Below are 230,686 nucleotides of genomic sequence, written 5' to 3'. Positions count from 1 at the left end.
CTCAGGAGCATGGTGCGTTCTTTGATCTCTTCCACGCCGAACACGTCGCTGTAGAACGCGATCGCCTCGATCGAATCCTTCACATACAGCATGGGGGTGAACAGTTGCAGGGTTTCCTTGACAGCCATTACTCCTCCTCTGATCGTCTGATTGCCGGTACGTAACCACGGTAAGAAGCCAATAGGTCAGCCAAAGTCCTATCGAAAGGCAACCGTGCCAATTGGAGTACGAGATCACAGTGCTACCCCTGGCCGAACCCCCTTCGGCACTGCAAACGGCGAGCAATACACGCCAAAGCAGCCAGTCTGCTGAGCCGCCGCCCTAAAGGACCCCCTGGCGATTAGCGACCGCCACGCGCCGGGCAGGCTTCGAATACCGAGCAGTGATCACTGCTCTACATGAAGTAGCCAGAGTATTGCCGCAACCAAGGTTTCACGGGAGATTCCCCAAAGATCGCGTTTTAGACGGCTGACTGATCCGAGATTGCCCCGGTCGACGTGAAGGCACGGACGTCCCGCGGGGCGGGCGTTGGTCGGATGTCCAGAGCGTTGGCTAACGGCACTTCTCAAAGCGCGCTCATCAGCCACCCGCGTGGTGCGGTGCCGCTGATGATGCGGTGGATGGTGACGACGACGCTGACCACGCTCAGGCTTTCCCGGCCTCCTCTCGAGACGTGGCGGTCTGATGGCGACTTGACCGTGCCCCGGCGGCACGGTCTGGACTGTCGAGTATCCGGCGCGCGAGTGCCGTGACCGGTTTACTGCCCTTGCAAGGAGGCTGTGCGATGCAGCACGACCCGATCGTCCTGGACCCGTTCGGGGCCGATATCCAAGGCGAATCCGCACGGATCCGCGAGCGCGGACCGGTCACGCTGGTGCATCTACCCGGTGGTGTGCCCGCCTGGTCGGTCACCGATTACGCCGTGCTCAAACAGCTGCTGGCCGACCCGCGGGTCTCCAGGGACGCCCGGCAGCACTGGCCGGCGTTCATCGACGGTGAGATCACCGAGGCATGGCCGCTACTGCCATTGGTGGCGGTCAACAACATGCTGTCCGCCTACGGTCCCGAACACCGGCGGCTGCGTAAGCTGGTGTCCCCGGCCTTCACCCATCGCCGCACCATCGCGCTGCAGCCCCGCATCGCTGAGATCGCTCGCGAACTGCTCGACGGACTGGCGGGCACCCGGCCCGGCGAATCGGTCGACCTACGTGAGCGCTACGCCTACCCGGTACCGATCCGGGTGATCACCGAATTGCTGGGCGTGCCTGGGCATTTGGTCTCGGGCATGCTGGAATGCACCGACATTCTCTTGGACCCGTCGAGCACCGGGGAGGAGGTACAGGCCAGTTCCCTCGAAATGTCCGGCCTGGTCGGCGAATTGGTAGATTTTCGGCGGAAGAATCCGGGCGAGGACATCACCAGCATGCTGATCACAACCCGCGACGAGGACGACGGTTCCCAGCTCACCGAGGAGGAACTGATCGACACGCTGACCCTGGTTTTCAACGCGGGCCACCTGACGACGGTGAACCTGCTCGATCACGCCATCACCGCACTGCTGACCCATCCCGACCAGCGCGCCGAGGTGCTCGACGGCCGGGTGCCGTGGGCGGACGTGGTGGAGGAGGCGCTGCGCTACCAGGCGCCGGTCGCCCACCACCCGCTGCATTACGCCGTGGACGACATCGACGGCGAGGGGTTCCACATCGCAAAGGGCGACGCGATTCTGGCCTCCTTCGCGGGCGCCGGCCGCGATCGGAAGGTGCACGGGCCGACAGCCGACGAGTTCGACGTGCACCGCGCCAGCCGGGATCAGCACCTCGCCTTCGGGCATGGGGTCCACCACTGTCTGGGTGCTCCGCTGGCTCGATTGGAAGCCACGATCGCGCTTCCGGCGCTGTTCGAGCGCTTCCCCAACCTGCGATTCGCCATCGACCCAACGGAATTGGCACACACCACCAGCTTCATGTCCAACGGCCACGCAACACTGCCGGTCCATCTGGACTGAGGTGCCGAGTTTGTCGATCGACGCCGTGTTCGGCTCCTATTTGATCCGCTGCAAGGACAGCCGTCCGGTGCCCTCGATCAAACAGCTGGGCGACCGGTCGTGGCTTGCCCGGATCGGCCCGATCGACCGCACCACCTACAGAACCGAGATCACCGTCCGAACCGTGCCTGGTTGACAACCAGGCACGACACTAGATTCAGCGGCGTTGCGGCTAGTGGGTCGGGCAAGTCGCGGAACAGCCGTGGCTACACCACGTACACAGCGACGCCTATGTCCACGAAGCGGCGGAGCAGATCTGCAGGTGCGTCACGGTCGGTGATGAGATCGTGGACTGCACTCGCCGGGCAGATCAACGCCGCAGCTTCGGCGACAAGTTTGGGGCTGTCGGCGACGATGACGACTCGGCGGGCCCGAGTCGTCATCAGCCTGCCGATGCTGGATTCGGCTGCACAGCGCGTTCGCGCACCGATATCGATGCCGAAAGCATCGACTCCGAGTATCGCAAGGTCGAGGTCGACTTGGCGCAGGGTGTCGCCGGTGACCGATCCGGTCAACTCCGTCGAGTCCGGTAGTGCCATCCCACCGGTCACCACAAGTTTCACTTCCCCGCAGACCGTCGACTCTCCGGCCACCGCGATGGCGTTGGTAACGATCGTGACGCGACGGCAGTCCTCGGGCATCCGCGACGCCCTACTCGCGATCGCGCGGGCAACTTCGAGGGTCGTGGTACCGCCGTTGAGACCCACTGTGGCACCGGCCGCGACCATGTCGGCGGCCACCCGAGCAATGCGCCGCTTCCTCGAACTCTGGCCACTGCCTGCGTCCTGGAGTGCGCCCGAACGGTCGGCGGTCCGGTCGACCGCCCCACCGTGCGTGCGCCACACGAGTCCGCGTTCGTGCAGGCAATTGAGGTCCCGGCGGATCGTGACACTGGAGACACCCAGCCTTTTGGCGGTGTCGTCGACATCGGCATGCCCTTGCGAGGTGATGAGCTCGAGCAGTGTGATAAGGCGCGCGTGCCGGTTCATTTGTGGGACCGCCTTTCCGAAGCCTGCGGAATCGTCAGAGTTCAGGGCACCAATGTGCCGCGCAACGAGGGTTGCAGCAGACCGGAGTGAGCCTGGACCATCTCATCGCACAGAGCCCAGATCTCATCCACCGTCAACGTCGCCGCAGTGGCTGGATCCACCATCGCCGCGTGCCGGATGTGGCGGGGTTCGTTGTCAACCGCGGCGGACACGACCAGTCCCGTCACGCTCAGGTAGGCCCGGTTCAAGGCCGCCAATTGCGGCGGAAGTGCGCCTATCGGTTGGGGGTGAACGCCTGACCCGTCGACGACGCAGGGAACTTCGACGATGCCGTCGGGCAGGTTGGTGATCAGGCCGCGGTTCGGGACATTGCCGTACACAGTTCGAGGTGTGTCGCTGACGATGCTGTGGATGATCTGGGGTGCGTATTCCATCGTGCCCTGCACCTCCAGCGGTCTTCCTTCGGCCAGCAAACGCCGGGTGAGTTCGTATACCGCCACGTTTTCGGCCACGATGCCGAGGTATTCACCGACAGGTATCCGCAGCCGCTTCACTTCACTGCCATGGTGCAGGTACCAGGGCACATATTCAGACGAGTGCTCGCTGGTCTCGGTCGGGTAGTAACCCAGCCGCCGGTACATGTCGACGCGCACGCGGCGACGCAGTTCTGGATCATTCTCGATCAATGCATCGAGGCGGTCGTACAGGTCCTCGCCGGCATGGGTGAATTCCAGCACCCAAGCCTGATGGTTCACCCCGGCCGCACGGTAAGACACCTCCTCGAACGGCACATCGACCAGCTCCGCGAGTCCCCGCATGGTCCAGTACACCGAATGGCACACCCCGAGCACCCGGGTCAGGCCGGTGACCTCGCGCAGGTACTGCACGTTCATCACCATCGGGTTGGTGTAGTTCAGCAACCACGCTTCCGGGCAAACCTGCGCGATGTCCGCGCCGAGCGCCTCGAGGAAAGGAAACGTACGCAGGCCACGGAAGATGCCGCCGATCCCGAGGGTGTCGCCGATCGTCTGCCGCAAGCCGTAGCGGGCCGGGATGTCGAAGTCGATTTCGGTGGCCGCGCCCATGCCGATCTGGACGGTATTGATGACGAAATCGGCGCCTTCCAGCGCGGTACGCCGGTTGGTATGCGCGGTGATGTTCGGAGCCGCGCCGCGGGCCTCAGCGATGAATTTCGCGGCCATCTCGGCAGTTTCCAGCCGTTCCTCGTCGATGTCGTGCAACGCGATATGCGCTTGCTGTAGCTCGGGAAATGCCAGCAGATCCGCAAGCAATCCCTGAGTGAACTCAACGCTGCCCGCGCCGACGAATGCAATCTTAGTCATGGATTCTTTCCATTCCGTGGAACGTCGCCATCGCTTCGCCCCAGGTCGGTTGGGCGGTCGTGCCGCCGATGCCGCGCGTGGACAGTGCCCCACAGATCGCAGCGATCTCGAGCGCTTGCTGCGCCGTGCTGCCCGCGAGGGTTGCGGCGACGAAGCCCGCGTCGAAGCTGTCGCCGGCGCCGACACTGTCCGCTGCAATAACAGGTATTCCTTTGATTCTCAACAGATTCCGGCCGTCGTAGGACAGCGCTCCGGCGGCACCGTTCTTCACCACCACTGTCGGGCCGTGCCCAGCAAGCGCGATGGCCGCGGCCTCGACGGTGTCCGCGCCGGCCAAATGCATGGCTTCCGCGGCATTGGGCAAAAGGAAATCGACCTCGGAGTACATTCCCGGCACCTTCCACCGCCCGGCCGGATCGTCGTTGGTGTCGAGGGACGTGGTGCGCCCAAGCGACCGGACTTCGGCGAACAGAGCCGGAAGCTGGGCAGCCAGTGCGGGCATCAGGAAGTACGACGCGGCATGGACGTGCCGGCAGCTCCTCAGCAGCGCGCGCGGCACATCGGCCGTGGTGGTCGCCGCCAGCGTCCCAGGCGCGGTGACGATCGCCCGGTCGTCGTCACGTGTGACCACCACCGTGAGCGGAGTGGCCAGCTCGGGGTCGGTGATCAGGCCCGAGGTGTCTATCCCGTGCGCCTCGAGGGCATCTCGCACAAATCGCCCGCTCTCGTCGGCCCCCACGCGGCCGGCGAAAGCGACGGTCAGTCCGAGGCGAGCGGCGCCGCAGGCCATGATCGCCCCGGAGCCGCCCAATGTGAGCACCCCCGAGGACGCAAGCTGTTCTCGCTGACCGAATTCCAGCGGTCCGGCCAGCGGTCCGATGATCACGTCGGGGTTGGCATCCCCGATGACCAGCAGGTCGATCATGGTCATCCTTTCAACCCACTACCGGCTATGGACTCGATGAATGCCTTCTGTGCACCGAGGAACGCCAGCAGCACGGGCGCCACGGTGATCACGTTGCCCGCCATCACCGCAGACCAGTGAGTCTGATGCTGTCCGTGGAAGGTCGTCATGCCCAGCTGCAGGGTGTAGGTGCTGTCGTGGTTGATGGCGATCAATGGCCAGGTCAGGTCGTTCCACGTGGTCAGGAAGGTCAGCACTGCGACGGTGCTCAGCGCCGGGCGCGAGAGTGGCAGCACGATTTGCCACAACACGCGCAACGTCGAACAGCCATCGATCCACGCTGCCTCTTCCAGCTCGCGCGGCAGCGACAGGAAGAACTGCCGCATCAAGAACACCGCGAACGGCGTGACCAGGGCCGGCACGATCAGCGCGCCGAGGGTGTCGATGAGGCCCAGCCACTTCATCACGATGAATGTCGGAATCATCGTGAGCTGGAACGGTACGACCAGCGTCGCCAGCATCATCACCAGCATCGTTCGCGACCCGATGAACCGCATCCGAGCGAACGCATATCCGCCTAGCGTTCCGAAGGCGAGATTCGAAACGACCGCGGTACCTGAGACGATCAACGAGTTGACGAACCAGGTCGGGAACTTGGCGTTCGACAACACGAACCGGTAGCCATCGAGATGAACGCCCGAGGGCCACAGCGTGGGCGGGAACTTGTTGATCTCCGCGTCGGTCATCACCGAGCTGAGCGTCAACCAGATCAGCGGCGCCGCGAAGAGCAGCGCTAACGGAGCCAGCAGCAAGTGCCACGCACTGAACGGCAGCCGGCGCCGACGAGCAGCAGCGGCACCGTTGGACGGCAGTCGAATACGACTTTGCGCGTGGGCGATCACCGCAAATTCCCTTCCGGAGAGCGGCGACGCGCCAGGAGCCGTCGCGCCAGGCCAAGCCCCAACAGGGCAACCGCGAGGACATAGGCCGCCGCGGCACCGTAGCCCGCGGTGAAGTTACGGAAAGCCTGCTGCCAGATGAAGAAGACGATCAAGGTCGTCGAGCCGAGCGGGCCTCCTTTGGTCGATACGTACACCAGGTCGAACACCTGCAGCGCGGTGATCGTCTGCCACACCAGAAGGAACATCGTCACCGGCATTACCGTGGGAAAAACAATGTGCCGCAGCAGGTTCCAGCGACCGGCGCCATCGAGACGCGCGGCCTCGAGCAATGTCTGCGGCACATCCTGCAGCGCAGCCAGATACACCACGACACAAAACCCCGACCCGCTCCACAAGGTAATCGCGATCAGGACGAACAGTGCCTGTGCAGGGTCGGTGAGGAATCCCTGCGGAGACAACCCCAAGCGGTGCAGCAACGAATTCGCCACACCGACCTGCGGGTCGAGCATGAAGGAGAACAACACGCCCTGAGCGGTCGCCGACACGACGAACGGCACGAAGAACAGCGTCCGATACAGGCTTACGAGCCGCACGCGTCGATTGAGCGCCAGCGCCAGCGCCAGCCCGAAGGCGATGCTCAGCGGCACGAACAACACCGTATAGATCAGCGTATTCCGCACAGCCTGACCGAAATTCGGATCCTGGAACAAAGCGCTGTAGTTGTCCATCCCGACCCAGCGACTGGGTGTGACCAAGTCGTTGGCTTGGAACGACAAAAGCAGCGACCAGATCACCGGAATCATGCTCAAGCCAAGAATGACCAGAACAGACGGCGAGATGAACAGCCACGCGGTGGTCGACTCGCGCCGACGTCGGCGCGCATCCTGCGACAGCGGTGTCAGGGCAATAGGAACGGGAGACACGGGACTCCTCAACGGGGAATATGCAAAGCGGCATCGGCCTCGCGGCGACAACGCCGCAACGCTTCCGCTGGACTACGTCTGCCGTACAGAACAGACACAATCGCCTGGCCCAACGCCTGAGAGACCTGTGGATAGGCCGGATGCACCGGACGGGCTCGCGAATACTCCAAGGCGCGGGTGAACACATCGAGGCCTTTGATGTCTTCGACCTGGTGCTGCCATTCGGGCAGCGCCTGCGCCGCCCGACTGAGCGGCAGGCTGCCTGCCCCGATATCCCAGCGCACGTCCTGCTGAGGATCGTTGAGCCAATTGACGAATGTCCGTGCCGCGTGGACCCGGGCCTCGCCGTTGTCGAACAGTGTCCAGGTGTCCGGACCCGAAATCGTTATCGGTTCACCGCTGAAGCTGGGCATCGGCTCAACGGTGTAGTCCACCTTCGCGTCGATGATCTCGGCCAGCTGCCACTGTCCGGTGATCACCATGCCCATCAGCCCGGACTTGAACACCTGATACATCTGTTCGGTACCCGGTTTGGCGTCGATATAGACGCTCTTATCCCGGGCGAGATCGGCAACCACCTGTAGAGCGCGCTCGCCGACGTCGGCGAACCCGACGGACTTGCCGTCGGCAGCGATCACATCTCCGCCCAAATCCCACACCATCGGCCAGAGCCGCCACGTAGTGTCCTCGTCGCCCACGCCGGGCCAGCCGGTCCCGAAGGTCCCGCGGTCGGCATCGGTCAGCTTGCGGGCGGTATCGGTGAAGTCTTTCCACGACCACCCCGTGACCGGCAGCGCGACACCGGCCTTGGCGAATACCGCATTGTTGCAGACCACCGCAAGGGAGTCGGTCAAAGCGGGAGCGGCACGCACCCGGCCATTGAGGGTCACCGCGGTCTGCACCGGCTTCCAGAGGTCGTTCCATCGGGGCAATGCGTCGGTGAGGTCTACGACGTTCGGACTGCGGGCGATACTGGCCAGGTCCGAACCGAAGATGTAAGCGATGTCCGGGAAGGATCCGGAAGCCAAGGCCGCCAGCACCTTTTGCAGCATTTCGTCGGCGACCACGCCGCCGCCGCCCAGGTCGACCCGGATGTTCGGATATGCCCGTTCGAAATCAGCGACCAGTTCTTCGACCACCACCCGGTTTCGTTCGTTCTGCCCGTGCCAGAGCTGGATCGTCACCCGACCGTCCGGCCCGACACCGCCTTTGGATCCGCCACTACACGCCGCCGAAACCATGCCCAGCGCAATCGCGGCACCGCCGCGAAGTGCAGTGCGGCGAGTCAGCGTGGTCACCGAATTCACTTGCGGCAGGTTTCGCGGATATATTCGCCGCTATTGGGCGCGGTCACCATCTTGTCGCGCCGCACAATACTCAGCCGGTCCTTGAAATCCGCACACGCATCCGCCAGACCTTTGGCGGAATATTCGATGACGACCACATGATCATTGAAAGCCGCCGCGTATTTGTCGCATTCACCGAACTGACCACATTCTTCGGCGACGGCGAAGTCGAGGCCGTTCTTTCGGGCGGCGCCGAGTAGATCGGAGGTGTTCTTCTGTGCGATCGCCAGACCCTTATCGTGTGCGTGCGCCGACAGCAGCTGAATGAACAGCTGCGCCTCGTTCGTGGAGAACAGACCTTGCGACCGTTCATAGCTGTCGTAATTGTCGGGTTCGACACCCTGGAAGCCCTTCGCGGCGCAGATGTCGATCCAGCCGTTGACCTTCGCGGCGATGCGCTTACGCTTGCCGTCCTCGCGCAGATCCAAGATCGCCTCGCCGCCCCATTCCTCATCCTCGATAACGTCACCGTTCTCGTTGCGCAGCAGGAGATCTGGATCCCACTGTCCCTGGGCGCCCTTTTGGGTTTGGAATGCGTTCACATAGCAGATGTTGTAAACGCCTGGCACCGGCTCCTTGGTGTAGTCACGCGAAATCACGCTGACGCCGGGAGGCGGGGTGTACGGCGCGCCGATTTGGTAATCGAATTCGGCATGCGGCGTCGGTAGCGCCACGGGCGGCGCAGCGGATGTCGACCCGGCCGAAGCGAGGAGGATGACCGATACGCAAGCGACAACCAAGCCAGTTGCGGCCGATACCCGAACATGATTGATGCTCATCTTGATACCCACTGACTACTGCGGGTGGCGACCCCGCCTCGGACGGAATCAGAATCCGTCCTGGCGACTGGGGCCGGGCTCAGGTTGTTCACCGATTACCGGCTGGGCGCACCTCGGGCGTCGAATACAGCTCGACGCCCTTGGAGTCAAACAAAGATTTCTGCGTGCGTCAAGAAGCTGCAGAATCGGATTCGAAGATCGATCGAAACCGATCATCCAACCACCGTGCACTATCAGAACTTCACGCCGTCCTCGTTGTCGATCAGGCCTGCTGCGCGGCGGTGACCAGCGCACTCAGCAGTCGCAGGTGGTCGGCATCGGCGCGAGCGGGGAACAGGAAGCAGCGGCGCAGGAAGGCCTAGGACAGCTCGTGGCGTGGGTCGACCAACGCCAGTTGTCCCCCGGCTCCGCTGTGACCGAACGCGCCGACGCCGACACCGGGTCGGTCTCGGGGTGACGTGTAAAGCGAGATCCACTGCCGCGCAACATCCGCCACCGTTGCGGGTGCGTTCACCCCCCGCGTGTCCAGCTCTGCTTGTCGTGGCTGCGTGCCGTGTTATTCGGGTCAGCGTTCCACAAAGCGCGCCAACGCGGCCAGGGTCTGACTCATCGTCCTCGCACAAGGCTGCTGATTATCGTGCGGAGCGCCTCCAGCCCGACGCCGGCACTGATCGGCCATGAACCTCGAACACATTCCGCGGCAAGCCCTTCCACGGACCGAGTGCCCGCGGTGTTGGCCGGGCATCACTAATCCTGGTTCTGGCCTGATCCGGGGCTACAGCATCGGACGGCGGTCCCGCCACGGCGCCGCAGTCTCACCTCCCCCGACGCGACGAGTGCGGCCTGATCGGTCGCATCCAGCCAACGGGTCTGCTCGGAAAGCTCCTGGTACTGCATATTCACTTCCTCCGAGATCGATACCTGGCAATTCTGCGAACGGTGACGCCGGACCGCGGCTGTCACCGAACACCTCGCCGCGACGGCATAGTCAAGATCAGCCCTGCAAGATCCACATCACATCCACTGATGACACGCAAACGCGCGCAACTGATTCCGAGATCACACAAGCTCGGTAGGCGCGGTGGAGTGCCGGCGTTCAGCACGGTCGCGATTGTCGCCTCGCTCGATTCCTCCTGCGCGGCAACGCTGCCCGACGGCCGCAGACGAGCAGGATTTTCGGTTGTGAGCCCTGCTGTCCTGACATCGAGACGCAGCGGTCTGATGGCGAGTTGACCGTGCCCCGGCGGCACGGTCTTGACTGTCGCGTATCCGGCGTGTGTGTGGCCGGTATACCGCTCATGTAAGGAGAAACTGCCGTGGTTCGCATCGATATGCTTCCGAGCACAGCGGCTTCCGAGGACCAGCTGGTTGCCGAGCCGACCGCGCTGATCAATCAGGTGTACGAGGTCGCCGAGGCGGGAATATGGGTGGACGGCGCCGCCCGCACCACGCACGCGGAGGTGGCAAATCTCGTCGCGGCGGGTGAGATCGCGGTGGCCCGCGATCCGGATGGGGAGCTCGTGGGCTCGGTGCGGATTCAGCGGCTGGGCGACGGGCTCGGCGAGTTCGGCATGCTGGTCGCCGCACCCGGTCGGCGTGGTACCGGTATCGGGCGCGAGCTGGTCCGGTTCGCGGAACGGCGCAGCGCCGAAAACGGTGCTCACACCATGCAATTGGAACTTCTCGTCCCGAGAGATTGGACCCATCCGGCGAAGAAGTTCCTTGACGAGTGGTACACCCGCATCGGCTATCGCGTCGTCCGCCGCGGTGCTCTCGAAGACAGCTATCCGCACCTGGCCCCGCTGTTGGCCACACCTTGCGACTTCATGATCTACCACAAACCGCTGCCTGAAACATGGGGCTCGCACACCCAATGAGCCGCACCGATAGTTCGACGCGCCGACTACATTGTGCCCGCGGCAGGCGCGCTGTCGGAGTTGGTCGGACGACGCGATGGATCGCGGCGTGAGTTACAGACTGGCGCTATCGGCCGAATTGCAGCCCTCGAGACCGGAACGTTGACCATGCCGCCGCGGCACGGTCGAGACTGCCGTCCGAGTACTGGTCACATGCATAGGAGATGGGACGTGTCAACGGTAGGCGATCACAAAGGCGATATGAGCAGGGTGCCGACTTCGACGCCATCGTCGTCGGAGCCGGTTTCGCCGGGCTCTATGCCCTACATCGCCTGAGGGACACACTCGGTCTCACTGTCAAAGTCTTCGATAATGCCGGCGACGTCGGTGGTACCTGGTATTGGAATCGGTACCCCGGTGCCCGCTGTGATATCGAAAGTTGGCACTACTCCTACTCGTTCTCGGCGGAACTGGAGCAGGAGTGGACCTGGAGCGAGCGGTTCGCGGGGCAACCGGAGATCCTGCGGTATCTGCGGCACGTGGCCGACCGGTTCGATCTACGCCGAAACATCCAGTTCGACACCGTAGTCACCGCGGCGACCTACGACGAGGCAACCGATCAGTGGGTTGTCGAAACCGCTGACGGCGAGCGGATGCGGGCGCGCTACCTCATCTCGGCCGTGGGCAACCTGTCAGTGTCCAAGGAACCGGATTTCGAAGGCGTGGAACGGTTTTCCGGACAGATATACTCCACCGCCCGGTGGCCCCACGAGAAGATCGACTTCACCGGACTTCGAGTCGGTGTGATCGGGACCGGATCCAGTGGCATTCAAGTCATTCCGGAGATCGCCGAACAAGCCGCACACCTCACGGTCTTCCAGCGGACACCGAATTACGCCACACCGCTGCGCAATACTCCGCTGACCCCGGACCGAGTCGACCGCATCAAAGCTTCCTATCGGGAACTCAGGGCGCCTACGTGGGACACATTCGGCGGCCTCCCGCGCGATCGCACACACGGCCGCGCGATCGCACACACGGCCGCGCGCTCGCGGCCACCGCCGACCGCGCGCTCGCGGCCACCGCCGAACAGCGGCAGCGCGTCTACGAAGCGTGTTGGAACGAAGGAGGATTCGCCCTCGCCATCGGCTGCTTCTCCGATCTCGTGCTCGACCGCGAAGCGAACGAGACCGCCGCCGAGTTCATCCGGGCCAAGATTCGCGAGCGGGTCGTCGACCCAAGGACCGCCGAACTCCTCAGCCCTCGCAAATATCCCTATGGCACCAAACGCCCGCCCTTGGAGACGAATTACTACGAGACGTTCAACCTCGATCATGTCGACCTCGTCGACGTCGCCGCGGCGCCCATCACCGAAATCACCGCGCGGGGCATCCGGCTCGATAACACCGAATATCCGCTGGACGCACTCATTTTCGCCCTCGGCTTCGATGCCATGACCGGTCCCCTGCTCCGGATGGGGATCACCGGCCGAGCCGGACTCACCCTCAACGATGCGTGGTCGGCGGGCCCACGGACCCACCTCGGTCTCATGACCCACAGCTTCCCCAATCTGTTCATGATCACCGGGCCGCAGTGCCCGGCCGCGCTCTCGATCACGCCGATCTCGATCGAGAACCATGTCAACTGGATCAGCGACTGCATCGCCTATATGCGGGCCCACGATGTCGTGTCGATCGAGCCGACACGTGATGCGCAGGACCGATGGGTCACCCACACCAACGAACTGGCCGACCGCACCCTCCTACCGAGCGCCGACTCCTGGTATACCGGCGCCAATATCCCTGGTAAACCCCGCGTTTACATGGTCTATATCGGCACCGGTTCGGTCTACCAGACAATCTTGCGAGATGCCGCCGACAAGGGATACGCCGATTTCCATCTCCACCGCATGGCCCGGCTGTCTGAGTAATCCGTCCACGCCTACCTGCTCCTGGCGCCGCCGCCGACAACACCAAGCCCGACTGAGCCACTACCGGCGCAGAGGACGACCACTCACCTAAATGCCGTTGCAGTATTGGTGGCGGTTCTGCGGCCAAGTCGCCACGCGTGCCGTGTGCGAGATCTTCTGCCGCGCAGGGCATCCGGTAGTGCCGAATTCCGGACATGCGTCGATCGACCCCGGTTGGCTGAGCGGGTATTCCGAATTGGTGTGGTGCTGCATGCCAGTGGGGTGCAAGAGCGCTGCAAGGACCCGGTGTAAGGGTCGATGGCATTCCGCCTGCCTGTGCAATGAATTTCCACACGGCCCAATCGGCCGTGCATCGAATGGAGACTCGGCATGCCCGAATCAGTTCTACCTGCCGCCCCCGCGCATCGACGGATCGCCGAGGTCGACATTCTGCGCAGCTTCGCGTTGTTCGGCATCCTCATCGCCAATGTCATCTTCGCGACGACATTGTGGTCATACACGGGCTCGAGCGACTTACCGCGGGTGCGATGGGACGGTCCAGTCGACCAAGCTGTGAGGGGGCTGATCGGGGCGCTCTTCGCGGGCCGGTTCTATCTATTGTTCGCGTTCCTGTTCGGGTACTCATTCACCTTGCAGATCGCGGCGGCGAAGCGGGCTGGAGTATCGGCGAATGCTCGTCTGATCCGTCGCTGTGCGGCGCTGATGGTAATCGGTCTTGCGCACGCGTTTCTCTTGTGGACCGGTGACATCCTCACGCTCTACGCAGCCCTGTGTTTGATTCTGATCGCATTGAAGAATCTGCAGCCCCGCACGGCGCTCGTCACCGGTGCGGTTTTGTATGTGCTGTGGTCCGTGTTGGTGACAATCCCGAGCGACCAGGGCGCCGGAATCGCCGCGATAGCGAGTCTCTTCGATGTCGAGCGGATGCACGAGGGTTACACGGGCTCGTTCGGGGACACCTTCGCCAACCAGGTGTGGCTGGCGCCGAAGTTCATAGCACTGATCTGGTTCAAGAGCGTGCCAACTCTCGGGATGTTCCTGGTCGGGTTGGCTGCCGGCAAGCGGGAACTGTTCGACGATCGGGACCTCCTGCGGCGTTGGGCGCCTAGGGTATTGGTCGGCGGCATGGCGATCGGTTTGCCTGTCTCGGCAGTAACCTTCGCAGGCGCGATGGCGTGGCTCACGCTGCCGTCCTTCTGGGCCGGTGTGCAGGACCTCGTCAATCCGCTGATGACCTTTGCCTATATCGCGGGCGCTCTCTGCCTCACCCAGTCCTCCCGCGCTGCCGCACTGATGGGCCGTTTGGCGCCTGCCGGCCGGATGGCGGCTACGAACTACATCTTCCAATCGTTGGTGCTCATGGTGATCTACACCGGTTACGGTTTCGCGTTGGTCGACAAGGTGCCGCCTGCGGCGGTGATCGGGATCGGGCTGCTCACCTATGCCGTCCAGTTGGTGTTGAGCGCGTGGTGGTTGCACTACCACAGGTACGGTCCCGTGGAATGGTTGCTGCGCGCCGCCACCTATCTGTCCATCCCAGGGTGGCGACGCACTCCGAAAACACTTCCGGCGCATAATGAACGGACTGCCCAAAATCCTGACGACACGAGCGGTCGGTGATCAGGTTGCGATAGGGCCGGTGACTTGCGAGATCAGGAGTCGTCCGTCTTCGGATGGTTGGTCGTGATACCACCCCGCCGCGGCGGGCGGTGGTGTCGGGTCAGGGCGAACGCGATTAGCAAGCGGCGGATCTCCGGTAGTGTCAGCGCGATCATGCCGTCATCGAGTGCGCTGGTTCCCCTTTTGTAGCAATGGTTTTCGAGGTTGCGAGCCAGGCCGGGGCGAGCATGGACAAGGTGACGTGCGCGTACCAGGCCCGCCAGGAGCGGACCTGGTAGTGGTCGAGTCCGGCTTCGTTTTTGGCCTGCTGGAAGCATTCTTCGATGTGCCAGCGGGTTTCGAGCATGGCGATCGCGTTGCGGTATTGGTTGGCGATCAGTTCGCCTGTGGAAATGCAGGATTCGACCGTTGGATGGGGTTCACAGGCCGCTCTCCGGTGTGCCTGCGAAGGCTTCGGTGCCGACCACGTCGTGCCGGGGCAGGCGGTCGGCTCGTCGCGACCGGGATGCTTGACCATGCCGCTACGTCACAGCCGACACTGTCGGTCGATTCGACGGAGACCGTGCTGAGTGCGGCAGCACAAGGCAACCGGTCCCGCCGCAGCTCGACCAGGCACTGGCTGCCGTCGCAAAATTCCTCTCCCGGTAACGGTCCCCAGGAGCACATCATGACCACCTCCCCAGCGTCACCCACTGCCGCCGGATCCGGCACGAACGCCACTGCCGCCTTCCGCGCCAGCGTCACCCGGAGCGGTCCTGCCCCCGCCGACCGACAGCGTGTCAGCACCGTCGTGCAAGCCCTCGTCGACGCCGTCCGGGGTGTGATCCGCGACCACGAGATCACTTACCCGGAGTTCCGGACCGCCGAGCAATGGCTGATGGACCTCGGCGAGGCCGGAGAATGGCCGCTGTTCCTCGATGTGTTCGTCGAGCACGAGGTCGAGAAGATTGCCGAACGCACACAGCACGGCACCAAGGGCACCATCCAGGGTCCCTACTACCTGCCCGGCCAGAAACGCCTGCCCGCGACGGCTACCCTCCCGCAGCGTGACGACGAGAAGGGCGACACCCTCGTCCTCACCGGCCAGGTCCGCGCCCTCGACGGAACCCCGCTCGGCGGCGCCGAAGTGGACATCTGGCAGGCCGACGCCGACGGTTACTATTCCGGCTTCGCCCCGCACATTCCCGACGGAAACCTCCGTGGCGTGATCACCACCGACGAGCAGGGCCGGTTCGAGATCACCACCGTCCGGCCCGCGCCGTACCGGATCCCCACGGACGGCCCCACCGGCGCACTCCTCACCGCCGCGGGCTGGCATCCCTGGCGCCCGGCCCATCTGCACCTGATGGTCTGCGCTACCGGATACCGGCAGATCACCACCCAGCTGTACTTCCAGGGTGGCGACTGGCTCGACTCCGATGTCGCGAGCGCCACCAAGGACGAGCTCATCCTCGCCCCTGTTCGTCTCGGCGACGGCCTGTTGCGCGCCAGATACGACTTCGACCTCGAACCCGTCTGACCCGTCACTGCGGGCCGAAGGCATTGCATATCAGTCCCCTTCGACTTCGCGAGCTGGGTCAGGTTCTGCCATTGGCCAGAGGTAGAGGTCACGGGTAAGCAGCTCGACGAGTGCGCTGCCGTCGGATCCGGTGCTCAGCGCGTGCTGCCTTGAATCAGCTGACCTCACATCACGTATCGCCCACCGGGCATCGGCCACGCTCACCGCCTCGGGTGACAGTCAAAACCATGCCGCCTCGACACGGTCAAATCGCGTCAGCAGCTGACAGCCACCCGGGATCCAAGATCAGAGCGGCCCCAAATGCGTGATGGCTCAGTCTGATTCGGATTTGACAGTGCCGTGACGGCACGGTCTGGACTTGTCGAGTGTCAGGGGCGCAGATGTCGTGACCGTTTCCCTATACGAACTCTGTTGTACAGCAACTGATGTAAGCGGTGCCGATGCCAATTATATTGGTAGAAGGGTTATCTCGTGATACGCAGCGAAGTTGACAAGTTGAACATCGCCCGCGAGCATCAACGCAGGTTCACATTTCGGTCGATTGCCTATCGCAGGCCGTTGCGCCACCGCGACTTTCGGCTGTTACTCGGCGGAGCTGCGGTGAGTCAGGTCGGCGCGCACGTGACCCTGGTGGCGCTACCGCTGGTCGCCGTGGTCTACCTGGAGGCGTCCGCTTTCGAGGTGGGCCTGCTGACCGCCGCAGAGACCGCCGCGTTCCTGCTGATCGGGCTTCCCGCCGGAGCGTGGGTGGATCGGATGCGGCGGCTGCCGATCCTCATCCGGGCGGATCTGGTGCGCGCGGCGGTGATGGTCAGCGTTCCGCTGGCGACCGTGGCCGGGAGGCTCACCATGGTGCAGCTATACGTGGTAGCACTGACTACCGGTGTCGCGACGGTGTTCTTCGATGTCGCGCATCAGAGCTATCTGCCGCGTCTGCTGCCGCGGGACCAATTGGTCGCGGGCAATGGGGCTTTGGAGACGGCACGGTCGGCGGCCCAGGTGGCCGGGCCCGGACTGGGTGGCTGGCTGGTGCAGGTGTTGGGAGCGCCGCTGACGATCCTGGCGAACGCGCTCGGCTACCTGGCGTCGGCACTGTTCCTGCGAGGTATCCGCACGCGCGAGCCGCAACCGGAACCTACGCCGGGCCTCTCATTGCGCAGCCAGGTGGCCGAGGGTATCGCCTTCGTTGCGCGGCACCGGATCCTGCGCATGATCGCCATGGCGACAGCGGTGGCGAACTTCTTCACGGCTATGTTGGTCTCGGTCCAGACGGTTTTCCTCGTCCGCGTCCTCGAATTGCCTCCTGCCGCTTTGGGATTGCTGCTTTCGGCGGCGGCGGTGGGTGGACTCGGCGGTGCGCTGTTCGCCGGGGCGGCAGCCCGGATGGTCGGGCAGGCCAGGGTCATCTGGCTGTCGACGGTTGTCACGGGCCCGTTCGCGCTGCTGTGGCCGCTGGCCGGGCACGGCGCGGTGGCCGGTTGGTTCGCGCTCGGTTCGGGTGTCGTCTTCTTCGGTGCGGTGGTCTACAACGTGGCTCAGGTCAGCTTCCGCCAATTGTTGTGTCCCGATGAGCTGCTGGGGCGCGTCAACGCCACACTGCGCTTCATGGTCTGGGGCACGATGCCGCTCGGCGCGCTGGCCGGAGGTGCCATCGCGGGAGCGGCCGGGCCGCGCACGGCCGTCTGGGTGTGCGCGGTCGGAATGCTCGCCGTGCCCGTGCCTTTGCTGCTTTCCCCGTTACGTCGACTGCGGGATCTTCCCGATCCGGCTGCCGATGCGGACCGGTCGATGCAGTCTTCGAGACGGACGTCCTCATCGCTATGACTTCACATATCAGCATCACCGCTGGATACCTCGCCCGATACCGGCAGGTGGCCGAGAGCGGCGACCCGGCCCGAATACTCCCGGTCACCGGTGCCCAACGCCGATTCCTGCTTGCCCGTCACCTCAGGCCGGGCGGGCGGCCCGATCTCGTCCCGCTGTTCTTCTCTTTCCCCCACGGCACCGTCGACGCAGACCGGTTGGCTTGCGCCGCAGGTTATTTGGCGGCCACCCACCCGGCGTTGCGGGCCCGTCCCGCAGTGCTGCGGGGTACGCCGGTCCTGCGTCTGGTCGACGACCCCGCCGTCCCCGTGATCCGCGTGGTGCCCGCCCCCGAGGAGACCGTCGACGACGCCCTGCCCCGGGCGCTGGCCGGATGGGAGGCCGCGGGACCACCGTTGCGGTTGTTCCTCGCGGAGGACATCGCGAACGCCACGGAGATTCTGGCGATCGTCCTGGACCATGCCGCGTGTGACGAACAGTCGTTGGGCCGGATACTGGGTGATCTCTCCACCGCCTATCGGGCGGGTCTCGGGCCAGGGGCGATCGCCGTCTCGTCGGTGGCGGAGTACCGCGAAAGCGTGAATACCCAACTGGCAGTGGAGGAACGCGCGTCGGGCACGCGCTCGGTCGACTATTGGATGCGACGCCTCGCCGACATCAGGCCCGGTGGCCCGGGCCCGCGCGGGGACGATAGGACGGTCGGGTCCGCCCTGCATCGGTTGCCGATTACGGACGGCGGGCGGGCGACTGCCTTCCCCGTCCTGCTCGCCGCCTGCGCCGCGGCTGCCCGGGTGGTGCACGGGTCCGCTATTCCGCTACTCGGCTATCCCTGGGGCGGCAGACCGGCGGCCGCACCGGCGGTGCTTGGGTCCTTCCTCAACACCGTGGTCCACGCCGCCCGGACAGTGGATCCGGAGGCCACGGCCGACGTCTGGTGGGACGATCTCGATCACGCGGACACCCCGTTCGACGAGGTGGCCCGCGCGGCCCGCAGCGCAGGCGCGCCGTGGACCGGCACGCTCGACGGGCTGCTCACCTTCGAGGACCTCACCCACCGTCCGCCGCTCGAGTTGGGCGGGGTGACAGGCCACGAGATCCACATCGACGGACGTCCGATCCAGGCTCCGTTCGTCGTCTCCGTCTCCTACGACACCGAGCTGCTCGTCCGGATGGCCTGGGATCGCGGTGCCGTCGCGGACGGACCGGCACGGGAAGCGTTCGCCGAAATGCTCGCCGGGCTACGCCCGCACGCCCGCTCGACCACCTAGGCCGACCTAGCTCGCATACGCCTTTATCTCTTCGCCGCGCCCGATCGGCAGGAGCCGCGGATTGCCGTGCTGTCCCATCCCACCTCACCCAAAAGGATCGATAATGTTCGGACTCTCTCCCTCACAGGAGATCGTGTGGCTACACGAGCAGATGCTGCCCAGTAGCCGCGCATACAACTTCACTGCCACCCTCGATCTGTGGGGGCAACTCGACGAGCAGGCACTGTGTGCCGCGTTGACCGGTGTTCTCGACCGCCACCCGGGGCTGCGGCTGGAGCTCGTACCGCAGGATTCGGCCGGGACGGCTCCCCGGCAGCGCGTGAGCGAGCAGTGCGTCCCTCGTATCCGCAGCGTCGACCTGTCCGGGACGGACGATCCGGAAACCGCTTTCGAGGAACTCCTGCGCGCCGAGGCCGAGGAGCCGCTGGACACCTTCGAGGCTCCGCTCCTGCGCTGGTGCCTGGCGCGGCTCGGCGAGAACCACCACAGGCTGATCCACGTCGAGCACCATCTCGTCCACGACGGGCGCTCGTTCGCGATCGTGTTGCGCGACCTGTTCATCCTCTACCGGGCGCGGGTGCTCGGCGTGGACGCCGAGCTGCCCATCCCGGGCTCGTACGAGCGGTACGTGGCGGCGATGTCCGATCCGCGGCTCCGAGCGCGCGACGTGGAATCGCTGGCTTACTGGAAGAACGTCCTGCGCGATGCCGCGTTCGATCTGCCGCTGCCCGGGCTGGCCCGGCTGGGAGTGCAGCGACGCCATGCCGGCGGGCAGTTTCGCCAGGCGATCGGGGCCGATCTCGCGGAGCGGCTGCGTGCCAACAGCCGCGACCGCGGGCACACGCCTTTCGCCACGCTGCTCACCCTGTTCGGCGAATTGCTGCGCCGCCACAGCGGCCGCAGCGATCTCGTGGTCGGCACGGCCGTGGGCAATCGACCGGACGGCTTCGAGGAGACGGTCGGGATGTTCGTCAACACCATCCCGCTGCGGCTGCATCTCGATCCGGTGGCGGCGGCCGGCGAGACGGTCGACGAGGTGACCGACACGCTGCTGCGCGCCCTCCCCCATCAGCAGCTGCCGGTCCAGGAGCTCACCCGGTCCCTGGGCCTGCACACCCACGGCGCGGACAATCCGCTGTTCTCGGTGATGTTCAGCGCCCACGACGCGGTGCTGCCGGAAATCGAGGTGCCCGGCCTGGAGGTGACGCTGTTCGAGGGATTCAACACCGGCACAACCCGTTTCGACCTCGACCTGGTGCTGCTACCCGACGACCGCCGCACGGTCGGGCTCCGCCACGGCGCGCCCGGGATGACCCTGGTATGGGACTACGACCGCGACCTGTTCACCGAGAACAATGTGCGGCTGCTCTCGGGCCGCTTCCTCGACCTCCTGCGCGCGTATCTCCTCGCTCCCGACGCACCACTGGCCGCTCTCGCTGCTCCGGTCCTGCCGCCCACCGACACTGCACCGGTCGAGGTGCGGCCGGACGAGGTGCTCGACCCGCTCCGCCGTCACGACCCTGCCCGGACCGCGGTAGTCGACGGCGGGCGGACACTCACCTACGGGGAGCTGGATCGCGGAGTCGAGGCGCTGGCGGACCGGTTGCGCGCGGCCGGTGTGACGTCGGGTGCGCCGGTGGCAGCCGTGCTGGGGCGCGGCACGGACACACTCGTGACGCTGCTCGCCTGTCTACGGATGGGCGCGGTGTACTGTCCGTGCTCGCCCGATGACCCGCCCGCGCGATTGGCGGCGCTGCTGCAACGTCTCGACCCGGCGCTGGTGCTCACCACTCGGGAGGGTGCGCTCGCCCTGCCCGCCGAGGGACTGCCGGTCGCGCTGGTGGGCGAATCCGGTTGGCCCACAGCACGATCGGCGCGGTTGATCGAGGGGGCGGCGTATGTCATCCACACCTCAGGTTCGACGGGGGTGCCCAAACCTGTGGTCGTTGGCCGCCGCGCATTGGCCCACCACGTCACCGCTGTGGCCGGACGGTTCGGACTGACGGCCGAGGATCGGGTGCTGCTGTTCGCGAAGCCGTCGTTCGATGTGGCCCTGGAGGAGATGCTGCCGCCGCTGCTGGTCGGGGCGAGCCTGATCGCTCCCCGGCGGGAGGTACCGACGGCTCCCGAACTGGTCGCCGTGCTCGCCGCCCGCCGCGTCACCGTCGCCAATCTGCCGACAAGTTATCTGCTGGCGGCGCGTGCCGAGGTGTGCGAGGCGCTGCGCGATGGGCGCTGGTCACCGCGACTGATCGTGCTCGGCGGGGAGCGGCTGCCGGTCGAGGCGCTGCGGGAGGTGCTCGACACGACCGACGCCATCGTTCTCAATGCGTACGGCCTGACCGAGGCGACGATCACGTCGACCGTGCACGAAGTGGACCGCACGGAGACCGCACTCGCGGAGGTGCCGCTGGGGACCGAGCTGCCGGGCGTGCGCGTCCACGTTCTGGATGCCGGGACGTATCCGCTGCCGACGGGTGCCGTGGGCGAATTAGCCGTCCAGGGTGTGGGATTGGCCGAGGGGTATCTGGCGGACGAGGCGGCCACGGCCGCCCGTTTCGTGACCGTGGAGGCGCTGAACGGCGAACGCGTCTATCTCACAGGCGATCTCGGTTATCGTGACGAGTCGGGCCTGCTTCGTTTCCTGGGTCGCCGGGACAATCAGATCAAGCTGCGCGGCTACCGCATCGAACCGGAGGAGATCGAGGCCGCCGCCTCGGCAGAGCTCGGTGGTCTCTCCTGTGCAGTCGTCCTCGACACGGAGAGTTCGACCGGACCTCGGTTGGTCGGGTTCGTCGAGAGAACCGAGGTGGACGACCGGGCCCTGCATGCGGCGCTGACGCGGCGGTTGCCGACGGCACTGGTGCCGGGGCACTGGGTGTGCCTGGAACCCATACCGATGTTGCCCGGCGGCAAGCCGGACCGCCGGGCGCTGGCCGCACTGGCCGCGGCGCAGGAAGAACCGGCGCAAGTATCCGATACCGACGCGGTCTCGGATCCGCAGGTGAAGCTGATTGCCGAGGGCTGGCGCGAGGTGCTCGGGCACGACCGGTTCACGGCGTCGTCGCATTTCTTCCAGGTGGGCGGGCATTCGCTGCTCGCCGCCCAGCTCGCGGCCTGGCTGGAACCCCGTCTCGGGGGGCGGCCGCCGATGCGGGTGCTGTTTCAGAATCCGATCCTCGCCGACCAGGCTCGTGCGGTGCGAGGAACCTCGGTGATCGTGCCCGAGACGAGCGCCAGCGAGGTGACGGCGTGACCACGGCCCGTCTGTCCACGCCCTCGTCGGTGCTCGAGGACGAGCACCGAGAATTGGTCGACGCCTTCGAATCGTTCGTCTCGCGGGAGCTGGTACCGCTCGCGGCGGAGCTGCCGGAGACCACGGACTCACCGCCCGCCGATCTGCGCGCCTATGTGCGCCTCCGCTCGGCAGGGCTGGGCTTCTACGCAGGTGATCACCCCGCGGAGCTCGGCGGCTCCGGTATGCCGTTCACGGCCGTGGTGCTGCTGCATCAGGCGGCCGGGCGCAGCGGTTGCCCGCTGGCCCCGTACGCGCTGGCCGGCTCCGACGGGCCAAGCCCCCTGCTGCGCCACGGCACCGAGGAACAGATCGAGCGGTACCTCGAGCCGCTGGTCCGTGGGGAGGCGGTGCGCTGTCTGGCGCTGACCGAGCCGCACGCCGGTTCCGACGCGTTCCGGCTCACCACCCGCGCCGTCCGCGACGGTGACGGCTGGGTGTTGAACGGTCGCAAGACATTTGTGAGCAACGCCGACCGCGCCGACTTCGCGATTCTCGTCGCCGCCGTCGCCGACCAGGGTCCCACCGCGTTCGTCGCCGGTATGGACACCCCGGGACTGCGGATCGGGCAGCGGTACGACGGGATGTCGGGCGAACCCCTTTTCGAACTGGTGCTCGACGAGGTGAAGCTGCCCGCGGACGCGGTCATCGGCGGCGAGAAAGGTATCGGCGCGGCTCTCGGCACCGGTATGGACAGCCTGTCCCGAGGCCGCCTGGTGGTTGCCGCCCAGTGCGACGGCATTGCCGAGTACGCGCTGCGGCTCGGTGTCGAATTCGCCCGTGAGCGAAGGGCATTCGGCGAACGTATCGCTGCGTATCAGCACATCCAGGAACATCTGGTCAGCAGCCGCGCGGAGGTGGAGGCCGCGAAGCTGCTCACCCTCGCCTGTGCCCGGCTCGTGGATGCGGGTACCGAAGCCCCGGAGAACGCCGCGCTGGCCAAGCTCACCTCGTCGGAGACCGCAATGCGCGTCGTGGACCGGGTCCTGCGGGTGCACGGCGCAACCGGCTGGGTGCGCGGGCATCCGCTCGAATTCCTGTACCGATACATCCGCATGATGACGATCATCGAGGGCACCTCCGAGATCCAGAAAGTCATCGTCGCCCGGGCCATGGGCCTCGGCTGAGCCCCTTATCTTTTGCCGACAACGGAGGAAATATGAACCAGCACGAGGTGCTCAGCGTCGAGTACGGCGCGACGTACACCGACGAGGCCTGGGATGTGCTCGACCGTTTCGAGCACTGGGTCGCCACCACGCCCAAGGCGATCGCCGTCGAGGACGGCACGAACACTTGCCGCTACGCCGAATTGAGCGGTCTGGCCGACCGCATCATGCAGGCGCTGGCCGATCGGATACGCCCCGGACAGTTGGTAGGGGTGTGCCTGGATCGGTCGGTGGCACTGGTTGCCGCCGCGGTGGCGGTCGCCCGGCTGGGTGCGGTCTACCTGCCGCTGGGGCCGCGTCCCGGCGAGCGGCGGCTGGCGGCGGTGACCGACCGTCTGCCGGTGACCTGCCTGATCGGCACACCCGAACTGCTGCCCGCGGGGTACGCGGATACAGCACCGCAAACACTGCCGATACCGGGCGAACAGGTGGTGGCCGGCTTCGCCGCCGCGCCTGCGCGCCCGGCTGTGCCCGAAGGCACGTTCTACACCGTGCTCACCTCGGGGTCGACCGGGATGCCGAAGGCGGTCGCGGTCGGCCGCTCATCGTTCGGGACGCTGCAGCGCTGGTACGCCGAGCGAACCGGCTCGGGTCCAGGTGATCGGCACAGCCTGCTGATCGGGGTCTCCTTCGACCCGCACGTCAAGGAGCTGTGGGCCGCCCTGACCACCGGCGCCGCGCTCAGTGTCGCGCCGCAAGCGGTCCGGTGGGACCCGGTCGCACTCACCGACTGGTGGCGCAATGCCGGTGTGACACTGGCGATTCTGCCCACCCCGCTGGCCGAGTTGGTCCTCGATCGGCCTTGGCCCGACCTGCCGGCGCTGCGCCGCCTCGAGATCGGCGGCGACCGGTTGCGCCGTTGGCCCGCAACAGATGTCACGGCCGTTGTGGACAACGCCTATGGGCCTGCCGAGGCGACCGTACTGACCACCGTGCACACCCTCACACCGGCCGACCCCGACCCCGGCGCCGGCGCGCCGCCGATCGGCCGTCCGCTGGCCGGGGCGGTCGTCTGTGTGACCGATGACCAGGGACGGCTGGTCACCCGCGGTGAATCCGGTGAACTGTGCATCGGCGGATCCTGCCTGGCCCTCGGCTATCTGGATGCGGGCCTGACGGCCGAACGGTTCGTCCCCGCACCGCCCGGGGTGCGCACCGACCGCGTCTACCGCACCGGTGACCGGGTGCTGATGCGGGCCGACGGCGTGCTGGAATTCCTCGCACGGATCGACGACCAGGTCAAGGTGAGCGGGGTGCGAATCGAACCGGCAGAGGTGGAGGCCGCGTTCGAGCACCATCCTCAGGTACGGCGCGTCGCGGTCGCCGCCCAGCGCCAGCCGGACGACACGGTACGGCTCGTCGCGTTCGTCCAGCCGGTCCCCGACGAGCCATGGCCCGACACCCGAGAATTGCTGCGAAAAGCACGGGACTGGCTGCCGGAGCAGGCGGTACCTGCCACGGTCCGCCTTGTCGATGCCTTCCCGCTCGATGCCAACGGCAAGGTGGACAAGGCAGCGCTGCTGGCGGCGCTGCCGTCCGCCGACCTTGCGTCGACGGACGCAGGACCGGCGACGGTCACCGAGGACGTGGTGCTCGGGCTCTGCCGGAAGCTTTTGGACAGCAACGAGATAGGACCGCTCGACAACTTCGTCGCGGCCGGCGGCACCTCACTGCTCGCCGCCCAGTTGCTCGCCGCCTTGGAAGACACCTTCGAGGTGCGGCTGCGAGCGCCCGAACTGCTGCGTCAGCCCGACCTGCGACACCTCGCCGCGCTGGTGGATACCCGATGCGCCACGAGACCGCTACCGGCAGGTGCCTGACATGACCGAATCGGAGACAACAGCAACCATGTCCAGCACGACGGCATCCATGGTGGACCTCATCACCAGCCACGCCACCACCGCCCCGAACGCCCTCGCGGTGTCCGACGGTGAAACGTACCTGACCTACCGGGAATTGGTGACCAGCGCCGCGCGGCTCGCCGCCGCGCTGCGCGAGCGCGGCCTGGAGCACGGGCAGGCGGTCGGGCTGTTGGTGCCGCACTCGGTCCGGGCCGTGGTGGCCCAGCTCGCCGTGTGGTGGGCCGGCGGCTACTACGTGCCGCTCGATCCCGCCTATCCGGCGGCACGCCTGCACACGATGACCGCGGCCGCCGCTCTCCTCGTGGGCGACGCAAACCTGTTGGCGGACAGGGCAATACCGGCCGAACGCGTCCTGGCACTCGCGGAGACCGACGACACGTACCCCGAGCCGATTCCCGCGGCGCTCCTCGCACCGGACACCATCGCGTACCTGCTCTACACGTCGGGATCGACCGGCGAGCCCAAACCGGTCGCCGTACCGCACCGGGCCGTCGCCACCCTGTCCGCCCAACCGGAATACGTCACCGTCACCGCCCGTGACCGGGTGCTGTACCACTCGCCGATGACCTTCGACGCCAGCATGTTCGAAGTGTGGACCCCACTGGCCAACGGGGCCGCCGTGGTGGCCTCCACCGCCGACCGGCACTCGCTCGACGGCCTCGCTGCCGACGTGCAGCGACTCGGCGCCACGGTGGCGATGTTCACCACCTCGCTGTTCCACCACCTCGCTGCCCGGCGCTCGCCGATCTTCGACGTGCTGCGCACCGTCGTGGTCGGTGGCGAGCAGCTGTCGGCCCAGCACGCCCGCACGGTGCTGCGCCACCGGCCCTGGCTGGAGTTGGTCAACGGCTACGGTCCGACCGAGGCCACCACGTTCGCCACCGCTCACCGGGTACGGGAAACCGACTGCGCGGGCCCGCCGCCCATCGGCCGGCCCATCCAGGCGGCGACCGCGGTCGTCCTCGACGAACACGGTGCGGCGGTCGCCCCGGGCGAGCAAGGTGAACTCTGGCTCGGCGGTGCCCGGTTGGCCCTCGGCTACCTCGGACGACCCGAGTTGACCGCCGAGCGGTTCATCGACCACCCGTCGGCGGGGCGGCTGTACCGCACCGGCGACGTGGTCTCGGCCCGCCCGGACGGCACCCTGGACTTCCACGGCCGCGTCGACGATCAGGTCAAGGTTCGCGGCTACCGGATAGAGCCGGCCGAGATCGAGCACGCTCTGCGGGGACATCCTCGAGTGGCGGATGCCGCCGTGGTAGTACAACATCCGACGCCGGACAACGCACTGCTGACCGCCTTCCTGGTCCCGGCCGAAGGACACTGCCCCGACGTGACCGAGCTGCGTGAGCATCTGGCAGGCCGACTCCCCGCCCACCTGGTGCCGAACGCCTGGCAACTGCTGCCCGAAATGCCGCTCACCGCGCACGGCAAACTCGACCGGCGGGCACTGGCCGTACGCCCACTGGATACTCACGGCAAACTCGACCAGCAAGCACTGGACGAGCGCCCGCCGAGCACAGACGCGCCAGCGCCCGAAGCTCGCGACCTCACCCCAATCCAGCAGGCAGTGGCCGAGGTCTGGGCGCGGGCACTGAATCACGACATCACCGACCCCGCGGCCGATTTCCTGGGCCTTGGTGGGCACTCCCTCATGGCCCTCGGCATCGTCGAGGACCTGCACGAGGACTTGGGCGTAAAGCTGTCGCTCGCCGATTTCCTTGCCGCCCAGACCCTTTCGGGCGTCGCCGCGCTCGTCGAACAGGCCCTCCGCAGCGAACCGGAGCTGGTTCGATGACCACCGCCGCGCACCGCGAACAAGAGGAATTGCTTCGGCTGGCCCGCGAGCACGCCAGGAACCGGGCGCCCGTGCCGCCCCGGCCCGCCGGACCCGCGCCGCTGTCGCACGCTCAGCGGCGAATGTGGTTGATGGACAGACTGAGTCGGGCCGGGGCCGCGTATCACGTACCGTTCGCGACCCGGTTGCGCGGACCGCTCGATGTGGCGGCGCTCGAACGGGCCTTGACCGCCCTCGTGACCCGGCACGAGGTGCTGCGCACGCGATACGGGCAGCGAGACGGCGAACCGTACCAGGAGGTGGTGGCTCCCCAGCCGGTGCCGGTGACCGTGGTGGATGCCGACGGCGACGGCAGCCGACAGCTCGCGGAGGAGGCGGCTGGCCGCTTCGACCTGACGACCGGACCCGTGCTGCGCACGCTGGTCGTCCGGCATGGACCCGAGGACCACACCGTGTTGCTGACGCTGCATCACATCGCGGTGGACGGTGGTTCGCTCGCCCTGCTCGCCGATCAGCTCGGCGCACTGTACGAGCAGGTTCGCGACGGCCGTCCCCTCACCACGGAACCCGCCCCCAGCTACCTGGAGTTCGCTCGACGCGAGCGGGATCGAGATAGTTCCGCCGTCACGCACTGGGCCGAGCGCCTCGCCGGTGCCCGGCCCGTACCGCTCCCCCGCCCGAGCACATCCGCCGGTCCGCGGCGCGGCGAAGGACGCACGCTGGCGGCGCCATTGCCGCCGGACGTGATGGCCGGACTCCGGCGAACGGGAAAGGCATACGGGGCCACGGTGTTCACGGTGGTCCTCGCCGCGGCCTTCGCGGCCCTGCACGAGATCACCGGCACCGACGACATGGTCATCGGCTGCGCCAGCGGCCAACGCGAACGGGGCCTGGTGGGTTTGTGCGTCAACACCCTGCCGATTCGGGTGCGATGGGCGGGCGCCCGGGACGCCGGTGCGCTGTTGCCGCGTGTCCGCGCGGCGCTGCTGGACGCTCAACACCACCGCGATACCCCGTTCGACCTCATCGTCGAGCGCCTGGGCGACGCGGGCCGGGACCGGGAGGGCAACTCACTTGTCGATGTGAGCCTCGACGTCCTGGGCGACCCACCTGCGCTGCGACTGCCCGAATGCACCGCCGAACCGGTCGAAATCGACCTCGAGGCGGCCAAGTTCGGTCTCGCCCTGTGTCTCGAGGAGACGACCGGCAACGGGCCGCGCTGTGTGCTGCGGTACGACCGGACCCGCCTGGACGAACAGACCGCGCATCGACTGCTGCGCTCGTTCGCGAACCTGCTGCAGGGCATGGCCGCCGATCCCGTTCTGCCACTGCCCTATCCGCGTGTCGAGGCGATACTGCGAAACCGGCCGGAGGTCGCCGATGCCGTGGTGCTCCCTCGCGACGGGACGCGGCCGCTCGCCTACGTCGTACCCAGCGGCACCGGATCACCGACCCCCGACCGGCTACTCACCGCACTGCGGGCACGACTCGAACCGGCCGCGGTCCCGCTCGCGGTAACCGTGCTCGACGCGCTGCCACGCTCGTCCGACGGCACGGTGGACCGCTCACGGCTCCCCGGTGCAGCGGAAACAACCGCCGCGCCGGTCCGTCCACTGAGCGAGCGGGTACAGCTGGTCATGGCGGCGTTCGGTGAGGTTCTCGGCGAAATCCCCGGGCCCGACGGTGATTTCATCGCACTCGGCGGACAGTCCCTGATGGCCGTGCGACTCGCCGAGGACCTGCGAGCGCGGTTGCGGCTGCCACTGACGGGACTCGACATCCTGGAACACCGCACTCCATCCGCACTCGCGGCCCTGCTCGACGAGCGGGCCCGGCAGCGCGAGCAGAGCGCACCCGCCCGCCGACGGTCCGGGACACGGCCAGGAACCGTACTGGTCACCGGTGCCACCGGGGGTGTCGGGGCGTTCATAGTCCGGGAACTGGTCGCACGCGGCCACCCGGTACGCGCCCTCGCGCGCCCGGACTCGGCGCACCTGGTCCACGGCTCAGATATCGAGGTGGTCGAAGGGGAACTCGCCGACCCGGACAGCCTCCGGGCCGCCGTATCCGGCGCCGACGCGGTGATCCACGCCGCCTGCACATTCACCGCGCCGGACGTGGACCGCGCCGCCATGCGCGCTCTGCTCGACGGCTGGCAGCACGGCCCGTTCGTCTTCGTCAGCAGTATCGACGCCTACGGTCAGCCCACGGGTACGTCCGTGGCCGAGGGCGCCGCCACGGAAGAGCCGCTCAGCCCATACGGCAGAGCCAAACTCGACTGCGAGCAGATGCTATGGACCGCCTCGGCCGAGGACCGCGGTGCAGGCTGCGCGGTGCGCGCACCAATCGTATGGGGACCGCACCCCCGACTACGCGACCAATTACGTTGGGGAGCAACGGGATCGCTGTTCCAGGCGGTCCAGCACGGCGGAACGGTCCCGCTACCGGACGACGGCTGGTACGGCACCCCATGGGTGCACGCCGCCGCCTTGGCACGCGCAATCGTCGCCTGCGCCGAACGCCAAGTCCACGGCGTCGTGAACGCCATCGGCGGACACATCCGCTGGGCAGAACTCGCCACCGAACTCGCCCAACTCCTCGACACCAGCGCCGAACCCGTCCGCACCCCCGGCCCCGCCCTGCCCGAGCTACGCCGCGCACCGCACTTCGATGCACAAACACTCGCCGCACACCTGGCAGAGCAACCAGGCGAGGACTGGAGATCAACGATCAGGGCCATGCTAGGCGGGGTGGTGTGCTGATAGCTCTGGCGAGTCAAGGAGCTGTTGTCGCCGTCGTGGTGGGTCGGTCACAGCTGGGCCTAGGAGCAGCCGAGCGGCTCGTTCGCCCATCCGCAGGTGCGCGGCCGGGTCGGGTGCAGGCCGTCTGGCAGCGACCTGGCCTCGTCCGGCCCGAGGAGCTCGCGCCCGTCGAGGTAGTGCAGTGCCGGGTCTTCGCGGATGTCGACGACCGTGGCGAGCAGCGTGCGGACGCTGGTCAGTGTCAGCGCTCCGGCACCCGCGGAACCCAGGGCGCGTTTGCGGCCGGTCTCCGGGTCGAACGCGACGGGGCCGGCCGTGGTCTCCAGTTCGGCGAAGGAGGTCGGCGAGACGAGCACGATCGGCGTGTCCGGATGGCCTTCGCGGATCGTGTCCAGGAACCCGTGCACGGTCGGGACGAAGGTGCGCTCGCGCATCGATGCGTCCCCGACGATGTTGATCCCGACTTTGAGCGTGATCAGGTCGGCCGGGGTGTCCCGGATGGCACGAGCGACCTCCGGGTCGAGCATGGCGTTGCCGCCGAACCCGAGGTTGGTCAGCGCGGCGCCGGTCGTCAGAGCGGCGATGGCAGGCCAGGTCAGGGTCGGGGCGGGGGCCTCGAGTCCGTGACTGATCGAGGAGCCGTAGTGCGTCCATGGCACACCGGGCGGTGGGGTCGGCGCGAGCAGCGGCGCATCGGAGTCGAGCGTGCGTAACTCGACCGTCGCGCCGTGCGGCAACCAGATCTCGACCTCCTTCTCTCCACCAGGCAGGTCGTCGAAACGCACGGTCTCGGGGTGGCCGGGGCTCAGCCGGGTGTCGGTGAGGTCGGCGGCGAAGCTCAGCACATCTCCCGCCGTGGCCGGTACGCGACCGAGCACCGTGCCGTCGACGGCGAGGTCGAACGAGGCAGGCAGTGGGCTACCGTCCATTTCCAGCACGGTGACGTGCACGCCGAGCGCCAGCGACCGCGCTGCCGTGCGTAGGCGCAGGCGGACTCCGGCCGCCTGCGAGACGACCAGATCCAGCATGCCGTCGTTCATGCGCGGCCGGGTCCACGCCGGGAGCCGTCGTGGGCGCACCCCGGCCGGGGTGCGTTCCAGATCCAGCGCGCCGAGGATCGCGACCCTGTCGTCGGGCAGGGAGATGTGGTGAGTCATGGCGTGTGCTCCTCGTCGTGGTCGGCGGCGGAGGCGTGGCCCGCGGCGACCGGAAGGGCGCCGCTGCGGAAAAGAAGGGCGGCCAGTACGGCGCTGCTCAGGAAGACCGCTGCCGCGACCCAGAACACCAGGTGGTAGCCGGCGAAGGTCGCTTCGGCGATGGTTGCCGGTTGGGTAGCGGTCGCGAGGTGCGCCGAAAGGTAGCTCGCGATCGCTGTGGTGGTTAGCGAACTGAACACCGCCGTTCCGATGGATCCACCGATCTGCTGGGCCGTGGTCACCAGCGCGGAGGCCACTCCGGCGTCGTGCGACCGGACGCCGCTGGTCGCTGCGTTCTGCACCGGGCCGAAGATGAACCCGAATCCTGCCCCCGTGACGAGCAGGGCGGGCAAGACGTTCGCGCCGTAGCTCGACCCGGCACCGATTCCGGTGAGGATCACCATGCCGATCGCGGCGAGGAGGCAGCCGATCGGGACGAGCGGCCGGGGTCCGGTGCGCGGCAGTAGCACCGCCCCGGAGAACACGGCCCCCGTCATGACCAGGCCGATCATCGGGAGGAACGCCAGGCCGGTCTGGATGGGGGTGAAGCCCAGCGTGTTTTCGAGGTAGTAGGTGAGGAAGAGCATGACCGCGAACATCCCGATCCCGGCGATGCCCATGGTCAGGTACGCCGCTCCCCGGACCCTGTCCAGGATCACCCGCAAGGGCAGCAACGGGTGGGCGGTGCGGCGTTCGATGAGCACGAACACGGCGATGAGCACGACGCCCGCGATCACCGGTCCGAGCGTCCGGACGTCGTGCCAGCCGTTCGTTTCGGCGGTACCGAGGCCGAAGACGATTCCGATCAGGCCGAGCACCACGGTGACCGTGCCCTTGAGGTCGAGCCGGACCCGCCGCGGCCGGTCGCCGTCGTGGAGGAGATACAGCCCGCCGACGAACGCGACCGCCGCGATGATCAGGTTGACGTAGAGGCACCACCGCCACGACAGGCTTTGGGTGAGGACGCCACCCAGCAGCAGCCCCACCGCGCCGCCCGCGCCCGAGATCGCGCCGAAGATCCCGAACGCGCGGCCGCGTTCCTTGGCGTTGTCGGCGAAGGTGATCGACAGCAGTGACAGGGCCGCCGGTGCGAGCATCGCGGCGAATGCTCCCTGGCCGATTCGCGCGGCCAGCAGAGTCGTGAAGTCTCCGGCGGCGCCGCCGACCGCCGAGGCGAGCGCGAATCCGCCGACGCCGATGAGGAACAATCGCTTGCGCCCGAAGAAGTCCGAGAGTCGGCCGCCGAGGAGCAGGAGACTGCCGAACGCGAGCGCGTAGCCGGTCAGCACCCACTGCCGGTAGTCGGCGGGGAATCCGAGGTCGTGCTGGGCGGAGGGCAGTGCGATGGCCATGATGGTGGAGTCCAGGATGTCCATCAGCTGGGCGAGGCTCAGTACGACGAGCGCCAGCCAGCGGTTCGCCCCGCTGTGCTTGGGACGTACGGCGTCGCCGGGAGCCTGCTGTGGAGCCGACCGGGCTGTTCTGGTCGATGAGCTGGCAGAATTCATGGGAGATCTCTCGGTTGAGCGCGCGACCACGCGGGTCGCGGAATGGTCCGTTGGTGACTCGGAAGTTCGAACACCCGACATCGGATGCCGCGTCAGCCGACCAGCAGCACGAGCTTTCCGCGCACCTGACCCGCTTCGCCGACGCGATGTGCCTCCGCGATTTCGGTCAGCGGGAACGTCTGCCCGACGGGCAGTGAGAACCGGCCGGACTCGACCAGGTCGCCGATCTGGCCGAGCATGTAGAGGGCACGACCCGCGTCGCCTTTGCTGAACCGCACGTCGTACTGCTGCGCGCCGGCGAAGTCGGCGATGGTGATGACGTGCTGCGGGCCACCCGCGAGGTCGATGAGTTCGGGCAGGATGCCGCTTCCGGCGACATCGAGCGCCCGGTCGACGCCGTCGGGGGCGAGTGCACGGACCCGCTGCGCCATGCCGTCTCCGTAGGTGACGGGTTCGGCGCCGAGCGAGCGGATCAGATCGTGGTTGCCAGGGCCGCAGGTACCGATCACGTGCGCGCCCCGTGCCACGGCGAGCTGGACGGCGGCACGACCGATGCTTCCGGAAGCACCGCTGATGAGCAGTGTGCTGCCGCTCTGCACATCGAGTTGGTCGAGCGCACGCGCGGCCGTCTCGACCGCGACCGGCAGCGCGGCGGCGGCCGCGAAGCCGAGGGACGGCGGGATGGGTGCGTAGCAGGACAGCACGGTCAGTTCCGCTTGTGCGCCATTGGCGGCGGAGAAGCCGAACACGCGGTCGCCGATGGCGATATCGGTGACGCCTTCGCCGAGCTCGTCGACGATGCCCGCCGCTTCGTGCCCCATGGTCTGCGGGAGTTCCTGGTCCATCAGACCTTGGCGCTTCTTCCAGTCGCTCATGTTGACACCGGCGGCGCGCACGGTGATCCGGACCTGGCCGGGACCCGGATGCGGATCCGGGAGGTCCGCGATCTCGAGGACCTCCGGGCCGCCGAACCGGCTGAACTGAGCTGCCTTCATGAGCTGTCCTCTTCTCGCCGCCGCGGGTCGACCGCGCTCGGAGCGTTGATCGTCATGGTTACGAACACCGTTCCTATCGTAGGAACACTGTTCGTGTCAAGCCGATACGAACAACGTTCGTGTCGAGCTATGGTGGTGGGGTGAACCCGAAAGAGCGGCGCGCGGCGCGCCACCTGCGACCGAATCCCGACGGCCCCAAGCCCTCGCGTCGCACCGTGGAGCAGGTCATCGACACCGCGCTGCGCGTCATCGCCGCCGAGGGCTACGAGGCGCTGACGATGCGCCGCCTGGCCACTGCGCTCGATACCGGGCCCGCCTCGCTCTACAACCATGTGGTCAACAAAGCCGACCTCGACGAATTACTCATCGGGCGGCTGTGCACCGAACTCGTGCTGCCCGAGCCCGACCCTGCGGCCTGGCGAAAGCAGATCCGCGGGGTGTGCACCCAGCTGCGCGATCAGTACTTGAAATACCCCGGTATCTCCCGCGCCGTCCTCGCGATGGCACCCACCGACCTGGAAATCGTGCGCGTCAGCGAAGGAATGCTTGCGATCCTGCTGGCGGGCGGCGTCGTCCCGCAGGCCGCGGCCTGGGCCTGTGACGCCCTTCTGCTGTACGTGGCCGCCTACTGCCTCGAGGTCTCGATCGCGGAGCAGCGGTCGGCGCAGGATGACGGCATCTGGGTCCGCGAACGCGACGAACTGCTGCGTCGCTTCGCCGCCCTGCCCGCCGAGACCTTCCCCCATACCACCCGCCACGCCGCCGAGATCACCGCCGGCGAGGGCCACGACCGGTTCGACTTCACCCTCGCCCTGATGATCGACGGCCTCGCACACCGCTAACGGCGGGCGTGATCCCTGGCTGGGGATTATCCAAAACAAGCTGTACGACGCAGCACTATGGCCGAGCCGTGAATCACTTTGCGGTTCAACGGGAGCGACGAATCATCACTATGCCGATGCCCAAACCGATGAGTGCGATACCCCCGAGAATGGCCACCACCATTGTCGTCATACTCCGGGGTTTGTGATCCGAGGCGGTGGGCGAAATGCCGGCAGCGACAGTGGGTTTCGGCAGATTGCAACCGGAACCTCCCAGTTGAAGTTCGGATCCCTGGCTGATGCAGGCGTTGAGGCCCATCAGCCGTTGGCCGTAGTGCGCGCCTTCGTGGGAGGCGGCTTTCCCGTCGGGACCGACCTCGCAGGGATTGTTCTCCGCGCAGGCCGCGGGTGGGGTGGTTCTGTCTTCTGGCGGCAGCTGATCCTCGGCGGAGTTCTTCAGGTAGGCGCTGGTGTTGTGGATCCCGATGATCTTTCCCTCGGAGTCGACGATCGGCGAACCCGATGTGCCCGGGCCGGGCCCGCAGGCGCCGTTCTTCACATAGCGGAGGGCGTCACGCTGCGCGTATCCGCCTTCTCGCAGCGTCTCGACAATCGAGTCCACCGCGCAGTCGAAACCCTTCTGCCATGCGCCGGACAGCACCTGCACCCGTTGCCCGGGTGCTGGATTCCGGTCGGAGAGAGTGAATATCTCGACCCCGCGGCGATCGAGGTCGGAATAGGTGGCATCGAGTCGGTAAACGGCGAGATCGGTGTCGGTCATGGTGGCGTAGAGCAGGTCGGTCGTCTTTGTGCGCAGGACCGAGTTCCCGTCCCTCCCGATGACCTGGACCGTCTGTGTGACCGGTCGCCGCCCGGACGCTTCCGCGGGGCGTGGACGGGGATCGACGCAGTGCCCGGCGGTGAGGATCAGCACGTGGTCGTTCGGCTGGGCCTGCGAACCGCGGATCACCGAGCCGGAGCATCCTACGACAGTGACCGTCCCATTGACCGGTGGTATGGGCGGCGGCGAGTCCGGCGGCACCGGGGTACGGCCTTCGGTGTATCCCCTGATCCAATCTTCGTGGCGCGCAACGCTGACGTACATCGAAGGTGCCTGCAGGGTGCCGGTATCCGCGCCTCCTTCCGTCAAGCCCACCAACTTCCACTGGTGTCCGTCGCGGACGACGGCGGGACCACCGGAATCCATGTCCTCCGGGCCGACAGTGCCGTCCAGCGATCCGATACACAAGATGTCCGGATCGCGCTCGAGGGAGCAGGTTTGCTGGGGTTGAACTTTCGTGTCGGCCTGCCGGAGAGTTTTCGCATAACACAAGGGATCGTCATAGTTCCGGCCGCACTCGACATTCAGCGCTCCCCACCCCATGATCCGCACATCGGTATCCGTTGCGGGTCTTTCGGCGGCCACAGCGACAGGAACCTGCCGCACCGGCCGATCGAAACGCAACAGGGCGACATCGTCTGCCGCGCGCCCGATCCCGGTCGACTTCTTGATGAACTGCTCTACCTGGACCAGGTCACCGCCCGTGTCGACTGTCGTCGAACCGAACCGCACTTGCCAGCCGACCGGGCGGCCGCTGGGCGGACGTGCACCGGGCGAGTCTGCGGCACTGCGCGCACAGTGCCCCGCGGTGATGCCCCATCGCGGAGCCACCAACGCGACGCCGCAGACGTGGAGGTCCTCGCGTGGAGAGTCCAACCGTTGCAGCGAACCCAGGAATCCATACGCCTCACCCGCTTCACTTCCACCCTTGATCGCATGTGCCGGTGAACCGGCCGCGAATCCACCGCACACCATCAAGAGCCCGGCGGTCGCCAGCAGAGACACCCGCGCGGATACACGTCTGCGAAGAGTCATGAAATCGATTCTCTTCACCGACATCACCGAACCGTCGCCACGGGACATCACCTACATCGCAACACCCTCACAGATCCCCGGTGGGCAGTTCCGCGCTGAACACGGTGGTGTCACCGGTTCGACGGTAGGTCAGGTCACCGCCCAACAGTCGGGCGTTCTCCCGGGCGATGGCTAGCCCGAGGCCCGCTCCCCCGGTGCGCGTGCGGGATTCGGACACTTTGTGCAGTCGCTCGAAAACGCGCTCCACGTGCCCGGCCGGGATTCCTGGTCCGGAATCACGGACTTCGATCCGTACTCGATCGGGTCCCCGCCTTGTCACGACGGCGATCGGAGGCCGACCGTGCCGGAACGCATTACCGACGAGGTTCGCGATAATGGCCTCGATCCGGCGGGGGTCACTGCGGATGGTTCGTTCCTCGCCGAATTCGTGTGTGACCGCAACGGTATCGGCCCAGCCGCGCAATCTGAGCGTTCGGGCGGTCAGTTCGACCAGGTCGACGGTCTCGGACAGGACCACCGCATGGCCTTGATCGCGCTGGGACATCTCCAGCAGATCCTCCACCAGCCGCGCAAGGCCATTGATCTCGGACCCGATCAGGCGCGCCGCGGTCCCGATATCACCGTCGCGGTCGGTGAGCTCTTCATCGAGCACCTCGGCGGCCGGCACGAGCGCCGCCAGGGGGCTGCGCAGTTCGTGTGCGACGTCGCTGACGAAGCGTTGCGCGCGCTCGTCCTGTTCGACCAGGCCCCTGACGATCTCTCGCTGGCGGTCGACCATATCGTTGAATGTCGTAGTGACGTCCCGCAATTCGGTGAGGGTCGTGTCCGGCAGTGCACTGATCGCCTCGCCGTCGGCCACTCGGCGAGCGGCGTTCTCGATGCGCCGCAACGGCCGAACGATCGATGTCGTGAGCCCGAATCCGAGCAGAGCGCCGAGCACGGCACAGCCGAGCACCGACACTGAGATGATCCAAGCCAGTTGATTCAGCTTCTCCGGCACGCCGTCCAACTTCCGGATGGTGTACACGGAAAGATGGCCTGCTTCCGGGCGATCTCGTTCGGCCACAGCGTAACCCACGCCCACTCGCTGTCCTGGCAGTCGCTCGAAGAGGTAGATATCACTGGACCGGTCGAGCCCTTCCCGCAGGCCGGAGGAGAATTCTCCGATTCTGGTTTCCCCCTGCCGCACCACGACGCCGTCCACCGTCACGGTGTATTCCGACGACAACTCGTCGACAGTAACGAATTGTCCTTTGCCGAAATAGTTCTGCATATCGTGCCTGAATTCCGAGAACACCGCTTCCTGCGCGCCCTCGTACACCCAGTTTCGCGTCTTCACCGCCAGCGCGCCGCCCGTCAGGACCGCCGTGGCGCAGGCGACGGAGACCATCGCAACCAGGATTCGCCCGCGCAGGCTGGACAGTACGACTCCGGGTGACCACCGGGTCACGGGGCGGCCCTAAAACGATACCCGAATCCTCGCACCGTCTCGATGTGGTTTGCCTCGTGTCCGCCACCGATTTTCGCGCGGAGCCGGTAGATGGCGTTGTCGACGAGGCTGGAATCTCCGAGAAAGCCCTGATTCCAGGCCAATTCCAGCAACTGTTCGCGGCTCAGTACCTGACCGGGGTGATCGGCAAGCGCGAACAGCAACCGCTTCTCCGTCGGGCTGAGATTCAGCGGAACGCCGTCGCGGGTCACTTCCGCGGCCAAGCGATCGATGCGAAGACCCAGTTCGGTGGCTGCGACGATGGGTTCGGCACGCTCGGATTCCGGTGCGGCGGCCACATTTCTGCGCAGGACTGCCTTGATCCGGGCGTCGAGAACCCGCGGACTCACGGGTTTGACCACATAATCGTCCGCACCGGCCTCGAGTCCGGCGACCGTATCGATATCATCGGAACGGGCGGTGAGCATGAGAATCGGGATCGAGCTCCATCGGCGTATGGCCCGGCACACGGCGAACCCGTCTTCCCCCGGAAGACCGATATCGAGGACGACCGCGTCGGCCCGCGCCACCCGCCGACGCAAATCCGCCGATGCCCCGGCGAGGTGGTCCACGTCGTATCCCAGACGTGCGAGCGACATGGCGAGCGCCTCGACGATCCTCGGATCATCCTCCACCAGTAGCAGATTCACGACAACGTCATCTCCTACGCACTCCCCCGTCGCCGAGCAGGAGCGCCGAACTGATCATCGATATCGCGCCCGCAAGCACCAATGCGGCGACAACATCCGTCGGCCGATGCCATTGGAGCGCGATCACCACGACGCCGAGACCACCGGTGACGATCGCCGCCACGACCCGAGCCCACCAGCGCACCGCAGTCGGCACCGCCACAACGATCGCCCACTCTACCGCAACGAATACCGCGATCGTGTTGGACGAAAACGAGTTGATACCCGCACCCAGATCCCGCGCTCGATCCCGGACACAGCCATCGACGCCCTACGACTCCTTCACCGCGGCAGTGTGATTCCCGGCGGAACGGCATGGCAGGTGCCGGGAAGCTATGCCGCTCAGCCGATTCGAGACTGGACGCCTCGGTGCTACCGATGCGGTGACTGCGCCCAGCCTGCGAACTCGGGCACGTGCCGAGCCGACGACATCGCGGCGAGCAGTGCCTCGGTCCGCGCCGTGAGAGCTGTCGCGACGGAATCGTCGGTGGGGATGTAGAAGCGCTCCTCGCGGATCGCGTCGAGAGTCAGCTGCCCGACCTCGTCGATGGACACACCGATGTGGTTCAGGATCCCGTGGGCATTCTCGAGCTTGTCGGCGACCTTCTGCGACTGTGCCGGAGCGTGCTCCGGTCGCAATCGCTGGGCGTTGCGGACGATATCGGTGGCGACCGGGCCGGGAAGCAGGAGGCTGATACCGATACCGTAACCGGCCAGTTCCGCATGCAACGTCTCGGTCAGGCCGACAACAGCGAACTTCGACGCTTGATACGGAAACCCGGTATTGGCAAACACCAATCCCGCCGCCGACGCGGAATTGACGATGTAGGAATCACCGCCCCGGCTGATCATGCGGGGAACGAATGTCTGCATGCCGTTGTAGATACCGCCGATGTTGACGCCCATCACCCAGTCCCACACGGCGTAGTCCATTTGCGCGGGCGAGATGATATCGGTCACGCCGGCATTGTTGAACAGCAGCGACACGACGCCGAGGTCGGATTCGACCTGATCGGCGACGCGTGCGTACGCCTCGCGGTCTCGGACATCGAGAACGTAGGTCTCTGTCCTGGTCAGCTCCGACAGCTCGGTCTTCGCCTGAGCGAGCGCATCCTCGTCGATGTCGACGAGCGCCAGGGTCGTACCGGCCCGGGCGCAGGCCCGCGCGATCCCGAGGCCGATGCCCCGCGCCCCACCGGTAATGAAGGCGGTCCGGCCTATGAAGGTATCCACTTGCCCTGCTTTCCGGTGCCAGTGCACCTGGTGAATGAATTCGATCCGCGCGGATTCCCCGTGGATATCGGCCCCAACGGGTCCAGGGCTATCGGCCCGTGCTGCATCGCACAGCCTCCTTACATGGGCAGTAAACGGTCACCGCACTCGCGCGCCGAATATTCGACAGTCCAGACCGTGCCGCCGGGGCACGGTCAAGTCACAATCAGACAGCTGCGTCTCGATAGGAGGCCGTGAGCGTGGTCAGCATCGTCGCCACCGTCCACCGCGTCATCAGCGGCACCACCTCGCGCAGGACTCGACATGTACGCGAAACGCGGAGCGCCGCAACGAGTTCGGACATCCAGCGCGACTTCCGCCGCGATGGTTGCTGGAGAGCCGGGTGCCGGGCAAGCTGGCCTGTCCGGTTCGTGAACGTCGGGCGCCGCGCCTCATGCCGATGTTCATCGTTCAAGGCCGCGCGATACGCGCGGCACTACCGTGCTTGCATCCCGGGATGCGTCGGTCACCTTTCTTTCGTCAAGGCGTCGAGCTTGTCCCCCAGGCTGCCGATCGCCATGGAGAGGTGGCCATTGTTCGGCTTCGAGATGCGCGATCACGGCGGGAAGGCGCTCAGCCAGCCACTGCCCGTGTGACAGCGGGACCATCCGAACCTCGGAACCGTGCCACAGCTCGACGACTGTTGCGCCGCAGCCGGGCGGGGCGATCTCGGCAGGTGCCCCCCGAGGTCGCGGTCGCGGCACTGAGTCCGCGTGACTCGAAGTCGCGCGCCTGGTCGCCGCGGGCGCGACCGATACGGAGATCGCGGCGCAGCTGTATCTGTCGCTGAGCACCGTGAAGACACAGCTGGCCAGCATCACCCGCCGGGTCTCGGCCCGCAATCGAGTCCAGATCGCGGCCCGTGTCTGGCAGGCCGGGCTGATGGACCAGCCCTCCGGCTGATTCCGGATGGGCCCGACCGTGCGAGGGAGTGTCGTGCGTGGGCGAATGGCACAAAACGCCTTACGCCACTTATGTGACATGGGCGACGAACAGGACGGACCTGGAATCGAGATCGAAACAAAGCCCGAGCACGTCATCTTGAACTCCGAATCGAGCGGGAATTCCCTTCACCTTCAGCTCTTGACAAGAAAGGCGTGAACGGACAGCCTGCGGTATCGGGCTGTCACGCATTATCGGAGAAGCCCAGCCGACGGATGACCTGATCCGTGCCCGACAACCCTGTGGCGCATCTTCCAACTTGACTGTGCCGTGGCGGCATGGACTGGACTGTCGAGGGTCCGGCGCGCAGATGTCGTGACCGTTTTCTGCCCGAGTACGAAAGGTTTCCCGCGATGCCGTGTATGACCGACACGGCCGGAATCGGCGGCGGTGCACGCCTCCACCCACCTGGCCAGCAGGCGCGCCATTCTTTCGTGAGATGTCCCGCGTCGAGAAACTCCAGGCATCACTCAGCCGACGACCGCTCAGAGTCGACAACCCCCGCCGCATTGTCCATCCGCACCACTGATCAGGAACCGCTCATGGCCGCGCAGTCGCCGTACCAGATAGATCTACCCCGCGACGCCCTGTCGAACATGCTCCCTCCGAACCAGCTGGCGCGCAGCAGGATTCACCATCCTCGACACAAGCACTTACACCGACCGGTCACCACGAACGAATCCAGCAGACAACTGAGACCGTGTCTCACGTCGCCGTTTGCGCTTTCATCCGTTTCTTGATGCAGGTGAGCGCGGCGGCCAGAGTTAATAAGGCGCAGAAGTGGATTCCTTTGCGGTCGTATCAGATGTTGAGCCGGTGGTAGCCGGTCAGCCACGAGATCGTGCGTTCGATCACCCACCGGTGGCAGCCGAGACGTTCACTGGATTCGACGCCCTTGCGGGCGATCCGGGAAGGTGCAGGCCGCTTATCGCTGCGGTCAAGACGATTCCGAGCATGGTGGTCTGTACGCGGCTCCGAGCGGCACCGGAGGATTGCTCATTCGGTGAGTCCGAAGGGCGATTGTCGATCACAGTTCTGCTTTCTTGGCAACGAGCCGACCATAGGCACTCGGGCAGGCTCTCATCGACGGAAGGAGGGTATCCGGCGTGACGGGTCATCCACGCGTCAGTTGCCGTACGGCGAACGCAGCGGGTGGAACGGGACGAGTTCCGGAGGTTGCGTCCCGGTCATGATCTGTTGGGCGAGCAGCTTTCCCGTGGTCAGGGTGAGCACCGTGCGTCCCGCAGCGCGTAGCCGCCGTGCTGCCGGTTGCCAGGACCACGCCCCTTGCCAGGCTCCGGGAACGAGGACGAACGTCGAAGGGGCCGATTCATGTCGCGGTACACGGTCCCAAATTAGGACGCGTTGTTTGTCCCGGAGCAAGGGAGATGTCGAGCATCCAGCCATGTGGCCGAGGTGATCCAGCCGATCGGTGGGGTCAAAAAGTACTGTCACGCAAACGCTGGGGGTCGTGGTTGATTCGAGCTTCTTGTACCCGTTACGCAGATGTGCGCACAGCCAGCGGCTGGTTGGCGACCGGCGCGAACGCGCGGAACCCGCAGGCATAAGCGGATGCCTACTGAGTCCGGTGGATGATTCCGACGTCCACCGAAGACGACATCGGAGGCGTCCATATCAAGTACCTCGGATCGGGCAGCCGATGCGGCCCGGACGGTCGCGGCGCAATTTTCGAAACAAGCGACCGTGCTCGACGCGGACAGCGTGCTCGGCAGCGACTACCAACCAGTCCGAGACGGCAAGCCCGACAGCGACGGAATCCACGTGGGCAGCATTATCAGCAATTTGAACACCAGCACCCGCGTGCAGGCCGCCCTCGTCGCGGAGCGTGCCAGGCATTCTGTCAGGGGACCTGTCATGAGCCCGCGCAACCCGCCGATCGGCCGGAAAGATCAGCTTGTCGGAGGATAGGCACAATTACGCACCGCCGCTTAATGTTAGAGGCCGGTGATCAGCCGCACGGACTGCCCTCCGTTGTCGCTGTCGGGCGGCACGGCCGACCACCGCACGGGTCCGCCGATTTCGGGTATCGCTCGCCAGGCACCAATCCCTCGAACCTGGCCCCGAGGTCGGCGGACCGATTCCTGCCTGGCACCACACCGAGCGCATGGCCGCCCCACCTTCTGGAGATGTAATGCTCACCGCAGACCGGGAACTCGTGGCGTTCCGTCCTCGGCGATGGTGCCGATCGTGTTCTTCATCCCTCCGCTCGTCAGCTTCGCGGGTCGCGCCGGGAGCGGTCTGGGCCGAATCAGCGCGATCTGGGCCAGCCGGGCCGCACTGCCGAGCCTGCTGGAGCGACGCGGCGCGATCGTCACCATCTCCTCGATCAACGCCCGCTGGCCGTCGAGCGGGCCGGTCGGCTACAGCGAGGCGAAGGCGGCACTGACCGCATTCGGCAAGCGGCTCAGCGAGGAGTTCGGGCGGCGTGGCGTGCGCGTCGACACCGTCTCCCCGGGTCCGAGGAGGTGGCCGCCCTTGTCACCTTCCTGGTCTCCGCCAAGGCCACCAACATCATCGGCGCGGACTACATCATCGACGGCGGGACGTTGAAGACCATCTGAGCCGATCCGGCGGACCTGCTTACCGGCCGCGACCGGCGCACCGGGCGCCACGAGGCGCGGCCGTAGCGCGGCGCGTGCGCACCGGCATGATCGGCGTCAATCGCTACATCGCCGACCCGTTCGGCGGGGTCAAGGCCACGGTAGACGCTTTGGATCTGCAGGTATCCGATCAGGCCTTCGGGGCCGAGTTCGCGGCCCCACCGGGACGCGCCCCACCGCCGGTCGAGTTCCACTGCCGGTTCCCGTGCCCCGATGCCGAACGACGCCCCGCCACCACAGCTTCGACCAATTCAGGCGGCCAGTTCCGCGAGCAAGGCGCGTGTGCGTGCGGCGGACTCGCCTCCGGTGAACAAGGTGCCGACGAATTCCGTTGCGCCCGCGGCGAATATCTCGCGGATCCGAGCCGCCACTTGCTCCTCGGTGCCGATGACGGCTACATCGGCGGGCCCCTCCGCTCCCTCGCGGTCCAACACGGCGCGGTAGTTCGGCAAGGTGCCGTACATCTCGAACGTCTCGGCGGCCACCGCACGTACCTCGTCGGCACGGTCGGTGACGCACACCGGTAACAAGCACACCACGCGTGGCGCGAGCCGCCCGGCTGCAGTGGCCGCGGCGGACAGGGGCGGCACGACATGCGAACGGATGGTCGCCGGTCCGGTCAGCCAGAGCATTGCGCCGTCGGTGTGGCCACCGGCCAGCCGCAGCATCTGTGAACCCAGCGCACCCACCAGCACCGGTATCCGGTCCTCCCCCATCGCATCCAGCGCAAGGTTGGCACGGATCGTTTCCCCGGCGTAGGACACCGACTGTCCGTCCAACAGCGGCGACAGTACCGACAGGTACTCCCTCAGGTACCCGACGGGTCTGGCGTAGTCGTAGCCGTACATCTGCTCGATGACGAATTTGCCCGACACGCCGATACCCAGGCTTAATCGCCCCGGCCCGACCGCGAGTGCGGTGGTGCGGGCCTGCTGCGCGAGTACGCCGGGATGGCGCGGATAGGTGGGCACGACCCCAACGCCCAACTGGATTCCCGGAACCCGATTGCCGGCCACCGCGAGTGCGGTCAGCGCGTCCATCCCGAACATCTGTGGCAGCCAAGCGGATTCGAAACCCTCCTCCACGGCTTGTCGCAGATCATCGACGAGCCGGGAGATTGCGTCCGGCCCGGCCTGTTGGTAGTCGAACATGATGCCGATGCGCACGGCGGATTCCTCCTAGCAGGATTCGGTGGGAAACAGGCGATCGGCGGCGGGCGTGCCTGCCGCCTCGTACAGGGCTTGCAGGTTGTCCCTGGCGAAGAATTCGGAGCTTTTCATGCCGCCGCCGACCATGGTGAAGTATCGGTTCCGCCCCAACTCGCTGCCGCCGGCGGCCTCGACCACGGCCTGCTCCAGGGGGGAGGGCGGCTTCATCTCGGCGCGCGTGCAGGTGAAATCGAAGGTGTCGGTGGTGCGTTCGTCGCGTAGTCGCTCGTACTCACGCACCGCCTTGTCGATGGGCTGCGCGCCGGACAGGCCCGCATGCAGCTTGTCCGCGAGCAGCTCACCGTAGACCAGCGCGTCGGAGATGCCCCACCCCGTCACTGGATCCTTGTGGTAGCCGGCGTCGCCGACCAGTGCCCAGCCAGGGCCCGCGGAGCGACGGTAGTAGTTGTCCGGATAGCGAAGCGTGCGGAACGGTTCCGCACGCTCGGCGTCGCGCAGCTGAGCACCGTACTCCGGCAGGACCTGATCGACCACCTGCTGGAAGTTGCCTGCCACATCCGCGCGAAATTCCGAGTACCGGTCGAGCAGGCGCATGACAGCGACCAGGACCCGGCCGTCGTTGGTGGGCCAACTGCCGAACACCTGCGGATCGGATCCGAACCTGAGTTGCGGCTCCCAGTCCAGTCCGTCGTAATACGTATAGGACGCGAAGCTGAGGGCCGGGATCACCCGGTTGTATTCGGCGTCCACCAGTTTGGAGACGGTGGAATTGCGGCCGTCCGCGCCGACGACGAAGGACGCACGAAATTCCTGTTCGCCGGTGTCCGCAGAAGAGCCTCGGACACCGACGACCCGCCCGTCATCCCAGATCAGATCGGTGACGGTGAACCTCTCGATCACCTCGGCGCCGGCGGCACGCGCGGCATCGACCAGCAGCGCGTCTAGAACGGTGCGGCGTGGCGCGTAGGTCTCGGTGACGCCTTCGATCTCGGCGAGTCCGCGCAGTGTCGGCGAAGCATTCATTCGGCGCACGGGCGGTACGCCGCTGGCAATTAGTTTATCCAGCAGACCCCAGTCTCGCAGCCGGGCTATGCCCGGCTGATGGATGTAGTGCGTGGAGAGGGTGTCGCTGGGAAAGGCATTCCGGTCGACCACCAGCACCCGGTGCCCGCGGCGAGCGAGCAGCATGGCCAATGGTGAACCGGCACAGCGCGCGCCGACCACGATGACGTCGTACATGAAAATTCGACTCCTGTATGTCCTGCCCCCGGACGAGACTGTCGGGCATGCCGTGGGGGCACGGTCAAGACGCGCACCGGATCACATCAATTCGATGGGTTCCCCGGCGTCGATGCGGTTGCCACTGCACGAATAGACGCTTGGCCCCGAAACGGCTCGGGTTTAGTCGATTTCACCTCCAACGGGAAGCACGACGCGCACGCGCCACATATCGGTCCTAGTGAAAGGCCCGGCGTGACCGCCGATCCCGGGTGGGCAGCGGCGCGGGACCACACGACCTCGGTGATCGGATTCACCGAGCCAGTAGCGGTGAAGCCCCTGCGGCATTTCCGTCTGACTTGACTGTGCCGTGGCGACAAAGTGTCTGCTGGTGCGGTGTGTTCGCAGCGGGCGGATCCGGTTCCGAAAGAGGGACTGTTATGGCTTGGAGTACGCGTGAGATCGCCGATCTCGCCGGCACCAGTGTGCGGGCGGTGCGGCCTTATCACGAGATCGGCTTGCTGGCCGAGCCCGAGCGGCGCTCCAATGGCTACAAGCTCTACGGTGTGCCGCACCTGGTGCGCCTGCTGCGGATCAAACGCCTTGTCGATCTGGGTTTCTCGCTGGCCCGGATCGCGGAGATGGGCGATATGACCGACCATCCCGAACAAGCGCTGCGCACCTTGGATGCCGAGCTCGCCGCGACCGTCGAACGACTGCAACGGATTCGCACCGAACTGACCTCGAGCCAAGCCACACCGGTCGACGGGGCAGGCTTTCCGGCCAACCTCACGCCTCGGGGTCGCGGTGCTCGGGGCCGCATCCACCCGCACTGTGAGCAGGCCCGTGGACCACGCGTCCCCGGCGTCGGCGAGGTGAAGCGGATGCACGTCGCTCCCGACTTCCGTGGCCTGCACGTCGGTTCGCGTCTGCTCGACTGCTTGCTCGGGCAGGCCGCGCAGCGAGGAATGTCCACCGTGCGGCTCGATACCGCCCGGTTCATGGTCGATGCCCAACGGTTGTATCGCTCACGCGGATTCGCCGAACGATCGCCCTACCCGCAGACGGAAATACCACAGCGGCTCCACGACTACTGGATTTTCTTCGAGTTACGGACGGGTGGCCTCGTCGACAAGGGCGTCGATGACATCGTCGATGCCCGGATCCGACTCGGTGGGAACCTCACCGGACACGGTAGTCCCGCCGAACAGCCCCAATTCCGACCCGATCCGACGGGCAGGCCATCATGTTCGACGTCGGCGGCGTATGGGGCAGCAGCGATGGAATCCATACCTGCCCGCCGGGCGCTGCCCGCTTCACGAGCTGGCTGCTCCACGAACTCGGCACAAAGCTGTTCAGCTCGTTGGCGTACAGGAGAGCGGGGTCGAACTCCATTCCGGCGAAGTGGCCGGTGAGTTCGAGGGACAGGGCGCCGTGGCGGTGTATCAGCTGACCGATACACGATCGCCGATGGGCGCTGACCTGGCCCTGTCCAGTCCGGCGCCACTGCGCCCCTCTCCCGATTTCGGGCCCACGGATCGGATGCGCGGCTGGTTGGTCACCCTGGTCCTGACCGCGATCGCCGCGCTCACCCGATTCCTGAATCTGAATGAGCCCACCGAGGTCGGCATGCCCATGTTCGACGAGAAGTACTATGCGGGGCAGGCGTGGCAGATGCTCACCGGCGGCGGTGTCGAGGACAATCCGGCCTACGGGCTCATCGTGCATCCCCCGGTCGGCAAGCAGATGATCGCGCTGGGCGAGGCGATCTTCGGCTACACCCCGTGGGGCTGGCGGTTCGCCGCGGCGGTTTTCGGAACCGTGTTGGTGCTGTTGGTGATTCGCATCGTCCGCCGGTTGGCCCGCTCCACGATGATCGGCGCGATCGCGGGCCTGCTGCTGATCTGCGACGGCACCACTTTCGTCTCGTCGCGGATCGGGATGCTCGATATCTTCCAGGCGCTGTTCGTCACCGCGGCGTTCGGCTGCCTGATCGTCGATCGTGATCAGGTCCGCGCGACGATGGCCCGCGCCGATGCCAAGGGCCGCATCGCGCTCAGCTGGTACGGTCCTCGGCTGGGTGTGCGCTGGTGGCGGTTCGGCGCCGGGCTGCTCCTCGGATTGGCCTGTGGCACCAAATGGTCCGGGCTCTACTTCGTCGCCGCATTCGGTCTGCTGTCGGTCTGTTTCGATCACGCCGCCCGCCGTGCCTACGGAGTGCCGCGCCCATGGGCAGGCACCGCCATCCGTGACATCGGCCCCGCCCTTTACGCCCTCGTTCTCGTCCCTCTACTGGTCTACCTGGCCAGTTTTGGCGCCTGGTTCGCCAGTGAGGACGGTTACGACCGCTATGCGGTGGGCAACCCCAGTGCCGGTAAGGACTCGATCGGAACCGGCGGCTTCTGGTCCTGGATGCCCGACGCGCTGCGTTCGCTGTGGCACTACCAGGGCGAATCATGGAGTTTCCATACGGGCCTGACGAATTCGGCGGGCTACCATCACGCCTGGGAATCCAAGCCGTGGTCGTGGCCGATGGGCCTGCGGCCGATGCTGTACCACTATTCCGACACCGGGATCACCTGCGACCAATCGGTGTGCGTGAAGGCGGTGATGCTGATTGGCACCCCGGCCCTGTGGTGGGTGGCGCTGCCGATGCTGGCCTGGGCACTGTGGCGCAGCGCGACCCGCCGCGACTGGCGCTGTGCCGCAGTGCTTGTCGGCTATTGCGCCGGTTTCCTGCCCTGGTTCCTGCAACTGGACCGGCAGATGTACTACTTCTACGCGGTCCCGGTGGCTCCTTTCCTGGTCATGGGCATCGCACTGATGCTGGGCGACATCCTCGGCCCGTCCCCGTGCGCCCGCCCGACCAGTGGCGGCCGGTCCTGGGTGTCCAGCGAACGGCGCAGCCTGAACCTGCTCCTGGTATGCCTGTACCTCGGCTTGGTGACAGCCAATTTCATTTGGCTGTGGCCGATCCTCACCGGAGCACCGATCACGGTCGGCACCTGGCACAACCACCTGCTGCTGCCCAGCTGGCGCTGATCCGGTAGACGATCGGCCCCATCGGATTACTCGGCCGCAGCCCGGCAGGGCTGGAGCCGACCGTCCGCACTCCGGGTGGGGCGATGGGATTGTGGTGAGCCATCACAGCCGGTCGTAGATCGCGATCAGCCGGGTGAGAACCGCTGCGGCGGAGCGTAATTCGGCGATATCCTGATCGGCGAGCTCCTCGCGCAGGGCCGCGGACATCGCCGCCGCGCGTTCGCGGCCGCGGATGCGTCCGGCATCGGTGAGCGAGACCAGCACCGAACGCTTGTCACCCGGAACGCGTTCGCGCGTGACGTAACCCGCGGCGACCAGGCCGTTGATCAGTTGAGTCGTTGCGGCGCCGGTGGTTTCGGTACCGGCGGCCAGCTGACCGATGGTGAGCGGACCCTGCTCGGCGAGTACCCGCAGCGCGCGAGCGTGCGTGAGTGACAACGCCTCCGGCGACCGGGTCGCCCGCCCGCGCAGGCGGGAGTCCGCCGCACTGAGCCGGTAGGCGGTGCGAGCGAGTTGGTCCAAGGCGGCCGCGCGGGCCGGATCGGACGATTCGGGCACTGATTATCTCCTATCGCCGAGGTGGTTGACATCGAGCTTAGCCTAAGTACTTAATATATAAGTACTTAGCAAATGGGAGGACCTCGACATGACCACACGCTCGACAGCCCAGAGCTGGATCCTGGACATCGCCCTCGCCCAGGGCGGATTCGACGCGCTGCACCCGCAGGCCAAGGGCACCCTGGAACAGCTCGGCCACGACCCCACCGATTTCGACAAGGTCTTCGACCTCGTGCACAGCGGCGCGATGCTGCCGAAGGCCTGGGCCACCGTTGCGGCCCAGGCCGAGGAGCGCGCCGGACATCACAGGCGCAACGGCTTCGCACGCACCGCCGCGGACCTCTACCTCCGCGCGGCGGTGATGTGGGGGCGGGCGCAGTATTCGATATTCGATGCCACCGATCCGCGCAAGCTCGCCTTCCGGGCGCGCACAAACCACTGCGTCGAGCGGTTGGGTGAGTTGCGTGGCGGAGCGGTCCGCCGGGTGGCGCTCGATTTCGAGGGCGGGCAGATCTTCGCGCTGCTGCACCTCCCGGCAGGCCCGGTGCGCCAGGCGCCCGCGGTGATCCTCGGGCCCGGCATGGACATGATCAAGGAGGATTACCTCTATGCCGCCGAGCGGTACTACACCTCGCGCGGCATGATCGCACTTTCGATCGAAGGTCCCGGCCAGGGCGAGAGCCGCGCGGGCGGCGTGACCGTGGATCTCACGAACTACGAACGCGCCGTGGGCCGCTACCTCGATTACCTGACCGAACTACCCGGCGTGGATCCGCAGCGGATCGGCATGTTCGGAATCAGCATGAGCGGCTACTGGGGTTCGCGCGCGGCCGCCACGGATACGCGGCTGGCGGCGCTGGCCACCTTCGAGGCACCCACCGGCGACTTCCACACCCTGTTCGAGCGTGCCCAGCCGACCTTCAAACACAATTACATGTATATGGCCGGCTACGACGACGAGGCCGCCTTCGATCGGGAGCTGACCGCCCGCATGCCGCTGGGCGATCTGGTCGGTGACATCACCTGCCCGGTGCTGTACGGTATCGGCGAATTCGACGAACTGACGCCGCTCGAACAGGCCCTCGCCAACTACGAGTTGGTCAACGCGCCCAAGGAGATTCGTGTCTACGAGGGTGAGTTCCATCCACTCGGCGGGGTCGCGGCCGAGGTGTTCCGCTTCGGTGCGGAATGGCTGGAGCGGGCCCTGGCGGGCGAATTCGCGGAGCCAGGACGCGATGTTCGGCACTACGTGCATCGCGACGGCCGGACCACCGACGGCACCGCCGATCCGGAATGGTGGTCCGGCGCAGTCCCGTTCGCGCTCGAGCGACTGCGCGCCGCGCTGACCGGCACGTCCGAATAGCTGCGCGCCCAGGGCAAACCGGCGAAGTCCCCGCTGCCCCGGGCAACCGCCGACCACGCACTGGTCCGGTCGATCCTACGGGACAACGGTTCCGCCGCCCCGCGTCCCTGTTTTTCGATATCGTCAGTCAGATTTCTATGTCGGTCACACCGCAATCGTTGTTGTGCCACGTCAATAGCGGCGACTGTCGTGTGTCTGTTCAGCGGTAGTCGGCGGTGTGGTCGCGGGCCCATTCGGCGAATGACAGAGCGGGGCGGCCCAGCAGGGTCGGGACCGAGTCGGTGGCTATGTCGGTGGGTGGGTTGGGGACGTTGCCCTCGAACTGGATGAACATGTCGACCAGGAACGCGGGGAGCTGGGTGAGCAGTTCGGTGCGGTAGGTGTCGACCTCGACCTCCTCGAGGCGCACGGGTTCGCCCAGTGCGTCGGAGATGGCGGCAACCTGGTCGCGCAGAGTGAGGGGGCCGGGGCCGAGGACGGCGTGGGATGCCGAGGTGCCTGCCTCGCGGAGCAGGGAGTGGGCGGCCACGTCCGCGATGTCGCGCTCGTGCACAGGGGAGGTCGTCGCGTCCGGGAATGAGGTGCGGAATGCCCGGTCGGTGCGAATCGAGGTCCACCGCAGCGAGTTGGTAGCGAAGTAGCCCGGACGCACGAACGTATGTGGCAGCCCGGAGTCCACCAGGGCCTTTTCGACGGTCATGTGGCGGACCGCGATTGGGTTCTGCTCCGCGTTCGGCGCCAGCACTGTGCTCGACGACAGTAGCGTCACGTGCTCGACGCCCGCATCGACCGCCGCGGCGGTGAGCTGCGTGACGGTTTCGGGGTGGGCGTAGAGGAATATCTTCTGCACGCCGGAGAGTGCGGCGGGCAGGGTCGAGGGGTCGGTGAGGTCGGCGCGTACGACCTCGACGCCGTCGGGGAACTGGCCGGGTTTGGGTTCGCGGCTGGAGGCGCGGACGGGTTCGCCCGCCTTGATCAGCTGCTGCAGGACACCGCTGCCGACGAAGCCGCTGGCGCCGGTCACAAGGGTGGTCACGGGAGATTCTCCTTCAGAGGTAGACCGTCGAGCAGGAGTGCGCAGACGGCGTCGAGCTCGGATTCGGTGGTCGGGGAGATCAGAGCGACGTCCAGAAGGAGCGCAATGCCGTCGTAACCACCGCCGGGTCCTGCATCATCCACCAGTGGCCCAGGCCCTCCAGCTCGGCGGTGCGAGCCCCGAGCCGGGCGGCGACCTGCGCGGAGGCGACGGGGTCGTCGGAGTTGTCGGCGGTTGCCCGCAACACGAGGCCGGGCACGGGTGCGGGCCGGGACAGCTCCACAGCCCAGTCGGCATGGATGTTGGGCGTTGCCGAGCGGTAGAGATCCAGGACGCAACCACTCATCACGTCGTCCATGCTCGCCTCCAGCTCCGCTGCGTCAGCCCGGCTCGGGCACGCCGCCACCAGGACACTCTTCAACCAGCCAGGTTCACCGGGCGCAGCGGCCTCAGCAGGGTCACTGGCCACGAAGGCCGCCATCCACTCCTCGCCGCGGTCGGGCGTGCGCCACGCCTGCGCCATCTCGTGCCACACATAGTCGGGGTGGAGTACGGAGCCGCAGTCCACCGCCCAGCTGCGCACCGGCACATCGAACGCCGTGACCGTCCGCACGACAATCCCGGCACCCCAGTCGTGCCCGACCACATCGACCGGGCCCTCGATACCGCGCAGCGTCTCGGCCAGCCACGCCGCGTATTCGTCCTTCGTCGCAGCGAAACCCGAGGGCCGTACCGTCCCGAAGCCCGGCAGGTCCAGTGCTACCGTCGCCACCCCGTCGTCGGTGAGCTGCTCGCGCACACCATTCCAGATCACGCTTGTCTCCGGGACACCATGCAGAAAGACCGCCGTCACGCCAACTCCTCACCAAGAAGATCGTTCGAGTCATTTGTAGGAGGGCACACCATGCCGCCACGGCGTGGTCAAGATATGGACCATTCCGCTGTCGATGCGCCGAGCACCCGGACAGCACGGTCGATATCGCGGGAATGTACCGCCCCACCTGACGACCGAAGGTAGAGCGGCCAGGCCGCAGCAGCGAACGCAAAGTAACGCCGAGCGACTCGGCTGATCGAATACTGGTCGGATGCACGACTCGAGCAGCTGAGCCCGCTCGCGCCAACACGAGAGTTGAGTGTGCCGTCGCGGCAAGGTGTCTGCTGGCAGGTGCCGGTGCGGTTCACCGAGAGTCGTGGGCTGTGGCATGTCGCGCAGTCGCAGGCGGGAATGGTAGCGGCCTGCAGGCCGAGCGGGAATGGAGCGATGGTGACAGTTGACGACGGGCGTGGGCGAGAGGTGCTCGAAAGCGGTTTCCGCATACTTCGCGCGCTGCCGGATGCGGACGAGCGCCGCCAAATGTCGAGCCTCGCCGAACTCACCTCGCTCGAGCAGTTACTTGTCCTCGAGCTACACCGCGATCTCGACCAGCGACCGCGAGGCGATGTCCAGGTCGTCGACGAAGGCCTTCTCGATCGTCACCTCGGCGGCCTCGATGCCAGTGACCTCCTCGATGATCTCGGCGACACCGCAACGGTTTTTTTCTGAGTTGCGGCCATAGTCGATTGACCCTCGACGATGCCCGCACAGGTGGATGCGCTTCCTCAATAACCAGAGACACGGGGTTGTGAAGGCTGATCAGCAACGTCGCGCAGGGGTCAGTAGTAGAAGCAGACGAGGTCAAAATCCTCCTCGTCCGCTGCAGCACAGAACCGTGCCCACTCCCCCAAGTTACGGATAGCGCCCGCCACGCCTTTATCGACAGCCGAAAGATTAACGCCCGCTAGCTCATTCGTGAGTCGAATGAGAGCTGGCCGCAGCACGTGACCGATCACCGGGAAGTCATCGATGCGTGGCAGCGCCACCGGCGCGCCTGTATCGAGGAGAACGTTCGGATCGAATAACGCACCCAGGCTGCGGAGCCCAGCGCCGACAGTCTCAAGCCAGGAATCGCCGAACGGGTACCAGAACTCGTTGTTCAAACGCCCGCCGAACCGCTGACACAGGATCTCGAGGGCATACCCATACCCCGAACCGTGGCCGGTGTGTGATTGGCAGAAGAACAGCTCGCGCAGCGCATCACGTTGGGCGTCCACCTCCGAACCCCCGTCCTGGAGATGCACTTCACTCATCCACTCGAAGAAGCCAGTCGGATCAACAGTGAAAGCGTGCGGCTGCCGAAGTACCTTCGTATCCACCGCGTACGGCACGATCCCGTAACCCATCGGTACCCTTCCCCCACGTAGGGCGCGAACCTGGCTGACGCCTCCCCGAGATGCGAAGTTGATCTTCGCGCCGAATCAGTACTAAGGATTGTCTGCCGCCACCGGATAGTCAACAAGCTGTCTTCCTAAAATGCCTGCGGCAGGTAAACATTCGATGAGCATCGCGATTTGGCGGTACGCTCCCGCCTTCCGCAGGGCGTTTAGCAGCCGAGCCACCGCCTCGAAATCATCGAGGAGCACGTGTTCTGCGGGGTCGCGGGACAACAGCACAGCGACTTGTTCCTCTGCTCCGTCCGCCAGAAGGCCTTCCAGCACCTCGGCTAGAGCATTTGATCGCCACCTGTTCTGCGGGGTTCCGGGACAGCAGTGCAGTGACGTGACTATCGGCTCACCAGTGACAAAGGCGTCGGGTCGTGCGGGCGGGCTCGAACCACGAGCACATCCTTGGTGGCGGCCGGATCCGGAAGACACACCGTGCCAACCGAACCCGGCCGCCGGGCTCGCGTCCGTCCACAGCGCCCGCCGCCTCTAGCGAGGACTCTGCGGTCCGCGGGAAGCCATAGGAGTCACCGAGACGGACCGAACAAGATAAGAAGGGGAGCCATTTTCGTGGTCTGACGGAATGCGCGTGCTTGCCCTTCTCTATACGTTCCGCACGAAATCTCCACAGGCGCAACCCCGCCGCCCGCTACCGTGGCTTGGTGTCCAACCTGAAGTCCTGGCAGCGTGACGGTGGGTTCCGCGCGGCCTGGATCGTCTATGCCGTTGCGGCCGTTGCCGGTTTGCTCGCGCCGTTGTCGGTGATGTTCGCGGACGCTTGCTACTACCTCGAGTGCAGGGAAACGGTGGTGCCCCAATCCTTCTCGCTGGGGGTGATCGTCGTTGGCGTCGGTATCACGCTGGTCGTGGCCGCGGTGATGCTCCACCGCGAGGGACGTCGGGGGCGGCCTGGGTTCGAGTGGGCAGTGATCGCGCTGGTCGGTGTCTTCGTTTCCTCTTGTAGCGGCGGGGCACTCCTGACTGTCAATCCCTGGGACGGCCGACCGGCTCTCACCCGGGAGGCGAGGGACATCGAGGCCGCGCTCGCCCGGATGCCAGGAGTCCACGAGATCTCCACCGAGATCGGCGGTATGTTCTCGGCGGTAGTCGTGCTGTCCGAGGAAGCGTCGGCGGCGCAGACCAAAGCAGTGATCGTGGCTTTCCGCGACCGGATAAAAGCCGCACCGGACTTCGATCAGTGGGAGACAGAGATCGAAGTTCACCGTGCAGAGTCGACAAGCACCTTCAGAGCAGGGAAAGCCGGGTTCGTCGAGGCACCGGACCGTGCCGGTCTGTGGTTTGCACTGACTGATGCCTTTCCCGAGGACGAGGTGAAATGGACCTTCCACACGTGGGCCTACTACGACTACGGGTCGACCGATCAATTCAAAAGGATGGACGTCGGAGTCGGCGATATTTCATTGAAGCTGGTGCACGCGAACGACTTCAACGCCGTCACCGAAACTTACCGACGCCTGATGCGGGAGTTCCCTGACCTGTCGGAGGCTCGATGGAAGATCGGACCCGCAACCCCTGAGAGTGGGTCACTGAGCGCGGCCAACCGGTACCCGACTGAGCTCGAGTTCTCCGTCTGGCATCGACTCAACGAAGACCAAAGCCTGCCCCACAACGTGTTGATGGCTTCAGGAGCCGCCCCCATCGGCGTATCCAAGGCAACCTCAAGTTACCGAGCAGCTCCAGTCCCAGGATCTCAACGACGCGAAACTGCTGGCCGAGAAGCATCTTCCGATCGTCGCGGAGCTGGGTTCGCCCGATGTCGACTACCTGGTGACAACAGACCCTCGCGACTATCTCAGGCCCGAAGGAATAAGGTTCGCTTGCATCGACCGAAGCCTGGAGATGACCGTCAGCAATCGCGCATATCCCGCAAACCACCCACCTGGCCCTGCTGAGCGGGCATTCACAGTTCGGTATTGGCGCTGCTGATCCGCCGGTGCACCGGCACCGGACAGTTCCGGATGGCCGTGCCGATGATGACAGCCACGCACCGGTCTTCAGCACGGCAAACGGAAATCGGCACTACCGGATGTTTTTGAGCTGCAACGGCTTTGGCCCGCCGGTCACCCGGCATCGCTGCGTCGATCAGCGTGGGATTCGATTGGTAACCCATGGGCGGGGTCTCCTACGCTGGGTGTGTGGATGTCATTGAAATGCCGGTGCAGCTGTTCCTGTTCCGGCTTCCGTTCAGAGATGGTCACCTATGGATGGATCTGGACCAGCTGTCCCCGCAGCAGCGGCTGAGTGGGAGTCTGCCGTGACCACCGCGCTGATCATCGGAGATATCCAGCGGGGCATCACCGGCGGCTATCCGTTCACCCGAGAAGTCGTTGCGCCGCTGACCGAACTGCTCCCGCGTGCTCGCGCCGCTGGTGCCCTGGTGGTGTTCGTGCACTTCGCTTTCCGGCCCAACGGGGCCGACTTGCCGCCGGGCAACGCGCTGTTCAGATCGTTCTACGAAGCTGGTGACTCGTTCCACGAGAACTCGGCCGGAGCCGAGATCGATTTGCCGGTCGCCGAGCACGACGTCGTCGTCCTGAAGCGCCGCGCCAGCGCGTTCGCGGGCACAGACCTGGAGCTGGTGCTGCGTGCGCACGGCGTGGATACGCTTGCGGTCGCCGGAGTCGCGACAAGCGCGATGGTCGCCGCTACGTGCTACGACGCGGCGGACCGTGACTATCGGGTGACCGTCCTGCGCGATGGCTGTGCCGACGCCGACCCGGCAATGCACGACTTCTTCATGGATGCCGTCTTTCCCAGCCGCGGGTTCGAGGTCATGTCCTGCGCCAGTTGGGGTTTCAAGGCGGTGTGAAGCCAGGGTCGCGAGGGCAAGCGAGAAGACATGTGCCGGCCAAGTAACGCTGGCAACCAGCGACGCACTGGCTGCTCGAACACGAGCCTCGACTTGTGCAAGGCCGGGGATCGTCCTTATCGCGACACCTCGAGTCCCGGATTCAGGGCGATCTCCGCGAGCAGCGCTAACGGCAGAAGCTCAGCGGGGGCGTTGGCGAAGGAGATTTCGATCTGTGTCCCGGATGGGCGGGTGACGGTGACCGTACGGTCAGTTCGCGGCGTGGACGCCAGCGCCGCACTTCGCTCTTCGTGGGTCTCGACCACAGTCCCGTCCGGCAGCCGCCGCCTCGCGCTGCCGTAAGAGGAAGTATCGGGTTCCTGCGGCAGGGGTTGCTCGGTGCTGATCACGATGGCCAACCGCGATTGGTGGCCGGGCGTGGTTACTCGAACCGCCTGGCACACGCCGCCGCCCCTTTCTCCTTGCAGCAGCGTCCCCAATGGCCGGTCCAGGGTCACACCGTCGAGCGGGATCTGCGCCAGCACCGCATCCCATCGACGAGCCTGGGCCTGATCGATCACCGCGCCGGATTTCGAGAAGGGCAGGCAGACCTCGGGCGGGCTCGACGTTCCGGGCGGAACCGGCGCGCTGATGCGTAGTTCGGGATCGGTCACGAGCGCGACGAGTTCATCGATGGCCAAGGGGACGGCTCGGGGACGGCCGCTGCCGTCAGCGGCTTGATCGGTGGCGTTCGCGTGGGTGACGGATCCGTCGGGCAGATAAGCGGTGGCGTCGCGCGTAAGGGTGCGAACCCCCTCGATCTCATACCAGGTGTCATCGGTATCGACGATCGTGCCATCGGGAAGGTGGCGCCGTTCGTCGAGTTCGCCGGCGACGCACGGTGGAGTCGGCTTGGTGGCTTGGCGCACGGTCACCGCCAGCGCGCCCTCTCGGTCACCGCGAAGCAGCGTGGCGTTCGCCCTGGTCCAACCGCCGAATCCCTTGTTCTGCACGGGATCGCCGAGGATCGGCTGGAACACCAGCGAGCGCGTTACCGGGGCGAAGGCGATCTGCACATCACCGGGCAGCCCATCCTGCAGCGCCTGCGTCATCGCGCCCGCCTTGGGGCCGGAGAACCACGGATAGGACGGATTGTCGTATTCGTATGTGACGGAGTGAACCATCCCGAACGTTTGCCCTCCCCGCGGAGGTTCTACGACATCACAACCCGGGATCTGCACCGGAAACGCGACTGGCGGAGTGACATAGGAGTTTTTGGCCCGACCTGTGGGCTCCGAGGGCTCCGGCTCGTGCACCAGCCAGGCGATCAGGTACCCGGTTGCGACAATCGCGGCGCAAGTCAGACCCACCTTCCATCTGTTCACAGCCGGGGAGGGCTGGGGCGCGTCCTTGTCATCACCGTTTTCCATGTTCTGCATTGTGTCCGCCGGTACCGACATGCTGCACACTCGGCCGGATCCGGGACGGGCACCCGCAGAACGGGCATTTGCCAAAGTAGTTCAGTATCTCCTGTACCTCTGAGGCAGCGACAGTCAGCATCCGTCCAACCATCACGCACACCTCGCACCATCTGTCACCGCGCGTTTGCTGGCAGGATCGCTGCCGACCGACCTAACCCGCTCGGCGGCATGAGAGCGCATTCGGATCCTCGCGTCTCATGCGGGCGCCAGCCACGAACTGGCGCTCGAAACCGTTCTCGCGCTTGGCCGTTGCCGCGGGCACAATCATACGATGGCATGGGAACGGGTGGGTCCGACGGCGACCGGTGTGGCAGCGGTGACCGGTGTCTTCTTCACGTGGCTCAGCGGCCATCAGGGGCGCAGGCAGGTGGAATTCACGCGGACGCCTTCGGCGGTGACTACACCCTGACCGCCTGGCGGGAGCGCCTCGAACGACACAGCAGATCCTGGAGCGGGGCATTCATCATGACCGGCTCGTCGGCTTCGTCCACGCAGTCTGGGACGGCGGAAGACACGACCAAAGACAACCTTCGCTGGCACGGGACACCTGGTGTAGCCGTCGGCTGCGACGCGGTCACTCGCAACCAGCTCATTTGAAGAATCAAGACGGAGCCGACCGACGCTGGCGGTAGGCACGTTGCTGACAGGCCCTCGAGCAGTAGTCCCGTGGCCGCCCCCGGCCTCCCCCGTCCAACGGCTTCCCGCACATCACGCACTTCGCTCCCCCGTTTTCGTCACGAATTACCTCACACCCCTGACTTTCGACGAGCACCTGGACACCATCGAGCGTGCGCTGCAGCCCGAACTCGAACGGGTCGAGTGGCTCGTCCATCCCGCCGCTCTCCCACAGCCTTCCCAAGGCCGGATAGGCGTCCAATCGCTCGAACAGGGACTCGCGTTCACTCCACCAGCGCTCATGGGAGATCCCGGTGCGCCGCTGAAGTTCTGCGGTCTCCCCCGCCTGACGCGCGACCGACTCGACGAACCCACCCACGAGGTTCACGACCGCGATCACCTGAGCCGGCGCCAGACCGCCGCGTGAAGCGATATCGAGCGCGTGGTCGTACCCGGCCATGATGTTCGGGCCCGGCAGGCGGCGGCTTCCCGCGCTGTAGACCAGCCAAGTATGCCGTTGGTGGATCCCCCACGCCCGTCGTGCCCAGCGTTCGAGGCCGGCGCGCCAGTCCAGCCCGTCCGCAGGCTCCAGCGGCGCCTCCCCGTAGACGGCGTCCCGCATGAGTTCCACCAGTTCCGCCTTGCCGGGAACGTAGCGGTAGAGCGACATCGTCGTGGTGCCAAACCGTTCCGCGACTTTGCGCATGGACAGCGCGCCGAGCCCCTCGGCGTCCGCGACCTCGATCGCCGCCGCGACGATCCGGCCGAGGCTCAACCCTGGCCGGTCCGGTTCGCGCGCGCCCCACAGCAGCTCGATCGCACGTTCCGGATCCGGCTGCGCGTCGTCTTCAGTCACCCGCTACTCCCTTGACGCTTGTCACTCGACCGTGTTTAACTGATAAACCTCAGTATATCCCATAAACCATCTCGCAGGAGCGCCTCATCATGCCCGAAAACAGGTTGTACGTGTCCCCCGACGGCCAGGACGACTGGCCAGGCACCCTCGACCGGCCGTTCGCCACCCCGCACGCGGCCCAGAGAGCCGTTCGCGCGCTCACCGCCGAGATGACCGGCGACATCGTCGTCGCCTTCCGAGCTGGTGTCTACCACCTCGAAGAACCGCTCACTTTCGATGACACGCAGGCCGACTCCGGAACGAACGGCTTCCGGGTGGCCTACCAGGCCCACGGCTACGGAACGGCCGACCAGGAGAAGGTCGTGCTCAGCGGCGGCCGCGAGGTCACCGGCTGGTCTGAGGGTGCCGACGGCGTATGGACCGCCCCGATCGGCGAACTGGAACCACGACGGCTCTCCGTCGACGGCCACCCCGCTGCCCGGGCGGCCCGCACCACCGGGCTTCCGGGGTGCGTGACGAAAACAGCTACTGGTTACGTCACGGACAGCGTAGAGCCTCAGTCGTGGCCGAATCCCTCAGGACTGGAGTTCGTCTACCCAGGCGTCTATCCGTGGTCCGAAGCTCGCCTGGCGGTCGCCGCGATCTCCGGAGACGGCTCCTCGACCACCATCACCATGGCCCAACCCGCCTTCGACAACGCTAAGTCCCTCTACGACTCGAAGTGGTACGGCGCAGAGGGCGACGGGACCTGGGACGGCCTCGCCGCACCGTCTGTGCTCGAGAACAATGTGGCCTTCCTCGGCGAGCCGGGCACCTTCGCCGTCGACCGCTCCGAACCGGGCGGACACGTCCTGCACTACCGCCCGCGCCCCGGCGAGGAGATCGGCAAGACCACCGTGATCGTGCCCGTTCTCGAGACGCTCGTCAGCGCGAAGAACGTGCACGACATCGTGCTGCGCGGTCTCACCTTCGCCGAGACGAACTGGTCGGGCCCCAACCGCACCGGCGGTTACTTGCACTATCACGGCAACGGCCGCCACGAGCATGGCGAATTCCAGAAGATCGACATGGGTGCCGACGTGGGCTATGTCCACGTTCCGGCGACACCGACCCAGTTACCGGCCAACGTCATCTTCGACTCGGTCAGCCGGATAGTGCTGGAGGGCAACCACTTCACTCGCCTCGGCGCCGGCGGGCTGGCGATCGACGGCAGTACCGCCGTCGAGGTCCGGGGCAACGTTTTCGATGAGATCTCGGGCAGCGGGATCGCCGTCCAGGGCTCCACTCGCGTCACTATCGAGGACAACCTCGTCCACCACATCGGCACCGAGTACCGCGGTTCGCCCGCCATCCTGGTCTTCGTCTCCGAAGAGACCATCGTGGCGCACAACGAGATCCACGATGTACCGCACAACGGCATCGTGATCACCGGCGGCGAGCGGGCCAAGGGCACCCAGGTGATCGGGAACCTCGTCGAACGGAGCATGAGCGTGTTGATGGACGGCGGCGGGATCTACCTCTCCGCACCGCAGGGCTCGTCGTTCGCCGGCGGGACGGTGGTCCGGGGCAACGTGATCCGCGATGTCCTGACGTCGTACAACTTCGGGCTCTACGCCGACTACGGCGCCGCGTGGATCACCGTCATCGGGAACATCGTGTGCCGGGCCGACACGCCGATCGTGCTGCAGGTGGGCCCGCCGCTGGAGAATGTCGCCTTCATCGGCAACTTCTGGGACGTCCTGCCCGACGGCTACGACGACCCGCCCAAGACGGTGACCGTGGCCGGGAACACCGTGCTACCCAAGGAAACCTTCGACGAAGCGATCAAGGCCGACCCGGCGGCGGCCGACATCCTCGCGCGGGCGGGACGGCGCGTCTGAAACGATGATCGGGACTCCTGCCGGACGTACAGCTCGTACGCCCGGCAGGATCAGCCCCGACACGCCATGCCGACCCAATGGCCACCGACGGCAACGGCCGCACATCGGGTGGCAGCCGCGGCACTCGGCGCGTGGAATTGCTGCGGTCAGCGTGGCATGACGCGCGCGCCGGCCTTCGGCCAGAACGGTGCGGCTAGGACAATTGCTCAGGCGGGTGGCGCCGTGGCCCGGATCCCGGCGAGCACCACGGCGACGATGCGTTCCGCGTCCGCGCGGGTGAATGGGCGCATGCCGCGGTTGACGATGAGGCGCACCGGGCCGGAGATCATCTCGCCGAGGAAGGAGCTGTCGACCGGAGGGAGTTCGCCTCGGTCGACCGCGGTGTCCACTCGCCGTTGCAGGGCGGCCACGCGTAGGTCCAGGATCCGGGTCAGCGCCTGCCGAATCGTCGGACTCTGGTAGGCGGGCTGGATGGCCTGTTCGAGCGTCCGGCCGAATGGCGTTTCCAGGCCACCGGCGAGGGCAAGCAGGAAGTCCACCAGGTCCCGGTGGAGGTCGCCGGTGTCGGCGACCGAGGCGAGATCCTCGGCGTAGCGCAAGAGGGCTTCGACCACCAACTCCTCGCGGTCGGGCCAGTTGCGGTAGACGCTGGTCTTGTGCACGCCGGCGAGCTCGGCGACCTCCTCGTAGCGGAAGCCCGCGATGCCGTCGCGCGCCACGAGTTCGGCGGTCGCGGCGAGGATCCGCGCTCGCACCCGCGCGTTTCGGCCACCGGGGCGCCGTGCGGGCGGCTGGTCAGCGGTCCCGTCGGCCATCTTTGCGCTCATCTCCTGATCTCTGCTCGGGTGCCGATTGTCGCCAAGTGCGGCGTTGCGGGGCAAGGCGATGGTAAGTATGCTCGCTAAAAGCGACAAATTGTAGTTTTTAGCCATCGTCTTGCCGCCGCACAGCGAAAACGGGAGCGCACACGTGAACATCCTTGTCTCCGGAGCCGGTATCGCCGGGCTCGCCTGCGCGCTCGAGCTAGGCACCCGCGGCCACGACGTCACCGTTGTCGAGTCCGCCCGCCAGCTCCGGCTCACCGGCACACCCATCGACATCCGCGGTGATGCGATCGAGGCCTTGGACCGGATGGGACTGCTCGCGAAGATCCAGCGGCAACGGGTCCGGATGTCCGAGTTCACTCAGTTCGTCGACAGCGCGGGCGAGCCGGTGGGCCGGATCCCGATGGCGGAGATCAGCGACTCCGACGACGACATCGAGCTCCTCCGTGAGGATCTCGTACGCATCCTCGCCGATGCGCTCCCGGACCCAACGGCGATCCGCTTCGGCGACTCGATCGAGACACTGACCGACGGTGTCGACGGCGTCGACGTGCGTTTCGCCTCGGACCGCACCGGACGGTACGACCTGGTGCTCGGTGCCGACGGCCAGCATTCCGCGGTACGCGGACTGGTGTTCGGGCCCGAAGAGGACTACACCAAGCACCTGGGCGTCTACTTCGCCCTCGCCGATCTCCCCGGCGAGGCGCACTCCGCGGCCGCCAACTCGATATACAACGTCCCCGGCCGGATGGCGGGCATCTTCCGGTACAACGGCAAGGCCGTCGCCAATTTCCAATTCCGCTCGGAACCGATCGACTACGACCACCACGACCTGGACGCCCAGAAGCAGATCCTCATCGACGCCTTCGCGGGCTACCGGTCGTGGCGGATCCCGGAGCTGCTCGATGCGGCCCGCGCCGATCCCGGTTTCTTCTTCACCTCCGCGAGCCAGATCCACTTGCCCCGCTGGCATCGGGGCCGCGTCGTCCTGGTCGGGGACGCCGGGTACTGCCCGGCCTACCTGTCCGGCCGGGGCACCTCACTCGCGCTCATCGGCGCGCGCTTTCTCGCCGAAGAGCTCGAACGGTGCGGCAATGACCACACCGCCGCGTTCGCGCGGTACGAGACCCGGCAGCGCCCCTATGTCACCTTCGCCCAGAACCGTGTCGACGGCGGTCGCGACCGCGTCGTGCCGGCCACCTGGGCTGCCATTGCCGCCCGCAACGAGTCGCTGCCGACGCCCGGCCCCGGCGTGTGCTGAAACCCCAACGCGCTGAAGAGAATTCATAGTGAAACATCGGCTAGAAACCCCTGCCCTCGGCGTCCGAGAGCACCGCTGGAGTAAGCGGCTCGTCCGCTGGGCGGCGGTTCTCACCCTCGCCAACGTCCTGGCCGACGTGGTCATCGGCTCGCCCATGATGGTTCTGCCCCAGTTGCTGGCGCATTTCGACACCGACCAGGCCGCGTGGCTGAATGCCAGCGCGATGCTGGCCGGAGCCATCTGGTCGCCGCTGCTCGCGAAGAGTTCCGACCTCTTCGGCAAGCGCCGGATACTCATCGGCACGCTGCTCCTCGCTTGCGTGGGAGCGCTGATCTGCCTCGCTGCCCCCAATCTCTGGGTTTTCCTGCTGGGGCGGTTCCTACAAGGTGCCGCCTTCGCCGCGGTCTTCCTCACGGTTGCCCTCGTCCGCCAGATCTGCACCCCGGTGGTGGCGATGGCCGTGGTCGGGCTGGTGACGTCCGGCTCGTCGGTCGTCGGGATTATCGAGCCGTTCCTGATGCAGCCGGTCATCGACGTGTTCGGCTACCGGAGCGTATTCATCGCGGCGGCGCTGCTCGCCGCGGTGTCCGCGCTCTGCGTGCGTTCCTTCATCCCGGAGTCGCCGATCCGCGGCACCGGTCGGGTCGACGTGGGCGGGGCGCTGCTGCTCGGCGGCGGCCTCGGCGCGGTGCTCGCCTACATCAGCCTCGGCAAAGACCTCGGATGGCTGTCCGGAAGCATGATCGTGCTGCTGGCGGTCGGTGTCGCCGGGTTGGCCGGTTGGGCGTTTCTCGCGCTGCGGGTCGACGAACCCATCATCGACATCCGGGTACTGAGCCGCCCGATCCTGCTGACGCTACTGACCCTGGTGCTGGCGGCAGGCTCCTTCCGGAGCATGCTGCAACTGACGGGCATCATCGCTCAGGTGCCTCCCGACCTAGGGCTCGGTTACGGGCTCGGGCACGGAGAGTCGGTCGCCGCGCTGCTCGCCGCGCCCAATGTCGGCATCGTCATCGGCGGTACGTGCGCCGGATGGATCGCGGGGCGCCTCGGTCCCGCACTGCCCATGCTCGGCGGCATCGCCGTCGGGATGGTGGCGACCTTCGCGATGCTGGCGGGCGTATCGGCGCTCCCGCTGGCGATCGCCTGTGGCGCTTTGGTCGGTGTGGCCGCCGGCGCGATCAGCGCTTCCGGCTACAACTTGGCGACCAGTATCGAAGCGCCCGAGCGGCAGGGCACGGTCGCCGGTCTGGTGTCGGTGGTGCTCGCCCTCGGCTCGGTCGTCTTCAACTTCGCCGGGGGCGAGGTGCTCAAGGCGACCCGAATTGCTGGGACCTTCGCCGATGATGCCCCAGTGAGTACGGCGACCGGGGTGTCCCTCTACGTCGCGATGGCAGGAGTGCTCTTCGCTCTCGCCCTGGTGCCAGCGATCATGTTGGTGCGCAATCGGACTGCCGCGCAGCCACACCCTGTCAAATCCTCCGCAGGCCAGGATCGTGCCATCGCGACTGAAGGCCACCGCCTCCACGGCGAGACCCTGGCCTGATATCCAGATCGGCTGCCGGGTGCGCATGTTCCACAAAGCCAGCGAAGATGGACCACCGATCGCGAGAGCGCCACCGTCGGGGCTGAAGGCCACGGCCTCGGAGCTGTGGGAAGACCCGACGTGACTGTCTTCGTTCGTGACAGACAGCCAGCTGAACAGCGAGCGACACCGACTCAGTTGGCCGGAAATGCCCGGCGCGCTCGATCGATCAGGCGTCCCCCGAAAGTGGCCGACAACGGTGCGAGAAACCAGGCATACCACACGTACGGAGTGAGCCAGGCAACTGCGGCCGTGGCGGAGAAGACCGCGGCGACCGCGTACGAGGCATCGGCGCTGGTACGAAGTTGGGCGGCAGTGATGTGTTCGGCCAGTGTGGATCGTCGTGCGGCCAGCTCCCGCACCACACCCTCGCTCGCGAAGAGCAGCGCCGACGTCACGGCGAAGAGGCAGACGGCGAGCCTGTTGCCCGCAGCGTGCCCGAACACCGCCGTCGAGTAAGGCAGGATCGCGACGAAAAGCAGTAGCGGCGCATGCCATGCGAGGGTGCGCCGATCCAGCAGCGTCACCTCGAAGATCAACGTGTGATGGCGGCGCCACACCGCCCACAGCAGGAAGAACGCCAGGACGAACGCCACGAAAGAGGCCCGCTCGTGCCAGAGAAATGCGGCCAGAGTGCCGGCATCGACCAGATCCTCGTCCTGCGGCCGTTTGATCTCGACGACCAGCAGGGTTATCGCGATGGCGAGTACGGCGTCCGCGAACGCGCCGATTCGCTGCGGTGACCAGCGTGCATTCTGTCCGGTCGCGTCAAGGTGCATGGGAGCCTCCCGGGGTTACGGCGCCAGTGGGCTTCTCAGGCGGGTGCGAACGTGAGCCGTCCGGCACTGGACAGCCGTTGTGACCGGAGCGCGAGGGCGATCATGACGGCGGGGAAGAGCAGGTCGCAGACCAGAACTCCGCCGGTGTTGCCGGGAGCATGGTCGCCGTTGGCGAACCACTGGTAGACGTGGCCGATCGCCGCGCCCCACAGGAACATGCCGGCGCCGAGGCCGATGGTGATGCGCTCACGGGCGGTGGCCGAGGCTGCGCGGAAACCCATGACGGCGAGACCGAGGTTGGCGAAGGCGATCTCGAACTGGAACGGGGTCCGGTCGAAGCCGATCGCGGTGGCCATCACGTCCGGGACGGTCAGGAAGGCGATCGTCATCCACAGGCTGCCGCAGCCGAGTGCGGCGACGGCCCACCACCGCTGCCAGGTTTCGAGGGCGGCTGCACTGGAGGGGCTGTGTCGAGTTCGGATCAGTGCGCCGACAACTGCGATCAGTATCCAAACCAAAGGGAAAGCCGACTGGGCGAGGTAGGACATCTCGTTCATGGCTAGAGTGTTGCATGGTTAATATTAACCAGTCAAGATTTATATTTGTCGAGGTAAGAGCACTTCGGGGTATTGGATCGAGCTATCGTCGGGGCTCGAGGAGCTTGGCCAGCGCGGCGGTGTCGCGCAGGTAGCGTTCATACGGGAAGCCCGCTTCGAGCAACGCATCGCGCAGCTGGTTCTGAAGCGGCCTGTCGCTGCCGTGGAAGGCGTTGCGGCCGGCTTCGGTGGTGCTGACCAGTCGTCGCCGTCCGTGCTCGGGGTCGGGCTCGACCGCGACGAATCCGGCTGTTTCCAGCGGGCGCAAGGCCCGGCTGACCGCCGGGTCCGACACTGCCAGCGCCTGCGCCAGCTGATGCTGGGTTACCGGCTCGATTTCTTCCAACGTCCCCAGCAGGCGCATCTGGCTGTACGTCAGCGCCTCGGAGTCGTCCGCGCGCCGCCGCGCGGCCTCCCCGAGCAGGTACACCACGCGATGCAGTAAATCCCCGAGTCCATCGTCCACAAGCCGAACGTATCAGAGTCTTGCATGGTTAACATTCATCCTTACGCTGGCCAGAAGTTTCGCCGTGCCTCGGGAGCCTCGACCTGCATGCCACGCTGCCTCCCACTCCTCGGAGGAGACGATCGGCTGCAGCGTCATGGGTTTCCGTGCTACCCCACAGCGCGGCCGATGAGTTTGTGGCTCCCGGCCGGTCAAAGCTCGTGACACCCTAGGAAAGGACATCGCCATGTCGGAGCTTCTCGTCGACTTCATCACCTCCCTCGACGGCTACGCATCGGGAGAGGGATGGCCCGGGTTCTGGGGCCTCGAGGGCCCGGAGTACCTCGCATGGCTCGGCGAGCAGCCCGAGGCCACCTACCTGATGGGAGCGAACACCTACCGCCTGATGTCGGGCTTCGCCGCTGGCGAGGTCCCGAATGGCCAAGACGAGTTCAGGCCCGAAGAAGAGGCGTCCGTCGACGAGCTCACGCAAGCGTCCAAGGTGGTGTTCTCCTCCTCACTCGAGGAGCCACTGACGTGGGCCAACTCCACGCTCGTCCGCGACGACGCCGTCGAGACGGTCCGCGCCATGAAGTCCAGTGGCCCGGGACTCCTCAGCACGATCGGCAGCCTGAGCCTGTGTCGGTCCCTGCTACGAGCCGGACTCGTCGACCGATTCCGGGTCGTGATGTTCCCGGTGATCACCGGTGCCACGGGCGCAGAACGCATCTACGACGGTTATCCGGACGTTGCCCTCGAAATGATCGAGCACCGCACCTTCGACGACCGCATCCAGCTGGTCGAGTACAAGCCGCGCGTGCTCGAGCAGCCGCCGCTCGGCGCCCCTGCGTGACCTCGCGCCTCCGCCGGTCTGGACCGGCGGAGGGCCTTGCATCCGGCTCGGCTTTGCACAGTGGTATCGGCGGTGGCTGGACCGAGGCGAAGCTGAACTCATGAACCAAGCACCGACGCCCCGTAAGGCCGCTGCGCGGGCGTTCAACGGACGAGATCGATTACGGCTCAGAACATCCCATATTGCCGAGTTCCGCGCAGTACCGGCCGAAGTCGTGCAGCGTCGTACGGCACCACGAACATCGCGCTGGTGGCGAGAACCGCCTCACGTCACCGGCTGTTTGGCCTTTTTCGCGCCGCCCCACAGGGATCCAAGGTTGGCGCGGTCGGGGTAGAGCTTCAGCATGGCGGAGTTGAGCTCCTCGACGGTGTCGGTGGCGGCGTCGAGGCGATTGAAGTCGGCCAGGTATTGCTTGGTTTCGGGCATGAGCGCTCACTCTCGTGGGCCGGAGTCAGGTGCCCGGTGCCTGCGACCGACGATCCCACATCGATAGCCGCCACAGCGTTGGTTGCGGCACTACCGGGCCAGTCGTACCTGCCACATCACTAGCCGTAGAGGCGAATGAAGTCCTGGGTCGGGTCGACGGCGGGCACCGTGTAGCTCGACGAGCTCCCGTCGACGTGGGTCTCCTCGACGTACTGGGCGGGTTCGACGGGCAGGCGGCGCCACCGGGCGCGTGGATCATCATCCTGCTCTCGGTGACTGTTCGACGACATGATGTCCCCTCCACAATTCGTTTCACCACATGCTACCCAGAGTTACACGCCCAGAGAGGCACACGTTGCGGTGAGGCCAAGCCGGGCTAGATGTTCGAGGACGTTGCTGTCGGCCCGAGTCACGGCGGTAGCCACCCGCCAACTGTGCGCGCCTACGCCAAAGTTCGCGCGCTGGGTCGAAATCGCTCGGCCGAGGTCAACGACGACGGGCAGCGGAGGTTCGACGACCCTGTGCCGCAGCATTCGGCGGCACAACCGCGATTTTTCCTGGCTGATTCCAAGGGTTGAGTGGGCCTCACCGTCATGTCCGAATCCAGCCGGACATCGGATGGTCATCTCCGTTGAATAGCTTCCATGAGCGAAACCAAAACCCCGACAACCAAAACGGCCCTGGTAACCGGGGCGAGCCGGGGCATCGGCCGTGCCATCGCTGAACGATTGGCCCGAGACGGTGTACTGGTAGCAGTACATTTCGGTCAGAACGATGCTGCAGCCAAAGACGTAGTCGCCGGAATCGAGGCCGACGGTGGGCGAGCTTTCGCGGTTCGTGGCGACCTCGGCTCCACCGAGTTTGCCACCCTCCTGGATGACGTGGACGCCGGCTTCGCCGGCCTCGGCGCTCCCGCCGGCCTGGACATCCTGGTCAACAACGCGGGCATGACCATCATGAAAGGCGTCGACACCATGACGCCCGCGGAATTCGACACCCTATTCGCCACCAATGTCCGCGCCCCGTTCTTCCTGGTGCAAGGCGTCATCGACCGGCTCCGTGACGGCGGCCGCGTCGTGAATCTGTCCTCGGCCGTCACCCGATTAGCGATCCCCGACATCCTGGCCTACACCATGACCAAAGGCGCCATCGACAGTTTCACCCGCGTCCTCGCCCAGGCCCTCGGCCCGCGCGGCATTACCGTCAACGCTGTCGCCCCCGGCTATGTACTCACGGATATGAACGCCTGGCTCATCGACAACCCCGACGGTCAGCGCGAAGCCTCGTCCAACGTCGCCCTCGGTCGCGTCGGCCGCCCCGCCGACATTGCCGACATCGTCTCTTATCTCATCAGCGACGACGCCCGGTGGATCACCGGCCAAACCCTCGACGCCAGCGGTGGTACCGCCCTCTGAGCGAGTAAGACCTGCTGTGCCGCAGCCGATTACGATGCACGATGGTGCGTCGCAGATCGGGACCGGGTCGAGCTCGCTGATCTCGTGACCCGGCAAAGCCCTGGCGGGCCCGTCATTCGCGTGCCGCCGGTGGCACGGAGCTGCTTGGCCGAACCGCACCGTACTGCCGCTATCCGGCGGAGCAAGAGCACCCCACCGGGCACCTGAACCAGATCAGGGCCGGGATCTGATCCTGACACCAGTCTCTGATGGGTTCAGATCAGCGATGGCGTCACCAGCTGAGGGTGCGGGTGTCAATGACGCGCGCACCTTCGAGGGGGTCGGTGTAACCATGAGGCGACTTTAAAGCCTGGCGGGGGACGCCTCCGCCCGAACGCGGGTGTGAGGTGGCCCTAATCGGTAGAGGTCGGGTCCGGAGTTATCCGGCGTACGGCCTGGGCGACGGCGTGGAAGTCTTTGCTCAGGACGGAGCCGTGATTGCTGGCGACCTTCGCATGGATGCGGATGTTCGGGTTGCCGGCGGTCACCGCATCGAGGCTGGTGCGCAGCCGTTCTTGCTCATCGCCCTTGCTGCCGAAGGACTTCCCCGAAGCCACTACGTACCACGTCGGGACGGCGATGTTGTCCAGCACCGGGCCAAGCTCGCGCACGCGGGAGATCCGGCCGAGTTCGATATTGCTCTCGGCCATCTGTTCTGCGGTCAGCCGTGGGGTCAGGCCTGTCGGGCGCAGCAGCGGCATGAACCAGTTCAACCGTTTGAACAGCTTACGGATCCGCTGCTCCGCGGCCTCGTCGAGAAAGTCGTACGGATATGCGCCGTCGACCAGGACCGCACCCACCGCACGGTCCGGATTCCGGCTGGCCCAGTGCGCGGCGATCAACGCCCCGTAGGACCAGCCCACCACCAGCGGCCGATCCACGCCCCGGGCCGCGAGAACGGCATCGACGTCTCGCACGCAGGCCTCGAAGGAATAGTCGGCCGAGGTCTTCGACTTCTTGCCGCGGGCCCGTTCGTCGTAGGTAATGTGCCGGAAGCCGGAACCGAGGTCGGCGATGACCTTCCGCCAGTACCCCTGAGTGGCGAACTGGCCGTTGCAATAGATCACGGGAATCCCGGGACCGCCGGTGTCGGTGACTGCCAGGGCCGTGTCGTCGATCGGCACCATGCCGGTCCATGTCGACTCGGTGGAGGAAACGTGGGTCTTGCGTCGAGCGTGCACGTGATCGCCTTTCAGTTCAGTGTTTCGATGAGGTAATTCGCTCAGCTGAGATTCAGCGCGAGGGTGACGGTGCTGACCGTTGCCAGGGTCGAGGTCACGCCGACGTGCATTCCGATCGAGAGCCGAATGTCCTTGTACCGCCAGGCGCACCAGAACCCCGGGAATGTGAAGATCACCCGCGACACCAGCACCCACGGTGACCAGAAGTGGTACAGCGCGAACAGGACCGTGCTGATCACCGGTGTCCACCCGCGAAGGTGGGCGATGCGGGGTAGCAGGAAACCGCGGAAGTACAGCTCCTCGATGAGCGGCAGGGAGATTCCGGTCAGCGGCAGGCAGATCAGCATCGTGGTGAACACGACCGAGTCCGGGTAGCCGTCGAGGTAGGTGTTGTTACCGCTGCCGCCGGTGTTCGCGTACGGCAGCCAGGTGAAGAAGTCCTTGAAGAAGTCGTTGATCGGTGCTGTCACGGTCCCCAGTGCGAACATCCACACGATCAGCGGGATCACCATCGCCACCAGCTTCCCCCGCGGGACAGGCTTGTCGATGTAGTGCAGCACGCCACACAGCGAGTAGCGGCCATTGCGCCGACGGCCCAGCCACAGCATGCCTCCCAGGAGGGGTATCAGAATCAGGCACAGCGCGATCGCCCAGCCCAGGAAGGCCGGATAGTCGATGGCTTCGGCGAACGGTTCGCCGATGAACAGGTAGGCGGCGACGATCAGGAGGCCGGGGACGAGATGCAACCCGATGGACAGCGGTAGGGAATGGCGGTCGGCGAGCAGCCGGTGGACTATTCCGTTCGGACGGGTGTCGGCAACAGCGCGCATGACAAGTGCCCCTCAGGCGGCGATCGCGTGGCGGATGATGATGTCGCCGTAGGAGTTTCGCGCGTAGACGTGCACGGTTCCGGCGTTGTCGCGTGGCAGGTCGACCGGTTGCATCTGGTTCTGCACGGTCCCGTACGCGGTGTTGGTTTCCACCAGTGCCGCGGCGCCCGGACGGATACCTACTTCCAGCTCCCCCACGGAGGTCTCGAGCCGGAGTTCGCCGCGCGCTGCGTCGCCGATGCGTATGTTGCCGTTGGTGTTTTTCGCGGTCACCGAACCGAGCGGGCGTTCGACGGTGATGTCGCCGGAAATGAGCCGCAAGTCGCACTCGCCGAGTTCACCGGCGCCCAGGATGGTGCCCAAGCCCGCGGTGGCGTTCAGCCGCGAGCCGGTCGGCACCTCGATGGTCAGCTCGATCGATGCCGGTTGACCGCCGAACGGGGTGTGACTCCGCCAGCCTTTCGGTGTTTTCACGGTCAAGGTACCGGCGGCGTAATCGACCCGAACCTGCTCGGCGCCGCGTACGTCGTTCTTCTTGGAAGCGTCGGTTGGTCGGACCTCGACGACGGTGTCGGTACGGTCCGAGGCGATCACCATGACACCACCACACGCCACGTCGACGGTCACGGTGATCGATTGCGGGGTTGCGAATGTGGGCATGGCTGTGCTCCTTCGGTGAGAACTGGGTTCGGTGGATCGGGGCGACGGACCCGGCCGGTGCGCCGCCGAAAGTCGTTGGCGGCCCAGTTGCCCTACCTCGGCGGCGACCTACGCGGTCAGTCCGAGTTCGGCCCAGGGATATCGATGCCTGCTGCGCGGAGCTTGGTCGCGAAGAGTTCGGACAGCCGGGCCGAGGCCGGGGTCTGCGCTGCCCCGTACTGGCGGATCAGCGTGTATCGGGTCGCGGCCTCGGTACGGGCGCGCATGCCGGTCACGATTTTCAGCAGGCCGGGGTTGGCGAGGTAGTGCTCGGCCGCGGCGGTGGCGAGTTCGTCGATGCGGGGGTCGTCGGGTGCCCAGGCCGTGGCTTCGGCGGCGCGCTTGGTCAAGGCGACGAATCGGGTGTCGTCGAGGGCGTTCTCGACGTCGGTGAGGTAGTCGTCGAAGCCTTCGGGTACCAGCGCCCTGGCCAATACCCAGCCCTCCCGCGCGTCTGCCACCTCCTCGGCGGTGAAGCCCAGGCCGGGCATCCGCTCCAGCAGCGCCACCGCGCGGTCGGGCAGCAGTGCTCGATCGCCGTCGGCGAGCCGGTGCAGCGTGTCACGCCGGGTGATCAACTCCTCGATCCGTGCGGTGAGCTGCCGCTCGACGTCGGTGAGTGCGGTGGCGAACAACGCGGCGTCAGCGTCGAGCAGGGGCCCGATCTCGGCCAGCGGCACCCCCGCGGCGGCCAGCGTCCTGACCTGCACCAATCGCAACAACTCCGCCGTCCCGTACCTGCGGTAACCGGAGATGTCGCGATCGGGCTCGGCGACCAGGCCGAGCTTGTGGTAGTGCCGCACCGTCTTCACCGTGACGCCGACGAACGCCGCCGCCTGCCCGATCGTGACACCACTGTTCATCTGCTCAGCCAACCTCGCGACCGACGGCGGCGGCAAGCTCGCGCACCGCGCCGGCGACGGCCGGGGAGTCCTTGGCCAGGATCTTCTCGTGGTTGCTGGCGACCCGCGCGCTCACCTGCAGGTTCGGGTTGCGGACCAGCAACGGATCGAGGCTGGCACGCGCCTGGTCCATCTCACCGCCCGCGTCACCGGTGTGGTCGCCCTGAGCGATCACATACCGGACCGGAACGGTCAGGCCCCCGAGAGTCGGGCCGAGAGCGGCGTGCAGGGCGTGGCTCTCGACCTGGATTTCGGCGTGCTGGGCGGCGGACATCCGCGCGGCCAGGCCGAAGGGCACCGCCAGAGGCAGCACGAACCGCAACCGGCGGAACAACTTGCGGACCCGCTCCAGATCCGCCTCCTCGGTCCAGCCCATCGGGAACGGGCCGTCGACCCCGACAACGCCCGCCACCCGGTCCGGGTGGCGGGCCGCCCACAGCACCCCAAGCAGCGCGCCGTAGGACCAGCCCACCAGCAGCGGCCGATCCACCCCTCGTGTGCGCAAGACAACATCGAGATCCCGGATTACAGCGTCGAACGAGTAGTCCGCCGACCGCTTCGACTTGCCGCGGGCCCGCTCGTCGTAGGTGATGTGTCGAAAGTCGGGGCCGAGATCGGCGATAACCTGCCGCCAGGCCTTCTGGGTGGAGTAGGAACCATTCAGATAGACCACGGGGGTTCCTGACCCACCGGTGTCGGTGACGGCCAGCGCGGTGTCGTCCACCGGCACCATCCCGGTCCACACCGAACTGTCCGAGTGCGAAGAAGTAGTCATGCGAGCGAGCGTGCACCTTGACCTCGGGTCAAGGTCAAGTACGCTCCACCCCGCCTTTGTCAGCCGATCGGTGGCTTCGTGGGGTGTCATGTCCGCGCCACACCTCATCGACCTCCGCAGCGGAAAGTCCCCGACGACAAGGAGCATGGCTGTCCGATGTCGCGATGTTCGGACCACGTCAGAGGTCCCGACGAAGCTCGCCTACCAACTCAGTTCCGCCGGTGAACGAACTGAGGAGGTTGGTTGCCTGAGCGGCTGTCGATGTGTCAACGATCCCGAGAGGCACAGGAGTTTCCAGCAAGCAGTAGGTTGATGAATGGAAACCTATTGGCGTATCGTAACCCCTGTGAACGACGAACCGGCACCGCAAGACCTGCTCGACATCGCCTCCACTGCCACCATGCGAGCCCGGAGTGCGACGACCGTGCCGAGGTGGGTTCCACCGACGGCAGCATTGCTGGGAGGCGCCAGCCTCATCGTGGTAGGCCTTGCCCGTCCCGAGTTCGATGACGCGGTCTTCTGGTCCATCATGTCCGTCGGGGGCGCCATATTCTGTGTATATATCGCCTTGATGCTCTGGGTGTGGCGCAGGGAACGCAACAGCGGAGTCGTTCCGCGATATTTGGCCGACCTGCCCACGCGGCGCTGGCAGCGGGTTGCCCTGTTCCTGCTGATCGTGTTGGTGCCCGCCATGGTGCAAGGGTTCCTCGACGGCTGGGCTCACGTCATGTTCGCCGTAATGCTCAGCGGCTCGACGTGGTGGGTGCTGGAACGGCAACGCAGGGCGACATGCCCGAGCTGAGCGAGTTGCTGGCCTCGCTGCCGCGGCTGAAGGTCGTCGCGTTCCTGGAAGGCTGCAAGCAAGCTGAATTCGGCACCCTCGCCCAACTATGCGATTTGAACAAATCCACCCTCTCCAAAGCGATGACCGTGCTCGAGGACGCCGACTATGTCTCGGTGCGCAAGGGCTATCTGGGACGCAGGCCCAAAACCTGGATCGCACTCACCGATCACGGTCGGCGGGCCTACCGCGAGCATCAAGCAGCGCTGGCCGACCTCACGCGCATGGCGCAGCAGACCTCGGACTCGACGCAGCCACCGGCAAGCACCTGAGGCCGCCGTCAGGGCTGACCACAGCGGTTGCGTCACTCCAAATCTGAGTACGGTCGGCGCGCCGATTGCGAGGGGAACGCACGCTCATCAGCGTAAGACGTTCTGCACCGAACCGTCCATGCTGACTTCAGTCGGCACGAGTGAGCGACAATGCCGCGTAGCGCGCGTCCGTTCGGGCGGTGACGACCTCGTGCTCCGGCTGCACGCGCTGGCTTACCTCGCTCGCTTCTCCGCGGTCTCACGAATCCACACCAAATCCGAACTGCGCCTGTACTTCTACTGGTGCAGACACCACCAACTCACCCACTCGCGGTGCCGGGCGACAGGCGGGTCGTATCCGAACCTGGCCAACTTCACCATTGATGACGCCGGGCGGCCGACGTCCCTCTCGCGTGACCTGCTGCGCGTCAGTCCGGCAGCCAGTGCAGCTCGTGTGCAAGGGTTTTGGCGACGGTGCGGAGGCGGCGGTGTAGTGGTGACTGCACGCGCGGGAGGACCAGGTGGATCGTCAAGGTGGGTGCGCCCTGCAGCGGTCGCCAGGTGAGACCGGCCGGTTGTGTCGCGACCGCGGCTTCACCGGCCGGAGCGAGGGTGAGCCCGTCGCGCAGGTCGCGCTGAGACATGTCGAAAGAGACTGCGGGCGTGTGGAATCGGGGGCTCGGCTGGGTGTCGCGGAACAGGGCGGACAGCTGATCGTGGATCACGGGGTTGGCCGCACGGTCCGGGAGTCGCAGCGGATACGCGGCCGCATCGGCGATCTCGATCTCCGGGTGTTCGGCCAGCGGATGATGCTGTGCCAACTGGACCCCGACGCGCAAACGCCGCAGCAGGAACCGGCGCACGCCACGACCCGGCTGTTCACCGCGGGTGATCCCCGCATCGATGCGGCCGTCGGCGACCGCGGGGGAGATCTCCGGTGTCGCCATCGGGACCGCGCCGACCTCGAGTCCCGGGCTGCTGCGAATGAGCCTGTCCACCAGGGCCGGTGCCGTCTCGGCCCCCGCGCTGAGGCTGTATCCGATGCGCAGCGTGCCCAGTTCACCGGCCCCCGCATTCCGGGCGGTGTCCCATGCCCGGTCCAGCGCCGCCAGCGCGGGCGGCGCCGACTCCGCCAAAGCCGCACCGGCCGTGGTCAATACGACGCTACGCGTGTTACGAACCAGCAGGCTGGTACCGAGTTCCGCCTCCAATCGGCGCATCCGGGCACTGAGTGCGGGCTGCGCGATACCGATCCGTGCGGCGGCGCGGGTGAAGTTCAACTCCTGCGCCAGCACCAGAAAGTACCGCAGACTCACCGTATCCGGCGCCACATGCTCTCCCCTCGATTGATAACGATCCGTTCTGAGTTTATCCCGTCCCGGTCTTTCCCCCGACCACACATCAAGCCCTAACCTGCGCATATGACGATTCAACCGACCGCGGTACCGGACACCGCACTCACACCTAGCGGCGCAGGAGGCAGGCATGCATAAGTTGGTAGTCCTATATCCCAAGCCCGCCGACCCTGACCACTTCCGCGACTACTACGTGACCAACCACCTTCCACTGGTCAGGAAGATCCCCGGCCTGCTTGCATGGCGCTACAGCTTCGACGTAGCGGCGACCAACGGAGAAGCGCCGTATTTCGCGGTCTTCGAAGCCGACTACGCTGACGCCGCCGCCATGGCCGCGGCGTCGGCGTCGCAGCAAGGCCAGCGGGCGGCCGCCGATGTCGCCAACTACGCCACCGGCGGCGCGGTCATCATCGACTATCCGGTGCAGGACGGCACCAGCTGAGGCAGGACGGAACGCTCCGGGACACGTTCGTTCCGTTGCCCCACAGGGCATCCCCTACCGCTTGGTCCAGCCAGTTACAGCGGCGGCGGTCGCCGACTACGTCGAGGGCATGCTGGCCGATACGCCAGCCCTGTTCGATGCGCGAGCAATGCACGCTACAAGGTTCCGCACGACCGCGACCATGTCCTGAACCTCCTCAACGCCTACGCGCGGCTGTACCGGCAGGTCGCGGAGATGGACGAATGGGTTCTTGTCACGCGGGCTGACTGCGGCCTAAAAAACACCGCTTATCGAGCGGTCTTCCGCTGGTTGCAGCCAGCGAAGGCCGCACCAGGCATTCGGTCGTCGAGCGCCTGGTGCGGCCTGATCGTGTTATAGATGATCCGGAATCGGTGAATCTCCGATTCGCGATCTCGCGGCGACGCCGATCGGCGGTGGTTTCAGCCGGTACGTCGATTCTTTTGGCGGACGACGGCCTCCAAGGTCCGGTAGCCCCTGGCCATAGCGTCAGTCAGTGCCTGTTGGCCACAGTGTCGATATGGGTTCGGATGGTGGTTTCGCCGGTCTTGCGGAGACGGCCGAATCGACGTTCGGTCATGTCGGTCTCTCCGGAGTGGCGGATTCGGAGCACGGTGCTGGCCCGGGTGCCGTAAAACCCCGCGCGAATCATCCGGGGCGAGGACAGCTTCCGCAGCGGAAACACGACGTCGATGTCGGGCAGGGGCGGCGCCGGGGTCAGGCGTCGGGCAGCCCTTCCAGACATCACCTCAAGGTAGTCGTCGATCCAGCGGTCGGCACCGTCGTCGGCGTGCAAGACACGGCCGAAATCAGCTGCTCCGCCAACCACTTTCGGCCATGAGGGGTTGATCTGAGGAAGGATGCTGAGCCCGTGCACGCCTCCGGTCAGGGCCTCGGCGCGGCCATCGGATCGGTTGGATGTCCACCACAGCTCGCCCGTGCGCAGGTCCCCGATCAGCAGATTGAACCCGTCGTACCTGGCGCCGTCGTCGGCCAGTCGTCGCGCGTACTGCGCCGGTGTCACGCTCGAGGCGAGGAATTCGGGAATCAGCTGCCCCCGCGAGCTGGTGCCCGGCTGGGCCGTGGGCCACCCGTTGCGGGTGGCGACAACGTCGGTCAGAACACCGAATCGGCCTGCGCCCGTTACACCCATCCAGGTGCCGCCGCTGCCCACGTCGAGCCCGCACAGCATCCGGACGCCGGCAATCTCGCGCCAGGCCAACGGTTCGGTGGGCCTGCCGTACAACTCGTCACGGTTAGCCGCGATGACCACTGCACAAACCGGATGCATCTGCCACCCAACGAAGACCAAACACATCGCAACCCCCTTGCTCGGCCCCATATTCAGAGTATGGCCCAGCGTAGTAGGACAGGCGTTCTCTCGGTCCGCTGCTCCGGCCGGGCCAGTTGCGGCTGGATCGCCGATGGCGACTCTCTTCCGAATCGCGGGCGCTCGTGACCGTCGACATCGCGATGGACTCCGACACCGACCGCGTGGAAACTCCCCGACCTGTGCCAACTCGAATCCGTTGCCGTGGACCGTAACTGGCGAAATCATCCACCGATCGGCAAGCGGAGGGAGCCGAATCTCAGAATCACGGCGGGTCCGCCATCCAATCTGAGGTTCCGCCACGAGATTTGAGACCCTACAACTGAAACCTCGGACTCAGTTCTCATCGGGACATCTGCGGACACCGGGTACCGCCGGTCGGAACCGGCGGCCTGCGGGAGTCGTTTTCTCGGGGATCCGGAGCTGTCGTATGACGCTGTACCAGCGACACTCCGGTGGGGTTCTGCGACGGTTCTCTTGGGTGTGTGGCTCGATAATTCTCCCGTGGTCGGCCGTTTCCGGGTCCGCCTACTCAGCGGACCCGGAAACGGCAGCGAAGCTGGCCTCAGCAACCGCCGCGGGCTTGGTACTCGTGGACGTCGTAAAGCAAACGCAGCGACTGGATCTTGCTGTCGGCGATCTGGAAGAACTCGGCGACGCGGACGGTGCCGCCGGGCATTTCGGCGTCGAACAGCGTGGCCGCCGCCTGGTCGGTGCAGAGCTGCTCGAGCATGGTCATGCCGCGCATCGTCTCGGCAAATGCGGCTGCGCCCTTGATGAATCCCTCTGCGCCGACGCTGCGTCCAGCCATCGGCGCCTCGAAGCGGAGGTCCGGGGCCAGGATCTGGCGCAAGCGCTGTTCGTCGAAGGACGCCGTGCCGTTCTCGAGGTTGTCGTAGTAGGCATGTATGAGCTGGTCGGTGTGCAGGAGTTGGTCTTCGGTCATGCTGCTCAGCATTCCAACGAATCACGACATCCTGTGTCGTGTATTCCAGCTATGACCGAACTGCTATAGATTTCGGATGACCCGGCACGGATTCCCGGCGGCGAAGACCTGCGCTGGCAGGTCTTTCGTGACGACACTCCCAGCACCGACAACTGTGTTCGCGCCGATCGTGACTCCGGGGCAGACGATGACACCTCCGCCCAGCCACACGTTGTCTCCGATGGTGATCCGAGCCGCTGTCTCCCAGCGCTGGCGGCGCAGCTCATGGTCGTCCATCGGATGCAGGGCCGTCAGCAGCTGGGCACGCGGGCCGATGGGGATTACAGGATGGTCTGAGCCGCAGTGGGTTTCACTGGCCGTGGGGCGAACAACCCACGGACTCGGGGGCGGACACCCGCCATACAATTCATATGACCGGGGCGTGGCGGTAGCGTCTACCGGCGCATCCGAGGAGTAGATCACCGGTGTCCGACATTGTGCAAACAATCTTCGACAGTAGAGGTTTCGGGGATGTTGTTGTCACGAGGACCGATGACCGTTGTTCGGCGCAGTTCAGGAAAGCGGATTCGCCGGTGGTGACCATCGAACGAGTCGGTGCGCGGACGCGCTCGAGTGTTCTGATCGGGACCAGGGATGCGCGCTGTCTCGCGGCGCGGGTGAACGACCGTCCGATGAAGGTGCTTCCAGGGAGCGGGCGCGTGCTCAAGCGCAGCTATCGTGTGGTCGCCGAAATCGATGACCGGGTGCTGACTTTGGAACCGAAATCCGTTGAGGAAAGCAGATTCCTCAACGGCCGGCCGGGAGAGATCGAGCAGTCGTTCTGCACATTCACTTTGCTGGGCGACGGGTCGGTCTATGTGGAGTGGAAGGCGCCGACCGCGACCGAAGTGCGGGGACACATCGTCGAACCACGTCAGCCCACAGAAGAGGACGTGCTAATCGGGTTCGCACTAGTGGCGGCATTCGGTATCGGTTCACTGTCGGTGACATCGCTTGTCATCGAGTTTGTCGGGGCATTCGGCTGAGCGCATTGCCGTGTCGGATCGACAAGGCCAACCGATCTCATCGTCATCGCTGTTGATGGCCATCTATTCCGCCGGAATCGGGCGCGGCTTCCCCTAAGCGGCAACACACGATACTCGGCACTATGGGGACATTCAGCGCCGCAGCCGATCTCGCTGCGCAGACCGCGCGACCAGCGGATGACAGTACGTTGAATCCGAGTGGACACGACCAAACCTTGCACGGTTGTATGGTCCCTGTGATCCGGTTTCGGTTCGGCTTGACGCCACTCGACGAAGTCACACCGTGGGGTGAGCGCAATGCGCTGCACTGGTTCGGATTGACCGAAGGCTGGTACTGCGTCGACATCGACGATCACGAGCTGCTGCGCTACTCCGCCCACACGATGGACCTGCGGCGTGCCAGCGTGGCCGGCGCAAGAGCCCATCCCTGGGTGGACTACTACGTCGTAAGGCTGTGGGAAGACCTGCTGGAGGTACTGCCGCACGCACTCGAACCGGTTCCAGAAGATCTGGTCGAGTTCATGGCCAGCGAATCCACGAACTGGCGCGAAACCGACGACCCCGCTGCCGACGCTGCGGTGTCCGCGCACGGGGACCGCATCATCGATGCTGGCTATCTGCGTGTCGGGCCACACCTGCAATTGTGGCGCGACACCGGCGCCAGAGACACCATCGCGATCGCCTGGCGGTACACCACCGATCCGCACAGCGAAATTTCCTTCACTGCACCGGAATACGGCCGAGCGTCCATTCCCGCCGAGGAATTTGTCTCGGCAGTCACCGACTTCGATCGTTCGCTGCTCGATGCCATGGAGGCCCGAGTAGCACAATTGGCCTCGACCGCCCGGCGGACCGACGTCGAACTCGATGTCGACGACTTGCTGCGGGAGCACAAGGACCGGCGTACCTGGTTGCCCCGAGCCCTGAACCAACGCCCCTCCACAGATTGGGATGCCGTACGTGCTGGCGCCCGCATCGTGTCCTGCCACTGAAATCGGCAAGAGCGGACGTTCTGCGCCGCAGTCGATCTCGTCGGGTAGAACGCCCGCGCAGCGGCATTATCGTGCGTCGATTAGGTTGCGTATCTTTGCGGTGACGACGCCGGGCTGCTCCTCCGGAAGGAAATGGCCACATTTCACCGTGTCTGCGCGGAGATTCGGCGCCCATTCGGACCAGATCGAGAGGGGGTCGAATGGAAGTACGACCTCGCCCGGGTCTTGCCAGAGCGCGGCTACGGGCATGCTCAGCCGGTGGCCTCCGCGGCGGTCGGTTTCGTCGTGGTTGTTGTCAATGTATGCACTGGCTCGGTAGTCGGCGCAGATGGCGCGGATAGCGTCGGGGGCACGGGCGGCGGTGAGGTACTGGATGCGGATGTCCGTGGGAATCGCGTCGGGTATCTGGGTCCAGCTGTCGAGAAAGTGCCCGAAGAAGAGATCGGGGTCGGCTCGGATCATGCGCTCGGCAAGATCGGTCGGTTGTGCCAGCAGGTACAGATGGAACGCGAAGATGCCGGAGGTCCCATGCAGGGTGGACCACATGTTTGCGGCCGGTAGTACGTCGAGGATCGCGAGATGGCTGATTGCGTCCGGGTGGTCCAAACCGGCGCGGAAGGCGACCAATCCACCTCTGTCGTGTCCCGCAAGGGCGAATCGTTTATGGCCGAGCGAGTGCATGAGTTCGATGATGTCGGCCGCCATCGTGCGTTTGGCGTAGGTGTCGCCATCCGGGCTTTCGACGGGCTTGTCGCTGTCGCCGTAGCCACGCAGATCCGGGCAGATCACCTGGTGGTCTCGAGCGAGGTCGGTGGCGACGTGTCGCCAGGCGAGGTGGGTTTGCGGGAACCCATGCAAGAGAACGATCGGGCTGCCGGTTCCAGCGACGCCGACGTTGAGACTGACATCGCCGACCGGCACACGATCGTAGGTGAACCCGGCAATTCTGTTACTCATCGCCTGGACGGTAATCCACGGCACCGACAGGTTCTGAGCACCAGCGGCGTACCGACCATGGCGAAAACCGCAGTGCCCGACCGGATCCCCACCATGCCGAACGTGCGCACATCGGCAAAACCGGACGCTCAGCGCCGCAGCCGACCTCGCGGCGTAGACCGCCGGCCCAGCGGCATGCGAGAGTGTTCGCGAGCGAATGCGTCACGATCTCTGGTCGAGTTAGGAACGTAACTGTCCTATCTCCACGACACACTCGAATCATGAGTGAAACCGAATCGACTGCGGGACAGCTGGATCAGGCCGATATCACCGACTACAACGATCCGAACGCACCGTGGAATCAGGCGTGGGACCAGGAGGGCAGCATCGCCAACTGGAACGATGATGTGATCAGGGAGTTCCGGGAGAACTCGGGCAGGGTGGGCGGTGCTTATGCGGGCGGGGACCTCATCCTGCTCACCACGACGGGAGCCAAGAGCGGAAAGCCGCACACGATTCCGCTGGGACCCGGGTACCGGGGCGACATCATGTACGTGAGCTCGTTCATGGAGGGCAAGTACCCGGCGTGGTGGTACAACATCAAGGCGAATCCTCAGGTCACCATCGAGCTCCGGGACAAGACCTACCCGGGGACCGGCAGAGTGCTCGAAGGCGCGGACTACGACGAGTTCGCCGCCTGGGTGCTAGCCAACAACCCGCTGCTGGCGGACTTCCAGTCCAAGGTCGACCGGCCGATGCCACTGGTCGTGCTGACCCTCGGCGGCGAGGGCTGAGCGCCCCCTGGAATCTCTCAGCCGCGGCGCCTCGACAACATCACATAATCGGCAGATCCGGGCGTTCTCCGAGCGTCGGCCGAACGCCTGCAGCAGACACGCCCAGCCGGTGACCGAGACTATTTCGGCACACAGTCGCGAGTCGAATGAATATCACCCACCCGGAACACCCGCTCGTCGGCACGAGGTGCGTTGAGAGGTCCTGTCAGCCAACCAGTTTGGACGGCCGACCATCGCGCGCCCAGCGGCCACACCTGAGCCAATGAGCGGGTGCGGGGGGTCGAGGACCACTCGACCCTGGCCTCCCGCAACAGCCTCGCCTACGCCGATGAACGCGCCGACCGGACGACCGAAGCCCTCTCCCTGCTCGAGAAGAACCGCACCGACTGCGAACTATTCCTCGGTGCCGAGGACCCACTGACCAGCGCGACGAGCTCACGGCTCGAGTCGCTATCACGGCGCGCAGAACGGCGTGCCGAACGACAGCCGTCCGCGAAGAAGGCACCCAGACGCCGGTGACAGACGCCGGACCCGGGTACGAGGTCCCCGCTCGGTATTGGGGACCAGCCCGCTGACCAGCGCAGATCAGCCCACCACAGTCCACTGGGGAAACGCCGACGCATCGATCTTGGACACTGTAGAGCTAGAGTCACGAAACCTTGCTATTCACAGCACGTTACGTGCCGGAATACGCGAGACGTGTGATTAAGCCATTCGATTGGGGGACGTTCGTGGCATTATCGAATCAGCAGCAGAGGAATAGTTACCGCCGGCGATCCAAGGTATTGCGGGTCGCGGTCCTCGCAGTATCGGCCAGCGCCCTTATCGGCGTGCACGTCCTCGCACAGGCGCAGCCAAGCCAGGTGCCACCCACTTCGTCGACTACACCGATTCCGACCAGCCCCGCACCGGCGGCGACATCGACTACCAGCAACCCCAAGCCCTCCGACTCCTCGCAAGCGCCCACATCAATTACTACACCGGCGCGCCCACCGAGCTCTACAACCGCACAGCCGTCGACATCCAAACCACCGGCAGCGGACAAGGCCCCCTGCACTCCGGGCAAGATGACAAAACCGGAACGCTGGAAACCAACAGTAAACCCGCGCGCGACAATCGAGGCGGGCAAGATGCGGTCCGACTGTGAAGAGATCCCGAGCGGATTCAGCAAAACGGACGCGGACAAGGCCGAAACCATGGAGGCCACTGTCGCCGCGCCGAGCGCGCGGTCGGCGAAGGCAACCGACGGCTGCCAAGTATATTGGCCCGCACCATACGAGGTGTGCGGAGCGATCCGTGACAAGTACAACGAACTCGGCGGCCCGAACAGCTTCCTGCTCTTCCCTACCAGTAACGAACTGAGCAATCCCGACGGCGTCGGTAAGCGTTCCACATTCCATAACGGCCCCATCTACTGGTCGCCGTGGGGTGGCGCGCATCCGGTGGCGAACCACTTTTTTGCCGCGTGGCAGCGCAACGGCTGGGAAGGCGGACCGCTCGGCTACCCGACCTCCGACGAGAACGTCAACCCCGACAACATCGGTCGCCGCCAATACTTCCAAGGCGGCACCATCTATTGGAAACTCAACGAGGCCTACTACGTGGCAGGAGCCATCCGCGACAAGTGGGGTGAAACTGGTTGGGAGGGTGGATGGCTCGGCTACCCGATCACCGACGAGACGAAAACCGCGGACGGAGCAGGGCGATTCAACCGGTTCGAACACGGTGTCATCTACTGGTCGCCCGACGGCGGCGCACACCCTGTGAGCGGGTCGATCCTCGACAAGTGGGCCCAAGCCGGCTACGAGCGCAGTACATACGGGTACCCGACTGCGGATCAGTTCACCAAGGACGACTGGGTTCACGTCGAGCAACAGTTCCAGCGAGGCACCATTGCCGGACCTGGTCCGAAGCCGGTCGAGCTCGCCGAACTGAGCGTGTTTCCGACCCCGGACGAGATAATTGCCGCCGCGCAGCGGATCGCGAAGGACGTTCCCGCCACGGTCGCCGACATCATCGAAGATGCGCTGGACGAAGCACGCCTATCGATGGTTCGCACCTCCGATCCCAGCCCGGGTGACGAGATGCTGCTACCGCAGCCGCGCGGCGCAGGTGACATCTTCTTCTCCGAAGCCGCGACGGCCAGGGTGAGTCACGGGCACAATGGAATCTTCGTCTCTACAACACATTCCGTGGAGGCGCTCAACCCGGAGAAGGGGGTCCGCGAGGTCGACAACACGGCCGACGGTGGGCGGAAGATGCGCAGCCCGCAGATGCTGTGGGTCAACACATCGGCCACCATCCGTGCTGATGCGGTCAAGTTCGCGAAATCCCGGGTCGGCTTCGCGTACAACAAGAACTTCGCGTTCAACAAGGACGTCAACGGCAACGACCCGGGCGGCTACAACTGTTCGCAACTGCTATGGGCGGCATATAAATGGGCGTCGGAAAACTCGACGAATTCGGACAAGACGATAGATCTGGACGGGGACGGTGGTTACGGCGTATATCCGCGGGACATCTTGAAATCCTCATGGGTAACGAAGTACCCCTGAACCTCGCAGCATCCCGACCATTCGCAACGCCTGCTCCGCGTGACCGATGAGGATTGCCAACGAATGAAACGCAGTACACCGGTCAGCGTCGCCGCGGCAGCGGCGACGCTGACCCTTGCGGTCGCATGCACGGCACACCAGCCACCCAATAATCAACACTTGCTCGATGCACTGCCTGATCGAACCATCGCGGTCGTGTCGGTCGGTCCACTACAGCCGCCGATCATGCCGAGGCAGGATCGAACGACGGTATTCGCCTTCGATGAGAACGGCACTGCCCTAGGCAGCCTGCAAGGTGGAGCGATCTATGACAGCCAGATCCTTGCGTCGCCGAACGCGATCGTGACCACCTCGGCCGATTCGGTCACCACGCTGACCGAGTCGTCGAGGTCGGTGACGGCGGTCGATGAAGACATGGTGCAAGCCGCAGTGAATGACCCGGCGACGGGACGCGCCTCGGTGTGGTTCAACAGCGGCGACGTGGACGGACAATCCGCAAACAGATTCGTCGCCATCGATGCCGACAACAAGGCAGCGAGTGGCGTGGTTCCCGGAATGGTGCTCGCCGCAGGGTACTGCGACGGTCGCCTCTTCGCTATTTCGGAGGATCGGAAAGCTGCCGAGACCGGAACCTACGGCAGCGTGTTGTACGAGATTTCGCCCGCCGGAGAGCTGGCTGTTCGCGGGCGCTGGGACTATCCAGAGGATTTCCGGCCGGCGACGCGCAGCATCCCATGCTCGGCCGACGGCACGACCTTGTCCGCGTTATACGCGTCCAACGAAGCACGGCTGTCCGAATCCGGCGAACCCGGGCTGACGCTGGTTCGAATCGACGCCACCGCCGGCTCGCGGACAGAGACCCAGCTCGTGATGCACGGATATAGCTGGCGGATCTCACGCGGGTCGCTGACCCGGGTCGGTGAGAAGTTGTTCTGGTCAACGATTTACGGCGATATCTTGTCTGTCCCGATACAGGGCGATGTGACGGTCTCACATGCGTGGAAGCTGCCGTCCAACCATCTCGCGACAAAAATCGACGTCAACGCCACCACCGTCGCGCAGCTCGATTTCCGCGACGTTCCTTCCTATTCCACCTATGAACTCACCACCGGAAAACGGCGCTCCGGACCGATCAGCCTGCCTTGGCTTCGGCCGTTCGTCGATTCGGTCACCGAGAGTGGGGAATCTACCTACACCGTTACCGATATCGCGGCCATGTAGTAGCGACTCGCTGCCACGTGCATACGAACAGCCTCAAGCGGTCGACGCTGTGTCACCCTGCTTCGCCGGGACTCTCTCGCTGCGCCGGTCGAACCAGATCTGATACCCCGCAACCACAACCGCGATCGCGCCGACCGGCAGGTAGTACACCAACGCGGCGAACACGGTATCGGTCGCGGGCAACGCAAGAAGGGAACCGATCACCAGCACGCCGGCGACTAGCCACGACAGACCATGGGTAACGCGCAGTGCGGGCAGCACACATAGAACAACCGGGACCGCAAGCAGGAGCACGAGCCCCACTCCGTAGCGGGCGATTATCGAGTCGCCGCACGTGGCGTCTAGCTGCACGACCTCACACGATGAGATCTGGTTCAGCGGTTCGGACGCAACGAATACCCCCCACACGGCGGTCGCTCCAGCCAACAGTAACCAGACCACGCGTGAGAGTCCCATGCCGGCAATCATCGCATCAATCAACAGAATCCGAACGCCGACATAGGTATCGAAGCTGCCAGCCCCGACCGCCCCAGAATCGGTTCACTGCGGCATCGGCAGTACTTCGCACGACGCTTGATGAACGGAAAAGCTCGGGTCGCAGCGCCGTCCTTGGTCCGTTCATACACCCGAGTCGACACCGCCTTGCGCAGAGTCCGCAGCGTCACCCACTCGAACTCGGTCTCGCGCGCCTCTCCGAACGTGCGGTTGAAATTGTTGGGACTGCGCGGGGTGCCGGCCCGCGACGGCAGCGGCAGGCCATCCGGATTCGGCGATTCGAGTCCTCTAGCTCTTTCACCAGGGCGCGCGCCGCCGCGCCATACCTGGAGAGCCACACGCCGCGCCCGGGGTCATCGGTATAGAGGTCATGAATGTCGTCGAGCAGCGCCTCCCGTCCGCCCAGTCGCGCAGTTGCTGCCGCAGCCGTGGCAACGCTCCGAGCTCGCGAATCTTGCTGCGTGCTACCGCCTTTCGCTTGCCCAGGTTCACAGTCCGGTCGATCGGGTTGTCCCGACCATCCGAGCGCGCGAGCGGCGATATCCATCATATGTCGCAGAATTATCCTGTGCTGCTTCACTTTTCGCCGATTGCCTCTAGCGAGGATCTTGCGCAAGTGGGCATCGAGCTGCCCCGAGTCGGCTTGCCATAACCAGAATTGCAATAATTCTCCGTGGACACCAGCCCAGACATTCCATATCGCCTTGATCCACAACCGTTCTCGTCTGCCGACCGCGTGCCCAGCGGCAGAAGAGAATGTTCAAGGGCTGCGGTAGCCGGACCGAAATGCGTTGAGCCGAGCTGGCCGATGTGGTAGCGATGTCGGCATGTACCCCGAGCCGGGTGAAGTTCTGCACTTTTCCGAAGATCCCACGATTGCACGATTCGTTCCCCATGTCGCACCGACCGCCCGGCAGGCCGAGGCATACGTGTGGGCGGTGGACCGTGCACGAACGCCCGACTACTGGTTTCCTCGTAACTGTCCCCGTGCGATGGCATGGGTTGTTCCGGCCTCAACCCCCGCTGATCGCGACAGAATCATCGGCGCGGGAAGCGGAGATCGCGTGCATGCCATCGAGTACCGGTGGTTGGACGCGTTGCGTACCGTCAAACTGTTTGCCTACCGCCTGCCCGCGGCTTCGTTCCGACCGTTCGGCACCCCGGTGCCCCACGCCCATGTCGCGACCGTGCCCGTCGAGCCGCTGGGGCCGCCTCAGGAGGTCGGTGACCTCCTCGACCTTCATGAGCAAGCCGGAATTCAGCTGCGGGTATTGCCGAGGCTGTGGGATTTCTGGGATGCCGTGACGTCGAGTTCTCTTGGTTTCAGCGGCATTCGGTTGCGCGGCGGACGACCACGCAGTTAATCGGATGAGATACCGGTATCGGTCTGCAGATGCGCGGTGTCGTTGAACGAGATCAGCCGCCAGTTGCGTTGTGTCTCATCGAACTCCCATTCGGTCAGCGATGCGAAGGCGGGATCGAGCCGTGCGCGGTCGGCCGACGGCGGTACAGCGAATAGTCCGAGGAAGAACCAGACGATGAAACCCGCGTGGGTCACTGCCAGCACGGTCTGATCCGGAAACCGCGTCGGGAGGCTGGTGGTGGTGTCGCGGACGCGAGCCAGGAAGGCGTTCCAGCTCTCCCCGCCACGACAGCGAGGCCGGTCCGGCGCTACCTGCGGGTCGAGAGTGCCGTAACGGGCGACGAACTGGTCGGTGGTCAATCCGTCGCCCTCGCCGGGATCCGGTTCACCCAGGTTCCTATCCACCGCGACAGCCGCACCCGCGGGATGCAGGGCGGGTCGCAGGATTCGAGCGGTTTCCCGAGCTCTCGGAACCGGGCTCGACAACAGCGTATCGACGCGCAGCTGCTGGTCGATAAGTCGCTGTCGAAGCGCACGTGCCTGGGTTCGGCCGCGAGGTGTCAATCCCGGACAACCCCGCTCACCAGCGACCAAACCGAGTCTGGCGTGCTCGGATTCCCCGTGACGGACGAGTAGCAGACGCACCTGCCAAGCCTGCGGCGGCACCGAACTCACTCAGAACTCCGAGCCTGAACCGCCGCGGGTTTAGTGCGCAACAGATCGACAATGTGAACGGAAGGCAGGACTCTATGGCGTTGACGCGGGACGAGGCATTGGCGCTACTGACAGATTCCCTGTCAGCGCGGAGGCGACGCGGCGCTAAACGGCTGCGTGCGCTCGCCGACCCAACCACGGCAACCGAGATCCGCATCGCGCTCGAACGTGAGGTGCTGGATAAGCGAACCTGGGAGACTCAGTACCAATTAATCATGGCGCTGGGGACAACCGGGCTTTACGACGACATCGAGCGCTTGAAAACCCTTGCGCTGCAACCCTGCTCGGCGACAATGGTAAACGTCGCACACGGAGACGCTATCGTCCGCCTTGGCCGTAAGGGCGACAACGACCCGTCCCCCGCCCTGTGGTGCCTGAGGCAAGGGCCAACTTCCACGATCTCAACCACAAGTCCCTGCCGTACTGGCCGGCAGTCGCAGCAACTGGCTGGCCTGGGCCTCGCATACACGCGTTTCTAAACCGATGCTCACAAGACAGCCGACAGATCATCGCCAATGCCGGGAAGGACGCTCTCCGCGGTCATTACGGAGACTATATGAGCGTCCTGTAGCGACACGTTCACCTTTGATCGCGCCGCACGGCCTGGAGGTCTTCGACCAAGCCGAGACCATCATTGCCCCGGGCTGTTCCGAAATCGCAGGACCGCTCCACGAGCAGGTGCGCGCAGCACCTTCGCCCCAGGAACCCTGCGCACCTACAACACCCACCCGCGGTTGCTCGAAAGCGCAGCGATTGGCCGATGCCGTTCGCCTCCGACCTGCCGCCGATCGGAGCCACCGGTTAAGGTGCCCAGGGTGCCGATACCAACCGATCTCAGCCCTGGTCGACCGCCTTCGTGGTTCGCCGATGACCGACACCGAAATTCGCCGGCATAGCCGGACTCGCCGAGGCCGCAACGTTATTGGTGCCAGACGTGCTGGTGGCCGCCGAGTAGTGTCGCCATGGCTCGAGTTGATCGCCGGGGAAGGGGGCGTAGTCGGCGAGGCGGGTGCGGAGGTCGTCGATCGTGGTTGCGAGCTCGACGTTGTTGGTGGAAATCCACGCGTCGCTGTAGATCGTCTCCAGGTACCGGTCGCCGCCGTCGGGGGCGATGGCGACCACATTGTGCCCGGGGCCCAGCAGCTGTCCGACGCGCAAGGCGATAAAGACGGCCGCTCCGGAGGATCCGCCCAGTAGCAAGCCTTCGGTACTCGCCAGCAGTCGGCAGGTGCTGAATGCTTCGGCGTCCCCGCACCAGTACGCATGATCGATCACACTGCGGTCGAAGTTGCCAGGGGTGAATCCAGAGCCCAAGCCGATCAGCAGATGCTGTCCCATCGGCCCTCCGATGGCGGTAGATCCTCGACCATCCACCGCCACGGTGAGGCAATGGCTTCCTGCTTGTCTGAGCGCTCGTCCGATTCCGGTGATCTGGCCGCAACTGCTCGTGGTACAGACCACGGCATGCACGTCGCCATGCAGGTCGGCGAGGATCTCCTGTGCCGTCGTGGTGCTGTGCGCGGCCGGGTTGTTCGGGTTGTTCCACTGGTTAGGCATATACGCGCCAGTCGTATTGCGAACGATCTTTTCGGCGGCGCGAATCCTGGGGATTTGGTATTTGCCATGTTCGTCGCTTGTTTCGACGAGCCTAGGTTGCGCCCCGTAAGCGGCGATGCTGCGAACGCTGAACGGTGGGGTGCGCGGGTCGACCATGATCTCGGTACGGATTCCGAGTGCGGCACCGATCATGGCCAGCGCGATGCCCAGGTTTCCGGACGTAGCCTCGACAATCGCGCCGTCCGTGGCGAGTTCGCCGGAGTGCAGGGCTTCGCGCACCATGGCGGCGGCCGGGCGTGCCTTGACGCTACCGCTGGGGTTGAGACATTCGAGTTTGACCCATACGGTTGCCTCAGATGCTCGAGTGAGGCGGTTGAGCCGAACGAGCGGAGTGCCTCCGATGACATCAATGATGTTGTCGTACTTCATCGTTGCGTCCTCTGTTGTCGGGTATTTCCTGGTTCGATGGGTGGGAAGAGGGAGCGAGCACGCATCACGGCGATCAGGGCGGCGGCCCCGATCCCGTAACCGACCAGCAGCAGCCACGGCAGCCAGGGCACGTTCATTCGGGCGCCGAGGTCGACGGTGTAACCGACAACGGTGTTGCTGACCACCGCCGCCACCCCGGAGGCAGTCGCGAACACACCCAGGTAGGTACCGATCAGAGCGGGGCGGGCGAACTCGGATGTCAGATCGAGCGCCACGGGCTGTGCCACCGCCACGCCGAGCGTCAGCACGACCGTGGCCAGAATCGTCGGCAGCATCGGGGGGAAGGCTTCCCACATCCCCGTCGCGCCGGCCGCCGATTGTGCAGTACTACCGAAGGCGGTCGGTACGAATGCCAGTCCGCACAGCGTCAGCCCTATCCCGACGGAGGTCGGCGAGGCCCATCGTTGTCGGCACCATTCGGTGATCCGTACCTGCAGGCCGAGGGTTACGAGGGTGGACGCGATGAACAGGAGCGCGGCAGACCCCGCGAAACCCGAAGTGCGGGCGGCCTCCAGGGGCAATGTCAGGTAAAGCTGGTTGTAGAGCACGAAGATCGCAGAAGTGGCGCACACATAGAGCAGAAATCGACGATTGGCGATGACTTCCCGCCAGTCGGCTATCACCGACTGCTCGGGTGGAGCTACCGGGCGCGGCGGTAGCGTCAGGATTTGCGCGATGGTCAATACGGCGAACACCAGCGCCGCCGCCGTCGCCACCAAGCGAAAGTCGACCACGAGCAGCAGGCTGCCGATGAGCGGGCCGATCAGCGTGCCGGATTCTCCCGCGACATTCAACAGGGAAAAAGCTTGCAGCCGTTGGGCTCCGGACTCGTGTGCGAGATAAGCACGGGCCGCTGGACTGAACATCGCGCCCGCTACCCCGGTCACCATCGCGGCAAGGACCAACCCGACGGCGCTGTCCACCACCGCGAAGGCTCCGAAACCCACTGCGCGGAGCAGACATCCGGCAATGATCAACGGTCGGCAGCCGATACGGTCGGCACCCGAGCCGCCCAGTAGGGTCAAGCCTTGCTGGCTGAGACTGCGGACGCCGATGATCGCACCCACAACCCCCGTGGCCAGGTGCAGGTTATCGCGCAGGTGCGTGGCGAGAAACGGAATCAGCATATAAAAGCCGAGATATACGCCGAACTGATTGACCAGCAGCAACTGCACGGTGGGCGGGAGCGAGCGCGCGGCACGGAACGCGGTCAGCACGGCGCCCGGTCCTTGCTGTCACGATCGGCTCGGCGGCACGGGTCGATTATGCGGGTGCAGCGCGTCCAGCGGCGCACAACCCGTTCGGTCGGGTGCGCGGTCGTGTCCGGTTCGACCGGCGGATCGGCGTCGAGCAAGCCGTTCTCGGCACAGAAGGCGTCGTTGTAGATCGTGTCGAAGTAGCGGCCGGGCCCGTCGGGAAACACCGCCGCGATGCGAGTTCCGAGATCGCTCGTGCGCGCCAGCCATCCCGCCACGATAGCGACGGCACCCACGCTCCAACCGCCAGTGGCGTGGTGTGCCGCGGCCAGTCTGCGGCACGCCCACACCGCCTCCGATGGTGCGACCCAATGGATTTCGTTGAACGCCGGGTAGTCGACATTGCGCGGATAGATACTCGAGCCGAGCCCCCGCATCAGCCGCGGCCCCGCCGGCTGGCCGAAGATCGTCGACGCCACGGTGTCGACCCCGACCAGCCGCAGTTCGGGGTTGAACCGGCGCAGTACCCGCGCCGCCCCGGCCGAGTGGCCGCCGGTGCCGACGGAGCACACCAGCACATCGATTCGACCCAACTGCTGTATCAATTCGAGTGCCAGTGTTTCGTAGCCGTCGACGTTGTCCGGGTTGTGGTACTGATCCGGGCACCAGGCGTCCGGCTCCTCCTCGAGCAGTTCGGCCACCCTGTCACGCCGTGACTGCTGCCAGCCGCCGCACGGATGCGGTTCGCTCACCAGATCGACTCGAGCGCCGTAGGCCCTCAGCATGCGCGCGACGAACGGCTCCATCCCCGGATCGGTCACCACCGTGACCGGGTGCCGATATACCATTCCTGCCAGTGCCAATCCCAAACCCAAAGTGCCACTGCTGGATTCGATGATCCGGGCGCCATGGGCGAGTTCGCCGCGCTGCCGCGCGCAGCGCACCATATGAAGCGCGGGGCGGTCCTTCATGCCACCTGGGTTGAATCCCTCGAGCTTGGCCCAGAAACCGCGGCCTGACGGCGCCAGTGACGCCCCGACCCACAGCACCGGCGTGTTGCCCACCAGATCTCGGGGACCTCGCGCCGCCGTCGGCGCGCAGACCAAAGCGGTTGTCAACTCGTCTTGCCTTGCCAGCACGATCTTGTCCATGGCTGTCGTCTTCTCTATCGAGGCCGCCAAGGGGCGGCAGAAGATGCAAGCGGGCAGCGGACACCGGCCGATCCAACGAAACGACGACGGCCTGGCGCTGACCGATCAGCGCCTAGCGACACACAGACGCGTTGCGATACCCCGGCCACCAACGGCCGGTTGCGCGCTCATCAGAAGCGCGCACACCGCGGGGCGGCCAGATCTCGAAATAGTAAGAACCCCAACGGCTATCAGCCCGAGGGCGACGAGCAATTGCGGGACGATCGGCGTCCTGTCCGCACTCGGTGCCACCAGTTTCGGCAAGCAGTGCGCCAGATGGCCCCAGCACTCGCGGCCCCCCTGGTCATCGAGCTGATGGGACGAGTCACCGGTTACCGGAGCGGCGGTCCGGTCGGCAACCGAGACGACTTCCGCATGCGAAGGAACGATATTTTCGGTCAGTACACAGTCGAGCATCGGCACTGCGAGCGCTACTGCCACCAGAAGCGCCAGCGCGGAGTAACCGAGCCGCAACCGACCGATGAATCTCACGATGTCTCCACTGAAGCAACCGGGTCGGAAAACACCCACTACTCGACATAGCGACAGTGATGTGTCGAGCACTCCCCTGGTCGGCTCGACTGACATTCAAGCCAACGATAAGGCCAACGTCACGGCATCAAACCACGGCCCGCACCAACGCTGCCGTCCCAGCGTACATGCGTCGATTGAGCGAATCTTGTTGATAGCGAACCGTTTCGGAAAGATCCCGTAGACGCCCTACTATACGTGATCGAACTGCTTCCACCCCACTGGCGGGCTGCCTGTTCGTCGGCGACGAGCGCCGCTACCCGTCGTTGCGGCACCGCATGTTCAGCAGTGCATCCCAGACCGTCCAACCCCTGCCAGCGCCGAAAAGCTCGGCGGCGGCGAAGCTGCTGCCAGCTCAAATGGGGATCTCCCCCAGTCAAATCGGGATTTCCCCAGCCGATCTGGTCAGCGCGGTCAATGTCACGAGAATCAGGCAGACGTCGTCACGACCAGGAGGTGGGCCAGTTGTCTTGTCCGCCAATACCTTCCCCGCACCGCCGACATGCGTGACTACACCCCAACCGATCTCGATGCCATCGCCGACGAACTCAACCAACGCCCTCGACAAACCCTCGGCTCCAAGGCACCATCAGAAGCACTCAACGAACTGTTGCGGATGAGCGCCTGAACCCGCACCGAAGTGCGCGCGTTCGACCGACCCCGTTGTGGTCGGGTCCGAACTGATGGAAATCGCGATCTCGAAGTCGATAGTTAGCGAACCGCGCCTTCACCTCCACTTCAGTCTTCAATCTCGAAACGGCGGCATTTCTTCGGGATGACGCCGCTGCTGGCAGCCGAGCGACCATTCGTTCAGAGCGCGTAGTTGCGGACCAGTTGCAGGGCGGTCGCGGCGTTCGGGCCCTGCGTGATGAGGCTGGTGTCCTCGGGTTTGAGACGTTGCGCGCCGACGCGACAGAACTCCCCCGCAGAGCCCCGAATCACCGAATCGGCGTTTCCGTCGCCGAAGATCCATAGGTCACCATTAGGGCCGACTAGTTCGCAGCGCACCGGACCGCCCTGCGTACCGGCAGAGGCGAAGGCGTACTGCAGGGTGCGGTGGGCAAGGCGGGCGATGAGCCAGAGTCGGTCGGTATCCGGATACTCCAATCCGAGCGGTTCTGTGATGTCAAGCAGGTGGGCCCAGTGTTCGGCGACGCGGGTTGCGGCCAGGGTGCGCGGCGACAACGGGACGGTGACCCAGTGCAGCCGGGTACCTTCCGGGCAGGCGCGCAGATTGGCCAGCACGGCGGCCGATGCCTGCCGCCAGCGCTGTAGCAGTTCGGTTCCCGAGCCGCCACGCTCGGCCGCGACCAGGCGATCCATCGCCTCATCGACCGAGAGCTCGCCGCGCCGCGGAATGTTCGCGTCGGTCCCGGTGATCGAAGCCAAGGCGAACTCATCGGTCTGCGCCAGATGCAGCACCGTGTCCGCGACCGTCCATCCAGCCGCCGCCGATGGTGCGCTCCACTCGTGTGGCTGCAGTGCGGCCAACACCTGGTCCACCTGTTGGTATTCGGCGGCCAACCCGTCGAACGGATCTATGTCGATCATCCGATCCCTCCCCGAAACAGCTGCTGTTGCAGCCCCGTCCGGATTCTCCCGGTGGTGGCCGCCCGGCGCAACAGTCAGCCCACGCGGGCTGCCACTGCGCTGGCCTACGCGTCTGACACTCGCGGAATCCTTCGTTTCCGCGAAATGTTTTCTCAAACCGTCGAGTTGGCGGTCGTGTTGGCTGATGGTCGTGTCCGCAATGGCGCATCACCCGCGGTATGACGCGCAACGTCGGCGCGGAGATCATGGGGATCCATGGCGTCTCGCAAGAGTGATCGCGAGGGCGTTGGTTGAGCCGGTTGAGCTGGAAGGGAATTCGGCTTCCTCCCTTCGTCGGATGCTTCGGAGATCCGATCGGGCGAAGGGATGACGCCATCGTCGGCCGGTTCCGAAGTACCTTGCCCCGCATGGGGAGACCGGCCGCTTGTGTTGTTGCGGTGGCACTGCTGGCGTCGTTGATCGCGGTGCCCGTGACATCGGCACAGTCTGTGCCTGGTGCCGATCTCGTCGCGCAGGCGGATGCGGCGCCGACGCCGAGGTTGGACTGGGTACCGTGCGCGGAGCCCTGGCTGCGGCCCTTCGAGTGCGCCTCCGCCGCGGTTCCGCTCGATTATGCTCGGCCACAATGCATTTCACTTCACCTCGCGGTCGTCAGGCAACCGGCGCGGGACCCGGCGCGGCGGGTCGGAACACTGTTCCTCGGCCTCGCTGGTCCGGGACAATCCGTACTGGATACGGAACGCGGCCCCGCCGGCGACCCCCGGGTGATAGGTCCGCTGCTCGAATTCCCGCAGCCGCTGGACCTTGTGGATTCCTCTGCCGCGATCAGCTGTGCCGACACCCACATTCCGCGCGTGCCGCAGCTGTGGCCCCGCACTGGCGGCGGATCTATGGCTATCTGGTGTGTGCCTTGTGGCCGGTGGCGGCGGAAAACCTGCCCCAGCGCTTCACGGCAACCGCGCCCCACCGCGACCACTTTGCGACTCGGGCCGCGAACCTCGGCTCGGGGCCTCCTCGGGCGCGGAACGGCCAGGATGCCGGACACTGGACCAGCGCTCGTTCGCCAGATCTACGGGAGGCCATGGGATGGGCAGGACCGGCCTGCGGCCAGCAACATCGGCTGACCGCGAACTCTGCTACCGGTTGCACCGCGCTGCCATGCACGACTATGTCGAGGCGATCTGGGGTTGGAACGAAGCCGAGCAACGCGACTACCACCAGCGCAGCTTCGACCCCGCCGGTACCCGGATCATCACCGTCGACGGCCGCGACGTCGGGGTCCTGATCGTCGACTATCGGCCACACGAAATCTATTTGGGCCGCATCGAATTACATCCGGACCACCACAATCGAGGTATCGGCAGCCTCATTATCCGACAACTCCTTCACGAAGCCGCCACCCGATGCCAACCCGTGGTCCTGGACGTATTGTCGGTCAACTCCCGCGCCTACCGGCTCTACCACCGCCTCGGTTTCCAAGAGGTCGGTCGACATGGGAAGAACGGCCTCAAGATCCGGTTGCGGGCCGAACCACGCATTCCCTGACCTGAGCGGCCCAGCGCGACAACCACCGACTTGCTGCGCGGTCACCACGCCCGGCTCACCGGCCAGTCCGCCGGTAGCTGCAGCCGCGCCCCGATCATCCGCAGCGCGGTCAGCAACGCCTGCACCTCGTCGAGACCCGACGCGACAGCGTGCGGGTGGCCGTCGATCCGGAATGGGCACATATAGAACTCGCCGTCCGCGGCGTGCACGGGTCGGCCGATCGCGATCGTGGCCCGCTCGTCGGCGATGGTCATCGACCGAATCGCGATCAGCTCACCGAGCTCGTAGCTCGCTGCGGGCGTGCCCACTCTCCGGTCGATCGGCGGGGACGGAAATCCCAAATCCGCTGGCCCGACAACGGTGAAATGGTGGCCATCGGTGTTCGCGCGCTCGAGCACCACACCGATCTCGGCCAGCGCGCAATACAACGCCGCGATCGCATCGACACCGACAGCACAAGACTCACCCCAGCCCTGAATTCTGAACGCGCACACCATGCCCGAATCCATGCTCAACCCCGGCTTACCCACCTCGATCAGCACCGTGCGGTGCCCATCGGCGACCACTCGAGTCGCGATCACCTCCCCTACATGAACACTCAACCTCGCCTCCCGGCTCGCGCATCCCCCACATCAGGGCTATGCCCGCATGCACAATTGTCTCCCTGCAATAGCTGTGCGCAACAGCCACTAATGGGCCGACAGCCGAATCCTCACCCATGGCCACGACACTCACACTCGGCCATAGGTGGCGGGCGTGTACCCGGCGCTCGAGTCCCCGAGTCTTCGACAGTCGCTGCGGGTGGCGTTCGAAGCTCTCCCCGCGATCGTGGGGTGCTCTGACGTTCAGTTGCTGTTCTCCGTGTAGAGCTTGATCAGGCCCGCGACCGCGTCGTCGTCGTCGAGGTCGTGGAGTTCCGCGCCGATGGAGCCGAACTCGGCGCTGCGGGGGAACATGGCTTCCTCGTACTGGGTGAGGGCGGTCTCGATGTCGCAGGGGTGTGCGGCGATGGCCTTGGCGAGTTCGGCGCCGTCGTACATGGCGCTGTTGGCGCCTTCGCCGTTCGGAGTCAGGAGGTGGGCGGCGTCGCCGAGCAGGGTCACCCCGGGTACCCGCTCCCACTTGTGCCCGAGCGGCAGAGCGAAGATTGGGCGCAGCAGCGGTGGGACGTCGCCGTCGGTGATCAGCGCGGTGAGTTCGGGTGCCCACCCGTCGAACTCCTTCGCGATCCGTGCAGCCGCGGCCGCGCCGTCGGCGAAGTCGATGGCGTCAAACCACTCCCGTGGCTCGCGGAGTACGACGTAGGTGTGGATGGTCCCGCCCATTTCCCGCTGGGCCTGGATCCCCTTGCCGCCCGCCGCGGGTGCGGCCATGGAGCCGCTGCCGACGGCTTGCGCGGCGGCCGGGTGCCGAGTGTCGACGTCGAACAGGTAGGTCTCGACGTAGGACATACCGGTGTAGGCGGGTGTTGCGTCGGAGAGCAACGGCCGCACCCGTGACCATGCGCCGTCTGCTCCGACGAGCAGGCTCGTGGTGATGGTGTCGCCATCGGCGAAGGTCACCTCGTGGTGACCCTCGCCCAAGGAACGGGTGCTGACGACCTTGCGGCCCCACTGCACGGCGCCGACGGGGAGTGAGTCGAGCAGGATCTGGCGCAAGTCACCGCGCTGCACTTCGGGTCGGCCGCCGTTGCCGCCGTCGGCCTTGTCGAGCAGGATGGTCCCGTCGGGGGCGAGGATCCGCATGGCCTGGCGGCCCTGGAGGATGATGTCGCGGAACTCGTCCGTCAGGCCGGCCGCCTCGATAGCGAGTTGCCCGTTGTAGTCGTGGATGTCGAGCATTCCACCCTGCGCGCGGGCCATCGGTGCGGGCTCGGCTTCATAGACCGTGGCTGGGATTCGGTGGATGTGCAGGACGCGGGCGAGCGTGAGGCCGCCGAGTCCGGCACCGATGATGGTGATGTGAGGGGTGTTCATGATGGTCCTGTTCCGGGCGGGATCGAGCCCACGCCTGGCGCGGCGCGGACGTGGTTGCTGCGCGCCGGGGCCACGCGTCGGGTCAGGACGGGGGCGGCTGCGGCAGATCCGCGGCGATTTTCGTGAGGAGGGCCTGCAGGGTGGCCCGCTCTGCCTGGTCCAGCGGGGCCAGGATCGTCTCCTCGACCCCGGTCATCGCGGTGTCGAACCCGGCGATCAGTTCGCTTCCCGCCGGTGTCGCGTAGACGCGTTTGCTGCGCTCGTTGCCGGGCTCCGTGCGCCGCTCGACGAAACCGCGGCGCTCGAGCCCCTGCAGGAGGCTGGATACGCTCGCCGCGCTGGTGCGGCTCATCTGGGCTATGTCACGCTGGATCACACCGGGGTTCCGGACCAGGTAGACCAGCGCGGCACTCTGCTCATGAGTGAGCCCGCGCTCCCGGATCCAGTCCTCACCGGCTTTCCGCTGCGCCCAGACGATCCAGCGCATCAGATCAAGGCTGCTGGTCGGTGTCGTTCCCTGCGTCTCCATGTTTCGAACCCATCAACTGGACGAGACGATGTGCACCGGCGTCCGGATGCCCCATTCCTCAGAGCCGTCGGCGACGAGGTCGGCGATCCGCTGGTGCCCTTGATCGAGCCGCCCTTCCTGGAGCGCCGAACTCGAGTAGTGGCGGTCGAACGACGCGTCGTCGCGATAGAACTCGAAGGCCCACATGAGGTCGGGATCTTCGTCCGAGCGAGCAAGGACCCAGTCGACCGGGCCGTCCGGGTCACCGTTGAAGTGGAGTTCGTGGCATGCCTTGAACAATTCGTCCCCCATTCCGGGCTTCGCCTTGACCTTCAGCACCATTCCCGGCTGCTTCGCATGCATCTCGTAGTCCTTTCGGTGAGTTTTGGCGGGTCACTCCCGGGTGTCCGCTCTGCCAGACGAACACTTAGAACTCTAACTGTTAGAAGTCTAATGGTCAAGTGTGCACCCCGCGCAGGTGCCCGGCGCATGGCCAGGCGGCTCGCTCCCGGGTTTCGTGTAGTTCGGTATGAGACAAGCTCTTAGTCATCGCCGCCGCCGTCGAGGTGATCGGCGGGCCTGACCAGGCAGAGCGAGCCGGATGCTAATTTTGCGATCCGGGTTAGGGTTTGCGGCCGATTCCGCCGACGATGCAGTGACGCACATCGGCCAGCGGCGCGAGCCGTGGGCCGTCGGGCCACCAGTCATCACAGAGCACCAGACCCGGCTCGACCATCTCCAGCCCGCCGAACAGGGCCTGGATCTGATCTCGGGTTCGGAAACGACCGCTGCCCATCGGGCTGCGCACGAACTTGTCTTCCATCTTGCGCGCCAACTCGCTGTGCTCGCGGGTTTGCGGGTCGCAGAAATGGGCGATGGTCACATACGACCCGGACGGCAGCGCGTCGATGTAGGTCCGCATGATCGCGGCAACGTCGTCACCGAGATAGTGGTGCAGTGTCCCGATGTGCAACAGCGCCACCGGGCGGGTGAAGTCCAGTCCGTCACGCACCGTGGGGTGCCCCAGGACCTCGAGGGCTCGGAAGATGTCGGCGTCGGCGATCGCGGTGGACTCGTTGCTGGCCAACAGCGCTCGTGCATGGACGAGCACTGCTGGATCATTGTCCACGTACACCACCCGCGCCGCCGGGTTGATCCGCTGCACCACCTGGTGGGTGTTCTCCGCGGTCGGCAGACCCGAGCCCAAATCCAGATACTGATCGATCCCGGCTTCGCGGGCCAGGAAGCGACACGACCGGATCAGGAAATCGCGGTTGGCCCATGCCAATTCGTTGACCTGTGGCGCTACGGTGCGGACCTGCGCCAACACTTCGCGATCGACCTGGTAGTTGTCCTTGCCGTTGAGCGCGGCGTCATAGACCCGCGCGATGCTCGCGCGGGTGATATCCACCCCCACCGGCACCACGCTCGGGTAGGCGGCGGACGGTTGGGACATGGCATGCCTTACGGCATCTGTCGGTCCGGTATCCACCGATCCAGTCTCGCGCATCGGTGCCAGTTTCGGGTCGATACAACCTCGCACACAACAGCTTCGACACCGGCACGCTCCCCCGTGTGACGGTTCCGCGCGGACAGCGATTGTCAAAGCACGGTGGCGCCGCGAAAGTACATCCACCCGCTATTGGCACCGCGGCGTGGCACACACGGCCATGTCAGTGGGTCAAGGCTGGCTGACGAGGGCGTGGTGGTTGTAGCCGTTGACCGGTTCGCGTAGCGCGGCGGCCGCACCATGGTGCAGGGAGGATTTGATGTGGGCGAGCACCGGTCCGCTGGTGTGAGCCAAAGATTGGGCGTACTGGACAGCGGCGGGCAGAAGGTCGTGCTCGGTGGCCAGTGCATCGACCAGGCCAGCGGCCAGTGCATCGACACCGCTATAGCGTTGCCCGGACACCAGCGCATGATGGGCGAGGTGAGCCGGTAGCCGCGACCGCACCAAGTCCACCGAGGCGAGCGCGTAGTTCGCGCCCAACGCGACACCGGGAAAGCAGACGTACCCGCGGTCGGATCGCATGATGCGGTGATCGTGGGCTACCGCGAGAAACGCTCCAGCCCCGAACGTGTGCCCGTTGAGCGCGGCGACGGTCGGCATGGGCAGGGTGAGGATGCGAGCGAGCAGGCGCTGCATCTGGGTGAGATACCAATCAATACGGTCGGGATTGGCCCCGGCCCAGGCGAGGTCGGCGCCGGTGGAATAGAACTTGCCATCGCCGGTGGTGACCAGAGCCGCTGGGCCCTCGGCCGCGGTAGCTTCGTCGAGAATCGCATCTATCGCCGCGATCCAATCAGGGTGGAAACGGTTCTCGGTGTCACGCTCACCCCTGCTACCCAGGTGCGCGATAAACACCGGACCTTCTCGATGCAGAAACGGCACACCGGCAACCTATCGGTCTACCTCGCCCGACCAGCGCAGACACACCGACGCTCCCCGGTGCTAACGCGGACAGCTGGGCTCAGCGCAGCGAGATCGCCAGTTCCTCGAGCAGGTCCATCTGCTCCTGCATGCCCGCCTCCATCCCGGACTCGAGGATCATGTCGCGCAGCTGTTTGTTGTCGCAGTGCGTCAACAGGGTGAGGGTGGTGCGCCCGTCACGCTCGCTGAAGGTGACGGTATTCAGCGGCGCGCCCTCGTCGGCGTCCGTGACGCCCGCCATCTCGAAGACCTCGGTGGTGACGATCTTCTCCTCCGGGACGATCTCACGGAACTCACCGTGGAACGCGATCTCACCACCACCGCTGCCGACCGCCATGACGTAGCGCCATCGGCCGCCGACACGCAGGTCGATCTCGACACTGGTCATCGTGCCGCGTCGCCCGCTCCACCACCGCTTCACCAGATCCGGAGTCGTCCACGCCCGATACACCAGACGTTTGGGTGCGTTGAACTCTCGGGTGATCAAGATCTGTTCGTCGGTCGGCAGGGTCACCACTGCCGTCCCGGTACTGCTCGTCATCTCAGTTCTCCTCGTTTTCTTTGAGCTCTTCCAATACCGCGTCCAATTGGTCGAACCGCTCCGCCCACATGCGCTCGTACCGCTTGACCCAGTCATGGATCGGTTTCAGCGCGTGTCCGTTTAGTCGGTAAAGCCGTTGTCGCCCGTCATCACGCACGTCCACCACCCCCACCTCCCGCAGCACTCGCAGGTGCTTGGACACCTGCGGCTGGGCCGACCCGAGCAGACGAGCCAAATCGTTCACCGCCCGCTCCCCGTCGACGAGAACGTCGAGGATCTGCCGCCGCCGAGGCTCGGCCACCGCATTGAACACATCTGTTGTCGTCGCCGCTCGCGCCATATCGAAATCATATTCCTATATGGGTATACGTCAAGGCTGACGGTGATAGCCAGCTAAAAGTCTTGCCGCTGAGGAAGATCCGGCCCCGCTCGAGTCCATCAACGTCGAGTCGCGTTCGGTTGCCAGCTGGCGCAGTTCTTTGTCGGCGCGCCCGAAACAGGACATGTGCGGCATCGGGGCAGGTCGCGAGAGATCAGCCCCATACTTGCCCGCATGACGTTTTCGATCGGTCGCCGCAGTTTCCTCGGTCACGCCGGGACGGCCCTCGGTCTCGGAGTATTCGCCGCAACCGGGCGCGCGGGTGCCCAGCCGGGAGATCCCGGCACCTTGCCGGCCATCGGCCGAACAATCAACCTGGACCTCAACGGATTCGGCGGCACGTTGATCGTGGACCAGCCGCCGCCGCTGCCGACGCTCGACTTCATCGGCTCCCGAGTCGTGGAGGTTCGCAAGGGCGGCACGGACTTCGTCCACCTGCAGACCCTCAATTTCACGGTGGAGGCCGCCCACCCCATGTTCGGGAAGATCACCGCCCGGCTTCCGGATATCGACACCAGTCAGGACAGTGTTCTGAAGCTGGGTCCCGACGGATTGGTCGAAACCTGGCTTCAGAGCATGGATGTCACCTTCCAACGGTGTGGTGACTGCGAGGGACCATTCACGTTCAGCACGCTCGAACCCGCGCGATGGACCGCCCGCCTCAGCCAGTTTCCGCCACCACCTCAGAGCACGAATCCGGACGGCTCGCCCACCGGTGGGACGCTGTATCGGTTGGCCGAGCCGATACGCCTCGGACTCCCCGGTGCATCCGACAACACCCCGGATTCGCCACCCGTGCCGGACAGCCCAAACGAACACCAAACTTCGGGGGCTTGCGAGTCGTGCGCCCTCGCATCACCGCTGCCTGGCCAAAGCACGACTACCGGTACCGAGTATGCGCGCATACAGAACCTCGACTTCAACCAAGGACACGTGCCCAACTAGCCGCGACGGCACCCAACCTGATCGCAACCGCGCAGCGCTGTTACGGGCGATGCAGCTGCGTAGCTACGTCCGGTGATGCCGGAATGGCGCGTGTTCGATCAGGCGCAAACATCAGCCAGCAGTTGATCCCGCGAATGCCCGGATCTGCCGATTATGTGATGTCCGGCTGCGTCTACCGGTCTCCGCGCAGGTACCGGGCGAGCAGTTCGCGCACTTGACCGACGCGAAGCTTGCCTTGCCGGTGGATGGTGTCGAGCAGTTCCTGTGACAGTGGCGCTTCCGGAGTCGACACCTTCGATGCGCTGATCCTCGATGAGCTGGCTGAGCGCGACGTCGGTACGTTCAGCGCTGCGGCTGCGCGTGATCTGTGCCCTGGTTGCCGTGCGGGTCAGCAGATTCGGTCAACAGGTGAAGTGTTCTTTCATGCGGGCGGGAACGCCGTCGGCGGCGGCCTTGGTCCAGCAGACGTCGTGAGGGAAGCGAACGTAGGTGGTCCAGCCGGTGGCGGCGCGGCGGATGAGGCGCGCGCTGTCTCCGGGCGAGTCCCAGGCAACGAACGCCCACTGGCCGTCGCACTCGCTGACCGTGGCGTTCGCGCTGAGGAGGTGGGCGTCGAGGTCGTCGAGTTCGAGCACGACCGTTTGGGCGGAGCACGGTGGTTGCGGTCCGGATTCCTGGAAGCGCAGCTCGCCATCGACCGTCAGGCCGGGGTATTGCAGGAACAGGCTTTGCATTCCTTTCGGGAAGGGTGTCATACCGGGCGGCGGGGTGTTCGTGTCGAGGGAGTAACAGCCGAGCGGGAGGGAGAGGGTCGCCGATCCGTTCTGGTCGGTGACCGTGTCGCGACGCAGACCCTCGGTGGTGTTGGGCGGAATGTCGTGCGTCGCAGGGTTACACAGCTGCAGCAGGCGCAGAGTGACCGGCACGTTCGGCACCGGGGCGCCGGAGAGGGTGATGGTGCGGACCACCGCGGTGCCGGTGCCCGGCGGCGGATCTGCGGGCGGCGGTTGATCGGTCGGCGGCTGGTTGCCAGCGGGTGGAGTGCCCGGCGGCGGGCTTGTGGGCCGCGAGGTGGTCGTCGAGGTCGCAGCCGCCACTGGTACCGACGTCGTCTCACTCGGCAGCGGCGTCCGCGTCGGCCGTTCATCGCTCCCGGTGCCGCACGCCGACCCCACCAGCACGACCGCGGCAAGCACCAGCATCTTCTGCACGACCCGAGGTCTGGCCATCCCCCAAACCTCCCAATCGAATGACCGACATCCGGTCTACCGCCAATGATCGGACGACCAGTACCGATGGCGCAATCCCCCAAGACAGGGGTCGTATCCCACCCGCTGCGCAGGGATGCTCGGCATGGGAGAGCTTTCGAGGAAATGCAATCGCACAAGCCGGATAGCCTCCGACCAGTACGACATCGGCGTGGGTAGGTAGGACATCAGTCACGTCAGCTCCGATGCGACTGCTGCCGGTTCGGCCGGGCGGACCGCCGAACCGGGCAGGACGAGCAGGAGAACGAACGGCAGCGCGAGGGCCGCCAGGCCGAGCAGTACCGGACGCGGGCCGACCAGGTCTATCAACGCACCCGCGCCAGCGAGGGCGAGCATGCGGACGGTGGCCGTCGCCGCCGTGCTCGCGGCGATCACTCGGCCGCGCACAGCATCCGGTGTGATGCGCTGCCGGATCGTAGCCACGACAATGAAACCGAGCGCTGACGCGCCGTCGAGCACCAGCACCGTCGCCGCCAGCCACAGCGGAGCGTCGAACAGGGCGAGCACGCCGACCGCACCACCGTTGACCGACAGCACCGCTGCCAATAGGAGCGGCCAGCGGGCGACGTCGCAGAACCGGGCAAGCACGAAGCTGCTCACGAAGCCGCCGACACCCGCCGCCGACACGATGAGCCCCGTCGTGAGCGGCGTCAGGCGCAGCTCTTCGTTGGCACGTACCAGCAACGGCAGGAACGCCGCCGCCGCGAGCAGGTGCAGGTAGCACGCGCTCGCCAGCAGCACAGCCTGCGCCCGGTCCCGCCGCACCAGCCGCAGCCCGGCCAGCACGGACTCGTCGCCGCCGGATTCCCCGGCTGCTGGAACGTTCTTCGGCAACCGGGCCAGCAGCATGGCCGACGCCACGAAGCTCACCGCGTTGACCATGAACGCCACCAATGGCCCCAGCGACTGCAGCAGCCAGCCACCCGCGGCCGGTCCCGTCAGCGTGGCCGCAGCGTCGGAGCCTTCTACCAAACCGTTGGCGCGCATGAGGTCTCGGTCTTCGACGAGGCTCGGCAGGTAACTGCTCGCCGCCGCATGGAACACCGCGTCGCCGACGCCGGTTACCAGCGCGAGCAGCACCAGCGGCACCAACCGAGCCCCGCCGAGCACCACCTCCGCGCCGATCGCGACGAACGCGACTGCCCGGACGACGTCCACGGTCACCATCAGGCTCTTGCGTTCCCGGCGATCCACCAAGGCTCCGACGTGCAGCGCTGCCAGGACCTGCGGCAGCTGGGCCGCCGCGCCGACGACGCCCGCCGTGACCGCGGACCCGGAGGTCGCGAGCACTGCCAGCGGCAGCACCACGTCGGTGACGCGGTCGCCGAGGATGCTCAGCGCCCGTGCAGCGAGGAAATATGGCACCGGTTTTCGCATAGACAGCGGCGTCCCCGCATCGGGCCCACGTTGTCACCTGCGGCGGTCGCGGTGGCCTTGGGCGAATGGCGGATGGTTCGCGCCACCAAGTGACGCCCGAATTCACCGGCAACCGATGCCGAGTTCAGGTCCACTTTGCGGGGTGCGCCGCATTATCGAGTCGGCGACCCCTATCGGCTGAGCGCTCGTTGAGTCCGAGGTAAGCCGAGCAGCGAGTTCGGGCTATCACCGCGACAGTATGGGGATCGGGCTCGGCTCGGCTACGGTCACGAGAACAACGACATCGGCGTAGGGCGCATCGCCGTGACCGAGGCGATGAGCGAACCGCGCCATGGGAATTCGCCACCGGTACTTGGCGGCGATTTCCGACTCCACATAGGGCAGAAGCGTGCCCGCAGTCACCAATTGGGCTTGGCCTTGCCGCTGATGGGAGCCGAGGGCGGGGGTGCCTCGCCGGTCGCCGGGTTGAACGAGCACCCGGCCGTCGCGCGCCAGCTGTTCGGCTTCGGCGGACTGGGACGACACGCGGAAGGCGAGCTGAGTGTCGCCGATCGGGATGACCAGGCGCGGCACGGTCGTCAGCTGGCGCGGACCGGTAACCCGGGTCACGAGAACTGTTTTGGCGTCACGCCAGACCTTCGCGGCGTCCGAGCGTCCACCATTCCACGCGGGCTGCGGGCGGGCAGCCGGGCGCGCGACCTGCTGGCTGTCGACCGTTAGGTCGACGAGGGTATCTGTCATCGCGTTCGATCCTTTCCCTGCGAAATCCACTGCTCGATCGGATTCGGGCTCCGGCGAATCGGACGGCCCGCCTTCGACGGCCGTACCCCGGCAGCCGTCGCCCAACCATGTTCGATCGCCTCCGATTGTCCGGCTGATGTCTCAGCGCGCAACAATCGATAGGAGCAGCCGACCGCCGCCCGCACGACGAGATGTACTGCGGCTCAAGGAATTTGCTCATGCCGATCACCAAAGCGGCTCGGCGCCGACGTGATCTACGGAACTCGGCTGAGTTCCAGATCCGCCGTACTGCGACTCCACCGTGCCTGGTTCTGGCGCGGCATAGGTTCAGCCTCCGCCACAGTCATAACCCCGGAGTGTGGACCCGGTTGACCGTGACTATTGAAATCTGAGTTGAACTCAACTTATCATTCGGTCATGGGTAAGACCGAGACCAAACGCGGCAGCGCCGCCCGCCAGAACCTGCTTCAGGCGGCTGCGGACGAGCTGAGTGCGACCGGGGAGTTGGAGGTTGCGGCGGTGGCGCGCCGTGCGGGTGTCAGCGCCGGGCTCCCGTACCGGTATTTCGGGACCCGCACCGGACTGCTGATCGCGGTGCTCGAGTCGTTCTACGAGCGGCTCTGCGATGCCGCGGCGCTGCGGGAATACGCCGAATCCAGTTGGGCGGCAAGGGAACAACATCGTATTCGGGACTGGGTGACCTTCCTCTACGGTGAGCCGCTGGCCCCGATCGTGCTCGGTGGTCTGGTCGGTGACGGTGAGGTGGCGGCCGCGCACACCGCGCGGCTGAGCATGCTCATCGAACTCGGCGCCCGCAATATGGCGCGCGCCCAGCATCAAGGCGAGATCCCCGTGGATCGCGATCCGGAGTATCTGGCCGCCGCCACCCTCGGCGGCACCAACGCCGTGGTGTCGGTCGCGCTCACCCGCACCCCCCGCCCGAGTCCGGAGTCCGTCATCGACCAGCTCTGGGCCTTCGTCTCCGGAGCAGTCGGACTCACCGAAAACAGAGGACACACACCATGAACCACGAACCCGCCGCTGTCGGCACTGTCACTGCACTCGAGGACCTGGGCACCGACCTGGCACGACGGCACAAGGCCACCGAAAGTGGCGGTGCCACAGTGGATCCGGCGGTGGTCGACGCCGATATGGCCGGGCTCGAACGTGACGGCTACGTCATCCTCGAAGACCTCATCAGCGCCGAGGACTGCGCGCGTATCCGCGAGTCCGCCGCGAAACTGCTCGAACACACCGGCCGCAACGTCTTCGAAGGCCAACGCACCCAACGCCTCTACAGCGTGCTGGAAAAGACCCGCGACTGCGACCGCCTCGTCGACCATCCACGGGTGCTGGCCCTGCTCGACAGGCTGTTCCTTCCGAATTACCTGTTGTCCCAACTGCAAGTCATCAACATCCTGCCCGGCGAGAACGCGCAGCTACTACACCACGACGATGCGTTCTACCCGCTGCCCCGGCCCCGCCCGCCGGTCGGAGCGGCCACCGTGTGGGCCATCGACCCGTTCACTCGAACCAACGGCGCCACCGTCGTCATTCCCGGCAGCCACCGGTGGGCCGACCGGCGGCCCACAGCCGCCGACTCGATAATCAGCGTCGAGATGGCACCGGGATCGTGCGTGTTCTTCCTCGGTACTCTCTGGCACGGCGGCGGCGCCAACCGCTCCAGACATCCACGACTGGCCGTGACCGGCCAGTACTGCGAACCCTGGCTGCGACCCCAGGAAGCCTTCACCCTGTCCACCAGCCGCGACTGCGCCCGCACCGTCTCCGAAGACATTCGCCGCATGCTCGGCTACAGCATCCACCCACCCTTCATCGGTCAAGTCGATGGCATGCATCCCAAACGCCTACTCGAAACATCCTGAAAGGCCGCGGGTAACCGGCTGGTGCGGGTTCATGGAGTGACCTGCCGCGGCTGTTATGGCGTGCGAAATCGTTGGCGGACAACGACCTCAGTCGGTGGGGCCGCCATACCAGGTCGGAAGCGGACGGGCCCCGATGGCGACCTGGTGGGCGGCAGCAGCAAGCAGCCGAGTGGAATCCAGTGTGGGCAAAGGGGATACGTCCGGCGTCACCAGCAGTGGGATCTCGGTACAAACCAGGGCGACGGCGTCACAGCCAAGACCGTGCAGCCGGTTGATGATATCGAGGTAGCGCTGCCGGGATTCGGCCGTGAACACTCCTTCACACAGTTCGGTGAAGATGATGTCGTCGATCAGGCGACGCTCGTCGGAGTCCGGGATCTCGACGTCGATTCCGTTGGCCGCCAAGACGCGCGGGTAGATCGGGCCGGTCATCGTGTACTTGGTACCCAGCACACCGACCCGCCGATAGCCTTCCGCTGCAGCCTTTTCCGCGACGATTTCGGCGATGTGCAGACCCGGCAGAGCCAGGTCTTCGCCGTCGGACTCCAGCGCCATATGCGCGGTGTTGTCGGGGCAGACGAAGAATTCGGCTCCGGCGTTGGCGAGGCGATCGACGCTGGTGGCCAAGGTCTTTCGAATCGCGCCGTGATCACCGGCCTCCCACGCGGGCATGCTGCGGCCCATCGCGATGCAATCCAGGGTTACATCGGCGTGCTCGTGCGTTCCGAGATCGCGCGCACCCTCCTGCGACAGTGTCCGCAAGCAGAGCGACGCGCCTTCGATACTGTGCGCCAAAATACCGACATGCCTCATCGCGCTGCTCCTTGGTCGCGCCGATCCATCCCGTCCATCTTCGGCGAAGATCATCCATTCTGAGCCGGTTCTACAAGATCGGTCAATCGACCCCCTCCACCGAACCGGGCGAGCCGAACTGGTTGAGATACTGCCGTGGTGCGGAATGAGCTTCTGTCGATGATCGAGATGCGTAGCGGCCATTTCCGCCTGGAGTCCGGGCATCACGGTGACTTGTGGCTCGACCTCGATTCGCTGTTTCGTCGGCCGTCGCGGCTGCGGCCTGCGGTCACCATGCTGGCGCAACGTCTCGCCGCACACGACATCGAAATGGTCTGTGGTCCCCTGAGCGGAGGAGCTTTTGTGGCGCAGCTGGTCGCTGTCGAACTCGATGTGGAGTTCTGCTACACCGAACGCACGGTGGCGCCGCGGGCCGATGCCATGTACTCGGCCGAATACCGCGTGCCGTCCGGGTTTTCGGTGACTGGTTGTCGCGTGGCGGTGGTCGATGACGTGGTCAATGCCGGATCGGCCGTGCGGGCAACGTTGGCGAGTCTGGATGAGGCGCAGGCCGAACCGGTAGCGATCGGAGCGCTCCTGATGCTCGGCCGGTCTGCGGTCGCCATCGCGGCGGAGCAAGAACTGTCTTTGGAATCGGTTGCCCGCCTTGATAACGCGCTCTGGGCACCGGAGGACTGCCCGATGTGCGCGGAGGACATGCCGCTCGACGACAACGCGGGCAGAGCGCCGACGACTTAGCGCCGGCGCCCGTTGTGCTCGTAATGGTCGCCTCGCCCACGCGCACCAGAGTGCTTTCTCCGGCGGCTACTCCGCGTAGGGCTGATCCGCACCCTTGGCGCTGTAGCCGAGGCTCCAGATGTAGCCGTCCGGATCGGCGAAGGTGCCGCCGTACCCGCCCCACGGTAAAGCGCCGGGCGGCTTGAGGATTGTGGCCCCGGCCTTCTCGGCCTCGGCGATGATCTCCTCGACCCGCGCCTCGCTGCGGACGACATAGGTGAGTACCAGGCCGCTGAAGCCGGTGCCCTCCGGGCTCGTGCCCACCTGTTCGGCCAGGCCGTCACGGCCGTAGAAGCCGACCGGCGAGGCGCCGTCGGACTCGAAGAACACCGATACGCCGTAATCATTCTTGATCTTCCAGCCCAGACCGTCGGTATAGAACCGCTTGGCCCGCTCCATATCCCGGACGCTGAGCAGTATCGAGCTCACATGCGCTTTCATGGGGTTTCCTTCTGTTCGAGGTGTATGTGCTGCCTGAACCGGCAGGCCGGACCGAGCCCGGATGTCACATCAGCGGTCGTTCGCCGGTCAATAGGTATGACAGGCCGAGACAAAGGAATGTGACAGATGGTCGAGCAGGACTGGCTGAGCGAGCGGTTCACCGAGCACCGGGGCCACTTGCATGCGGTGGCCTATCGGATGCTCGGCTCACCCGGAGAAGCCGAAGACGCGGTGCAGGAAACGTGGCTGCGGGTCAGCCGCGCCGACACCGGACAGGTGGAGAATCTGGCCGGCTGGCTGACCACGATCGTGGCCCGGGTCTGCCTGAACATGCTCGAGGCACGCCGCGCCCGGCGGGAGGACTCGGCCGGGGCGCTACCGCCCGAGCCGGACACACCGCACCCGCGCATCCACCCGGCCGACCGAGCCGACCCCGAGGACGAGGCGCTGCTGGCCGATTCGGTGGGTATCGCGTTGATGGTGGTGCTGGACTCGCTGACTCCGGCCGAACGGCTCGCGTTCGTCCTGCACGACGTCTTCGCTGTGTCATTCGGTGAGATCGGTGCGATCCTCGACCGCTCCCCCGCCGCAACCCGGCAACTCGCCAGCCGGGCGCGGCGCCGAGTACAAAACGCGGCGGACGCCTCCGCTGCCGCGCGATCGGCGAAGCGCGAAATCATCGAGGCCTTTCTTACTGCCTCTCGAAGCGGGGACTTTGCCGCCCTGCTCGAGCTGCTCGATCCCGACGCCGTGGCCCTCGAGATCCGCGGCGCCCACGCGGTGGCGGCATTCTTCGCCGGTCGCGCTCAGGCCGCCCGGCTTGCTCTGGTCGACGGCGTTCCCGCAGCCGTCTGGTGGCATCGCGGCCGGCCGAAGGCTGTCATCACGTTCGCTATCAGCGACGGGAAAATCAGCACCATCACCATCGACACCGACCCGCATCGGCTGCACGACCTGGACATCGTCCTTCTGCATCCCGGCAACGAGGAACGGCTGTGAGTCGGCCTCCCCAGCAGACCCGCAACGCAGGCGACATGCATCTCGGGCTCTCGGCTTGCACTCTGACCGTCCACGACCTGGACGAGGCGCTCGGCTTCTACCGTGACGTCCTCGGCTTTGCGGTGCGCGAAGATTATGAGGCCCGAGGGGCGCGGTGGGCGAGCGTCGGCCCGCCGTCCCAGCCGAACGTGCGGATCGTTCTCCAGTCGACCGGCACGGACCCGAGTGCCTCGCCGACCGACCGGCAGACGATCGAGGACCTGATGGCCAAAGGCCTGCTGAGCCAGCGTCTCGTCTTCGTGACCGACAACTGTGACGATACCTTCGAGCGCATCGAAGCCGCGGGCGTCGAAGTGCTGCAAGAACCGATGAATAAGCCCGACGGCGTCCGCGACTGTGCCTTCTTCGACCCCTCCGGTAACGTGCTGCGATTCACCCAGCCGCGCCAGACAACCCGGGCACTCGCGTCGCCGCGAGCACACAACGCCACGACCTGAAGCGGTTCTGGGTAAATGGCTTGCCTCCCACCGGGTCTGCGGCAGCTCGTCACCGACCGCGGCATGTTGATGGATCTGCACGGCATCGGATGATTTGGCGTGGCAAGGCTTTGGCCCGGCACCCGAGATATCCGGATTGGTAGCCGAGCCGGATATTCGATTGCCTGGCCGGACGTCAGGCACAAAGATCGCCGAAATGCCCGTTGATCCGCACCTGCTCGCCGCCTTCACGGTGATCACCATCATCGCCTTGGTCACGCCAGGACCGGACATGCTGTTCGTGCTCGGATGCGGCATGCGGGGCGGGGTCCGCGCCGGGATATCGGCCACCCTCGGGGTGGTCACGGGGGACGCGCTGTACATCGTCGCGGCCGCCGCCGGGCTCGCCGTCCTGTTGACCGCGTTCCCGGTCGTGTTCACGATATTGCGCTTCGCCGGGGCCGCTTACCTGGTCTACCTCGGCGTCCAGATGATCCGCCAGCGCAAGAATGCTCAGGTCGATGATCCAGCCGCCGACGGGATGTCGGGACGGCGCGCGTTCTTCAACGGTGTGGTGTCCTCGGCGGCCAACCCGCAGACGTTCACGTTCATGGTGGCACTCCTGCCCCAGTTCATCGACCCGGCGGCGGGACCGGTATGGGCGCAGTTCGCCGTCCTCGGCGCCGTCCTGATCATCCTGGAGTTCCTCGCCGACGGAACGGTCGGCGTCCTGGCCGGACGAATCGGCAGCTGGCTGCGCGAACGGCAGGCAGTGCGGCGCCGGATCGACGCAGCGACCGGCAGCCTGTTCATCGGTCTGGGCGTCCGGCTGGCGGCCGAACGCTGACACAGCGGTCAAGATTCGCGGAGGTCTGCGAGGACGCACTGGCTGCATCGGCTGCGGCTGCCTCTCACTGCGCCGCTGCTACGGGTACGACGACGAGGTCGCCCTCACCGCTGCGTATGGGTACAGGTGCCGTCAGCTCTGGTGGCTACTGCGGCAACGACCGGCTGGATAGCCTTACGGGGTGACCGACCAGCTAGGTGGGGAGGGTCCGGCGCGTCCGATCGGCCCGAATCCCCGCGGGCCCTATGACGAAAAGGACGCGCCCGACGATAATGTGCGTCGGCTCGATCTCCGTTCGATACGGATCCCGGTGCCTGCCTGGGGTGAGTTCCTAGTCGATATGGCTCCCGACGACTCGATAGTGCGTCTGGTGCATTGGCAAACCCCGCTGGGGCGGTTCACCGTGACCGCCTACGCCGCACCGTCTTCCAACGGGTTGTGGGAGCAGGTCATCCCCGAACTCATGGATGGCCTGCGTCAGGATTGCCGCACGGTGCGCCGCGAACCCGGCAGCTGGGGTGACGAAGTGGCAGCCACGATGGGTGATCGCGCCCTGCGGTTCGTTGGCATCGATGGACCGGGCTGGATGCTGCGCGGCGCCATGCTCGCCCCGCCCGCTACGGTCCAGCACAGTGCGTCAGCTCTGCGGGATCTATTGCGCGGCACCGTGGTGGCGCGAGGCGCAGACGAACTGCCGGACCGCACCTTGTTGCCGATGCAGCTGCCTCCCGAGATGGCGGCACGAATCCCCGGCGTCCCGAAAGACGAAGCGGGGCTGCGGTCGTTCGGTGTGCTCTGAGTTCGGCAATCCGGAGCGGCCCGGTGATCAATAGTCGACCAGAGCGATTTGGACACAACATCATTCGTACGAGGCCGATATGCTGACACCCGTGTTTGATCACTGGCGTAGTCGAGCTGCCATCCTCCTCACAGCGATGGTGCTGATCATCGCGGCCGGAGATCATCTGGCGGTAGCGTCCCCGGATACTCCGCCCGGCGGGATGCCGGGGGTGGCGGTGCCGAAGCTTTCCTGGGTCGACTGCGGAGATCCCGGGTATCAATGCGCGACGGCGGACGTGCCGCTCGACTATCACAACCCGGGGGCCGGGACGATTTCCCTGGCACTGCGGCGGCATGTGGCCGGTGATCCGGCGCGGCGGATCGGATCGTTGTTCGTGAATCCCGGGGGGCCAGGGGGTTCCGGTGTCGGGTTCGTCTCCAGTGTGGTCAAGACGATGCCGGAGGAGATTGCGGCGCGGTTCGATGTGGTGGGGTTCGATCCACGTGGGGTGGGTAAGAGCCGCGCGGTCCAGTGCTGGTCGGCCGAGGAGATGCAGCGTGAGTGGGCGGAGGTGCCCGCGCAGTGGCGGCCGGGGGCTTTCGAGCGCGGACAGGACTCGGCCGCGCGGTTCGACGCGGCATGCCAGGCGCGCAGTGGCGACCTATTGCCTTACATCGGAACCGAATTCGTGGCCAGGGATATGGATCTACTGCGGGCTGCGGTCGGGGACGACGAAATCAGTTATCTCGGAGTGTCTTTCGGGACCATGATCGGGTCGGTCTACGCCAACCTGTTCCCACGACGAATTCGGGCATTGGTGCTGGACGGGGCCTATAACCCCGAGACCTATGCCAACGACCCCTACACCTATGACTACGCCCAATACGTGGAACTGGAGGGCGCGCTCAACCGATTCCTCGGCTGGTGTGCCGACGATCGAACGGCATGCCGGTTCGGCGATCCGGCGCGGGGCGGACCCGCGGCCGCGTTCGACACCCTCGTCTCCGACCTCACCGACAGACCGGTGCGTGACGAGAGCGGTCAAGTCGTCGCCAACGGGGCGTCCCTCGTCTACGGACTCATGATGCAGCTCAACGGCGGTCGCGCGGCATGGCCCGCCATCGCCGACGCGCTACGGCAAGCCGCCGACCACCGGGACGGACCTGCCCTGCGCCCGGTCAGCCGTTTCGCTGAATTCTTCGCCCCCAATGTGGCGGTCGAATGCGCCGACCGCGTATACCCGCCGTCAACTCTGGAACTCCAAGCGCGCCTTGCCCTCGACGTAGCCGCCGCCCCACGCATGGGCCCGATCGCGGCGTGGGGACCACCCGGCTACGACCACTCCCACGCCAATGCCTGTCAACGCTGGTCCGCACCCCGGGCCAGCCGCTATGCGGGTCCGTGGTCTGCCCCCGACTCCGCGCCCATCCTCGTAGTCGGCACCACTGGCGACCCCGACACGCCCTACCGGGACGCGGTCGCCCTAACAAGCATGCTGGAGAACGGCCGCCTCCTCACCGTCGACGGCGAGGGCCATTCGGGCTTCGGCCACAGCCAGTGCGCCCGGGACACCGAGACGACCTACCTGATCGAATTAGCCGCCCCACCAACCGGTACCACCTGCGCGGGCAATACCGACTAGTTATCGCGGACCGCGGTGGTGCGACGCCGCGGTTCGGTTGCGACGAGACAGTTCACGTTCGGGCTGGTTTGAACGGACCTCAGTCGACGAGATAGCGCAGCATCACCGCGGTATTGAAGTGCCTCGTCTCGGTCAATCGGAGTTGGATGCGCTTGTCCAGCGATGGGAAGAACGGTGTGCCGCCGCCGAGAGCCACGGGCAAGAGGAACATTTGGTACTCGTCGATGAGCCCGTGTGGCATCAGCGAGGCCGCGAGGCTCGCGCCGCCGACCTCCATGACGCCATCGCCTCCTGCCTTGAGCCTGCGAACCTCCTCGACCGCGTTCTCGCTGATCAGCGTGCTGTTCCAGTGGACCTCGGTGAGTGTCCGGGAGAAGACGACCTTCGGTTTCGCCGTCCAGAGCCCGCCGAACTCCCGCTGAATACGCGGTGCGTCCTCGGGCACGTGCGGCCAGTACTCGGCCATCAGTTGGTACAGGCGACGGCCGTGCAGCGAGACCTCGATCTCGCGGTAGCGGTCGTTGTGGAACTGGTGCAGTTCCTCGTCCGGGTCGGTCCAGTCGATGCTGCCGTCGCGGTCGTTGATGTAGCCGTCCAGGGACACACTGAACCCATAGATCAGTTTCCTCATAACCGTGTAGACCTCCTACGCGCTCGAAACTCATCGGTGCTCATCGGACCTCACCACCGGCACGGTCAGCTCTTGCAGCCGATCACCAGCGCGCCGCGCTTGGTAACCACGAGCGGCGCGGGCAGCGTGCGCGCACCCGCGGCGGCCTGGTCCACCGGTACGAACCTGACGGTCAGATAGTCGGTGATCGCCGCCGCGTCCGGCAAGGTGAGCAGCGGGGCATCCCAACAGTTCACCGACACCTCACCGAAGACCGACGCCACGATGTCGGGCGCCTCCTCGGCATCGAACGGTGTCGGCTCCGGCCGCCACACCGGCGCCAGTTCCGGTGAGTCGCGTCGGCTGATCGCGCCGGCCACCAGCACTCCGCCGGGTCGCAGCACCCGGTAGGCGGCACCCAGCGCGGGCAGCGGATCCGGCAGGTGGTCGAACACGTTGACCGCGACGACCGCATCGAACACGTTGTCCGCGAACGGAATCGCCGCGGCGTCAGCACGGACCACGGGCGGCGGGACCGCCGAGAGCATGGTCGCCGAGGCGTCCAGGCCGACCACCCATGGCGGTGTCGACAGTCCATTCGCGGCGGCGCGCAGTGCGCCCTCGCCGCAACCCAGGTCGAGCACGCGCCGGGCCCGGCGCTCAGCGAGCACATTGACGATCTTCTCGTACAGGCTGATTCCCGGCCGCAGATGCATGGCCGTCCCCCTGCTGCCACGGCGGAACCGCTCCGGATCGGTGTCGTAGTCGCGTTCGGTCGCCACCCCGCCAGTATCGGGGAGAACGGACCGCCGCGGCGGCACACACCATCCCCGCGCGCTTTCCTCGCATCGAGTGACAGGCGGCGCACGGGTAGGCATGATCAGTTCATGGAGGCGCGTTCCGCTACCGATCGCGGTGCCGAGCAATCCTTTCGGGTGATGCCCTGGTGGCTCGTGCTCAGTGGTTTCGTGCTGGCGATCGCGTTCGGACTGGTGGTGACGTGGTGGCTGTGGAACATCGCGGATGCGGGCGGCCCGTCGAGGGCGGCGCTGCGTATCGACGCCATCCGCACGGGCTTGACTGTTGTCGCCGGAACGGGTGGCGCGGTGGGACTACTGCTTTTGGGGCGGCGGCAGTGGTTGAACGAGCGGACACAGCAGCACCGAGAACACGTGGACGCCATCACCCGGGCGCATCAAGAGCGCGTTCAAGCGCACGTCGAAGCCGCCGCTGCGGCCGATCAAGCTGCCCGCGATCGGGCCACGGAGATCGCGGAGTACGACGCGACCGAGCGCCGGGTCACTGACCTGTTCGCCAAGGCGGTCGAGCATCTCGGCTCGGATAACGCGCCGGTTCGGTTGGGCGGGATATACGCGCTGGAACGACTGGCACACAACAACGAGCGCTACCGGCACGCGACGGCCGATGTCCTGTGCGCCTACCTACGCATGCCGGTGCGTCGGGAGGTTTCCGACGAAGAGCACGTGCGGTTGGCCATCCAACGTATCTTGACTCGGAGGCTACGGTCCGGACCCGACAGCTGGGCCGGTTTGCGGCTCGACCTCGCCGGTGCACAGCTCGACGGATTCGATGCGTCGGGATGCGACTTCGACGACGTCGATTTCACCGGATCGACCTTCTCCGGAGTGACGACATTCGACGACGGCGGGTTTCACGGGGAGACACGATTCGGCGGCGCAATGTTCCTCGGCGAGGTGTCCCTGCGCCGAACGCAATGGCACGTTCCGGCGGACTTCAGCGGCGCGGAATGGCAGTCCACCGTGAGCTTCGACGAGTCGGTGTTCGAACAGCACGCGCGCTTCGACCGTAGCAACTTCGGTGATCAACGAATCTCGTTCCGCGAGAGCACCTTCAGACGTACGGTCACATTCGACCACACTCGGCTCGCCGGGGAAGCCACCTTCGGCCGGGCCTGTTTCGAGTCCAATGCGTCGTTCGAGCATGTCGAGTTCGGCAGCGCCACCTCCTTCCGCGGTGCCGCGTTCGGCGGCATCGCGATGTTCCGGCGATCGGTGTTCACCGGCCCTGCCGACTTCAGTGATGCGCAATTCAGCGAGGACGCATCGTTCGACCGCGTCGATTTCGTCGGCGGCGTCAGCTTCAGTCCGGTAGCGATCGAGCGGACGAGCGCCGTGCGCGCCCGCGCGGGCGCGCACGCGATCCGCCAGCTGCCGACCACGTGGGCGGAGTATCCCCTCGACGATCAATGGGTCGGCCTAAGACCGAATCCTTGATACCGGCGAACATGAACAAGTCCCCGCGATCGAGCCGCACCCTCTGTTCGGACGCGATATTGGAGACACCGTTCTGAGCCATGTTCTCGCGCACGTTGTCGGGTTGAGCTGGAACGCGTGACTTCAGCAGCCGACCACTTTTCCGGCGATGATGAGCGGCAGGAAACAGGCTGAGCCGGTCGCGGAGCCGGTCGCGGGGGTATCGCCGACGGGCTGTACTTCGACGCGTGGAGCGGTCGGCTCCAGCCTGATCTCGGCGACAGCCGGGCCGGTTCCGACAGCGGCGACCATAACGCTCGCGCCGAGGACTGCCAATGTAAAACCTTTGGTGGACAACGCATTGCCTTTCCGTCTCGAGGTCGAGTCCTCATGCTAGAAGTGACCGACCTGCTCTGAAACGCCCTGATTTCCGTCGCCCCCGCCTCAGGGGGCCGGGTTCTGCGCGACAGTCGCACCAGCGGCCGAGTGCGATTGCCCCGCGGTCGGTCCGGTCATGCAGGTTCCGGTGAGGTGATCCCTGGGCGGTGCCTGGCTATGCCAGCACTAGCATTTCACTACCTCCAGCACGTCGACCCGCGACGGTGCGTGATCGGAATTCGGCTATGCCGCAGTGCGTTTGGTCGTAGGGTGGAAGGCAAGCATCGACTGCGTTCCAGGGCGGGTGGGGCGTGGCCGGTGCGATGGGTGCACCGCGTACCCGTTTGCCGGTCGCGGTGCTGGACGGCTGATGGCAGGGGTGTGTCGTGTTGATCGATCTGGACTCCGTACCGGGATGCGCGGTGGTTGTTGCCGTGCTCAACGATTCGAGCAATGTCGCCGGGTTCGGGTGGGCGAAGGCAGTGCAATATCTGCCCAGTGTTGACGCGCGCGATATGCGGTCATGGTTGGACGCCAACGCCGCTGGCGGGTGCGTAGTGGTGACTCCAGTGGAGCGATGGTCGATGACGCTCGGTCATCTCCCGCACCGCACTGTGTGCGTCCCGCCGCGTGAGTATGCCCTGTTCGCTTCGGCTCTCGACACCGACACCCGCAACCCGGAGGCCACCGACGAGCACAGCGTCCCCCGACCGACCCCTTCGACAGCCAGTGGCAGGTGGTGCGATCACAAGCCACCCAGATCCGCTGAACCCCGACAGTCCCCTGGCCGCGCACCGGCGCAGGACACGCCTTCCCCGCGATAGCGCGCCGCTGGATGAGGAAATGGCGTGCTCGCATCCGGTGCCAGTGGCCGCGCCGAAGCGGATGCCTTCGGGTGCGGACGGTGATGTCGGGCAAGGACGATCGCGGTGGTGACGGCGAGTAGTTCGATGAGGGTGGCGGTCCAGCCGACCCCGGCAGCGCCGGCGTGCTCGAGAGCGAGGGAGCCGAGGAGACTGCCCAGGGAGATGCCGGCGTAGATGGCACTGGCGTTGAGCGAGAGTACGATTCCGGCGGCGTTGGGGGCGAGTTCGACGAGACGATGTTGCTGTGCGGGGGAAAAGGACCAGCCGAAGATGCCCCAGACCGCGAGCGCGACGGCAGCGATCGCGGCGCCTGCGCTGCCGTGCGCACCGGATGAGGCGAGTGCGCCGAAGGCCGCGAGTGCGAGGGTCAATCCCGCGGTGCTGACCACGACCAGCCGGGTCGTGGGATAGCGGTCGGCGGCTCGGCCGCCGAGCGCGTTGCCCGCCACGGCCGCGAGGCCGAAAATCAGCAGCCAAATGCTAAGTGCCGCACCGCGTATGCCGCCCACCGTGTCGAGGATCGGGCTGAGGAAGGTCAGCACGGTGAACGCTCCGGCGATCCACAGCATGGTGAGCCCGAGTGCGCCCGGTACGCCGCTGGCGCGGGCCACCGCGAGGCGTGTGCCTATTCCGGCGGCGGGCGGCGCCGGCACGGGAGGCAGTAGCAGGAGGAGTCCGGCTGCGGCCACCGCGCCGAGTACGGCGACGATTCCGAACGTGGTCCGCCACCCGAAGGCGCCGCCGATCAGGGTTCCCAGCGGGACCCCGACCGCGGTAGCGACTGTGATGCCACTGGCGACGGTCGCCAGCGCCCGGCCGCGCCGCCCTTCGGGAACCAGTGCCGTGGCCGTCGCCGCGGCGACCGGGGTGAACGCCGCGGCGGCCAGGGCGGCCGCCACCCGGGCCGCGAGTAGCACCGGGAACGAATCGGCAAGGCTGGTACCGACGTTCGCCGCGGCGAACAGCGCAAGGCTGAGGATCAGGACGAGCCGGGGTGGCTGCCGGGCGGTCAGGATGCCGAGCAGCGGGGCGCAAAGGGCGTAGACGAGGGCGAACACGGTAATCAGCTGGCCGGCGGCGCTGTCGGTTACCGCCAGGTCGCGACCGATCTGTGGGAGTAGCCCGGCGATGACGTAGCCGTCGATACCCAGGGCGAACATGCCGAGCGCCAGCAACAACAGCCGGGCGTGGGTGGACACGATGCAAAAGTCTCCGAAGGGGAAGGTGGGGAGCTGATGTCAGGTGGTCTTCAGAAACAAGTCGATCAACGCAAGGAGCGTGTCGGGGGCATCCTCTTGCGGGAAGTGACCGGCGCCGGGGAGTTCGATGACCGGCGCGTCCGGGAAGGCCGCTCGGAACGCGGGGATGACGTAACGGGGCAGCAGCGCGGTGTCGCACATCCCTTCGACCAGCATCGCGGGTTTGGCCCGAAGCGCGGCGACTGCGCTCGGGTCCGCCGCCACGGATGCCGGTGCGTCCGGGTCGGGGGCGACGAGTTGCTGTGGGAACCGGATCACCCCGAGACATTCACCGCGGCTGGTGAAGTGGTCGGCATACGCTCTTATCCAGGTCGGGGTAATGATCTCCGGGCGAGTGATGCCTTGCAACGCGAGCATCAGGTGCGCGACGGTGTGACCGGCGTTGCCGAGCACCTCTTCCAGACTGCCCTCGGCGTGCGCGGCGCAGGCCCACTGGAACCACGCGCTGTCGGCCAGGTTGGCCGCCATCAGCTCGTCGTAGCCCGAAAGACCGAGCGGGAGCACGGTATTGGTGGCCACGATCCGCGCGATCCGCTCGGGGTGACGCAGCGCGAACCCGACACCGATCGGGCCACCCCAGTCATGCAACACCAGGGTGATCCGGTCCAAGTCCAGCACGTCCACCAAGAGCGTTTCCAGATTGTGGATGTGCTCGTCGGCGAGATAGCTACGATCGGCGGGCGTGGCGCTCTTGCCGAAGCCCATGTGGTCGGGCACCACCACCCGGTACGTGCGCGATAGCGGGCCGATCAGGTGCCGCCACAGGTAGCCCCAGGTCGGCTCGCCATGCACCAGCACGACCGCGTGTCCACGGTCGCGCGGCCCCTCGTCGACGTAGTGCTGCCGGAAACCGGCGGCCTCGGTGTATCGGGCCGGGTACGGCCACGTGCCACCGAAGGTCTCGTCACCAGGAATCATCGTTGTCCTTCTTCCCTTCGAGTTGATCAAACGAAGGGAACCTAGACGGGCTCTCCTGACATCTCCTGTCAGTGGAGTGCGGCAGACTCGCGGCATGCGCGCAAGCCGTCTGGTCTCCACCCTGTTGCTGCTGCAAAGCCGCGGGCGGATGACCGCACAGGAACTCGCGGACACCCTCGAAGTGTCGATCCGCACGGTGTACCGCGACATGGAATCACTCAGCGCCGCCGGTATCCCGCTCTACGGTGAGCCAGGGCACGACGGCGGATACCAACTCCTCGACGGCTACCGCACCCGGCTGACCGGGTTGACCACCGGCGAAGCGGAGACACTGTTCCTGGCCGGGCTGCCCACCGCAGCCGCCGACCTCGGCCTCGGGGCCGTGGTGACCGCCGCCCAGCTCAAACTCATGGCCGCGTTGCCCCGCGAACTGCGCGACCGTGCCGGACGGATCGCTGAACGGTTTCACCTCGACGCCCCGGCGTGGTACCACAACGGCGATCAAACCGCCCACCTGACGGCCGTCGCGGACGCGGTGTGGGACCAGCACACCGTGCGGATGCGTTACGAGCGCTGGGCCGAACCCCGAGAAGTGACCAGGACCGTGCAGCCGTATGGCCTGGTCCTCAAGGCGGGGCACTGGTACCTCGTCGCCCGCAGTGCCGACCAGATGCGCACTTACCGGGTCTCCCGCATCCTCGACCTCGAGGTCGACGCGGAAAAATTCGACCGTGCACCGGATTTCGACCTCGTCGGTCATTGGCAGGCTTACCTGGAACACTTCGACGCCCGCCGACACCGGGGCCAGGCGACCCTCCGCCTCTCCCCCAATGTCTTCGCTCGCCTGCCACAGCTGCTCGAACCAGCCCTGGTCAGCGCTGCCCGGCTGACCGCGAGCGAACCTGGCTCCGACGGATGGATCCAGGTCACCATCCCCATCGAATCCCCCGAGCACACGCTGCCCGAACTCCTCAAACTCGGTGCCGAGGCCGAAATTCTCACCCCCGCGGAACTTCGCGACCACATCACCAACACCGTGGCGGCCATGGCGCGCCGCTATTACGGATAGGTTTGCTGGATCCGCTCGAGATCGTCGTCATGGGGGTGTGGTGATGCCGAAATGTTGGCTCAGGATTCGGTGTTGGGAGCACGTGGCAGCCCGCTTTTAATCAGCGGACAACCGGGCAGCAGTAGTGCAAGACTCGATGTTTTCCGCAGAGTGAGAGGCTTGGTGTGGAACTCGAGATTTCGACGCTTGCGCAGCGTCCCGATGCTGTCGGCAAGCTCTGGGAGATGCCGAGCCCGTGGCCCGAGATCATGCGGCACGACCCGATCGGCAACCTCTTCTATGGCCAGGTCACCGACTTCTTTCCGGAGTACGTCCTCCTCGTCTCGAACGGGTCGGGCGAGCTCATCGCGCAGGCATTCGCCGCCCCGTTCCAGATGACCGAGGACGAGCTGTTCGATGACGGCTGGGACGGTGTCCTGCGCCGCGCCCTGAACACCCGGCTCGACGGCCGCACGCCGAACGCGGTCTCGGCGATCGAGATCGCGATCCGCCCGGATCACCAAGGCAAGGGTTTGTCCGGTCGCGTCCTGGCCGCAATGCGAGAGAACGTGTCCCGGTTGGGATTTCGCGAGTTGTTCGCACCGGTGCGGCCGAACGGTAAGCAGGATCCCGGCCAGCCGATGTCCGAGTACGCCCTCCAAGTGCGTGCGGACGGGCTGCCGGTCGATCCCTGGCTACGCGTGCACGTGCGCGCGGGTGGGCGGATCGACCGGATCGCACCGCGCTCGATGGTCATCCCCGGCACCCTTGCCGAATGGCGCGACTGGACGGGTCTGCCGTTCGACACCTCCGGCCCCGTCGTGGTCCCGCACGCACTAGCTCCCGTGCATTGCGACGTGGCGCAGAACCAAGCCGTCTACGTCGAACCGAACGTATGGGTTCGCCATACGCTCACCACCTGACCCCACCAACGACAGTCGGATGGCCACTGCCACAACACATCCCAAGATCGCCCACAGCCCCGACGGCTGCGGAACCGTTCGCCTGATGGAGGCCCTTATAGCAGGAAGACGGGGTCCGGCGAACCGGATCGCATGACGGAGTCGATGTGAATTTGGCTTGCGATGAAGCGTCCGCACTCGACAGTTGCCGGGATACCCGATAGGTGAAGTGAGTTCCCGTACGGGAGTCCGGCGTAGTAGAGCCCGGGCAGCGCGCCGAGCATGGCTTTCTGCTGTACGGGCACCCCGTGATCGTCGAGCGCCTGCTTCGGCAGGAAGCGGTAGTCCGGTCCGAATCCTGTACACCAGATAATTGCCGTGATGCCACGGTGCGCCAGGTCGAGCTTGTTTCCGAAATTGGCGATGTGCGCCATGTTCACGTCGAGGGGCGGGTTTTGCTCCGGCGCCACAAACCCTCGCTGGCGAATTCCGGAATCGATCTTGTGCAGTATCGCGCGGAGCGAGCGAGCAGAATCTTCCGCGACGGCGACGACATTGTCGTCAACCGAGAGGATGCTGCTGTGCGCCGCGCGCACGGAACCGACAAGGATTACGCCCTTTTCGGCGAGGGTGCCAAGGTTGAGGTCCGCACCTCGGTTCGTCACGGCAGTCACCGGCAGACCCGGCAGCTTGGTGGGGTCGCCGCTCTCGAAATGTCCGGCCGCCGCCGTCACGAAATCGTCGTACAGGGAAAAGATGTACATCCATTCCTGGATGCCTCGACCACGATAGCGGCGCGGAAAGACCCGGTGGCGACCGACCGACAGGAATACGCTACGTCCGGCATCCGCGAGTTCGTCCGCGATTTGTTGTCCACTGATGCCCGCGCCGACCACGAGGACGGCACCATCCGGCAGCGCTGCGGGATTGCGGTAATCGCGCGAATGCACCTGCATGATGGCCGGGTCGATATCGGACGCAGAGGCAGGGAGCCGCGGCTTCGCGTAACCGCCCACTGCTGCTACCAGGTTGCGAGACTCGAAGACGGCGCCGGTCGACAGATACGTTCGAAACCTGACGTCATCGAGATCCGACGCCTCCGGTGGACACTCGACCGCTCGCACCTCGGTGTGCTGCAACACCCGAAGCTGTCGTTCCTCCGCGTAGCGACGCAGGTGCCTGGCCAACTCGCGGCCCGACATGGTGCCGTCGGGGTCGGTGCCGTCATACTCCCAACCCGGCAGCTGAACCGTTCGGTTCCCACTGCCGACCAGCAAGCTGTCCCAACGTTCATGCGCCCAAGCATGTCCGACCTCGGCCCGCTCCACGATCACCGCGGCATGGCCGATTTCCCGCAGGGAGGCGGCCACCCCGCACCCCTGTTGGCCTCCCCCGACGATGACGGTTTCGGAATATTCGATGTTCACCAGATCAACCTCTCTGTTGTGAACGACGGTCGCCGTCCGCGTTCCTCATTAGGCTTGCCTTACCAAAACATTTGAAGTCGGCTCGAGATCAAGACCTACGACGACAGGAACGGCGGATGAGATGAGCGACACCCCAGCGTCAGACGGACGGCCGGGCGATGGCCTGGTCGGGATCGGCACGGCCGCAAGGCGATTCGGCCTCGCTGAGTCGGCACTGCGTTACTGGGAGCAACGCGGGCTGCTCCGTCCGGCGCAGCGCCGGTCGCGCTGGCGCCTCTACGGTCGCGACGAATTGCACCGGATCGGCCTGATCCAGATGTGGCGCGAAACCGGGCTGATGAAGCTCGATGAGATCGCTGTGGTCGTCTCCGCACGCAATCACGAATGGCGGCAAGCGGTGCTCGGACGGCTCGATGAGATCGACCAACAGCAACAACGGTTGGCGACGGCGAAAGCGCATCTGGAGCACTTGCTGACCTGCCCGGATGCCAACCCCGCCGAAGAATGCCCGTACCTGCGCGCGATGACCGACACCCGGGCGACTTCCGTCCCGTACTAGCTGAAAGATCTAATCTCACTCAGGCGAACTCGGCCGCAGGCACAGCTGACTGCTCAGCGTCGCCGGGTGACCGTCACACCGCTACCGGGACGCCAGTGCTGGATAACAAGCAACTCTGCGGCCGTGTCGACGGAGGTGAGAACCGCATCGGTGAGGTCGAGCCGGAAGTCGTGGACACCCGGTGGCGATCCGAAGGCTGCCTTCGCTGGTCCGGTGATCTCGACTGCGACACCCATGACCTTGGCGTCACCGTCACCGGGGTGGGCGTGGATAGCGCACCGCCCGTCACGCCGCAGGTCGGCTGCCTTCATGGCGGCAGGCATGGAACCGAACATCAGGTCTGGCCCGATGAACTCGACCTCCGATCCACTCACGCGCGGGGCGCCGTCCCGGCGCAGCGTGGCCAGCACATGGGTCTTGTGGGCTTCGAACCGAGACCTCACCTGTGCGGCCAATTCGGGTGCCTCGCTCGCGAACTGCTGCCATGTCGCCATGGAAACAGGATGCCAGCGCCCTCCGACAGCTCTTGTCAGGTATTCCAGATCGGTTTCGCCCAGCTGCCGACCCAGCCACTTCGATTACAGCGGGAATGCGCCCCGGTGTCCCCACTGTCTTCCGCACTCGGTCAGGGCCAGGACGCCATGACCCGCGACCGAGGTGCCGGGTCCGAGTTCGTCGAGTCCGACGGTAGTACGTTTCGCGATGAGGGCGGCGCTACGGGTCGGCAGCACATCTACACCGACGTCCGCGAGCGCAGCTTGTACCCGGCCGGACCAGATCTGCTGCGCCGCAGCATAGGCCGTGTCATCGAGGTCTCGATCGTCGTAGTCGGGCTGTGTGCCGAGCAGCGACAGCATTTTCTCGCGTGGGAGATGACTGTTCATCATCCCTAGCAGTCCGGCACCATCGGGGTCTCGCAGACCTGCCTCGGCCGTCAGGGGGTCGCCGATGTCGACAGCACCTTCGGAGAAATCGTGATGGTAGTAGCGAGTCAACGTGCCATTTTCGGCCGCACACCAGCCCATCCAGTCACCGCAGCCTCCGTTGACGATCTGCACGTACCAGTAGACCGTGCCGAATTGACGGCTCAAATCCACACACAGGCGTTGCTGGGCGTCGTGCTCGTAGTCCTCCTCGGCAGTGTCGTCGTGGTACATGTCTTTCGGTTTACCGAAGACCAGTGTCCAACCGTCGAGGACCGGTGAGACGAACATCTGGCCGCACTGACGGTGATCGGCGGACCTCTCGAGGAGCCAAGGTCCGGGCGGGGTCGTCCGCCGCGCGGACCAGCGTTCGAATCCGGCGCGCATCGTGACCGGAACCGGATCCGAGAGATCGAACGCGCGCAAGACCGCGTCGCGATCGGTGGTGCGCAGTGCGTACCACTCGGCGTCGGGGTAGAACGGTTGCGGGATCTCGGTCCGGGACTTGGCGGTGGTCAGACGAGTCAGTACCCGCATGTCCCACGGATCGATTGTGTCCCAACCGATTTCAGCGAGCGCTGCCAATGCCGCACGCCGCGAGCTCAGCCTCGAACGCCGGACTTCCCGCAGGACCGGCACCGTTACCCGACCGATCCCCGCGAAGGCGCCCACGGCCTCGGCCACCACACTCGGTTCCGGATCGTCCAACCTCGTAGCCAGCACACGCGCGAACGGTGCCATCGCGCTGCCGCGCCAGCCGAGCACGGACACGCTTTCCCGGCGCTCGCGTGGGTCCTCGTCCAGCAGGTATGACACTCGAATACGGATTTCATCGGTGACATGTGCGAATCCGAGCAACACGCCAGCGCGTTGAGCGCTCTCGTCGTCACCGTACACAACCGCTTCGGCCAAACCGGGCCACGCCGCCGGACCGGCCTGCCGCAATACTGTCTCGGCCCAAGCCCATTCGGCACCTGGCGTACCGTCGCCAAGCACTTCGAGCGCAGCCTCGACATCCGCCCCGATCGACTCCACAGCCACCGTCTACTCCTGACGCCACACTCCGCCCTGCCGGAAGATCCGGCAGTCGATTCGCTCGATCGTATTGGGTACCACTGACATTCCCGGGCCGAGAGATGGACACTGCGCGCGCCATCGGCCGGTAGTTCTCGCGCAGCGCATCGATATCGCCGTAGTACCGGTAAAGATCTTGCGCCGCTTTGAGGTAACCGCCGACGCCGAGTGGATCGTTGGCCAAATCCGCGACAAGGAACAACCGTCGAGGACCTCGTCATTCCCAGTGGGAACCACGATGGACCCCTCGCCGGCAGCTTGTGCGAGCACCTGCGATATCTGGCCGATGATGGCGGCAAGCCCGTTTCCTCGCCCTGCCCGACCAACGGGTAGCCGGGGCCGCACAACGTCACCGCGCTTTCATCGCGAGCCGCCGATGCCGCAACGACATCGAGTACAGGCCGTTGCGGCATCGGTCGGCCGAGCGGCGGTCAGTCGTCGTCGGGCTCGACGGACAGCACCTTGCCGCTGTTCGCGTCGACGTGGACCTCGGACTCGACACCCTGGGCGTCGCGCACGTCGACCTCCCACACGGTGGTGCCGCGGTCATCGTCGAGGTCGGTGTCCTCCACGGTGGCTCCGGGGACGGCCTGCCGCGCCGCGTCGATGGCCTGCTCCCTGCTGATCGTCTGGCCCGCAACGAGCTTCCAGTCGTGGCCGAGCACCTGGGACGCGGCGGTGTGGCCCGCGTCTCCGGGGGATGCGGTGGCGAGCGCGATGCCGCCGACCGCGAGAACGGCAGCGGCGGCGGTCCCGACGGCGAGCAGAGCGGCGCGGTGGCGACGGATGGTGAATGTCATGGTGAATCCTCCTGCGTCAGTGATGCTTCGAGTACGGCTCCACCGTGCCAAGGCGGAGCTGAAGCCTTCCTGAAGACACCTGAAATCGGCTTCAGGAAGCGTCTGACAAGCTGAGAGAATGCGTCTGCTGATCGTGGAGGACGAGAAGCGGCTGGCCGACACCCTGGCCAAGGGGTTGGCAGCCGAGGGTTTCGCGGTGGATGTGGTCCATGACGGCATCGACGGTCTGCACTGCGCCAGCACCGGCGACTACGACCTGATCGTCCTCGACATCATGCTGCCGGGCCTCAACGGCTACCGGGTGTGCGGGTCGTTGCGGGCCGCGGGTGACGACACACCTGTGCTGATGCTGACCGCCAAGGACGGTGAATACGACGAAGCCGAGGGGCTCGACACCGGCGCCGACGATTACCTCAGCAAGCCGTTCTCCTACGTGGTGCTGCTCGCCCGCATTCGCGCCCTCCTGCGCCGCCGCACCCGCAGCGGCTCCCCGCTGTTACAGGTTGGCGACCTGACTGTGGACCCGAATACGCATACCTGTCGGCGGGGTGGTCAGGAAGTGACGCTCACCGCGAAGGAATTCGCGGTTCTGGAACATCTGGCCGTACGCGCCGGGGAAGTCGTGTCGAAAGCCGATATCTTGGAACATGTCTGGGATTTCGCCTACGCTGGCGACCCGAATATCGTCGAGGTCTACATCAGCGCGCTGCGCCGCAAGATCGATGCCCCATTCCGGCGGCGGTCGATCCTCACCGTGCGCGGCGCCGGGTACCGCCTGGTGGCCGACAGTGGCTGACCGGCAGTGGCATTGGTGGTGGAGTTCGGTGCGGGCACGCACCACCGTGGCGGCCACGGCCGTGGTCGCGGCGGCTCTCGTAGCAGCCGGGATGGTCGTGCTGGCGGTGCTGCGGCACAACCTGCTCGACAGTGCGAACCTGCAAGCGGAGATGACCGCGCATGACGTGGCCGCGCAGCTGGCGGTCGGCACCGACTTCGCGAATCTTAAGCTCCCTGACGCCGATCACCAACCGGTACAAGTGGTTTCAGCCGCCGGGTCGGTGTTGGCGGCGGAAGAAGAGCTGCGCGGTCGCCCGCCTATGGCCGATTTCGCCCCGGTGCCAACGCGTTCCGCGCCGCACGGGGATGACGATGACGACGACTCCGACGACAATCCGATGCCCGGCCTGCCGCCGACCACCGTCACATTCCGCGACATCAGGCTCCCAGCGGCCGATGATGACGACCGCGTCTTCCGGGTGGCCGGAATGGTCACCACCACCCCGAGCGGGCAGCCCGTCACGATCTACTCCGGTACCTCTTTGGCTACCGCCGACAAAGCCGTCGCCGGGGTCCGCAACGCGATGCTGATCGGCCTGGTGCCGCTGCTCGCCGTGGCGGCGGCGGTGACCTGGCTGGTGACCCGCCGCGCCCTACGGCCGGTGGAGGCCATCCGGACCGAACTTGCCGAGATCATGGGCGGCGACCTGTCTCGCCGGGTCCCCGAACCCGCCTCGCGCGACGAAATCGCCCGCCTCGCCCAGACCACCAACAGCACCCTCGCCGCCTTGGAAGCCGCCGCGGAACGCCAGCGCCGCTTCATCGCCGACGCCGCGCACGAACTGCGCAGCCCCATCGCCAGCCTGCGCACCCAGCTAGAGGTCGCCCAGGCACACCCCCGGCTACTAGAACTGGACGGGCTGATCGACGACACCGTACGGCTCGAACATCTCGCCGCCGATCTGCTGTTGCTGGCCCGCATCGACGCCGGTGAACAACCCCGCAGGAACCCGGTCGACCTCGCCACCGTCGTCCGAGACGCACTGACTCACCGCCCTGCGGACCCGCACCCGATCGCGACCGACATTCCCGACGAACCTGTCCTCGTCCTGGGTAGCCGGACCCAACTGGGCCGAGTGGTGACCAACCTCGTCGACAACGCACAACGTCACGCAACCACCACCGTGCTGGTCGCAGTGGCACGCAACTCCGCTGACAAGGTCGTCCTCGAGGTCACCGACGACGGCCCCGGCGTGCCTCCCAAGGACAGGGACCGAATCTTCCAGCGGTTCGTCCGCCTCGACGACGCCCGCAGCCGCGACAAAGGCGGCGCCGGATTAGGCCTTGCCATTGTCCGCGACGTCGTCGACCGCCACAGTGGCGACATCCACCTCGGTGACGGCCCGCACGGCGGCGCCCGATTCACCGTCACCCTACCGACAACCGACCCGACCACCATTGCCCCCGAACGCCTTTCGTGACGCTGTCCAAGTTCTCGGCACGGTCTTGGGCGCAAACGCGACTCGCGGGCTCAGCGGATCGGCGCAGCTGCGGTGGATGGTGCGGTGCGATCGGCGTGCGGTGTGGCCCTGGTGACCACGATGACGCTGGCGGTTGCGACGGTCATACAGATGAGGATGGTGAGCGTCATGGCGAGCCCGGGATGGCTGTGCGCACCGATTCCGGTGACGGGGGCGAGGATTCCGCCGATGACGAATTGGCCTGCCCCCATGAGCGCCGCGGCGCTGCCGGCGACCTCGGGGTAGCGCGTCATGGCCAGGGCCATGCTGTTCGGCAGGATCGCGCCGACGCTGGAGATGAGCAGGAACAGTCCGATGAGCAGCAGCGGGAGTCCGAAGTCGGCCAGCACGGTAAGGGTGCTCACCATCGCCCCGGCGAGACCGATCAGCGTGGCGGTCGTGAGCAGCGGCCGAAGTTGCACATGGTGCGTCAGGCGCACGCTGATTTGTCCGGCCAGCAGCATTCCCAGTGCATTGACGCCCAACACCACGCCGAACAGCCGTGGGCTGAGCTGGTACCCCTGCTCGAGCGCGAAAGCGCTACCGGAGATGTATGCGAACATCGCCGCGAAGGTGAAACCAGCGGTGACGGCATAGCCGATGAAGTCGAGATCGGTCAGCAGGCGACGGTACTGCCTGAGACTGCCGGCGATGCTGCCGGACCGGCGACGCTCTCGAGGCAAGGTTTCGGGAAGCCACCGCAGGCATGCGCACAGCAGAACGAAACCGAGGCAGGCGATCACTCCAAATAGGCCGCGCCAGTGCGTAAATGGCAGCAGTTCGGCGCCGACAATCGGGGCAAGGGCCGGCGAAATGCCGATCACCAGCAAGAGCATCGACAAGATGCGCGCCATGGCCGGTCCGGCGGCAATGTCGCGAACAGCCGCGCGACCGATGACGATCCCGCCGGCGGCCGCGATAGCCTGCAACGCTCGAAGCGCAATGAGGACCGGCAGATTGGGGGCGACCATGCACACGACCGAGGTGATCGTATAGACGGTGAGACAGATCAGTAATGGAGTGCGTCGGCCATAGGAGTCCGAGAGCGGACCCAGAATCAGCTGTCCGAGTGCCATTCCCGCGATGGACGCGGTGAGCGTGGCTTGGACACCGCTGGCGCTCGTGTGCAGATCGGCCGTCATGGCCGGCAACGCGGGCAGATAGATGTCGATCGCGAACGGGCCGATCGCGGCCAGCCCGCCGAGCATGATCAGAAAAGCGATCGACGGCCGCGAGGTAGTGGCCGCATCAATCGTCACCGGCGAAGACGCCATCGGTCAACTCCCTTGTACGACAACGAATCCGGACTATCCGCCGACCCCACACCACGCTCGGCGGTGATCGACTCACCGGGTACGTGACTGCCTCGGACAGGGTGCCGTGCCCGTCCCGCGGATGTTCTGACACCCGTGGGACGGGCACGGGCAACTCCTACGCCTGGACCGTCAGCATCTCCGTCAGGTGATCGGCGATCGCGACAACGGTCGGCTGCTGCCAGAAAACGGTGGCCTGCAGCTTGTGGCCGAACCGTTTTTCCAGCTTCTTGCGGATCGTCACGGTCATGACCGAGTCGAGGCCCTGTTCCAGCAGCGGTCGGCGAGGATGCAGGTCGCTCGCTGCGGGCAACCGCATTTCGGCCGCGATCGTGCCGGTCACTTCCGCTGAGACCAACTCGCGCAACCGCTCCGGGGTCAGACCGGTGAGCGACAGCCCGGGCCCGGCGGCAACGCCGGACGCCGGATCGTCCTCGACCGGACGGTCGATGACCGGGTACGCCATGCCGGTCACCCGAGCCACCACCGTTCCGTCGGCGTCGGCGACAAGCCCGTCGACGACGTCGACGCGATCCTTGTTCAACGCGACTTCGATGAGCGCCTGGGCAGGCGGTGTGCCCGCGATTGTCACATTGTCGATCCGCACGACCATGCGCAAGACCGGATCACCGGCGAAAACCGCAGGTGCGATGGACATTACGGCGTCGAGCAGCGGCGCCCAGGTGGCTGCACCCGTAGGCGCCAAGGTCACCCGCGCCCGCACCACGTCGATCCCATACTGCAGTTCCTCGACCGTCCAGTCGAACCCGGTTTCCGGCACTCCGACAGCGGCCAGCCGCTGGCGGACCAGCCGCGGATCGACCCCCAGGAGTCGTTGCGCCGCAGGGTCACCCAGACTCGTGGGCAGTGGCGTCCGCGCGGCGTCCGGCACCATCGCTGCCTGTGCATGGATCAGCCACGAGGGGTCGTCCTCGAAATCCTCTCCTGGCGTTCGCGAGGCGATCCGCAGTTCCCGCCGATTCGGGTCACCGACGACCTGGATCTCCCGCCTGCCGTCGGTGAGCAGCGGGTGCCGCATCTCGACGGCGATGAGTTCGACCGGTTCGCCGCTCGGGCTACCTGCCTGCCGGAAGGTCTCGACAAGCACTGCGGCGGGGACGATTTCGGCACCGTTGAGCGCGTGGCTGCCGGGGTATGGACGGTTGTCGTCCTCCAGCACCGAGCGCCAGACCCGTAGCTCGCTGCCCGCGATGCTGGTCGGCGTGCCGAGCAAATTGTGCGAGTCGACATCGTGGCCTGGGCCCGGCACCCGCCCGCTCAGCGAGGGCGCATGCCACAGCCTGCGCCCCTGCCAGGCATATCCGGGCAGGCCGACCAGGTCGCCGGATGGCTGCAATCTGGTCCAGTCCACCGGAATTCCACGACAGTGCACGGCGCCGAGAGCGGCAAGGAAGGTCCGCTGCTCAGGCAAGTCACGGCGCAGCGTCGTGCCGACGAACACGTCCTCGACATCACTTTCGCCAACTGTCTCGCGGATCGAATGCGCCACGACCGGGTGCGGCGAGATCTCCAGGAAGTCGCGGAAACCATCCGCCAGCGCGGCCTCGACCGCTCCGGCCAGCCGAACCGGATTGCGCAGGTTCGCAACCCAGTAGTGTCCGTCCGTCGCCGCTTCGGATCGGGCGTCGGGCAGGGCCGTCGAGTACATCCGAACGGAATGCGGCCGATAGGTCAGCGCGGCGCCGGCCGCGGCCAGCTCGGTGAGCAGCGGGTCCATATGCGGGCTGTGGAACGCGACATCGGACGCGACCCGGCGGACCCCGATGCCCTCGGCGGGCCAGCGTTCGAGCACCTCCTCGATCGCCTCGGGGTCTCCGGAAATCACACACTGCAGCGGCGAGGACGCGATCGCCGCGACCAGATCTGTTCGGCCGGAAAGCCGTTCGGCCGCTTCGTCCAACGGCATCGTCGCCATCACCATGGCACCCTGGCCCGCCACCCGCCGCAGCAGACTCGACCGACGGCAGATCAGCCGGGCTCCGTCGGTGAGAGACAGCGCTCCGCTGGCGACCGCGGCGGCGATCTCGCCGACCGAGTGGCCGATGATGGCAGCGGGCGTCACGCCGTGGGACCGCCACAGTTCGGCCAGGCCGACCTGCATCACGAAGATCATCGTCTGGATCCGGTCCACGCCCTCGACTTCGTCGTCGATCAGCACCTGCCGCGGCGAGAACCCGATCTCCTCGGCAAAGATCGGCTCGATCGCGTCGACTACGGCCGCGAACTCCGGCACGGCCAACAGGTCTCGGCCCATGCCACGCCACTGCGAGCCGTGCCCGGAAAAGACCCACACCAGGCCATTGCCTGGTGTCGCGGCGACACCGGTTGCCACGCCAGGATCCGGTCGGTCGGCCGCCAGCTCGCGCAACCGCGCGACCAGCTCGTGCTCGTCACCGGCCACGATGGCCGCGTTCCGAGCGAGGCGCGACCGGCGCATGGCCAGCGTGTGCCCGACCGACGCGAGTGGCACGTGGCCCGCGCTGTCGGTCAGCCAGTCCGCGAGCCGATCGGCGTATGCCCGCAGGGCGGCATCGGAAGCCGCGGAAATCGGGAACAGCCGGTCGATCTCGCCATCGGGCTCGGCGGCGGGCACGTCGGCCGATTCGGGTGCTTGCTCCAGCACCACATGCGCAACGGTGCCGCCGTAACCGAAGCCGGATACCCCGGCCCGGCGCGGACCACTGCGCGCCGGCCACGGCGTGTGCTCGGTGACCAGCCGGATTTCCCCTCTGTCCCAAGGGATTTCCGGGTTGAGCTCGGTCACCAGCGGGGAACGCGGAATCTCGGCCCGGTGCAAGGCCAGCACCGTCTTGATGACGCTCGCCACTCCGGCGGCCCCTTCGAGATGACCGATGTTCGACTTGACCGAACCGATCAGACAGGGCTCCCCGGCCGGGCGGCCCGATCCGTACACCGCGGCGAGCGCCTGCGCCTCCATCGGGTCACCGAGCCGGGTGCCGGTGCCGTGTGCCTCGACGAAATCGACGCTGGCCGGATCGATACCCGCATGCGCGCAAGCCCGCTCCATGACATGCGCCTGAGCCTCGCCGGATGGCGCCATGATTCCGTTGGTACGGCCGTCCTGGTTGACCGAACTGCCCCGGACGACCGCGAGCACCTGCTCGCCATCGCGTTGCGCGTCGGCGAGTCGGCGCAGCACCACGACGCCGCACCCCTCACCGCGTCCGTAACCATCGGCGGCGGCGTCGAACGCCTTGCTCCGTCCGTCCGGCGCGAGGGCGCCCGCAGCGTCGAGCGTGAGCGTCTGTCCCGGGGTCACGACCAGGTTGACCCCGCCGACGATGGCCACCTCGCACTCCCCGTTGCGCAGACTCTGCGTGGCCAGATGCAGCGCGACCAGCGACGCCGAGCACGCGGTGTCCACCGTCATGCTCGGACCACGCAGATCGAACGAGTGCGAGATGCGGTTGGCCACGGCACAAGTCGCCGCTCCGATGCCGGTCCAGGCCTCGATGCTCGCCAGATCCTCCAGCATCAGTGCGCCGTAGTCGCCGGTGCAGACACCGACGAACACCCCGGCGTCGCTGCCGGCCAGGTCACGCGGCGGGAGCCCGGCCTGTTCCAGAGCCTCCCAGGTGACCTCGAGCAGCAGCCGCTGCTGCGGGTCCATCAGCGCGGCCTCGCGGGGCGAGATGCCGAAGAACTCCGCGTCGAATCGGCCGATGTCGGACAAGAAGCTGCCGCGGGTAACGGTGTGCCGCAGGGCGGTCGCGAATTCCGGGGTGCTCCGCCGGTACCGAGCCCAGCGCTCGTCCGGTATCTCACCGTAGGTGTCCCCGCCCGCGGCGAGCAGACGCCAGAAGTCCTCCGGTGACCCGACATCGCCGGGGAAGCGGCAGCCGATGCCGATCACCGCCACGGGCTCGGCAGGCTGGAAATTGTCGGTGTTCGGTCGATGCGACATGTCGTTCTCACTCCTGATCATTCGGTCCACTCCGGGTCGCGCAGCACCTTGATGACGGCGGCCGACAACAGAACCCCGGGCGCCGAGCCGAACAACAGCAGGTACTGCCCCGCGCGGAGCTGTCCGGTGGTGACCAGGTGCTCGAAGGAAAGAATTTGGTCACTGGCCGAGCAATGGCCGACCATCCGCCCGAAGTCCCAGGTCGACTTCTCCATGGGCAGCCCGAGCGGCACCATGCAGCGCTGCTCGGTGGCTTCACGCGAGCAGTTCAAGAACGCCACCCGAGCGATGTCGTCGAGGCCGATACCGGCCTCGTCGAGTGCCTGGCCGACTACCACCGGGATTTCCTCGCGCACTCTGGCCATGGCCGCTCCGAGTGGCGAGTCGGGAGCGGCCGCCACCTTGGCGGTAATTTCTTGCAGGCGGGCGAAGAAATCGGGGGACTTCCCGAGCGAAACACCCGGCGGAAACAGTGGTTCGCTGGCCCGGTGTATTTCCTCCGCCTCGGGAATCGAGGTGTGGCACACCGACAACAGCTGGGCGAACCCGTCCGTCTTGGTGAGCACCACCGCCGAGGCGGCATCGCCCGCGATGAACAACGCCGACATCTTCCAGCGGTCCATCAGGGGCGTGCCGAAATTATCCGCGGCGACCAGCAGTGCGCTGTGGCGGTCCGGATCCGCACGGAGATACTCGACGGCCATCGACAATGCGGAGAACATCCCGTTACAGCCCTGCCGGATCTCCAAGGCCGGTATCGGGCCGACGAGATGCCGCTGGAGATACGGGTGCGGTAGCCAGCCTTCCGGCCCTTGCAGCCAGGTGCTCGCGTAGAGCAGCAAATCGAATTCTTCCGCGACCAGCCCCGACCGCTTGACCGCGATCTCCGCGGCCCGCAGCGCCATTTCCGGTGCGGGTATCGGGCCGGCCACCGCCGCACCGCCGAGCTCGTGTATCTCGGCGGTTTCGGCCGGGTACAGGCCTTGCGCCACCGCCTGTTCGGCGGTGACCGTCGCGGGCAGGAACGAGCCGAGCGCGGCGATATAGGTGTTGGGTGTACGCATCAATGTCTCCTCGGGTTTACTCTCACGGAGGGCCGATCTGGCGCAGTTTTTCGATGAAATCGAGGTCTACACCGGGCTTTTCGGCCAGCAGTACGTCGATGAGCGGCGGCTTGCCGGGAGCGTCGGGATCGGTGCGGATATCGAGGATGTAAGGTTTGCCGCTCGCGATCACCTTGAATCCGTTTTCGATGGCTCCGCGCAGGTTGCGCGCGTCGGTGACCACTTCGCTGCCGATACCGAACGTCTCGGCGATCGCCGAGAAGTCCTGTGCGGGACTGCCGAGGCTCAGGTACGTGGGCGGATTCGTCGGCTTCCACCCGTAGATCTTTTCGATCAGCCCCAGACCGATCATCAGCGACGTGTATTGGGAATCGTTCACGACGAGGTACAGCACCGGCAGGTTGAACTTGCTGGTGGTCCACCAGGAGTTGGTGTGGAACAGGGCCGAGCCGTCGCCGACGATGTTCACGACGAAACGCTTCTGCTTCTTCAGACCCAGCGAGATGCCGATCGAGGCCGGAATCGAGAATCCCAGTGAGCCGCCCGAGGTGCAGAAGTAGGCATCCGGCGAATCGTAGGTCAGTGCTTTCTGGATGACACTGCCGATCGAGAATGCCTCGTTCAGCACCGTGAGTTGATAGTCCAGGGTCTTCTGTACTTCGGCGAGGGCAATGGCGACCTGATGACCGGCGATCGGAACCACACTATCGATGCGCCGTTTGTCACTATCGATGCGCCGCAATTTTTCGGTTTCCGAGTCGAATGATCTGTCGCGTTGCGCGCCGAGTCGCAGGATGTTGTTGTTCCGGGATTCGGCCGAGCTCCTGTCGAAGTGCTCGTGATCGGCGATGCCGGAGATGATCAGCGGCAGCGTCTTCTTGATGTCGCCGAGGACACCGACCTCGGAGAAGTAGTTCTTGCCGATCTGCCACGAGTCGTTGTGCAACGCAACCTGGATCAGCTCCCCCGGAATGATCGGGCCATTCTTCCAGTGGAAGATCGATATCTGCGCGTGGGAATTCACCCCGATGAGAAATATGGTGTCGAATCCCTCGAGCTGCATGTGGATGCCCTCTTGGATCGGCAGCAACTCGCCCTGCCAGTGCGGAAGGTCGTTCGGATAGTTCATCCGGCTCGCTTGGAACTCGGAGTACACGGCGGCACCGAGCAGGTTCGCGAGCTGTTCGATTTCCGACCAGGCACCGGCCTCGCCGACGCCGTCGCCGACCAGCAGGACCGGCTTCTTCGCGTCCGCGAGCGTGTGGACCGCCGCGGCGATGCCGGTGGGATCGCCGGTGACGGCGTGCGCGATGCGAGTCGTGCGACCGTGCTCCTGCCAGTTGGGTTGTTCGAGCAGGTAGTCCCACGGAATGGAAATGAAGACGGGGCGGAACGGCGGGGTGAGCAGTTCCTTGAAGGCTCGCTGCATCGCGATGGGTATCTCGTCGGCACACCGGATTTCGTGCGCCCACTTCGCATATTGCCCCGCGGTGCGTACCAGATCGGAGCCGAGCAGCGGCTCCTGGAGCAATAGATCACTGTGTTGCTGACCGCACAGGACGAGCACCGGAATATTCGACGTGTACGCGTTGAAAAGGTTGCCGATGATATTGGCCGCACCCGGCGTGACGTGTACCAGCGCGACACCGGGCCGCCCGGACGCACGGGCATACCCCATCGCAGCACCCATGGCGATATTCTCGTGCAGGCACGGAATATAGTCGACTTCGTTTTCCGGAATCGTCGTCGCATCGATCAACGGGATTTCTTGCGTGCCGGGCACGCCGAAGACATATTCGACTCCGGCTTCATGAATGTAGTCGAATACCACATCGCGGCCGAGCTTGGGTGAATTCATTCTGCTCCTATCGTCCGGTCCAGTTCGGTGCTCGTTTTTCGGCAAAGGCTCGTGGGCCCTCCTCGGCGTCGGCGGAGTCGGCCCTGGTGCGCTCCCACTGATAATCGGCGGTGAAGGCCTCGGGCAGCGGCATGGCGATCGACGCCGCGGCCGCTTCCTTGATCGCCCGAATCGACAACGGCGCGCAGGCGAGAACGTCCGCGGCCCAGCGTTCCACACATGAATCGAGCTCGGTCTCGGAAACCACCTCGTTGACCAGACCGAGTTCGAAGGCACGCGCGGCAGACATGGTGCGCCCGGTCAGCAGGTGCCCCATCGCGATCCGATACGGCGCCTGGCGGGGCAACCGGAAGACGCCGCCCGCGCCCGGTATGAGGCCCAATGTCGCCTCGGGGAGACCGAATTGGGCGTCCGTGGCGGCGATGATGATGTCGCAGGCCAGCGCGAGCTCGAAGCCGCCACCGAGCGCGTACCCGGACACCTTCGCGATGATCGGTTTGGCGAACGAGAACCGCTCGGTGATGCGCGGGAACCCCGGCTTTCCGGCGCTCCCGAATGACGAACGGGCCGAGCCGTTCTCGATCCGTCCGGCCAGTTCCTTGAGATCCTGGCCGGCCGAGAAGGCCTTCTTCCCCGCTCCGCTCAGAACGACCAGCCAGATGTCGTCGTCGGCTTCGATGTCGTCCCAGACGCATGCCAGCTCGGCGTGCATGGCGAGATTCATCGCGTTGAGCACGTGCGGTCGATTCAGCTGCACGGTGGCGATACGTCCGTGCTTGCGGTAGTCGACCGTGTGCAGTTCCATTGCGGTGGACCCAGCTGTCGCCCGACCACCGTCCCGCACCGAATCACTACGCGATGCCGTAGTCATCGGCCCGCCGACTGGAATCGCTCGGTCTTGGCCAGCACATCGGCGGAGTACAGGCGCATGGCCTGGTGCAGCGAGAACTCCGACAGGTAGCGGCGAAAAACATCCTGCGGCTCTTCGGCACCGACCAGCATGTGCTTGTTCGCGACGACCGCGGGCGACGCGAGTCTCGTTGCGGCCTCGGCGATCTCGTGGTCCATGGCGGCCGGCTCGACCACCGTGTCGAGGACGAAACGGGCGTCCGGGTCGGTCGCCCAGAGCTTGCGGCCCCACAGGATGACGTCCCGGGACAACCGGAAGTTCGACGCGCGCCCCAGACGCAGGTTCGCCGCGCCCGGAATGATGCCCTCCTGTGCGGCGGGCAGACTGATATAGCTGTCGGTGCTGGCGATGACCCGGTCGAAGACCATGAGCAGCTGCGCCCCGCCACCGATTGCGAAGGAGTCGACGGCCGCTATCCAGGGCTTGCAGGCCGGGACGACGGGCCACCCGGCGTCATCTTGGGCGAGTCCGCGCAGGATCTTCGCGATGTAACCGGTCTCCCGGCGCAGCAGGAAATCGATGAAGGAGATCTTGCCCTGGTGCAGGTGCGCGAGGTTGATTCCGGCGCTGAAGACTCGTTTGCCGCGGTAACGCGGATGCTCCATCTCACCGCCGCGGACGACGCCGACGTGCGACATGGGATCCAGCAGTACCAGGTCGACCGCGGTTTCCATGTCGGCGACATGCTGGTTGTCCTCGGCGTTGAGGCAAGCCGTGTTGGTGATGGTGATCGTCGACGTGGCACCACTGCGCGCCAGGTGTACAGCCGGCAGCGTGATCGCACCGGTGGACTGGAACTCGGCGAGCAGGTCAGTGGCACGGGTGGTCGGCGCGCGCATCTGGTCGAGGAGATGGTTGCCTGCCACCGGGTCCGCGAACACGGCGTGGAAGAAGATTCCCTGATCGATCTCCCAGCCTTCCTTGTCCGGCTGCGCCACCTCGGCGTCGGCGCCCAACTGCGCCGGATCCGGCAGCAGACCGGGAAACAGTTCGGCCGCGGCGGCACCGAGCTCGGACAGTCGCAGACCACGCCGGAGGTCGTCGGTTGCCGCGCGGTACACAGTGCGCAGATGCTGACGCAGGAATTTCCGGCGCAGTCGGCGAAGATCCCGATGCGCCGCGGCGGCGCGGGCCGCGGCGCTGTCGTCGCGGGCTCGAACCGGGCCCAGCGCGCGCAGCAGTGCGGCGTGTTCACTTGCGGCCGTGCGTAACTCGGCCCGGTCCAGGTCGAGGTCACCGGTGCTGAAGCCGAGGTCGGCAATGGTGGTCATGAGGCGGTTCGCTCGCGTCGCAGCGTTCGATCGGAGGCGGCCAGATGCGCGCCGAGCGCATCTTCGAACCGGGTGGTCGCCGCGTCCAGCACGAGGCGTCGGCGAATCGCGATCTCGGATCCGACGGAGGATTCGAAAATCGCGAGGCCGGTGGCGACCGCGTCGGCTTCGGTCCCGGGTTCGGCCACCGCGTCGATCACGCCGCAGGCCCTGGCCGCCTCGGCCGACAGCGCTCCGCCCTGTACCGCCAGCTCGCGTGCCCGGCCGACACCGACCTGCACCGCAAGCCGATATACCGCCATTGCCGGCCAGACTCCGGCGTCCGACGACGCGAACGAGAAGGTCGTGCGCGCCCGCATGATCCGGTAGTCGGCGACGAGCAGCAGCTCCGCGGCGGGCCCGTACGCGTCGCCGTCGACGATGGCGACGATGGGCGCGGGCACTTGCTCGAGCCGACGCAACGCGCCTTCCCACTTGTTCACATCACCGACGGTGACGCGCCCGGGCCAGTCGAACCGGTGACCGGCCGGTGGCCCGACGATATGCAGGACGACGCAGGTCCCGGGCGCGGCCGAGGCATCCTCGGCCGCCATCGCCGCTGCCGCCACCGACATGGTGAGATCCGGCGACAATCCGGTATTCGCCGCCACTGCGGTGGTAATTGTTTCCAATTCCTGTTCGCGCGGATTGACAGTCACGAATTGCCTTTCATTTGTGGACGATTTCGCGATAGCTGCTCAGTACTGAAAGAGTGCGGTTTCGATCTGCGAGCCGGGACCCATCGTCATGAAGACGCCGTAATCTCCGCGCGCCACCCGCCCCTCGGCAAGAAGTCGTTGATACGAGAACAGGAACGACCCACTCGACAGATTTCCGTAATCACGCATCACGCTCACGGTGTGCCGCAGATCGTGATTCGTCAGGCCGAGATTGATTTTCACGGCATCGATCACCTTCTTGCCGCCGGAGTGCACGATCCAGTGGGTGATCTCCTTGCGCCGCAGCCCGGCTTCGCCGAGCAGTTGGTCGACAACCGTCTCCACGTGCGCGCCTACCTCGTAGGGAACCTCTTTGTCGAGGTAGAAGCTGAATTTCCCGGCCTCGTCGTCCCAGTCATAGCGCATGGCATCCATCGCATGGATGATCATGTAGCTGCGCATGCCCAACAGTCGCGGCGGCGGATCCGCCGCGGGACGAATGTGCGCCCCGTCGGTGCTCACCGCCATCGCGGCCGCGCCGTCGCCGAACAGGCTGTTGACCACTGCGGTGCGCATCGTCCCGTCGTATACGTATGCGGCAGAGCATGATTCCGTACATACCAGGACCGCGAGCTTGCCCGGGTTCGCGGTCGACCATGCGGCTGCGGCGGTCAACCCGTTCAGCCCGGCGTTGCATCCCATTCCGACGACATCCAGCCGTGCGGTACCCGGCGACAATCCGAGCTCGTTGATCAACAGCGCACTGAATCCGGGCGTGAGGAACCCCGTCGTCGTTACCGCCACGAGGTAGTCGACCTCGTCCAAATCTTTGCCGATTCTACTGAGGCACTTACGAATTGCCGCTGCTCCGGTTGCCACGCCGTAACGACGATGCTTCGCCAGCAACTCACCCTGCGTCTCGGACCTGAAGTTTCCCTCTTTGTCAACGGAAGGCAATGTGAGATAACGGCTTTCGATACCGCCGTTGAGGAAGATACCGCGGATCTTCGGGTCGTCGATGGCCAGCAGCTCGACCAGTTCGCGCTGGCTGTACCTGGTCGGCGGGTTGGCGGTCGCCACCCCGAGAAGCATCGGAGTCGCTTGTCCCGCAACGGGTTCGGTGTCCATGCCGAGCGTGCTCGGGAAGTCGGCTTGCTCGATGATGGTCATCGGCGAAATCCGAGGTATTGCGGTAGGCGCCGCGCGCGGCACCGGTCACGGTTTGCCGCGGTCCAATCGGCCGAAGAACGAAGTCTTCGTATCATGCCTGCTCCCTCCCTAGAGCAAAGTCGGGCAGTGCGCACAACTGAACGTGCGCCCAATATGGCTGTTGTCGCTTGATACCCCCGTCGGTCTCCGCACCGAGATATTCGGTACACGCGAAGACCTGAAACCAATTTCAAGCTACGTCGCGGCAGATGTTTGCGCGAGCCCCCAGTGCCGGGGGCAAACTGCAGCACACAGGCCTCGTTCGAGGCCACAAGATCGACAATCACATCCGGTCCGAAATGTCACTAGAGTGGATGTCGACAGCTTTCGATTATAAATATCATTGGTAAACGTCCGCATTTGTCACTCGTGGAGTATCCGCGACAGGGGAACACTGAGGGGGGTGGTGACGATCACAGTGGAGCGTGCGCCGACACCGAGCGCGGTCCGACCCGAGCGGATCGGAGCCACACCGGGGGCATTGCGGCGCCTGTCTGCATGCATGCCGCGCGACATCGTGGATGTGGCCGCGGCGGGTACTGTCGTGGCCGCCCTGTCGCTCGCGTTACTAGCCCTGCTCGCGACGGTGACCAGCAGTGGCGCCGACCCTAGGGCCGATGTCGGCGCGACCGCCGTTCTACTGGCCGTGTGCCTGCCGATCTATCTGCGGCACATAGCCTTTGCCATGCGTGACACCATTCCGCCCGGCGCGTCGTACACGGCGGCGGTACTGGCCGCGCTGGTGCTCGGCGCGACGCCGGTGCTCGGCGTTTCCTGGCTGAACACCGTGCACATCGTCGCCGTGGTTGTCGCCCTGACGCTGCGGCCGATCCTCGCGGTGCCGATCTCGCTGATCCTCGTCGCTGCCACGGCGCCGTTGGCACTGCTGCTCGGCGCAACCGAGCAGCACGCGCTGTGGTTGGCGGTGACGACCGGGATGCGAGTCATCGCGGTATACACACTGGTGTGGATGGTCGTCGCCTTGCGCAGGCTGCTCGATGCCGGGGCGGCTCTCTCCGAGCGGGCAGTCGCCAGGGAACGACTACGCATCGATGGTGAACTGGCGCGGACGGTGCAGCGAGCGCTGGTGGAGATCACCGCCTGCGCGAGTCATGCGGAAGAGTTCACCGCACGCGGCGATCGCGCGTCGGCTCGCACCGAACTCGAAGCGCTGGTCGATGTCTCGCGTCACGGGCTGGCCGAGGCCCGCCAACTGATCCGCGGTTTCCAACATCCCGCGTTCCCGCACGAAATCACCTCCGCGTCGGCACTTCTCGCTGCGGCGGGGATCGAAGCCCGGGTCGAGCTTCCCGCCACTGGGCTGCCGGAGAAGGCGGACGAATCGCTGCGTGCCGCCCTACGCGCCGTGCTGGCACGGCTGCTCCGCGACGGGGCAGCCGGACCAGTGGTGCTCGCCGTTCGCAGGGTCGACGGCGACTGGGTGCTCGAGTGCCACATCGATACGCTCGTACCGAGTTCAGGGAGCAGCGCATGAATGAGGCATCGCGACCCCTCAGCGGACCGTGGCTGGTGACGGTCCGGCACGCGCGTGTGCTCCTGGTCGGAACCACCTGTGCGACGGGCGCTTTGGCGCCGTCGCAGGCACCGGCACAGGGACCCGACCAATTCGGCGTCGCGGTTCTGTTGTGGGTTGTCGCTGCCGCCACGGTCTTGGTCCACCTGCACCATGTGTTCGGCACGATCCCGAACGGACGCCCACGCTTCTGGCCCGCGACATTCCTGCTGCTGACCGCGCTCGTATACGTTCCGACGTTCTGGTTTCCGGTGGCGTGGGGCATCACCCAGGTGTTCTTCATCGCATCGGCCGCACTGCTGTTCCGTGGGTGGGTCCGGCTCATCCTGGTGACACTGCCGATCATCGGAACCGCAGCGGGCAGACTGGTCGACTCCGACCGTGTCGACCCCTGGCTGATGACCGCGGATGCCATCGAGGTGGTGGTCGTGTTCACCGTGCTCTCCGCGTGCCTCGTCGGCGTGGCCGTGCTGGTGCGCGCCGTTGACCAGCTCGACCGCACAAGGACCGATCTGGCCGAACAGGCGGCCGAACGCGAGCGGCTGCGGGTATCCCGAGATCTGCACGACCTACTCGGTCAAAGCCTCTCGGCGGTGTCGTTGAAAGGTGACCTGGCTGCCGCATTGCTGGCGAGCGATCCCGACGCAGCGAGATCGGAGATTCGAGGCGTCGCCATGCTCGCTCGCGACACCCTGCAGGCGATGCGCAGGGTCACCCTCGGCGAACACACCGTTTCGCTGGAAGCCGAGGCGGCGGGGGCCACCGCGCTCCTTTCCGCCGCCGGCATCGCCACCCACCACCACATCGACCTGCCACAGCTGGCGGCCGAAGTCGATGACGTGCTCGCCTGGGGAACCCGCGAAGGCGTCACCAACGTGCTGCGGCACAGTGCCGCGCGCACCTGCTCGATAGTCGCCGGATGTAACGGCGGCAAGGTATTTCTGGAAATTGTCAACGACGGCGCGCACAAGAAAACGGGTGCGGGCAATGGCCTGTCCGGCCTCGCGGAGCGGGCCGCCGCGCTGTCCGGTACCTTGTCCGCGCGGCAGAGCAGGGACGGCAAATTCCGGCTGCGCATCGAAATACCGGAGGTGACACGATGATTCGTGTGCTGGTCGCCGAAGACATGCACATGATCCGCGGCGCGCTTGTGGCATTGCTGTCCCGCGAGGACGATATCGACGTGATCGCCGAACTCGATCGCGGTGACCTCGTCGTCGACGAAATCGTGCGCACGCGACCCGATGTCGCACTGTTGGACATCGACATGCCGGGCCTCGATGGCATCAGCGCCGCCGAACGTGTCCACGAACAGGTTCCCCAGTGCCAGGTGCTCATCTTGACCGGGCTCAGTCAACCGGGATATCTACTGCGCGCCTTGCAGGCGCATGTGCGCGGCTTCGTCGTCAAAGACGCACCCGCACAGACGCTTGCCGACAGCATCCGCCGGGTCGTCGCCGGTGAGCGCGTGATCGATGCGGACCTGGTCGCCGCGGCGCTCGAAACCGGCACCAGTCCCCTCACCCACCGCGAGGCCGATGTGCTCCGGGCCGCCGAGACCGGTATCAGCACCGACGAAATCGCGCGAACGCTGTTCCTCTCAGCTGCGACCGTGCGCAACTACCTGTCGAACGCGATCATCAAAATCGGCGGCCGCAATCGTATCGACGCGATCCGCATCGCCCGCCACGCCGGTTGGCTGTAATAGCGAGATCGGTCAGCACGGCGAAAGCCGGGACCGAGTAGCGACATTCGGCTCATTTGTCGCCACTCGTTCCCGGTCGCTGCCGAGGTTCCGAACTGCATTCCGGTCAGGAGCTGCTTGCCGCGGCAGTGATGGTCGCGACCACCTCATCCGGGTGGGACACCGGCGAGGCGTGCGAGGATTTCACTTCGCTGATCTGTGCCCGCATGCGGTCGGCCTGGAAGCGTTGCGATGCGGGGGGAAAGGTCAGGTCGTCGGTCGAAATCAGGTACCAGGACGGCACCTTGGCCCACGACGGGTCGCCGCTCGGCTCGGCATTCGCGGCCGCGGAGGTGGGGCGCTGGCTGGCCGCGAGTCGTGCTGCGACATCGGCGCTGACGTCCTGCGCGAAGACCTCGCCGAACCGTTCCGGTGCCATTGTCACCTCCGCCCCCTTCTCGGTGGGCTGGATCCGCAGCGCCGTTTCGATCTTGCTGCCCGGATAACGACCGGGATCACTGAGGGCCAGCACCGATTCCCCCTTTTCTGGTGCGAAGGCCGCGACGAATACCTCGGCCTTGACGTTCGGGCGGTGGATATTGCTGATCACCGCCCCACCGTAGGAGTGCCCGACCAGGACGACCGGTCCGGCGATCCCTTCGATAGCTTTGGTGACGGCGGCCGCGTCGGCCGCGGGGCCCCGCAGCGGATTGTCGGGCTGAACCACCTGATAGCCCTGACCGCGCAGGTTTTTCGCGACGGTGTCCCAGCTGGAGCTGTCCGAGAACGAGCCATGAACCAGCACGATCGCGGGCTTTGCGGCGGCTTTGTTCTCGGCTGGTTCCGAGGTGGACTCGGTGTCACTACCGCACCCGGCGGTTGCCAGCACGGCTGTCGCGACGAGAGCCGTGGCGACGTTTCGGAGTCGGACGAGCATCTGCATGGCGTTCCAATCTCGTGTAGATGAGGGCTGCCCGGTTTCAGTGGCCGGTGAGGTTGGAGCCTTTCCTGTGCTGTCGAAACCCCGCGAGCGCCCGATGGTCGATGACACTGCTGACTGTCGCAGCCGGGCCGCTGGCCTGGTAGATACCGATGTGTGCGGTGGACGATGACGAATGTCACTGCTGTCTCCACGACGATGCCTCCACTGCAGCGCAAGGGCTTTCGGCACTGCATACCGCGGCCGATGCAGAGCTCGGGGGAACGGCAGCGCCGATGCCGATCGCGGTCTTACCTGCCGGTGATGCTCACGTCAGGAGGACGGCCCTTCCGCAGGGTCGGGGGCGAGTTTCGTGAAATCGCCGTGCCGTCCCGCGCCTGCGGCGAATCGCGCGGCACCGGCCAGACTCTCCAGGAATGCGGATTTACCGTGCTCGAATTCGGTTGCCAGAGCAGCAGTTTCGGTGAGACCGTCCTGTTCGAGCAGGGAAAGCCGGTCCTGGCGCAGACAGGTCTGAGGGAATCGGGTGAGCTCGTGCGCGAGATCGCGGGCCGCGGCCAGGGCCTGCCCGTGTGGCACGATCCGGTTGACCAGGCCGATCCGGTGCGCTTCCGTGGCGTCGACGGGGCGGCCGGTCAGAATCAGGTCCATGGCGTGACTCGCTCCGATGAGCCGGGGCAGCCGGACGGTGCCGCCGTCGATCAACGGGACACCCCAGCGGCGGCAGAACACGCCGAGCACGGCGTCCTCCTCGGCCACCCGTAAGTCGGCCCATACGGCCAGTTCGATACCGCCCGCGACGGCGTATCCGGAGATCGCCGCGATGACCGGTTTCCCAAGTCGCATGCGCGTCGGACCCATCGGACCGTCGCCGTCGTGGTCGGTCCGATTGCCACGCTCGGTGCCGAGTGCCTTGAGATCTGCTCCGGCACAGAATGTTCCGCCTACGCCGTGCAGCACGGCGACGGCCGAATCGGGGTCGGCGTCGAAGTCACGGAAGGCGGTGGCGAGTGCCGCGGCCGTCGGACCGTCGACTGCGTTGCGGGCCTGCGGCCGATTGATGCCGATCAGCGTGACCGGCCCGGCACGCTCGATGAGAACGGTGTCGGTGGACATGAAACCTACTTCCATCCGGGCGGTCCGAGTGGGTCGAGTCCGCGATTGCCGACGACACCTTCGACGTGCCTGTCGATCACGGCGCAGCCCCGCCCGGCGGCTGCGGCGACCCGCAAAGTGAAACAGTCCGATCGTACTGTTGTCAATACCTGCGATGATGCAGCCATGGCACGCACGGAAGGACGTCGACACAGCGACGCGGCACGCAGCCACCAGACCCGCGAGCGCATCCTGCGCGCCGCGGTCGACTCCCTCATCGAGGACGGCTACGCCGCGACCAGCATCGGGGCCATCCAGGCGCGCGCCGAGATTTCCCGCGGCGCCCTGTTGCACCAGTACCCGAACAAGGCCCACCTGCTCGTCGACGCCGTACGCCATCTCTCCGACCAACAGATGCGCGAGGCCATCGACAACGCGGAAGCGAAAGCCGCCGAGGACGACTGGATCGACGCCCTCTGGCACATCTTCGCGACCCCGCTGTTCGGCGCGGTACTCGAGCTGTGGGTAGCCGCACGAACCGATACCGACCTCCGCGAAGCGCTGCTGCGCTACCAGCGAGAACTACACGGCAACATTCGCGCGACCATCGTGGCCAATACCGAGGCCACACCCGAAAACTTCGACACGATCTTCGAAATGACCCTCACCTACTTTCGCGGCCTGGCCCTGACGACAATCCTCAGTACCAATCATCGTGACAAGTTGCTCGCCGACTGGCGGATCGCTGTTCACACGATGTCATCGGACAAAACGCCGTAACCACGACCGTCCGCCTGTGTGATCTGTGGCCTACCGTTTGACAGCCCTCGGTCAGCGGGTCTCAATTGGTCATATGACCAGTTAGCTCGCGCTCCCGCACGGAGCAGCGTGTTTCCGCACAGGAGTGACGATGAACCTACGGAGCCTCGTGCTCACTGCCATGTTTGCCGCCGCCTGCGCCGCGGCGACCACCGCGACACCGATCGCACACGCCGAACCCGAGCGGGTGCCGGACACCGTCGACATCGCCTGTGCGGGTGCCATCCGGCACCGGAACGCCGACTGGTACCTGCCCGATGGGGCCGCCCATGGCCTGGTCTGGCTGCAACACGGTTTCGCCCGAAGCAACGCGAATGTGGCCAGCCTCGCCGAGCATTTCGCCGCTGCCGGATACGTCGTGTTCGCGCCCGCCTTGCCGTTCCTCGATCCGGCCGGTTGCACCCTGCAGAATCTCGGCGACAACACCGGCTTCCTCGACAACATCGCCGGACTGTTCGCCACCGCCGCCGGACCCACCAGTCCCCTGGCGCGCAGCTTCGCCGCGGCTACGGCCGCGGCGAACCGGCCGGATCTGCGGCTGCCGCAGGAGACCGTGTTCGTCGGGCACTCCGCGGGAGCCGAGGCCGTCGAATATGTCGCACACCGGCTACACGCCGACCACCCCGCCGCCTTCGCCGACTTACGCGGACTCGTCCTGCTCGATCCTGTGAAATCGTTCCTCGGCGACAACACCGACCAAGCCCTTGCCGACCTCGACCACACCGACCTACCGATTCTCGATATCGCCGCGAAACCCTCCCAATGCAATCTCTTCGGTGTCGGCACCGCGGCCGTCCAGCGACTGCTGCACCGTCGATACCTCGGCGTCCGCATCGGCACCGGCGTGCACACCGACGCGGAAGGCGCCAGCGGCGACACGCTGGGAAACCTGTTGTGCGGCAACCCGAAATCGGTGAACATCTCGACCCTGCAAACCCTCGCGGTCGGTTGGACCACCGACTATTTCACCGGCACCAGAACCGCCGACTACTACCCCGCCCACGCACCCGCCACCGACGCCGCCACCGCGCAAACCGCCGTCACAGAAGCGGTTTCGGCCGCCCCCGAAGCCCAGATCTTGACAGGTTCCTAGAAAGACGGACGCACGAGCGGATCGACGCCTGTGAGTTCCGAACTAGCGGCCCATAGTTCAGCGGCGGTGTCGAGGTCGGTCATATGCGCATGCGGTGTTTCCTGGTGCGGTTGTCCACGGAGACCGAAAACCCTTGGCCCCCAAAGTTGTCCACCGGTGATCTCAGTGTCCAGAATGGCTCGGACAATGGTTGCGGCCGCTGCGTGTTTGCCGTGCAGCACAACACTTGCGGGCAGCCCGCGCAGGCGCTGGGCGGTGGTGCGAACGAATAGCGGTGGTCGCGACGGGGTCAGTGAGTCCATGGCGCCGCCGGGGTGGACGACAATGCTGGCGGTGTCGGCACCGTGTGCGTGCAGGCGGCGGTCCAGTTCTAAACCGAACAGCATCTGGGCCAGCTTCGAGCGCCCGTAGCTGCGCTTGGGCCGATAGTCGTGTTCGGATTGCAGATCGGTGAGATCCAGTCGCTCCGACCGCGCGGCAAAGCTGCCCACCGTGATCACCCGGCTGTTCGTGGTGGCGGTCAGTATCGGCGCCAGATGAGCGACCAGCGCGAAATGCCCGAGATGGTTTGTCGCGAACATCAATTCGTGTCCCTGAGCACTCACGCGGCGATCGGGACCCGACAGCAGGACCCCGGCATTGAGCACGACCGCGTCCAGCCTGTCGGCATCGAGGGCGTCCACTGTCGCGGTCAGGGAGGACAGGTCAGCCAGATCCAAACGCACGCACCGCAGCTGAGCGCCGGGAACCTGGGCCCGGATCGCGCGCACCGCGACGTCGCCCTTGGCGGTGTCACGGCAGCCAAGCACCACGGTGGCACCGTTGGCCGCGAGTTGCTCGGCGACGAAATACCCGATGCCCGCGTTGGCGCCGGTAACCAGAATGGTTTTCCCCTCGGCCCGCTGGCCGCTATGCCGCGTCATGCCATCGACCCTGCCAGCGGGGACTTGCACCGCACTCACACGCCACTGGCGTGCGGCGGAGTTGACCTTAACGTTCATTGAGGTTTCATGATGGTCGCATGGAAGCGAATGAGAGGGTTTCGAAGCGACGCGTGCTTGTTCTCGGTCGGACGCGGCAGGCACTGGACAATATCCTGGAGCGGCTGCGCGAACACGGAATTGCCGCGCAGGGATCTCTTCGGCCGGAGCAGGCGGACAGCGAGTTCGACGCTCGCGAGTTCGACCTGATCGTGTTCGGGTCCGGGGCGATCGGGCCGGTGACCGAACGGCTCCGCCGCGCGTTCGCCCGGCGTAATCCGGCCGTGAATTTCCTGGACGCGCTCGCACCGATCGCCGTCCGCCAGATCATCGCGGCCGTGTCGGCCAGGCGTGAAGTGCTGGCGGACTTCACCGCTGTGGCCATCGATTCCGGCGTGCGGATCGGCGCAACCGTGCGAGAGCCGTGCACGGTGACGGTCACCCTCTATCGCATCGTCGACGGCAGCTTCGTGGTCGACGAACTGAACAAGTCACCCGTCGAAGCGGGCCGGTACGAACTCACCGTGGCAGCCGAAACGCTGAGCGGCGGATACGCGTTACTCGTGACCGTCGGCGAGGACGAATTCCACGTGCATCGACTTCCCGAGTCCGTAACCAACGGGTGATGAGCATGCAGATCGCAGTCCTCGCTCTTGCGGTGCTGCCATGACGAGCTAGCTACCGCCGCTGCCCGCCGACGGCAGACGGTCCAACTCGATGCCGAACAGTTCGCGGTAGGCGGCCAGGGCCTCATCGTCGGTCAGGGTCTGCTCGGTGCGCTCGTCGTTCTCGGTGCGGGTGAGTTCGTGGTCACTGAGCGTGATGCGGCCGGTGGGAGTGGGTCGCGAGCACACCAGCTTGCCGGTGAAGGGCGAATCCGGCGAGGTCTGGTGATACCAGCAGAACGGTTCGAAATCGATCAGTCGGCGGGGCCGGGTCTCGATCCGGTAAAGCGGCTCGTCGTCGCAGAGCAGGTCGAGGTCGCCGCTGCCGTCTTCGACCGGGACGACTCGGAACACGCCGTCCGGATCGGGCTGGTCGTCGGTGCTGTCCAAACGCAGCGGGTACCGGGCGTTTTGGCCGAATCCCACGTCCACCAGCCACGGCCGGTCCAGGTCGACGCGCAGCACGAGATGGTCGAACGGCGGCCGGACGTGCCCGTCGTCGAACACCCCGGAGGCAAGCAGCGTCACCGGGAATCCGAGGGCCGACAGCAGGGTGCCGAACGCCCCGTTCAACTCGTAACAGAACCCGCCGCGCCGTCGTCGCACGATCTTGTCCACCAACAGTTTCTCGTCCAGCACGATGGGTTCGCCGAGGTGAATGCTGAGATTTTCGAACGGCACCGCCTTGAGATGCCGCCGGTGCAGGTCGCGCAGGGTGTCGATGTCGGGACGAACCGGTGCCTCGACTCCGAGCCGCCGCAGATAATCGACTACGAGGTCATGATCCATACACCGAACAGTAAACCCTCGAGTGCACTTGAGGTCACGCCCGAAAATGTCGCCGCGCCCGACGGTTCGGCGCGTCAGGTCCGGCGACCCGGATGTGTCGGCCGATAAACCGGTCAGCCGCCTCGGTCCGCGGCGGACGTATCACACTGTGGTCCGATTCCATCTCATACCAAGGGATTACCGGTAACGAGAATCCGGCGGATAGCGTCGGGTATTGAAATCGCCGCCCCCGCTCCGACATCCACCGACCTGGCCATCGTCGACGGACGGAGGTGGCGTCTCCGCCTCAGCTCTCAGGAAGATCTATGACGACACCTGCCTTGGTCCCCGAGTCATCGCCGCGGTCACCGCGGGGCGGCGCCGACGGTGATTATGCCCGTCTGTTACGCCGGATCTCCGAAGCGGGGCTGATGAACCGGCGTCCCGTCTACTACGCCGTCCGGCTCAGCCTCGTCGGGGCCGCGTTCGTGGCTGGCTGGGCGGCGTTCTTCATCGTCGGCGATTCGTGGTGGACACTGCTGGTCGCGGGGTTCATGGCCGTGACGTTCGCCCAAATCGCGCTCGTCATGCACGATGTCGCACACCGCCAAGTCTTCCGGCTACGGCAGCCGACGGAGCTCGTGGGACGACTCGTCGGCAACGCAGGCATCGGCCTGGGCTACGGCTGGTGGCAGGACAAGCACACCCGGCATCACGCCAACCCGAACCATGAGGAACTCGACCCCGATGTCGCGCCCGACATTCTGGTTTGGTCCCAACAGCAGGCACGGTCCAGCCACGGTCTGCCTCGTCTCATCGGGCGGGCGCAGGCGTTCCTGTTCTTCCCCCTCCTGCTGCTGGAGGGCCTGAACCTCCATGTGGCCGGTGTGCGGGCGCTGAGAAATCGCTCGGTGAAACACCGCAAATTGGAGGGCGCACTGCTGTTCGGCCACTTCGCCCTCTACCTGGCCGCACTGTTCGCGGTGCTGCCCGCCGACAAAGCCTTCGCGTTTCTTGCTGTCCACCAAGGCCTCTTCGGTCTGTACATGGGCTGCATCTTCGCCCCGAACCACAAAGGCATGCCGACCTTGACCGGCGACGACCGCCCCGACTACCTGCGTCGCCAGGTACTGACCTCCCGCAACGTGCGGGGTGGCGCATTGACCGACCTCGCCCTCGGCGGGCTCAACTATCAGATCGAGCACCATTTGTTCCCGAGCATGCCGACGCCGAACCTGCGGCACGCCCAGGTGATCGTCCGCGACTACTGCACCGAAATCGGCGTGTCCTACCACGAAACCGGGCTGATCTCCTCTTACCGAGAGGCGCTGAGACACCTGCACCACGTCGGCGCCCCGCTGCGCAACCCCGATCGAAATTCGGCAGTGCCGCAACGCAATTGAACACAAGCTGGGTCCGGACGAGCCGAAATCGTTCTGGACCCAGATACTCAGGTCGGTACTGCGGGGCTCACCTCCTGGCGGTGGACGACCACGTCGAACCACTGGCCCAGGCTGCCGCCGTCCATGTATGAGTCAGGACCGCCATGAGCCAGGCCACGCGTCTTGACGGGGGCCGCAAGCCAGCGCCGCACCGCGGTGGGAGCGGGCCGACGTAGATCCAGGGCGAACTGGTCGAGGTGCACCTTGCCGAAGGGCTGTTCGAACCAGTCCGAGGCGGGTGGCGGCATGGCAGCGGTTTTCCCGGGTCCGAGGCTGACGGCGCCGTGGTCGAAGGTGAAGCCGATCGACAAGTACCCCTGGCCGTACCACTGGCGCAGATACGAACCCGCGCTCGGGAATCGCAAGTCCGGCGCGGGTGGGACAGCGATACGTAGTTGGGGGGCGTTGGCGGTGTGCGCGCTCGCCGCCCAGTATGCGACTTTGTCACCGGTGAATTCGCGCCACCACCTGAGGTTTTGGGCCGCATGGGCGTCCCGGTACCCGAGGCTGTCGGCAAAGGACAGGCGGTAATGCTCATAGAACGAGACGATTTGCCGCGCGTGCTGTAGCGCCAGTTCGTGGGCGCTGGACCCGGGCTGGTGCGGCACGCCGGCGATCAGGTCATGGACGCGATGGGCATGATCGACATAGGGCTTTTTGTCCGGCACACCCTGGTACCAGCTGACGTGGTCGTTCATGTTCGGCGTGGCGGGCCGGATCGCATGCAGGTGACTACGGAGTTCGGCAAGCTTCTCTGGAGCGGCACCGGCGACATAGGCGTCGATTCCGTCATAGGCCGATGGGCCCGTCAAGTAGTACTCGACCCCGATGAACTGCACCTTGTCAACGCGCTCGGTGTTGAAGTCGCGCAGCCACCGCAGCAGGTCGGCCACCTCCTGTGTCTGCCACTGCCCGCCCAGCTGGCTCATGACCGTGTTCAGATCGCCTTTGCCCGTGCGGATGTACTCGTTGACCTGCAGTCCTGTTGTCCACTGCTCTTCGAAGGCGATGGAACGGAACCCCAGCTGTTCGACGAGCAGACGCAGGGTGCGGTGTTTGAGCGTGAGCTCCTCGGCCGCGCCATGAGTCGACTCGCCCAGCCCTACGATGTGCGCTTCACCGATCGACCCGCGAAGGGGCATCAGATCGTCGTCCGGGCCAGCGGGATCCACGTGGTCTAGTGCGACCGCATGGTGTCTGATCCAGTCGGGCACAGACTGCGGCGGATCCCCAGCGGCCGCCGTCGGCGTGCCGGCGAGCACCATGGTTCCGACACCAACGGCGAACAGTCCCAACCGTCGCCCCCAACTGCGTTCCTGTCGATGCATCGAATTCTCCTTCCTCTGCATCTCCACGATCGCGGCTACCGGTCCGGTACACGTCCGCCCGGAAGCGACTACTCGGCTACGCCGCTCGACGTACCCGAACGGCCACTGGCGAATTCGACGGCGCGGGCGGCGGCGGCGTGGCTGTGGATGCGCGACAATGGTGGCGGGCACCTCGCGCTTGTCTCTGTCAGCAGGACAATCACTCATCCGGGAGGCGGTATGACGCAGACGAGGAAGGTCGACTTCAGCGGCGTGCGGTGGGGCTCGGTGGAGTGGACGAACCTGGGCACGCTGTACCTGCGCGCCTGCGAAAGTCGTTCGCCGAACCCGATTCTCGGCGACGACGCGGCGGCGGAGGCAGTGGACCGGATCGACTACGACTGGGCCAGAATGCGCCGCTATATGCTCCCGCCCGCGAACCAGTGGTTGGTCGCCCTGCGGGCCGCCCGCCTGGACGACTGGAGCGCGGCCTTTCTCGGCCGCCACCCTGACGCCGTCGTGCTGCATCTGGGATGCGGAATGGACACCCGCGCCTTCCGGCTGCGTCTGCCTCGCCACGTCCAGTGGTTCGACGTGGACCAGCCGAACGTCATCGAGTTGCGCCGCAAGCTGTACGCCGACCGCGACGGCTACCGAATGCTCGGCTCATCGGTCACGGAAGCAAGCTGGCTGGACGAAACCCCAACGGACCGGCCCACATTGATCGTCGCCGAGGGTCTACTCATGTATCTCCCCCAGTCGGAGGTGCGCACGCTGCTCCAGCGCCTGACGGACCGATTCACTACCGGAGAACTGCTCTTCGACACGCTGTCACCGATGGGACCACGCCTGTCGAAGGTCTTCAGCAAAGGCATCGTCAAATGGGGCACCAGCGACGCCCGCGAGTTGGAGCGCTGGAATCCACGCTTGCGCTTCCTCGAACAGAACTCCGCACTGGCGGGCTACGAACGGATCAACTCCACGCCGATACGACTGCTGTACCGACTGATCCACGCGACCCCGGCCCGGAACTACGACGTACTGAACCGCTTCGAGTTCTGACAGTTCCCGCACAGCCGATCTCCCAGCCGCTCGGGCGTCTCTGTTGATTTCGTCGCGTCGGCGTTGGTGCAGTGTCGCGATCAAGCCGTACTGCCTATGTCGTTGTTCCCGAACGGGTTACGGAAGCGCGAAGGCCAGCAGAACATTGCCCGGCATGCCGGTGGTGATCTGTCGGCCGTAACCGGAATTGGTGAACAGCATCCCGTTCGCGATGACGGCACCGTGACCGTTGATACCGCCGCCGACGCCCGGCACCCCATTCACCGTCTTGAAAGTGCGCGCCGTGTTGTATTCCCAGAGGATGGCGCCGGTGTCAGCCGAGAAGACACGCATCTTGCCGTCGAGGCTGCCCTCGTAAACCAGGCCGGGCGTGGACGATACGGCATTGGGCATAGCGAGCTGGCACAGCGGAAGGTTCGGTATCGGAGGCGGGTCGATCAGGCAGCCGGTCGCGGGATTCGGGGTGCTCCAGACGACCGCGCCATCGGCCGGGTGCAACGCGTACAGCGTGCCCGGCTGGGCCTGATACGTGGCAACGTACAGGTGGCGGCCGTCATAGCTGGCACCCCACTGGATACCCTGCAGCGACTCCGAGCCGGGAATGGGCAGAACCGGTTCCGGCGTGGACAACCTGGTCTGCCAGACGATCTCACCGGTCGTGGCGTCGAGCAGATGGTAAACCCCGCTCTTCTGGCCGGCGCCGACAACCATCCGACCATCGATGCTGAAAATGTTCGCCTGCGATCCGAAGTCGAAATCGTGTCCGGGATCGGGACAGTTCCCGCCGGGCGGCGGCACCGCACAGCGACCGTTCCAGGGCGGATCACCTGGAGTCATCCGTCGAACCCACCGGGCCGTCCCCGTGTCGATGTCCAGCGCTCCGATTGCTTCCGCTCCCTCGGGATAACCCGAGTAGGGGTTGCCCGAGGTGTAGTACAGCGTCCGTGAATTCGCGTCGATCGTGGGTGAGGACCAGATCGGCGCACCGCTGGGAGCGAAGTCGGGCTTGCCACCGGTCGGCTGCGGTTGCGGGATCGTGTAGTACTTCCACTGCACGTCGCCGGTTGCGGCGTCGAGCGCCACCATACTTCCTCGGAAGGTGCAGCACGGGTACGCATCGTTGGTAGCGGCGCCCAACTCCTGACTGGACACTCCGACATAGACGCGACCCTCGAACACCAGTGGCGAGCTGGTGATGATCGCGTAATCGTGGTCGTCCAGCTGGCGGACCCAGCGCAACGCTCCCGTCTTCGCGTCGAGAGCCCACATCCTGGCCGAGTTGTCACCGAAGTAGACCAGGCCGTCCGCGACCGCGGGACCGTTGCGCAGCCCGTACGTCGGGAGATTTCCGCCGAGGGGTGTCTCGGCTTCGAATTCCCATCGGGTCGAACCGGTTTCGGCGTCCAGCGCATAGAATGTCCCGTTGCGCCCACCGACATAGACAGTGCCGTCGACGACCGCCGGTTGGCTGGACGCGGCGATGGTCTCGGGGAACGCGAACGCCCACTTCAGTTGCAAATCACCGACAGTATCCGGCGTGAGAGCAGTTTCGTTCGAGTTGAACCGCGAACCGGTGGGATCGAATTGCCACATGGGCCAGTCACCATTGACCGGGGCAGGTTGTCCGAAGCCGGTACCTGCCATCAGCACAACAACGGCGATCACCACAACGGGTAGATGCAGGTACCGCCAGCGCCCGCCTCGACGGCACCCGTGGGCTATTGCGCTAGTACTCCTGATCATGGCTTCGTGGCTCCTCACCAGATCTGACAATTCACCGTCACTATAGGAATCACAGAAGCGTGGAGAATGTTACCAACTTCGCTGGCATGAATACCTGCCGTCCGGCTTCAGCCCGCAAACCATCACGTATCAATCCATCGAGCCGTCTTGTAGGCATCTATGGCATCGGTTTCATAATTGTCGGCGCCTGTGTTTGCTTCCGCTTTACCGTCGAGCACGCCACAGGCAGCCGTTCAATTCCTTTGTAAGAACGACGCGATCCGCACCTGGCCCGTTGTAGTCCTCGACCACATGGACATCGAAGCCGAGCCTTTGGTGAAAAGCGATCGAGCCCTTGTTATCTGGCGAGGTGATGGCCTTGAGCCGCGTAGCGTCCTGGGCACGTGCCGCCACAGCGAACGCCTCGTATAGGCGATGGCCGAGCCCAGTACCTCGTGTGTCGTCACGTGTGGCGATCAGATGGACGTAGGCCACACGTGCGGGTGTGACGAATCCGAAGATATATCCGCGGATGCCGTCATCGGCCACTGCCACCAAGTTGGTCTCCGGGAACTCGTGCACCAGTGCAGCGAGGTGAAGTGACCGCAGGTCACGTCCACCCCAATAGCGAGAATGGTTTTCGATCACCTCCCGGAAATCTCGCATGGTCGCGGATACGATCATCTCGGCGGGTTCCCGACGTTTCATCACGCAATGATGTCACCGGGATACGGCAAGCTCGGCGTGCCAGCATGGCTGCATGACTCAGGTTCCAGAAAATTGTGCACTTCCCGCTGATCCCGCCCGGGCCAACGACTATGACAGCTTCGCCGAGGCGTATACGGCTGAGAACGAGGCCAGCCTCTACAACGCCTATTACGAACGGCCCGCGATGCTGGAACTCGCGGGGGACGTCGCAGGCAGACGGATCCTCGACGCCGGCTGCGGCTCGGGCCCGCTGTTCGCGGCGCTGCGCGATCGCGGGGCCAGGGTGAGCGGCATCGACGCGAGCGCCGGGATGTTGGAGCTGGCTCGACGGCGCCTCGGTACTGACGCGGACCTGCGGATCGCCGATCTGGCCAGCCCGCTGCCCTTCTCCGATGGCGCGTTCGACGACGTCGTCGCCTCCCTGGTGCTGCACTACCTGGAGGATTGGGGGCCGACGCTTGCCGAGCTGCGGCGTGTACTGACCCCCGGCGGTCGACTGCTCGTCTCGGTCGATCATCCCTTTGTGGCCTACGGCATTCAGCGTTCGGCCGGGCACAGTCCCAACTACTTCGAGACCTACAAATGGACCTTCGAGTGGACCATGGGCGGCCGAACCGTCCCGATGAGCTTGTGGGCCCGGCCGCTGCATGCGATGACCGACGCCTTCAACGCGGCCGGCTTTCGCATCTCCATCATCAGCGAGCCGCAGCCCGTCCCGGCCGCCCGCGAGCTGTTCCCCGAGGAATACCGAGCCCTCACCACCGGCCCGAGCTTCCTGTTCTTCGTCCTGCAGTCCAGCTGACCGCCGCCTACGCAAAAAAGCCTGAGCCGGACCGGCATCGGCCAGCTGGTCCGGCTCGACGGTACCGATCGAAAGCCGACAACGCTGCCGTCATCGACGTGCAGCCCGGATCGAAACTCTGCGATATGCTGACCGCAGGCAGCAGCGCCTCTTGACAGGCCTGGGCTGCGGTGTCGACGTCGCCCGCCTCGCCACCCTCCCTGCGCAATCCGCGCGACGAGTAGCTCGAATCCCCTCCTTCCCGGTCGTTCCCTGACGCCGGTTCTTCTCCCGAAATCGATCGTGCCGCAACGCCTTGCGTCATTCAGCCCGATCAAGAGACCCCTCACCTCAACCACACAACAGAATGGAGTGAAAGCCCGTGAGTACCAACATAATTACCAACGGCACCGAGCGAGCGATCATCGAGAACCTGCTCGACCACAACCGCGAAGCACTCATCGAGACCGTTCGCGGCCTGTCCGACGCCGACGCCCGCCGACGGCTCGTCGCGTCGCTGACGACACCGATCTCATTGCTCAAGCATGCCGCTGCCGCGGAACGGATTTGGTTCCAACGGTTCTGGGCGGGACTCGATGAATCCGAATGCGATGGATACTCGCGCCGCGACGAGGGCACCTTCGCCGTCGCCGACGACGAGTCGCTGGCAGACGTCATCGCCGAGTTCGAGCGCGCAAGCCAACGATCACGGGAGATCGCGTCCCGCTTCGACCTCGACGACACCAAGGACAATCCCCGCGAGGGAAACGTCAGCATGCGATGGACATTGCTCGCCATGATCCAAGAGTTCGCCAGGCATGCAGGTCACGGCGACATCCTCCGCGAGCAGATCGACAAGCCTGTACTGCGACAGCCGAACTCGTGAAACTTCGGCGCCACCGAGCACATGTTCATCCGAACAAGTGCTCTTAGCCGAAAGGTTTGTCACGCTCAGGCTCCGCAGCACCTTCGCCCGCAGCCGGTTCTGGTGACGCGGCCAGGCACGCGCGAGTACTGGCCGCGCCACCGATCGGGTGATCGCAGATTAGGCGCCGTTCGGCCCAGGCACCTGCTGTGCCAGGCGGTTGCGCTGAACTTCGCTCCAAGCCTTGCTCGTGCAGATCCCACAGTTGGCGCCGAAGAATTCGCCCCTGGCTCGCTCGTCGCCCTTCAGCTGGAAGGCGAGCCAGGCTGTGCTGGGTCCCCGGAACCCGCCGCCGTCGTTCAGCGGGGTGAAGTGCCCGGCGCCCGCCAGTGACCCGTAGATCGCGACTACGTGGTCGGCGCTCTCGTAGTACTGCTTCACCCCAGCCGGGGTGACGATGGTGTCGTTCTCACCGGCCAGGAGAAAGGTGGGTCCGCGTAGGCCAGCGGAACTGGGGCGCGGGCCCGGTTCGATCGGCACTGTGGTGTCGACACGAGGATCCGCGCCGGCATTGAGGCTGCCCCCGCCGCCCCTGGAATGGCCGGAGGCGCCGATGTTCGCCAGATCCACCTTCTGGTGGAAGGGACTGTCCGCCTGCTGGTTGAGCCGGGTGAGGAGATCGATGCCCTGGAGCATCTCGCTACCACTGGTGGCCCAAACGGTGTTCGCCGCGGCGACGATGAAACCGTGGCTGGCCCAGTGCCGAAGTAGCCCGTCGTAGATCGCCGGCCGCGCCAGAGAGCCATTGCCCCAAATGATCACGGGGTGTCGATCCATCTTGGCCGGGAAGTACAGCGTGTGGTCCGTCATGGCCTGCACCTGCACCTGGTGCGGTCCCGGCTTGTCCCAGTCGACCGCCTGCGGCGCGGCGACGGCAGGCAGGACGGGGGCGACGAGAAGGGCTGCGGCGGTGACAACCAGAGTTAGCAGTGTGCGTCGCTTCGGTGCAAAATTGTTGCGGGACAAAGCAATCTCCCCTCGTGTGGGTGAAAGGAAGCATCTTGCCCACGATGGTGGCCGGGTCGCCGTCCGCCCACAACCGATCCCCAGCCGTCATTTCCCCGGTTGTGCGCGTTGTCCGTCACGAAGTTCCCCTCACCTGGACCGTCGGGGTTTCCGGCGTGACTGTCACGCAATTCCCCACCCGCGGCTGCACACCGAGCCATGCTGCCGGTACGCATCCGAACGTCCAATATTGGCTCCAATTGCGTGCTCTACTTTTCCGGTTCGAATGTGGGCAAGCAGCCCAGGCGATTCGGTGACGTCCCAGCTCGCTCAGCGGGCCCACGGTTATGGCTACGCCACCGAGGCGGCCCTGGCTGTTGTCGAGGCGGCGGCTGGCACGGGGCGACGGCGGTTGTGGGCGACGGTGCGGGAGTGGAACGCCGCCTCGTTCCGCGTACTGGAAAAGCTGGACTTCTACCACAGTGGCCGTGTCACAGCGGATCCCGATCGTGGCGACTCGATCTGGATGACGCGCGTACTCGGTAAGCCATCGCCGTAGCGGCAGCAGGGGGTGGCCGGGCTGGGGTATGGGATCGAGTGCTACATCCGTCGCAGTTCATCGCGGAGCCGCCTGGCGACCCTGGCCATCACCGCTTCCGCGGCGGGTTGGGCGGCGGCGGGGACTCGTGATTCGGTGAGGGCGGCGACGGCGAAGACTTGGCCGTCAGCGTGCTCGACCACGCCGATTTCGTGGCGGAGGTTGATCAAGGTTCCGGTCTTCGATGACCATCGGGACGCGTCGCAGCTGAAGTCGGGGGCCAGCCGGTTGCGCAGCATATTCTCCCCCATCAGCCGGCGGACCTGCGCCGCAGCTGCGGGCCGAATACTGCTGGGCCGCCAGATCTTGTGCAGCAGTTCGACGAACGCGCGGGCTGAACCGGTGTTCGCGCGGCTGATATCGAGTTGCGGGACCGGGTGTCCGTGTCCGGCCGTCGTCGCGGTGATCGCGAGGGTGTGCGCGAGATGGGCATGCTCGGGTGCGAGCATCTCGGTCGGCGTCCGGGTGAGCTCGTCCAGGAGGTGCCGTACGGAGATCCCCTCGACACCGAGGCGAGTCAGTTCGGCGGCCACCGCCTCGGGTGGGGTGAGCCCGAATAGTGCGTCCGCAGCGGCGTTATCGCTGATCGACAGGGTGAGATAGAGCAGATCTTCGAGCGCGATCGTGGCGGGATGGCGGAATTTGGTCACCCCGACCGGGCCAGGCGCGGTCACGCGGCCCGGCTGCACCACGATCGGTGTCACCGGATCGAGCTCGCCACGGGCGATGCGCTCCAGGGTGACGACCGCCAACGGCACTTTGACCAGCGAAGCCGACGGGTACTCCGCCTCGGCGTCGATCCCGAGCTCGTCACCGGAATCGAGATCGCGAACCAGGAAGGACCCGCGTAACCCCGCGCTGTCCAGGTCCTCTCGTGCCGCCCGCAGAATCTGGGCCACTCCCACTAGCACCTCCGGTCTGTCGAATCATTACCCCGATCTGTCGGCCTCGGGCGCACCGAGACAGCGCCCGATCTCGGCGGCGGACAGCGTATGGGTTCGCTGCGTGTCCTCGCTCAGCCCGGTCACGAGCCGGTAGCCGCGAGCCAACTCGGTCAGCTCGCCGATCTGCCGCCAGTGCAGGTCCAGCTCCTCGGCTTGGCTCGCCGAACAGAGCAGTAGATCGGTCGAACCGAGCGCTTCGGCCGCGGCGGCCGCGACCGAGTTCGCTACCTGCACCTGCGCGGGCTGCAATCCCACCGCGGCACCGAGCCGGGTGAGCGGGTCCCGAATGTGCGGTACATCGTCTTCAGGCTGCAGCCAGACGCGGCGGCGGCGGGCGTCCTCGTCGGCACGGCTGGGCCGCAGCGACTCCATATACAGTGCCCGGCTTTGCACAGCGATGCCACCGGCGAGCCCCAGCGGCACCCGCCAGGTGCCCTCACCGGGCGGGACCGCCACGAGAGCAGCTCGCACCTCCATCGTGCGAAGCGACTCGGCGCGCTCTCCGGGCTCGGCGGCGTGCAGGTCCAGATTCAGCCCCTTGCACCGCCCCGCGGCGATCAACCGCGCCAGCTGCAGCGGGTTGCACACAATCGGGACCGCCATCCGAAAAGGCCGGAGTCTGGCGCGTTCGGCGTTGTGCTCCAGGGTTTCGGCGAGCTCGACCAGGCGTTTGGCCGACGGCAGCAACTCGCGCCCGAACGAGGTCAAGGTGACCGTGCGGGTCGACCGGTTGAACAGTTGAGCTCCGAAACGCCGCTCCAGCGCCGCGATCCGTCGGCTGGCCACCGACTGTGGGATGCGCGCCACAGCGGCACCGTCGGTGAAACTGCCGTAATCGCCGACTGCCACGAATGCTCGACAGGCTTCGACGATATCCATGACGAGCCAGTATGCCAGTTCGGCATCAATCCATGCATCGCAACCTTGGACTGCATGAATGAGGGAGTGCCATGCTCGGTCGCGCCCATCGACCCCTTATCGGCCTTCACAGGAGAGCAGTCATGACAGCCAAGTCCAGCATCGGTTCTCTGCTAGCCGCGGTCACGGCGGCCGCGCTGGTCGGTGCGTGCTCGATGCCCAACTCGGAATCGCAGACGGAACGCACCCAGATGCCCGATTCCGCCGCGGCCGCGATGGCGACCGCTCGGGTGAAAGATCTCGAGAACGGTCACCACGCGCGAGTCGGTGTCTTCGCCATCGATACGGCGACGGGCACCGCGCTGGGTTACCGCGAGAACGAACGATTCCCGATCGGCTCCACCTTCAAGACGCTGGCCGCCGCGGCACTGCTTCGTGATCATCCACTGACGGACGGCTACTTCGACACAGTCATCCAGTTCAGCACCGACGATGTGGTGAAGTACTCGCCGATCACCGAAACTCACGTCGACAGCGGCATGACCGTGCGCGACCTGGCCGCCGCGGCCATCGAAAAGAGTGATAACACTGCGGCCAACGAGCTGCTGAAACTTCTCGGCGGACCCACAGCCATCACGAAATTCGTTCGGACGCTGGGCGATACCGTCACCAGCCTCGACGACTGGGAGCCACTGAGCAACAGCGGAGACACCAACCCCGAGCACAACTCCACCACCCCCGCCGCACTCGCCGCGGATTACCGCGCGGTCGTGTCCGGTGACGCATTGGCCGAGCCCGAGCGCGAGCAGCTGACCCAATGGCTGCTGCGCAGCACCACCGGCATGGGCCGGATCCGCGCCGGGTTGCCGCAGGACTGGAAAATTGGGGACAAGACCGGCGGCGGCGACTACGGGCTCACCAACGACGCCGCGGTGACCTGGCCGCCCAACAGCGACGCGCCGATCGTAATCGCAGTGCTGTCGATCAACACCGACGAACACGCACCCGCCGACGATCCGTTGGTCGCGCAATCCGCCCAGGTAATCACCGGGGCACTACGCCCGGCCATCGACGGATAACCCGACTCGAAAGGACGCACTCCGATGCGACGATACGGAATTCTTACCACCGGCACCGTAGCCTTGCTGGCGGCATTTACTACGGGCGTCGGATCGGCCGGTGCCACAGCGCCACTCCCGCCAGGGTCCGAGCAGCAGTTCTCGAAACCCCTTAGCGCCGCGCACCTTTCGACATTGCCCAGCGGATCAGCCCTCGATCCGTTCATCGATCGCCCACTCATCGATCGCGTTGTCTGGACCGATGGGGCCGATGGCACCCGCCTGATGATCTACCCCACTGACGCCGGACGCCAGGATCCCTTCCCGCCCGCCGGGGAACGCGCCTGGCAGGAAGTGCTGCGCCAGGCCGGCACCGCCGACACCCCCGGCATGCGCGACCAGTTCCTCTGCCACTGGGACTGGGCACGAATCGCCATGCCGGACAAGCCGAGCTGGAACATCGAACCGTGGCGCCCCGCCGTCGGCTACCCGGCAACCGTCGCCGCACTGTGCAATCCCGGCGCCCCCGAACACGAACTCTGACGCCAGGCGATGGCACCGTGACTCAGATCGGCAGTGGGTCTGCTCCCAGTGTTTGCGTCCCGTTCGCCGCCGACAGGCGCACCATGCGGAAGCCTTCGTCGATCATCGCCTGTTCGTAGTCGCGCAGTGAGTCCCGGAGCGGGCGGCCGCTGGTCGCCTCGGTCAGCGCCGTGGCGAGCGCAGCGGCGTCGCGGAGCGCGATATTCGCGCCCGCGCCCGCGGCGGGGCTCATGGCGTGGATCGCGTCGCCGAGCAGGGTCACATTCGATGTCGGCCACGGTGGGACGGGAACGCTGGAGCGCACGGCTATCGGGTAAACGCTGGAGGGAGTCCACTTCTCGATGATCCGGGTCACCAGCGGATGCCAACCGGAAATCTGTTCGAGCACCACCTCGCGCAGTCGCCGACCGGAAGCAGCGCGCAATTCCGAGTCGGAGAGCCCGAGTCGATCGCGGCGACGACCGAACATCACCGCAAGCGTGTCCTCGGCCGGCTCGAAAGTCACCTCGGGCGCCAGCCGAGACGCGGCCGCTACCAGTGGTTGACGGTACTGCACTGGCGCAATGCCGACGAACCGATTGCCTGGCCCGACAACCGAATTGAAGATGCTGATCAGCTCCGGCGGCAGCGCGCGTCGCAGGCCGGGTGTCAGTGGCACCCGGCCGTAGATCAGGCGGACCTGGGAGTCAACGACACGTGCGTGCGGCAGACGCTGGGCGCGGATCACCGAACCGACACCGTCTGCGGCGACCAGCACCGAACCCCGTGCGGAACTGCCATCGGCGAACCGTGCTGTGACGGTGTCCGCGTCACTGTCGTATCCGAGGCAACGGCGGCCGAAATGAACGATGTCGTCGAGCCCGGTGAGAAGGATCCGGCGCAGCACCTGCCGATCGATGACGGTGTGCGCGGGCATTGTGTCGGCGTGGGTGGCAGGGCCCGGCTCCGAATCGTCCAGGAAGAAGACCCCGGTCGGACGTAACTGATGGTCGAAACCGTTTGCGTTCGGCGCCGGCCGCCCGGCGACAGCCGCGACCAGCTCGAACAGGTGCGGTGGCAGCGTCGCCGACAGCGCCTGTCGACCGCGTCCATCGATGTGCAGCCGGTGGCCCTGGGCACGGGTGACCGCGGCGGCATCTCGCTCGTAGACGGCGACGCTGATTCCGGCGCGCCGCAAGCCCTGCGCGAGGCAGAGGCCACCAAGACCCGCGCCGACGACGATTACGTGCGTACGCGGCGACCGTGGGCTGGAAGAAATAGAGAAAGGTCGTGATTCGGGATTGCTCAAGACACACCTCACCGGAGTCGGAAACGACTCCCACCTTCTCGATGCCACCTGGCACCGAGAAACCTGCCGGTGAGGCCGAAGCCTTAGAAAGCCCACGGGCTTTCCGGTGAGAAGACTTGACCAACGTACCTGAAAACAACCTTCGACGTTCGCGGGTTTCAGCGCGCTATTTAGTACGAGCTCAAGTGGAAGGCGTGACCGAGGACCACAGGCCGAGCCACTGCTCGGCGCCGTACTCTTCGAACCGTTCCACCTCGGTGAATCCCAGCTTCGCCGCGAGGCGCATCGCGCGGTCGTTGGCAGTCTGGGTGCAGAGCAGCAGCGGCTCGCTGGGCAGGGCGGCAGCGAACCAGTCGAGTGCCGCTGTGCACGCCTCGGCGGCGTATCCGCACCCCCATGCCTCCGGCAACAGCAGGTAGCCGAGTTCGACATCTCCGGCATGCGGGCGGACGTGACCCGGACGCTCTGTGTCGCGCGCATCGAACGTGATCATGCCGATCATCGTTCCGTTGAGATCGATGACGAAGAGGCCAGGGCGCCGCCCGGGCACCTCAGGCATCTCGCTTTCGAGCTCATCACGCGGTCGAGAGCCACCGATGTAGGTACCCACCTCGGGCGAGGCGAACAGTTCGATGAACGCCGCGCGGTCCCGGGTCTCGGACTCGCGGAGCACCAGCCGCTCGGTTCTGATCGGGGAGGGTGGCCAGGCGACGGGTCCGAGCTCGGTCATGGGTTACCGATCAGAGGCAGTGCCGGGGCTGTGTGCCGAACAGCGACTGAATGTAGAACTGGATCGGATCAATTTTTCCGACGCAGGACGGCGGGATCTCCGCCGAACCGGTCGAAGCCACGGCAGTGCTTGTCTGGGCCGCAGCTGCACCGGCGGATGCAAGCTGGATCGGAACGAACAGCGCGGCCGCCACGGTGACCACGGCCAGAGTTCTCCGCATAAGTCTCCTACCCTCGGTTGTGCGCCCCCGCGATATCTCCTCCCCCGGAAACGCTATCCATCCCGGCCATAGACGCGAAGCCACCACTTCTCGGGTCCCACCCGCCGAACTGCCCTACCCCAGAGCCCGAAACCGCACGGGTTTTCAACGGCCATGCGGTCTCATCGGAGGTCACCACATCGACGCGGTGACGCGGCGGCCGCCACGAGCCGACGACATTCCTACACTATTGCGCCACAATAGGATTCGCGGTCAACCAGCGCTTCGGGCGGTGAGCTGGACGGGCAGTCGGGAATGCCCGTTGGAGATGAAGCTAACCACCGAACTCAACTCGGTCGGCTCGGCTGCCAGGCGCAACTCCGGGAAGCATGCGAACAGAGCAGGCAGCGCAATCTGCGCCTCGAGCCGGGCAAGCGGCGCACCGAGGCAGTGGTGGGCCCCATGGCCGAAGGCCAGGTGCTGGGCTTTGGTGTCGCGATGCACGTCGAAGTCGTCGGCGGTGGGCCCGTGCACCTTTGGGTCGCGTCCTACCGCGGCATAGGAGGCCAGGATCGCGTCGCCTTTGGGGATGCGGAAGCCGTCGATGTCGAGATCCTCGACGGCGAACCGCAGCGGCAGGTGCGCGAGGGGCGCTTGGTAGCGCAGCGTCTCCTCCACCACGTCGGTCCAGCTCGACCGCCCTTCGAGCACGTCGGCACGCTGCCGCGGCTGGGTCAGCAGGGCGAAAATCGCTTGGTCGAGCAGGTTCACGGTGGTCTCGTGCCCGGCGGTGATGATCAGCATGAGGGTGTCGACGAGTTCTTTTTCGGTCAGCCGGGTGCCATCTTCGTCGTAGGTGGCGGTCAGCACGCTGGTGATGTCGTCGCCGGGCTCGGCTCTGCGGTAGGCGACGAGTTCGCTGACCAGCCGGTGCATTTCGAGGTAGTTGGCCGGCTGATCTTTGTGCATGTCCGCGGTGTTGAAGAACCTGTCTACGCACGCGTGCATCGCGGCGGTCAGATGATCTGGGACGCCTATCAATTCGCTGATCACCCGGATCGGCACCGGATACGCGAACCGCTGCCGCAGATCGACCACCGTACCGGGCGCGATCGCCGACAACTGGTCCAGCAGATCGGCGGTGATGGCTTCGATCCGTGGGCGCATCGCCATCGTCCGGCGGTGGGTGAACGCCGGGGACACCAGCTTTCGAAGTCGCCGATGCTCGGGCCCGTAGGCGGTGAACATATTGTCGACGGCGACCCACGAGCGCAGCGGCCAATCCGCAGGGATCTGCCCCGTCTTGAATGCCGTCCAGTGCTGCCGCGCGTCCTTGGATACTCGGGAGTCGGTCAGCAGGCCGTGCAGCATGGCGGTGTCGGTGACCGACCACGCGGGAACGTCACCGGGCAGCACGACCCTGGTGATCGGCCCGCGTCGGCGGATCCGTGCCGACTCGCCTTGGATGTCGACACCGGTGGCGTCCAGCACGATCGGCTCATGTTTCATAGATGGCTCCTTATGAGATGTTCAACGTCGGGATAGCGGGGAGCGCACTGGTTGGGCACTTCGCGGCCGGTGACGTTCGACGCTCAGCGAGCCTAATGAGATAGAGACAGAAAATGCTTGTACCACAGCGTCATTCGAATAGAACATCCGCGCCAATGGCGAGCTTCGAAGCAACGCGGCATGGGAAACCACTGGATGGCGTGATCGACTGCGTGTGACCATCGCGTATGGCTATCTACCTCGAAACCGACCGACTGATACTGCGTCACTTCACCGAAAACGACGCCGAGCTGCTCATCGAACTCGACAGCGACCCCGAGGTAATGCGCTACCTCTCCGGCGGCGTCCCGACCCCGCCGGAAAAGATTCACCAAGAGACCATGCCCCGACTGCTGAGCCAATACGAGAAGTGGGACGGCGCCTACGGCACTTTCGCGGCGCACGAGAAGACCAGCGGCGAGTTCATCGGCTGGTTCATCCTGCGCCCCAAGGCCGACGGCCCGCTCGACGAGGTCGAACTCGGCTACCGGTTCCGCAAGACAGCCTGGGGCAACGGCTACGCGACCGAAGGCTCAACCGCATTGCTACACAAAGCATTCACCGAACTCGGGGTGCACATGGTCTGGGCCGAAACAATGTTCGTCAACCGCGCTTCGCGCAACGTCATGGAGAAAGTCGGGATGACCCACGTGCAGACGCACTTCCCCGAGCCACCCCTGATCGAGGGCGCCGAGCATGGCGAGGTCCGCTACGAGATCACTTGCCACGACTGGGAACTCAGCGGTCCGAGCCGTCCCGCGGGATGATCTGCCGCCGATCTGCCGAGCGATTCCACGTAGTGCAATGCGATCTCAGCGGCGTGTTGCATTGCGGCGCGGGTCTGTTCGGGTGACTCGCCGCGCTGGAGGCTGGCGACGGCGGCGGCGCTGATGGCACCCGTCAGCGCGCCGACGACGCCGACCGCGCGGGTCGCCGTCCCTCGCGCTTCAGCCGCTGCCGCTCGGGCCACCTCGGTCGGTTCACGGATGCATTCGTGAACCTTTCAGTATCTTGTCCACCACGTTGCGCGGTCCGTACACGGCGATGCCGACGAGGTCCAGGCCGTCGGTGCCGACCGCCCGCACCGCGGCGCGGTTGTCTCGGTCGTTTCCAGTGGTGAACAGATCGGAAGTGAATACCGCCGTCCGAATCTCCCGCGCCAGTGCCTTGCCGTGCGCGCCGCGCAGCACCTCCTTGCTGCCCTCGAAGACGAGCACCGGCTGCCGGAACATCGGCAGGTAGATCGTTGCGTCCGCGTCCTCGTACGGTTCCCCGATCACCTCCGGTTGTGCCGTACCCAGACCACTGACCAGAAATGCCGTCACATTCAGCCGCTGCCAGGTCTGTAGGTCGTCGCGCAGCAGTACCGCGATCTTGGTGTCGAATCGCACGTTCTCCATGCCGATGACTCTCCCGTCATCCGGCCCGCCAAGGCTTGTACGATCCTGGCATGGTTGTCGGCGGCGCATTCGAGCAGGTCAGGGCCTGGCAGCCGCGAGTTCCGGGTATCGTCGAAGTCTTTCATGCCCGTTTCATCGGGCACGTCTACCCGATGCACGCACACAATTCCTGGACGCTGCTGATCGTCGACGATGGGGCCGTCCGCTACAACCTGGACCGTCACGAACACGGGGTCCTCGGCTCCGTGGTCTCGCTGCTTCCGCCGCATGTTCCGCACAACGGCCAGGCCGCGACCGAGCACGGGTTTCGCAAGCGTGTCCTGTACCTCGACCCTGCCCATCTCGCCGAGGCAATGATCGGTCGCGCCGTAGACACTCCCACCTTCACCGACCCACTGCTGCACCGCCGCATCCGCCAGCTGCACGCGGCACTCCCCCACCTCGGCGAGGAACTAGAGGCGGCCAGTCGCCTCGCTCTCATCCACGATCGGCTTCGGGACCTGCTGCGCGGCACCGATCCACCGGCTCGGCGCGCCGATCCCGGGCTGGCCCACCGCCTGCGCGAACTGCTCGATTCCCGAACCATCGAAGGGATTTCCCTCACCGAGGCCGCGACCATATTGCACGCCGATCCCACCCACCTCATCCGCGCGTTCAGCCGTGAGTTCGGGATGCCACCGCACCAGTATCTGATCTCCCGCCGGATAGATCTTGCTCGTCCGCTGCTGCTGGGCGGCATGCCTGCGCGAGACGTGGCCGCCACCACTGGTTTTCATGATCAGCCGCACCTGATCCGCCACTTCAAACGCATTCTTGGCACGACACCCGGGCAATACGCGCGCAGTGCTGACGGCCACCACACCCGGATGAACCTGCCGCACCGGTAACGCGCCGGACTTCCGCCGGACCAGCGGATTTCAAACCAGCTGCGATCCAACATCTCTCGCGAGCAACCTGCACCGAACCCGACTCATACGCGCGTGCTGTGCGCGACAATCAGGTATCGGCGTATTCGGTCACCGAGCAGGGGGCGATCCGATACGTGCACGCCGGTTCGAACACTGAAAGTGGCTGGGGTCAGCGGCTATTCAGAACCCAGCCACAGCTCCCTGCAGCATCGGTCGAGGTTTCGGACCGACTCCCGGGTGCTGCCACGTCGACAGTGTTGCCGAGGTTGGTGGGACAGACCTAGCGATCGGCTGTCGGAGCCTCCGTTCAGCCGACACGGCAAGAGATCAAGGAGCTAACGTGAGTATTCACAGGTGGCGGGTATTCGCCCGAGCAAGCTGGTTGTTCTTCGCCATCGCCGCGCTACTGGGCGGCGGCGTCGTATCCGTTGCCGCGCAACCAGATGTCACCGGCACGCCGGGGGCACTCGTCACGCTCCGGGTGGAAGGTGCGACGGCCACGATCTTCGAAGGCCAGATCTTCACCCGCGGGCATGACGTCACAACGCCATCGGGCGGAACCCATCATTGCGACGGCACCAACAACAACGCGAACCCGAAACCCGGGCCCACGGCGACCAGCGCACTCGATGACGGGGCCAGGCAGAACGGATTCACTTGGGACGGAACCTACTCGACGCAGTTCGACGACTACTTCATCACCCGCATCGCCAACGACGCGCAAACTGCCGACCAGTTCTGGGGCATCTTGCGCAACGGCCAGTTCACCCAGGTCGGTGGCTGCCAGCAGCGGGTCAATCAGTTCGACGAGGTGCTGTTCGCCTTCGACGCGTTCAACAAGTCGCAGTTTCTCCGGCTCGAAGGTCCCCGCACCGCGCGCGTCGGCCAGCCCATCACCGTGACCGTCACCGACTCCCTTGCCGGAAACCCCGCCGCAGGCGCGACGGTGAACGGAGCGACCACCGACGCCAACGGTCGCGCTTCGGTCACCTTCACCAGCGTCGGCATGCAACAGGTGAAAGCCGAACACCCGCAGGCGATCCGGTCCAACCGTCTCGAGGTCATCGTTACGCCGTGAACGACGTGCGAAAGGTGGTGTCCTCAGCCGCGACCGAGGCCGCTGGTGTCGCCGTGCTCGATTGCGGCGCACCGGCGCTCGTGCCCGAGGCTCCCGTCGCCTGAAGCGCATCGATCACCGCCTGCAGACCGCGGGTGCGCGGCTTGTCCCGCCGGATGACCAAGCCGATCGTGCGATGCAGTCGTGGCGCGAGTGGCCGGGCTCGAATGCGCGAACCGGGATCGTTAGCGGGCATGGCCATTTCGGGCAGTACCGCGTAACCGAGTCCCGCGCCCACCAGCTCTTTGATGGCTGCGACGCTGCCGAGCTCCATCACCGGTTTCACGGTGCGGCCCGCCCGCGCGAACCACTGGTCGACCAAACGCCTGGTGCTGCCGCCGGATTCGAACAGCACCAGCGGTCGCGCCGCGAGTGCGGCGGGCGTCGGCCGGGCCGGCGGTGCCTCGGCGTCGGAGGCAGCGACCAGCACGAATTCGTCCTGCAGCACCGGCGTCACCTCGAACGCCCGGCCCGGCACCGGCAGGGTGACGAAACCCAGGTCGATGCGGTTGTCGGCCAGCAACTGCAGCAGCCGATCGGTATTGCCGGTGTGGACCACGAGCTCCAGTGCGGGAAAGCGGCGGCGCAGATCCCGCAGGATCGGTGGCAGCAGGAACACGCAGGCGGTCTCGCCGGTGCCCAGGCGGACGGTGCCCGTGGTGCCCTCGGTGTAACTGGCCATACTCGCCAGCGCTCCCGCCACCGCGCCCTCGATACGCGCGGCGTGCCCGAGTAGTTCGGCTCCGGCCGCAGTGGGGCGCACGCGTTTGCCGACCCGTTCCAGCAGGACCAGGCCGAGCCGAGTCTCCAGCTGGCGAATCCGCAGGCTGACGGCCGGCTGGGTGATGCCGAGCTGCTGCGCGGCGGCCGAAAAGCTACCGCGCTCGGCAATTTTGACGAAGGTGCGCAGCTGGTCTAGATCGAGTTCGTTCGTCACAAAGCCCGCCTTATGGTTCGAATCAGCGCTATCAGCAGTACTTATTCTCGGACAGGTGCCGAATGGTGTGACACACAGGACCGTGGCCGAGATTCCCCGCAAGGTCGAGGCCTGTCTCGGAATCTCGCAGCTCGTCTGCTGGGGTGTCAGCTACTACCTGATCGGCATCTTCAACGACGCGATCGGCGCGGATCGCGGTTGGAGCGAAACCCTTGTGCAGGGCGGCTTTTCGGTGGCACTGCTGACGGCCGGTGGGTGCTCGCCGGTCGTCGGGGGATGCATCGATCGGTTCGGCGGCCGACCGGTGATGGTGACCGGTTCGGTGTTGTCCGCGCTGGGCTGCGTCGGCCTCGCGACAACCGGATCTGTTGCGGGGTACTACTTCTCGTGGGTCGTGCTCGGGGCCGCGATGCGGTGCACCCTGTACGACGCCGCGTTCGCGACGTTGGCCGGGCTGGGCGGGACCCGGGCAAAACAGGCTATGTCGCGGATCACGCTGCTGGGCGGATTGGCCTCCACCGTCTTCTGGCCGGTGGGTCACGGTCTGGCCGAACTCATGGGCTGGCGCGGTGCGGTTCTGGTGTACGCGGCGTTCGCGCTGTCGACGGCGCCGCTGCACTGGGCGATCCCGAGCCGGAAACCGCTTCACCTCACGGAACGCTCCACTCCCGCAATGGATCCCATCAATCCACGCGAGCGTCGCATTACGGGCGGTCTCTACGCCCTGATCATGGCCGGAGTCGGCTTCCTCGCCTCCGGCATGTCCGCGCACATGATCGGCATCCTGACCGGTCTCGGCTTGGCGACCGGGGTGGCCGTCTGGGTGTCGACACTGCGTGGCATCGCCCAGTCCGTCGCCCGGCTCGTGGACGTTCTGTTCGGCCGCAGGCTGCATGCGCTGGATCTCAACGTCATATCCGTCGGCCTGATCGCGACGTCCTTCGCCGCGGGATTCGGTGGTCACGTCGCCGTACTGGCGGCCGGGTACGCCGCCCTTTACGGAGCGGGCAACGGGCTGGCCACCATCACCCGCGGCACGCTACCGCTGGCGCTGTTCGAGCCCCACGGTTACGGCGCACGCGTCGGACGATTACTGCTGCCGAGCTTCCTGCTGTCCGCAGCCGCACCCATCGCCTACGGCGCCGTCATCGAAAATTTCGGCGCGGCAGGCGCTTTGAGTCTGTCCAGCGCCGTCGCGGTCGCCATGGTGGTGGCGTCGATCGCCCTGCGAGCGGGATTCCGGCCCTCCCCCACTGTCGTAGCGCCGCGCAGCGGTGACACCAGGGAATAGTCGGCGGCCAGGAACCTTTGACATCGGATATGACCTCCACTTCTTACAATCCCCGCGCGCTGCTCGCGAAGAGCCAACTCGGCGTGCTCGCCACCATCAAGTCCGACGGCCGCCCGCAGCTCTCGCCGGTCACGCCCTATTACGACCAGGAGGCCGACATCATCTACGTATCCATGACCGAGGGCCGCGCCAAAACGGTGAACCTGCGCCGCGACCCACGCGCCGCACTCGAGGTCACCAGCGCGGACGGCTACTCCTGGGCCACCGCGGAGGGCACCGTGACGCTCACCGGTCCCGGAACCGACCCGCACGGCCCCGAGGTCGAGGCCCTGGTGGACTACTACCGGAACGCCGCGGGCGAACACCCGGACTGGGACGAGTACCGCTCGGTCATGGTGTCCGACCGCCGCGTCCTGATGGCATTGACGGTCGACCACGTGTACGGCGAGAAGATCCGCTGAGCTATTTTTCCTCGCAGGATGTGCCGACGTAAGCCGACGGTGCCGTCTTGTCGCCGCCGGTGACGGACTCGCATTCCCATTTCTGCTCGCCCTTGACGATCGTGCCGGGCCCCGCCGCCGTAGGAGAGGACTCGTCGCCGATGCGGCACTCTAGCGCGACGAGTCCCTGGTCCTCTCCTTTGTGCACCTCCTGGCAGGTATAGACCGGCTGGGAAGCGTCGTCGTCGGCGAGTGCCTGTCCCGCACCAGCTGCCGTCGTCACAGCGCAGCACAGCAGGACCGCTGCCTGCAATATCACCCGTGTCCGCATAGTTGTTCCTCCTCGCTGGATCCACTGATTCACGGTTCCGCGGTTACCGAACAGCCGCCGTCCCGCTTGGTTGTTCGTTGCCGCTGGGGCGGAAGGATTGCTCCATCGGCGTCGACCCATCCGGGAGCAGCGGGGCTCCGAATGACCTGAGGCACGTGAACAGATTGCCCAGTCGCTGCTGGGGGACAGATGCCACAGACCGAGGATTCGAGCAGCAGCAACCACCAGCCGCTGACACCGCTGGATGTCGAAATCGGAACGATCGAACAGAAATAGAAATGAGAGGAGAACTGTGAACCGGATCGCCCGCATGTTCGGTGCCGCAGCGGTGGCAACTGCATGCATTTACGCAGGTCCTGCCGGCGGAGCTGGGGCAGACCCCGGCAGCGATGTGGTGCTGCAGATCGACGAGGTAAAGAAGGGTCAGAAGGGAATCTATATAAAGTACAGGTACAAATGCCCGCAGCACGAGGACGCTCGCACTGAACACCATGCACGGTTTACCATGAAAACCACCAATGATGCAGGTGAAACCGTGATCCAAAAGGCTTCAAACAACAGAAGTTTGCTGTGCGATGTTGAGAACCGCCATACGGTCACAGCGGGTCCCGCGATAGCGGTGGACGATGAAGGAAATTTCAAATCTCTCGCCGAAACGCCAACACACGGCCCCTCGTTCGTGCAAGCGGAGTTGATCAGGATCACCTATGAACGAGAATATATAAGTAGCGACACGTTCTACATAAAGCCCGTTCCGGAAACGCTCGAAACCGACGCCGCCTTCTTCGACTGGTAATTGTCGAGGCACACCCTCGGAAAGAACGGTCGGCGCGGCGCGTTCGATGACGTTGCGGCCCACCGGTACGGCCTCGCCGTTTCCGGTGGACGATCTGGTCGGCGCGTTCGGGAATGACGGAACCCATACCCTCACCGCGCTTGTGCCCGCAGCTAGCCCTGGTTGAACCGCCCTTGGGCGATATTCTGTCGGCGCACATCATTAGTCTGCGGTCATGGTCGGACTCGACACGGCACTGCGCCGCCTGCTGCGTGAAACCGGAAAGTTGCTACAACCGTACGGGTTTCACGGCGCCGAACCCGCCTGGGTGCGGGTCGAGCCCGGCGGTGTCGCGTCCGTCGGCCGCACCCGGGTTTCCCGCACCTGGACCGGTGGACAACAGATGCTCAGTTTCGGCTTGGACCTGAACGCAACGCCTAAGCCCTGGTGGGAATTCGGCAACTGGCGCAACGCGCGGCTGGGTCTACCGCCCACACCACTGGAAAAAGCTACCGGCCCCGGCCTGATCGACACCCGCACCCTGCCCGCCGAGCTGACCACGATGTGGTCGCTGCGGCTCGACCCCGAGCAACCCGGCCAGCACGTGCTCCACACCGACATCGACACCATCCGTGCCGAACTACCCCGGCGCGTACACGCTTACGCACGCCGAGCATTACGGCTGGTCGAACCGGACCGGTATCTCGACGAGTTGCTCACCCAACCCGCCCCGCAGAGCAGGACCCTGGAAGCGATCGTTGTCCTGCTCGCCGCTCGAGGGCCAGGACAACACCTCGACGAAGCATTCGACCAACTCCGAAAGTGCTCCGTAGAACCAGACGCGTCCACCGACGCCGAAGACGTCATCGCCTACGCACAAACCCGAGCTGCCCTGGCGTGAGCAAAGATGCGGCCCCGGCCCGGACACCACCGATCCCAACCGTCGTTCTACTTTGATCCCGCAGAGTGCGAAGGAGAGGTGTCGCCGTCCCGCCGTTCCCAGCCGTCCGGACCAAAGACCCATTGTTCTCCGCTGCCATCGCGGGCCTCGTAGATGGCGCCGACCGGAAGTTCGGTGACCTCGCCGCTGTAGTACGCCAGCCGGAGCATGTCGACGGCCAACCAGTACGCATAGTGGGCGGCCGTTGATTCCCATTCCGCGCGTTCGAGTGACATCATGAAATGCTCGTCGCGCCGAAGAGCGTCACCGTGCGCGCACGTCCAGTACAGCACCCGGTCCGGGCCGCTGTAGCCGCGCGGCGTCAGCTCTCGCGCAGCGCCACACATGGAACACGGGCTCACCGGACGTGGCGCGAATCGATCCATCAGCCAATGCAAATCGATAATGCTGTGCTCAGTCTCGCGCGTGCCGGTACCCCCACCGGGAGTCAGACAATCCGGGCATCTCATCTCCCGGAACCCGTCGCCGGTATCCGGCCACCCGGCAGGCCACCGCGCGCCGCAACGCAGACACCGGAATTGGCCGCGCTGTGGTGCGGTCACCGAGAACTGGGTGATGAAACCCGGCTTGTCGCGTAACGGCCCCAAATAGCCCGGGTACGTGCCCAACTCGGCACGCGGCCACGCACCGGCCCGCTCTTGCGACCACAACAGCCCGATGACTTCACCCACCGCACGCCGATCCCAGACCGCACCGGGCCGAGCCGGAAGCCCGGCCGCATTGAGGTGGTCGGCGAGGTCATCGATGTCCTGGAGGGAAGACGCGTTCCGCCGCGCGAGTTCCCACACACCGGCCTCGCCATATCCGGCGCGCACCGCTGCCGCTATATCGGCCCACTGCAACGCAATTCGGATCCGATGCTGGAGGGCCCGCTCGGATTCGGCGCGAGCCTGCAGCGCCGCGCGTTCGTCCGCACTACCCGGCCACTGCTCGACGGAGCGGTCGCCGTACACCCGACGCGGCACCATTGCCAGCACACCCGCACCAGGCGGAACCAGCTCGTCTTCGTGGTAGCGACCGTGGTGACGCCCAGCACGTCTGTCGAACTCGGCGAACGCCGCCTTCGCCTCGACAATCGACTGCCTGCTCGGCTTCTGCGCATCCTCCGGCGGCCGGAACTGCCTCCCGCCAACGCCTTTCGACATCGCCTCCCCCTTCCATCGGCGGTTAACGGATCGTAGCCGAACGGTACCCTGCACCCGGCACCGGCGAGATCCCGATTCCGGACCTGGTCGCCGCCTGGGTAGCACTTGACACCATCCCGACCGAACGGCTGCCGCTTTGGGCGGCACACTGGCCGACAGCGTCATCGCCCTTCCGCTCGGCCAGATATTCGATCTCGAAGACGAATGGGGAGCAGGCTGGTGCCGCACGCGGGAGCAACTTGCACGCGAGATCCGGCATGCATGCAGGACGCCACCAGCGGCGAAACCGACTGCCGCTGAACAGCAGTGCGCCGCCGCCGGGCACGGGTTCGGGATTGCGCCCGGTGGCTTCGTTGTGGCGACCGCTCGGAGATGCCCACCGAGACGATGAAAGGCGTAGCCGAGGCTGTCGAGAGCGCGGGCGGCCAGAAGCAGATTGACGTCGGTGGGCCGCCGAACCGGTAACCGACAACTGGGGAGCCACCGGGGACCCGCCGCTGCGAGTCGTGCGGTCGTTACCAGTTTCCTTATGGCACTGGAGATCCCAGCTGCGAATCACTGGCGGGTGTGATGCGGTTGCCGTCGCCGAGGACTCGAACCCTTGCCCGGCCACAGTGAGCGACCTATCGTTTTGTCACATCAGAGCTCGAAATACGTTCGCTGACAACGCGTTTGAATACTGAGCAGCGCGCAGCCCCTGCTGCTCAGTTGCGAGGAGCGCAATGACCGATGGACAAAAGCTGATAGCAATCGGGGTGCGGTAGCACCTTCCTGGCGGCTCTGCTCCCGGCCAGAACGGCTGGCGCGCACGAACGTGTTTCGTCGCCGCCGAGCAGTCGAGCGATGTGAACCCCGCACACTCCGGCCCACCCTGTTCCCGCGAGGAGATCAACATCATGACCACCCACCACTCTCCGGATGACGACCTCGACATCCCCCAGGCGATTACTCGAAAACGCCTACTGCAACTGGGTTTACTGGCCGTACCCGCCGCAGCGGCAGTGACCGCCGCTGCGTCCAGCAGGGGTAACGCCAGCGAAAGTCCGCAGGCCGTGCCGGACGACCTGGAGCCGACCCCGGCCTGCCACGACGGTGACGCACCCACCATTTCGCAGACCGAAGGCCCTTACTTCAAGCCGAACTCGCCGTTGCGGAGCGATCTGGTGATTCCCGGCGCGCCGGGCACCCGGCTGACGGTCAGCGGCTATGTGTTCACTCGTTCCTGCCGCCCGGTGGCCAAGGCATTGCTGGACTTCTGGCAGGCCGACAACGCGGGCGCCTATGACAATTCGGGCTACAACTGGCGGGGGCATCAGTTCACCGACGCGAATGGACGGTTCAACCTGTCGACCATCGTGCCAGGTTTGTACCCGGGTCGGACCCGGCATATCCACGTCAAGGTCCAGGCGCCCAACCAGCGGGTGCTGACCACCCAGCTGTATTTCCCCGGTGAGCCGAGAAACAACACCGATTCCATCTTCGACCGGCGATTGCTGATGACGGTGCGTACCGTGCCCGCGGGCAAAGAGGGGACTTTCGACTTCATCCTGAACTTCCGCTGACGACGGCCGTGCATGTTCAGGGCGTTCCCCTCAGAGCGCCCTGAACGTCCACGTTTTCGTGCACACCTGCTAATTGGCGCGGGTCAGTCGCGGTATATCGCTACGCGAGCGCCAGTTGCGGTCCCCACGCTGAAGGGACCCAAGCATGAGGCCGTGCCGCGACCCGACGGACTGAACGAACCGCTCCACGAGCCGTTGTAAGGACCGAAAGCCATCAGGGGAAACGCATTCGGCACACCGTGCAAGCCGAAACACTCAACGATCAGGGCGTACTCCCGCCCGGCCGGGGCGTCGTAATCATGGCATGTCGCCGTCGCGCTGGTCAGGTCCCGCGTGATAACGCAGTCCTCCGGCGCGGCCTGAGCCGTGCCGGAGCCGACTACTGCCGCGACGCCCAGACCCAACACCGCGGCGGCCGTAACTCGTGCGGCGGCGACTATCGGTCTTCTCATTCGAATCCCTCTCGGTGGAAATCGCTTCGAACGCGGTCCTGTGACTTTCGGTTTCCTACATCGCGTTGTTACGACGGACGCAACCCGCTAGGCGCGCACCTGCGGCGCGGATAGGGTGACCGAATGGAACGGGATACGCGGCATGCCTTGTCGTTCGGCACGGCGGCGGTCGCGTATGCCGAGCACCGCCCCGACTACGCGCCCGCCGCAGTGCACTGGGCGCTGGAGTCCGCGCCCGGCCCGCGAGTGCTGGACCTCGGGGCTGGAACCGGAAAGTTGACTGGCACGCTGTGCGCGCTGGGCGCCGACGTCATCGCGGTCGAGCCCGACCCGGCGATGCTGACCCAACTGCGCTGCGCGCTGCCGGGTGTCCGTGTCCTGCCGGGTAGTGCCGAGGCGATACCGCTGCCGGACGGGTCCGTCGATGCCGTGCTGGCCGGAAACGCCCTGCACTGGTTCGACATGACCGTCGCGGGGCCCGAGATAGCCAGGGTCCTCGCACCCGGCGGCACCCTGGCCGGTCTGTGGAATGTCGTGGACAACCGGGTCGACTGGGTTGCCGGGCTCGAGCGGGTCAGCGGAAGCGCGGCTATCGGCCCGCGTGACACGCTCAGCAGCTGGCGTGTCGCGACGGCAGGCTTGCACCTTCCCGACACCGGTGTGGTCGCTCGGTTCGGCTCGTCTGAGCAGGCCGAGTTCCCGCATGGACAGCGTCGCACCGCCGACTCACTCGTCGCGACCATCGCGACGCGCGCGGGGATGCTGGTCATGCCAGAGCAGGAACGAGCGGCCACGCTCACCCGGATCCGCGCTTTCCTGGCAAGCAGACCGGAGACCAACAGCGGCGAATTCACCCTCCCGATGCTGACCGGCGTACTGCGCGCCCGCCAACTGTGAAAGCCATCGACGGTCCACGCGTTGGCTAGCTTCGCCTCAGATCGGCTGCGCGGCATGGATCTTCTGGCAGTCCTCAGCGAGTAGCGCACTACGTGCGGCCCAGCGAAACTCGCTGCCGACTCGGCACATCGGCGTACCCGGTGATCAATTCCTGGCGCTCGGCGCGCGCCCGGAGCTTGGCGCGGTCTTCGGTGGGGGCCGGGAGTTGCCCGTAGTCGAGGACCACCTCGGTGGGTGTCGCCTGGCCCGCAATGTATTCGATGGCTGCCGAGGTCAGGTACGCGATGACGCCGAGCCACACGAAGACGGCCGGAGCCGATCGGACGAATCCCGCTTCCACCAAACCCATTGTCAGCGTTTCGGTTTCGAAATCGACGGGTGTGAATGTGAGTGTCTAGGGCAGGTCGATGCCTGCGGCGGAGAGGCGTTTCCAATTCGGCCAGTTCACCGTCGGTAACGCCGAGGATGCGGCCGACGAGCGGGTCGGTGAAGACCCGCGATTCGTGCTCTTCGCGGTGTGCGGGCAAACACCGGTAGCTCAACCCGCCCCGGCCTTTAAGTGGTGCGGTCGATATCGCGTCGAAGCTCGCGGGCGAACTCCTGCCAGGACGTGGCACACAGTTCGGCGAATTGCATTACGGCGGGGGCGCAGTGGGCTGGTATCACTGCTCGGATACCGGCCCAGTCTGCGGGATCGATCGCACGGCTGGCCAGCCATCGGATGAGTAGCCGACCTGACTCGTTCATCCGCACGGACGGATCTCTGCTCAGTTGCCGAAGGATGGCGTTCTTGTCCGGCCGCGGCGCATCGACGGTCTTTCCGTGCTGCGCCTGGTGGTCGGTGTCGACCAGGCGGAGCCGTTCTGGAACCGGGTCCTCCCCCCGCCGCATCCGCTCGCGCACGTCGCGGGCGGTGGCGAACGAAATACCGGCATTGTCGGCCACTTCACGCAAGGGGGCATCCGGGCAGCCGGCGATGTAATCGCGCGCCGCACGCCGACCTTGGGCCGTATTCAACGGCCGAATCCGCCCGTCCAGGCCCACCCGCCGCTCCACTCGCAGACCCGAATCTCGCGATCGTCGTCGGATCGCGCTCACCGTCTTCGGAGACAACCCGCAACGTGCAGCGACGGCCCGGTCCGACAACTCGGGATAGGTGTGCATGATGCGCTCTGCGGCCGCTTGCCGATCCGCCAGCGACAACGGCAGTCCGTGTTTGATATTCGCCTCGACCGCGTACACGAACCCTTCGTCAGCGCTGCCGTCGAAGAACCGCACGCCTATCGTCTGGTCACCCCGGCGGATGGCGGCGCGCAGCCGGTGCATCCCATCGATGACTCGCATCGTGGGTCGGTGCACCACGATCGGTGGCAACTCCCCCGATATCTCGGCGAGAAGGTTCACATGGCGAAGGTCCTCACCGGACCGGCGTGGTGTGTCGCCCGGAAGCAGCGCGCCTATCGCGACTGTCGTAACGGGCAGTCGATCGAACCAGTCGGCAGCGCACGGGGCCGGTTCGGCCTGCTGTTCCATCAGGGAAACGGCGTACGGTCGGGCTCCACCCATTCGCTGCGCGCGTGGGAACTGGCCAGGGTGCTCGCGTGATAAAAGCGATTGATCAGCCGCTTGTCCAGCAACGCCGGATTTCGCGCGACGAACTCGGCGAAGTCGTTCTCCTGCGCCCTTTCCCGTACGTGATGGCCGACGAGCTCGACCCAGGCCCGGCTGATCGTCGCGTGATATTTCCGTGGCACCCGCTCGTAGCGGGCTGTGCGCTGAATACCTTCGCTGACCAGCTCGACGGCGGCCGACGAGCCGTGGCGCCGGACCGCGAGCCAGGTCAGCTCGAGGTGTTCCCGATGGCCGAAGTGGTCGGCATGCGACATCACCTCGGCCAGTAGTTCCTGGAATTCGTCGCTCATCGCGAGCCCCTTCGTTGATCACCACATCCTTACCGGCGGGTGATGACGAGCTTTGTGGAATGTTCGGTGATGGCTTCGGCGGCGTCGTCCCAGTCGACAACCGCGCCGGTGACGGTCTCCGGCCGCAGCTTTTTGGCGACGACCAGGTCGAGCACATCCGGAATGGCCGGTCGGGCGTGGACACGGCCGGTGTAGAAGTGAATCCCCTTCGAATACATTTCCAGCAGCGGAAGTTCCTGCGCGGTGAAGTAGATGCCGATGCTGGTGCATACCCCGTCCGGTCCGGTGGAGCGAATCGCGCAGCCCAGGCCGTCGGGGTGGTTACTCGCGTCGACGGTGATCGGGTAGGGACCGAGCCGTTCCGGAAAGGCGGGATCGAGAACACGGGCGCCGAGGCGTTCCGCGGCGCCGCGCTGCCGGTCACTGCCACCGACCCAGTCGACAGTCGCGCCCAGGGCGCGGGCGATGGCGACGGCGTACAGGCCGATGGCCGCGTTGCTGCCAACGACCAGCACCGAGCCCGCGGGCTCGTCCCTCAAATGCGGTGCGACCGTGCGCCAGGCGTCGACAAGGTTGTCGCTGGCACTCGCGACGGCGACCGGGTCGACTCCCTCGGGAAGCCGAAACAGCATGTGATCGGCGTAGGGGACGCGAACCAGGTCGGACAGGAAACCGCCCCACTCGGCGCCGCTGAGCGGACCGAGCCCGTACATGGACATCCGCGGCACGGTCGCACAGTGCCCGGTGCGGCCGCGCCGGCACGCCGAGCACGAGCCGCACGAGATCTGGAAGGGCACGATGACACGGTCGCCCGGCGCGAAGCCGCAGACTTCGTCGCCGACCTCGACCACTTCGGCCACGCACTCGTGTCCGAACGGAAACGGACCCCGCGCGGGTGCCGCGCCTCGCACGATCATCCGGTCCAGGTCACAGATGGCGACGGCCAGCGGTCGCACGAGAGCGTCGCCGGAATGCCGCAGTCGGGGTTCGTCGGTCTCCCGCCATTCCAGCGTGCCGCGATCAATGAATTGCAGTTCTTGCACCTGACTCCTCCTCAAAGAGCATCGGTGCCTCCACCGTATTATGAAGAACGTTCTACTGGGAAGAGCTTCGAGGTGTGGACTTCATCGGCGGCCCTTTCCGAGTAGCGGCGCAGGCGTGTCACCGTGGTTTCAGCGCCGACAGGGCGCGGGAAAGGTCCGCGATGAGGTCGGTTTCGGCTTCCAAGCCGACTGCGAAGCGCACGAGCCCGGCGGGAACTCCCGCCTCGGCCAACTGTTCTTCGGTCAGCTCTTGGGCCCACATGGCGGCGGGTTGCACGACCAGCGATCGGACACCGCCGAGGCTCGACGATCGCGCCGGGAGCTCGACAGCGGCCAGCAGCTCTTCCGCCGCCTGATAGCCGCCGTCGAGTTCGAAACTGAGCAAGCCGCCGTAGCCCACCATCTGCCGCTGAGCGAGCGCGTGCTGCGGATGACTCGGCAAGCCCGGGTAATTCACCACCCGGACAGCCGGATGTTCGTCGAGGAAATGGGCCAAGGCGAGGGCGGTCCGGTTCTGCCGGTCCATCCGCATCGACAGGGTGCGCAATCCGCGCAGGGCGAGCCATGCGTCGAACGGGCTGACCACCGCGCCGATCATGGTGTGGGTCTGCCAGATTCGGTCGGTCAGCTCCCGTCGGCCGAGGACGATGCCGGCCAGCACGTCGGAGTGGCCCGAGGCCGCCTTGGTCAGGCTGTGCATGACCAGATCGACGCCGTGGTCGAGCGGACGGTGGTTCACCGGCGTGGCGACCGTGTTGTCGGCGAAGGTGAGAATGCCGTGCTCGCGCGCTAGCGCGGCGACCGCGGCCACGTCGGTCAGCCGCAGCAGCGGGTTACTCGGGGTCTCCAGCATGATCAGCTTCGTGTTCGGCCGGATGGCGGCCGCGAAAGCGTCGACATCGGTTTGCTCGACCAAGGTCACCTCGATGCCGAGACGCGGCACGATCTCCTGCAGCAGGCTCAACGTGCCGCCGTACATGCTGCGTTGCCCGACGACATGATCGCCTCGGCCGAGCAGGGTCAGCAGGGTGGTCGAGATAGCACCCATCCCGGATGCCGTGGCCATGCCGGTCTCGGCACCCTCCGCAGCGGCCATCACCTGCTCCAGCCGGGCTTGGGTGGGGTTGCCGTACCGACGATAGAACCGATCGTGCCTGCCGCTGTTCATCTCGCGGAACGCCTCGGCCGAGCCCGCCGAGAACGGCACCGATGCGAACAACGGCGGTGCGATGGCCGCCTCGGTGGGGTCGGCGTCGGCGTGCACGAGCAGCGTTTCCACAGTGAAGGAGGTATCCATGACGCCAGAATGCGGGATAGTGGACTGGCAATCTATATCCAATTACGCCACGATTGGATACAAATGGATATGAACACGCTCGTGTCCGAGCTCGGCCGCTGGTCCGCCGGGCACGGCCCCCTGTATCAACGCCTGGCCGAGCGGCTCCGGACCCTGGTCGGCAGCGGGGTGCTCGGTACCGACTCGAAACTTCCGTCCGAGCGCGACCTCGCGCGGGCGCTGGAGGTCAGCCGCACCACGGTCATCGCGGCCTACCGGCTGCTGCGCGAGGAAGGACTGCTGGAAAGCGCTCGCGGAAGTGGAACCAGGGTCGCCACCGCGGGGCGCTGGGTCGGGCCCGCGGTACCGGTCGCGGTCACCCCCGCCACCAAATTGATCAGTACCTCGGCAGGTGACGCGATTGATCTTTCCGGGGCGGTGATTCCCGGCCTCGACGGAGTGTCCGATGAGGCGCTGCGACTCTCTCCCGCCGACATCCGGGGGCTGGCCGGCCAATTCGATTACGCACCACTCGGCCTTCCCGCCCTGCGTGCCGCCATCGCGACGCGCTACACCCAAGGCGGCCTGCCGACGGGGCCCGGGCAGATCCTCGTCACGACCGGCGGCCAGCAGGCCATCGACCTGCTGTTCACCCTGTTCGGCCGCGACCACGGCACGATCATCACCGAAAACCCCACCTACGCAGGAGCTTTGGACGCCGCGTCGGCGGCGGGCGCGACCGTCCTCGGGTTACCGGTCGACGGGGAAGGCCTGCGGACGCGAGCACTGAGCGAGGCACTGGACCGCACGGCGGCGCGGCTGGTGTACGTGACGGCCACCTGCCACAACCCCACCGCCGCGGTGATGAGCACCGCCCGACGCCACGACATCACCCGCCTGGCCGCGGCCGCCGGGGTTCCCGTCGTAGACGACACCACCCTGGCCGATTTGCTCTTCGACGCCGACAGCCCACCCCCATTGGCCGCCACTACGGAAGCCGGCACGGTCGTCACGGTCGGTTCGCTGAGCAAGTTGTGCTGGGCCGGGTTGCGGGTCGGCTGGATCAGAGCCGACGAACATCTGATCGCGCGGCTGGCTCGTCTCAAAGTCGTCACCGACCTCGGGTCGTCGCATCTCAGCCAGCTGCTCGCACTACGCCTGCTGCCCGGCCTCGCGGAGCTCGGCGTCGTCCGGCGACGGCAGCTCGCCGAACGATACGAGTTGATGGCCGACCTGCTGCGGGACCAACTTCCCGGTTGGACGTGGGAACGCCCGCGCGGCGGACCATTCCTGTGGGCTCGGCTCCCGCACGGCGATACCGGCGAATTCGCCCAGTTCGCGTTGGACCACGGTGTGCGAGTACTCCCGGGCAACCGGACCAGCCCCGACGACAGCTTCACCGATCATCTGCGGTTGTCGTTCGTCCTCGAACCAGCTCAGCTGCGGACCGCGGTGGCGCGACTGGCCGAGGCGTGGGCCGTCTTCCAAGTCAGGCGGGGCCACCGCCCGGTCGAAGTCGTCGTCTGAGCCATCGAGTTCGCCACCGCGCGGCGGTGGACTTACACAGCTGGGCGCCGCTATCTATAGTAGCCGTTCTACTCAATGGCTTCCGTGGAGGAAAAGTGCCCAACGACAACAACATTCGTTACGCCCGCATCGGTGCCGCCGCGGTGGTGACCATCGATCGACCTGATCGCCGCAACGCGGTCGACGGCCCGACCGCGGTGGAGTTGAACCAGGCGTACCGCCGATTCGAAGCCGACGACGAGGCGCGCGTCATGGTGCTGACCGGTGCGGGCGGCGCGGCCTTCGCGGCTGGCGCCGACCTCAAGAATCTCGAATCGTTCTACGACCGGGTATACGTGCCGGAGGGGCCCGAGGGATTCACCCGCCTCACCGCGGACAAGCCGACGATCGCCGCGATCGAAGGTTGGTGCGTGGCAGGCGGTTTGGAGCTCGCGCTGTGGTGCGACCTGCGGGTAAGCGCGCGCTCCGCACGGTTCGGCTTTCTCGAACGCCGCTGGGGCGTACCGCTGCTGGACGGTGGCACCCAACGCCTCCCCCGCATCATCGGTCTCGGCCGCGCCCTCGACCTGATCCTCACCGGCCGGGTGATCGACGCGCCGGAGGCGTCCGCCATGGGATTGGTGACCGAGCTGGTCGACGACGGCGCGGCACTCGACCGGGCGCTGCAACTGGCCGAGCTGATCGCGGGCTTTCCACCGCAGGCCATGCTCGCCGACCGGCAGGCGACCATCGAAAGTGCCGGGAAAGACCTGCAATCGGGCTTTTGGCTCGAAGCGCGGCTCGGTGGCGTAGCCGCCGAGGAAGGCCTCCGCGGCGCGAAGCTATTCGCCGCTGGCGCCGGCCGCGGCGCGGCGGGCCGCGATGGTGTCGGCCACGTGCGTGGCACTCTGCCGCAGGTGGGTGGTGTCGCGGGTGGTTCTGGCCAGCACGATCGCCCCCTCCAGCGCAGCCAGCGCGAACGAGGCGAGTGACCGGGCCTGCCGGAGTCCGTGCCCGTCGCGCACGAGTTCCTCGGTGACCCGGTCCAACCACGCGTCGAACACGGCCGCGCACGCCGCACGCAGCGACTCCCCGGTTCCGGCCGTCTCCAGCGCGACCGTGGCGATGGGACAGCCGTCGCCGAAATCCGACTTCTCCAGCGCCTCGGCGGCCAGGCGGAACCACAGATGAACAGCCCCGGGAAAATCCTCGGACCGATCGAATACGAGGTCGATCAACCGCTGATAGCGCTGGCCGGAACGAGTCACGGCTTCGACACCCAGCTGTTCCTTCCCACCCGGGAAGAAGTGATAGAGCGACCCCATCGGTGCCGCACCCGCGGCCGCGATCTCCTTCAACCCGGTGCCGGTATAGCCCTGCTGGCGAAACAACGCCGCACCGGCATCGAGCAGACGGTCGCGGGTATCGGTGACGCGAGGCATACCAGATGATAACGCCAGTGGAACGCTCTACTAGGACGCGGCCGGGTGCGATCCCTCGTCCGGACCGCGTCGTATGCCGTCGGCAACGGAGTCCGCACTCGGCCGCATTGAAACCTGCTGTACGACCGAGGATTTTCCACACTTGATCAACCGATTACCCCGGCGACGCACTTCGGGGCGGTCTCAGCACAACAGCGGGACACCCTGGCCCCGATAGCCGCAATCCCGATATGAATCCCAAGGACTGTTATGCGACATCCATTATCGAATACCCCGCCGACCAGGGCGCAGATGGCCAACGCCGCGTCCCGAGCGGCGGAACAATTCATTGATCTCGTGTTGTCGGCGCCGGATCCCGCCGCACCGGTGCCCGCGACGCCGGGCTGGTCTATTACCGACGTCTTCGGCCACGTCGCCATGGAGCCGGCTCGATACCGGGATCTCGCACGGGGCAAAGGGAACTGGCCCACTCGGGTGACGGACCTGCCCGCGTTCAATGCCGAGCAGATCCGCACCCTGCCCACGCGAAACCGCACCGAACTGGCCGCTATTCTCCGCGACGGCCTCGCATCCTTTCTGAACATCATCGAAGGATTCGGTGACAACCAGCCGCTGATGAATTTCGACGGTGACCAGCGCGTGCGGGCCGACCGCTCGCTCGGCACGCTGATCGGCGAATTCGTCGTGCACGGTCACGACATCGCCAAAGCACTCGGCCGCCCGTGGCCAATTCCCCCACATGTCGTGCCCATGATCACGCTGGGCCAGCATCAGGTGCTACCGGGATGGATCAATTCGACCGAGGCCGCCGGTCACACGGCGACTTACGAATTCCGGCTGCGCAAGCTTGCTACGCACATCTATCAATTCAGCGACGGACACCTCACCATCGATCCCCCGGACCCAGGTCGGATCGATGTGCACATCAGCGCCGAACCGGTCACCGCGCTGTTGCTCAATTACGGCCGCATCGACCCGTGGTTACCGACTTTGACCGGAAAGCTGCTGGCCTGGGGCCGCCGTCCGTGGCTGGCCGGACGACTGGTCACGCTGTTCCACCCCGCGTGACGTAACGAAGAAAACCGCGCGGCCCCCGGGTCCTTCGTCGCGGGCAGTACCCGGGCCCGACGGCTGGCACGATCTCGCAGGCCGCTCCAGAGAGGAACAGATATGTCCGAACAGTTCGTGTCCGTGTCGGCGCAAGGTGACGGCGTCGCCACGCTCACCCTGGACAACCCGGGAAAGAAGAACGCTCTCTCGATCGCGGTACGCGACCAAGTGAGCTCAGCTCTCGACGCGCTCGCCGTCGATGCAGCAGTGCGGGTCGTCGTGATCACTGGAGCGGGCGACATCTTCTCCTCGGGATTCGATCTTGCCGAGTTCGGCTCGACCGATCCCGTTGTGCGACAAGCACTGTGGCCGTCCAGCGATCGCTTCCATCACACCGTGCTGCGGTTTCCCCTACCCACCATCGCCGCCGTCAACGGTCCCGCCATCGCAGGCGGCTTCGACCTGGCGACATTGTGTGACATCCGCGTCGCCGCGGACACAGCCACCTTCACCCACCCCGAGCAACGGTTCGCCGACGTGCTGTATCAGCCGTTGCGGGAGCTGGTCGGCGGTGCGGCCGCGCGCTATTTGACACTCTCCGGCCGGACCGTCGACGCGACCGAGGCGCTCCGGCTCGGCTTGGTGAGCGCAGTGCTACCCCGCCACGAATTGGCCGCCGCCGCCCACGAATTGGCCCTCGACATCGCGCGCGGACCGCGCGACGCACTGATGCGGACGAAGGCGAAGGCGCTGCGCCGAACCGGCATCGAAGTGGGCACACCGACCCTGGCGATGTAGTCCCCGATCACTCCCGATCGGTGTGTCGCAGACTGTTCAGAGCCGTTCGCGGATCGCCGGTCCGCTGCCATTCGGCGACCGCCGATCGGATCCGGGGCGATGTAACCGCCGTCCGAAGGCGCTGGCGCTCAACGGGAATCTGTTCGAGGGGTGATCCGGTCTTGCGGACGCGCTCGGGTGCGAAGGGATAGCCGGTGGACAATCCGCGTAGGGCGAGTGTCAGCGCCTCGCCGAGCATGCTCACGCCGATCGACAACTGCACCGGCCGGGCATCCGCGTTGGCGCCCAGATGGACGCCGAGGAAACCGATGCTCGCGCTCACCGTCAGCGAGAACGCCCAGACCCCGAGGGTGGCGCCGGTGTAGCGCTGCCACAGCACTCCGTCGCGGGTCAGCAGCGTGATCGTGGTGCCACGCCAAGCCCCGAAGGCGAATCCGACGAGTAGGCCGACGCTGATCCAGACGATATCGACGGCGGTGGGATGGTGTTTCACCATGCCCTGCACGCCGATGATCAGCAGCGGGATCGGCGGAACCAGGATGTCCCTGGCATTGAGCGGTTCCCCGCGGAACCGCCGGACGATCACGAAGAGCAGCACGGCGGTGACGAGCGCGATGATCAGTGGGGTGCTCATGAGTCCGCTCCTGGCAGGTCGTGCACCGACATCGACCGGGTTAATAGCTCAATCATGCTATTTAAAGTAGCTCGAGTGTGCTATAAAGACAAACGATGCGACGGCGCTCGGCTTGCCGAGGTGGAAGAAACATAGGATCACTACTCATGCCCAAGATCGTGGATCCGGTCGAACGTCGAAAAGCGGTGGCCGACGCCGTATTTCGAGTCGTCGCCCGAGAAGGGGTGGAGCACGCCTCGCTGCGCCGGGTAGCCGAGGAGGCGGGGCTGGTCGTCGGCTCGGTGCGGCACTACTTCGACAGCCATACCGAGTTACTGAGCTTCACCCTGGCCGAACTGAATCGGCGGGTGACCGAACGGGTGCTGCGCGACCTGGCCGAGATATTCCCCGAGGGCGTGGTCGTGCAGCAAGTGCCGGGCAGTGTCGCCGAACGGATCCTGGCCGAGCTGCTGCCCGTGGACGAGCAGCGATTCGAAGAGTCGGCGGTGTGGCTGGCCTTCACCACGGCCGCGCGGGCGCGGCCGGAGCTGGCCGACCTGGCGGTGCAACCATTGGCCGGAGTGCGCTCGCTGGTGCGCCGCGTGCTGTGCACGATGTCCGACGCCGGTGTGTTGCGCGGCACGGTCGGCGATCTCGAGCAGGAGACCGATCGACTCGCCGCCCTGCTGGACGGTTTGGCCCTTGCCGCGGTGGTCGATCCGGCCCGACGCGACCCGGATCGGATGCGCGCCACGCTGCGACTACATCTGGCAAGCCTGGTGGGCAGCGACGTCACTGAGAGGGCGGCACGCGTGGGGACTTCTCCGCGCTGATTCGCCTGGACGCACTCGCATTCCGTTGCCCGCCTAGGCCGCGCACCGAACACACAGACCGCGCCAGGCGTGCGAGATGCCCGGCGCGCCACGTGTGTACTGCTCGGCTGTACGGGTAGGCGCTGAACAGGCCATCCATCGTGGGTGGCTTGTCGTACCCGACGATTCGAGGAGGCGCTCCATGACTACTGCACGCGACATCATGACCCCCGGTGTCCAATGTGTTCGTTCCAGCGATTCCGTGCTCGACGCGGCACGTAAGATGGCCGACCTGGACATCGGCTCCCTGCCGATCTGCGGCGAGGACAACCAGCTGAAGGGCATGCTCACCGATCGCGACATCGTCGTGAAGGTGATTGCGCAGCGCATGGATCCGATCGGCGTGAAGGCCGGAGAGCTGGCCCAAGGCACTCCCGTGATGGTGCAGGCCGACGACGATGTATCGAAGGTATGCGAGGTGATGTCGCAGCACCAGATCCGCCGGGTTCCCGTGCTGGAGAACGACCAACTGGTCGGCATCGTCGCGCAAGCCGACGTGGCACGCGAACTCGACAACCCGCAGGCGGGCAGCGTCGTCGAGGCCGTATCGCAGGAATGATCGACGGGGCCTGACCGGGCACGAGTAGTCGGCACGCTCAGTCAGCCTGCCCGGACCGCCCAGATACCGCACCGCCCGTTTCGCCGAAACCGGAAGAGGCCCTGTTGAACTGATCTCGTCACGCGATATCGAAGAGAGTCGGTCATGCGCGCCGTGCTGCGTGAGGCGCTGCAGTGGGTGGACAGCCCGGCCGGTCGGCGTCTCGTCACCGACTGCCCGACAGGGTAATCCAGCCGGACCGCGACTCGACCCAAGCATCAACTGGCAGGACACACGGCATTACCTCGGAGGTAATCGACGGCGTCCGTTGACTTGGGCATCGTGGCTGTTATGAGCAACATCGCGACCAGCGCTACCCGGACCATCGTCGAAGAACTTCTCCGTCGGATCGGCTCGGGTGACCCGGACGCCATCGCCGCGCTGTACGCCCCGGTCAGCGACTGGAAGTTGGATTGGCCAGTGAACGAGCACGGCCGCACCGAGACTCCCTGGATTCGGCACCGTGCCACGCGCGCCGATGCGGCTGCGCACTACCGCGAAATCGCCGAGTACCACCTGCCCGAGCAGAACAAAACCGTGATCGAACGTGTTCTGGTCGACGGCCCGGATGCGGTGGTCCTGGGGGAAATACGCCAGACTGCCCGGCCCACTGGGCGCGCCTATCGTTCCCGTTTCGCGCTGCACCTCACCGTCGAGAACGACCTCATCACCCGCCACCACGTCTACGAAGACAGCCTCGCCGTTGCTCAGGCGTTCGACACTCGAGCACCGGAGCGCGGTACCAACGCCCGCTGATCCACAACCACTCGACCGACAAGATCGCCAATCACTCTGCCCCCGTGGTCCTCTCGCGGGTAGCGAACCGGCAAGTGGCAAGTTCTTTCCGGGTCCGACTGTTGCGCTCGCGTCAGGGCTCGCTAGGGTTCACTCCGTATGTCGCACGCATCAGGCGGCGCTAAAGCGATTGCGGCACAGTTCTGTAGGAGGTACCGGGGTGGGCGCAGCAGCGCGATCCGTGACGGAGCGGGCAATCCGTGGTCGGCTGAAGAAGACCGGCGCTGTCTTGGCGGCAGCTGTGCTGGTGCCGTGGATCGGTGCGGCTGCGGCCACCGCCGCACCGATCCACGCACCGGTATTGCGGGCACCGGTAGGCGGTTACCAGGACCTGTTCGTGCCGTCCAGCATGGGGCCGATCAAAGTCCAGGTGCAGTGGGCGGCCCGCGGCGGCAGCGCGGCCCTCTATGTGCTCGATGGTCTACGTGCGCCGGCCGACCACAGTCAGTGGACGACGGATACCGATGTGCTGCGCCAATTCGCAGGCGACAACGTCACATTGGTGTTCCCGGTCGGTGGTCGGTCGAGCTTTTACACCGACTGGTATCGACCGAGTAGTACCAATCAGCAAGCGACGACGTACAAATGGGAAACGTTCCTCACCCGAGAGCTGCCCGCTTTCCTGGAACGGTACGGCGTGTCACGAACCAACAACGCCATCGTCGGTGCCTCCATGGGCGGCAACGCTGCCCTCACCCTGGCCGGCCACCATCGCGACCAGTTCAAGTTCGCCGGATCCTTTTCCGGATTCGTGCACCCCACATTTCCGTTCTGGAACGAAGCGATGCGCGCCGCCATGTGGGATGAAGGTAACTTCAACGTCGACGATATGTGGGGTCCGGCGGGCGGACCGACCTGGCGCCGCAACGACGCCACCGTGCAGGCGGAATTACTCCGTGGTCTGCCGATGTACGTTTCGACAGGCAATGGCCTACCCGGCCCGCTCGACCTGCCGAACGGGGTCGGCAACACGGTCAACGCGATGGTCCTCGAGCAGATGACCGCAGCCGCTACCCAGATGTTCCGTGATCGAATCGCGGCAGGCGGAATCGCCGCTCGCATCGACATCGGCAACGGAACGCACACCTGGCCGTACTGGCAGCAAGCGATCGCGACGGCACGTCCGATGATCCTCGACGCACTCGGCGTGCACTGACGCGACCGCCCCGGGTAGGTCATGGCCTCAGCGCCACAGCTCATTCCGTCCAACAGCGGCCGCGATTCGATTCACGTTCGCAGAGCGGTGTCAGGAATCCAACTGCCGTGGAATCCATAGGGGAGGCGGTGCGGCAGCACGACGCGGGCCGTGGCGGGGCCGGTGATGTCGGAGGCGTCGAGGATGATCAGTTCTGAGGGTTGCCCGTCTTTGCCGGTAACCATCGAGATGATCCATCCGTCGTCTTCGTTGCGTGCGTCGGGTGCGGGGACGAATTCGGGCTCGCCGGGCACTTGGCCGTGCGGAAAATCTCGTGTCCAGTTCCGGCCGGTGTTTCGGTCGTACTTGATCAGACTCGTTTCGGTGCGGCCGCGCCCGGCGTAGCCGACGATGTAGGTGTAGCGATGCTGTCCGGTGCCGAAGGCGTGGTTGATGGCAGGGAACTCGACAACCCGATCGTCCAGGTACTCCTCGGACACCGTTCCGGTCGCCGGGTTCATGGTCCATCGGTACAGTGACGCCTCCAACACCAGTTCGGTGGTGGGGCCGATGGAGTGCTGATGGGCGACGAGGCCGCCCAGTCCGGCCCAGCCCCGGTCCCAGTCCGACGCGTCGACTCGGGTGGCATCGACCACCACATTGCCCTCGGCATCTTCATAGGCGTTGGCGGTATGCGGGATCCAGCACGCGGTGGTGGTGGTCCATCGGATATCGGTACCGGTGCCGTGTCGTGGCAACAGGCCCAGCCGGGAGGGCCGCGCGTCGTTCCACACGATGGGACAGGGATTGAGTGGGAGCAGGTTCAGGTCGTAGGTAGCGGGGGTGTCGTAGACGACGACGTAGTGCTCGGTGAGAGCCATGTCGTGCAGGAACATCGGTGCGTCGACTTCGAAGCGCCGATCGGTGACAAGCGTGCCCTCGGCGTCGATGACGTAGTAGTCCACGATCGGCCGCCCCATGTCGTAGCCGAACGCATGCAACGCCCCGGTCGCGGGGTCGTGTTTGGGATGGGCGATCATATTACCCCGCAGTTTCCCGCCGAACGTCCACGGGCCGAGCGTGTCCAGCTCCGAACTCATTTCGTAGGGAACGCATTGCTCGGACAGCGACAGAATCCGCTGCCCGTGCACTTTCACATCGGTGTTGTTGGTAGCGAACTCCTGCAATTGACGCCCGGCTTCATCGAAGGCCAGTTTGCCTTTGGTACCGAACGCGGGCGTGCGGACGTACCGGTTGCGATACCACTCCGCTTTGCCGTCGCGTATCCGGATCCCGTGGATCATTCCTGGGGCGAGAAACGCATGCCCGGAGTCCATTTCCGGGACCGCATTGCTGCCGTTGCGGAAGTATCGCCCCGCTAGCTCCGGGGGTATCGCGCCTGCCACCGGCAAGTTGGTCAGCGTGATCTCGTCGAGCATCGGCTCCATGATGCCGGTGGCATAGGAAGTTTTGCGGCTGGTAGCCGGACTATACGACATACACTGCTCCTTTTCTGATTCCGGAAAGGCACTCGGCCGTACGGACCGGTGTTCGGATCTCGGGCTCAGCAACGATGTCGGAAGAACCTCGCGGCTCGGCTTTCCGGCGTCACGATCTATCGTGGCACCGCCTCCGAGAAATCGTTGTGTACGCCCGCCGCGATTCGAGCTCTTCGCATTGTGTGGGCGAACAACTACGGGTGCGGTCGCCCGATAGTGCGCGGCGTGTCACCCCGGCGCCCGTTGCGGTGGTTGCTACGGTGATGCCAGGACGTCAGCCGCCGCGGCGGTCCTGGATATCCGACCTACGCGCTCCCGCATTCCACGGCGCTCCCCGCGATGCCTGTGGCGGAAGGGGCTCATCGATGTCGCTACGCGCCCGACCTTTGCCGCCCGAGGTGGTGTTCGCCCCGCTGGCGGGTCGAGTATCCGATATCGCGCGCACGGCGTTGGCCGACGCGCGGGCCGAGATCCCCGAGATCGCGGCCCTGCCGGATGCCGAACAGGACCGGATCGAGCGCTCGATCGCGGACGCGATGAGCCGAATATGCGAACATCTCTGCGGTGCCGAACTGCGGTTGGACTACCTCGACCTGACCGGACGCCAGCGCGCCGAAGCCGGAGTCTCCTTCAGCGCCATCACCGCCCTCATCATGATCTGCTCGCGAACCATGCTGCGTGCGGCGGCGAAACTCATCCCGCAGACCGACCACGAACTCTCGGTCACCCTCGCGGACCGGCTTTTCACCGCACTGGGCCGGGGCACCCAACGAATCCTCGACGGCTACCAACAAGCAGCCCTCGCCCAAGCCGAGCACGACCATCACCTCAGCGCGACCCTTATCGAGTCGTTGCTCAGTGGCGGCGGTAAGGATCCCGCCGAACGCGGATCGGTGGTCGAATCCCTCGGCCTGCCCAGCATCGGCAACTTCCGCGTGGTCCTCGCCACCCCGAAACAGCCCGAACCCGACCTGCACTTCGAGATTCGCCAACGCCCCAACACCCGGATACGCGCGGTCTGGCGGCACTCACCGGAAGAAAACGTCGGAGTGCTAGCCCTCCTCGACACCGATGAACGGCCACTGCGCGACCTGCTCGACACCATCGACGCCGACCGCATCGGCGTCAGCGAGGCCTACCGGGACATCGGCGACACCGCGACCGCGTTGCGGCAAGCCCGACTGGCACTGGGCTGCCTCAACGGAACCACCTGCCGGATAGCACACTACGGCGACGATCCACTCGCCCTGCTGCTGATGCTGTCCGGCCCGGACGAGGCAAGCGCCATGGCACGCCGCACCCTCGGCGGGCTACTGTCACTGCCCGAGCACGACCGCACCCTACTACTGAAAACGCTACGCGCCTGGTCAGACGCCGACGGGTCGACACCACAAGCCGCGACATCGCTGCACTGCCACCGCAATACAGTCCGCTACCGACTACACCGCATCGAGGAACACAGCGGCAGCACCCTCACCCACCCCGCTCGAACCGCGGAACTACTGGTCGCGCTACGCGCAGTCGAACTGTTTCCCGAACAATTCGAAAACACCACTCAGCCGTGATCGCGTTCCGCCGGGGCACGACTGCACCTTTTGTGCCGGGGACCAAAGCCATCGGTGAAACCTGCGCCGCAGGGCTATCGAAACAGGGACAAGGGGGACACATGCTGGATGCGAAACCATCAGTCCCCCGCGCTTTGCCATGCCGACGTGCTCGCCGATCGATGAGCCAGTTCACCCGATCCGCCATGCCCGAAAGGAGACCGCCATGGATCGCAGCACCTACGACACTTACGTCTCGCTCTACAATTCCGGTGACTACCGCACTGTCGTCGACACTTATTACACCGACGATGTCAGTTTCGTCATCTACGGCAAGACAGTGACCCACGGTGCTGCCGACACGCTCCGATGGCTGACCGAAATTCACGACGGCGTCACCGAAACCCTGCTCATCGACGAAGTGATCAGCGATGGCGACAACAGCCTGCGGGTGCGGGCGCGCGAAAAGATGGAATGCGTCCGCGACACCGACAAACTCGCAACCGGTCCGATGCACGCCGGAGACGTCCGCATCGCGCCGTTGGACGCGCACTACCTAATCCGGGACGGCAAATTCAGTCGTATCTCCCTCGAGCGCGGCGCGGGTCCGGTCGAGGTGTCGTTCGCTGCGGAGGGCCGATGAGCAGGCTGGCGGGCAAAGTCGCCTTGATCACTGGCGCGGGCACCGGAATCGGGGCCGCGACCGCCCGCCGCTTCGCCGCCGAGGGTGCGCGGGTACTGCTGGTGGGCCGACGCCGCGAACCACTGGAGACCGTGGCCGCCGAGCTGACCGGCGACCCCGTGGTCATACCCGCCGACGCGGCCGACGACGCGGCCATGGCCGCGGCAGTCGACACAGCAAAGCAACGGTTCGGCAGACTCGACATCGTTGTCGCCAATGCGGGCACCGGCGGCGGCGACACTGTCGGCGAGACGTCCCGCGCCGATTGGGACGAAGCCCTGCGCCTCAACGTCACCACCTGCTACAGCACCGTTCGCCCCGCCCTGCCCGCTTTGCGGGCAACCCGCGGCTCGGTGATCATCGTGGGATCGATAGCGGGACTCAGCGCCCCGACCGACCGCGCCGGATATGTCACCGGCAAGCACGCATTGATCGGGCTGACTCGGTCCCTCGCCGTCGACTACGGGCCGCAAGGCATCCGAGTCAACGCCATCTGCCCCGGCCAGATCCGAACACCCATGTCCGACAACATGATCACCCACCTCATGCAGAGCCGCGATCTCGACCACAGCGCGGCCAGGCAATTCGCCACCCGCTACATCCCGCTGGGTCGTCAAGGCGAACCGGAAGAGATCGCGGGCGTGTGCTTGTTCCTCGCCTCCGACGACTCCACCTACCTCACCGGGTCGGTTCTCGTCGCAGACGGCGGCGTCAGCATCGTCGACGCGGGCTCCCTGGACCTGCACTCGTGAAGGCCCGGATTCTGGAGTGAGCGAACGGTCACCTCGTTCAGAACCGGTTCGAGGGCGGCGCTGATCTTGTGGACCTCGATAGTGACGTCGGCGTGCTACTCAGGGGAGAACCGGCGTTCGTGTCGGGGGTGATCGTCACGTTGCCGGGGTACTGGTTCGCCTGGCGACACAAAGACACCGACTGTCGATCGGCATGCACGTCGGCGTGACCACCTCGCAGCAACCGGCGGCACCATCGGCGTTGCGCTGCACCTCCGCTAAGAGCTCGGTGCCCGGCGCGGACTGTCCTGCGCCAGCGGAGGCGGACCGTGGTCGGCCCTTTGACAAGCGTTGGGCCATCTTCAGTAGCGGACCGTATTCCGTGTTCTGCCAATGATGTTCGCCCAGATGCGTTTCCGGTCGTCATTCGGTTGTCGGTCCGAGATGGGATGCTTCGGACATGATCCCTTGGAACCTACTCGCCATCGACAGCGCTCTGCGGGCGAGCTGGGCTGCTGACACCTGCTCAGCGGATGACCTTGCTCGTGCCGACTGGCAGCCCGGAAATCCTTCGTATGGTCACTGTGACATCACAGCCTTGATTGTCAACGACATCTTCGGCGGTGAGCTGATGGTCGGCGAGGTGTGGCTCGGCGGGGAACAACATGGATTTCACTGGTGGAACCGGTTGTCCAGCGGTATAGAACTCGATTTGACTCGCGAGCAGTTCCAGCTGGGCCAGACGCTGGCGGCGGCCCGTGTTGTCGAACGCCGGCCGGGCCCCACGCGTTACCGGTGGAGCGAATATCTCCTGTTGCGCGAGCGCGTTATCGCTCGGCTCGGTGCGCTGCCGGAGCCTGCTATGCGTGCCTAACCATGCAGCCCAACGGTTTTCATGTCAGGTTGCTCTCGAGCACGAATTCGATATTGTCGAGGCCGTTTCCGGTGATTCGGAAGAGTGCGGGACGCAGTTCGGCGCAGCGGGGTTGCGCGTTGTGGACGTCGCGACGCATCTTTTCGGCCATGGCGGAATCCGCGGGCGTGACGAACAGTTCGTCGGGGCAGTGGATGGCGACGATCAAATCCTGCCAGCCGGTGTTGTCGGCGACCCATTCGTGGAATCCGGGGAGCAGGATGGCAGAGCCGCCCTGGAAGCTGTCTTGCCGGGCGACTCGGGCAATCGGGCCGTCCGCGGTGGCCCAACCTTCGAGGGTGAGGCCGCCGGCGAGGGCCATGATCGCGGTCGAGAACTGTTCGGAAACATCGTCGTCGTCAGTGAAATCGTGGTTCAGCAGCGGCGTCATCCCGATCGTGCCGTGCGGGGTCTTCGCCATGCGCGCCAAGGTGACATAGATGTGGTCGCCGAGCGGGAGGTACTGCATCGCGTCTTGGACGATGTCGCTACCGGGCAGCGAGGTGCTGCGCAGCACCGGCAGAACTACCCCGTCCTTGGTGCTTTCGTCGATGCGACGCGTCGTCGCCTCCGCTTCCGCCTCGCGCCGCCGGATCTCGGCCTCGAGTGCGGCGCTTGCCTCGGCGAACGCGATGTCCCACCCGTCCGGCGCGGGGCGCTCGAACATGTGGGACAGTTCGATCTCGCCGAATGTCTGCTCGATAAACAAGGCGTCGGCCGTGGATGGCTGCCACTCGGTGAACAATTCGGTCACCTGCTCGGGTCGGAGGTCGTGGTCCGCAACCAGTTCCCGCCACGCCTGCTGCACCGCGAAGTCGTCCTGCGTCCGCACCGTCCTGGTGAAACCGTCGTCGGGGTTCGGGCCCAACGCGAAAACGACGACGCTTTCACTGCGGTCGATCATCATCCAACTCTCCGCTCCGATATTCCTTGTGGCCCTGCCCACTTCAGCACAGGCGCCCTGCCGCCCCCGATTTCAGGGGCGGTGCTACAAGGTTGCCCAGACCGCCCACGCCTCGTCACGAATCACGGGCCGGTGCACGTACCCGATCCGCGGCCGTATGGGCTACGCCGGGGCGCTGTTCGTCGCGGCGAACACCAGGAACATCACGAAGATCGACAGCATGCCGAGGGCGCCACCGACTACCGCATCGCGCGGATTGGTGGCCAAACCCTTGTCGGCACGGACAAAACCGATCCATCCACAAGTCAGAGCCACTACGGCAGTCGGGGCAGCGACCAGCTCCCCAACGATCGGAACGAACGCGAAAACGACGGAAACGATCCCAGCCACCAACGCAACAACGCCAACACCGTTGCGCGGCTCCCACCGTGGTGACCGGCTCGACGCCAATCTGCGGCTCCTTCCGTCAGGTCGTGTCGGCACAGTATCGGACGCCGCTGCGGGAACGGCAGCAAAATAGATAGTTCCCCCTGAGCCCCTGCCGCCCCCGGGTGTCGAACATGGGTGCCGATCCGGACCGCCGCTGGCCGTACCTAGCTGCGGACGGAGCCCGCCTGACGGCTCGGCTGTTCGGAGCCGTCAGGCGGGACCCTGGGTCGAGGATGATCAGAGGCGGCCGCCACCGCCGATCAGCCACGGGTTGGGTTGACAGGCGAGGGTCGGGTTCTTCGCCGGGTCAAGAGCTTTGAGCGCAATCGACAGGGCCCGAGGCGAGTACATCATGGTGAGGTGGTCGGACAGGTCGATCTCGCAGCCGTCCTGCAGGGTGATGTTGTTCACCGTCGCTCCGGGACCGGCTTTCAGGAAGGTCGAGTCGTGGGGGGTGGTTACTTCGTCATATCTGGTGCCGACGATCGTGTAGGTAATGCCGGACACGGTGTCTCCGTTGGCATTGAGTTTGGTCACGAAATCCGAGCCAATGGTTTGTTGAATTCCCGATTTTCCGACAATAAGGGAAATCGGCCCGAGGACATCGATCCCGAAGTTGTTGATCGCCCGGCCGAGCGTTGCGATTCCGAGGAGGGTTGTACCGTGGTGGGTGGCGCCATAGGTGATCAAGTTCTTGACCTTGGCCGCGCCGCCTTCGTACTTGGTGTACCAGTTAGCCATCGATCCGCCTTGTGACCAGCCGATGATGTCGACCTGCTGAGCACCGGTGGCGGAGAGCACCCGATCGACGAAAGTAGCTAGTTGCTTGGCCGAGGTTGGAATGTCGCCGGTACCATAGGCTCCCGGCAATGCTGAACCAACACCCCCGCCCTGCAGAAGGTTGGATCGGCCGTAATTGAAGGTGAACCCGCAAAAGCCGGCGTCTTTGATGGGCTTGCTCATGAATGCGAACGAGTCGTAGGCATTCGCCCAGGTTCCGTGCACCAGTACGACGGGGCGCGGTTGATCCGCGGTGGGTTTGCAGCTCCAGTCGTTGGTGCCTGGGGGTGCGGCATCCGGGTTGGCCAAGCTGTAGCCGAATGCCGCCAGAAACGCCGACATCTGCGGGCCGGTCCCGACGGTGTCGGAGGCGTGACTACCAGGGTCGGTGTCGACGATCGGCTTCGCCGACTGATTCTTCAGACCAGGGGTGATGGAGCTGGCGAGCTGTTGTTGTTGCTGGTCGCCGGACGCTGGAGCTGATGTAGTACCGGGTGACGATGGAGTAGGGGTTGTCGTGGGATCCGCGCCGGCATCGGTCATTCCGATGACAAGCGCGAGTGCGCCTGCGAAAAGCCCCGAACACAGCCGGGTAGTGATTTTCATTTTGCCTCATTACAGAAGTGTTCTCGGTAATGTGCTCGGCGCTCAGCGCCGAAGCGTGCAAACGCTAACGCCGCTAGAATGAGAAATCTTCCGCTCTGCGTGGATACTGAACAATTCACAACTTTCTCGAAATTCGTTTAGGAAGAATCGGTACGATCTCGAGAGTTTCGAGCGACGATCGCGGCCGTTGGCGGCGCCCTCAGCGGCGACCGCACCCGAGCATGCCGTTTCAGTGCAAGCCGCATTTTCGCCCGGCTGGGAAAACGCAGCCATAGATGGAGCTCAGGAATCCCACTTGTCCGTATACACCGAGGAACTCCCCGCCTTGGTGAGTAGCACTACCCGCGCATCGCCCGTAATCGGCTCGCGGTCAACGACTTTCCGATGGACGTGGCGCATCCAGGCGGGCGCCCACCAGCACGCGTCGCCGAGCAGTTTCATCGTCGCGGGGACAAGCAGTACGCGCAGCACCGTCGCGTCGATGAACAGTGCCGTGACCATCCCGAGGGCAATGTATTGCATCATCACCAGATCGGAGAGCGCGAATACACCGGTCACCACGATCAAGATCAGGGCGGCGGCGGTGATGATCCGGCCGGTGCGGGCGACACCGGTGCGGACCGCGTCGGTGGTGGACACCCCCGCCCGGTGCGCCTCGACGATGCGGGCGAGCAGGAACACCTCGTAGTCGGTGGACAGGCCGTAGATCACCGAAATGATGAGCATCAATACCAACGGCATGATCGGCTGGGGCGTGAAGCCCAGCAGGTCCGCGCCGTGTCCTTCGACGAATATCCAGGTCAGCACGCCGATGGTGGCCCCGAGCCCGAGCAGGTTCAACGCCGCCGCTTTGAGCGGCAACACCAGCGAGCCGAAGGTCAGCACCAGCAGCGCGGTCGTTGCGATGAACACCAGCGTGAGCATCAGCGGCAGCCGGTCGAGCAACGCGTCGATGCTGTCGCGCTGCGCGGCGGGTTGACCACCGACCAGCAGCGTCGTCCCGTTGGGCAGCTCCATGGAGCGCAGGTAGTCGATGGCCGCGTCCGCGTTGTCCGAGCCGGCCAGCACGGTGTCGGTGGTGTAGACAAAAGGGTCCGCCGGGCCCTGCATCGGCGCGGGGAACGGTGCTGCCAGCCCTGGCGCCTGATTCGCGCGCGTCACCACCGTATCGATGTCCGAGCTGCGGTAGGTGACCATGATCAGGTGGATCGGATCGATCCGGCGCAACGGGAAGATTTCATCGAAATGCTGCTGCGCCAATCGAGTCGGGTCCGCCGGGGGCAGGAAGCGCTCGGTGATGCCGCCGAATACCAGGTGCTGCACCGGCGCGATGAGCAACAGCAGCCCGGCGCACACCGGGATCGCCACGGCGAGTGGCCGTTTCATCACCGCCGCGGCGATGCGACCCCAGAAGTTGTGCGGCACATCGTCGGCGGGCCTGGTCTTTCGGAACCAGTCGAATCCCCACGCGTCCACCCGGTGGCCGAGCACCGCGAGCAGCCCGGGCAACAGCGTGATCGCGGTCAGCGCGGCCAGTGTGACGGTGACCATCGCGCCATAGGCGAACGACTTCAGGAAGCCCTGCGGAAACAGCAGAATGCCGGCCGCGGCGGCGACCACGATGGTCGCCGAGAACACCACCGTCCGTCCGGCGGTCGTCACCGCCCGCCGGACCGCCACCGCCACCTCGTGGCCGTCGGCGAGTTCGTCTCGGAATCGGCTCACGATGAACAGCCCGTAGTCGATGGCCAGTCCCAGGCCGATCATCGAAACTACCGGTGAGACAAACGAATTCACCTCCGTGACGGTGGTGATGCCGCGAATGACCCCCCAAGCGGCGAGCACGGTCAGCCCGCCGACGATCAGCGGAAGAGCCGCGGCGACGACACCGCCGAAGAGGAAGAACAGCAGCACAGCGACGACCGGAATGGCGACCAGTTCCATCCGCCGCTGATCGTGCACCATGGTGTCGTTGAGCGCGCCGGCGACCGCCTGCCCACCGGCGACCTCCATATCGATGCCCGGTATGTCGAAGCGGTCCGCGACTTTGCCGAAGTTCCGCATCAGCTCGGTGTCGTCGCCGCCCTGCACGGCGACGGACGCGAACGCGTGCTTACGATCCGCGGAGCCGAAGAGATCCGGTAGCGTCAGGCCGGTTTCGGTCGGCCAGTAGGTACCGTTGATCTTCGCGATTTCGTTCGGAAAGCGGCGTGGCAGGTCGTTCAGGCTGTCGACGACCACGTCGGCGAACGCCGGATCGTCGATCGTTTTTCCTGGGGGCGCGTGGAACAGCAGTATCACGTCTCCGCTGTGGTCTCGGCCGAACACCTCATCGCGCAACCGCGCCGCCTGCGCTGATTCCGACGTCGGGTCGTCCCAGCCGCGAGAACTCAATTCGTCGCTCAGGCCGAGCCCATACGCACCCAGTGCCAGCATTGCGAACACGACAACACCGATCACCGCGAACCGCCGCCGGACGACAACATCTGCCCACTGCGTGAAATCGGCGAACAACCGCCGCCTCCCTAATACGTGCGTGAATGCTCGACTCTCGGTGGCGCCGGGCGAATTGCCTGGAACGTATCAAGGGATATCACGATGCACACGAGGACGTTCGACGATTCCGACAGTGCACAATTCGATGGACATCCGCACTGTGACCTGTACCTATCGCCCGGGCAGGTACCGGATCACCGTCGCGAAGGGACGTAAAGCGCCCTGAATTAGGTCATTTCACAAACGATCGGGCTCGATTTTTCAGCGATCTCCAGAATGTCCTGGCCCGCGTCTCGCCGTCGATATACTCGAGCCCGGTTTGTCTACTGTGCCGGACTTTGTTATACGTCTCGACGTTTTGCGCGGCGATGACGAATGGCCGTATTCGGAAGGACCTACGTGTCGGATATCGCTATTGTTGGTATCGGTTGTCGATACGCGGGCGGAATCGATTCGCCCGACACGTTCTGGGAATTCGTCCTCGACAAACGGGACGGCGTGGTCGAGATTCCGCCGGATCGGTGGGATTACCGCCGATACTACGATCCCGACACCCGCACCCCCGGCCGCAGCTACACCAAGCACGGCGCGTTCATGACGATCGATCCCTGGGAGTTCGACCCGGACTTCTTCGGCATCTCGGCTCGCGAGGCGACCGTGCTCGATCCACAGCAACGCCTGCTGCTCGAGGTGACCTGGGAGGCGCTCGACGACGCGGGCATAGCGGGCCGCACCGCCGGCGCGCCGGTCGGTGTGTATGTCGGCGGATTCGTGGTGGACCAGTCGGTGATCGGCGTGGTGGGCCCGGCGCTGTTCCACACCGACATGCACACTCCGGCCAGCGCGTCCTACACCATGCTGTCCAACCGAATCGCCTACGCGCTCAACCTGACCGGCCCAGCGATCACCGTCGACACGGCGTGCTCGTCGTCGCTGGTCGCCTTCCACCTGGCCTGCCAGGCACTCGACAACGACGACTGCCGAGTGGCGCTGGCCGGCGGAGTGAACGTCATGTTGCAGCCCGAGACATTCGTGCTGATGTGCAAGGGCAGCTTCCTCGCCGCCGACGGCCGATGCAAATCCTTCGACGCCGCGGCCGACGGCTACGGCCGTGGCGAGGGCGCGGGCATGGTGGTGCTGAAGAAGCTCGACGACGCGGTGCGCGACGGTGACCGCGTCTACGCCGTGGTCAAGGCCACCGGCGCCAACCAGGACGGGCGCACCACGGCGATCACCGTGCCGAACGCCGATTCGCAAGAGGCGCTGGCCCGCACCGTGTGCACCCGGGCCGGTTTGACACCGGACGCGATCACCTACGTGGAGGCGCACGGCACCGGCACCCTCGTCGGGGATCCGGTCGAATTGCGCGCACTCGGCCGCGCCTTCGGCGCACCGGCCGGACGCACGCGCCCCCTCGGCGTCGGTTCGGTCAAGGCGACACTCGGTCATACCGAGGCCGCGGCCGGAATCGCGAGCGTGATCAAGGCGGCGTTGGCAATTCGGCACCGCGTGATTCCGCCGCAGGGCTGGCTCGACAAGCCCAATCCGGATATTCCCTTCGACGAACTCGGCCTGCGGATCCAGGTGGACGCCGAACCGCTGCCCCCGCACGCTGATCCGATGACGATCGCGGTCAACGGCTTCGGCTACGGCGGCACCAACGCCCACGCGATCCTGCAGGAGTACCGCACGCAGTCGACGGTCCCGACCACCGAATCGGCGCGGCACTTCGGGATCCTGCCCATTTCCGCGCGCGGCACCGGCGCCGCCCGAGCTATCGCCGGTCGCTTCGCCGATCTGATCAGCGCGGGCGCCAGCCCTGACCAGCTGGCCGAGGCGGCGTGGACGCGGCTGGCACACCACCAGTACCGCACGGGCGTACTGGTCGGCGACACCGAGGACGTGCTCCGGGATTTGCGGCACTTCGCGGCGGGCGAGGGTCGTGACGCGGTGCGCACGGTCGCGGCCCGCAACGACGAGCCGGTCTTCGTCTTCTCCGGCATGGGGCCGCAGTGGTGGGGCATGGCGCGTGAATTGCTCTGTGCCGGAGGCGTATTCGCTGAAACCGCAGCGAAGATCGATGCCGAGTTCAGCAAGCTCTCTGATTGGTCGATCATCGACGCGCTCCTGCAGTCCGAGGCGGAGTCGCGCGTACCGAGCACCGAGGTGGCCCAACCGGCCAACTTCCTCGTCCAGGTGGCGTTGGTGAGTGAGCTTGCCCAGTACGGGATCACCCCCGCCGCGGTCGTCGGCCACAGCGTGGGCGAGGTGTCGGCGGCGTATGTCAGCGGGATGCTGTCGCTGCGCGAGGCGGTGCGGGTCGCCTACCATCGAGCTAGGTTGCAGGCGACCACCGCCGGATCGGGCGGGATGCTCGCCGTCGGGTTGCCCCTCGACCGGGCCCGCGAACTCATCGCGGACGACCCGCGTGTCGACATCGCGGCGATCAACAGCGCGAGTTCCCTCACGCTGTCCGGCGATCCGGACCGGCTGGACGAGATCGCCGAAAAGCTCACCGAGGACGCCGCCTTCGCTCGCAGGCTGCGGGTGGAGGTGCCGTATCACAGCCGGTTGATGGACCCGATCCTGGACGAACTGCGCGCCGAACTGGCGGACCTGTCCCCCCGGCCCCCGACGGTGCCGTTGTATTCGACGGTCACCGGCGAACTCGTCACCGAGGCCGACTGGGATGCCGAATACTGGTGCGCGAATGTTCGCCGACCGGTGCGCTTCTTCGATGCCGTGACGAAAGCCATCGGTGCGGGCAGCCGGGTGTTTCTGGAGATCGGCCCACACCCGGTGCTGTCGGGCAACATTCGCGAGGCACTGGTGGACGCGGACGTGCACGGCACCACGGTGGCGACGCTGGACCGCAAAGAGCCCGACTCCGCGAGTATCCGTCGCACGCTGATCGGTCTCTACAGCGCCGGTGTGCTCGAGCCGGAACAGCTGTTCCCGGCAGATGGCCCGGTCAGCGCACATGTGCCGCTCCCACGCTACCCGTGGCAGCGGACGCGATTGCACGCGACCCTGCCGCTGTTCGAGCAGGCCCGGCTCGGCACCCCGGGCAGCTATGCCATGCTCGGTGATCCGGACGTGGAGGGCAAAGCGGACTGGCTACTGCAAGTCGGTACCGAACTGCTGCCCTGGTTGGCCGATCACGTGGTCAACGGAATCCGCATCATGCCGGGTGCGGCCTATCTGGACGCCGCCCTCAGCGCGACGGCGACTCGCCTCGGTGTCAAACGCGTTGCGCTGGAGCAGGTTCGCTTCGTCGCGCCACTGATCATGGCCGTCCCGGATGTGCCGCTCATGGCACTGAGCATCGAGGAGTCCAGCGGCCGCTTCCTGATCAGATCCCGCAATGCGACCGGATCGGCGTGGACCGTCCACGCATTCGGGCGCACCCTGACCGGCAGCCACCTGCCGTCGAAGGCAACGGTGCCCACCATCGAGGTCGGCCTCGATATCGACCCGGAGATGTTCTACACCGGCCTGACCGCCGCCGGCCTGCAGTACGGCCCCGCCTTCCGGCGGGTTACCTCGATGCGGGTCGGCAGGGATATGGCGGTGGCCACGGTCGATGGCACAATCGCCACGGACTCAGGTCATCTCGCGCATCCCGCGGTGGTGGACGCGGCCATGCAGACCGCGGCACTGCTGTTCGCCGACGAGCGGATCAACGAAGGCGTCATGGTGCCCGTCGGCGTGGCGGCGGTTCGACTGCTCGCGCCGATTCCCGAGCAGGCCACGGTGGTCGCTCGCCGCGATCCCAAGGCCCGGCTGCGCGCCGACGTCGATCTGCTGGACGCCGAGGACAACCTGGTGCTGCGGTTGACCGGCCTGCAGATCGGCGCACTGAAACCCGGCGACGATCCACTGCATCGGATGGCCGAGTTCTATTACCGCGAAACCATGCGGCAGCGCGACCCGGTCGACCCGGCCGCCCTGCCCGACACCGGCTCGGCCGCCATGGTCGTCGTCGCGCTCGGGAAAAGCAGTCGCGCCGAACAATTGGCGGCGGCGATCCCGAGAGCACGGCAGTACCTCGCCGATTCGGCATCGAACCTGGAAGCGGAGCTGGTCGAAACCCTGCGGCAGGCCCGAACGGAGGAAACCGCCCGGCTCCATGTGTGCGTGGTGGCCGGTGCCGATTCCGACGATCTCGCGGATCTGTGGACCCTCAAGCGGATCGCCGTCGCGGTACACGAATTCGCCAACCCGCGCACGGACGAGCAGACGCCGCAGACGGTCTTCGGCGACGGCTCCGTGCACGTCACCCTGATCACCGAGCGGGCATTCACATTGCCGGACAGCACGATCGCGCCGGACTCCCGCCAGTCCGCGCTGGCCGGGGCGCGGCGAGTGCTGTTGAACGAGCAGACACCGTTGCGGTGGCGCCTGATCGATGTGGACGCCGACACCGACATCGCCGATCTGGTCACGGAATTGGCTGTGCCGGGTGCGTTTTCGTACGACAACTGCGACGAGGTGCTGCTGCGCGACGGCCAGCGCTGGGCACCCGAGGTGACCAAGCCCCTCCCTGAGCGTCTTGCGGTGCACGACACCGCCGAGCCGCTGACCGACCCCGAGGCCAACTTCGAACTCGAACTTCCCAGAACGCGGTTGCTGTCGGCACTGGCCTGGCGGCAGTGCCCGCGCCGAGAACCGGGCCCCGGTCAGGTCGAGGTCCGCATGCAGGTGATCGGGCTGAATTACAAGGATCCACTCAAGGTGATCGGCCTACTCGGTGAAAGGGAGTTGGCACCAACCTATTTCGGCACCGTACCGGGCATGGAGGGCGTGGGTACGGTCGTGCGGGTCGGCGCTGGAGTCGAGGGTGTCGCCGTCGGGGACCTGGTGGCGGTCGCGGCCAAGGGCATGATGCGGCGTTACGCCATCATCGACCGGCAGCTGGTGATTCCGCTGCCCGCCGACACCGATCCCGGCTATTGCACCAGCGCAATCGCTTTCGCCACGGCCGAATACGCGCTGCTGGAGCTGGCGCGGCTGGAGCCGGGCGAGACGGTGCTCATCCACGGCGCCGCAGGCGGCGTCGGCACGGCCGCTATTCAGGTGGCCAAGGCGCGGGGGGCGCGGATCATCGGCACAGCCAGTTCCGATGAGCGACGACAGCACATCCTCGCGCTCGGCGCGGACCATGCGATAAACTCGCGTTCGCTCGACTTCGTCGACGACGTGCTCGCCTTGACCGATGGTGTCGGCGCCGAGGTCGTGTTGAGCAGCGCCCCTGGTGAGATACTGCGCCAAAACTTCACCGCGGTCGCGGAATTCGGGCGCATCGTCGAGGTCGGCAAGGCCGACATCTACACCGGCGGGCTGCTGGAGCTGGCCAATTTCGACAAGAACGTGGCCTATTACTCGATGGATCTGGACCGGTTGGTCGCCATCCGTCCGGAGCGGCTGGCCAGCCTGCTGCAACGGGTGTACGAGAACGTGCTGGCGGGCGTCTACCGGCCGCTGCCGTACAAGATGTTCGAAACTCAGGACGTAGGAACCGCTTTCGAGGAGGTCATCCGCTCCACGGGGCTCGCCCGGATCGCGCTGCGCATCGACGCACCCGAGCCGCCCGTCCGGCCCTATCTGCCCGACATCGAGATCCGCGACGGCGCAACCTATCTCATCACCGGCGGGTTCGGCGGATTCGGCATGGCCACCGGCCGCTGGCTGGTCCTGCGCGGGGCGCGCCGACTGGTGCTACTCGGCCGCAGCGGTGCGACCACCGAGGACGCACGGCGCCAGCTCGAGGCATGGCGCACCATCGGTGTCGAGGTGATCGAGGAGCTGGTCGATGTGACCGACGCCGACGCCGTCGCCGATGTCGTAGCCCGGGCACACGGCGCCGAACACCCGCTGCGCGGCGTGTTCCATGCGGCGGGCTCGGTGGCCGACAACCGCATCGAGCTCATGGAGCACGAACAGTTAGCGAAGGTGTACCGGCCGAAGGTCCACGGTGCCCGCGCAGTGCACCGCGCGATCACCGAGGCGGGCATCCGGCTGGACATGTTCGTGCTGTACTCCTCCGGTGGCTCGATGTACGGCATCTACGGCCAGTACAACTACTGCGCGGCCAACCTCGCGGTCGAGGCGCTGGCCGAGGAGTGGGCCAAGGCGGGCGAGCGCGCGCTGTGCATCGGGTGGGGACATCTGTCCGGGGCGACGGGCGGGATGGCCGCCGACGCGACGGCCACCAAATACCTCGACCTGGTCGGCTTCGGGCCCATCGATATGGCCGACGCCACCGCGTATCTGGAGCAAACACTGCGCTTGGCGGACACCCGGGCGGCGATCATCCCCACCGACTGGGCCAAACTCACCGGCACCTTCCCGCAGCTGACCCGCACCGGCCGGACGATCGAGCTGGCCAAGGCCGCCGCGAAGGACACCTCCGAGCTCGCCCGGCTGCGCGCTGAACTGGTCGAACTCGACGACACCAAGCGCGGGCCGTTCATCGCTCGCAAAATGGCGGCGGAACTGGCCGTCGTGATGGGCGTCCCGGTGGATTCGATCGATATGACAGTTCCGGTGCCCGAACTCGGACTGGATTCCCTGATGGCAGTGGAACTCGGAGCCCGGGTCACCAAGACCCTCGGCATCGATCTGATGTCATTGCAGATGGGCCGATCATTCAGCCTGGAACAGGCCGGTCCGAAGGTTGCCGAACTCGTGCTCGCCGCCGAAGCCGGGCGGCCGCAGCCGCTGCCCGAACCGGCGGGGGTGGCCGCACCGTGATCGACCTCGGGCTGATCGATGAATGGAACCCGGCGCCCGGTCGGCTGGTGACCTGGGTGGCCGCACCGGAATCGGTCGCGCGCGCGGCCGAGGCGCCCGTACATCCCGCACCACCGTCGCATCAACAGGAGGAATACCTCCGGCTCGCCGATCGGCACGCCGGGGCCGACTTCCGTTACTCGGGTCTGTGCCTGGTAACCGTCGAGATACCCATGGGCGACCTCGATCGGGACGCGATGACGCGCAGCATCAACGCCTTCCTGCTACGCCACGACACCTTCCGGACCTGGTTCGCCATCGGCCCCGGCGGGACGATCCGGCGGCACCTGGTACCCGAAGAGGTAGTCGAATTCGTTCCCATCGACCACGGCGAGCTCGATGACGCGGAAGCCATCCGGGAGCACGTGCAGAAGACGACTCCCGGTCCCTTCCAATGGGATTGCTTCACCTTCGGTGCGATCGAGCATGGTGACTCGACCACGGTCTACCTCGCGGTGGACCATCTGCACACCGACGGGCTCGGGCAATACCTGTCCTGCTCCGACCTGGCCTACCTGTATGCGCGCGAAGCCTGGAACGTCGGCGACATGCTGGAACCCGCTGCCAGCTACCTCGACTACTGCACCGCGGAACGCGAATATACCGCGCGGTTGACCCTCGCCTCGCCGGGAGTCCGGAAATGGCTGGAGTTGATCCGCGGCAACGACGGCGAATTGCCTTGCTTTCCTTTGGATCTCGGCAAACGCACGGATGGATACAATCGCAGCGCACACCGCAGCATCACGTTGCTCACCGAGGCCGACGCTCGCCGATTCGAACAAGTGTGCCGGGCCAACGGCGCCGAATTCGTCGGCGGCATCTTCGCCGCGGCGGCGCTGGCCGAAGCCGAACTCACCGGCAGCGACTACTACTTCGGCATGACACCGCTCAGCACCCGTACCTCGGCCGCGGAACGAGCCTCGGTGGGTTGGTATGTCACCCTTGTCCCAGTGGCGTTCCCGATCGCGGCCACCTCCTTCGCCCGCGCCGTGACCATCGCGCAGCGGGCCTACGAGAACGGTATCCGGCTCGCGCCCACGTCATTTCATCGCGTGCTGGAGCTGTTGCCTGCCGATACCGACATCCACATCCAGCCGGGTTGGGCGACGCCGATGATCTCGTATGTGGACGCGCGCGACTTCGCCGGGCACGAGTTCTTCGACCTGGTGCACGGCGGCATCTTCGCCAATCGCGCCGCGTCCGAGGAAGTCCTCGTGTGGATCAACCGCATGCCGTCGGAAACGTCGCTGAGCGTCATCTTCCCCGATACACCGGTGGCGCACGAATCCGTTCAGCGCTATATCCACACGATGCGGCGGATGTTCGAAGCGGTGGCCGCTCAGTCGGGCTAGGCGACCAACTCCATCAGCCCGCGCGGGGCGGCGCCCGGCTCGGTCGGAAAGCTGAACCGCAACAGCCGATGTGGCGGCTCCGCCTCGAAGTGCGCGATGGAGGACGGAATGAAGCCGCCGATCATCTTGTCCAGCAACGTGTTCACATGCGCGAAGCCCGGCCGCAGCTGCACCGGCCAGCTGGTCACCCGCCCCGCAGGTACGTCGACGCTCGTCTGCTTCTGCACCCGCGCCGCCACCGGCCAGTGCACCGAGAAGGCCAGCCACAGATCCAGGGAGGTCTCGGCTCCTTCGATGAAATCCAGCCCACGCAGCAATGTCAGACCCCCGATGAACGGCACAACGTTCGACGGGAACGGTCCGACACCGCTGCCGAATTGCAGATGCGTGGTGTCGAGAAAATGCGCCTCCTCGCGCGATACCACCGTGTGCTGTGAACGCGTTTCGGCCCGATAATCCGCCGCGCGTAGCCAGCCACCGACCCGACTGAATCGCTGCTCGATCGTGATCGTCGGATTCCCGTCGCTCGCCCGCAGTTCGACCGTCGAGTAATAGTCGTGCTGTGCGCGGGTCACCACACTTGTCACCTCGAACGCCTGCGGCTGATCCGCGACGCCGACGGCGTAAATGGACTTCTCGCCGTCGGGAATCCCGGGATCTCGGAACGCAGTGCGCACATTTCCTCCTCTTGGCCGGTGACCGATCGCCCGTTGGTGAAAGTTATTCAAATCGCTCACGATGCGGCGGTACGAGTGAAATCACTATCTCTACTACTACTCACAAAATCTCATTACGCGAAGATGGTCACGGCACAAGACAACGCCTCGACACCTCAGTCGCCGAGCGCCGCACGGAGCAACGGCCAGGAGTTGTGCAGGTCTTGCTGCCAATACCCCCAGGAATGCGTGCCGGTTGGCCGCGAGTCGAACGTCGCGGGAATATCCAACTCCCGCAACCGGTCTCGTAGCTGCGCTGTACACGCCGCGGTAATGGCGTCCAGCATTCCGCCGATGGTCAGCTGGTCAAGGAGCTTCACCGGATTCGCGTTGATCCCGGGACCGTCCAAGGTATCGAGCGGACCGGGCTGCCCGGTACCGCTCGATACATAGATGGTCGTGCCGCGCAGGCGACCCGCGTGCAGATAGGGATCGTTGGCGGCCCACGCCGGATCGGTGGGCGGGCCCCACATGTTCACCGGGTTGCCGCGCTGAGCGATCACCATGGCGTCGACCATCGCTTGTCCGGACGGGTCACTGGTGCGCACGCAGCCGCTATAGGAGCCGATCGCGCGATAGCGCCCGGGCGCGGCGAGGGCGAGCCGAAACACCGCGGAGCTCGCCATCGACGGCCCCGCAATGGCATTCGCCCCGGTACCGCGAAACGCGGAGTCGATGACGACAGGCAGTTCGGCAGTGAGAAAAGTAGTCCACTGTTGTCTGCCGAGAACCGGATCGTCGGACCGCCAATCGGCGAAGAGGGTGCCGCCACCGCCGACCGGCATCACCACCGTGACTTGCTGATCAGCGAAGAAGCGCTGGGCGTCGGTCTTGGTGAACCAATTTCCGCCGTCCTGCCAATTTCCGGTGTCGGTGCCGCCGTCGATCCCGTTGAGCAGATACAGGGTCGGCGCCGGCTTCGAAACATCGGCTGCCGGAAGAACTTCCACCGGCACGCTACGTCCCATCGCGGCGGAGTACACCGTCAGGTCGAGTACCCGGCCCGGCCCATGCTCCGCGCCGATCAGCCGCGACCCGTTCGGTGACTGGTGTGCCGACGCCGACACCCGCTCCGCGATCGTGGCGTCCGAGTCGGCGAAAGCGACCCCGCCCGAGCACATCAGAACCGCGGCACCGATCAGGGCGGTCACCCGCACACCGCGACGGTTTCCCTGTCGGTCCCCGACACCCATACACACCTCCGAGCACAACCACGGGTATCCGCCGACCGTAAGCCGTGACCAACGCTCAATATCGGAATCCCATTGTGATTTGGGTGGATTCACATCCCGGTCAGGTCCGGGATTGGGCAGCGCACACAATGTAGGAGTGCAGGTGAGCAACACCGCCGTTCCGTCTCATACTGGGATCGATTGCAGGTTGCCGGTCCGCTGAAGTATCGGCCAGATGGGTGACCAGTGGATCGGGGGCACCCGCCGGCCCCGAGCTGTTCGAACCGGCCGACGAGAAGTGCATGAATTGGTTACCGACGTCATCGATGTGGGCGCGAATTTCGCGGTTGCCCGTAAAGCACTGTGGGATCTGTTTCTCGAACCGCAGACCTACCCACGATTGTTCGCCGGAATCGGCGCCTGCGAGCACGTGGATTCCCGTGCGGACACCCGAATTGTGCAGGTGCGCATCGGCACCGCCGAATCCGGGATTCGCACGTATCAGCTTCGGCTCACCGTGCGGCGCTGGTACGAAAGCTTCGAGGTGCAGTGCCCGGGTACCGGCAGCTTCGTCTCGGTCCGCCTGCGTGGCGACGAGGACCGCACCAAGATCGTCGTCACCGTGTTCGCGCCGGGCCGGTTGCATCCGCTGATCGTCGACCAGCCCAACGCCGCCGTGGTGTCGTGGGTGAACAGTGGATTGCGGCGCGCGGTCGATGTCATCCGTGGTGCACGGACCTCCACGGTGATCAATGCCGAGAATTCCCCACTGCGGCGGCAGGTCAGCGTGGCCAAACAGATGATCACCGTCGGCGTCGGGCGCACCACGAACCTCGCGACCGGCGTCAAACAGGCGCGCTCCCTTGCGAAATGGGGATTCAATCTGGCGGGCGGCTACGCGGCGGCGGCCGCGCACGCACCGGATCGGATCGCCATCATCGACGAGGCCGGCACCCGCACCTTCGCCGAGATGCACGCGCGGACGAACGCGCTGGCCGGTGCGCTGGCCGGGCTCGACCTCGGCTTCGGCGATACGGTAGGTCTGCTCTCCCGCAACCACGCCGGAATGGTCGAATGCATGGTCGCCGCAGGGAAACTCGGCGTCGACGTGGCGCTGTTGAATGTGGGGCTGTCCGGTCGGCAGATCGAGGACATCGTGCAGCGCCACCGGCTCGCCGCGCTGTTCGTCGACGGCGATCTCGAGCAACTGGTCCGGTATCTGCGCACCGACCTGCAACGCTTCAACACCGACGGTCGCCCGCCGGTGCCGCACCGGACCACTATCGACGATCTGATCGCGAAGGGAGAGCGGCACTTTCGTCTTCCGAACCGGGCGGGCAGGCTGATCGTGCTGACCTCGGGAACCAGCGGCACACCAAAGGGCGCCCGGCGCCCGGAGCCCAAGGGCTTCGGCACCATCGCGGCCCTGCTGTCGCGGATCCCGCTCCCGATGGCGGAGCCGATGCTCATCCCGGCGCCGCTCTTTCACACCTGGGGCCTGGCCGGTCTCCAGATCAGTACGCCGCTCCGCGCGACCGTGGTCCTGCCGGAGCGTTTCGACGCCGAGGACTGTCTGCGGCTCGTCGCCGAACACCGGGTCGCCAGCATGATCGTCGTGCCGACGATGGTGCACAGGATCCTCGATCTGCCCACCGCGGTACGTGCTCGCTACGACACGTCGAGCCTGCGCGCCGTGGTCAGCTGCGGCGCCCCGCTGGCCGCGGCGACGGTGCTGCGATTCATGGATGTCTACGGCGATATCCTCTACAACGTCTATGGTTCCACCGAGGTCTCCTGGGCCACCATCGCCACCCCCGACGACCTGCGGACCGCACCGACCACCGCGGGCAGACCACCGCTTGGCACCAGAATCGCTGTGCTCGGACCGGACCAGCGCCCGGTTCCGATCGGTGTCACCGGGCACATCTTCGTCGGCAATCACATGCTGTTCGACGGCTATGTGAACTCGGCGCCGCCCGCGGAAGCCGACGGGATGCTCGACACCGGCGACCTCGGGTATCTCGATGTCGCAGGGCGACTGTTCATTGCGGGGCGCGATGACGAGATGATCATCTCCGGGGGCGAGAACGTCTTTCCACGGCCGGTCGAAGAGGCCCTCGCTCACCTGCCACAGGTAAGCGAGGTTGCCGTAGTCGGCGTCCCGGATCAGGAATTCGGCCAGCGCCTCGCCGCGTTCGTGGTGAAACGCGAAGGCGCGGGCCTGGATTCGGACATGATCCGGGCCTACATTCGCAACCGGTTGAGCCGCTTCTCGGTTCCGCGCGACGTCACCTTCCTCGCCAAGTTGCCGCGCGGCGAAACCGGCAAGATCATCAAGCATCTGCTCATCGGATCGCAGCCCGGCGAATCGCCGATGCCGTCTGCGCTTGGCGATCCGCATGTGATCACGTGAGCTTCTTCGCCGGGTCCGGCAGCGCGAGCGTCGGCAGCGCCATGGCAATGGCGCCGATCGCGATGGCGAGCAGCATGACGACGCTGCCGCCCAAGGTGTGGGCGCGGAAGAACATCACGCTCAACAGCGCAAGGCCGACCGCATTGCCGATCTGCTCGATGGTGGGCAATTGGCCGGACGCCTCGGCCATCTGGCGCTCGCGCAGCCCCGCTAGCATCAGCGGTTGTAATTGCACGCCGAACAGGCCGACCCCAAGGCCCGCGAGGAAGACCGGCCCGAGGGCCAGTGCGAGATTCACCTGCCCGTTCGTCAGCTTCAGATAGACCGCGCCCACCGCCACCAAGCCGCCGTACAGTGCGATGCCGAGCGCGAGTACCTTTACCCCCCAACGCTTTACCAGGAATGGCGAGGCGAGCGCACCCGCACCGGCACCGAGCGCGAACGGTGTCATCGCCACCCCGGTGCGCAGCGGGGTGAAGTGCAGTTCGTCCTGCAGGGTGATCGATACGGTGAAGACGAACGCGGTGAAGAGGCCGAAGAAACTCGCCACCAGTGCGGCGCCGATGGCGAAGCCGCGATTGGCGAACAGGTCCAAGCGCACCAACGGGCTGCCACCACGCCGTGTCAATCTGCGCTCGTATCCGATGAAAACCGCACCTAGCGCCAGCGCCCCGGCGATCACCCCGAAAGGTCCCGGCCGCCAACCGTTCTGCTGGATGTCCGCGAGCGCGGCGAGCAGCGCGAACAGGCTCACGGTGGACAGCGCCACGCCGCCGAGGTCGAGCCGGTCGCGTTCCGGCGGCTTGCCGAGGCGCAAGTATCGGAAGCCGAGGGCGAAGGCAAGGATGCCGATCGGCAGGTTCATCAGGAAGACCGAATGCCAACCGAGCCCGGCGATATCGGCCGTGACGAGCGCCCCGCCGACTATCGGCCCGAGCATTCCGGCGAATCCCGCGGTCGCCCCGTACAACGCGAACACCAGCTGATGGCGGCTGGGTGGGAAACTCGCGATGAGGATGGCAATGGTCTGCGCGGCCATGCCCGCGCCCGCCGCACCCTGGAAGATTCGGGCTATCACCAGTTCTGTTGCACTGGTGGAGATTCCGCACCACACCGATACCGCGGTGAAGGCGACCACCGACACCAGGAATACGACGCGACGACCCAGGATCGCACCGATCCTGGCCGCGGTGAGCAGGGTGCACGCGAAGGCCAGCGAGTAACCGGACACCACCAGCAGCTGCTGGGACGGCGAGGCTGCCAGGTCGGCGGTGAGATTCGGCAGCGCGGTGTTCACGATGGTCACATCGATCATCTGCATGAATACCGCAATGAGACATCCGGTGAACGCGAGCCAAGGTCCGAATCCGTCTTCGGTCCGCACACCTGGCAGGCGGGTGCCGATCTCCGTCACGCGCGCACCTCCCCCGGCACGTCGTGCGCGCCGTCGCGGCGGTCGACCTCGAATTCCTGGCACGAGTCCGGTAGATCGGCAGCACATGGGTAGCCGACGATGGCACTATCCGACATCTGAATTCTCCCAACGACAAAGCCGGCTGTCGCGTGTCTCGTGCACCGCACCGAGTACATTCACCGATTCAGCGCCGCGCTGAAGATCGGCCACGAGTTGTGCAGATCCTGCTGCCAATATCCCCACGAATGGGTGCCGGTCGCCCGCAAGTCGACCGTCGCGGGAATATTCAACTCCCGCAACCGATCCCGTAGCTGCCGCGTACACACGTTCGCGATGGCCTCGAGCGGGGCGCCGAACAACAACTGGTAGGTCAGCTGCAGCAGATCACCGCGGACACCCTCGGGGGTATCGAGCGGTCCCGGTCGTCCACTGCCGCTGGCCACGTATATGGCGGTGCCACGGAGCTTCTCGGCGTGCAGATACGGATCGTTGGCGGCCCATGCCGGATCGCTCGGCGGGCCCCACATGTTCGCCGGGTTGCCCTGCTGGCTGGCGACGACGGCGTTGACCACGGCCTGACCGCGCACGTCGCTGGTGCGCACGCAGCCGCTGTACGAACCGATCGCGCGATAGACCCCGGGCGCGGTCAAGGCCAGTTGGAAGACCGCGGTTCCCGCCATCGAGATTCCCGCGATCGCATTGGCGCCCGTCGTATTCAGCGTGGCATCGATGAGCGGGGGCAACTCGCGGGTGAGGAAGGTGGCCCAGCGCTGCCTACCGAGCGCTGGGTCATCGGTGCGCCAATCGGTGAAGTAGCTGCCCCCGCCGCCGAACGGAATGACAATGTTGACCTGCTTGTCGGCGAAGAACTCGGCGACATCGGTCGCGTCGGCCCAGTTGCGATCGACGCCGCCGTCCGCGCCGTTGAGCAGATACAGCGTCGGCGCGGGTATCGAATCATCCGGTGCGCGAAGCACCTTCACAGCGACAGGTTTGCGCATCAGCGCGGAGTAGACGCTCATATCGGCCGACCGCCCTTCGGTGATGGTCAGCACATGCGAGCCGTCCGGAGCCGACACCTGCTCCGGCGTCGCCGGTTCGGCCCGCGCGGTGCTCGTCAGCATCGCGCCTACCAGAACCGCTGTCGCGAACCGCGCGGCCGTAACCGCCGCACCACCGGTAATGTGATCGCCCACGCGGCACCTCCGGCCCCTTCGTGCACTCCTCCGATGAGCGCCGACGCTAGCCCGCGGCCACCGACCCGAACCAGCATTCCCGGATTCCTTGGGACACCTGACCGACCCGACCCCGGCGCACCTGGTGCCGGTCACAACCGCCGCTAGACGCCGCGCGGCCTCGGCCTGGCGCTATGCTCAACGATGACTCGGCGCGCCGGCGCCGCGCTTTCCACATCGGCTTTCCACATCGCGAACATCAGCTCGAGTCCGTACGCATTCGCCCACGTTGGAGGATCCATGCGACCCGACAAGACCACCGCCACCGCGGTGACCGCTACTGCCGTCATCTGCACCGCTGTGCTGCTGAACGCCGCGCCCGCCGCCGCCGAGACGCATACCGAGATGCCGACGCTCTATACCCTGGCGACCGAAGCGGGCGGTCTCTGCGCCGGGACCATCAACGCGAAGATCAACACCTTTGCTGACAGCGACCAGGTCTCAGTCGGATATCAGGCGAACTTCGGGGGCGTCGGCGGCTGCGCGACAACCGTCGTCTTCACCTGGCACAACGTGGATACCGGGACCAGCGGTGCCGTCACGAATCAGGTCGTGTCGTGGAGCTACTCGGCGTCGTTCCGACCCGGTCCCGGCCGGATCGCCATCGAGATGGCCACCACCACACCGCATTTCCCCCAGCAGGCCCGCGTCGAGGTCTACCTGTGATCCGAGTCAGGTCGGTTCAGGCCGAAAGTGGGGCCGACTAGCGGGTTGGTGTGGTGGCGAATCTGGTCTGCTCGACGGCCACACCGATGCGGTACTCGCTCGATTGTCTCTGCGGGATGAGTACCGGCGCCGATTCGGCGGTCAGTTTGCGGTGGTGCACCGCGCGACGTTGTTCGGGTCGCTGCTCGCCGCCTGCCACGCACACCATGGCGTTTCGCTCCGCGGCGGCTGTGCGGTCATCGGGTACCGGAACGATGTCGACTCGGTGCGGTGCATGCTGTCGTCGGGCAGCGAATTGCACGCCGACGGTGTAATCGGCGCCGACGGTATCCACTCGAAGCTGCGTGGCCAACTCGTGTGGGACGGTGTGCCACGGCCCTCGGACCACACCCTCGTCGCGGCCGGTCTGCTCACCCGGGAGGAACGCCGAGCGGGACATGGCTGCGGCGACACGCCGGTGCGCGCTCCGTGATGTCCCGTTCGGTCCCCTCACATTCCGTGGGTCTCTGTTGTCGTACTACTCGAGACGTACACACCGTCCGCCGAGTAGAAAGTTCAGTGAAATCATGACCGGCTTCTCCGTCCCGCGATCGCCGCGACCGGCATCCGGACCACACTCGACCACGACGACAGCACCATCCGACGAGAAGTCGGCAGCCACCGCACGTAGCGACACGTTCCGGAACCGGCTCCGTCCCATCGCCTTTTGGGCCACCACGCTGGTCATCGTCTTCGAGTTGACTGCCGGATCGGTCTGGAACCTTCTGACTATCGAATGGATCGAAGTTCAGTTACGTCACCTGGGATACCCGCACTTCTTCGCCTACATCCTGGGCGCGTGTCAGGCTGCTGCGGCCGTCGTGATCATCGCGCCCAGGCTCCCGCTGATCAAGGAGTGGGCGTACGCCGGTGCCTTCGTCCTGTGGGCGGGCGCCGTGGCGTCGCATCTGTGGGTCGGTGACGGTTTCGAGTCGTGGCGAGTGCCGCTGATATTCGCGATGTGCGCCATCGCGTCGTGGATGCTGAGACCAGCCGAACGTCGGCTCCCTTACACGCGGCACCGTCGGGCCGACGCTGGACAGGCTGAAGCCCGTCCGACGGAAACTCGTCCTCGCCCTTGGGAATCCCGTCTTCGAGCTTGGGCCGTTCCGATCGGGCTGCTCGTTGTGCTGTACGCCATTTCGTTCCTTACGTTGCCAGCGGTCGAAACCGCCACCCATGAATGGGCAGTTGAGCTCGGCTGGATCGACGAGTAGTGGCGTGGAAGGTCTGGTCACGTCCAGACGTCATCGGCATGTACCGGAGCTCGCCACGATCCGGTACACGGTGCCGCTCGGGGTCATCCGGACGTTGGTAATCCGAGACGCCTCCCCGGATGCCGTCGAGATCTCTCTATCTCCGATGAGGAAGCGATTAGCGGATTGGCCGATGATCCAGATCGGTTGCTGCTGACCGTCGATGTCGAAGCAAGCGGCGTACCGCGTTCCGCCCGCCACGATGGACTGCTTCTGCACGATGTCCTCTGCCGGTCGCCCCGCTTCGACCAGGGCGCTCAACATACCGACGGTCGCGCACATGAGTAGCAGCAGCGCGAAGGCCGATCGCCACACCGGGGTGATCCGTGGCGAGAACAGCCAGTAGATCGCGATCAGCGCCCCGGACCCGAGAGCGGCCATGATGAATCCGCGTGCATTGACAACGACGTCGTGCCAACCGATTTCGAACGCGAACGCCGGATAGCCGAGCGGTTGGTAGAAGAAATAGGAAGGCAAACGCACCATCGCTCCACCGACACCCGCCAGCAGCACCGAGGCAGCCGTCCGGCGGAAGATCAGGCGGGAACCCGCACGCTGTCGTGGGCGCACCGAATCGATGACCAGAATCCAGCCCAGCAGCAGGCCGATGGTGAGGAGCGTCGCGGCGATCAGCCGCGAATTGGACCATATCGTCTGTCCCGAAAGGAAAAGGAGGGCGCCCGCCCCGGCGATCGCGATCATGCGAAGCACGAGTGTGCCTGTCTTCCAGCACATTCGGATCGCATTATGGCGCGCCGCCCCGATCAAGCGCGCCACATCGGTTCGGTTGGCATTCGCCCAGCGCTCGGCTTGCCAACGCGAATATCCTTGTGGCAATGCCGAATCCGCTCGATGCACGGCTACCCGAGTGAACAAGTTCAGCGCACCGAGGATAAGTAGCAGCACAGCCGAAACACCGATAAGCCCCAACGCGGGCTCGGCACCCGTCGGACGGTCGGGGAACCGGGCGGCGACGACCGCCGCGGCGGCCACGCCGAAACCGCCACTGACGACGAGTAGCCCGAATCGAGTCGAGACATAGTGCGCCGATTCGTCGGCGATGAGTCGGACAACCAGCTGTCGGAACCATTGTGGGGTTGTTCGGCTATATAACTGAGCGGCAGCTTTCGCAACGCGTTCGAGACATCCGTAAAAGAACCCCGGCACCCGCGTCAGCCGTTCACGGAAAATGAATACAGTTCCTGCGGTATCCGCCGGACCGGATTCGGGCCGCTGCTCCCGAACAGACAGAGCAGTAGGCGTCACCGAGATCTCGGCGAGAGCATCGACCCGCCGCCCGTCGTGCTCGAGGGGCGCCGGTTTGTGAGTGAAGCGCAGCCCGGCATATCGGATGCGCTCCAGGGAGGCCCGATCGATGACGGCCCGTGAATGCGTATCGACAATGTCGGTGTGGACGTGGCGCACCACTTCCTCAATCGTGCTGCTGGACAACGAACCTCGAATGTCACGCACATAGGTGTCGGTCTCCGTACGTGAAAGAGCGGACCACCCACTCGCGACGAGAGCAGCATGGGCGCGCTGCCGGTCGTCGGCGGAGCCGGAAATGTCGATTCGGCATCGAACCCGCGCCAGGCATACCCCGATCAGATACTGACCGCGATATGACGCGAAATTCCGAATCGCATTGATGCCCAACACTTGCCCCTATTGCTCGCTCCAGTCGACGAGTTGATAGCAGGATACCGCCCTCCCGTTGCACATCCAGTGATGGTTCTGTGCCCAATACACAACGGTCACAATACGATCCAATGCACGCTGCAATTCGCGGTCGTCGGCGATTACGGTCGGGCCGATAACGGCCGGAATCGAACCGTCCGAGTCGGGTCACTGGTCGGCGGTCGTTTCGGCGGCCTCTTCGACACGTTCGCGGACCCACGCCATGAAGGACTGCACGTCGGCGGTCGGCAGCGCGAGCGCTGCCGACCGGGGGCGCTCGAAGCTGCGGAGTGCGCTATCGATGAGGGGCTGGAAGTCCGCTTCGGACGTCGCGATCAGTTGTGCGGCACGGCGTTTGGCGAGCCAGCTGCCCGTGCGGCAGTACGCCACCGAGCGGCAACCGTTGAGCACCTGGTTGTCGGCCAGGTGGCCTGCCCCGTCGGTGTGCTCGCGCACCGACGTGAGAATCGCGGCGAACAGATCGCGCCGAGTCGGCGGGGCGATCACCTGCCGCACTGGTGCTCCGTGCAGCAAGCGCCCGGTCTGATGGGCGATGGAGCGGTCGATGACATACCAAAAGGCTGGTGACCGCGTCGAATCGAAGCTCGCGCGGTTCGGCAGCAGCGCCCCGGTATTGAGATCCAGCAGGTACCCGGCCCGGTCGGACGGGCGGGCCACGAAGTCCGCGTCGTAGACCACCAGCTCCAGCCCAGCCGCCGGACAGTGCAGGGTGGGATGGGCCAGCGTCACCGCCAACTCGCGCACGACCTGAGCGGGAACAGCCGGATCGACGACGACCGTCACGTCGACGTCACTGCGCCCGTGCCGATAATCCCCGAGGGCGATGGACCCGACCGCGAACACACTCACCAAATGAGAACCACACCCGGCGCGTGCGCGCTGCACGAGGTCTTCCAGGTAAGGACGCAACTCGATGGGCAGGGATTGCGGATCCACGAGGAGACAGGTCATGCGGCCAGTATCACGCCTCGCGATTTCCCGGCGGCGGGCCGCCGCAGTGGCGGTGAACCCGAAGGCCGAAGCCGGAACTGTTACTCCCGATCATTTGTCTTTGCCGATCTCGACGTCGACAACGACGCCGTAGTGGTCGCTCGGCCAAACTCCATCGGTGGGTTGGTCGAAGGCGAGGCCGGCGGCGCGAATCTCGCAGCGCGCCCTCGGATGTGCGTGCCAGGAGCCAGTGAATACGTAGTCCAGCCGACGCCGGTGCCCAGGCTGACGCACGATCTGATCGAACAAGGCCGCGGCAGCGGCATTGTCGACGCTCCAGGTGTGGCCGGGTCCGTCACCGGCGACCTCCCACGCATCGTGGTAGTGCCCGCTTCGTCCGGAAATCGATTGGCGGCCAGTGAGATAGCGGATGCTGGCCGCGTCGGGGCCAGCGTTGAAGTCGCCCGCGATGATCGTGGGCAGGTCGGTGCGGTGCCGGGCGTCCAGATCGCTGAGCGCAAGGGCCTGTTGCTCGCGAACGGCTTCGGCATCCAAACGCCAAGCGGCAGTAGTGGAAACGAACAGCACGTCGCCTTCACCCGGCAACGGAACCTTGACCGCCACCGTGCACCAGGGAACATCCCCGGCCCCCGCGAGGCGCAGATCGAGAACTTCCACGACCTGATGGGGCCAGCGGCTGGCCACCGCGTTGCCGCCGTAGCGGTCGGCGAACGGCGGCGTGTAGGCCATCGCCTCGGCCTGATGGGTGCCGTGCAACTCGGTGCCGTGCAGCAGCGCGTCGAGCTGTTCATTGTCGACGACTTCCTGCAGCGCAACGAGATCGGGGGCCAAGCGGCGCAACTCCCGGTTGATCAGGCCGAGTCGGCGGGGGTCGCCCTCGTTGTTCTGGACGTTGATCGTGACGATACGCAGCTGCATGTGGCTACCCGACCTATCCGAACTGGCCGGGCTGGTACTCGCCGCCGAGCTGCCGGGTGATGACGTTCACCCGGTTGAAAGCGTTGATATTGGCGATGAGCAACACCAGAGCGGCGAGCTGATCCTCGTCGTAATGCTTCACGGCATTCGCCCAGACGTCGTCCGAAACCCCCGCGGCCGCATCGGCAATGCGGGTGCCTTCCTCCACCAGCGCCAGTGCCGCACGCTCGGCTTCGGTGAATACCGTGGCTTCACGCCACGCCGCGACCAGGTGCAGGCGCACCGCGGTTTCCCCGGCGTGTGCGGCCTCTTTGGTGTGGATGTCGACGCAGAGGCCACAGCCATTGATCTGGCTGGCGCGCAGCCGCACGAGTTCCTGGGTCGCCACGGGCAGGGGCGAGTCCGCGAGCGCCTTGCCCATCGAAACGAGGTGTTTCAGGGACTTGGCTCCGACGGGGTTGGCGAAGAGGTTCAAACGGGCTTCCATGGTGCGCTCCTTGCTTGTTGGTGGCTATACGTGTCCGACGAGACAGCCTGTGCGGATGTGAGGTCCTGTTCGGATTCAGTGCGACGGGCGGTCAGCCGACGATCGTGGCGAGGTCGACCGCGGGATCGGTGAGGCGGTCGACATCGGTGTAGGGATGGTCGCGAATGATCCGGTGCAACTGCTCGAATTCGCCGCTACGACCGACGCACGCCGCCGCGACGAGGCGATCGTCCTTCCAGAACAGGGCGGAGAAGTCGAGGTCCTCCGGTTCACCGCGGACCGAGCAGCCTCGTTCGCCGTAGACGTCGGCGGCGTCGGGCCAACCGCAGATCTCCAGGCGCGTGCCGAACTGCTCGGACGTCGCCGATGGAACGGGCGCATAGGAAGTCCTGTTGCCCAGCATGTTTCGCGCCGCGGCGGTCGCCTGCGCCAGGGCATTGCTGTAGTGCTCGATCCGGTACAGCCCGCCGAGCAGCGGGTGGGTCCGGACAGTGACGTCACCGGCCGCGAAGACTCCCGGCGCTGAGGTACGGCACCACTCGTCGACGACAATGCCACCGCTCACGGTCAGCCCGGCACGCTCGGCCAGCCCGGTCTCGGGAACCATCCCGAGCGCCGCGACCGCGATGTCGGCCGACCAGTTGGTGCGCCCGTCCGCCGCGACCGCGACGACACCGTCCGCCGTCTCGGTCACCCGGTCCAACCGCATACCCAGCTCGAGGCGCACACCCTTGCTCCGATGCAGCGCGGCGAAGACACCACCGAGCCACGGCGGCGCCACGCGGCTCAGCGGCGCTCCGGCCACCTCGAGGACGTTGACCTCGCAACCGAGCTGGCGGGCCGTGGCCGCCGTCTCCAAACCGATCAGTCCCGCTCCGATGACCAGCAGGGCGGGTTGCTTCGTCAGTTCGTCGCGCAGTGCGAGCGCATCGGACAGGGTCCGCAACGTGCGTGCCCCGTCCATTCCCGCAACCTGCCGGGCCCGGCCGCCGGTGGCCAGCAGGAGCTGGCTGTAGCGCAAGTGCGATCCGTTGTTCAGAGTCAGCGTCCGTGCGGCTGGATCCAGCTCTCGCACTGTGATTCCGGTGCGCAGGTCGATGTCGTGGTCGGCCCAGCTCTGCGGTGGGGCAACAGCAATGTGCTCCGGTTCCGCATACCCGGCCAGCAGGCCCTTGGACAGGGGTGGCCGCCAATAAGGTTGCTGCGGCTCGTCGCCGATCACGACGAGCGTGCCCGCGTAGCCTTCGGCGCGCAACGTCTGCGCTGCGGTGGCACCGGCCAGACCAGCTCCGACAATGACGATGGGATCCGTGGAGTTCATAGCTCGAACGCTAAGCCTGGACTGCTCATGCCTGCCAAGACCAGTTCTGCCATAAACTCATGTACCGAGAGGCATCAGCGAGGTCAGCGTTCGGAGGAACCGGGATGGATCTACTGCAACTGCGCTATTTCCAGGCAGTCGCCCGGCGCGAGCACATCAGTCAGGCAGCTGAGGAATTGCGGGTGGCGCAGCCGTCGGTGAGCCGGACGATCGCGCGCTTGGAGAAGGAACTCGGTGTCCCGCTGTTCGACCGCGTGGGGCGGCAGGTGCGGCTCAATGCGTTCGGCGTGACATTCCAGCGCCGAGTCGATCGTGCGCTGGCCGAACTCGACGACGCGCGTACCGAATTGGCCGACGCGGCCGGACTCGACCACGGCCGCGTCACGGTCGCCGCGGAGACGTTGTTGACGATCACCGGATTACTCGCCCGGTTCCGCGTCGAGCATCCGGGTGTCGATGTCCGGCTGTTCCAGTCGAATGCCGAAACAATGCTGCGGCAGCTCGCGGATCGCGAGGTCGATCTGTGCTTCGCCTCACAACCGCTGGCAGGCCCGGCGCTGCGCTCCGTCGAATTGTGGCGCGAGGACGTGCTATTGGCCGTCCCGCTCGCGCATCCGCTGGCGACGCGCGACCGAATCACGGTCGCGGAGTTGGCCGACGAGCACTTCGTGACCTGCCGCCCCGGCTACTGGCCACGGACGCTGCTCGACCGGTTGTTCGCCGAGGCCGGACTGCGGCCGCTGATCTCCTGCGAGGGTGACGAGCCGGGCGCGACCGGCGATCTGATCAGCGCCGGACTCGGAATCGGGCTCGTCCCAGCGGGTTCGCGACGGGCGGCGCCACGCTACCCGGTGGCCTGGTTGGGGGTGGACGCGCCTGGGTGCGAGCGCGTACTGAGCCTGGTGTGGCGGACGGACACCTATCTGTCGGCGGCGGCCCGAAAACTGCGCGACCTGGCGCCTGTATTCAGCTAGATCACACCTAGGGGCACGGGATCCTCGCAATTTAGTCGGGTGCCGAATCCACCTGTCGCTCATATCGATTCGAGATCCGGGATTTCGATCATGGCGAGGATCATCGGATCGTAGGATCTCCCTCACCAGTGAGGGTAGGCCGATCATCAGCAGTCGCTGGCCGATCGGGCTCTGAGTTTCGAGCACCCCTCGGGGAGATAGGGAAGAAAATGCGCATACGGGCAGCGGTCCTTGCCATCGGCCTCGCGATTGCGGCGCTCACGGTGACGTTGCCGCCCTCGGTCTCGACGGCGGCACCGCCCTGCGCGAGCGGTGGCGCACGGACTTTGGAAAAGCTGCACGCCACCTCGACTCAGCCGTTCGTCGGCAGCGGCGGCCCGGTGACGCTGAGCGGCCCTAACCTGCAACCGATTTGGGACGCGCAGTCCGCGGCGACCTGGCCGCAGGAAACCTACACCTCGATCCGGGCGAAGGGCTTCAACGCCGTCCGAATGGTGTTGTTCTGGAAGGACTTCCAGCCGACCGAGGCGGCATGGAACGAGACGGCGTTCTGCACGCTGTCCACCGCCGTTGACTACGCCGCGACAGCGGGGCTCTATGTCATCCTGGACAGCATCCATCTGTCCGGAGACAGCGGCATGAACGGTCCCGACAGTCATGACGGCAAAGGACACTTTCCGGCGTGGACGCTGAACGGTCCCAATCAGCGGCTCGAAGCCTTCGAGCAAGCCGTCGCGGATGGACTCGGCTTCCTGCAAACTCTCGCGACGCGGTACGCCAACGATCCGGCGATCGCGGCCTTTGACCCGATCAACGAGCCGTACCACGATCCGCGCGACCCGAACGGCCTGCTCTCGGGCTACTCGAAGATCATCGACGCCATTCGCGCCAAGGACCCGAATACCAGCATCGTGCTCGAACCGTCCTACGGTGACGCGAAAGTGCCCGCCTCGGCGTTCGCCGCATTGACCCCGGGCAGCAAGAAGAACCTGATCTGGTCCATCCACGACTACTACCCCGGCGGCGCCG

At 65.8% G+C, this 230,686-nt stretch carries 211 protein-coding genes and 10 pseudogenes (2 of these 221 only partly in view); 99 read left to right on the top strand and 122 right to left on the bottom strand.

Translation table 11 applies throughout. The features are described from left to right. Positions 1-128, bottom strand: the start of a protein-coding gene (locus KV110_RS16395) for a VOC family protein (protein ID WP_218477053.1). Its footprint begins 310 nt before the window's first position; only the first 128 of its 438 coding nucleotides appear in the window; its start codon is at positions 126-128; its stop codon lies beyond the left edge, outside the window. 656 nt (positions 129-784) lie between these two features. Here KV110_RS16395 and KV110_RS16390 point away from each other — a divergent pair. Next, positions 785-2,008 (top strand): cytochrome P450 family protein, encoded by a 1,224-nt coding sequence (locus KV110_RS16390; protein WP_218477052.1) that lies wholly within the window; start codon positions 785-787, stop codon positions 2,006-2,008. Between the two features lie 10 nt (positions 2,009-2,018). Continuing rightward, complete coding sequence (locus tag KV110_RS16385; RefSeq protein WP_218477050.1) at positions 2,019-2,183, top strand: hypothetical protein; 165 nt, start codon at positions 2,019-2,021, stop codon at positions 2,181-2,183. A 70-nt stretch (positions 2,184-2,253) separates the two neighbouring features. Here KV110_RS16385 and KV110_RS16380 read toward each other — a convergent pair whose 3' ends face one another. The 7 genes from KV110_RS16380 to KV110_RS16350 are packed head-to-tail and all read right to left on the bottom strand — an operon-like array spanning position 2,254 to position 9,233. Next, the gene (locus KV110_RS16380; protein ID WP_218477048.1) at positions 2,254-3,036 is read right to left on the bottom strand and encodes a DeoR/GlpR family DNA-binding transcription regulator; all 783 of its coding nucleotides are present in this window, start codon (positions 3,034-3,036) and stop codon (positions 2,254-2,256) included. A gap of 41 nt (positions 3,037-3,077) precedes the next feature. After that, the gene (melA, locus tag KV110_RS16375; RefSeq protein WP_218477046.1) at positions 3,078-4,379 is read right to left on the bottom strand and encodes an alpha-glucosidase/alpha-galactosidase; all 1,302 of its coding nucleotides are present in this window, start codon (positions 4,377-4,379) and stop codon (positions 3,078-3,080) included. Continuing rightward, positions 4,372-5,310: a carbohydrate kinase family protein gene (locus KV110_RS16370; protein ID WP_218477044.1), complete on the bottom strand. Its 939-nt coding sequence runs from the start codon at positions 5,308-5,310 to the stop codon at positions 4,372-4,374. The genes melA and KV110_RS16370 overlap by 8 nt, the downstream gene beginning before the upstream one ends. Beyond that, the gene (locus KV110_RS16365; protein WP_218477042.1) at positions 5,307-6,185 is read right to left on the bottom strand and encodes a carbohydrate ABC transporter permease; all 879 of its coding nucleotides are present in this window, start codon (positions 6,183-6,185) and stop codon (positions 5,307-5,309) included. Before KV110_RS16365 ends, KV110_RS16370 begins: the two co-directional genes overlap by 4 nt. Further along, positions 6,182-7,108, bottom strand: coding sequence for a carbohydrate ABC transporter permease (locus KV110_RS16360; RefSeq protein ID WP_218477040.1), 927 nt, complete (start codon positions 7,106-7,108; stop codon positions 6,182-6,184). The genes KV110_RS16365 and KV110_RS16360 overlap by 4 nt, the downstream gene beginning before the upstream one ends. 8 nt (positions 7,109-7,116) lie before the next feature. Further along, a complete protein-coding gene (locus KV110_RS16355; RefSeq protein WP_246634581.1) occupies positions 7,117-8,406 on the bottom strand; it encodes an extracellular solute-binding protein in 1,290 nt (429 codons plus the stop codon). A 5-nt stretch (positions 8,407-8,411) separates the two neighbouring features. Continuing rightward, positions 8,412-9,233 (bottom strand): endo alpha-1,4 polygalactosaminidase, encoded by an 822-nt coding sequence (locus KV110_RS16350; RefSeq protein ID WP_218477039.1) that lies wholly within the window; start codon positions 9,231-9,233, stop codon positions 8,412-8,414. A 1,316-nt stretch (positions 9,234-10,549) separates the two neighbouring features. Here KV110_RS16350 and KV110_RS16345 point away from each other — a divergent pair. The 4 genes and pseudogenes from KV110_RS16345 (at position 10,550) to KV110_RS16335 (ending at position 14,639) form a co-directional block, all read left to right on the top strand. Continuing rightward, positions 10,550-11,110 (top strand): GNAT family N-acetyltransferase, encoded by a 561-nt coding sequence (locus tag KV110_RS16345; protein WP_246634580.1) that lies wholly within the window; start codon positions 10,550-10,552, stop codon positions 11,108-11,110. Positions 11,111-11,313: 203 nt separating this feature from the next. Then, positions 11,314-12,021: pseudogene (locus KV110_RS41480) on the top strand (flavin-containing monooxygenase); the annotation flags it as partial. 47 nt (positions 12,022-12,068) lie between these two features. Next, positions 12,069-13,019, top strand: coding sequence for an NAD(P)/FAD-dependent oxidoreductase (locus KV110_RS41475; RefSeq protein ID WP_246634872.1), 951 nt, complete (start codon positions 12,069-12,071; stop codon positions 13,017-13,019). A gap of 630 nt (positions 13,020-13,649) precedes the next feature. Next, positions 13,650-14,639, top strand: a complete 990-nt coding sequence (locus tag KV110_RS16335) for a DUF418 domain-containing protein (protein WP_246634579.1) — start codon at positions 13,650-13,652, stop codon at positions 14,637-14,639. A gap of 151 nt (positions 14,640-14,790) precedes the next feature. Here the strand turns inward: KV110_RS16335 and KV110_RS16330 are convergent. Then, a pseudogene (locus KV110_RS16330) lies at positions 14,791-14,976 on the bottom strand (IS701 family transposase); the annotation flags it as partial. 330 nt (positions 14,977-15,306) lie between these two features. Between KV110_RS16330 and KV110_RS16325 the strand changes: the two are divergent. From KV110_RS16325 to KV110_RS16290, 8 genes are all read left to right on the top strand, one after another. Beyond that, positions 15,307-16,158, top strand: a complete 852-nt coding sequence (locus KV110_RS16325; protein WP_218477037.1) for a dioxygenase family protein — start codon at positions 15,307-15,309, stop codon at positions 16,156-16,158. Positions 16,159-16,629: 471 nt separating this feature from the next. Beyond that, complete coding sequence (locus tag KV110_RS16320) at positions 16,630-17,982, top strand: MFS transporter (RefSeq protein ID WP_218477036.1); 1,353 nt, start codon at positions 16,630-16,632, stop codon at positions 17,980-17,982. Further along, the gene (locus tag KV110_RS16315) at positions 17,979-19,250 is read left to right on the top strand and encodes a hypothetical protein (RefSeq protein ID WP_218477035.1); all 1,272 of its coding nucleotides are present in this window, start codon (positions 17,979-17,981) and stop codon (positions 19,248-19,250) included. Before KV110_RS16320 ends, KV110_RS16315 begins: the two co-directional genes overlap by 4 nt. A 103-nt stretch (positions 19,251-19,353) precedes the next feature. Then, positions 19,354-22,506, top strand: a complete 3,153-nt coding sequence (locus tag KV110_RS16310) for a non-ribosomal peptide synthetase (protein WP_218477034.1) — start codon at positions 19,354-19,356, stop codon at positions 22,504-22,506. Next, positions 22,503-23,672, top strand: a complete 1,170-nt coding sequence (locus KV110_RS16305) for an acyl-CoA dehydrogenase family protein (protein ID WP_218477033.1) — start codon at positions 22,503-22,505, stop codon at positions 23,670-23,672. Before KV110_RS16310 ends, KV110_RS16305 begins: the two co-directional genes overlap by 4 nt. 32 nt (positions 23,673-23,704) lie before the next feature. Beyond that, the gene (locus KV110_RS16300; RefSeq protein ID WP_218477032.1) at positions 23,705-25,531 is read left to right on the top strand and encodes an AMP-binding protein; all 1,827 of its coding nucleotides are present in this window, start codon (positions 23,705-23,707) and stop codon (positions 25,529-25,531) included. 1 nt (position 25,532) lies between these two features. Then, on the top strand, positions 25,533-27,371 hold the full coding sequence (locus KV110_RS16295) for a non-ribosomal peptide synthetase (protein ID WP_218477031.1): 1,839 nt from the start codon (positions 25,533-25,535) through the stop codon (positions 27,369-27,371). Further along, positions 27,368-30,133, top strand: a complete 2,766-nt coding sequence (locus KV110_RS16290; protein ID WP_218477029.1) for a condensation domain-containing protein — start codon at positions 27,368-27,370, stop codon at positions 30,131-30,133. The genes KV110_RS16295 and KV110_RS16290 overlap by 4 nt, the downstream gene beginning before the upstream one ends. A gap of 59 nt (positions 30,134-30,192) precedes the next feature. On the opposite strand, the gene KV110_RS16285 is transcribed toward KV110_RS16290, so the two are convergent. The 3 genes from KV110_RS16285 to KV110_RS16275 all read right to left on the bottom strand — a co-directional run bounded on the left by KV110_RS16285 (position 30,193) and on the right by KV110_RS16275 (position 33,832). Further along, on the bottom strand, positions 30,193-31,290 hold the full coding sequence (locus tag KV110_RS16285; protein ID WP_246634577.1) for an SGNH/GDSL hydrolase family protein: 1,098 nt from the start codon (positions 31,288-31,290) through the stop codon (positions 30,193-30,195). Continuing rightward, positions 31,287-32,837 carry an MFS transporter gene (locus KV110_RS16280; protein WP_218477027.1) on the bottom strand — a complete coding sequence of 517 codons (1,551 nt, stop codon included), beginning with the start codon at positions 32,835-32,837 and terminating at the stop codon, positions 31,287-31,289. Before KV110_RS16280 ends, KV110_RS16285 begins: the two co-directional genes overlap by 4 nt. Positions 32,838-32,929: 92 nt before the next feature. Further along, positions 32,930-33,832: an NADP-dependent oxidoreductase gene (locus KV110_RS16275; RefSeq protein WP_218477026.1), complete on the bottom strand. Its 903-nt coding sequence runs from the start codon at positions 33,830-33,832 to the stop codon at positions 32,930-32,932. Positions 33,833-33,972: 140 nt separating this feature from the next. Here KV110_RS16275 and KV110_RS16270 point away from each other — a divergent pair, with 140 nt between their 5' ends. Then, positions 33,973-34,674, top strand: coding sequence for a TetR/AcrR family transcriptional regulator (locus KV110_RS16270; RefSeq protein WP_218477025.1), 702 nt, complete (start codon positions 33,973-33,975; stop codon positions 34,672-34,674). 85 nt (positions 34,675-34,759) lie between these two features. Here KV110_RS16270 and KV110_RS16265 read toward each other — a convergent pair whose 3' ends face one another. The 5 genes from KV110_RS16265 to KV110_RS16245 all read right to left on the bottom strand — a co-directional run bounded on the left by KV110_RS16265 (position 34,760) and on the right by KV110_RS16245 (position 39,940). Beyond that, a complete protein-coding gene (locus tag KV110_RS16265; protein ID WP_218477024.1) occupies positions 34,760-36,529 on the bottom strand; it encodes a trypsin-like serine protease in 1,770 nt (589 codons plus the stop codon). Between the two features lie 67 nt (positions 36,530-36,596). Next, positions 36,597-37,919 carry a sensor histidine kinase gene (locus KV110_RS16260; RefSeq protein WP_218477023.1) on the bottom strand — a complete coding sequence of 441 codons (1,323 nt, stop codon included), beginning with the start codon at positions 37,917-37,919 and terminating at the stop codon, positions 36,597-36,599. 56 nt (positions 37,920-37,975) lie between these two features. Further along, positions 37,976-38,668: a winged helix-turn-helix domain-containing protein gene (locus KV110_RS16255; protein ID WP_281427768.1), complete on the bottom strand. Its 693-nt coding sequence runs from the start codon at positions 38,666-38,668 to the stop codon at positions 37,976-37,978. A gap of 7 nt (positions 38,669-38,675) precedes the next feature. Then, positions 38,676-38,864, bottom strand: a complete 189-nt coding sequence (locus KV110_RS16250) for a phosphatase PAP2 family protein (protein WP_218477022.1) — start codon at positions 38,862-38,864, stop codon at positions 38,676-38,678. 215 nt (positions 38,865-39,079) lie between these two features. Beyond that, positions 39,080-39,940, bottom strand: coding sequence for an SDR family NAD(P)-dependent oxidoreductase (locus KV110_RS16245; RefSeq protein ID WP_218477021.1), 861 nt, complete (start codon positions 39,938-39,940; stop codon positions 39,080-39,082). 771 nt (positions 39,941-40,711) lie between these two features. Here KV110_RS16245 and KV110_RS16240 point away from each other — a divergent pair. Further along, positions 40,712-40,882, top strand: coding sequence for a response regulator transcription factor (locus KV110_RS16240; protein WP_218478517.1), 171 nt, complete (start codon positions 40,712-40,714; stop codon positions 40,880-40,882). A gap of 1,743 nt (positions 40,883-42,625) precedes the next feature. Next, the gene (locus KV110_RS16230; protein ID WP_218477020.1) at positions 42,626-42,850 is read left to right on the top strand and encodes a hypothetical protein; all 225 of its coding nucleotides are present in this window, start codon (positions 42,626-42,628) and stop codon (positions 42,848-42,850) included. A 227-nt stretch (positions 42,851-43,077) separates the two neighbouring features. On the opposite strand, the gene KV110_RS41470 is transcribed toward KV110_RS16230, so the two are convergent. After that, positions 43,078-43,260 (bottom strand): hypothetical protein, encoded by a 183-nt coding sequence (locus KV110_RS41470; protein WP_246634871.1) that lies wholly within the window; start codon positions 43,258-43,260, stop codon positions 43,078-43,080. Between KV110_RS41470 and KV110_RS41465 the strand changes: the two are divergent. Both KV110_RS41465 and KV110_RS41460 read left to right on the top strand, forming a co-directional pair. Continuing rightward, a pseudogene (locus KV110_RS41465) lies at positions 43,181-43,345 on the top strand (SDR family NAD(P)-dependent oxidoreductase); the annotation flags it as partial. The gene KV110_RS41470 and the pseudogene KV110_RS41465 overlap by 80 nt on opposite strands. A 208-nt stretch (positions 43,346-43,553) precedes the next feature. Beyond that, a pseudogene (locus KV110_RS41460) lies at positions 43,554-43,637 on the top strand (aldehyde dehydrogenase family protein); the annotation flags it as partial. Positions 43,638-43,793: 156 nt separating this feature from the next. Here the strand turns inward: KV110_RS41460 and KV110_RS16215 are convergent. Both KV110_RS16215 and KV110_RS16210 read right to left on the bottom strand, forming a co-directional pair. Further along, positions 43,794-44,708, bottom strand: coding sequence for a TIGR03564 family F420-dependent LLM class oxidoreductase (locus KV110_RS16215; protein ID WP_218477016.1), 915 nt, complete (start codon positions 44,706-44,708; stop codon positions 43,794-43,796). Between the two features lie 12 nt (positions 44,709-44,720). Continuing rightward, entirely contained in the window at positions 44,721-45,950 is a 1,230-nt protein-coding gene (locus tag KV110_RS16210) for an NAD(P)/FAD-dependent oxidoreductase (protein ID WP_218477014.1), read from the bottom strand. A 419-nt stretch (positions 45,951-46,369) separates the two neighbouring features. Here KV110_RS16210 and KV110_RS41455 point away from each other — a divergent pair. The 3 genes and pseudogenes from KV110_RS41455 to KV110_RS16200 form a co-directional block, all read left to right on the top strand. Continuing rightward, a pseudogene (locus KV110_RS41455) lies at positions 46,370-46,669 on the top strand (helix-turn-helix domain-containing protein); the annotation flags it as partial. Then, positions 46,646-47,344 (top strand): GNAT family N-acetyltransferase, encoded by a 699-nt coding sequence (locus KV110_RS16205; RefSeq protein ID WP_246634738.1) that lies wholly within the window; start codon positions 46,646-46,648, stop codon positions 47,342-47,344. The pseudogene KV110_RS41455 and the gene KV110_RS16205, both read left to right, overlap by 24 nt. Positions 47,345-47,399: 55 nt before the next feature. Then, a complete protein-coding gene (locus KV110_RS16200; RefSeq protein WP_218477005.1) occupies positions 47,400-48,971 on the top strand; it encodes a dolichyl-phosphate-mannose--protein mannosyltransferase in 1,572 nt (523 codons plus the stop codon). 102 nt (positions 48,972-49,073) lie between these two features. Here the strand turns inward: KV110_RS16200 and KV110_RS16195 are convergent, their stop codons facing one another. Continuing rightward, complete coding sequence (locus KV110_RS16195; RefSeq protein WP_218477003.1) at positions 49,074-49,529, bottom strand: MarR family winged helix-turn-helix transcriptional regulator; 456 nt, start codon at positions 49,527-49,529, stop codon at positions 49,074-49,076. Positions 49,530-49,617: 88 nt separating this feature from the next. On the opposite strand from KV110_RS16195, the gene KV110_RS16190 reads away from it, so the two are divergent. Next, positions 49,618-50,892: an alpha/beta hydrolase gene (locus KV110_RS16190; RefSeq protein WP_218477002.1), complete on the top strand. Its 1,275-nt coding sequence runs from the start codon at positions 49,618-49,620 to the stop codon at positions 50,890-50,892. A 199-nt stretch (positions 50,893-51,091) separates the two neighbouring features. Here KV110_RS16190 and KV110_RS16185 read toward each other — a convergent pair whose 3' ends face one another. The 4 genes and pseudogenes from KV110_RS16185 to KV110_RS16170 all read right to left on the bottom strand — a co-directional run bounded on the left by KV110_RS16185 (position 51,092) and on the right by KV110_RS16170 (position 54,148). Next, positions 51,092-51,928 carry an NAD(P)H-binding protein gene (locus KV110_RS16185; protein ID WP_218477001.1) on the bottom strand — a complete coding sequence of 279 codons (837 nt, stop codon included), beginning with the start codon at positions 51,926-51,928 and terminating at the stop codon, positions 51,092-51,094. A 79-nt stretch (positions 51,929-52,007) separates the two neighbouring features. Continuing rightward, positions 52,008-52,781, bottom strand: coding sequence for an alpha/beta fold hydrolase (locus tag KV110_RS16180; protein ID WP_218477000.1), 774 nt, complete (start codon positions 52,779-52,781; stop codon positions 52,008-52,010). A 555-nt stretch (positions 52,782-53,336) separates the two neighbouring features. Beyond that, positions 53,337-53,489 (bottom strand): annotated as a pseudogene (locus KV110_RS16175) (meromycolate extension acyl carrier protein AcpM); the annotation flags it as partial. 92 nt (positions 53,490-53,581) lie between these two features. Then, entirely contained in the window at positions 53,582-54,148 is a 567-nt protein-coding gene (locus tag KV110_RS16170) for a DUF7691 family protein (RefSeq protein WP_218476999.1), read from the bottom strand. 701 nt (positions 54,149-54,849) lie between these two features. Here KV110_RS16170 and KV110_RS16165 point away from each other — a divergent pair. Next, complete coding sequence (locus KV110_RS16165; protein WP_218476998.1) at positions 54,850-56,100, top strand: hypothetical protein; 1,251 nt, start codon at positions 54,850-54,852, stop codon at positions 56,098-56,100. An 8-nt stretch (positions 56,101-56,108) separates the two neighbouring features. Here the strand turns inward: KV110_RS16165 and KV110_RS16160 are convergent, their stop codons facing one another. Further along, positions 56,109-56,318 (bottom strand): hypothetical protein, encoded by a 210-nt coding sequence (locus tag KV110_RS16160; RefSeq protein ID WP_218476997.1) that lies wholly within the window; start codon positions 56,316-56,318, stop codon positions 56,109-56,111. Positions 56,319-56,343: 25 nt separating this feature from the next. Here KV110_RS16160 and KV110_RS41790 point away from each other — a divergent pair, with 25 nt between their 5' ends. Both KV110_RS41790 and KV110_RS16155 read left to right on the top strand, forming a co-directional pair. Next, entirely contained in the window at positions 56,344-56,466 is a 123-nt protein-coding gene (locus tag KV110_RS41790) for a hypothetical protein (protein WP_281427767.1), read from the top strand. Continuing rightward, positions 56,463-57,017, top strand: a complete 555-nt coding sequence (locus KV110_RS16155; RefSeq protein WP_218476996.1) for a cysteine hydrolase family protein — start codon at positions 56,463-56,465, stop codon at positions 57,015-57,017. The genes KV110_RS41790 and KV110_RS16155 overlap by 4 nt, the downstream gene beginning before the upstream one ends. 116 nt (positions 57,018-57,133) lie before the next feature. Here KV110_RS16155 and KV110_RS16150 read toward each other — a convergent pair whose 3' ends face one another. Beyond that, complete coding sequence (locus tag KV110_RS16150) at positions 57,134-58,180, bottom strand: hypothetical protein (RefSeq protein WP_246634576.1); 1,047 nt, start codon at positions 58,178-58,180, stop codon at positions 57,134-57,136. Between the two features lie 568 nt (positions 58,181-58,748). On the opposite strand from KV110_RS16150, the gene KV110_RS16145 reads away from it, so the two are divergent. Next, complete coding sequence (locus KV110_RS16145; RefSeq protein WP_218476994.1) at positions 58,749-58,886, top strand: hypothetical protein; 138 nt, start codon at positions 58,749-58,751, stop codon at positions 58,884-58,886. A 192-nt stretch (positions 58,887-59,078) separates the two neighbouring features. Here KV110_RS16145 and KV110_RS16140 read toward each other — a convergent pair whose 3' ends face one another. Next, a complete protein-coding gene (locus KV110_RS16140) occupies positions 59,079-59,948 on the bottom strand; it encodes a TetR/AcrR family transcriptional regulator (RefSeq protein ID WP_218476993.1) in 870 nt (289 codons plus the stop codon). 89 nt (positions 59,949-60,037) lie between these two features. Here KV110_RS16140 and KV110_RS16135 point away from each other — a divergent pair, with 89 nt between their 5' ends. Then, positions 60,038-61,828 carry a right-handed parallel beta-helix repeat-containing protein gene (locus KV110_RS16135; protein ID WP_218476992.1) on the top strand — a complete coding sequence of 597 codons (1,791 nt, stop codon included), beginning with the start codon at positions 60,038-60,040 and terminating at the stop codon, positions 61,826-61,828. 206 nt (positions 61,829-62,034) lie between these two features. On the opposite strand, the gene KV110_RS16130 is transcribed toward KV110_RS16135, so the two are convergent. Beyond that, positions 62,035-62,655, bottom strand: a complete 621-nt coding sequence (locus KV110_RS16130) for a TetR/AcrR family transcriptional regulator (RefSeq protein WP_246634575.1) — start codon at positions 62,653-62,655, stop codon at positions 62,035-62,037. Positions 62,656-62,797: 142 nt separating this feature from the next. On the opposite strand from KV110_RS16130, the gene KV110_RS16125 reads away from it, so the two are divergent. Both KV110_RS16125 and KV110_RS16120 read left to right on the top strand, forming a co-directional pair. Further along, on the top strand, positions 62,798-63,913 hold the full coding sequence (locus KV110_RS16125; RefSeq protein ID WP_218476990.1) for an FAD-dependent monooxygenase: 1,116 nt from the start codon (positions 62,798-62,800) through the stop codon (positions 63,911-63,913). 28 nt (positions 63,914-63,941) lie between these two features. Further along, positions 63,942-65,459, top strand: coding sequence for an MFS transporter (locus KV110_RS16120; protein ID WP_246634574.1), 1,518 nt, complete (start codon positions 63,942-63,944; stop codon positions 65,457-65,459). Between the two features lie 173 nt (positions 65,460-65,632). Here KV110_RS16120 and KV110_RS16115 read toward each other — a convergent pair whose 3' ends face one another. From KV110_RS16115 to KV110_RS16105, 3 genes are all read right to left on the bottom strand, one after another. Beyond that, a complete protein-coding gene (locus tag KV110_RS16115; RefSeq protein ID WP_218476989.1) occupies positions 65,633-66,277 on the bottom strand; it encodes a TMEM175 family protein in 645 nt (214 codons plus the stop codon). 35 nt (positions 66,278-66,312) lie between these two features. Continuing rightward, positions 66,313-66,834, bottom strand: a complete 522-nt coding sequence (locus KV110_RS16110) for a DUF6790 family protein (RefSeq protein WP_218476987.1) — start codon at positions 66,832-66,834, stop codon at positions 66,313-66,315. Positions 66,835-66,916: 82 nt separating this feature from the next. Beyond that, a complete protein-coding gene (locus KV110_RS16105) occupies positions 66,917-67,339 on the bottom strand; it encodes a MarR family winged helix-turn-helix transcriptional regulator (RefSeq protein ID WP_218476985.1) in 423 nt (140 codons plus the stop codon). A 226-nt stretch (positions 67,340-67,565) separates the two neighbouring features. Between KV110_RS16105 and KV110_RS16100 the strand changes: the two genes are divergently transcribed. Next, positions 67,566-68,171 (top strand): dihydrofolate reductase family protein, encoded by a 606-nt coding sequence (locus tag KV110_RS16100; protein WP_218476984.1) that lies wholly within the window; start codon positions 67,566-67,568, stop codon positions 68,169-68,171. A gap of 264 nt (positions 68,172-68,435) precedes the next feature. Here KV110_RS16100 and KV110_RS16095 read toward each other — a convergent pair whose 3' ends face one another. After that, on the bottom strand, positions 68,436-68,597 hold the full coding sequence (locus tag KV110_RS16095) for a hypothetical protein (RefSeq protein WP_218476982.1): 162 nt from the start codon (positions 68,595-68,597) through the stop codon (positions 68,436-68,438). 119 nt (positions 68,598-68,716) lie between these two features. Then, positions 68,717-68,887 (bottom strand): hypothetical protein, encoded by a 171-nt coding sequence (locus tag KV110_RS16090; protein WP_218476981.1) that lies wholly within the window; start codon positions 68,885-68,887, stop codon positions 68,717-68,719. 354 nt (positions 68,888-69,241) lie between these two features. On the opposite strand from KV110_RS16090, the gene KV110_RS16085 reads away from it, so the two are divergent. Continuing rightward, positions 69,242-70,012 carry an SDR family oxidoreductase gene (locus tag KV110_RS16085; RefSeq protein WP_218476979.1) on the top strand — a complete coding sequence of 257 codons (771 nt, stop codon included), beginning with the start codon at positions 69,242-69,244 and terminating at the stop codon, positions 70,010-70,012. A gap of 392 nt (positions 70,013-70,404) precedes the next feature. On the opposite strand, the gene KV110_RS16080 is transcribed toward KV110_RS16085, so the two are convergent. The 5 genes from KV110_RS16080 to KV110_RS16060 form a co-directional block, all read right to left on the bottom strand. After that, a complete protein-coding gene (locus KV110_RS16080) occupies positions 70,405-71,232 on the bottom strand; it encodes an alpha/beta fold hydrolase (RefSeq protein ID WP_343224184.1) in 828 nt (275 codons plus the stop codon). A 41-nt stretch (positions 71,233-71,273) separates the two neighbouring features. Beyond that, a complete protein-coding gene (locus KV110_RS16075; protein WP_218476978.1) occupies positions 71,274-72,062 on the bottom strand; it encodes a CPBP family intramembrane glutamic endopeptidase in 789 nt (262 codons plus the stop codon). A gap of 12 nt (positions 72,063-72,074) precedes the next feature. After that, entirely contained in the window at positions 72,075-72,722 is a 648-nt protein-coding gene (locus KV110_RS16070; RefSeq protein ID WP_218476977.1) for a DUF4097 domain-containing protein, read from the bottom strand. A gap of 116 nt (positions 72,723-72,838) precedes the next feature. Further along, on the bottom strand, positions 72,839-73,624 hold the full coding sequence (locus tag KV110_RS16065; protein WP_218476976.1) for a MerR family transcriptional regulator: 786 nt from the start codon (positions 73,622-73,624) through the stop codon (positions 72,839-72,841). A gap of 4 nt (positions 73,625-73,628) precedes the next feature. Then, positions 73,629-74,438, bottom strand: a complete 810-nt coding sequence (locus KV110_RS16060) for an alpha/beta fold hydrolase (RefSeq protein ID WP_246634573.1) — start codon at positions 74,436-74,438, stop codon at positions 73,629-73,631. A gap of 346 nt (positions 74,439-74,784) precedes the next feature. On the opposite strand from KV110_RS16060, the gene KV110_RS16055 reads away from it, so the two are divergent. Then, a complete protein-coding gene (locus tag KV110_RS16055; RefSeq protein ID WP_218476975.1) occupies positions 74,785-75,240 on the top strand; it encodes a hypothetical protein in 456 nt (151 codons plus the stop codon). Next, entirely contained in the window at positions 75,228-75,551 is a 324-nt protein-coding gene (locus KV110_RS16050) for a transcriptional regulator (protein WP_218476974.1), read from the top strand. The genes KV110_RS16055 and KV110_RS16050 overlap by 13 nt, the downstream gene beginning before the upstream one ends. A 407-nt stretch (positions 75,552-75,958) precedes the next feature. On the opposite strand, the gene KV110_RS16045 is transcribed toward KV110_RS16050, so the two are convergent. Further along, complete coding sequence (locus KV110_RS16045) at positions 75,959-76,861, bottom strand: LysR family transcriptional regulator (protein WP_218476973.1); 903 nt, start codon at positions 76,859-76,861, stop codon at positions 75,959-75,961. Between the two features lie 154 nt (positions 76,862-77,015). Here KV110_RS16045 and KV110_RS16040 point away from each other — a divergent pair, with 154 nt between their 5' ends. After that, positions 77,016-77,327 carry an EthD family reductase gene (locus tag KV110_RS16040; RefSeq protein ID WP_218476972.1) on the top strand — a complete coding sequence of 104 codons (312 nt, stop codon included), beginning with the start codon at positions 77,016-77,018 and terminating at the stop codon, positions 77,325-77,327. Positions 77,328-77,614: 287 nt separating this feature from the next. Here KV110_RS16040 and KV110_RS42055 read toward each other — a convergent pair. The 4 genes and pseudogenes from KV110_RS42055 to KV110_RS16020 form a co-directional block, all read right to left on the bottom strand. Beyond that, positions 77,615-77,743 (bottom strand): annotated as a pseudogene (locus tag KV110_RS42055) (integrase core domain-containing protein); the annotation flags it as partial. 95 nt (positions 77,744-77,838) lie between these two features. Further along, a complete protein-coding gene (locus KV110_RS16030; protein ID WP_218476971.1) occupies positions 77,839-78,687 on the bottom strand; it encodes an NRDE family protein in 849 nt (282 codons plus the stop codon). A 553-nt stretch (positions 78,688-79,240) separates the two neighbouring features. Then, on the bottom strand, positions 79,241-79,621 hold the full coding sequence (locus tag KV110_RS16025) for a nuclear transport factor 2 family protein (RefSeq protein ID WP_218476969.1): 381 nt from the start codon (positions 79,619-79,621) through the stop codon (positions 79,241-79,243). A gap of 63 nt (positions 79,622-79,684) precedes the next feature. Beyond that, a pseudogene (locus tag KV110_RS16020) lies at positions 79,685-79,942 on the bottom strand (DapH/DapD/GlmU-related protein); the annotation flags it as partial. Positions 79,943-80,085: 143 nt separating this feature from the next. Between KV110_RS16020 and KV110_RS16015 the strand changes: the two are divergent. Continuing rightward, positions 80,086-80,646 (top strand): hypothetical protein, encoded by a 561-nt coding sequence (locus KV110_RS16015; protein WP_218476967.1) that lies wholly within the window; start codon positions 80,086-80,088, stop codon positions 80,644-80,646. Between the two features lie 236 nt (positions 80,647-80,882). Continuing rightward, complete coding sequence (locus KV110_RS16010; RefSeq protein WP_218476965.1) at positions 80,883-81,638, top strand: DUF5984 family protein; 756 nt, start codon at positions 80,883-80,885, stop codon at positions 81,636-81,638. A 66-nt stretch (positions 81,639-81,704) separates the two neighbouring features. On the opposite strand, the gene KV110_RS16005 is transcribed toward KV110_RS16010, so the two are convergent. Continuing rightward, positions 81,705-82,595, bottom strand: a complete 891-nt coding sequence (locus KV110_RS16005; protein WP_218476963.1) for an alpha/beta fold hydrolase — start codon at positions 82,593-82,595, stop codon at positions 81,705-81,707. Between the two features lie 260 nt (positions 82,596-82,855). Here KV110_RS16005 and KV110_RS16000 point away from each other — a divergent pair, with 260 nt between their 5' ends. From KV110_RS16000 to KV110_RS15985, 4 genes are all read left to right on the top strand, one after another. Next, positions 82,856-83,368 (top strand): nitroreductase/quinone reductase family protein, encoded by a 513-nt coding sequence (locus KV110_RS16000; RefSeq protein ID WP_218476961.1) that lies wholly within the window; start codon positions 82,856-82,858, stop codon positions 83,366-83,368. A gap of 270 nt (positions 83,369-83,638) precedes the next feature. Next, complete coding sequence (locus KV110_RS15995; protein ID WP_218476960.1) at positions 83,639-83,887, top strand: hypothetical protein; 249 nt, start codon at positions 83,639-83,641, stop codon at positions 83,885-83,887. A gap of 611 nt (positions 83,888-84,498) precedes the next feature. Next, complete coding sequence (locus KV110_RS15990) at positions 84,499-85,923, top strand: hypothetical protein (RefSeq protein ID WP_246634572.1); 1,425 nt, start codon at positions 84,499-84,501, stop codon at positions 85,921-85,923. A gap of 393 nt (positions 85,924-86,316) precedes the next feature. Next, entirely contained in the window at positions 86,317-87,144 is an 828-nt protein-coding gene (locus KV110_RS15985) for a hypothetical protein (RefSeq protein ID WP_218476959.1), read from the top strand. A gap of 33 nt (positions 87,145-87,177) precedes the next feature. On the opposite strand, the gene KV110_RS15980 is transcribed toward KV110_RS15985, so the two are convergent. Continuing rightward, a complete protein-coding gene (locus KV110_RS15980) occupies positions 87,178-87,624 on the bottom strand; it encodes a hypothetical protein (RefSeq protein ID WP_218476958.1) in 447 nt (148 codons plus the stop codon). A gap of 842 nt (positions 87,625-88,466) precedes the next feature. On the opposite strand from KV110_RS15980, the gene KV110_RS15975 reads away from it, so the two are divergent. Further along, complete coding sequence (locus KV110_RS15975; RefSeq protein WP_218476957.1) at positions 88,467-89,003, top strand: DUF6886 family protein; 537 nt, start codon at positions 88,467-88,469, stop codon at positions 89,001-89,003. Here the strand turns inward: KV110_RS15975 and KV110_RS15970 are convergent. The 6 genes from KV110_RS15970 to KV110_RS15945 form a co-directional block, all read right to left on the bottom strand. After that, the gene (locus tag KV110_RS15970; protein ID WP_246634737.1) at positions 89,000-89,647 is read right to left on the bottom strand and encodes a histidine phosphatase family protein; all 648 of its coding nucleotides are present in this window, start codon (positions 89,645-89,647) and stop codon (positions 89,000-89,002) included. The two genes, KV110_RS15975 and KV110_RS15970, sit on opposite strands and share 4 nt — an antisense overlap. Before the next feature lie 903 nt (positions 89,648-90,550). Beyond that, positions 90,551-91,702 (bottom strand): PLP-dependent cysteine synthase family protein, encoded by a 1,152-nt coding sequence (locus KV110_RS15965; RefSeq protein WP_218476955.1) that lies wholly within the window; start codon positions 91,700-91,702, stop codon positions 90,551-90,553. After that, positions 91,699-92,979, bottom strand: coding sequence for an MFS transporter (locus tag KV110_RS15960; RefSeq protein ID WP_218476954.1), 1,281 nt, complete (start codon positions 92,977-92,979; stop codon positions 91,699-91,701). The genes KV110_RS15965 and KV110_RS15960 overlap by 4 nt, the downstream gene beginning before the upstream one ends. Then, entirely contained in the window at positions 92,973-94,109 is a 1,137-nt protein-coding gene (locus tag KV110_RS15955; RefSeq protein ID WP_218476953.1) for a PLP-dependent cysteine synthase family protein, read from the bottom strand. Before KV110_RS15955 ends, KV110_RS15960 begins: the two co-directional genes overlap by 7 nt. Before the next feature lie 1,380 nt (positions 94,110-95,489). Further along, a complete protein-coding gene (locus KV110_RS15950; RefSeq protein WP_218476952.1) occupies positions 95,490-96,230 on the bottom strand; it encodes a maleylpyruvate isomerase family mycothiol-dependent enzyme in 741 nt (246 codons plus the stop codon). A 632-nt stretch (positions 96,231-96,862) separates the two neighbouring features. Next, entirely contained in the window at positions 96,863-97,075 is a 213-nt protein-coding gene (locus tag KV110_RS15945) for a hypothetical protein (RefSeq protein ID WP_218476951.1), read from the bottom strand. Positions 97,076-97,316: 241 nt separating this feature from the next. Here KV110_RS15945 and KV110_RS15940 point away from each other — a divergent pair, with 241 nt between their 5' ends. Beyond that, positions 97,317-97,775, top strand: a complete 459-nt coding sequence (locus tag KV110_RS15940) for a GNAT family N-acetyltransferase (protein WP_218476950.1) — start codon at positions 97,317-97,319, stop codon at positions 97,773-97,775. Between the two features lie 41 nt (positions 97,776-97,816). Here the strand turns inward: KV110_RS15940 and KV110_RS15935 are convergent, their stop codons facing one another. The 8 genes from KV110_RS15935 to KV110_RS15900 form a co-directional block, all read right to left on the bottom strand. Further along, positions 97,817-98,377, bottom strand: coding sequence for a DUF6968 family protein (locus tag KV110_RS15935; protein ID WP_218476949.1), 561 nt, complete (start codon positions 98,375-98,377; stop codon positions 97,817-97,819). Positions 98,378-98,620: 243 nt separating this feature from the next. After that, positions 98,621-99,751, bottom strand: coding sequence for an FAD-dependent oxidoreductase (locus KV110_RS15930; RefSeq protein WP_218476948.1), 1,131 nt, complete (start codon positions 99,749-99,751; stop codon positions 98,621-98,623). A gap of 82 nt (positions 99,752-99,833) precedes the next feature. Beyond that, on the bottom strand, positions 99,834-100,280 hold the full coding sequence (locus tag KV110_RS15925) for a MarR family winged helix-turn-helix transcriptional regulator (RefSeq protein WP_218476947.1): 447 nt from the start codon (positions 100,278-100,280) through the stop codon (positions 99,834-99,836). Positions 100,281-100,292: 12 nt separating this feature from the next. Further along, the gene (locus tag KV110_RS15920) at positions 100,293-100,622 is read right to left on the bottom strand and encodes a putative quinol monooxygenase (RefSeq protein WP_218476946.1); all 330 of its coding nucleotides are present in this window, start codon (positions 100,620-100,622) and stop codon (positions 100,293-100,295) included. A 259-nt stretch (positions 100,623-100,881) separates the two neighbouring features. Then, positions 100,882-101,715 carry an SAM-dependent methyltransferase gene (locus KV110_RS15915; protein ID WP_218476945.1) on the bottom strand — a complete coding sequence of 278 codons (834 nt, stop codon included), beginning with the start codon at positions 101,713-101,715 and terminating at the stop codon, positions 100,882-100,884. 225 nt (positions 101,716-101,940) lie between these two features. After that, complete coding sequence (locus KV110_RS15910) at positions 101,941-102,651, bottom strand: enoyl-CoA hydratase/isomerase family protein (RefSeq protein ID WP_218476943.1); 711 nt, start codon at positions 102,649-102,651, stop codon at positions 101,941-101,943. Positions 102,652-102,730: 79 nt separating this feature from the next. Continuing rightward, the gene (locus tag KV110_RS15905; RefSeq protein WP_218476941.1) at positions 102,731-103,231 is read right to left on the bottom strand and encodes an SRPBCC family protein; all 501 of its coding nucleotides are present in this window, start codon (positions 103,229-103,231) and stop codon (positions 102,731-102,733) included. Position 103,232: 1 nt separating this feature from the next. Beyond that, entirely contained in the window at positions 103,233-103,571 is a 339-nt protein-coding gene (locus KV110_RS15900) for an ArsR/SmtB family transcription factor (RefSeq protein WP_218476939.1), read from the bottom strand. Positions 103,572-103,784: 213 nt separating this feature from the next. Between KV110_RS15900 and KV110_RS15895 the strand changes: the two genes are divergently transcribed. Continuing rightward, positions 103,785-104,555, top strand: coding sequence for a hypothetical protein (locus KV110_RS15895; RefSeq protein WP_218476938.1), 771 nt, complete (start codon positions 103,785-103,787; stop codon positions 104,553-104,555). 401 nt (positions 104,556-104,956) lie between these two features. Here the strand turns inward: KV110_RS15895 and KV110_RS15890 are convergent, their stop codons facing one another. The 3 genes from KV110_RS15890 to KV110_RS15880 all read right to left on the bottom strand — a co-directional run bounded on the left by KV110_RS15890 (position 104,957) and on the right by KV110_RS15880 (position 107,941). Beyond that, entirely contained in the window at positions 104,957-105,784 is an 828-nt protein-coding gene (locus KV110_RS15890) for a hypothetical protein (RefSeq protein WP_246634570.1), read from the bottom strand. 210 nt (positions 105,785-105,994) lie between these two features. Then, entirely contained in the window at positions 105,995-107,188 is a 1,194-nt protein-coding gene (locus KV110_RS15885; protein ID WP_218476937.1) for an MFS transporter, read from the bottom strand. A 237-nt stretch (positions 107,189-107,425) separates the two neighbouring features. Continuing rightward, positions 107,426-107,941: a hypothetical protein gene (locus KV110_RS15880; protein WP_218476936.1), complete on the bottom strand. Its 516-nt coding sequence runs from the start codon at positions 107,939-107,941 to the stop codon at positions 107,426-107,428. A 417-nt stretch (positions 107,942-108,358) separates the two neighbouring features. Here KV110_RS15880 and KV110_RS15875 point away from each other — a divergent pair, with 417 nt between their 5' ends. Continuing rightward, positions 108,359-108,967, top strand: a complete 609-nt coding sequence (locus KV110_RS15875) for a TetR/AcrR family transcriptional regulator (RefSeq protein WP_218476935.1) — start codon at positions 108,359-108,361, stop codon at positions 108,965-108,967. Then, positions 108,964-109,827, top strand: a complete 864-nt coding sequence (locus KV110_RS15870) for a phytanoyl-CoA dioxygenase family protein (RefSeq protein WP_218476934.1) — start codon at positions 108,964-108,966, stop codon at positions 109,825-109,827. Before KV110_RS15875 ends, KV110_RS15870 begins: the two co-directional genes overlap by 4 nt. Positions 109,828-109,914: 87 nt before the next feature. Here KV110_RS15870 and KV110_RS15865 read toward each other — a convergent pair whose 3' ends face one another. Then, positions 109,915-110,640, bottom strand: coding sequence for an aspartate/glutamate racemase family protein (locus KV110_RS15865; RefSeq protein ID WP_218476933.1), 726 nt, complete (start codon positions 110,638-110,640; stop codon positions 109,915-109,917). 138 nt (positions 110,641-110,778) lie between these two features. Here KV110_RS15865 and KV110_RS15860 point away from each other — a divergent pair, with 138 nt between their 5' ends. Then, a complete protein-coding gene (locus tag KV110_RS15860; protein WP_218476932.1) occupies positions 110,779-111,378 on the top strand; it encodes a phosphoribosyltransferase family protein in 600 nt (199 codons plus the stop codon). A 66-nt stretch (positions 111,379-111,444) separates the two neighbouring features. Here the strand turns inward: KV110_RS15860 and KV110_RS15855 are convergent, their stop codons facing one another. Further along, complete coding sequence (locus KV110_RS15855) at positions 111,445-111,858, bottom strand: VOC family protein (protein ID WP_246634569.1); 414 nt, start codon at positions 111,856-111,858, stop codon at positions 111,445-111,447. A 126-nt stretch (positions 111,859-111,984) separates the two neighbouring features. On the opposite strand from KV110_RS15855, the gene KV110_RS15850 reads away from it, so the two are divergent. The 5 genes from KV110_RS15850 to KV110_RS15830 all read left to right on the top strand — a co-directional run bounded on the left by KV110_RS15850 (position 111,985) and on the right by KV110_RS15830 (position 116,603). After that, positions 111,985-112,857, top strand: coding sequence for a sigma-70 family RNA polymerase sigma factor (locus KV110_RS15850; protein WP_218476931.1), 873 nt, complete (start codon positions 111,985-111,987; stop codon positions 112,855-112,857). Continuing rightward, complete coding sequence (locus tag KV110_RS15845) at positions 112,854-113,354, top strand: VOC family protein (RefSeq protein ID WP_246634568.1); 501 nt, start codon at positions 112,854-112,856, stop codon at positions 113,352-113,354. Before KV110_RS15850 ends, KV110_RS15845 begins: the two co-directional genes overlap by 4 nt. Before the next feature lie 196 nt (positions 113,355-113,550). After that, complete coding sequence (locus KV110_RS15840; RefSeq protein WP_218476930.1) at positions 113,551-114,180, top strand: LysE family translocator; 630 nt, start codon at positions 113,551-113,553, stop codon at positions 114,178-114,180. Positions 114,181-114,361: 181 nt separating this feature from the next. After that, entirely contained in the window at positions 114,362-114,979 is a 618-nt protein-coding gene (locus KV110_RS15835; RefSeq protein ID WP_218476929.1) for a DUF3710 domain-containing protein, read from the top strand. A 91-nt stretch (positions 114,980-115,070) separates the two neighbouring features. Continuing rightward, the gene (locus tag KV110_RS15830; protein ID WP_218476927.1) at positions 115,071-116,603 is read left to right on the top strand and encodes an alpha/beta fold hydrolase; all 1,533 of its coding nucleotides are present in this window, start codon (positions 115,071-115,073) and stop codon (positions 116,601-116,603) included. Between the two features lie 79 nt (positions 116,604-116,682). Here the strand turns inward: KV110_RS15830 and KV110_RS15825 are convergent, their stop codons facing one another. Together KV110_RS15825 and KV110_RS15820 are read right to left on the bottom strand one after the other, a co-directional pair. Then, entirely contained in the window at positions 116,683-117,234 is a 552-nt protein-coding gene (locus KV110_RS15825; protein ID WP_218476925.1) for a dihydrofolate reductase family protein, read from the bottom strand. Between the two features lie 65 nt (positions 117,235-117,299). Continuing rightward, positions 117,300-117,995, bottom strand: a complete 696-nt coding sequence (locus KV110_RS15820; RefSeq protein ID WP_218476911.1) for a class I SAM-dependent methyltransferase — start codon at positions 117,993-117,995, stop codon at positions 117,300-117,302. A gap of 105 nt (positions 117,996-118,100) precedes the next feature. Between KV110_RS15820 and KV110_RS15815 the strand changes: the two genes are divergently transcribed. Beyond that, complete coding sequence (locus KV110_RS15815) at positions 118,101-119,468, top strand: pentapeptide repeat-containing protein (RefSeq protein WP_218476910.1); 1,368 nt, start codon at positions 118,101-118,103, stop codon at positions 119,466-119,468. Between the two features lie 123 nt (positions 119,469-119,591). Here the strand turns inward: KV110_RS15815 and KV110_RS15810 are convergent, their stop codons facing one another. The 3 genes from KV110_RS15810 to KV110_RS15800 form a co-directional block, all read right to left on the bottom strand. Continuing rightward, positions 119,592-119,783, bottom strand: a complete 192-nt coding sequence (locus tag KV110_RS15810) for a hypothetical protein (protein ID WP_218476909.1) — start codon at positions 119,781-119,783, stop codon at positions 119,592-119,594. Between the two features lie 787 nt (positions 119,784-120,570). Then, positions 120,571-121,890: an MFS transporter gene (locus KV110_RS15805; RefSeq protein WP_218476908.1), complete on the bottom strand. Its 1,320-nt coding sequence runs from the start codon at positions 121,888-121,890 to the stop codon at positions 120,571-120,573. Between the two features lie 39 nt (positions 121,891-121,929). Continuing rightward, positions 121,930-122,868: an alpha/beta fold hydrolase gene (locus KV110_RS15800; protein ID WP_218476907.1), complete on the bottom strand. Its 939-nt coding sequence runs from the start codon at positions 122,866-122,868 to the stop codon at positions 121,930-121,932. Between the two features lie 94 nt (positions 122,869-122,962). Here KV110_RS15800 and KV110_RS15795 point away from each other — a divergent pair, with 94 nt between their 5' ends. Both KV110_RS15795 and KV110_RS15790 read left to right on the top strand, forming a co-directional pair. Further along, a complete protein-coding gene (locus tag KV110_RS15795; protein WP_218476906.1) occupies positions 122,963-123,937 on the top strand; it encodes a helix-turn-helix transcriptional regulator in 975 nt (324 codons plus the stop codon). Positions 123,938-124,101: 164 nt separating this feature from the next. Continuing rightward, on the top strand, positions 124,102-124,839 hold the full coding sequence (locus tag KV110_RS15790) for a hypothetical protein (protein ID WP_218476905.1): 738 nt from the start codon (positions 124,102-124,104) through the stop codon (positions 124,837-124,839). Between the two features lie 95 nt (positions 124,840-124,934). Here the strand turns inward: KV110_RS15790 and KV110_RS15785 are convergent, their stop codons facing one another. Further along, entirely contained in the window at positions 124,935-126,245 is a 1,311-nt protein-coding gene (locus KV110_RS15785) for a flavin-containing monooxygenase (RefSeq protein WP_218476903.1), read from the bottom strand. 121 nt (positions 126,246-126,366) lie between these two features. Between KV110_RS15785 and KV110_RS15780 the strand changes: the two genes are divergently transcribed. Further along, complete coding sequence (locus KV110_RS15780) at positions 126,367-126,804, top strand: MerR family transcriptional regulator (protein ID WP_218476902.1); 438 nt, start codon at positions 126,367-126,369, stop codon at positions 126,802-126,804. A 53-nt stretch (positions 126,805-126,857) separates the two neighbouring features. Here KV110_RS15780 and KV110_RS15775 read toward each other — a convergent pair whose 3' ends face one another. The 3 genes from KV110_RS15775 to KV110_RS15765 form a co-directional block, all read right to left on the bottom strand. Continuing rightward, positions 126,858-127,298 carry a pyridoxamine 5'-phosphate oxidase family protein gene (locus KV110_RS15775; protein WP_218476901.1) on the bottom strand — a complete coding sequence of 147 codons (441 nt, stop codon included), beginning with the start codon at positions 127,296-127,298 and terminating at the stop codon, positions 126,858-126,860. A gap of 84 nt (positions 127,299-127,382) precedes the next feature. Beyond that, complete coding sequence (locus KV110_RS15770) at positions 127,383-128,768, bottom strand: HEAT repeat domain-containing protein (protein WP_218476900.1); 1,386 nt, start codon at positions 128,766-128,768, stop codon at positions 127,383-127,385. A 464-nt stretch (positions 128,769-129,232) separates the two neighbouring features. Further along, the gene (locus KV110_RS15765) at positions 129,233-129,601 is read right to left on the bottom strand and encodes a PepSY domain-containing protein (RefSeq protein WP_218476899.1); all 369 of its coding nucleotides are present in this window, start codon (positions 129,599-129,601) and stop codon (positions 129,233-129,235) included. 118 nt (positions 129,602-129,719) lie between these two features. On the opposite strand from KV110_RS15765, the gene KV110_RS15760 reads away from it, so the two are divergent. Together KV110_RS15760 and KV110_RS15755 are read left to right on the top strand one after the other, a co-directional pair. Next, positions 129,720-130,397, top strand: coding sequence for a response regulator (locus tag KV110_RS15760; RefSeq protein WP_218476898.1), 678 nt, complete (start codon positions 129,720-129,722; stop codon positions 130,395-130,397). Next, complete coding sequence (locus KV110_RS15755; RefSeq protein WP_246634567.1) at positions 130,390-131,859, top strand: sensor histidine kinase; 1,470 nt, start codon at positions 130,390-130,392, stop codon at positions 131,857-131,859. Before KV110_RS15760 ends, KV110_RS15755 begins: the two co-directional genes overlap by 8 nt. A gap of 50 nt (positions 131,860-131,909) precedes the next feature. Here the strand turns inward: KV110_RS15755 and KV110_RS15750 are convergent, their stop codons facing one another. From KV110_RS15750 to dpgA, 8 genes are all read right to left on the bottom strand, one after another. Continuing rightward, positions 131,910-133,172: a multidrug effflux MFS transporter gene (locus KV110_RS15750; RefSeq protein WP_218476896.1), complete on the bottom strand. Its 1,263-nt coding sequence runs from the start codon at positions 133,170-133,172 to the stop codon at positions 131,910-131,912. A gap of 157 nt (positions 133,173-133,329) precedes the next feature. Continuing rightward, positions 133,330-137,157, bottom strand: coding sequence for a type I polyketide synthase (locus KV110_RS15745; RefSeq protein WP_218476895.1), 3,828 nt, complete (start codon positions 137,155-137,157; stop codon positions 133,330-133,332). A 17-nt stretch (positions 137,158-137,174) separates the two neighbouring features. Next, positions 137,175-138,221, bottom strand: a complete 1,047-nt coding sequence (locus KV110_RS15740; RefSeq protein WP_218476893.1) for a ketoacyl-ACP synthase III family protein — start codon at positions 138,219-138,221, stop codon at positions 137,175-137,177. Positions 138,222-138,243: 22 nt separating this feature from the next. After that, entirely contained in the window at positions 138,244-140,079 is a 1,836-nt protein-coding gene (locus KV110_RS15735) for a thiamine pyrophosphate-binding protein (RefSeq protein WP_218476891.1), read from the bottom strand. Positions 140,080-140,086: 7 nt separating this feature from the next. Further along, positions 140,087-140,884, bottom strand: a complete 798-nt coding sequence (gene dpgD / locus KV110_RS15730) for an enoyl-CoA-hydratase DpgD (protein ID WP_218476890.1) — start codon at positions 140,882-140,884, stop codon at positions 140,087-140,089. A 62-nt stretch (positions 140,885-140,946) separates the two neighbouring features. After that, on the bottom strand, positions 140,947-142,260 hold the full coding sequence (gene dpgC / locus KV110_RS15725) for a (3,5-dihydroxyphenyl)acetyl-CoA 1,2-dioxygenase DpgC (protein ID WP_218476888.1): 1,314 nt from the start codon (positions 142,258-142,260) through the stop codon (positions 140,947-140,949). Beyond that, positions 142,257-142,958 (bottom strand): enoyl-CoA-hydratase DpgB, encoded by a 702-nt coding sequence (dpgB, locus tag KV110_RS15720; protein ID WP_218476886.1) that lies wholly within the window; start codon positions 142,956-142,958, stop codon positions 142,257-142,259. Before dpgB ends, dpgC begins: the two co-directional genes overlap by 4 nt. A 39-nt stretch (positions 142,959-142,997) precedes the next feature. Next, positions 142,998-144,128: a 3,5-dihydroxyphenylacetyl-CoA synthase DpgA gene (dpgA, locus tag KV110_RS15715; RefSeq protein ID WP_246634566.1), complete on the bottom strand. Its 1,131-nt coding sequence runs from the start codon at positions 144,126-144,128 to the stop codon at positions 142,998-143,000. A 541-nt stretch (positions 144,129-144,669) separates the two neighbouring features. On the opposite strand from dpgA, the gene KV110_RS15710 reads away from it, so the two are divergent. Genes KV110_RS15710 through KV110_RS15700 form a run of 3 tightly spaced genes read left to right on the top strand, consistent with a single transcriptional unit; the run spans position 144,670 to position 147,406 of the window. Further along, a complete protein-coding gene (locus tag KV110_RS15710; RefSeq protein WP_218476885.1) occupies positions 144,670-145,662 on the top strand; it encodes a sensor histidine kinase in 993 nt (330 codons plus the stop codon). Further along, positions 145,659-146,804, top strand: a complete 1,146-nt coding sequence (locus KV110_RS15705; protein ID WP_218476884.1) for a sensor histidine kinase — start codon at positions 145,659-145,661, stop codon at positions 146,802-146,804. Before KV110_RS15710 ends, KV110_RS15705 begins: the two co-directional genes overlap by 4 nt. Beyond that, positions 146,801-147,406, top strand: coding sequence for a response regulator transcription factor (locus tag KV110_RS15700; protein ID WP_218476883.1), 606 nt, complete (start codon positions 146,801-146,803; stop codon positions 147,404-147,406). Before KV110_RS15705 ends, KV110_RS15700 begins: the two co-directional genes overlap by 4 nt. Positions 147,407-147,512: 106 nt before the next feature. On the opposite strand, the gene KV110_RS15695 is transcribed toward KV110_RS15700, so the two are convergent. Both KV110_RS15695 and KV110_RS15690 read right to left on the bottom strand, forming a co-directional pair. After that, on the bottom strand, positions 147,513-148,328 hold the full coding sequence (locus KV110_RS15695) for an alpha/beta hydrolase (RefSeq protein ID WP_218476882.1): 816 nt from the start codon (positions 148,326-148,328) through the stop codon (positions 147,513-147,515). Positions 148,329-148,637: 309 nt separating this feature from the next. Beyond that, on the bottom strand, positions 148,638-149,441 hold the full coding sequence (locus KV110_RS15690) for a crotonase/enoyl-CoA hydratase family protein (protein ID WP_218476881.1): 804 nt from the start codon (positions 149,439-149,441) through the stop codon (positions 148,638-148,640). A gap of 165 nt (positions 149,442-149,606) precedes the next feature. Here KV110_RS15690 and KV110_RS15685 point away from each other — a divergent pair, with 165 nt between their 5' ends. Next, positions 149,607-150,200: a TetR/AcrR family transcriptional regulator gene (locus KV110_RS15685; protein ID WP_218476880.1), complete on the top strand. Its 594-nt coding sequence runs from the start codon at positions 149,607-149,609 to the stop codon at positions 150,198-150,200. A gap of 130 nt (positions 150,201-150,330) precedes the next feature. Further along, entirely contained in the window at positions 150,331-151,332 is a 1,002-nt protein-coding gene (locus tag KV110_RS15680) for an alpha/beta fold hydrolase (RefSeq protein ID WP_218476879.1), read from the top strand. Here KV110_RS15680 and KV110_RS15675 read toward each other — a convergent pair. Continuing rightward, positions 151,329-152,255 carry an SDR family NAD(P)-dependent oxidoreductase gene (locus tag KV110_RS15675; RefSeq protein ID WP_218476878.1) on the bottom strand — a complete coding sequence of 309 codons (927 nt, stop codon included), beginning with the start codon at positions 152,253-152,255 and terminating at the stop codon, positions 151,329-151,331. The genes KV110_RS15680 and KV110_RS15675 overlap by 4 nt on opposite strands. A gap of 98 nt (positions 152,256-152,353) precedes the next feature. On the opposite strand from KV110_RS15675, the gene KV110_RS15670 reads away from it, so the two are divergent. Next, positions 152,354-152,938, top strand: coding sequence for a hypothetical protein (locus KV110_RS15670; RefSeq protein WP_218476877.1), 585 nt, complete (start codon positions 152,354-152,356; stop codon positions 152,936-152,938). Between the two features lie 48 nt (positions 152,939-152,986). Here the strand turns inward: KV110_RS15670 and KV110_RS15665 are convergent, their stop codons facing one another. Further along, on the bottom strand, positions 152,987-153,766 hold the full coding sequence (locus KV110_RS15665) for an arylamine N-acetyltransferase family protein (RefSeq protein ID WP_218476875.1): 780 nt from the start codon (positions 153,764-153,766) through the stop codon (positions 152,987-152,989). A 305-nt stretch (positions 153,767-154,071) separates the two neighbouring features. Here KV110_RS15665 and KV110_RS15660 point away from each other — a divergent pair, with 305 nt between their 5' ends. Next, positions 154,072-155,148 carry a fatty acid desaturase family protein gene (locus KV110_RS15660; protein WP_218476873.1) on the top strand — a complete coding sequence of 359 codons (1,077 nt, stop codon included), beginning with the start codon at positions 154,072-154,074 and terminating at the stop codon, positions 155,146-155,148. A gap of 47 nt (positions 155,149-155,195) precedes the next feature. Here the strand turns inward: KV110_RS15660 and KV110_RS15655 are convergent, their stop codons facing one another. Beyond that, positions 155,196-156,452, bottom strand: a complete 1,257-nt coding sequence (locus KV110_RS15655; protein WP_218476871.1) for an erythromycin esterase family protein — start codon at positions 156,450-156,452, stop codon at positions 155,196-155,198. A gap of 282 nt (positions 156,453-156,734) precedes the next feature. On the opposite strand from KV110_RS15655, the gene KV110_RS15650 reads away from it, so the two are divergent. Continuing rightward, entirely contained in the window at positions 156,735-157,556 is an 822-nt protein-coding gene (locus KV110_RS15650) for a class I SAM-dependent methyltransferase (protein ID WP_218476869.1), read from the top strand. 117 nt (positions 157,557-157,673) lie between these two features. Here the strand turns inward: KV110_RS15650 and KV110_RS15645 are convergent, their stop codons facing one another. Together KV110_RS15645 and KV110_RS15640 are read right to left on the bottom strand one after the other, a co-directional pair. Next, positions 157,674-159,299, bottom strand: a complete 1,626-nt coding sequence (locus tag KV110_RS15645; protein WP_218476868.1) for an outer membrane protein assembly factor BamB family protein — start codon at positions 159,297-159,299, stop codon at positions 157,674-157,676. Between the two features lie 204 nt (positions 159,300-159,503). Then, complete coding sequence (locus KV110_RS15640; protein ID WP_218476866.1) at positions 159,504-159,986, bottom strand: GNAT family N-acetyltransferase; 483 nt, start codon at positions 159,984-159,986, stop codon at positions 159,504-159,506. Between the two features lie 52 nt (positions 159,987-160,038). Between KV110_RS15640 and KV110_RS15635 the strand changes: the two genes are divergently transcribed. Then, the gene (locus KV110_RS15635; protein WP_218476865.1) at positions 160,039-160,788 is read left to right on the top strand and encodes a class I SAM-dependent methyltransferase; all 750 of its coding nucleotides are present in this window, start codon (positions 160,039-160,041) and stop codon (positions 160,786-160,788) included. Positions 160,789-161,149: 361 nt separating this feature from the next. Then, positions 161,150-161,653 carry a DinB family protein gene (locus KV110_RS15630; RefSeq protein ID WP_218476864.1) on the top strand — a complete coding sequence of 168 codons (504 nt, stop codon included), beginning with the start codon at positions 161,150-161,152 and terminating at the stop codon, positions 161,651-161,653. Positions 161,654-161,812: 159 nt separating this feature from the next. Here the strand turns inward: KV110_RS15630 and KV110_RS15625 are convergent, their stop codons facing one another. After that, the gene (locus KV110_RS15625) at positions 161,813-162,658 is read right to left on the bottom strand and encodes a poly(ethylene terephthalate) hydrolase family protein (RefSeq protein WP_218476863.1); all 846 of its coding nucleotides are present in this window, start codon (positions 162,656-162,658) and stop codon (positions 161,813-161,815) included. A 292-nt stretch (positions 162,659-162,950) separates the two neighbouring features. On the opposite strand from KV110_RS15625, the gene KV110_RS15620 reads away from it, so the two are divergent. Further along, positions 162,951-163,196, top strand: coding sequence for a GNAT family N-acetyltransferase (locus KV110_RS15620; protein ID WP_246634565.1), 246 nt, complete (start codon positions 162,951-162,953; stop codon positions 163,194-163,196). 41 nt (positions 163,197-163,237) lie between these two features. On the opposite strand, the gene KV110_RS15615 is transcribed toward KV110_RS15620, so the two are convergent. Next, a complete protein-coding gene (locus KV110_RS15615) occupies positions 163,238-164,134 on the bottom strand; it encodes a serine hydrolase (RefSeq protein ID WP_218476862.1) in 897 nt (298 codons plus the stop codon). A 30-nt stretch (positions 164,135-164,164) separates the two neighbouring features. Beyond that, positions 164,165-165,058, bottom strand: a complete 894-nt coding sequence (locus KV110_RS15610; RefSeq protein ID WP_218476861.1) for a LysR family transcriptional regulator — start codon at positions 165,056-165,058, stop codon at positions 164,165-164,167. 122 nt (positions 165,059-165,180) lie between these two features. Between KV110_RS15610 and bla the strand changes: the two genes are divergently transcribed. Both bla and KV110_RS15600 read left to right on the top strand, forming a co-directional pair. Continuing rightward, positions 165,181-166,116 carry a class A beta-lactamase gene (bla, locus tag KV110_RS15605; RefSeq protein ID WP_218476860.1) on the top strand — a complete coding sequence of 312 codons (936 nt, stop codon included), beginning with the start codon at positions 165,181-165,183 and terminating at the stop codon, positions 166,114-166,116. Positions 166,117-166,290: 174 nt separating this feature from the next. Next, positions 166,291-166,638 carry a DUF2599 domain-containing protein gene (locus tag KV110_RS15600; RefSeq protein WP_246634564.1) on the top strand — a complete coding sequence of 116 codons (348 nt, stop codon included), beginning with the start codon at positions 166,291-166,293 and terminating at the stop codon, positions 166,636-166,638. Positions 166,639-166,660: 22 nt separating this feature from the next. Here the strand turns inward: KV110_RS15600 and KV110_RS15595 are convergent, their stop codons facing one another. The 4 genes from KV110_RS15595 to KV110_RS15580 form a co-directional block, all read right to left on the bottom strand. Beyond that, on the bottom strand, positions 166,661-167,926 hold the full coding sequence (locus KV110_RS15595) for an FAD-dependent oxidoreductase (RefSeq protein WP_218476858.1): 1,266 nt from the start codon (positions 167,924-167,926) through the stop codon (positions 166,661-166,663). 181 nt (positions 167,927-168,107) lie between these two features. Continuing rightward, complete coding sequence (locus KV110_RS15590) at positions 168,108-168,656, bottom strand: GNAT family N-acetyltransferase (protein ID WP_218476857.1); 549 nt, start codon at positions 168,654-168,656, stop codon at positions 168,108-168,110. 10 nt (positions 168,657-168,666) lie between these two features. Next, complete coding sequence (locus tag KV110_RS15585; protein ID WP_218476856.1) at positions 168,667-168,858, bottom strand: hypothetical protein; 192 nt, start codon at positions 168,856-168,858, stop codon at positions 168,667-168,669. Positions 168,859-169,128: 270 nt separating this feature from the next. After that, positions 169,129-170,364: a cytochrome P450 family protein gene (locus KV110_RS15580; protein WP_218476854.1), complete on the bottom strand. Its 1,236-nt coding sequence runs from the start codon at positions 170,362-170,364 to the stop codon at positions 169,129-169,131. 227 nt (positions 170,365-170,591) lie between these two features. Here KV110_RS15580 and KV110_RS15575 point away from each other — a divergent pair, with 227 nt between their 5' ends. Further along, a complete protein-coding gene (locus tag KV110_RS15575; protein WP_218476853.1) occupies positions 170,592-171,170 on the top strand; it encodes a GNAT family N-acetyltransferase in 579 nt (192 codons plus the stop codon). Between the two features lie 213 nt (positions 171,171-171,383). Here KV110_RS15575 and KV110_RS15570 read toward each other — a convergent pair whose 3' ends face one another. After that, on the bottom strand, positions 171,384-171,803 hold the full coding sequence (locus KV110_RS15570) for a DUF2000 domain-containing protein (protein WP_218476851.1): 420 nt from the start codon (positions 171,801-171,803) through the stop codon (positions 171,384-171,386). A 50-nt stretch (positions 171,804-171,853) separates the two neighbouring features. Between KV110_RS15570 and KV110_RS15565 the strand changes: the two genes are divergently transcribed. Together KV110_RS15565 and KV110_RS15560 are read left to right on the top strand one after the other, a co-directional pair. Further along, positions 171,854-172,690, top strand: a complete 837-nt coding sequence (locus KV110_RS15565; RefSeq protein WP_218476850.1) for an AraC family transcriptional regulator — start codon at positions 171,854-171,856, stop codon at positions 172,688-172,690. 361 nt (positions 172,691-173,051) lie between these two features. Further along, positions 173,052-173,789, top strand: a complete 738-nt coding sequence (locus KV110_RS15560) for an Ig-like domain-containing protein (protein WP_218476848.1) — start codon at positions 173,052-173,054, stop codon at positions 173,787-173,789. Here KV110_RS15560 and KV110_RS15555 read toward each other — a convergent pair. Further along, positions 173,779-174,765 (bottom strand): LysR family transcriptional regulator, encoded by a 987-nt coding sequence (locus tag KV110_RS15555; protein WP_218476847.1) that lies wholly within the window; start codon positions 174,763-174,765, stop codon positions 173,779-173,781. The two genes, KV110_RS15560 and KV110_RS15555, sit on opposite strands and share 11 nt — an antisense overlap. Positions 174,766-174,832: 67 nt before the next feature. Here KV110_RS15555 and KV110_RS15550 point away from each other — a divergent pair, with 67 nt between their 5' ends. Then, positions 174,833-176,056 (top strand): MFS transporter, encoded by a 1,224-nt coding sequence (locus KV110_RS15550; protein ID WP_246634563.1) that lies wholly within the window; start codon positions 174,833-174,835, stop codon positions 176,054-176,056. Positions 176,057-176,085: 29 nt separating this feature from the next. Continuing rightward, a complete protein-coding gene (locus KV110_RS15545; protein WP_218476844.1) occupies positions 176,086-176,517 on the top strand; it encodes a PPOX class F420-dependent oxidoreductase in 432 nt (143 codons plus the stop codon). 1 nt (position 176,518) lies between these two features. On the opposite strand, the gene KV110_RS15540 is transcribed toward KV110_RS15545, so the two are convergent. Further along, entirely contained in the window at positions 176,519-176,827 is a 309-nt protein-coding gene (locus tag KV110_RS15540) for a hypothetical protein (RefSeq protein ID WP_218476842.1), read from the bottom strand. A gap of 292 nt (positions 176,828-177,119) precedes the next feature. Here KV110_RS15540 and KV110_RS15535 point away from each other — a divergent pair, with 292 nt between their 5' ends. Together KV110_RS15535 and KV110_RS15530 are read left to right on the top strand one after the other, a co-directional pair. After that, complete coding sequence (locus KV110_RS15535; RefSeq protein WP_218476840.1) at positions 177,120-177,623, top strand: hypothetical protein; 504 nt, start codon at positions 177,120-177,122, stop codon at positions 177,621-177,623. A 214-nt stretch (positions 177,624-177,837) separates the two neighbouring features. Further along, entirely contained in the window at positions 177,838-178,503 is a 666-nt protein-coding gene (locus KV110_RS15530) for a hypothetical protein (protein WP_218476839.1), read from the top strand. Between the two features lie 47 nt (positions 178,504-178,550). Here KV110_RS15530 and KV110_RS15525 read toward each other — a convergent pair whose 3' ends face one another. Then, complete coding sequence (locus tag KV110_RS15525) at positions 178,551-179,708, bottom strand: hypothetical protein (RefSeq protein ID WP_246634562.1); 1,158 nt, start codon at positions 179,706-179,708, stop codon at positions 178,551-178,553. 896 nt (positions 179,709-180,604) lie between these two features. Between KV110_RS15525 and KV110_RS15520 the strand changes: the two genes are divergently transcribed. Both KV110_RS15520 and KV110_RS15515 read left to right on the top strand, forming a co-directional pair. Further along, positions 180,605-181,270 (top strand): dioxygenase family protein, encoded by a 666-nt coding sequence (locus tag KV110_RS15520; RefSeq protein WP_218476837.1) that lies wholly within the window; start codon positions 180,605-180,607, stop codon positions 181,268-181,270. A 575-nt stretch (positions 181,271-181,845) separates the two neighbouring features. Then, a complete protein-coding gene (locus KV110_RS15515) occupies positions 181,846-182,619 on the top strand; it encodes a class I SAM-dependent methyltransferase (RefSeq protein WP_218476836.1) in 774 nt (257 codons plus the stop codon). A gap of 88 nt (positions 182,620-182,707) precedes the next feature. Here the strand turns inward: KV110_RS15515 and KV110_RS15510 are convergent. The 5 genes and pseudogenes from KV110_RS15510 to KV110_RS15490 form a co-directional block, all read right to left on the bottom strand. Next, positions 182,708-182,995: pseudogene (locus KV110_RS15510) on the bottom strand (class I SAM-dependent methyltransferase); the annotation flags it as partial. A 179-nt stretch (positions 182,996-183,174) separates the two neighbouring features. Next, the gene (locus KV110_RS15505; RefSeq protein WP_218476834.1) at positions 183,175-184,023 is read right to left on the bottom strand and encodes a ParB/RepB/Spo0J family partition protein; all 849 of its coding nucleotides are present in this window, start codon (positions 184,021-184,023) and stop codon (positions 183,175-183,177) included. A 128-nt stretch (positions 184,024-184,151) separates the two neighbouring features. Further along, on the bottom strand, positions 184,152-184,541 hold the full coding sequence (locus KV110_RS15500) for a hypothetical protein (RefSeq protein WP_218476833.1): 390 nt from the start codon (positions 184,539-184,541) through the stop codon (positions 184,152-184,154). A 29-nt stretch (positions 184,542-184,570) separates the two neighbouring features. Then, positions 184,571-185,584, bottom strand: a complete 1,014-nt coding sequence (locus KV110_RS15495; RefSeq protein ID WP_246634560.1) for a zinc-dependent alcohol dehydrogenase — start codon at positions 185,582-185,584, stop codon at positions 184,571-184,573. 118 nt (positions 185,585-185,702) lie between these two features. Next, positions 185,703-186,881 carry a trans-sulfuration enzyme family protein gene (locus KV110_RS15490; RefSeq protein ID WP_218476832.1) on the bottom strand — a complete coding sequence of 393 codons (1,179 nt, stop codon included), beginning with the start codon at positions 186,879-186,881 and terminating at the stop codon, positions 185,703-185,705. 69 nt (positions 186,882-186,950) lie between these two features. Here KV110_RS15490 and KV110_RS15485 point away from each other — a divergent pair, with 69 nt between their 5' ends. Continuing rightward, entirely contained in the window at positions 186,951-188,387 is a 1,437-nt protein-coding gene (locus tag KV110_RS15485) for an aminotransferase-like domain-containing protein (protein WP_218476831.1), read from the top strand. 95 nt (positions 188,388-188,482) lie between these two features. Then, positions 188,483-189,358, top strand: a complete 876-nt coding sequence (locus tag KV110_RS41450) for a crotonase/enoyl-CoA hydratase family protein (protein ID WP_246634559.1) — start codon at positions 188,483-188,485, stop codon at positions 189,356-189,358. On the opposite strand, the pseudogene KV110_RS15480 reads toward KV110_RS41450, so the two are convergent. After that, a pseudogene (locus KV110_RS15480) lies at positions 189,323-189,808 on the bottom strand (TetR/AcrR family transcriptional regulator); the annotation flags it as partial. The gene KV110_RS41450 and the pseudogene KV110_RS15480 overlap by 36 nt on opposite strands. Before the next feature lie 249 nt (positions 189,809-190,057). Between KV110_RS15480 and KV110_RS15475 the strand changes: the two are divergent. Beyond that, positions 190,058-190,876, top strand: coding sequence for a maleylpyruvate isomerase N-terminal domain-containing protein (locus KV110_RS15475; protein ID WP_246634558.1), 819 nt, complete (start codon positions 190,058-190,060; stop codon positions 190,874-190,876). A 102-nt stretch (positions 190,877-190,978) separates the two neighbouring features. Next, positions 190,979-191,656, top strand: coding sequence for an enoyl-CoA hydratase/isomerase family protein (locus KV110_RS15470; protein WP_218476829.1), 678 nt, complete (start codon positions 190,979-190,981; stop codon positions 191,654-191,656). A gap of 7 nt (positions 191,657-191,663) precedes the next feature. Here KV110_RS15470 and KV110_RS15465 read toward each other — a convergent pair whose 3' ends face one another. Beyond that, positions 191,664-192,290: a CcdC protein domain-containing protein gene (locus KV110_RS15465; RefSeq protein ID WP_218476828.1), complete on the bottom strand. Its 627-nt coding sequence runs from the start codon at positions 192,288-192,290 to the stop codon at positions 191,664-191,666. A gap of 146 nt (positions 192,291-192,436) precedes the next feature. On the opposite strand from KV110_RS15465, the gene KV110_RS15460 reads away from it, so the two are divergent. The 4 genes from KV110_RS15460 to KV110_RS15445 all read left to right on the top strand — a co-directional run bounded on the left by KV110_RS15460 (position 192,437) and on the right by KV110_RS15445 (position 195,690). After that, positions 192,437-193,102 (top strand): TetR/AcrR family transcriptional regulator, encoded by a 666-nt coding sequence (locus KV110_RS15460; protein ID WP_218476826.1) that lies wholly within the window; start codon positions 192,437-192,439, stop codon positions 193,100-193,102. 181 nt (positions 193,103-193,283) lie between these two features. Continuing rightward, on the top strand, positions 193,284-193,700 hold the full coding sequence (locus tag KV110_RS15455; protein WP_218476825.1) for a CBS domain-containing protein: 417 nt from the start codon (positions 193,284-193,286) through the stop codon (positions 193,698-193,700). A 330-nt stretch (positions 193,701-194,030) separates the two neighbouring features. After that, positions 194,031-194,495 (top strand): nuclear transport factor 2 family protein, encoded by a 465-nt coding sequence (locus KV110_RS15450; RefSeq protein ID WP_218476823.1) that lies wholly within the window; start codon positions 194,031-194,033, stop codon positions 194,493-194,495. A 220-nt stretch (positions 194,496-194,715) separates the two neighbouring features. After that, on the top strand, positions 194,716-195,690 hold the full coding sequence (locus KV110_RS15445; protein ID WP_218476822.1) for an alpha/beta hydrolase: 975 nt from the start codon (positions 194,716-194,718) through the stop codon (positions 195,688-195,690). A 71-nt stretch (positions 195,691-195,761) separates the two neighbouring features. On the opposite strand, the gene KV110_RS15440 is transcribed toward KV110_RS15445, so the two are convergent. After that, the gene (locus tag KV110_RS15440) at positions 195,762-197,168 is read right to left on the bottom strand and encodes a carotenoid oxygenase family protein (protein ID WP_218476820.1); all 1,407 of its coding nucleotides are present in this window, start codon (positions 197,166-197,168) and stop codon (positions 195,762-195,764) included. Positions 197,169-197,533: 365 nt separating this feature from the next. Between KV110_RS15440 and KV110_RS15435 the strand changes: the two genes are divergently transcribed. From KV110_RS15435 to KV110_RS15420, 4 genes are all read left to right on the top strand, one after another. Next, positions 197,534-198,733 (top strand): PucR family transcriptional regulator, encoded by a 1,200-nt coding sequence (locus tag KV110_RS15435; protein WP_218476819.1) that lies wholly within the window; start codon positions 197,534-197,536, stop codon positions 198,731-198,733. 205 nt (positions 198,734-198,938) lie between these two features. Then, positions 198,939-199,355: a hypothetical protein gene (locus KV110_RS15430; protein WP_218476817.1), complete on the top strand. Its 417-nt coding sequence runs from the start codon at positions 198,939-198,941 to the stop codon at positions 199,353-199,355. Then, the gene (locus KV110_RS15425) at positions 199,352-200,146 is read left to right on the top strand and encodes an SDR family NAD(P)-dependent oxidoreductase (RefSeq protein ID WP_218476816.1); all 795 of its coding nucleotides are present in this window, start codon (positions 199,352-199,354) and stop codon (positions 200,144-200,146) included. Before KV110_RS15430 ends, KV110_RS15425 begins: the two co-directional genes overlap by 4 nt. A gap of 439 nt (positions 200,147-200,585) precedes the next feature. Continuing rightward, on the top strand, positions 200,586-200,999 hold the full coding sequence (locus KV110_RS15420; RefSeq protein WP_218476815.1) for a YunG family protein: 414 nt from the start codon (positions 200,586-200,588) through the stop codon (positions 200,997-200,999). Between the two features lie 19 nt (positions 201,000-201,018). On the opposite strand, the gene KV110_RS15415 is transcribed toward KV110_RS15420, so the two are convergent. From KV110_RS15415 to KV110_RS15400, 4 genes are all read right to left on the bottom strand, one after another. Then, entirely contained in the window at positions 201,019-201,945 is a 927-nt protein-coding gene (locus KV110_RS15415) for a hypothetical protein (RefSeq protein ID WP_218476814.1), read from the bottom strand. A gap of 159 nt (positions 201,946-202,104) precedes the next feature. Further along, a complete protein-coding gene (locus KV110_RS41445) occupies positions 202,105-202,257 on the bottom strand; it encodes a hypothetical protein (protein WP_246634557.1) in 153 nt (50 codons plus the stop codon). A gap of 351 nt (positions 202,258-202,608) precedes the next feature. Beyond that, the gene (locus tag KV110_RS15405) at positions 202,609-203,757 is read right to left on the bottom strand and encodes an esterase/lipase family protein (protein WP_246634556.1); all 1,149 of its coding nucleotides are present in this window, start codon (positions 203,755-203,757) and stop codon (positions 202,609-202,611) included. 282 nt (positions 203,758-204,039) lie between these two features. Further along, positions 204,040-206,271: an MMPL family transporter gene (locus tag KV110_RS15400; protein ID WP_218476812.1), complete on the bottom strand. Its 2,232-nt coding sequence runs from the start codon at positions 206,269-206,271 to the stop codon at positions 204,040-204,042. A gap of 381 nt (positions 206,272-206,652) precedes the next feature. Here KV110_RS15400 and KV110_RS15395 point away from each other — a divergent pair, with 381 nt between their 5' ends. After that, the gene (locus KV110_RS15395; RefSeq protein WP_218476811.1) at positions 206,653-213,006 is read left to right on the top strand and encodes a type I polyketide synthase; all 6,354 of its coding nucleotides are present in this window, start codon (positions 206,653-206,655) and stop codon (positions 213,004-213,006) included. Then, a complete protein-coding gene (locus KV110_RS15390) occupies positions 213,003-214,397 on the top strand; it encodes a condensation domain-containing protein (protein WP_218476810.1) in 1,395 nt (464 codons plus the stop codon). The genes KV110_RS15395 and KV110_RS15390 overlap by 4 nt, the downstream gene beginning before the upstream one ends. Here KV110_RS15390 and KV110_RS15385 read toward each other — a convergent pair. Together KV110_RS15385 and KV110_RS15380 are read right to left on the bottom strand one after the other, a co-directional pair. Beyond that, entirely contained in the window at positions 214,394-215,074 is a 681-nt protein-coding gene (locus tag KV110_RS15385) for a hypothetical protein (protein WP_218476809.1), read from the bottom strand. The two genes, KV110_RS15390 and KV110_RS15385, sit on opposite strands and share 4 nt — an antisense overlap. A gap of 155 nt (positions 215,075-215,229) precedes the next feature. Then, positions 215,230-216,306, bottom strand: coding sequence for an alpha/beta hydrolase (locus KV110_RS15380; RefSeq protein ID WP_218476808.1), 1,077 nt, complete (start codon positions 216,304-216,306; stop codon positions 215,230-215,232). Positions 216,307-216,592: 286 nt separating this feature from the next. Here KV110_RS15380 and KV110_RS15375 point away from each other — a divergent pair, with 286 nt between their 5' ends. After that, entirely contained in the window at positions 216,593-218,698 is a 2,106-nt protein-coding gene (locus KV110_RS15375) for an AMP-binding protein (protein ID WP_218478493.1), read from the top strand. Here the strand turns inward: KV110_RS15375 and KV110_RS15370 are convergent. Both KV110_RS15370 and KV110_RS15365 read right to left on the bottom strand, forming a co-directional pair. Then, on the bottom strand, positions 218,691-220,112 hold the full coding sequence (locus KV110_RS15370) for an MFS transporter (protein ID WP_246634555.1): 1,422 nt from the start codon (positions 220,110-220,112) through the stop codon (positions 218,691-218,693). The genes KV110_RS15375 and KV110_RS15370 overlap by 8 nt on opposite strands. Before the next feature lie 176 nt (positions 220,113-220,288). Then, on the bottom strand, positions 220,289-221,308 hold the full coding sequence (locus KV110_RS15365; protein ID WP_423710161.1) for an alpha/beta hydrolase: 1,020 nt from the start codon (positions 221,306-221,308) through the stop codon (positions 220,289-220,291). Positions 221,309-221,587: 279 nt separating this feature from the next. Between KV110_RS15365 and KV110_RS15360 the strand changes: the two genes are divergently transcribed. Then, a complete protein-coding gene (locus tag KV110_RS15360; protein WP_218476807.1) occupies positions 221,588-222,013 on the top strand; it encodes a hypothetical protein in 426 nt (141 codons plus the stop codon). 37 nt (positions 222,014-222,050) lie between these two features. Here KV110_RS15360 and KV110_RS15355 read toward each other — a convergent pair whose 3' ends face one another. Beyond that, positions 222,051-222,452, bottom strand: a complete 402-nt coding sequence (locus KV110_RS15355; protein WP_218476806.1) for a hypothetical protein — start codon at positions 222,450-222,452, stop codon at positions 222,051-222,053. Between the two features lie 127 nt (positions 222,453-222,579). Here KV110_RS15355 and KV110_RS15350 point away from each other — a divergent pair, with 127 nt between their 5' ends. Next, a complete protein-coding gene (locus KV110_RS15350) occupies positions 222,580-223,269 on the top strand; it encodes a DoxX family protein (protein WP_218476804.1) in 690 nt (229 codons plus the stop codon). 30 nt (positions 223,270-223,299) lie between these two features. On the opposite strand, the gene KV110_RS15345 is transcribed toward KV110_RS15350, so the two are convergent. The 5 genes from KV110_RS15345 to KV110_RS15325 all read right to left on the bottom strand — a co-directional run bounded on the left by KV110_RS15345 (position 223,300) and on the right by KV110_RS15325 (position 228,683). Continuing rightward, on the bottom strand, positions 223,300-224,736 hold the full coding sequence (locus KV110_RS15345; protein WP_218476802.1) for a hypothetical protein: 1,437 nt from the start codon (positions 224,734-224,736) through the stop codon (positions 223,300-223,302). 417 nt (positions 224,737-225,153) lie between these two features. Next, positions 225,154-225,957 carry an aminoglycoside adenylyltransferase domain-containing protein gene (locus KV110_RS15340; protein WP_218476800.1) on the bottom strand — a complete coding sequence of 268 codons (804 nt, stop codon included), beginning with the start codon at positions 225,955-225,957 and terminating at the stop codon, positions 225,154-225,156. 90 nt (positions 225,958-226,047) lie between these two features. Beyond that, entirely contained in the window at positions 226,048-226,875 is an 828-nt protein-coding gene (locus tag KV110_RS15335) for an endonuclease/exonuclease/phosphatase family protein (protein WP_218476799.1), read from the bottom strand. Positions 226,876-226,888: 13 nt separating this feature from the next. Further along, positions 226,889-227,362: a carboxymuconolactone decarboxylase family protein gene (locus tag KV110_RS15330; protein ID WP_218476798.1), complete on the bottom strand. Its 474-nt coding sequence runs from the start codon at positions 227,360-227,362 to the stop codon at positions 226,889-226,891. Positions 227,363-227,453: 91 nt separating this feature from the next. Continuing rightward, positions 227,454-228,683, bottom strand: a complete 1,230-nt coding sequence (locus KV110_RS15325; RefSeq protein WP_218476797.1) for an NAD(P)/FAD-dependent oxidoreductase — start codon at positions 228,681-228,683, stop codon at positions 227,454-227,456. A 104-nt stretch (positions 228,684-228,787) separates the two neighbouring features. On the opposite strand from KV110_RS15325, the gene KV110_RS15320 reads away from it, so the two are divergent. Both KV110_RS15320 and KV110_RS15315 read left to right on the top strand, forming a co-directional pair. Further along, positions 228,788-229,657, top strand: a complete 870-nt coding sequence (locus KV110_RS15320; protein WP_218476796.1) for a LysR family transcriptional regulator — start codon at positions 228,788-228,790, stop codon at positions 229,655-229,657. Between the two features lie 209 nt (positions 229,658-229,866). Beyond that, a protein-coding gene (locus tag KV110_RS15315) for a glycoside hydrolase family 5 protein (protein WP_218476795.1) crosses the window boundary here: on the top strand, positions 229,867-230,686 show its 5' portion. Its footprint extends 347 nt past the window's final position; the window shows 820 of its 1,167 coding nt (coding positions 1-820); the start codon lies at positions 229,867-229,869; its stop codon lies off the right edge, out of view.

Source organism: Nocardia iowensis (assembly GCF_019222765.1).
Taxonomy (GTDB): Bacteria; Actinomycetota; Actinomycetes; order Mycobacteriales; family Mycobacteriaceae; genus Nocardia; species Nocardia iowensis.
Note: the sequence above shows the minus strand (reverse complement) of the source record. Positions and strands in the feature narration are given on the sequence as shown.

Bases quoted from the DNA above. Each gene is read 5' to 3' on its own strand.
- KV110_RS15590 (WP_218476857.1), bottom strand. From the start codon at position 168,656: ATGACCGAGCTCGGACCCGTCGCCTGGCCACCCTCCCCGATCAGAACC.
- KV110_RS16265 (WP_218477024.1), bottom strand. From the start codon at position 36,529: ATGACTCTTCGCAGACGTGTATCCGCGCGGGTGTCTCTGCTGGCGACC.
- KV110_RS15700 (WP_218476883.1), top strand. From the start codon at position 146,801: ATGATTCGTGTGCTGGTCGCCGAAGACATGCACATGATCCGCGGCGCG.
- KV110_RS15485 (WP_218476831.1), top strand. From the start codon at position 186,951: ATGAACACGCTCGTGTCCGAGCTCGGCCGCTGGTCCGCCGGGCACGGC.
- KV110_RS15355 (WP_218476806.1), bottom strand. From the start codon at position 222,452: ATGTCCCGCTCGGCGTTCCTCCCGGGTGAGCAGACCGGCCGCGACGAG.
- KV110_RS15950 (WP_218476952.1), bottom strand. From the start codon at position 96,230: ATGATCGACATAGATCCGTTCGACGGGTTGGCCGCCGAATACCAACAG.
- KV110_RS15870 (WP_218476934.1), top strand. From the start codon at position 108,964: ATGAACCACGAACCCGCCGCTGTCGGCACTGTCACTGCACTCGAGGAC.
- KV110_RS16150 (WP_246634576.1), bottom strand. From the start codon at position 58,180: ATGGTTCACTCCGTCACATACGAATACGACAATCCGTCCTATCCGTGG.
- KV110_RS15405 (WP_246634556.1), bottom strand. From the start codon at position 203,757: ATGAAAATCACTACCCGGCTGTGTTCGGGGCTTTTCGCAGGCGCACTC.
- KV110_RS16390 (WP_218477052.1), top strand. From the start codon at position 785: ATGCAGCACGACCCGATCGTCCTGGACCCGTTCGGGGCCGATATCCAA.
- KV110_RS16170 (WP_218476999.1), bottom strand. From the start codon at position 54,148: ATGGGTTACGGGATCGTGCCGTACGCGGTGGATACGAAGGTACTTCGG.
- KV110_RS15465 (WP_218476828.1), bottom strand. From the start codon at position 192,290: ATGAGCACCCCACTGATCATCGCGCTCGTCACCGCCGTGCTGCTCTTC.
- KV110_RS15965 (WP_218476955.1), bottom strand. From the start codon at position 91,702: ATGAAGTACGACAACATCATTGATGTCATCGGAGGCACTCCGCTCGTT.
- KV110_RS15415 (WP_218476814.1), bottom strand. From the start codon at position 201,945: ATGATGATCGACCGCAGTGAAAGCGTCGTCGTTTTCGCGTTGGGCCCG.
- KV110_RS16030 (WP_218476971.1), bottom strand. From the start codon at position 78,687: ATGGGGCCGAGCAAGGGGGTTGCGATGTGTTTGGTCTTCGTTGGGTGG.
- bla (WP_218476860.1), top strand. From the start codon at position 165,181: ATGACAGCCAAGTCCAGCATCGGTTCTCTGCTAGCCGCGGTCACGGCG.
- KV110_RS16050 (WP_218476974.1), top strand. From the start codon at position 75,228: ATGCCCGAGCTGAGCGAGTTGCTGGCCTCGCTGCCGCGGCTGAAGGTC.
- KV110_RS16300 (WP_218477032.1), top strand. From the start codon at position 23,705: ATGAACCAGCACGAGGTGCTCAGCGTCGAGTACGGCGCGACGTACACC.
- KV110_RS15915 (WP_218476945.1), bottom strand. From the start codon at position 101,715: ATGTCCCAACCGTCCGCCGCCTACCCGAGCGTGGTGCCGGTGGGGGTG.
- KV110_RS16130 (WP_246634575.1), bottom strand. From the start codon at position 62,655: ATGAGCGCAAAGATGGCCGACGGGACCGCTGACCAGCCGCCCGCACGG.
- KV110_RS15825 (WP_218476925.1), bottom strand. From the start codon at position 117,234: ATGAGGAAACTGATCTATGGGTTCAGTGTGTCCCTGGACGGCTACATC.
- KV110_RS15930 (WP_218476948.1), bottom strand. From the start codon at position 99,751: ATGAACACCCCTCACATCACCATCATCGGTGCCGGACTCGGCGGCCTC.
- KV110_RS16040 (WP_218476972.1), top strand. From the start codon at position 77,016: ATGCATAAGTTGGTAGTCCTATATCCCAAGCCCGCCGACCCTGACCAC.
- KV110_RS16325 (WP_218477037.1), top strand. From the start codon at position 15,307: ATGACCACCTCCCCAGCGTCACCCACTGCCGCCGGATCCGGCACGAAC.
- KV110_RS15750 (WP_218476896.1), bottom strand. From the start codon at position 133,172: ATGGCGTCTTCGCCGGTGACGATTGATGCGGCCACTACCTCGCGGCCG.
- KV110_RS15540 (WP_218476842.1), bottom strand. From the start codon at position 176,827: ATGCGGACACGGGTGATATTGCAGGCAGCGGTCCTGCTGTGCTGCGCT.
- KV110_RS15955 (WP_218476953.1), bottom strand. From the start codon at position 94,109: ATGGACAAGATCGTGCTGGCAAGGCAAGACGAGTTGACAACCGCTTTG.
- KV110_RS15645 (WP_218476868.1), bottom strand. From the start codon at position 159,299: ATGATCAGGAGTACTAGCGCAATAGCCCACGGGTGCCGTCGAGGCGGG.
- KV110_RS15500 (WP_218476833.1), bottom strand. From the start codon at position 184,541: ATGAGCGACGAATTCCAGGAACTACTGGCCGAGGTGATGTCGCATGCC.
- KV110_RS15435 (WP_218476819.1), top strand. From the start codon at position 197,534: ATGTCGCTACGCGCCCGACCTTTGCCGCCCGAGGTGGTGTTCGCCCCG.
- KV110_RS16200 (WP_218477005.1), top strand. From the start codon at position 47,400: ATGGGCGCTGACCTGGCCCTGTCCAGTCCGGCGCCACTGCGCCCCTCT.
- KV110_RS15710 (WP_218476885.1), top strand. From the start codon at position 144,670: ATGCCGCGCGACATCGTGGATGTGGCCGCGGCGGGTACTGTCGTGGCC.
- KV110_RS15840 (WP_218476930.1), top strand. From the start codon at position 113,551: ATGCCCGTTGATCCGCACCTGCTCGCCGCCTTCACGGTGATCACCATC.
- KV110_RS16005 (WP_218476963.1), bottom strand. From the start codon at position 82,595: ATGAGTAACAGAATTGCCGGGTTCACCTACGATCGTGTGCCGGTCGGC.
- KV110_RS15890 (WP_246634570.1), bottom strand. From the start codon at position 105,784: ATGGCCAGACCTCGGGTCGTGCAGAAGATGCTGGTGCTTGCCGCGGTC.
- KV110_RS15760 (WP_218476898.1), top strand. From the start codon at position 129,720: ATGCGTCTGCTGATCGTGGAGGACGAGAAGCGGCTGGCCGACACCCTG.
- KV110_RS15655 (WP_218476871.1), bottom strand. From the start codon at position 156,452: ATGGTGCTCGCCGGCACGCCGACGGCGGCCGCTGGGGATCCGCCGCAG.
- KV110_RS15575 (WP_218476853.1), top strand. From the start codon at position 170,592: ATGGCTATCTACCTCGAAACCGACCGACTGATACTGCGTCACTTCACC.
- KV110_RS15335 (WP_218476799.1), bottom strand. From the start codon at position 226,875: ATGCAGCTGCGTATCGTCACGATCAACGTCCAGAACAACGAGGGCGAC.
- KV110_RS15670 (WP_218476877.1), top strand. From the start codon at position 152,354: ATGGAAGCGAATGAGAGGGTTTCGAAGCGACGCGTGCTTGTTCTCGGT.
- KV110_RS15850 (WP_218476931.1), top strand. From the start codon at position 111,985: ATGGTCGAGCAGGACTGGCTGAGCGAGCGGTTCACCGAGCACCGGGGC.
- KV110_RS15520 (WP_218476837.1), top strand. From the start codon at position 180,605: ATGACCACCCACCACTCTCCGGATGACGACCTCGACATCCCCCAGGCG.
- KV110_RS15795 (WP_218476906.1), top strand. From the start codon at position 122,963: ATGCGCGCAAGCCGTCTGGTCTCCACCCTGTTGCTGCTGCAAAGCCGC.
- melA (WP_218477046.1), bottom strand. From the start codon at position 4,379: ATGACTAAGATTGCATTCGTCGGCGCGGGCAGCGTTGAGTTCACTCAG.
- KV110_RS15925 (WP_218476947.1), bottom strand. From the start codon at position 100,280: ATGGAGACGCAGGGAACGACACCGACCAGCAGCCTTGATCTGATGCGC.
- KV110_RS16100 (WP_218476984.1), top strand. From the start codon at position 67,566: ATGTCGGAGCTTCTCGTCGACTTCATCACCTCCCTCGACGGCTACGCA.
- KV110_RS15775 (WP_218476901.1), bottom strand. From the start codon at position 127,298: ATGGCGACATGGCAGCAGTTCGCGAGCGAGGCACCCGAATTGGCCGCA.
- KV110_RS15920 (WP_218476946.1), bottom strand. From the start codon at position 100,622: ATGCATGCGAAGCAGCCGGGAATGGTGCTGAAGGTCAAGGCGAAGCCC.
- KV110_RS15765 (WP_218476899.1), bottom strand. From the start codon at position 129,601: ATGACATTCACCATCCGTCGCCACCGCGCCGCTCTGCTCGCCGTCGGG.
- KV110_RS15865 (WP_218476933.1), bottom strand. From the start codon at position 110,640: ATGAGGCATGTCGGTATTTTGGCGCACAGTATCGAAGGCGCGTCGCTC.
- KV110_RS15815 (WP_218476910.1), top strand. From the start codon at position 118,101: ATGGAGGCGCGTTCCGCTACCGATCGCGGTGCCGAGCAATCCTTTCGG.
- KV110_RS16095 (WP_218476982.1), bottom strand. From the start codon at position 68,597: ATGCCCGAAACCAAGCAATACCTGGCCGACTTCAATCGCCTCGACGCC.
- KV110_RS15940 (WP_218476950.1), top strand. From the start codon at position 97,317: ATGGGCAGGACCGGCCTGCGGCCAGCAACATCGGCTGACCGCGAACTC.
- dpgC (WP_218476888.1), bottom strand. From the start codon at position 142,260: ATGACCACCATTGCCGACCTCGGCTTCAGCACCGGTGACCTCGACCTG.
- KV110_RS15450 (WP_218476823.1), top strand. From the start codon at position 194,031: ATGAGCAACATCGCGACCAGCGCTACCCGGACCATCGTCGAAGAACTT.
- KV110_RS15660 (WP_218476873.1), top strand. From the start codon at position 154,072: ATGACGACACCTGCCTTGGTCCCCGAGTCATCGCCGCGGTCACCGCGG.
- KV110_RS15525 (WP_246634562.1), bottom strand. From the start codon at position 179,708: ATGTCGAAAGGCGTTGGCGGGAGGCAGTTCCGGCCGCCGGAGGATGCG.
- KV110_RS16065 (WP_218476976.1), bottom strand. From the start codon at position 73,624: ATGAACAGTGGTGTCACGATCGGGCAGGCGGCGGCGTTCGTCGGCGTC.
- KV110_RS15690 (WP_218476881.1), bottom strand. From the start codon at position 149,441: ATGTCCACCGACACCGTTCTCATCGAGCGTGCCGGGCCGGTCACGCTG.
- KV110_RS15530 (WP_218476839.1), top strand. From the start codon at position 177,838: ATGGTCGGACTCGACACGGCACTGCGCCGCCTGCTGCGTGAAACCGGA.
- KV110_RS15705 (WP_218476884.1), top strand. From the start codon at position 145,659: ATGAATGAGGCATCGCGACCCCTCAGCGGACCGTGGCTGGTGACGGTC.
- KV110_RS16085 (WP_218476979.1), top strand. From the start codon at position 69,242: ATGAGCGAAACCAAAACCCCGACAACCAAAACGGCCCTGGTAACCGGG.
- dpgD (WP_218476890.1), bottom strand. From the start codon at position 140,884: ATGGAACTGCACACGGTCGACTACCGCAAGCACGGACGTATCGCCACC.
- KV110_RS15975 (WP_218476957.1), top strand. From the start codon at position 88,467: ATGTACCCCGAGCCGGGTGAAGTTCTGCACTTTTCCGAAGATCCCACG.
- KV110_RS16370 (WP_218477044.1), bottom strand. From the start codon at position 5,310: ATGACCATGATCGACCTGCTGGTCATCGGGGATGCCAACCCCGACGTG.
- KV110_RS15475 (WP_246634558.1), top strand. From the start codon at position 190,058: ATGCGACATCCATTATCGAATACCCCGCCGACCAGGGCGCAGATGGCC.
- KV110_RS41470 (WP_246634871.1), bottom strand. From the start codon at position 43,260: ATGGTGACGATCGCGCCGCGTCGCTCCAGCAGGCTCGGCAGTGCGGCC.
- KV110_RS15430 (WP_218476817.1), top strand. From the start codon at position 198,939: ATGGATCGCAGCACCTACGACACTTACGTCTCGCTCTACAATTCCGGT.
- KV110_RS15990 (WP_246634572.1), top strand. From the start codon at position 84,499: ATGCGGTCCGACTGTGAAGAGATCCCGAGCGGATTCAGCAAAACGGAC.
- KV110_RS15320 (WP_218476796.1), top strand. From the start codon at position 228,788: ATGGATCTACTGCAACTGCGCTATTTCCAGGCAGTCGCCCGGCGCGAG.
- KV110_RS16070 (WP_218476977.1), bottom strand. From the start codon at position 72,722: ATGCCCACATTCGCAACCCCGCAATCGATCACCGTGACCGTCGACGTG.
- KV110_RS16060 (WP_246634573.1), bottom strand. From the start codon at position 74,438: ATGACTACTTCTTCGCACTCGGACAGTTCGGTGTGGACCGGGATGGTG.
- KV110_RS16285 (WP_246634577.1), bottom strand. From the start codon at position 31,290: ATGACTCACCACATCTCCCTGCCCGACGACAGGGTCGCGATCCTCGGC.
- KV110_RS16350 (WP_218477039.1), bottom strand. From the start codon at position 9,233: ATGAGCATCAATCATGTTCGGGTATCGGCCGCAACTGGCTTGGTTGTC.
- KV110_RS15650 (WP_218476869.1), top strand. From the start codon at position 156,735: ATGACGCAGACGAGGAAGGTCGACTTCAGCGGCGTGCGGTGGGGCTCG.
- KV110_RS16115 (WP_218476989.1), bottom strand. From the start codon at position 66,277: ATGCACCTTGACGCGACCGGACAGAATGCACGCTGGTCACCGCAGCGA.
- KV110_RS15685 (WP_218476880.1), top strand. From the start codon at position 149,607: ATGGCACGCACGGAAGGACGTCGACACAGCGACGCGGCACGCAGCCAC.
- KV110_RS15350 (WP_218476804.1), top strand. From the start codon at position 222,580: ATGACCGGCTTCTCCGTCCCGCGATCGCCGCGACCGGCATCCGGACCA.
- KV110_RS15490 (WP_218476832.1), bottom strand. From the start codon at position 186,881: ATGGATACCTCCTTCACTGTGGAAACGCTGCTCGTGCACGCCGACGCC.
- KV110_RS15635 (WP_218476865.1), top strand. From the start codon at position 160,039: ATGACTCAGGTTCCAGAAAATTGTGCACTTCCCGCTGATCCCGCCCGG.
- KV110_RS15740 (WP_218476893.1), bottom strand. From the start codon at position 138,221: ATGCGTACACCCAACACCTATATCGCCGCGCTCGGCTCGTTCCTGCCC.
- KV110_RS15440 (WP_218476820.1), bottom strand. From the start codon at position 197,168: ATGTCGTATAGTCCGGCTACCAGCCGCAAAACTTCCTATGCCACCGGC.
- KV110_RS16380 (WP_218477048.1), bottom strand. From the start codon at position 3,036: ATGAACCGGCACGCGCGCCTTATCACACTGCTCGAGCTCATCACCTCG.
- KV110_RS16090 (WP_218476981.1), bottom strand. From the start codon at position 68,887: ATGTCGTCGAACAGTCACCGAGAGCAGGATGATGATCCACGCGCCCGG.
- KV110_RS15455 (WP_218476825.1), top strand. From the start codon at position 193,284: ATGACTACTGCACGCGACATCATGACCCCCGGTGTCCAATGTGTTCGT.
- KV110_RS15570 (WP_218476851.1), bottom strand. From the start codon at position 171,803: ATGGAGAACGTGCGATTCGACACCAAGATCGCGGTACTGCTGCGCGAC.
- KV110_RS15470 (WP_218476829.1), top strand. From the start codon at position 190,979: ATGTCCGAACAGTTCGTGTCCGTGTCGGCGCAAGGTGACGGCGTCGCC.
- KV110_RS16160 (WP_218476997.1), bottom strand. From the start codon at position 56,318: ATGGGTTACCAATCGAATCCCACGCTGATCGACGCAGCGATGCCGGGT.
- KV110_RS16145 (WP_218476994.1), top strand. From the start codon at position 58,749: ATGGCATGGGAACGGGTGGGTCCGACGGCGACCGGTGTGGCAGCGGTG.
- KV110_RS16315 (WP_218477035.1), top strand. From the start codon at position 17,979: ATGACTTCACATATCAGCATCACCGCTGGATACCTCGCCCGATACCGG.
- KV110_RS16295 (WP_218477031.1), top strand. From the start codon at position 25,533: ATGACCGAATCGGAGACAACAGCAACCATGTCCAGCACGACGGCATCC.
- KV110_RS15580 (WP_218476854.1), bottom strand. From the start codon at position 170,364: ATGAAACATGAGCCGATCGTGCTGGACGCCACCGGTGTCGACATCCAA.
- KV110_RS16190 (WP_218477002.1), top strand. From the start codon at position 49,618: ATGACCACACGCTCGACAGCCCAGAGCTGGATCCTGGACATCGCCCTC.
- KV110_RS16310 (WP_218477034.1), top strand. From the start codon at position 19,354: ATGTTCGGACTCTCTCCCTCACAGGAGATCGTGTGGCTACACGAGCAG.
- KV110_RS15855 (WP_246634569.1), bottom strand. From the start codon at position 111,858: ATGAAAGCGCATGTGAGCTCGATACTGCTCAGCGTCCGGGATATGGAG.
- KV110_RS15800 (WP_218476907.1), bottom strand. From the start codon at position 122,868: ATGATTCCTGGTGACGAGACCTTCGGTGGCACGTGGCCGTACCCGGCC.
- KV110_RS15880 (WP_218476936.1), bottom strand. From the start codon at position 107,941: ATGACAGATACCCTCGTCGACCTAACGGTCGACAGCCAGCAGGTCGCG.
- KV110_RS15905 (WP_218476941.1), bottom strand. From the start codon at position 103,231: ATGACGAGCAGTACCGGGACGGCAGTGGTGACCCTGCCGACCGACGAA.
- KV110_RS16280 (WP_218477027.1), bottom strand. From the start codon at position 32,837: ATGAATTCTGCCAGCTCATCGACCAGAACAGCCCGGTCGGCTCCACAG.
- KV110_RS16260 (WP_218477023.1), bottom strand. From the start codon at position 37,919: ATGGTCTCCGTCGCCTGCGCCACGGCGGTCCTGACGGGCGGCGCGCTG.
- KV110_RS15360 (WP_218476807.1), top strand. From the start codon at position 221,588: ATGCGACCCGACAAGACCACCGCCACCGCGGTGACCGCTACTGCCGTC.
- KV110_RS15875 (WP_218476935.1), top strand. From the start codon at position 108,359: ATGGGTAAGACCGAGACCAAACGCGGCAGCGCCGCCCGCCAGAACCTG.
- KV110_RS15780 (WP_218476902.1), top strand. From the start codon at position 126,367: ATGAGCGACACCCCAGCGTCAGACGGACGGCCGGGCGATGGCCTGGTC.
- KV110_RS16290 (WP_218477029.1), top strand. From the start codon at position 27,368: ATGACCACCGCCGCGCACCGCGAACAAGAGGAATTGCTTCGGCTGGCC.
- KV110_RS16025 (WP_218476969.1), bottom strand. From the start codon at position 79,621: ATGACCGAAGACCAACTCCTGCACACCGACCAGCTCATACATGCCTAC.
- KV110_RS16110 (WP_218476987.1), bottom strand. From the start codon at position 66,834: ATGAACGAGATGTCCTACCTCGCCCAGTCGGCTTTCCCTTTGGTTTGG.
- KV110_RS15515 (WP_218476836.1), top strand. From the start codon at position 181,846: ATGGAACGGGATACGCGGCATGCCTTGTCGTTCGGCACGGCGGCGGTC.
- KV110_RS15900 (WP_218476939.1), bottom strand. From the start codon at position 103,571: ATGGCGCGAGCGGCGACGACAACAGATGTGTTCAATGCGGTGGCCGAG.
- KV110_RS15640 (WP_218476866.1), bottom strand. From the start codon at position 159,986: ATGAAACGTCGGGAACCCGCCGAGATGATCGTATCCGCGACCATGCGA.
- KV110_RS15735 (WP_218476891.1), bottom strand. From the start codon at position 140,079: ATGAATTCACCCAAGCTCGGCCGCGATGTGGTATTCGACTACATTCAT.
- dpgA (WP_246634566.1), bottom strand. From the start codon at position 144,128: ATGACCATCATCGAGCAAGCCGACTTCCCGAGCACGCTCGGCATGGAC.
- KV110_RS15380 (WP_218476808.1), bottom strand. From the start codon at position 216,306: ATGGGTGTCGGGGACCGACAGGGAAACCGTCGCGGTGTGCGGGTGACC.
- KV110_RS15675 (WP_218476878.1), bottom strand. From the start codon at position 152,255: ATGACGCGGCATAGCGGCCAGCGGGCCGAGGGGAAAACCATTCTGGTT.
- KV110_RS16275 (WP_218477026.1), bottom strand. From the start codon at position 33,832: ATGAAGGCAGCTCAGTTCAGCCGGTTCGGCGGCCCGGAGGTCCTCGAG.
- KV110_RS16210 (WP_218477014.1), bottom strand. From the start codon at position 45,950: ATGTACGACGTCATCGTGGTCGGCGCGCGCTGTGCCGGTTCACCATTG.
- KV110_RS15695 (WP_218476882.1), bottom strand. From the start codon at position 148,328: ATGCAGATGCTCGTCCGACTCCGAAACGTCGCCACGGCTCTCGTCGCG.
- KV110_RS16075 (WP_218476978.1), bottom strand. From the start codon at position 72,062: ATGCGCGCTGTTGCCGACACCCGTCCGAACGGAATAGTCCACCGGCTG.
- KV110_RS15325 (WP_218476797.1), bottom strand. From the start codon at position 228,683: ATGAACTCCACGGATCCCATCGTCATTGTCGGAGCTGGTCTGGCCGGT.
- KV110_RS15895 (WP_218476938.1), top strand. From the start codon at position 103,785: ATGACGTTTTCGATCGGTCGCCGCAGTTTCCTCGGTCACGCCGGGACG.
- KV110_RS15610 (WP_218476861.1), bottom strand. From the start codon at position 165,058: ATGGATATCGTCGAAGCCTGTCGAGCATTCGTGGCAGTCGGCGATTAC.
- KV110_RS15565 (WP_218476850.1), top strand. From the start codon at position 171,854: ATGGTTGTCGGCGGCGCATTCGAGCAGGTCAGGGCCTGGCAGCCGCGA.
- KV110_RS15745 (WP_218476895.1), bottom strand. From the start codon at position 137,157: ATGTCGCATCGACCGAACACCGACAATTTCCAGCCTGCCGAGCCCGTG.
- KV110_RS15340 (WP_218476800.1), bottom strand. From the start codon at position 225,957: ATGACCTGTCTCCTCGTGGATCCGCAATCCCTGCCCATCGAGTTGCGT.
- KV110_RS15680 (WP_218476879.1), top strand. From the start codon at position 150,331: ATGAACCTACGGAGCCTCGTGCTCACTGCCATGTTTGCCGCCGCCTGC.
- KV110_RS16135 (WP_218476992.1), top strand. From the start codon at position 60,038: ATGCCCGAAAACAGGTTGTACGTGTCCCCCGACGGCCAGGACGACTGG.
- KV110_RS16000 (WP_218476961.1), top strand. From the start codon at position 82,856: ATGAGTGAAACCGAATCGACTGCGGGACAGCTGGATCAGGCCGATATC.
- KV110_RS15330 (WP_218476798.1), bottom strand. From the start codon at position 227,362: ATGGAAGCCCGTTTGAACCTCTTCGCCAACCCCGTCGGAGCCAAGTCC.
- KV110_RS15545 (WP_218476844.1), top strand. From the start codon at position 176,086: ATGACCTCCACTTCTTACAATCCCCGCGCGCTGCTCGCGAAGAGCCAA.
- KV110_RS15665 (WP_218476875.1), bottom strand. From the start codon at position 153,766: ATGGATCATGACCTCGTAGTCGATTATCTGCGGCGGCTCGGAGTCGAG.
- KV110_RS15460 (WP_218476826.1), top strand. From the start codon at position 192,437: ATGCCCAAGATCGTGGATCCGGTCGAACGTCGAAAAGCGGTGGCCGAC.
- KV110_RS15420 (WP_218476815.1), top strand. From the start codon at position 200,586: ATGATCCCTTGGAACCTACTCGCCATCGACAGCGCTCTGCGGGCGAGC.
- KV110_RS15425 (WP_218476816.1), top strand. From the start codon at position 199,352: ATGAGCAGGCTGGCGGGCAAAGTCGCCTTGATCACTGGCGCGGGCACC.